The 192,527-nt window shown below is 60.1% G+C and carries 174 protein-coding genes, 2 tRNA genes, 2 other RNA genes and 3 pseudogenes; 71 read left to right on the top strand and 110 right to left on the bottom strand.

The genetic code is table 11. The features are described from left to right. Nucleotides 1–563 precede the first annotated feature (563 nt). From FHT71_RS13780 to FHT71_RS13790, 3 genes are read left to right on the top strand one after another with little or no spacing between them, the layout of a single operon-like run. Nucleotides 564–878 carry a MocE family 2Fe-2S type ferredoxin gene (locus tag FHT71_RS13780; RefSeq protein WP_007802086.1) on the top strand — a complete coding sequence of 105 codons (315 nt, stop codon included), beginning with the start codon at nucleotides 564–566 and terminating at the stop codon, nucleotides 876–878. Nucleotides 879–884: 6 nt separating this feature from the next. Beyond that, on the top strand, nucleotides 885–2,108 hold the full coding sequence (locus FHT71_RS13785; protein WP_132595112.1) for an FAD-dependent oxidoreductase: 1,224 nt from the start codon (nucleotides 885–887) through the stop codon (nucleotides 2,106–2,108). A 43-nt stretch (nucleotides 2,109–2,151) separates the two neighbouring features. Beyond that, nucleotides 2,152–3,072 (top strand): Gfo/Idh/MocA family oxidoreductase, encoded by a 921-nt coding sequence (locus FHT71_RS13790; RefSeq protein ID WP_183720385.1) that lies wholly within the window; start codon nucleotides 2,152–2,154, stop codon nucleotides 3,070–3,072. Between the two features lie 176 nt (nucleotides 3,073–3,248). Here FHT71_RS13790 and FHT71_RS13795 read toward each other — a convergent pair whose 3' ends face one another. The 9 genes from FHT71_RS13795 to FHT71_RS13835 form a co-directional block, all read right to left on the bottom strand. Beyond that, entirely contained in the window at nucleotides 3,249–3,515 is a 267-nt protein-coding gene (locus FHT71_RS13795) for a hypothetical protein (protein ID WP_007802092.1), read from the bottom strand. Nucleotides 3,516–4,490: 975 nt separating this feature from the next. Further along, nucleotides 4,491–5,315 carry a glycosyltransferase family A protein gene (locus FHT71_RS13800; RefSeq protein ID WP_132595106.1) on the bottom strand — a complete coding sequence of 275 codons (825 nt, stop codon included), beginning with the start codon at nucleotides 5,313–5,315 and terminating at the stop codon, nucleotides 4,491–4,493. A gap of 415 nt (nucleotides 5,316–5,730) precedes the next feature. Continuing rightward, nucleotides 5,731–5,806 (bottom strand) — tRNA-Lys (locus FHT71_RS13805). A gap of 124 nt (nucleotides 5,807–5,930) precedes the next feature. Further along, nucleotides 5,931–6,842 carry a PhzF family phenazine biosynthesis protein gene (locus FHT71_RS13810; RefSeq protein ID WP_132595104.1) on the bottom strand — a complete coding sequence of 304 codons (912 nt, stop codon included), beginning with the start codon at nucleotides 6,840–6,842 and terminating at the stop codon, nucleotides 5,931–5,933. 65 nt (nucleotides 6,843–6,907) lie between these two features. Next, nucleotides 6,908–7,657 carry an NUDIX hydrolase gene (locus FHT71_RS13815; protein ID WP_132595102.1) on the bottom strand — a complete coding sequence of 250 codons (750 nt, stop codon included), beginning with the start codon at nucleotides 7,655–7,657 and terminating at the stop codon, nucleotides 6,908–6,910. Beyond that, nucleotides 7,654–8,763 carry an endonuclease/exonuclease/phosphatase family protein gene (locus FHT71_RS13820; protein ID WP_183720388.1) on the bottom strand — a complete coding sequence of 370 codons (1,110 nt, stop codon included), beginning with the start codon at nucleotides 8,761–8,763 and terminating at the stop codon, nucleotides 7,654–7,656. The genes FHT71_RS13815 and FHT71_RS13820 overlap by 4 nt, the downstream gene beginning before the upstream one ends. Before the next feature lie 68 nt (nucleotides 8,764–8,831). Beyond that, nucleotides 8,832–9,860 (bottom strand): ABC transporter ATP-binding protein, encoded by a 1,029-nt coding sequence (locus FHT71_RS13825; RefSeq protein ID WP_132595098.1) that lies wholly within the window; start codon nucleotides 9,858–9,860, stop codon nucleotides 8,832–8,834. After that, entirely contained in the window at nucleotides 9,848–11,542 is a 1,695-nt protein-coding gene (locus FHT71_RS13830; RefSeq protein WP_183720391.1) for an iron ABC transporter permease, read from the bottom strand. The genes FHT71_RS13825 and FHT71_RS13830 overlap by 13 nt, the downstream gene beginning before the upstream one ends. Before the next feature lie 17 nt (nucleotides 11,543–11,559). Next, on the bottom strand, nucleotides 11,560–12,537 hold the full coding sequence (locus FHT71_RS13835; protein WP_183720395.1) for an ABC transporter substrate-binding protein: 978 nt from the start codon (nucleotides 12,535–12,537) through the stop codon (nucleotides 11,560–11,562). Between the two features lie 161 nt (nucleotides 12,538–12,698). Here FHT71_RS13835 and FHT71_RS13840 point away from each other — a divergent pair, with 161 nt between their 5' ends. Next, entirely contained in the window at nucleotides 12,699–13,757 is a 1,059-nt protein-coding gene (locus FHT71_RS13840; RefSeq protein ID WP_007802112.1) for an aldo/keto reductase, read from the top strand. Between the two features lie 27 nt (nucleotides 13,758–13,784). On the opposite strand, the gene FHT71_RS13845 is transcribed toward FHT71_RS13840, so the two are convergent. Together FHT71_RS13845 and FHT71_RS13850 are read right to left on the bottom strand one after the other, a co-directional pair. After that, nucleotides 13,785–15,005, bottom strand: coding sequence for a PLP-dependent aminotransferase family protein (locus tag FHT71_RS13845; RefSeq protein ID WP_183720398.1), 1,221 nt, complete (start codon nucleotides 15,003–15,005; stop codon nucleotides 13,785–13,787). Between the two features lie 197 nt (nucleotides 15,006–15,202). After that, nucleotides 15,203–15,664, bottom strand: coding sequence for a YidB family protein (locus tag FHT71_RS13850; protein ID WP_007802116.1), 462 nt, complete (start codon nucleotides 15,662–15,664; stop codon nucleotides 15,203–15,205). Nucleotides 15,665–15,816: 152 nt separating this feature from the next. Here FHT71_RS13850 and FHT71_RS13855 point away from each other — a divergent pair, with 152 nt between their 5' ends. Both FHT71_RS13855 and FHT71_RS13860 read left to right on the top strand, forming a co-directional pair. Then, the gene (locus FHT71_RS13855) at nucleotides 15,817–16,074 is read left to right on the top strand and encodes a GlsB/YeaQ/YmgE family stress response membrane protein (RefSeq protein WP_007802119.1); all 258 of its coding nucleotides are present in this window, start codon (nucleotides 15,817–15,819) and stop codon (nucleotides 16,072–16,074) included. Between the two features lie 92 nt (nucleotides 16,075–16,166). After that, complete coding sequence (locus FHT71_RS13860; protein ID WP_132595094.1) at nucleotides 16,167–16,754, top strand: class I SAM-dependent methyltransferase; 588 nt, start codon at nucleotides 16,167–16,169, stop codon at nucleotides 16,752–16,754. A 49-nt stretch (nucleotides 16,755–16,803) separates the two neighbouring features. Here the strand turns inward: FHT71_RS13860 and ilvC are convergent, their stop codons facing one another. The 3 genes from ilvC to FHT71_RS13875 all read right to left on the bottom strand — a co-directional run bounded on the left by ilvC (nucleotide 16,804) and on the right by FHT71_RS13875 (nucleotide 19,582). After that, nucleotides 16,804–17,823, bottom strand: coding sequence for a ketol-acid reductoisomerase (gene ilvC, locus FHT71_RS13865; protein ID WP_037128972.1), 1,020 nt, complete (start codon nucleotides 17,821–17,823; stop codon nucleotides 16,804–16,806). A gap of 48 nt (nucleotides 17,824–17,871) precedes the next feature. Continuing rightward, nucleotides 17,872–18,522, bottom strand: a complete 651-nt coding sequence (locus tag FHT71_RS13870) for a TetR/AcrR family transcriptional regulator (RefSeq protein ID WP_007802125.1) — start codon at nucleotides 18,520–18,522, stop codon at nucleotides 17,872–17,874. Nucleotides 18,523–18,676: 154 nt separating this feature from the next. Next, complete coding sequence (locus tag FHT71_RS13875) at nucleotides 18,677–19,582, bottom strand: AraC family transcriptional regulator (RefSeq protein WP_132595092.1); 906 nt, start codon at nucleotides 19,580–19,582, stop codon at nucleotides 18,677–18,679. A gap of 187 nt (nucleotides 19,583–19,769) precedes the next feature. Here FHT71_RS13875 and FHT71_RS13880 point away from each other — a divergent pair, with 187 nt between their 5' ends. Further along, nucleotides 19,770–20,816: an NAD(P)-dependent alcohol dehydrogenase gene (locus tag FHT71_RS13880; protein ID WP_007802131.1), complete on the top strand. Its 1,047-nt coding sequence runs from the start codon at nucleotides 19,770–19,772 to the stop codon at nucleotides 20,814–20,816. A gap of 35 nt (nucleotides 20,817–20,851) precedes the next feature. Here FHT71_RS13880 and FHT71_RS13885 read toward each other — a convergent pair whose 3' ends face one another. Beyond that, entirely contained in the window at nucleotides 20,852–22,123 is a 1,272-nt protein-coding gene (locus tag FHT71_RS13885) for an NAD(P)/FAD-dependent oxidoreductase (RefSeq protein ID WP_132590813.1), read from the bottom strand. Between the two features lie 131 nt (nucleotides 22,124–22,254). Further along, nucleotides 22,255–22,719, bottom strand: coding sequence for an Lrp/AsnC family transcriptional regulator (locus tag FHT71_RS13890; protein WP_007802135.1), 465 nt, complete (start codon nucleotides 22,717–22,719; stop codon nucleotides 22,255–22,257). A gap of 160 nt (nucleotides 22,720–22,879) precedes the next feature. Between FHT71_RS13890 and FHT71_RS13895 the strand changes: the two genes are divergently transcribed. The 4 genes from FHT71_RS13895 (at nucleotide 22,880) to FHT71_RS13910 (ending at nucleotide 26,561) form a co-directional block, all read left to right on the top strand. After that, nucleotides 22,880–23,599, top strand: coding sequence for an aspartate/glutamate racemase family protein (locus FHT71_RS13895; protein WP_007802137.1), 720 nt, complete (start codon nucleotides 22,880–22,882; stop codon nucleotides 23,597–23,599). A gap of 65 nt (nucleotides 23,600–23,664) precedes the next feature. Continuing rightward, complete coding sequence (locus tag FHT71_RS13900) at nucleotides 23,665–24,582, top strand: bifunctional helix-turn-helix transcriptional regulator/GNAT family N-acetyltransferase (RefSeq protein WP_007802139.1); 918 nt, start codon at nucleotides 23,665–23,667, stop codon at nucleotides 24,580–24,582. Between the two features lie 60 nt (nucleotides 24,583–24,642). Beyond that, nucleotides 24,643–25,260, top strand: coding sequence for a TetR/AcrR family transcriptional regulator (locus tag FHT71_RS13905; RefSeq protein WP_132590811.1), 618 nt, complete (start codon nucleotides 24,643–24,645; stop codon nucleotides 25,258–25,260). Nucleotides 25,261–25,331: 71 nt separating this feature from the next. Next, complete coding sequence (locus tag FHT71_RS13910) at nucleotides 25,332–26,561, top strand: MFS transporter (RefSeq protein WP_132590809.1); 1,230 nt, start codon at nucleotides 25,332–25,334, stop codon at nucleotides 26,559–26,561. On the opposite strand, the gene FHT71_RS13915 is transcribed toward FHT71_RS13910, so the two are convergent. Further along, the gene (locus FHT71_RS13915; RefSeq protein WP_007802145.1) at nucleotides 26,547–26,963 is read right to left on the bottom strand and encodes a helix-turn-helix domain-containing protein; all 417 of its coding nucleotides are present in this window, start codon (nucleotides 26,961–26,963) and stop codon (nucleotides 26,547–26,549) included. The two genes, FHT71_RS13910 and FHT71_RS13915, sit on opposite strands and share 15 nt — an antisense overlap. A gap of 117 nt (nucleotides 26,964–27,080) precedes the next feature. On the opposite strand from FHT71_RS13915, the gene FHT71_RS13920 reads away from it, so the two are divergent. Further along, nucleotides 27,081–27,968, top strand: coding sequence for an SDR family oxidoreductase (locus FHT71_RS13920; RefSeq protein WP_183720401.1), 888 nt, complete (start codon nucleotides 27,081–27,083; stop codon nucleotides 27,966–27,968). Between the two features lie 57 nt (nucleotides 27,969–28,025). Here the strand turns inward: FHT71_RS13920 and FHT71_RS13925 are convergent, their stop codons facing one another. Further along, nucleotides 28,026–28,778, bottom strand: a complete 753-nt coding sequence (locus FHT71_RS13925) for a pyridoxine 5'-phosphate synthase (RefSeq protein WP_007802149.1) — start codon at nucleotides 28,776–28,778, stop codon at nucleotides 28,026–28,028. A gap of 425 nt (nucleotides 28,779–29,203) precedes the next feature. Here FHT71_RS13925 and FHT71_RS13930 point away from each other — a divergent pair, with 425 nt between their 5' ends. Next, complete coding sequence (locus tag FHT71_RS13930; RefSeq protein ID WP_183720404.1) at nucleotides 29,204–29,890, top strand: MerR family transcriptional regulator; 687 nt, start codon at nucleotides 29,204–29,206, stop codon at nucleotides 29,888–29,890. Between the two features lie 16 nt (nucleotides 29,891–29,906). Here the strand turns inward: FHT71_RS13930 and FHT71_RS13935 are convergent, their stop codons facing one another. Continuing rightward, nucleotides 29,907–31,034 (bottom strand): ATP-dependent RecD-like DNA helicase, encoded by a 1,128-nt coding sequence (locus tag FHT71_RS13935; protein WP_007802152.1) that lies wholly within the window; start codon nucleotides 31,032–31,034, stop codon nucleotides 29,907–29,909. Between the two features lie 146 nt (nucleotides 31,035–31,180). On the opposite strand from FHT71_RS13935, the gene FHT71_RS13940 reads away from it, so the two are divergent. The 3 genes from FHT71_RS13940 to FHT71_RS13950 are packed head-to-tail and all read left to right on the top strand — an operon-like array spanning nucleotide 31,181 to nucleotide 32,866. Then, nucleotides 31,181–31,561, top strand: coding sequence for a hypothetical protein (locus FHT71_RS13940; protein ID WP_007802155.1), 381 nt, complete (start codon nucleotides 31,181–31,183; stop codon nucleotides 31,559–31,561). Nucleotides 31,562–31,571: 10 nt separating this feature from the next. Beyond that, on the top strand, nucleotides 31,572–32,087 hold the full coding sequence (locus FHT71_RS13945; RefSeq protein WP_183720407.1) for an RNA polymerase sigma factor: 516 nt from the start codon (nucleotides 31,572–31,574) through the stop codon (nucleotides 32,085–32,087). Then, nucleotides 32,084–32,866 carry an anti-sigma factor gene (locus tag FHT71_RS13950; RefSeq protein WP_132590803.1) on the top strand — a complete coding sequence of 261 codons (783 nt, stop codon included), beginning with the start codon at nucleotides 32,084–32,086 and terminating at the stop codon, nucleotides 32,864–32,866. Before FHT71_RS13945 ends, FHT71_RS13950 begins: the two co-directional genes overlap by 4 nt. Before the next feature lie 3 nt (nucleotides 32,867–32,869). Here FHT71_RS13950 and FHT71_RS13955 read toward each other — a convergent pair whose 3' ends face one another. Genes FHT71_RS13955 through nthA form a run of 3 tightly spaced genes read right to left on the bottom strand, consistent with a single transcriptional unit; the run spans nucleotide 32,870 to nucleotide 34,519 of the window. Further along, nucleotides 32,870–33,241: a nitrile hydratase accessory protein gene (locus FHT71_RS13955; RefSeq protein WP_132590801.1), complete on the bottom strand. Its 372-nt coding sequence runs from the start codon at nucleotides 33,239–33,241 to the stop codon at nucleotides 32,870–32,872. Beyond that, on the bottom strand, nucleotides 33,228–33,887 hold the full coding sequence (gene nthB / locus FHT71_RS13960) for a nitrile hydratase subunit beta (RefSeq protein ID WP_183720410.1): 660 nt from the start codon (nucleotides 33,885–33,887) through the stop codon (nucleotides 33,228–33,230). Before nthB ends, FHT71_RS13955 begins: the two co-directional genes overlap by 14 nt. Next, nucleotides 33,884–34,519 (bottom strand): nitrile hydratase subunit alpha, encoded by a 636-nt coding sequence (gene nthA, locus FHT71_RS13965; protein WP_183720413.1) that lies wholly within the window; start codon nucleotides 34,517–34,519, stop codon nucleotides 33,884–33,886. Before nthA ends, nthB begins: the two co-directional genes overlap by 4 nt. A gap of 99 nt (nucleotides 34,520–34,618) precedes the next feature. Between nthA and FHT71_RS13970 the strand changes: the two genes are divergently transcribed. Together FHT71_RS13970 and FHT71_RS13975 are read left to right on the top strand one after the other, a co-directional pair. Next, nucleotides 34,619–35,899, top strand: coding sequence for an SDR family oxidoreductase (locus FHT71_RS13970; protein ID WP_132590795.1), 1,281 nt, complete (start codon nucleotides 34,619–34,621; stop codon nucleotides 35,897–35,899). Beyond that, entirely contained in the window at nucleotides 35,899–36,375 is a 477-nt protein-coding gene (locus FHT71_RS13975; RefSeq protein ID WP_183720525.1) for a DUF2269 domain-containing protein, read from the top strand. The genes FHT71_RS13970 and FHT71_RS13975 overlap by 1 nt, the downstream gene beginning before the upstream one ends. Here the strand turns inward: FHT71_RS13975 and FHT71_RS13980 are convergent. After that, nucleotides 36,367–36,960, bottom strand: coding sequence for a LysE family translocator (locus tag FHT71_RS13980; RefSeq protein WP_132590793.1), 594 nt, complete (start codon nucleotides 36,958–36,960; stop codon nucleotides 36,367–36,369). The genes FHT71_RS13975 and FHT71_RS13980 overlap by 9 nt on opposite strands. Nucleotides 36,961–37,120: 160 nt before the next feature. On the opposite strand from FHT71_RS13980, the gene FHT71_RS13985 reads away from it, so the two are divergent. Beyond that, the gene (locus FHT71_RS13985; protein ID WP_132590791.1) at nucleotides 37,121–37,969 is read left to right on the top strand and encodes an aldo/keto reductase; all 849 of its coding nucleotides are present in this window, start codon (nucleotides 37,121–37,123) and stop codon (nucleotides 37,967–37,969) included. A gap of 33 nt (nucleotides 37,970–38,002) precedes the next feature. Here the strand turns inward: FHT71_RS13985 and ilvN are convergent, their stop codons facing one another. Both ilvN and FHT71_RS13995 read right to left on the bottom strand, forming a co-directional pair. After that, complete coding sequence (ilvN, locus tag FHT71_RS13990; RefSeq protein ID WP_007802177.1) at nucleotides 38,003–38,575, bottom strand: acetolactate synthase small subunit; 573 nt, start codon at nucleotides 38,573–38,575, stop codon at nucleotides 38,003–38,005. A 26-nt stretch (nucleotides 38,576–38,601) separates the two neighbouring features. Further along, entirely contained in the window at nucleotides 38,602–40,395 is a 1,794-nt protein-coding gene (locus FHT71_RS13995) for an acetolactate synthase 3 large subunit (protein ID WP_007802179.1), read from the bottom strand. 346 nt (nucleotides 40,396–40,741) lie between these two features. Here FHT71_RS13995 and FHT71_RS14000 point away from each other — a divergent pair, with 346 nt between their 5' ends. Further along, nucleotides 40,742–42,832: an ATP-binding protein gene (locus FHT71_RS14000; RefSeq protein WP_132590789.1), complete on the top strand. Its 2,091-nt coding sequence runs from the start codon at nucleotides 40,742–40,744 to the stop codon at nucleotides 42,830–42,832. Between the two features lie 14 nt (nucleotides 42,833–42,846). Here FHT71_RS14000 and miaA read toward each other — a convergent pair whose 3' ends face one another. Continuing rightward, complete coding sequence (miaA, locus tag FHT71_RS14005; RefSeq protein WP_183720416.1) at nucleotides 42,847–43,737, bottom strand: tRNA (adenosine(37)-N6)-dimethylallyltransferase MiaA; 891 nt, start codon at nucleotides 43,735–43,737, stop codon at nucleotides 42,847–42,849. Between the two features lies 1 nt (nucleotide 43,738). On the opposite strand from miaA, the gene serB reads away from it, so the two are divergent. Together serB and FHT71_RS14015 are read left to right on the top strand one after the other, a co-directional pair. Further along, complete coding sequence (serB, locus tag FHT71_RS14010; RefSeq protein ID WP_132590785.1) at nucleotides 43,739–44,629, top strand: phosphoserine phosphatase SerB; 891 nt, start codon at nucleotides 43,739–43,741, stop codon at nucleotides 44,627–44,629. Further along, the gene (locus FHT71_RS14015) at nucleotides 44,626–45,192 is read left to right on the top strand and encodes a GNAT family N-acetyltransferase (protein WP_132590783.1); all 567 of its coding nucleotides are present in this window, start codon (nucleotides 44,626–44,628) and stop codon (nucleotides 45,190–45,192) included. The genes serB and FHT71_RS14015 overlap by 4 nt, the downstream gene beginning before the upstream one ends. Nucleotides 45,193–45,316: 124 nt before the next feature. Here FHT71_RS14015 and FHT71_RS14020 read toward each other — a convergent pair whose 3' ends face one another. From FHT71_RS14020 to FHT71_RS14040, 5 genes are all read right to left on the bottom strand, one after another. Next, nucleotides 45,317–46,912: a DegQ family serine endoprotease gene (locus tag FHT71_RS14020; protein ID WP_007802189.1), complete on the bottom strand. Its 1,596-nt coding sequence runs from the start codon at nucleotides 46,910–46,912 to the stop codon at nucleotides 45,317–45,319. Between the two features lie 187 nt (nucleotides 46,913–47,099). After that, nucleotides 47,100–48,029 (bottom strand): protease modulator HflC, encoded by a 930-nt coding sequence (locus FHT71_RS14025; protein WP_007802191.1) that lies wholly within the window; start codon nucleotides 48,027–48,029, stop codon nucleotides 47,100–47,102. 3 nt (nucleotides 48,030–48,032) lie between these two features. Further along, nucleotides 48,033–49,124 (bottom strand): FtsH protease activity modulator HflK, encoded by a 1,092-nt coding sequence (gene hflK / locus FHT71_RS14030; RefSeq protein WP_007802194.1) that lies wholly within the window; start codon nucleotides 49,122–49,124, stop codon nucleotides 48,033–48,035. Between the two features lie 153 nt (nucleotides 49,125–49,277). After that, entirely contained in the window at nucleotides 49,278–49,793 is a 516-nt protein-coding gene (locus FHT71_RS14035; protein WP_183720419.1) for a dihydrofolate reductase, read from the bottom strand. 12 nt (nucleotides 49,794–49,805) lie between these two features. Continuing rightward, nucleotides 49,806–50,600, bottom strand: a complete 795-nt coding sequence (locus tag FHT71_RS14040) for a thymidylate synthase (protein ID WP_007802199.1) — start codon at nucleotides 50,598–50,600, stop codon at nucleotides 49,806–49,808. A 264-nt stretch (nucleotides 50,601–50,864) separates the two neighbouring features. On the opposite strand from FHT71_RS14040, the gene cmoA reads away from it, so the two are divergent. From cmoA to FHT71_RS14070, 6 genes are all read left to right on the top strand, one after another. Then, nucleotides 50,865–51,626 (top strand): carboxy-S-adenosyl-L-methionine synthase CmoA, encoded by a 762-nt coding sequence (gene cmoA / locus FHT71_RS14045; RefSeq protein ID WP_007802201.1) that lies wholly within the window; start codon nucleotides 50,865–50,867, stop codon nucleotides 51,624–51,626. A gap of 14 nt (nucleotides 51,627–51,640) precedes the next feature. Then, nucleotides 51,641–52,141, top strand: coding sequence for a hypothetical protein (locus FHT71_RS14050; protein ID WP_245505487.1), 501 nt, complete (start codon nucleotides 51,641–51,643; stop codon nucleotides 52,139–52,141). Between the two features lie 97 nt (nucleotides 52,142–52,238). Then, nucleotides 52,239–52,608: a transfer-messenger RNA gene (gene ssrA / locus FHT71_RS14055) on the top strand. Between the two features lie 126 nt (nucleotides 52,609–52,734). Continuing rightward, nucleotides 52,735–53,244 (top strand): SspB family protein, encoded by a 510-nt coding sequence (locus FHT71_RS14060; RefSeq protein WP_132590779.1) that lies wholly within the window; start codon nucleotides 52,735–52,737, stop codon nucleotides 53,242–53,244. A 50-nt stretch (nucleotides 53,245–53,294) separates the two neighbouring features. Next, on the top strand, nucleotides 53,295–53,489 hold the full coding sequence (locus tag FHT71_RS14065) for a DUF4169 family protein (protein ID WP_007802209.1): 195 nt from the start codon (nucleotides 53,295–53,297) through the stop codon (nucleotides 53,487–53,489). Nucleotides 53,490–53,586: 97 nt separating this feature from the next. After that, a complete protein-coding gene (locus FHT71_RS14070) occupies nucleotides 53,587–53,805 on the top strand; it encodes a ribbon-helix-helix domain-containing protein (protein ID WP_132590777.1) in 219 nt (72 codons plus the stop codon). A 156-nt stretch (nucleotides 53,806–53,961) separates the two neighbouring features. On the opposite strand, the gene FHT71_RS14075 is transcribed toward FHT71_RS14070, so the two are convergent. From FHT71_RS14075 to FHT71_RS14085, 3 genes are all read right to left on the bottom strand, one after another. Then, entirely contained in the window at nucleotides 53,962–57,705 is a 3,744-nt protein-coding gene (locus FHT71_RS14075; protein ID WP_183720421.1) for an AsmA-like C-terminal region-containing protein, read from the bottom strand. A gap of 184 nt (nucleotides 57,706–57,889) precedes the next feature. Then, complete coding sequence (locus FHT71_RS14080) at nucleotides 57,890–59,302, bottom strand: FAD-linked oxidase C-terminal domain-containing protein (RefSeq protein ID WP_132590773.1); 1,413 nt, start codon at nucleotides 59,300–59,302, stop codon at nucleotides 57,890–57,892. Between the two features lie 108 nt (nucleotides 59,303–59,410). After that, a complete protein-coding gene (locus FHT71_RS14085) occupies nucleotides 59,411–60,445 on the bottom strand; it encodes an aldo/keto reductase (protein ID WP_132590771.1) in 1,035 nt (344 codons plus the stop codon). A gap of 96 nt (nucleotides 60,446–60,541) precedes the next feature. On the opposite strand from FHT71_RS14085, the gene FHT71_RS14090 reads away from it, so the two are divergent. Both FHT71_RS14090 and FHT71_RS14095 read left to right on the top strand, forming a co-directional pair. Further along, nucleotides 60,542–61,444 (top strand): LysR family transcriptional regulator, encoded by a 903-nt coding sequence (locus FHT71_RS14090; RefSeq protein WP_183720424.1) that lies wholly within the window; start codon nucleotides 60,542–60,544, stop codon nucleotides 61,442–61,444. A gap of 164 nt (nucleotides 61,445–61,608) precedes the next feature. Continuing rightward, complete coding sequence (locus tag FHT71_RS14095; RefSeq protein ID WP_183720528.1) at nucleotides 61,609–62,703, top strand: AbrB family transcriptional regulator; 1,095 nt, start codon at nucleotides 61,609–61,611, stop codon at nucleotides 62,701–62,703. On the opposite strand, the gene FHT71_RS14100 is transcribed toward FHT71_RS14095, so the two are convergent. After that, entirely contained in the window at nucleotides 62,663–63,550 is an 888-nt protein-coding gene (locus tag FHT71_RS14100; RefSeq protein ID WP_183720427.1) for an AraC family transcriptional regulator, read from the bottom strand. The two genes, FHT71_RS14095 and FHT71_RS14100, sit on opposite strands and share 41 nt — an antisense overlap. Before the next feature lie 33 nt (nucleotides 63,551–63,583). Here FHT71_RS14100 and FHT71_RS14105 point away from each other — a divergent pair, with 33 nt between their 5' ends. After that, nucleotides 63,584–63,991, top strand: coding sequence for a DUF2000 family protein (locus FHT71_RS14105; protein ID WP_132590763.1), 408 nt, complete (start codon nucleotides 63,584–63,586; stop codon nucleotides 63,989–63,991). Nucleotides 63,992–64,041: 50 nt separating this feature from the next. Here FHT71_RS14105 and FHT71_RS14110 read toward each other — a convergent pair whose 3' ends face one another. The 4 genes from FHT71_RS14110 to FHT71_RS14125 form a co-directional block, all read right to left on the bottom strand. Next, complete coding sequence (locus FHT71_RS14110; protein ID WP_037084427.1) at nucleotides 64,042–64,707, bottom strand: OmpA family protein; 666 nt, start codon at nucleotides 64,705–64,707, stop codon at nucleotides 64,042–64,044. 194 nt (nucleotides 64,708–64,901) lie between these two features. Beyond that, nucleotides 64,902–65,897 carry a flagellin gene (locus FHT71_RS14115; RefSeq protein ID WP_132590761.1) on the bottom strand — a complete coding sequence of 332 codons (996 nt, stop codon included), beginning with the start codon at nucleotides 65,895–65,897 and terminating at the stop codon, nucleotides 64,902–64,904. A gap of 247 nt (nucleotides 65,898–66,144) precedes the next feature. Next, nucleotides 66,145–69,300 (bottom strand): efflux RND transporter permease subunit, encoded by a 3,156-nt coding sequence (locus FHT71_RS14120; protein ID WP_183720430.1) that lies wholly within the window; start codon nucleotides 69,298–69,300, stop codon nucleotides 66,145–66,147. Continuing rightward, nucleotides 69,297–70,463 (bottom strand): efflux RND transporter periplasmic adaptor subunit, encoded by a 1,167-nt coding sequence (locus FHT71_RS14125; RefSeq protein WP_007802239.1) that lies wholly within the window; start codon nucleotides 70,461–70,463, stop codon nucleotides 69,297–69,299. The genes FHT71_RS14120 and FHT71_RS14125 overlap by 4 nt, the downstream gene beginning before the upstream one ends. A gap of 408 nt (nucleotides 70,464–70,871) precedes the next feature. Between FHT71_RS14125 and FHT71_RS14130 the strand changes: the two genes are divergently transcribed. After that, a complete protein-coding gene (locus tag FHT71_RS14130; RefSeq protein WP_183720433.1) occupies nucleotides 70,872–73,352 on the top strand; it encodes a UvrD-helicase domain-containing protein in 2,481 nt (826 codons plus the stop codon). Nucleotides 73,353–73,454: 102 nt separating this feature from the next. Here the strand turns inward: FHT71_RS14130 and FHT71_RS14135 are convergent, their stop codons facing one another. Both FHT71_RS14135 and FHT71_RS14140 read right to left on the bottom strand, forming a co-directional pair. Continuing rightward, the gene (locus FHT71_RS14135; protein ID WP_007802244.1) at nucleotides 73,455–73,802 is read right to left on the bottom strand and encodes a hypothetical protein; all 348 of its coding nucleotides are present in this window, start codon (nucleotides 73,800–73,802) and stop codon (nucleotides 73,455–73,457) included. Between the two features lie 89 nt (nucleotides 73,803–73,891). Next, nucleotides 73,892–74,293, bottom strand: coding sequence for a DUF488 family protein (locus tag FHT71_RS14140; protein ID WP_007802246.1), 402 nt, complete (start codon nucleotides 74,291–74,293; stop codon nucleotides 73,892–73,894). A gap of 336 nt (nucleotides 74,294–74,629) precedes the next feature. On the opposite strand from FHT71_RS14140, the pseudogene FHT71_RS14145 reads away from it, so the two are divergent. Next, a pseudogene (locus tag FHT71_RS14145) lies at nucleotides 74,630–76,097 on the top strand (sensor domain-containing diguanylate cyclase). Between the two features lie 363 nt (nucleotides 76,098–76,460). Next, nucleotides 76,461–77,087, top strand: a complete 627-nt coding sequence (pncA, locus tag FHT71_RS14150) for a bifunctional nicotinamidase/pyrazinamidase (RefSeq protein WP_007802250.1) — start codon at nucleotides 76,461–76,463, stop codon at nucleotides 77,085–77,087. Here the strand turns inward: pncA and FHT71_RS14155 are convergent, their stop codons facing one another. After that, nucleotides 77,088–77,336 (bottom strand): DUF2164 domain-containing protein, encoded by a 249-nt coding sequence (locus FHT71_RS14155; RefSeq protein WP_132590757.1) that lies wholly within the window; start codon nucleotides 77,334–77,336, stop codon nucleotides 77,088–77,090. It lies immediately after the preceding gene. A gap of 132 nt (nucleotides 77,337–77,468) precedes the next feature. Here FHT71_RS14155 and FHT71_RS14160 point away from each other — a divergent pair, with 132 nt between their 5' ends. Together FHT71_RS14160 and FHT71_RS14165 are read left to right on the top strand one after the other, a co-directional pair. Then, the gene (locus tag FHT71_RS14160) at nucleotides 77,469–78,185 is read left to right on the top strand and encodes an AzlC family ABC transporter permease (protein WP_007802253.1); all 717 of its coding nucleotides are present in this window, start codon (nucleotides 77,469–77,471) and stop codon (nucleotides 78,183–78,185) included. Nucleotides 78,186–78,187: 2 nt separating this feature from the next. Then, the gene (locus FHT71_RS14165) at nucleotides 78,188–78,496 is read left to right on the top strand and encodes an AzlD domain-containing protein (RefSeq protein WP_007802255.1); all 309 of its coding nucleotides are present in this window, start codon (nucleotides 78,188–78,190) and stop codon (nucleotides 78,494–78,496) included. Between the two features lie 30 nt (nucleotides 78,497–78,526). Here the strand turns inward: FHT71_RS14165 and FHT71_RS14170 are convergent, their stop codons facing one another. Then, on the bottom strand, nucleotides 78,527–80,362 hold the full coding sequence (locus tag FHT71_RS14170) for an aminopeptidase P family protein (RefSeq protein WP_132590753.1): 1,836 nt from the start codon (nucleotides 80,360–80,362) through the stop codon (nucleotides 78,527–78,529). A gap of 279 nt (nucleotides 80,363–80,641) precedes the next feature. Between FHT71_RS14170 and FHT71_RS14175 the strand changes: the two genes are divergently transcribed. Next, a complete protein-coding gene (locus tag FHT71_RS14175; RefSeq protein WP_165933114.1) occupies nucleotides 80,642–80,815 on the top strand; it encodes a hypothetical protein in 174 nt (57 codons plus the stop codon). 159 nt (nucleotides 80,816–80,974) lie between these two features. Here FHT71_RS14175 and FHT71_RS14180 read toward each other — a convergent pair whose 3' ends face one another. The 3 genes from FHT71_RS14180 to FHT71_RS14190 are packed head-to-tail and all read right to left on the bottom strand — an operon-like array spanning nucleotide 80,975 to nucleotide 83,602. Beyond that, nucleotides 80,975–81,853 (bottom strand): 50S ribosomal protein L11 methyltransferase, encoded by an 879-nt coding sequence (locus tag FHT71_RS14180; RefSeq protein ID WP_132590751.1) that lies wholly within the window; start codon nucleotides 81,851–81,853, stop codon nucleotides 80,975–80,977. A gap of 14 nt (nucleotides 81,854–81,867) precedes the next feature. Further along, nucleotides 81,868–82,995: an NAD(P)/FAD-dependent oxidoreductase gene (locus tag FHT71_RS14185; protein ID WP_132590749.1), complete on the bottom strand. Its 1,128-nt coding sequence runs from the start codon at nucleotides 82,993–82,995 to the stop codon at nucleotides 81,868–81,870. 4 nt (nucleotides 82,996–82,999) lie between these two features. Then, nucleotides 83,000–83,602: an SCO family protein gene (locus FHT71_RS14190; protein ID WP_132590821.1), complete on the bottom strand. Its 603-nt coding sequence runs from the start codon at nucleotides 83,600–83,602 to the stop codon at nucleotides 83,000–83,002. Nucleotides 83,603–83,954: 352 nt separating this feature from the next. On the opposite strand from FHT71_RS14190, the gene FHT71_RS14195 reads away from it, so the two are divergent. The 3 genes from FHT71_RS14195 (at nucleotide 83,955) to FHT71_RS14205 (ending at nucleotide 87,029) form a co-directional block, all read left to right on the top strand. After that, nucleotides 83,955–85,877, top strand: coding sequence for a methyl-accepting chemotaxis protein (locus tag FHT71_RS14195; RefSeq protein ID WP_183720436.1), 1,923 nt, complete (start codon nucleotides 83,955–83,957; stop codon nucleotides 85,875–85,877). Nucleotides 85,878–85,921: 44 nt separating this feature from the next. Further along, nucleotides 85,922–86,389 carry a chemotaxis protein CheW gene (locus tag FHT71_RS14200; protein ID WP_007802269.1) on the top strand — a complete coding sequence of 156 codons (468 nt, stop codon included), beginning with the start codon at nucleotides 85,922–85,924 and terminating at the stop codon, nucleotides 86,387–86,389. Between the two features lie 229 nt (nucleotides 86,390–86,618). Beyond that, nucleotides 86,619–87,029, top strand: coding sequence for a GFA family protein (locus FHT71_RS14205; protein ID WP_183720439.1), 411 nt, complete (start codon nucleotides 86,619–86,621; stop codon nucleotides 87,027–87,029). A 146-nt stretch (nucleotides 87,030–87,175) separates the two neighbouring features. Here the strand turns inward: FHT71_RS14205 and FHT71_RS14210 are convergent, their stop codons facing one another. The 3 genes from FHT71_RS14210 to FHT71_RS14220 form a co-directional block, all read right to left on the bottom strand. Then, on the bottom strand, nucleotides 87,176–88,045 hold the full coding sequence (locus FHT71_RS14210; RefSeq protein ID WP_132590743.1) for an aldose 1-epimerase family protein: 870 nt from the start codon (nucleotides 88,043–88,045) through the stop codon (nucleotides 87,176–87,178). 105 nt (nucleotides 88,046–88,150) lie between these two features. Further along, a complete protein-coding gene (locus FHT71_RS14215) occupies nucleotides 88,151–88,645 on the bottom strand; it encodes a CreA family protein (protein WP_132590741.1) in 495 nt (164 codons plus the stop codon). A 63-nt stretch (nucleotides 88,646–88,708) separates the two neighbouring features. Then, on the bottom strand, nucleotides 88,709–89,299 hold the full coding sequence (locus tag FHT71_RS14220; protein WP_132590739.1) for a 3'-5' exonuclease: 591 nt from the start codon (nucleotides 89,297–89,299) through the stop codon (nucleotides 88,709–88,711). 264 nt (nucleotides 89,300–89,563) lie between these two features. Here FHT71_RS14220 and FHT71_RS14225 point away from each other — a divergent pair, with 264 nt between their 5' ends. Then, nucleotides 89,564–90,085: a GNAT family N-acetyltransferase gene (locus tag FHT71_RS14225; RefSeq protein WP_007802279.1), complete on the top strand. Its 522-nt coding sequence runs from the start codon at nucleotides 89,564–89,566 to the stop codon at nucleotides 90,083–90,085. Nucleotides 90,086–90,118: 33 nt separating this feature from the next. Here the strand turns inward: FHT71_RS14225 and ligA are convergent, their stop codons facing one another. The 8 genes from ligA to FHT71_RS14265 all read right to left on the bottom strand — a co-directional run bounded on the left by ligA (nucleotide 90,119) and on the right by FHT71_RS14265 (nucleotide 101,421). Then, the gene (gene ligA, locus FHT71_RS14230; protein ID WP_132590737.1) at nucleotides 90,119–92,290 is read right to left on the bottom strand and encodes an NAD-dependent DNA ligase LigA; all 2,172 of its coding nucleotides are present in this window, start codon (nucleotides 92,288–92,290) and stop codon (nucleotides 90,119–90,121) included. Between the two features lie 108 nt (nucleotides 92,291–92,398). Continuing rightward, nucleotides 92,399–94,072 (bottom strand): DNA repair protein RecN, encoded by a 1,674-nt coding sequence (recN, locus tag FHT71_RS14235; protein WP_132590735.1) that lies wholly within the window; start codon nucleotides 94,070–94,072, stop codon nucleotides 92,399–92,401. Between the two features lie 5 nt (nucleotides 94,073–94,077). After that, a complete protein-coding gene (locus FHT71_RS14240; RefSeq protein WP_183720441.1) occupies nucleotides 94,078–94,947 on the bottom strand; it encodes an outer membrane protein assembly factor BamD in 870 nt (289 codons plus the stop codon). Between the two features lie 275 nt (nucleotides 94,948–95,222). After that, nucleotides 95,223–96,179, bottom strand: coding sequence for a UDP-3-O-acyl-N-acetylglucosamine deacetylase (lpxC, locus tag FHT71_RS14245; protein ID WP_132590733.1), 957 nt, complete (start codon nucleotides 96,177–96,179; stop codon nucleotides 95,223–95,225). Nucleotides 96,180–96,465: 286 nt separating this feature from the next. Then, nucleotides 96,466–98,190, bottom strand: a complete 1,725-nt coding sequence (gene ftsZ, locus FHT71_RS14250) for a cell division protein FtsZ (protein ID WP_007802290.1) — start codon at nucleotides 98,188–98,190, stop codon at nucleotides 96,466–96,468. Between the two features lie 56 nt (nucleotides 98,191–98,246). Beyond that, a complete protein-coding gene (ftsA, locus tag FHT71_RS14255) occupies nucleotides 98,247–99,578 on the bottom strand; it encodes a cell division protein FtsA (RefSeq protein WP_007802292.1) in 1,332 nt (443 codons plus the stop codon). After that, on the bottom strand, nucleotides 99,575–100,507 hold the full coding sequence (locus FHT71_RS14260; protein WP_183720444.1) for a cell division protein FtsQ/DivIB: 933 nt from the start codon (nucleotides 100,505–100,507) through the stop codon (nucleotides 99,575–99,577). Before FHT71_RS14260 ends, ftsA begins: the two co-directional genes overlap by 4 nt. After that, on the bottom strand, nucleotides 100,495–101,421 hold the full coding sequence (locus tag FHT71_RS14265) for a D-alanine--D-alanine ligase (RefSeq protein WP_132590729.1): 927 nt from the start codon (nucleotides 101,419–101,421) through the stop codon (nucleotides 100,495–100,497). The genes FHT71_RS14260 and FHT71_RS14265 overlap by 13 nt, the downstream gene beginning before the upstream one ends. A gap of 504 nt (nucleotides 101,422–101,925) precedes the next feature. On the opposite strand from FHT71_RS14265, the gene FHT71_RS14270 reads away from it, so the two are divergent. After that, nucleotides 101,926–103,230, top strand: a complete 1,305-nt coding sequence (locus FHT71_RS14270) for an MFS transporter (protein ID WP_007802297.1) — start codon at nucleotides 101,926–101,928, stop codon at nucleotides 103,228–103,230. A gap of 116 nt (nucleotides 103,231–103,346) precedes the next feature. Here the strand turns inward: FHT71_RS14270 and murB are convergent, their stop codons facing one another. The 12 genes from murB to mraZ form a co-directional block, all read right to left on the bottom strand. Next, entirely contained in the window at nucleotides 103,347–104,321 is a 975-nt protein-coding gene (gene murB / locus FHT71_RS14275; protein ID WP_132590727.1) for a UDP-N-acetylmuramate dehydrogenase, read from the bottom strand. Beyond that, nucleotides 104,318–105,733 (bottom strand): UDP-N-acetylmuramate--L-alanine ligase, encoded by a 1,416-nt coding sequence (gene murC, locus FHT71_RS14280; RefSeq protein WP_132590725.1) that lies wholly within the window; start codon nucleotides 105,731–105,733, stop codon nucleotides 104,318–104,320. The genes murB and murC overlap by 4 nt, the downstream gene beginning before the upstream one ends. Beyond that, a complete protein-coding gene (murG, locus tag FHT71_RS14285) occupies nucleotides 105,730–106,854 on the bottom strand; it encodes an undecaprenyldiphospho-muramoylpentapeptide beta-N-acetylglucosaminyltransferase (RefSeq protein ID WP_132590723.1) in 1,125 nt (374 codons plus the stop codon). The genes murC and murG overlap by 4 nt, the downstream gene beginning before the upstream one ends. A gap of 6 nt (nucleotides 106,855–106,860) precedes the next feature. After that, a complete protein-coding gene (ftsW, locus tag FHT71_RS14290; RefSeq protein WP_007802306.1) occupies nucleotides 106,861–108,015 on the bottom strand; it encodes a putative lipid II flippase FtsW in 1,155 nt (384 codons plus the stop codon). 1 nt (nucleotide 108,016) lies between these two features. Beyond that, complete coding sequence (gene murD, locus FHT71_RS14295) at nucleotides 108,017–109,429, bottom strand: UDP-N-acetylmuramoyl-L-alanine--D-glutamate ligase (protein ID WP_183720447.1); 1,413 nt, start codon at nucleotides 109,427–109,429, stop codon at nucleotides 108,017–108,019. 7 nt (nucleotides 109,430–109,436) lie between these two features. Next, nucleotides 109,437–110,537 (bottom strand): phospho-N-acetylmuramoyl-pentapeptide-transferase, encoded by a 1,101-nt coding sequence (gene mraY, locus FHT71_RS14300; RefSeq protein WP_007802312.1) that lies wholly within the window; start codon nucleotides 110,535–110,537, stop codon nucleotides 109,437–109,439. 22 nt (nucleotides 110,538–110,559) lie between these two features. Next, nucleotides 110,560–111,993 carry a UDP-N-acetylmuramoylalanyl-D-glutamyl-2,6-diaminopimelate--D-alanyl-D-alanine ligase gene (locus FHT71_RS14305; protein WP_132590719.1) on the bottom strand — a complete coding sequence of 478 codons (1,434 nt, stop codon included), beginning with the start codon at nucleotides 111,991–111,993 and terminating at the stop codon, nucleotides 110,560–110,562. Then, the gene (locus tag FHT71_RS14310; RefSeq protein ID WP_183720449.1) at nucleotides 111,990–113,450 is read right to left on the bottom strand and encodes a UDP-N-acetylmuramoyl-L-alanyl-D-glutamate--2,6-diaminopimelate ligase; all 1,461 of its coding nucleotides are present in this window, start codon (nucleotides 113,448–113,450) and stop codon (nucleotides 111,990–111,992) included. The genes FHT71_RS14305 and FHT71_RS14310 overlap by 4 nt, the downstream gene beginning before the upstream one ends. A gap of 67 nt (nucleotides 113,451–113,517) precedes the next feature. Then, nucleotides 113,518–115,260, bottom strand: coding sequence for a penicillin-binding protein 2 (locus FHT71_RS14315; RefSeq protein ID WP_183720452.1), 1,743 nt, complete (start codon nucleotides 115,258–115,260; stop codon nucleotides 113,518–113,520). Between the two features lie 2 nt (nucleotides 115,261–115,262). Then, nucleotides 115,263–115,667 (bottom strand): hypothetical protein, encoded by a 405-nt coding sequence (locus FHT71_RS14320; protein WP_132590715.1) that lies wholly within the window; start codon nucleotides 115,665–115,667, stop codon nucleotides 115,263–115,265. Between the two features lies 1 nt (nucleotide 115,668). Then, nucleotides 115,669–116,694: a 16S rRNA (cytosine(1402)-N(4))-methyltransferase RsmH gene (rsmH, locus tag FHT71_RS14325; protein WP_183720455.1), complete on the bottom strand. Its 1,026-nt coding sequence runs from the start codon at nucleotides 116,692–116,694 to the stop codon at nucleotides 115,669–115,671. A gap of 17 nt (nucleotides 116,695–116,711) precedes the next feature. Continuing rightward, on the bottom strand, nucleotides 116,712–117,149 hold the full coding sequence (gene mraZ, locus FHT71_RS14330) for a division/cell wall cluster transcriptional repressor MraZ (RefSeq protein ID WP_088692059.1): 438 nt from the start codon (nucleotides 117,147–117,149) through the stop codon (nucleotides 116,712–116,714). Nucleotides 117,150–117,727: 578 nt separating this feature from the next. On the opposite strand from mraZ, the gene FHT71_RS14335 reads away from it, so the two are divergent. Next, nucleotides 117,728–117,922, top strand: coding sequence for a hypothetical protein (locus tag FHT71_RS14335; protein WP_016554526.1), 195 nt, complete (start codon nucleotides 117,728–117,730; stop codon nucleotides 117,920–117,922). A 34-nt stretch (nucleotides 117,923–117,956) separates the two neighbouring features. On the opposite strand, the gene rnpB is transcribed toward FHT71_RS14335, so the two are convergent. From rnpB to FHT71_RS14360, 5 genes are all read right to left on the bottom strand, one after another. Next, nucleotides 117,957–118,352: RNase P RNA component class A (gene rnpB, locus FHT71_RS14340), an RNA gene on the bottom strand. 103 nt (nucleotides 118,353–118,455) lie between these two features. Further along, nucleotides 118,456–119,643 (bottom strand): FAD-dependent oxidoreductase, encoded by a 1,188-nt coding sequence (locus FHT71_RS14345; RefSeq protein WP_132590709.1) that lies wholly within the window; start codon nucleotides 119,641–119,643, stop codon nucleotides 118,456–118,458. 99 nt (nucleotides 119,644–119,742) lie between these two features. Continuing rightward, a complete protein-coding gene (locus FHT71_RS14350; protein ID WP_132590707.1) occupies nucleotides 119,743–120,261 on the bottom strand; it encodes a lytic transglycosylase domain-containing protein in 519 nt (172 codons plus the stop codon). A 260-nt stretch (nucleotides 120,262–120,521) separates the two neighbouring features. Continuing rightward, nucleotides 120,522–121,286, bottom strand: coding sequence for an N-acetylmuramoyl-L-alanine amidase (locus FHT71_RS14355; RefSeq protein ID WP_132590705.1), 765 nt, complete (start codon nucleotides 121,284–121,286; stop codon nucleotides 120,522–120,524). Further along, nucleotides 121,283–121,990, bottom strand: coding sequence for a DnaJ family molecular chaperone (locus FHT71_RS14360; protein WP_007802334.1), 708 nt, complete (start codon nucleotides 121,988–121,990; stop codon nucleotides 121,283–121,285). The genes FHT71_RS14355 and FHT71_RS14360 overlap by 4 nt, the downstream gene beginning before the upstream one ends. A 343-nt stretch (nucleotides 121,991–122,333) precedes the next feature. Here FHT71_RS14360 and FHT71_RS14365 point away from each other — a divergent pair, with 343 nt between their 5' ends. The 3 genes from FHT71_RS14365 (at nucleotide 122,334) to FHT71_RS14375 (ending at nucleotide 125,289) form a co-directional block, all read left to right on the top strand. Continuing rightward, nucleotides 122,334–123,545, top strand: coding sequence for a pyrophosphate--fructose-6-phosphate 1-phosphotransferase (locus FHT71_RS14365; RefSeq protein ID WP_132590703.1), 1,212 nt, complete (start codon nucleotides 122,334–122,336; stop codon nucleotides 123,543–123,545). 58 nt (nucleotides 123,546–123,603) lie between these two features. Beyond that, entirely contained in the window at nucleotides 123,604–124,239 is a 636-nt protein-coding gene (locus tag FHT71_RS14370) for a LysE family translocator (protein WP_132590701.1), read from the top strand. A 114-nt stretch (nucleotides 124,240–124,353) separates the two neighbouring features. Continuing rightward, nucleotides 124,354–125,289 carry a lytic transglycosylase domain-containing protein gene (locus tag FHT71_RS14375; RefSeq protein WP_132590699.1) on the top strand — a complete coding sequence of 312 codons (936 nt, stop codon included), beginning with the start codon at nucleotides 124,354–124,356 and terminating at the stop codon, nucleotides 125,287–125,289. On the opposite strand, the gene FHT71_RS14380 is transcribed toward FHT71_RS14375, so the two are convergent. Then, on the bottom strand, nucleotides 125,283–126,668 hold the full coding sequence (locus FHT71_RS14380; RefSeq protein WP_183720461.1) for a serine hydrolase: 1,386 nt from the start codon (nucleotides 126,666–126,668) through the stop codon (nucleotides 125,283–125,285). The genes FHT71_RS14375 and FHT71_RS14380 overlap by 7 nt on opposite strands. A 171-nt stretch (nucleotides 126,669–126,839) precedes the next feature. Here FHT71_RS14380 and FHT71_RS14385 point away from each other — a divergent pair, with 171 nt between their 5' ends. From FHT71_RS14385 to FHT71_RS14400, 4 genes are all read left to right on the top strand, one after another. After that, nucleotides 126,840–128,084, top strand: coding sequence for a DUF3419 family protein (locus FHT71_RS14385; RefSeq protein ID WP_007802342.1), 1,245 nt, complete (start codon nucleotides 126,840–126,842; stop codon nucleotides 128,082–128,084). 50 nt (nucleotides 128,085–128,134) lie between these two features. Next, nucleotides 128,135–128,752 (top strand): class I SAM-dependent methyltransferase, encoded by a 618-nt coding sequence (locus FHT71_RS14390; RefSeq protein ID WP_183720530.1) that lies wholly within the window; start codon nucleotides 128,135–128,137, stop codon nucleotides 128,750–128,752. A gap of 131 nt (nucleotides 128,753–128,883) precedes the next feature. Next, on the top strand, nucleotides 128,884–129,681 hold the full coding sequence (locus tag FHT71_RS14395) for a GH25 family lysozyme (RefSeq protein ID WP_183720464.1): 798 nt from the start codon (nucleotides 128,884–128,886) through the stop codon (nucleotides 129,679–129,681). 82 nt (nucleotides 129,682–129,763) lie between these two features. Then, nucleotides 129,764–130,996: a lytic murein transglycosylase gene (locus FHT71_RS14400; RefSeq protein WP_183720467.1), complete on the top strand. Its 1,233-nt coding sequence runs from the start codon at nucleotides 129,764–129,766 to the stop codon at nucleotides 130,994–130,996. Nucleotides 130,997–131,504: 508 nt separating this feature from the next. On the opposite strand, the gene metF is transcribed toward FHT71_RS14400, so the two are convergent. The 4 genes from metF to FHT71_RS14420 form a co-directional block, all read right to left on the bottom strand. After that, nucleotides 131,505–132,404, bottom strand: a complete 900-nt coding sequence (gene metF / locus FHT71_RS14405) for a methylenetetrahydrofolate reductase [NAD(P)H] (protein WP_007802352.1) — start codon at nucleotides 132,402–132,404, stop codon at nucleotides 131,505–131,507. 4 nt (nucleotides 132,405–132,408) lie between these two features. Next, nucleotides 132,409–133,431: a metalloregulator ArsR/SmtB family transcription factor gene (locus tag FHT71_RS14410; RefSeq protein ID WP_132590689.1), complete on the bottom strand. Its 1,023-nt coding sequence runs from the start codon at nucleotides 133,429–133,431 to the stop codon at nucleotides 132,409–132,411. Nucleotides 133,432–133,596: 165 nt separating this feature from the next. After that, nucleotides 133,597–135,246, bottom strand: coding sequence for an energy-dependent translational throttle protein EttA (gene ettA / locus FHT71_RS14415; RefSeq protein ID WP_007802357.1), 1,650 nt, complete (start codon nucleotides 135,244–135,246; stop codon nucleotides 133,597–133,599). A 193-nt stretch (nucleotides 135,247–135,439) separates the two neighbouring features. Further along, nucleotides 135,440–136,174 (bottom strand): ribonuclease, encoded by a 735-nt coding sequence (locus tag FHT71_RS14420; RefSeq protein ID WP_132590687.1) that lies wholly within the window; start codon nucleotides 136,172–136,174, stop codon nucleotides 135,440–135,442. Nucleotides 136,175–136,331: 157 nt separating this feature from the next. On the opposite strand from FHT71_RS14420, the gene FHT71_RS14425 reads away from it, so the two are divergent. Genes FHT71_RS14425 through FHT71_RS14440 form a run of 4 tightly spaced genes read left to right on the top strand, consistent with a single transcriptional unit; the run spans nucleotide 136,332 to nucleotide 141,110 of the window. Beyond that, on the top strand, nucleotides 136,332–137,261 hold the full coding sequence (locus FHT71_RS14425) for an alpha/beta hydrolase (RefSeq protein ID WP_183720470.1): 930 nt from the start codon (nucleotides 136,332–136,334) through the stop codon (nucleotides 137,259–137,261). A gap of 16 nt (nucleotides 137,262–137,277) precedes the next feature. Further along, entirely contained in the window at nucleotides 137,278–138,234 is a 957-nt protein-coding gene (locus FHT71_RS14430; protein ID WP_183720473.1) for a DMT family transporter, read from the top strand. Nucleotides 138,235–138,252: 18 nt separating this feature from the next. Then, on the top strand, nucleotides 138,253–139,455 hold the full coding sequence (locus FHT71_RS14435; RefSeq protein ID WP_183720476.1) for a CaiB/BaiF CoA-transferase family protein: 1,203 nt from the start codon (nucleotides 138,253–138,255) through the stop codon (nucleotides 139,453–139,455). Continuing rightward, nucleotides 139,452–141,110 carry a thiamine pyrophosphate-binding protein gene (locus FHT71_RS14440; RefSeq protein ID WP_183720479.1) on the top strand — a complete coding sequence of 553 codons (1,659 nt, stop codon included), beginning with the start codon at nucleotides 139,452–139,454 and terminating at the stop codon, nucleotides 141,108–141,110. The genes FHT71_RS14435 and FHT71_RS14440 overlap by 4 nt, the downstream gene beginning before the upstream one ends. 38 nt (nucleotides 141,111–141,148) lie before the next feature. Here FHT71_RS14440 and FHT71_RS14445 read toward each other — a convergent pair whose 3' ends face one another. The 3 genes from FHT71_RS14445 to FHT71_RS14455 form a co-directional block, all read right to left on the bottom strand. Further along, nucleotides 141,149–141,493 (bottom strand): RidA family protein, encoded by a 345-nt coding sequence (locus FHT71_RS14445; RefSeq protein WP_007802370.1) that lies wholly within the window; start codon nucleotides 141,491–141,493, stop codon nucleotides 141,149–141,151. A 73-nt stretch (nucleotides 141,494–141,566) separates the two neighbouring features. Continuing rightward, nucleotides 141,567–141,905, bottom strand: coding sequence for a TIGR01244 family sulfur transferase (locus tag FHT71_RS14450; RefSeq protein WP_007802372.1), 339 nt, complete (start codon nucleotides 141,903–141,905; stop codon nucleotides 141,567–141,569). A 69-nt stretch (nucleotides 141,906–141,974) separates the two neighbouring features. Continuing rightward, the gene (locus tag FHT71_RS14455) at nucleotides 141,975–142,814 is read right to left on the bottom strand and encodes a DUF4432 family protein (protein ID WP_132590679.1); all 840 of its coding nucleotides are present in this window, start codon (nucleotides 142,812–142,814) and stop codon (nucleotides 141,975–141,977) included. Between the two features lie 230 nt (nucleotides 142,815–143,044). Between FHT71_RS14455 and FHT71_RS14460 the strand changes: the two genes are divergently transcribed. Next, the gene (locus FHT71_RS14460) at nucleotides 143,045–144,400 is read left to right on the top strand and encodes a L,D-transpeptidase (protein WP_183720482.1); all 1,356 of its coding nucleotides are present in this window, start codon (nucleotides 143,045–143,047) and stop codon (nucleotides 144,398–144,400) included. 70 nt (nucleotides 144,401–144,470) lie between these two features. Here FHT71_RS14460 and FHT71_RS14465 read toward each other — a convergent pair whose 3' ends face one another. From FHT71_RS14465 to FHT71_RS14490, 6 genes are all read right to left on the bottom strand, one after another. Continuing rightward, nucleotides 144,471–145,184, bottom strand: coding sequence for a ParA family protein (locus tag FHT71_RS14465; RefSeq protein WP_245505486.1), 714 nt, complete (start codon nucleotides 145,182–145,184; stop codon nucleotides 144,471–144,473). A 230-nt stretch (nucleotides 145,185–145,414) separates the two neighbouring features. Next, the gene (locus FHT71_RS14470) at nucleotides 145,415–146,566 is read right to left on the bottom strand and encodes an iron-containing alcohol dehydrogenase (RefSeq protein ID WP_007802381.1); all 1,152 of its coding nucleotides are present in this window, start codon (nucleotides 146,564–146,566) and stop codon (nucleotides 145,415–145,417) included. Continuing rightward, nucleotides 146,563–147,948: an aldehyde dehydrogenase family protein gene (locus FHT71_RS14475; protein WP_007802383.1), complete on the bottom strand. Its 1,386-nt coding sequence runs from the start codon at nucleotides 147,946–147,948 to the stop codon at nucleotides 146,563–146,565. Before FHT71_RS14475 ends, FHT71_RS14470 begins: the two co-directional genes overlap by 4 nt. Nucleotides 147,949–148,052: 104 nt before the next feature. Next, nucleotides 148,053–149,420 (bottom strand): glutamine synthetase family protein, encoded by a 1,368-nt coding sequence (locus FHT71_RS14480; protein WP_132590675.1) that lies wholly within the window; start codon nucleotides 149,418–149,420, stop codon nucleotides 148,053–148,055. Nucleotides 149,421–149,564: 144 nt separating this feature from the next. Beyond that, nucleotides 149,565–151,112 (bottom strand): amino acid permease, encoded by a 1,548-nt coding sequence (locus FHT71_RS14485; protein ID WP_007802387.1) that lies wholly within the window; start codon nucleotides 151,110–151,112, stop codon nucleotides 149,565–149,567. A gap of 126 nt (nucleotides 151,113–151,238) precedes the next feature. After that, nucleotides 151,239–152,012: an N-formylglutamate amidohydrolase gene (locus FHT71_RS14490; RefSeq protein WP_132590673.1), complete on the bottom strand. Its 774-nt coding sequence runs from the start codon at nucleotides 152,010–152,012 to the stop codon at nucleotides 151,239–151,241. Between the two features lie 175 nt (nucleotides 152,013–152,187). On the opposite strand from FHT71_RS14490, the gene FHT71_RS14495 reads away from it, so the two are divergent. The 6 genes from FHT71_RS14495 to FHT71_RS14520 all read left to right on the top strand — a co-directional run bounded on the left by FHT71_RS14495 (nucleotide 152,188) and on the right by FHT71_RS14520 (nucleotide 157,682). Further along, on the top strand, nucleotides 152,188–153,060 hold the full coding sequence (locus tag FHT71_RS14495) for a MurR/RpiR family transcriptional regulator (RefSeq protein WP_132590671.1): 873 nt from the start codon (nucleotides 152,188–152,190) through the stop codon (nucleotides 153,058–153,060). A gap of 181 nt (nucleotides 153,061–153,241) precedes the next feature. Beyond that, entirely contained in the window at nucleotides 153,242–154,345 is a 1,104-nt protein-coding gene (locus FHT71_RS14500) for an ABC transporter substrate-binding protein (RefSeq protein ID WP_183720485.1), read from the top strand. Between the two features lie 74 nt (nucleotides 154,346–154,419). Continuing rightward, the gene (locus tag FHT71_RS14505) at nucleotides 154,420–155,313 is read left to right on the top strand and encodes an ABC transporter permease subunit (protein WP_007802396.1); all 894 of its coding nucleotides are present in this window, start codon (nucleotides 154,420–154,422) and stop codon (nucleotides 155,311–155,313) included. After that, on the top strand, nucleotides 155,310–156,098 hold the full coding sequence (locus FHT71_RS14510; protein WP_007802398.1) for an ABC transporter permease: 789 nt from the start codon (nucleotides 155,310–155,312) through the stop codon (nucleotides 156,096–156,098). Before FHT71_RS14505 ends, FHT71_RS14510 begins: the two co-directional genes overlap by 4 nt. A 13-nt stretch (nucleotides 156,099–156,111) precedes the next feature. Beyond that, nucleotides 156,112–157,173: an ABC transporter ATP-binding protein gene (locus FHT71_RS14515; protein ID WP_183720488.1), complete on the top strand. Its 1,062-nt coding sequence runs from the start codon at nucleotides 156,112–156,114 to the stop codon at nucleotides 157,171–157,173. 203 nt (nucleotides 157,174–157,376) lie between these two features. Next, entirely contained in the window at nucleotides 157,377–157,682 is a 306-nt protein-coding gene (locus FHT71_RS14520) for an NIPSNAP family protein (RefSeq protein WP_132590670.1), read from the top strand. Between the two features lie 58 nt (nucleotides 157,683–157,740). Here the strand turns inward: FHT71_RS14520 and FHT71_RS14525 are convergent, their stop codons facing one another. The 5 genes from FHT71_RS14525 to FHT71_RS14545 form a co-directional block, all read right to left on the bottom strand. Continuing rightward, nucleotides 157,741–158,742, bottom strand: coding sequence for an ABC transporter ATP-binding protein (locus tag FHT71_RS14525; RefSeq protein ID WP_132590668.1), 1,002 nt, complete (start codon nucleotides 158,740–158,742; stop codon nucleotides 157,741–157,743). 12 nt (nucleotides 158,743–158,754) lie between these two features. Next, nucleotides 158,755–159,837 (bottom strand): Gfo/Idh/MocA family oxidoreductase, encoded by a 1,083-nt coding sequence (locus tag FHT71_RS14530; protein WP_132590666.1) that lies wholly within the window; start codon nucleotides 159,835–159,837, stop codon nucleotides 158,755–158,757. Then, a complete protein-coding gene (locus tag FHT71_RS14535) occupies nucleotides 159,834–160,676 on the bottom strand; it encodes a carbohydrate ABC transporter permease (RefSeq protein ID WP_007802408.1) in 843 nt (280 codons plus the stop codon). The genes FHT71_RS14530 and FHT71_RS14535 overlap by 4 nt, the downstream gene beginning before the upstream one ends. Nucleotides 160,677–160,686: 10 nt before the next feature. Beyond that, nucleotides 160,687–161,634, bottom strand: coding sequence for a sugar ABC transporter permease (locus FHT71_RS14540; protein ID WP_007802410.1), 948 nt, complete (start codon nucleotides 161,632–161,634; stop codon nucleotides 160,687–160,689). Between the two features lie 186 nt (nucleotides 161,635–161,820). Continuing rightward, nucleotides 161,821–163,080 carry an ABC transporter substrate-binding protein gene (locus FHT71_RS14545; protein WP_132590664.1) on the bottom strand — a complete coding sequence of 420 codons (1,260 nt, stop codon included), beginning with the start codon at nucleotides 163,078–163,080 and terminating at the stop codon, nucleotides 161,821–161,823. Nucleotides 163,081–163,606: 526 nt separating this feature from the next. Here FHT71_RS14545 and FHT71_RS14550 point away from each other — a divergent pair. From FHT71_RS14550 to FHT71_RS14560, 3 genes are read left to right on the top strand one after another with little or no spacing between them, the layout of a single operon-like run. Continuing rightward, complete coding sequence (locus FHT71_RS14550; RefSeq protein ID WP_132590662.1) at nucleotides 163,607–164,491, top strand: N-acetylglucosamine kinase; 885 nt, start codon at nucleotides 163,607–163,609, stop codon at nucleotides 164,489–164,491. Beyond that, entirely contained in the window at nucleotides 164,488–165,252 is a 765-nt protein-coding gene (locus FHT71_RS14555) for a GntR family transcriptional regulator (RefSeq protein WP_183720491.1), read from the top strand. The genes FHT71_RS14550 and FHT71_RS14555 overlap by 4 nt, the downstream gene beginning before the upstream one ends. A 49-nt stretch (nucleotides 165,253–165,301) precedes the next feature. Further along, nucleotides 165,302–166,177, top strand: a complete 876-nt coding sequence (locus tag FHT71_RS14560; protein ID WP_132590660.1) for a protein phosphatase 2C domain-containing protein — start codon at nucleotides 165,302–165,304, stop codon at nucleotides 166,175–166,177. A gap of 89 nt (nucleotides 166,178–166,266) precedes the next feature. Here the strand turns inward: FHT71_RS14560 and metH are convergent, their stop codons facing one another. Further along, a complete protein-coding gene (metH, locus tag FHT71_RS14565) occupies nucleotides 166,267–170,040 on the bottom strand; it encodes a methionine synthase (protein ID WP_132590658.1) in 3,774 nt (1,257 codons plus the stop codon). Between the two features lie 172 nt (nucleotides 170,041–170,212). On the opposite strand from metH, the gene FHT71_RS14570 reads away from it, so the two are divergent. Beyond that, nucleotides 170,213–171,472: an AGE family epimerase/isomerase gene (locus tag FHT71_RS14570; RefSeq protein WP_183720494.1), complete on the top strand. Its 1,260-nt coding sequence runs from the start codon at nucleotides 170,213–170,215 to the stop codon at nucleotides 171,470–171,472. Nucleotides 171,473–171,635: 163 nt separating this feature from the next. Beyond that, nucleotides 171,636–172,889: a D-arabinono-1,4-lactone oxidase gene (locus FHT71_RS14575; protein ID WP_183720533.1), complete on the top strand. Its 1,254-nt coding sequence runs from the start codon at nucleotides 171,636–171,638 to the stop codon at nucleotides 172,887–172,889. A gap of 119 nt (nucleotides 172,890–173,008) precedes the next feature. On the opposite strand, the gene FHT71_RS14580 is transcribed toward FHT71_RS14575, so the two are convergent. The 7 genes and pseudogenes from FHT71_RS14580 to FHT71_RS14610 form a co-directional block, all read right to left on the bottom strand. Beyond that, the gene (locus FHT71_RS14580; RefSeq protein WP_132590654.1) at nucleotides 173,009–173,500 is read right to left on the bottom strand and encodes a heme-degrading domain-containing protein; all 492 of its coding nucleotides are present in this window, start codon (nucleotides 173,498–173,500) and stop codon (nucleotides 173,009–173,011) included. An 87-nt stretch (nucleotides 173,501–173,587) separates the two neighbouring features. Continuing rightward, on the bottom strand, nucleotides 173,588–174,199 hold the full coding sequence (locus FHT71_RS14585; protein WP_183720497.1) for a flavin reductase family protein: 612 nt from the start codon (nucleotides 174,197–174,199) through the stop codon (nucleotides 173,588–173,590). A 3-nt stretch (nucleotides 174,200–174,202) separates the two neighbouring features. Then, the gene (locus FHT71_RS14590; RefSeq protein ID WP_183720500.1) at nucleotides 174,203–174,946 is read right to left on the bottom strand and encodes an aspartate/glutamate racemase family protein; all 744 of its coding nucleotides are present in this window, start codon (nucleotides 174,944–174,946) and stop codon (nucleotides 174,203–174,205) included. Nucleotides 174,947–174,950: 4 nt separating this feature from the next. Continuing rightward, nucleotides 174,951–175,772, bottom strand: a complete 822-nt coding sequence (locus FHT71_RS14595; RefSeq protein WP_007802433.1) for an ABC transporter permease — start codon at nucleotides 175,770–175,772, stop codon at nucleotides 174,951–174,953. A gap of 1 nt (nucleotide 175,773) precedes the next feature. Beyond that, nucleotides 175,774–176,604, bottom strand: a pseudogene (locus FHT71_RS14600) (ABC transporter permease); the annotation flags it as partial. 157 nt (nucleotides 176,605–176,761) lie between these two features. Beyond that, on the bottom strand, nucleotides 176,762–178,060 hold the full coding sequence (locus FHT71_RS14605) for a PotD/PotF family extracellular solute-binding protein (RefSeq protein WP_132590648.1): 1,299 nt from the start codon (nucleotides 178,058–178,060) through the stop codon (nucleotides 176,762–176,764). Nucleotides 178,061–178,090: 30 nt separating this feature from the next. Continuing rightward, nucleotides 178,091–179,173: an ABC transporter ATP-binding protein gene (locus FHT71_RS14610; RefSeq protein ID WP_132590647.1), complete on the bottom strand. Its 1,083-nt coding sequence runs from the start codon at nucleotides 179,171–179,173 to the stop codon at nucleotides 178,091–178,093. Between the two features lie 268 nt (nucleotides 179,174–179,441). Here FHT71_RS14610 and FHT71_RS14615 point away from each other — a divergent pair, with 268 nt between their 5' ends. After that, nucleotides 179,442–180,155, top strand: coding sequence for a GntR family transcriptional regulator (locus FHT71_RS14615; RefSeq protein ID WP_132590646.1), 714 nt, complete (start codon nucleotides 179,442–179,444; stop codon nucleotides 180,153–180,155). 51 nt (nucleotides 180,156–180,206) lie between these two features. Here FHT71_RS14615 and FHT71_RS14620 read toward each other — a convergent pair whose 3' ends face one another. Beyond that, a complete protein-coding gene (locus FHT71_RS14620; protein ID WP_007802444.1) occupies nucleotides 180,207–180,590 on the bottom strand; it encodes a hypothetical protein in 384 nt (127 codons plus the stop codon). Between the two features lie 247 nt (nucleotides 180,591–180,837). After that, the gene (locus FHT71_RS14625) at nucleotides 180,838–181,518 is read right to left on the bottom strand and encodes an SIMPL domain-containing protein (RefSeq protein ID WP_245505485.1); all 681 of its coding nucleotides are present in this window, start codon (nucleotides 181,516–181,518) and stop codon (nucleotides 180,838–180,840) included. Between the two features lie 218 nt (nucleotides 181,519–181,736). On the opposite strand from FHT71_RS14625, the gene FHT71_RS14630 reads away from it, so the two are divergent. Beyond that, nucleotides 181,737–181,812, top strand: a tRNA-Ile gene (locus tag FHT71_RS14630). 780 nt (nucleotides 181,813–182,592) lie between these two features. Here the strand turns inward: FHT71_RS14630 and FHT71_RS14635 are convergent. The 3 genes from FHT71_RS14635 to traA all read right to left on the bottom strand — a co-directional run bounded on the left by FHT71_RS14635 (nucleotide 182,593) and on the right by traA (nucleotide 187,337). Then, nucleotides 182,593–182,847, bottom strand: a complete 255-nt coding sequence (locus tag FHT71_RS14635; RefSeq protein ID WP_183720503.1) for a hypothetical protein — start codon at nucleotides 182,845–182,847, stop codon at nucleotides 182,593–182,595. 377 nt (nucleotides 182,848–183,224) lie between these two features. Beyond that, on the bottom strand, nucleotides 183,225–183,740 hold the full coding sequence (locus FHT71_RS14640; protein WP_183720506.1) for a DUF6118 family protein: 516 nt from the start codon (nucleotides 183,738–183,740) through the stop codon (nucleotides 183,225–183,227). 9 nt (nucleotides 183,741–183,749) lie between these two features. Beyond that, complete coding sequence (traA, locus tag FHT71_RS14645) at nucleotides 183,750–187,337, bottom strand: Ti-type conjugative transfer relaxase TraA (RefSeq protein ID WP_183720509.1); 3,588 nt, start codon at nucleotides 187,335–187,337, stop codon at nucleotides 183,750–183,752. Between the two features lie 282 nt (nucleotides 187,338–187,619). Here traA and FHT71_RS14650 point away from each other — a divergent pair, with 282 nt between their 5' ends. The 3 genes and pseudogenes from FHT71_RS14650 to FHT71_RS32345 all read left to right on the top strand — a co-directional run. Then, nucleotides 187,620–187,919, top strand: coding sequence for a mobilization protein (locus FHT71_RS14650; RefSeq protein ID WP_183720512.1), 300 nt, complete (start codon nucleotides 187,620–187,622; stop codon nucleotides 187,917–187,919). Further along, nucleotides 187,916–189,580 (top strand): type IV secretory system conjugative DNA transfer family protein, encoded by a 1,665-nt coding sequence (locus FHT71_RS14655; protein ID WP_183720515.1) that lies wholly within the window; start codon nucleotides 187,916–187,918, stop codon nucleotides 189,578–189,580. The genes FHT71_RS14650 and FHT71_RS14655 overlap by 4 nt, the downstream gene beginning before the upstream one ends. A 314-nt stretch (nucleotides 189,581–189,894) precedes the next feature. Further along, nucleotides 189,895–190,000, top strand: a pseudogene (locus tag FHT71_RS32345) (WGR domain-containing protein); the annotation flags it as partial. A 208-nt stretch (nucleotides 190,001–190,208) separates the two neighbouring features. Here the strand turns inward: FHT71_RS32345 and FHT71_RS14660 are convergent. The 4 genes from FHT71_RS14660 to FHT71_RS14675 all read right to left on the bottom strand — a co-directional run. Next, on the bottom strand, nucleotides 190,209–190,376 hold the full coding sequence (locus tag FHT71_RS14660; protein ID WP_183720518.1) for a hypothetical protein: 168 nt from the start codon (nucleotides 190,374–190,376) through the stop codon (nucleotides 190,209–190,211). A 385-nt stretch (nucleotides 190,377–190,761) separates the two neighbouring features. After that, nucleotides 190,762–191,085 (bottom strand): DUF736 family protein, encoded by a 324-nt coding sequence (locus FHT71_RS14665; protein ID WP_183720521.1) that lies wholly within the window; start codon nucleotides 191,083–191,085, stop codon nucleotides 190,762–190,764. Nucleotides 191,086–191,210: 125 nt separating this feature from the next. Next, on the bottom strand, nucleotides 191,211–191,660 hold the full coding sequence (locus tag FHT71_RS31655; protein WP_246718010.1) for a DUF1778 domain-containing protein: 450 nt from the start codon (nucleotides 191,658–191,660) through the stop codon (nucleotides 191,211–191,213). A 153-nt stretch (nucleotides 191,661–191,813) separates the two neighbouring features. Continuing rightward, nucleotides 191,814–192,527, bottom strand: a 714-nt coding sequence (locus FHT71_RS14675; protein ID WP_183720522.1) for a zincin-like metallopeptidase domain-containing protein, incomplete at its 5' end; no start/stop codon positions are given.

Here is a 192,527-nt window from a genome sequence, read left to right on the forward strand (position 1 = left end):
CGATGATCACCCACACCTTGGCCCTCGAAGACATCAACAAGGGCTTCGAGCTCATGCATTCGGGGACAAGCATCCGAAGCGTGGTACTGTATTGATGGGCGGTGTGGGTTCGGCATCGTTCGTGCAAGACTGAGCCTCACCCAAGAAGACCTGTGCTTGCGCCAGGAGCGCGCCTGCCGCAAGGGCGCGGTCGGCGATAACAGGTACGGTCCACATTCGTGGGACGTGCCGTTTGCCCAGAGACAGGATCCGCCCGCTATCGCCCCTGCAACGGCCGCGCGCTGCCTAGGATTGCCGGACCTGCAGGCTACGCCATGACGGATGAAGCGTTCTCATCAAGAGCAGCTCTCTTTCTGCGCTCGTCCTGAAGCTGACCAGCGGCCGACCGATCTCTCGGATCTTTCTGTCAAACTCGTTTTGATGCTCGCCACCGATAGTAGATTGTCGTCAAGACATGACTGAGGTGCGCGCCTACACCTGAGGTTTTTTGATCATTTTTTCTGCCGCACAAAGCCGCGTTTTGGCCTAGCCTCAATCAAGCAATACAAGCTTGGGAGGATTGGATGAGCGCGTGGATTAAAGCCTGTGGGATCGATGACATCGACAATGAGGACGTGATCCGTTTTGATCACGAAGGCAAGACCTTCGCCATATACCGCAGCCCTGATGACAACTTCTACGCAACCGATGGAATGTGCTCCCACGAAAAGGTGCACCTCGCCGACGGATTGGTGATGGACCACATCATCGAGTGTCCAAAACACAATGGCAGGTTTGACTACCGTTCCGGCGAGGCACGTGGGGCCCCTGTCTGCGTCAATCTCAGGACATACCGGACAAAGGTGGAAGGCGGCAGCGTCTACCTCGGTCTGGAGTGACGCGCTATGGCAGAGTTTGTCATCGTCGGAGGCGGCCAGTGCGGCGCCAGAGCAGCGCTCGCACTGCGTGATCAGGGATTTGATGGTCGCATCACGTTGATCGGAGAGGAACGGCACCTTCCCTACGAACGTCCGCCCTTGTCGAAAGAGCACCTGATGTCTGCGGAGGGCATCGAGCCGCCTTTTATCGTCAGCAGTGCCGTGCTCGCAGAGCAGTCGATAGAGATGATGACGGGCGATGCGGCTGTCGGATTGGACCGAGAAAACCGGTCCATTCGACTGGCGAGCGGACGCCGCATTTCCTATGACAAGCTGTTACTCGCGACGGGTTCATCACCACGACGGCTCCCATCCGTGGAAGGCATGGATCATGTTTTCTATTTGCGCACGCACGACGATGCACAGCGGCTGTCGCAGCGTCTTGTCCCCGGCGGGCATCTGGCGATCATCGGCGCAGGCTTCATTGGTTTGGAGCTCGCTGCGGCGGCAAGGCAAAGAGGCCTCGAGGTCACGGTCATCGAAGCTCTGCCGCGTATCCTGATGCGAGCGGTACCGGAAGCAATCGCAGCGCGCGTTCACGCGCTCCACGAGGCCCATGGCGTCCGCGTCCTTTGCGGTACAAGCACCGGGCAAATCGCGGCGCGTGCTGCTGGCATCACCCTCTTCCTGAACAACGGCGAAATCCTCGAGACGACGACCCTCGTCGTCGGCATCGGCGCCGAACCCCGCTGCGAACTCGCGCAGCAGGCGGGTCTCTCGGTCGAGAATGGTATTGCCGTCAACGCAGCGCTACAGACGAGCGATCCCGCAATCTATGCCGCCGGGGACTGCTGCTCCTTCCCCTATGGAGGCAAGAGGATCCGTCTGGAAGCATGGCGCAACGCACAGGATCAGGGGGCGCATGCATCCGCTAACATGCTCGGCGCGGAAAAGCCTTACGAGATCGTTCCTTGGTTCTGGTCGGACCAATACGATTTCTCGCTGCAGATCGCCGGCCTGGCCAATGAAACGACGAGCACGATCACTCGGCAGATCGACGAGGAGACGGTGGTGCTATTTCATCTCGCCGACGATCATCGGATTCTAGCCGCAAGCGGCTGGGGACGCGGCAATCGGATTGCGCGGGACATCAAAGTGGCCGAGATGTTGATCGCACAGGGTGCCAAACCTGCGCCAGACACGCTATCGACGCCCGCAGTGAGCTTGAAATCTCTCCTGTCGCGGTCATAGACTTGCCAGTTGACAGGGCGGCGATTTTCGAATGGGAGGGTCAATGAAAGAGATCAGGATCGGTATCATCGGAACCGGCGTTATGGGTGCCGATCACGCGGCCATTCTGGCCGAGGGCGTCGCGAATGCCAGGCTGGTCGCCGTGCAGGATTTCGATCGCGGTCGCGCCAAAACGATAGCAGCGTCCCTTGGCGTGCGCGTCATCGCAGATGCGGATACTTTGATCAGCGATCCTGACATCGATGCCGTGATGGTCTGCTCTCCGGACGGGACACATGCGGCGCTGGCGCTAAAGGCGATTGCCGCAGGAAAGCCTGTCCTCGTCGAAAAACCGCTCGCAGCAAGCCTGGAAGCTGCGGAGGCAATCATTCGAGCGGAAGTCGCGGCCGCCAAGCGTCTCGTGCAGGTCGGCTTCATGCGACGCTTCGATGCCGGTTACATCGAGATGAAACAGGCGCTCGCCTCCGGTGAACTTGGGCGACCGCTTTTCCTGCATTGCGTTCACCGAAACGCCGTCGGCCCCGACTATCTTACATCCGAACTGGTGATCGCCAATTCCGCCGGCCACGAGTTCGACATCGTGCGGTATCTTCTCGGCGAAGACATCACCTCGGCGATTGTCGCAAGCCCTCCGGCCACCCGCAACGCCCCGAACAGGCAGCCGCAGTTCATTTTGCTACAGACCGAATCCGGCGTCGTGATCGACATCGAAGTCTTCACGGACGCGCAGTATGGCTACGACGTGCGAGCTGAACTTGTCTGCGAGGATGGAACGGTCGCTCTCGACCCGAGCCCGGCAACCACGCTCCGCTCCAAGGCCACGACGGATTTCGAACGCCTGCCGATTGGCGGCCACGATTCCGGCAGGCCTATCGTGCGCAGTTGGAGGCCTGGACGGCGGGCATCCTCACGCAGACGCCCTTGGGCTCACGTGCATGGGACGGCTACATGGCGATGCTGGTGACAAAGGCCTGCCTGCAGGCCTGGAAAACGGGAACCCGCGCGGCAGTCGAGATTCCCGAAAGGCCGTCTCTTTATCGGTAACGGAAAAACCTGACGAAAATCGGCTCGCAGGCGACGCTCCGGACGGGGAAGTCATTTAGGAACGAGAAACGCCCCGCTTAACGCGAGGCTGCTTCTCTATCGGCAAACCGTTCTGTACCTGGTGATGTAGTGGTTGTGGCTTCGGTGCTGGTAAGGCACCCTCCAGCATACGTCGCGGTAAGCGTAGCGCGGCCGGTCATAGTCACGGTACCTTGGGCCGTATCGGTAGTAACGAGGCGGTGGCGGATCGTCATAATACCTCGAGTCGCCGGAACCGAACTCGAAATAGATACCTTGCGCTTCGGCAGGAGCGCTCGCCAGTAGTGCTGCGAGGCCGGCCACTGCGATAATCAACCGTTTCATGGTCAGTCTCCTTTCTCTGGAGATTTAACGCACCAGACCCGTGCATGGTTCACGCGTTTGAGGTCTGATAGGACCTAAGTCCTACGAGGGACCTGCCTCTTGATGGAAAAACAGCAGAAGAAAAGCCCCGCGGTGTTGGCGGGGCTCTTTAGTATCGGAACATCTCAAAACAACGTGCCTAAGGCGACACGACCTGAAAAAAACGCCGCTGGTTCGTTTCTGTTCCCGACCGTTGTTCGTATTGTCTAGAGATCGATCTGTGAACCCGCGCGCCACGTCGATGAAGGCGCACAACTGCTTCTCGTCTCGGACTCCTTGGCGATAAAACTCGATGATTATTGAGGCGATCCGTTCGGACTCAACCGGGACACGGTGGTGCCTCCCTCCTCCAGAGGCAGAAAGGAGCCCCGCAGGAAGCGGGGCAAACGACAGGGACATTTGGAAAGGCCAAGGCGCAGTGTGCGAATCGCCTTGGAACTCTACGTAGAACGCGACGCTAGACTGTTGGTTCCCATTGCCTTGCATGGGTCTTCACGCAATGTGGCTTAGTTCCGGGAAAGGGCCTCACCGGCTGGCAGTAGGCGCTCGACCTCCCGGTGAATGGCGAGACACATTCGCGCCTCGGGCCGCCATACGGCTGGTAGGTATCGGCTTCTCTACCCATAGGATGCATAGCGCGCCGTGGACCGCGCGACGTGGCTAGAACTCACGCTCACTGAGCCCGTAAGCACCATGGACAGGCCTGCAAATGGAGACAGACAGGTCCGGATTGGCCGCTGTAGGAGCGGTAGGTATCACGGGCAGGATCGCAGGACCGGTACGGTGACGCGCATCATTGCTGGTGCTCATTGTGGGACGATGCTTCGGCGGCATCCGACGGCACGTTCTCGGAAACCGGGCTTGCCGCAAGGTCCGCCACCGTGTGGCGGCCAGGTTGAAATGTCCGCCATCGTGCATCCAGGCACGATACTCCAGTCAACGCCAGATATTGAAGTGGGTCTGCATATACTCGATGCACCGCCGATTAGCCTCGTTTCGGTCAACACCTTCAATGGTGGCGAGGAATAGGGAATCGACATCGTGTGCTTCGGTGGGGTTCGGCTCTTCAAGCCCTGAGGGTAGCCAAATCGGAACGCCCTTGAGGGCAAGCATGCCGGACAACCAATAATCATCAACGGCCCAAAGGACATGAGGAATTTCATAGGCGATGTCATCGAAAAACTCAGGTCGCACCACGACGCCGCCGAGCCCTTGAAGCACGTCAACGTAGCCGCCTCGCTCAACCAAGCTCGGCATTGGTCTCGGCAGCTCCATGCGAAGGAACTTGGTCGCTAATTTGTAGCGAAGTCGGCGGGCGCGGAGTGCCATATTCGTTTTGCGCCTGCGCACCGCTCTCGGAAAAAACGCCGAAGACTTCGCAAAATCCGTTGGCACATCCTTGCCTATCAGGGCGATACACTCTTTTGGCCGCTCTTCCTGCGCCGCAAACAACTGAGACGCCCAATTGGGCGGAAATACCTTGTCGTCGTCACAGAACAGAATTTGCACGCTTTTACCTCGGAGGTCGCGCGCCGCAAAAAGCACCTTGGAGGCTGGCCCCATATCCTCGTCGGGCCGCACTATTGTAATGCCCTCCGGCACCAGCGGGAGCGAACCGTCATACTCCGGGAACCGGCGATACCGTTTCGGAATGTAAAGTCGGATTTCGTCTATCGGGCCGTTCTGCTTTACTAGGCTGTTGAGGGTCGGAGCGAGTTTATCGAAACGTGATGGAATGCTAGAAAGTGATATAATACGCAACGTGGATGCTCGTAGGAAAGATGATGCATTTGATGACGGTTCTGCTGGTCGTCTCTGTCATTTCCAGTTGCGCTAAGTCAATGAGAGGGAGCCTAAGCCCTCGTGAAGCTGTCGTGATCATGCATAAATAGCACCGAGACTGTTTACACCCTCTACACCCGCTTCAGAAACACGACGGCCACCTGGCCTTCCATCGCGCTGCCAGAACCATTGGAGCGGGAGTTTCAGAGCAAAGCGCGCGCTGCGCAGCTTGACGTGCGAAGCGATGAAGCCCTGGAGAGCCGCTGGAACGAGATTGAGCCCGCCGCATTCCGGAACAGGAACGTAACGCGAATTTGGCAACCGATTTACTGAAAAACTGGGCAGCCGAAAACTTCCGCCGCATTCCCAATTAAGTAATGATTCCAAGATGTTTTGGTGGGTGATGTAGGGCTCGAACCTACGACCCGCTGATTAAGAGTCAGCTGCTCTACCAACTGAGCTAATCACCCGTAACCGCCGTGTTGCGCGGTGTGAGGGGGCGTATAAACAGGATCGTTCGGCTTGTCTAGCGCCTGCTCGAAAATTCTTTGGTTAAACGCGAAGATTTTTGCGCATGGCTGAAATGCAATGAAATCAAAGGTCCAGCGTTCCGCTTGCGATACGCACCGCCTGCCCGCCAATCCGGGCATTCGAGATCGCTCCGCCTTCGATATCCACATGCAGATGGATCAACGATGGTCGGCCCATTTCCACACCTTGCTCGACCATCACCCCATGGTGTCCGTCCGTCAGGCGATCGAAATGGTGAATGGTGCCGGATAGCGCGGCCACTGCCGCCCCCGTGGCCGGGTCCTCCACGATCCCCATGCCGCTCGCAAACATCCGCGCATGGAACTTCGCGGCATGGTTTACACCGCCCCGACAGTAGATATAGGCAGAGGCAAGCGCGCCATCGACAAAGGGAACGGTCGCTTCCCAAAGTTGCGGGTCGAAATCCATTCGCTGCGCCGCGCCGACGTCGTGGATGGGAACCATGAGGAATGGCACTCCCGCACTCCAGAGCGATGGCACGTGGTTCTCAAAGCCGATTTCCGTCGTCCTCAGCGACAGCGCATTGGCAATTCCAAGCTTGTCGAGCGGCATGGTGATTTGCTGCGACTTCCGCGGTAGGTCGAACTCGGCAAAGCTCGCCTCGCCCTCTCGCAGCCGAACCGCACAACGCACCGGCCCGACATTCTCCTCCAGTACCGAAACGAGATCGATGGTCGACTTACCGTGTGCATGCTCGGCAAGAGCGATCGCTGTGCCGACCGTCGGGTGTCCCGCAAAGGGCAATTCGCGACCGGGCGTGAAGATACGAATCCGCGCCGTATAGGCTGGATTGTCTGCGGGCTGAACGAAGACCGTTTCCGAAAGATTCGTTTCCTTGGCGATCGCCTGCATGGCGTCATCGCTGAGCTCGTCACCATCGAAGATGACGGCGAGCGGGTTACCGGCGAGTCTGCGGTCGGTGAACACGTCGTAGACGCTGTAGCTGCGCGCCACATCGGCCTCCTTGTCTCGGTCCTCGTTTCGCCAACCTGCCCGACCAGAAGACCGAGCGCAAGGCGTTAAGCGCCTCGCCTTTCTCCAAAGTACCAGTCGATGACCGGGAGCATCGCAATATTGTAGGGGTGCGCCTTGGGATCGGCCGAACGTATCGCAACCGCGCCGGCAATCTCCTTGTCATCGGCTACCAGCATGTGTGCGTGGATCTTCTCAATCACCTCATTCGCGGTCAGATCGAAGCGAAAGAGACGCAGCACCGTTACGGTGCGCCTGACATGGCTTGCATAGTACCGATCGCCCGCCTGGGCATCATTGAGGTCAAGCCCCGTCTCCTCGAGCACCTCGCGGCGCATGTTGCCCTCGACGTCGCAGCGGTCTCCGGAAATGTCCTCGGGCTCCAGAGAGCCGGCGGCGAAATACACCTGGCCGGGATTGGCTGTGTGGCAACCCATGCGGATCGCTACCAGCGCGCCATCGGATGTCTCCAAAACAGGATAGGCAAACAGGTGGATGCCACCCTGCCGGCTCGCCTGACGGCGCCACCACATAAATGTCGAAAACGGTATGACGTGGCCTTCGGCCGCTATACTACCGCTATCGGTCAGCGCCAGCCGCGTCTGAAAGACCATTCGGCCATCAAACAGCGCCGGGTTCGCAGCAGTTTCCTTTTCCCAGTTTTCCCGAATCGCCTCACGTTGCGCGAGAGAGAAGGGATGGTCTCCCGACAGCACGCGGAGATCCAGACCGGCAATCGGAAATACGGTCTGCTCCGGCGGCCAGCCGGCGAAATCCTCTGAAAAATGAATGCTCATATCAAATCCAAGGTCATGACAACGGGGCAATGGTCGGAGGCTTTCGGTCGATCCCAGCCCGTGCGGGGATAACGCTCGACCTCCTGGCCGGGCGGAAAGACGGTGCGATAAGGCTGACCATATCGGATAATCTCCGGCAGGCGGCCAGAATTGGATCTGGCGAGTGCATCCGACAACCAGATGTAGTCGAGCTGACACAGCCATTGCTCCTCGGGCCCGCGAGCATGGTAGAGCGTCCAGCGATCGAGCGGATCACGGCGGCGGACGACGTTCTCGGCAAATCCGTCATGACTGAAGACATCGAGTGCGCTGACGCTCTCGTCTCGATGCTCGAAACGGTACCCTGTGCGGCGCCGTCCTATGACGTCGACGCGCTCCTGATAGTCGTTCATGTCGCCGCAGATGACGAACCGCTTGTCATCGATGTGACCGCCGAAGCGGTCCTCGATAATACGGCGCACCGCCAGCGCCTCGGCCCGCCGCACGGGCATCGTGCCGAGCCTGCTGTCGACGCCTTCCGTGCGCGGTCCGTCCATCGATTTGAAGTGGACCACATAGAGCGACAATGGCACGCCACCAATCTCGAGGTCCAGTTCCAGGCAGTCGCGCTTGAAGATCTTGTCGTCGATGCGGTTGGTCAGCGCCAGCTGGTCGTTGAAAAGCCCGAGATCGCGATAGGTGAGCATCGCATGGCTCTTGATCTGCCTGAGCTCGATCTTCTGCCCGTCGCGCGTCTCTTCCCGCATCAGGACCGCAACGTCGATCCCGCGGCTGTCATTGCCCTCGACCAGATATTTTTGCCGATAGCCGTTGCCGACCATCCGGAACAGATAGCCGTATTCGAAGGCGTGCAGCGCCTCCATATTGTCGACCTCCTGCAGGCACAGAATGTCGGCGTCGGCATCCGCGATCGCCAGCGCCGTCATCTGCCGGGTATCATCGGTCGAGGAAATCACCCGTGCCTGCTCGAGCTGCTGGTACACGCCTTCACTACGCACATCGAAAAGCTTGATCACTCGATCCTGGCGCAGCTGGTTGCGGAAGCCGGTGAAGTCGAAACGCGTCATGAGATTTTCGACGTTGAAAGTGGCGAGGCGAAGCGACATCGAGTATTTCCAGTTGACGTTGCACCATTAGTAGTGGCTAGCGCCTGCTTCGGAAAGACGTTTTGAAATCAGAGGCGCCAGGCGGCCCGCGCCACCGCCCGCACGCTTTCGCCAACCTGCAGCCGCTCCCGGCTGAAGGCCCGAAGCACCTGCCCGTCCCCAAGCCGCAGCTTCACGGCATAGCGCTCGCCTTCGTAGAGAATGGATTCGACGCGTGCCGGGATTCCCTCACCCGCGATAAAGACATCCTCCTGCCGTACCAACACATCCGCCTTTGGCCGATCATCGGCCTTGTCGGAGAACAGCGGTTCGAGGGCGCACCAGTCGAGCCGTCTGATGTCGCCAGCTGGAGACGGAAGCGAAAGAATTGCGCCGCGACCGATCAACCCTCCAACCAGCCGGCCCTCCGGCCGGGCATAAATCTCCGCCGGCGGTGCAGCCTGCAGGAGGCGTCCTTCGGACATAACGGCCACGTCTGTTGCGAGTGCCATCGCCTCGCTCTGATCGTGCGTGATATAGATCATCGTCGCGCCCGAGCGCTGGTGGAACTCGCGAAATGTTTCCTCCATCTCCTGTTTCAAGTGCCGGTCGAGATTGGCAAGCGGCTCGTCGAGCAGCACGACGTCAGGTGACGACACGAGGCAGCGCGCCAGTGCCACCCGCTGTCGCTGGCCACCGGACAGATCGGCGGGACGGCGCTCAGCGTGATCGGCGAGCCTGACCGTCGCCAGCGCCTCGCGGACATTGTGCTTGTAAGCCTCGCCGGAAATACCGCGCACCTTCAAGGGATAGCCGACATTGTCCGCGACACTCATATGCGGCCAAAGTGCATAGGATTGAAACACCATCGCCATATTGCGCCGTTCCGGCGGCAGCGACCGGGAGGCGTCTGCAAGCAGCCGCTCGCCAAGATGGATAGAGCCATCCGTCGGGGTCTCGAAACCCGCGATCATCCGCAGCACCGTCGTCTTGCCGCAACCCGACGGTCCAAGCAGCGCCAGAAAGCCGCCGTGCCGCACCTTCAGGGAAAAATCTGTAACGGCAGCGCGCCCGGTGCCGAAATCCTTGGCCAGACGATTGAGGATCAGTTCCGCCACGGCACGACTCCTCGTGGCAAACGTTTTGCCATCAGTTCCAGAAGCAGCATCATGACAACGACCATGAGGACGACGAGCACCGAGAGCGCCGATGCCAGATCGGAGCTGCCGCTATCGTCGAGATTGTAGATTGCCACGCCAAGCGTCTGCGTCCCGGCAGACCACAGGAGTGCGGAGATGGTGAGCTCATTGCACGCGATCAGGAAGACCAGAATGACCGATGCTCCCGCGGCAGGGGCGATCAATGGCACGATGATATCGACAAGCCGCCGGAAGAAGCCCGCTTCCGCGAGCCGTGCCGCCTCCTCTAGCGCCGGATCGAGTTGATGAAACGCACTGACGACGGGCTTTAGGCCGACAGCAAAGAAGCTCGAGAGATAGGCGATCAAGATAATCCAGATCGTGCCGTAAAGTGTCACGTGCAGGATGGGAATCGGTGCGGCAAATACGAGAATGAAGGACACGGCGATGACGATACCGGGCAGCGAATAGGGAATCTCGATCAGGCTGGAAACAATCCGGCTCAAAAGGTCTTTGCGTCGCGTCAAGGCGTAAGCTGCAAGCACGGTCACCACCAGGAGACACAATGCCGTCCCCGCAGCGAGAGACAGCGAGTTGACGAACGCTGTCCGCGTGACCGCTTGCCGGAAGAGGATTTCGTAGAACGCGCTTGCCGACATCGTCTTGATGGTGAGCGGCACGCCATAGGCCGGCACGAGCGCACCGGCCAAGAGAGCGAAGAATGGTGCTGCCAGAATGAAGAAAAGGCAGAGCCAGAGCAGAGGCTGCACGAGAAACTTCCAGCCTCCCAATTCGAAGGCCGCGCTTGCACCCGAGAGCCCAAGCACGCGGTAATCGCGTCCACGCAAGGCGCGGTCCTGAATGGCAAGTCCGGCAACGGAAATGATCGCGATGATCGCCGAAAGCAACACCACGTCACCGAAAGTCCGGCTGGTGAAGGCCGAGAATTTGGTAAAGATCAGCGTCGGGAGCGTGTAGATTAAGGCGGGTATGCCGAGGATTACCGGAATGCCGAAATTGCCGGTGCAGGAGACGAAAGAAATTGCAGCTCCGGCAATGATGCCGGGCAGCGAAAGCGGCAGGATGATGTCGCGGAAAACCCGAAGACTACCGGCTCCGGCGAGACGCGCAGCCTCGACGCCATCGCGGGGCAGTGCCATCAGGCCGGCCCGGAGAGCAAGATAAACGAGCGGCGCATGCTGCACGCCGTAGAGCAGCGATATGCCGCCAACCGAATAAAGCGGCTGCGACGATCCGAGCGGAGGTGCAATGTGCAGCGCCTTCAGCAGCGGGCTTGACGGCCCGGACATCTGCACCCAGGCAAGCGCCGTCACCTGCGGCGGGATCATCATCGGCAGGACGAACAGAAAGCTCAGCAGGCCTTTACCGCGAATATCCGTCAGGGTCAGCAGGAATGCGAAAGTGCAGCCGATGGCGAGCGAGATCAGCGTCCCAAGAATGGCTGTGACGAGCGTGTAGTAGGTCGCCGACCAGAGCGCGGGATCGCGAAGTACCGCGCCAAGGCCGCCATTTGAGAGCGCGGCAATGCCTGCAATCGCGAGCCGCGCCAACGGCAGCACGCTCAGGATCAGGACGATGATAACGACAAAAGGAAACAGCCAGGCAGGCTGGCTGTTTCCGGGACGGACATATCCGTACATCGGCTTTCCAGCGACGATCAGTTCGAGCCGTAGATGCCGGAGAAGGTCTTGAGGTCCTGATCGGTGTTCTTCAGCGCCTCGGGGGCATTGATCGGCAGCACCTTGATGCTGTCGCGAGCAGGAAAACCTTCCGGCAGCTTCATGCCGTTGCGAGCTGGGATGTAGCCGAGCTTGAGGAAGCCTTCCTGCCCCTTTTCAGAGAGTACGTAGTCGACGAATTTCTTCGCGGCATCGGCGTTCTTCGAGCTGGCGAGAATACCGACTGGCTCCGTTACCGCGGAAACGCCTTCGGTCGGGAAGACAAACTCGACCGGCGCACCCTTGGCCTTCTCGCGGATCGGCATGTAGTCGACGACCATGCCGAAAGCCTTTTCGCCAGAGGCGACCGACTTGAGGACCGCACCGTTGCCGCCGGCAGCCGTCGCGCCATTGGCGGCGAGATCCTTGTAGAAGTCCCAACCAAGACCATCGACTGCGGCCAGCGTCTGCGCGTGAATGAGGGCTGCGCCAGATGTCAGCGGGCTCGGCATGGTCACGAGACCCTTCGCTTCAGCCTTGGTCAAATCCTTCCAGCTCGTCGGTTTGAACGCCGCGGAGGTATTGCAGACGATACCGGTGGTGATCAGCTTCGTCGAATAATAGTAGCCGTCGGCGTCGTAGAGCGCGGCGTCATAGCTTGCGGCTTCCGGCGACTTGTAGGCGAGCAGCTTACCGGCTTCCTTCAGGCGCTCGAGCGTCACCGTGTCGGCAATCAGCAGAAGGTCGGCAACGGGATTGCCCGCCTCGATTTCCGCCTGCAACCTGGCCATGATCTTCGGCGTGCCATCGCGCACCCAATCCACCTTGACGTCAGGATTGGCAGCCATGAAGCCATCCACGGTCGCCTGTGCATCTTCGTTCGGCTGGCTCGTGTAGAGAACGAGATTGGCGGCGGATGCCGGGATTGCAAGCAAGCTCGCAGCGAGCAGCGCGGCGGCGGAAACGATCGTCTTCATGATGCATCCTCGGTGATGGGAGAGTTGTTCCTTAGCCACCGCGGATAACATGATTGTGACAGTCGTCTTCGTGGCGCTGACACGCATCGCGCCCTTGACCCGCTTACCCCGCCCCTATCTTCTACCGCACGTTTTGACTCAAGCATTTTGGGAGGACGCATATGGAATACCGCCTTCTCGGCCGCTCCGGCCTCAAGATTTCGACTGTAACGATGGGCACGATGACGTTCGGCGGCCAAGGCTGGGCGAAGATGGTCGGCGATCTCGGCGTTGCCGAAGCGCGCAGGCTCGTCGACATGTGCCTCGACGCCGGCGTCAACCTGATCGATACGGCTGACGTCTACTCGCAGGGCGTCTGCGAGGAAATTCTCGGCGAGATCATCGGCGGGCCACGCAAGAACGGCGTACTGATCGCGACCAAGGCGCGCTTTCGCATGGGAGACGGCGCAAACGACACCGGCTCCTCGCGCTATCATCTCATCAGCGCCTGCGAAGCGAGCCTCCGACGTCTGAAGACTGACGTCATCGATCTCTACCAGCTTCACGAATGGGACGGACAGACGCCTCTCGAGGAAACCATGGAGGCGCTCGACACGCTCGTGCGCCAGGGCAAGGTCCGCTATGTCGGTTGCTCGAATTTCTCAGGCTGGCACATCATGAAGGCGCTCGGCGTCAGCGAGAGGGAAAGGCGGGAACGGTTCGTCAGCCAGCAGATCCACTACACGCTCGAAGCGCGTGATGCGGAATACGAACTGCTGCCGATCAGCATAGACCAGGGACTCGGCGTGCTTGTCTGGAGCCCGCTCGCTGCCGGCCTGCTTTCCGGCAAACATCGTCGCAACCAGGCCGCACCGGAAGGTTCGCGTCAATTTGCCGGGTGGACAGAGCCGCCGATCCGCGACGAAGACCGCCTGTGGAATATCGTGGAAACATTGGTGGCGATCGCCGACGAGCGTGGCGTCTCGGCAGCACAGGTGGCGCTTGCCTGGCTGATCGGCCGCAAGGCCGTCACCTCAGTGATCATTGGCGGTCGCACCGAAGCTCAATTCAAGGATAACTTGGCTGCCGCCCACCTGACGCTGACCGAGGACGAGCGCAAGCGCCTCGACGCGGTCAGCCTGCCGCCGGTGCTTTATCCGTATTGGCACCAGCTCAACACGGCAAGCGACCGGCTGAGTGAGGCCGATCTGGAATTGTTCGGCCCACACCTTGATCGATAACGCCGTCCGACAATGTCGGCCGCTTTTTCAGCCGTCGATTTCGCCAGCGATCAGCGCGCCGAGGCGGCCAATCCCCTCTTCGATCATCTGATCGTTGGCGCAGGAGAAGCTGACGCGGAAGGTATTCTCACCCGAACCGTCGGCGAAGAATGCCTTGCCCGGGACGAAAGCGACCTTGGCCGTTTCCAGCGACTTGGCGAGCAGCTTCGCGCCGTCCATGCCCTTCGGCAGCGTCACCCAGATGAACATGCCGCCTTCCGGCTTGGTCCAGCTCGTTCCGGCCGGCATGTACTTCTCAAGTGCCGCCAGCATCACATTCCGGCGATGACTGTAGACCGACTTGATCTTGGCGACCTGAGCATCGAAACCGCGCTCGGCGACGTGCGCGATCGCCATCTGATTGATCGTCGAGGAATGCAGGTCAGCCGCCTGCTTCATCAGCACCAGTTTGCGGATGACAGGAGCATTGGCAACGATGAAGCCGACACGAAGGCCCGGCGCCAGCGTCTTCGAGAAGCTGCCGCAATAAATGGTGCGCGTGTCGTTGATGTGTCCCTTCTTCGCGATTTCCGTCGCCAGGATCGGTGCGATCGGCGCCCCATCGTAACGCAGCGACTGGTACGCTGCGTCTTCGATGACCGCGATATCGAGCTCCTCTGCCAACGCGAGAACCTTTTCTCGTCCGGGCTGATCGACAGTTTCGCCCGTTGGGTTGGCAAAGTCGGCCGAGAGATAGGCGAACTTCACCTTGCCGCCGGCAGCAGCCGCCTGCGCCTTGTACGATGCGGGCGTCCGGTTGCCGTTCGGCGTCAGCTGGTCATAGGTCGGCTCGTAGGCGTTGAAGGCCTGCAGCGCACCGAGATAGGTAGGCCAGGTGACGAGCGCCGTGTCATCAGGCGAGAGGAAAAGCTTGCCGAGATAATCCAGACCCTGCTGTGAACCAGAAACGATGAAGACGTTATCGAGGTCGCAAGGGATGCCGATGGCGGCCATCTGCTTGATCAGCCATTCGCGAAGCGGCTTGTAGCCTTCGCTGACGGAATACTGCAGCGCCGAGTTTACGGCGGAGCTGTTGAAGATATCGGCGTAAGCGGCCTTGAATTCCTGATCGGGGAAAAGTGCCGGATCCGGGATGCCGCCAGCAAAGGAAATGATATCAGGGCGGTCAAGAAGCTTAAGAAGCTCGCGAATCTCCGATGCGCGCATACGTGAAGAGCGCGTCGCGAATATGCTTTCCCAATTCAACATGGGCATTTCCTCGTAATTTTTTGTCTTTAGGCGACAGAACCACGCAACAAATGATAAGTCAACATTACTGACCTATTTGTTTGTCACGGTGACAAGTCTGGGCGCCTTTTAGTCCAAAAAATCAGAGACAGCGACCGGAAAAAACGCCGGGGAAGCCCCGCTCCCGAGGGGAGCGGGGCTTCCCCGTAAGCATCGGGTCACTGGCGGAAAAGCGATGCGATCTGCTCTTGTGTCGGCAGCTGGCCTCGCGGCGTGAGCTTGTCGACCACCCCAGGTAGGACGCTCGACAATTGGTTCAGCAACTCCTGCTCGCTGATTCCCGCCTGACGTGCGAGATCGCTAATCGTCTTGGAGCCCAGCGCTTCATTGAGGCTGCCCGGCGCGATCGGCTTGTTCTGCCCGGGCTGGACCCAGGAATCCACCGTATCGCCCTGCCCGGCTTCGGTCAGCTTGCCGAGAAGGCCACCCAGACCGCCGAGCCCACCCAAAAGCCCGCCGTTACCGGTCTGTGGACCAGCCTGCGGATTGGCCTGCTGGGCGGCTGGATCGGTCTGGCTGCCCGCACCACCGAGAAGCTTTCCCACTAACAACGCGCCAAGAGCAATCATGATCGGCTTTGATATATTTCCACCTGGAACGGCGTCGTCAAAGATACCCATGCCATCCTCCTTTTTGGTTTCTTCATTCCACGGAACAACAACTGTAGAATGAAAGCATAAGGCTCTCGCGAACCTTGAATTCCCCGACGAGCTATTTAGCTTAAACGGGAAGATGGTCTGAATATTCAACCAATCAAGGAGGGGAATGGCAGATGTCAGTAATCGGTTGGATTATCCTTGGACTGATCGCAGGATTCATCGGCAGTAAGATCGTTAACAAGTCAGGCGCGGGCATGCTGATGGACATCGTCCTTGGCGTCGTCGGTGCAATCGTCGGCGGCGTCATCTTCAGTTTCTTCGGTGCGTCGGGCGTGACGGGCTTCAATATCTACAGCCTTGTCGTCGCCGTCATCGGTGCCGTTGTGGTTCTCTGGCTCTACCACGCCGTCAGCGGGCGCCGCTCCATCTAGTTCGCTATTTCTTCATCGAGAAAATATCCGCCGCCTCAAAGGCGGCGGCATTGTGCGTGTAACTCCGGCCTTGACTCATCGGGCGAACGATCATGGCAGACAAGAGTACATCTTCATTCTACGACGACAACGCGGCCAGCTACGCCTCGCGCGAGCGCATTTTGCCGATTCGACGGCTGGATGCCTTTCTCTCGCTGTTGCCTCCGGGCGCAGCCGTCCTGGATTTGGGGTGCGGTGGCGGTCAGGACAGTGCCTACATGCTGTCGAAGGGCTTCGACGTGACGCCGACAGACGGATCGGCGGCAGTCGCAAAGCAGGCAGAGACGCTTCTCGGACATCCTGTTGCGGTCCTGCGCTTCGAGGATTTGGACGAGGAGGAAGCCTTCGACGGCGTCTGGGCCGAGGCCAGCCTGTTGCATGTCCCGCGAGCCGCCCTTCCCGAGGTGCTGGAACGGATCCGCACCGCGCTGCGGCCCGGCGGCACCTTTCATGCCACCTTCAAGGCAGGCGCGGCTGAGGGGCACGACGGCTTCGGTCGATACTATAATTACCCATCGGCGGAGCTTCTGTCGGAAATGCTGAGCAATGGCGGCTGGCACAACATTGTCATCAGCGAAGGCGACGGCACCGGCTACGACGGAAAGCCGACCCGCTGGCTTGCGGTGCGGGCGCAAAAATAAAGGCCGGAGCTTTCGCCCCGGCCCTGTTAAGACAGCAGTCTGAAGCCGCCTAGTTGACGGACTTGTCGACCAGCTTGTTCTTGCCGATCCACGGCATCATGCCGCGAAGCTTGGCGCCGACTTCTTCGATCTGGTGGCTGTCGTTCATGCGGCGGATGCCCTTGAAGCGCGAACCGCCTGCCTTGTACTCCTGCATCCAGTCGGACGTGAATTTGCCCGTCTGGATGTCGTGCAGGACGCGCTTCATTTCAGCCTTGGTTTCAGCCGTGATGATGCGCGGGCCAGTGACGTATTCGCCCCACTCGGCCGTGTTGGAGATCGAGTAGTTCATGTTGGCGATGCCGCCTTCATAGATCAGGTCGACGATCAGCTTCACTTCGTGCAGGCACTCGAAGTAGGCCATTTCCGGCGCATAACCGGCTTCGACCAGGGTTTCGAAACCAGCGCGGATGAGCTCGACGAGACCGCCGCAGAGAACGACCTGTTCGCCGAAGAGGTCGGTTTCGCACTCTTCGCGGAAGTTGGTTTCGATGATGCCCGAACGACCACCGCCGACGCCGCAGGCGTAGGAGAGAGCCAGTTCAAGCGCATTGCCGGAAGCGTTCTGGTGAACGGCAACGAGGCAGGGAACACCGCCGCCCTTCTGATATTCGCCGCGAACCGTGTGGCCGGGGCCCTTCGGCGCGATCATGACGACGTCGAGCGAAGCCTTCGGCTCGATCAGGCCGAAGTGAACGTTGAGGCCGTGCGCAAAAGCGATCGCAACGCCATCACGGATGTTGCCTGCAATTTCGCTCTTGTAGATATCGGCCTGCAGCTCGTCCGGGGTCGCCATCATGATCAGGTCGCCCCACTTGGCAGCGTCGGCAACGGTCATAACCTTGAAGCCGTCAGCCTCTGCCTTCTTGATGGTTGCCGAACCGGCCTTGAGAGCGATCGCAACGTTGGCATGGCCGCTGTCCTTGAGGTTCAGGGCGTGTGCGCGACCCTGGGAACCGTAGCCGACGATGACGACGTTCTTCGACTTGATGAGGTTGAGATCTGCATCACGATCGTAATAGACGCGCATTGTTCTTTCCTTCCCTTTGCTTGTCCTGTGACTGTTGTAAGAGTGGTGTCAGCCGACGAGCGGCATCTCCGCCAAAACCTTTTCCGTGCCGTAGAGGCGCAGGAAGGCGGAAACCGCCCTCTCCGCCTGACGCGCAGTATCCTTGAGACCCGGCTCGCCGAGCAGCATGCGAACATGCAGGTCGGAAACAATCAGGCCATAAAGCGTGTGATATGCCTCGTCGGCATCATGGAAGCGCAGCAGACCGGCGCGCTTGCCGGAATCGATCAGCCCCATCGCGCGGCGATCGATCTGGCGGCGACCACGCTCCAGAAGCAGCTTGCCGAGCTTGGAGCCGTCGCGATGCGACTGGCCGATCGCAAGACGGTTGAGCGCCAGAGAGACGTCGCCGGCGAGAACCTCAAGCAGATCCTTCGAGAAGATGACAAGGTGGTCGTGCAGGCTGGCCGACGTCAGTCGCTCGCCGTTACGCTCGAACGTGCGCACCTTGCTGGCCTGGTAGGCGATCATGGCAGACAGCAGTCCGTCGCGGTCGCCGAACCACTTGTAGAGGCTTTCCTTGGAGCAATTCGCGGCGCGGGCAACGCCCGATGTCGTCAGCGCCTTCTCGCCGCCATCGACGAGCAGCCGCAACGCCTGCTCTAGAACGGCGTTTTGGCGTGGCGAAAACTCGCTGGGCTCCAAATTATCGACGGACACGGCCTCACTCCCGACAAGTACCGTACGGTACGGTTCGCAGGCTTTATGCTGCAAAGCTCGATGCGCGTCAAGCGGCATCAAGGGAAAAATTCATGCTGCAGCGCACTGCCGAATCTATGCCTGCGCCAAGCTCAGGCAACTCGCTCACACAAACTCAAGCACCATCAACCGGTTCACGCGCTGCCTCGACGTCTCGTACGGGAGACAGACCGTAAACTCGGCTGTATTCGCGGCTGAACTGCGACGGACTTTGATAGCCGACCCGATGCCCGGCGGTGCCGGCATCAAGACGCTCGACCAGCATCAGACGGCGTGCCTCGTGTAGCCGCAGCTGCTTCTGGTACTGCACCGGCGTCATTGCCGTGATCGACTTGAAATGATGATGGAAGGACGACACGCTCATATTGACCTGCTCGGCGAGATCCTCGATGCGCAGTGGGCGCGCGAAGTTCTGGCGGAGCCAGGCAATGGCTCGTGCGATACGATTGCCGTGACTATCCGCGACTGCGATGCTGATCAGCCGGCTGCCATCTGGGCCCGTGAGCACGCGATAGAGGATTTCCTGTTCGATCAGCGGCGCCATCGCTGCGATATCCTTCGGACTATCGAGCAAGCGCAGCAGCCGCACCGTTGCATCCAGAAGCTCCGGCGTCGCGACATTGACTGCGATCCCGCGGCCCCGTCCCGGCATGGTCGGCCGTGGCATATCGGCACGACTCAGCAACTCAAGAACCTTTTCGCTGTTGATGGCGAGCGTCAGACAGAAGTGCGGAACCTCCACGCTGGCCTCGACCACGCGCCAGATGACAGGCAGATCGAGCGAGGTCAGAAGGTAATCGCCGGCGCCATAATTGATGACGTCGGTTCCGAGACGAAGGCTCTTGGAGCCCTGGATAACCAAGGCAATACAAGGCCGGTAGCTGCCGTGGCACGGCGCGCTCGGCGAATGCCGGCGGCTGATCCCCAGGCTCTCGATGGCGGTGCGGACTTCGCCCTCGTCGCCGGCATATCGAGCGGCAATCGAAGCGATCTCCTGATAGGGATTGAACGGCAAGGTCATGCGAAAGAAACCCTTATCTGCAGCGCCGGCGGGATGTGCACTATCTAGGATAGGTTCGAGCCCCCGAGAATAGCCCATCCCCTCAATTTTGCAGGATCGTGCAAAAAGCTCGGAGGATCGCTCTACCGCACCTGAGACGTTCCGATGCATTTTCGGCCATCCGCCCAGCAACCAAAGGAAGTCCCGGATGCCTATTGCAAAAGGCTATGCTGCCACCGACGCGTCGAAGCCGCTAACACCCTTCACCTTCGAGCGTCGGGACCCCAATCCTGACGATGTCGTGATCGACATCAAGTTCGCCGGCATCTGCCATTCGGACATCCACACCGTTCGCAACGAGTGGAAGAATGCGGTCTACCCGATCGTCCCGGGTCACGAAATCGCTGGTATCGTCTCGGCTGTCGGCTCTGCCGTGACCAAGTTCAAGGTCGGCGACCGCGTCGGTGTCGGCTGCTTCGTCGACAGCTGCGTTGGCTGCGCAACCCGCGACGTCGACCGCGAGCAGTATATGCCGGGCCTGGTCGGCACCTATAACAGCGTCGAGGCCGACGGCAAGACGCCTACCCAGGGCGGCTATTCAGACTCGATCGTCGTCAAGGAAGGCTACGTGATGTCCATTCCGGACAACCTTCCGCTTGACGCTTCCGCCCCGCTGCTTTGCGCCGGCATCACGCTCTATTCGCCACTTCGCCACTGGAATGCTGGCCCCGGCAAGAAGGTCGCGATCGTCGGCATGGGCGGCCTTGGCCACATGGGCGTCAAGCTCGGCGCCGCCATGGGCGCGGATATCACCGTCCTCTCCCAGAGCCTTTCCAAGAAGGAAGACGGCCTGAAGCTCGGCGCCAAGGAATATTACGCCACCAACGACCCGGCGACCTTCGAAAAACTTGCCGGCGCCTTCGATCTTGTGATCTGCACTGTTAGCGCCGAAATCGACTGGAATGCCTATCTCGGCCTGATCAAGGTCGATGGCGCCTTCGTCGTGGTCGGCGCGCCGGAAAACCCGATCCCGGTCGCTGCCTTCTCGCTGATCCCCGGTCGCAAGAGCATTTCCGGCTCGATGATCGGCTCGATCAAGGAAACCCAGGAAATGCTGGACTTCTGCGGCGAGCACAACATCGTCTCCGAGATCGAGAAGATCAACATCCAGCAGGTCAACGAAGCCTACGAACGCGTTCTGAAGAGCGATGTTCGCTATCGCTTCGTCATCGACATCGCCTCGCTCGCTGCCTGACAAACGCAAAGGGCGGCCTTGAGCCGCCCTCTTTGTTATGTGCGATCGTCGTCGCGCATTGTTTCCTTTTGAGTGATGAGCCGCGCGCTGTGCTGACCGCTCAGGTAGATCCAGAGCCAGCTCCAGGCCACAGCAAAGCGCGAACGCGTCCCGATCAGGAAGTAGATGTGGGCGATGCCCCATATCCACCAGGCGATCCAGCCTTTCAGTTTGATGCGACCGAAATCGATGATCGCGGCGCTCTGGCCGATCGTCGCAAGACTGCCCTGATGTCTATAGCGAAACGGAGCGGGCGCCGGTTTTGCCGCTAGGCGCGCGCGGATCACTTTTGCGGCATAGGCACCCTGTTGCTTGGCGGCCGGCGCGATCCCTGGAACCGGGGCGCCGCTCTCCTGAACGACAGAGGCCGTGTCGCCGACGACAAAGACATCCGGAAACCCCGGCGCCGTCAGATCCTTCTCGACGATGACGCGCCCCGCCCGATCTGCCGGCACATCGAGCCACTTGGCAGCGGGCGACGCCTGTACGCCTGCAGCCCAGACGATCGTGCGGCTTGGGATGATCCCTTCGCTTGTCTCGACGCCTGCTGCCGTGCACTCCAGGACGCGCTCGCCGATATGCAGTTCGACACCGAGTTCTTCAAGCGCCTTGCCGGCATAGGCCGAAAGCTCTTCGGCAAAGGTAGGAAGTACGCGCGGCCCCGCCTCGACGAGCACGACCCGTGTCTTGCGCGTATCAATATTGCGGAATTCGCGCGGCAAGGCATTGCGCGCAAGCTCGACAATGATCCCGGCGAGCTCGACACCGGTCGGCCCTGCACCGACAATCGTGAAAGTCAGAAGCGCGTCACGGATAGCGGGATCGGTTTCGGTCTCCGCCCGTTCGAATGCGAGCAGAACCCGTCGTCGGATCGTCGTAGCATCCTCCAGCGTCTTCAGCCCTGGCGCAACCGGCTCCCAATCGTCTCGCCCGAAGTATGCGTGCGTTGCTCCCGTCGCTAGAACAAGGCTGTCATAACGCAGAGTCATGCCGCTGCGTAAGGCAACTTCCTTTGCGGCAGTATCGATACCAACGACCTCACCAAGCAGCGTCGTGACGTCCGGCCGGTCGCTATAGAGGTGGCGAATGGGCCAGGCGATATCCGAGGTCGAAAGGATTGTCGTCGCAACCTGGTAAAGTAGCGGTTGGAACAGGTGATGATTGCGACGGTCGACCAGGGTGATGCGGACGCCCGCTCCCTTCAAATCGTTTGCCAACTGCAGTCCGCCGAAACCGCCACCGACAACGACAACGTGGTGCTCGCTCATGACTTGCCTTTCCGTGCCATTGCGCTACCGCAAATGTCGTCGATTGCCCGCGGCTTTCAACCTCTCTTTGGGTATAGCTCGCCTGCGTCCAGCGGTTGTCGCCGAGGTCGAATTCAGAGAGTGGAGACAACTCAGTCTGCGTAAGCAACCGGAATCGATGTCCCGCTTTTCAGCAACTCCATCGAGATGGATGCGGACACGTCGAAGAGTTCGATCTTGCGAACGATCTGCTTGTAGATCACATCGTAGTGCTCGACGCGTGGCAGCACGATCTTGAGAATGTAGTCGTGGTTCCCGGTAAGCCGATGCGCCTCGACGATCTCGGGAATGGCGCTGATCGCCCGACGAAATGCTTCGATCCATTCGTCGGTGTGGTGCGCCGTCTTGATCAGCGCAAACACCGTCGTCGGGACACCCATCTTCTCACGGTCAAGCACCACGATCCGCCGCGCAATGTGACCGCTCTCCTCCAGCCGCTGGATGCGCCGAGAACAGGCCGAGACCGATAACGCGACCTTCTCTGCGAGATCCGTCACCGAAATGCCCGCATCGGCTTGCAAGAGTTCGAGGATTCGGCGGTCGCGATCATCCAGCATCGAGTCTTCCCAGAGTTATGATTTGATTTTGCACGATACTGAAATTTGGCGCAAAAATACAGCGCCAACGGAGAACTTGATACAAACAAAGCAAACCATTTGCGCGATGATCGATGCATGATTTCGCCAATAGGAAATTCCAGACGGGAGCATAACAATAATGCAGACAATCGGACTGATTGGCGGGATGAGCTTCGAAAGCTCGGCGGTCTACTATCGCTTGATCAATGAAATGGTGCGCGAGCGCCTCGGTGGGCTCGCCTCGGCCGACCTCCTGATGCACTCCGTCAATTTCGATGAGATCGTCGCCATGCAAAGGGCGGGCGACTGGGACGCCGCTGCCAACCGGCTCGGCGACGTCGCCCTGCATCTGCAGATTGCCGGCGCGCGCTGCATGCTCATCTGCACGAACACCATGCATCTCATCGCCGACCAGGTCGCCTCGCGCATCTCCGTTCCCCTGATCCACATCATCGACGAGACCGCGAAGTCCTTGAAGGCCGCCGGACGCAAGCGCCCGCTGCTGCTCGCCACGCGATACACGATGGAGCATGGTTTCTATGCCGATCGCATGAAGAGCCTTGGCGTCGACGTCGTCGTTCCCGAAGCCGCCGACCGGACATCCGTTCATGACATCATCTTCAATGAGCTCTGCGCCGGAAAGGTGCTCGACAGTTCGCGTGACAAGCTCATGCAGATTATCGAGCGCGAGCGGGCCAAGGGCGCCGACAGCATTATTCTCGGCTGCACGGAAATCTGCCTCATCCTCGACCCGAAGCATCTGCCCCTGCCCGGCTTCGACACGACTGAGATCCATGCCAGGGCAGCTGTCGAGTTCGCGCTTGGCGACGAAGCGGTCGAAGAGATCGTCGCCGCCTGAGTGACAAATTAGTTGACTCAGTCAATTAATTGCAGGACAAAATCTCCTATCAGGAGGTTTTGTCCATGTCCGACTCTGGCTTGATCGACGTCGCCCGCGACTTCAATCGCTTCTACACGAACTTTCTCGGCGTCTTGAACCGGGCCTATCTTGATACGGAGTTCACGCTCACCGACGCACGTGTCCTCTTCGAGGTCGGCTCTCGCAACGGTATAAGCGCGGTCACTCTTGCCCGCGACCTGCACCTCGACCCCGCCTATCTCAGTCGCATCCTCAAGCGCTTCCGAGCCGACGGACTGATCGAAACAAAGCCCGATCCCAGCGATCTGCGCAGTCAGATCATTATGGTCACCACCAAGGGACACGATCAGTTCGAGGAACTTGGCAGGCGCTCAAATGCTCAGATCGCGGAGCGCTTCGGCAACCTCGCCGAGGGCGAGCCGCAAAGCGTTGTAACGGCAATGACAGCTATCCGCTCGCTACTCGATCCGGACGCCTCACCTCCTCCATTGGTCATCCGCGCCCACCGGCCCGGAGATATCGGCTGGATCGTTCAGAGCCAGGGGAAGGCCTATACCGAGGAATACGGCTGGGACATGCGCTTCGAGGGCCTTGTTGCAGAGGTCGCCGGCAAGTTCCTGGCGAATTTTGATCCGTCGACGGAGTATTGCTGGATTGCCGAGCGTGGTGGCATCAACGTCGGCTCCATTCTCGTGACCAATGGCGGCGACGGCGTTGCGAAGCTTCGTCTGCTCTATGTCGACAAAGCGGCACGCGGCCTCGGGCTCGGCAAGATGCTGGTCGACGAATGCATCCGCTTTGCCAGAACAAAGAAATATCGACAGATAACGCTCTGGACGAACGACATCCTGCACGCTGCGCGCGGCATTTACTTGAAGGCCGGCTTTCGCCTTGTCTCCGAAGAAAGACACCGGATGTTCGGGCCGGAGGAAAACGGGCAGACCTGGGTTCTTGATCTCTGATTTGCTGCGTCGCAAAAGTTTCACTTGATTTGGAAACGATCATTTCCTAATTAGTCAGCCATGACCATGGCGACCCTTTCTGAAACGACCCGGACACGCGGCAGGCCGCGCGAGTTCGATCGCGATGCAGCGCTCGACACGGCGCTGCAGGTGTTTGCCGAGCGCGGCTATCATGCCGCGTCGATCAGCGAGCTCACCGAGGCCATGGGCCTTGCCTCCGGCAGCGTCTACAAGGCTTTCAAGGACAAGCGCGGCATATTCCTCGCAGCCTTCGACCGATATCGCACCGTGCGTCGCGGCCTGCTGGATGCCCGCATGGCGAAGGTTGGAACCGGCCGCGAGAAAATCCGCGAGGTCCTGGCCCATTATGCGCTCTCGTCACATGGCGCCTCCGGTCGTTGCGGCTGCCTCGTCGTTAGCAGTGCGAACGACCTTGCGCTTTTCGACGAGGAAGCCGCCGAGCGTGTCGCAGCGGCTTTTACAGCCAACGAAAAACTGATCACCGATCTCCTCCGCCTCGGCCAAAGCGACGGCTCGATCGCAGCCGAAATTGACGTCGCGGCCACCGCCCGTACCCTCCTTTGCGTCACCAAGGGAATGCGAGTGGTCGGCAAAACGGGACGAAGCGAAGAAGACATGGTCGCTGTCGCCGAGACTGCAATGAAGCTTCTTGCGTGAATCGGGTTGCGATCGACCTGCCTAAACGCGCAACCTTTTTTAATCATCCGATAGTCCCACCGGAGCCTACTATGAGCCTTTCGACCACCACGCGGGAAACCGTCGCGCCACAGACGATCTCGCCGTTGATGACGTTTCTTTTCGCCGCCGCATGTGGGCTGGTTGCCGCCAATCTCTATTACGGCCAGCCGCTCGCCGGGCCAATCAGCACATCCCTCGGCTTTACGCCGGCGGCAACCGGCCTGATCGTCACCCTGACGCAGATCGGCTACGGTCTCGGACTGCTCTTGATCGTCCCACTCGGCGATCTGCTGGAAAATCGCAGACTTGTGCTGACACTCATCACCACCTCAGCTGTCGCTTTGGTCGGAGCCGCCTTATCGTCAACGCCCGCGATGTTTCTCCTCGCCTCGTTGTGCATCGGCCTCGCCTCGGTCGCCGTCCAGGTGCTCGTTCCCTTTGCCGCCCACATGGCGCCGGACGCAAGCCGTGGCCGCGTCGTCGGCAACGTCATGAGCGGGCTGCTCTGTGGCATCATGCTGGCACGCCCCTTCGCCAGCTCCCTTGCCGAGGCGACTTCCTGGCACATGGTCTACTTCGTCACCGCTGCCTTGATGATCGCGCTCGTCGTCATTTTGAGGGCTAAGCTGCCAGTGCGTGTTCCTCACACCAAGCTGAGCTATGGCAAGCTGCTTGCCTCTATGGCAGATCTCGCCCTCCATTCGCGCGTTCTGCAGCGTCGCGCACTCTACCAAGCCGGCATGTTTGGTGCTTTCAGCCTGTTCTGGACCACCACGCCTCTGCTTCTGGCCGGCCCTGAATTCGGGCTGACGCAGAACGGCATTGCCTTGTTCGCGCTGGCCGGTGCTGCCGGTGCCATCGCTTCGCCGATCGCCGGACGCCTGGCCGACCGCGGCCTGACCAAGGCTGCCTCCACGCTGGCGATGTTGCTTGGAATGTCGGCCTTTCTCATCAGCCACTTCGCGACGGACGGTTCGCTGACGGCGCTGCTGTTGCTGACGGCGGCGGCAATCCTTCTCGATTTCGGCGTAACGACCAATCTTGTCTGCGGACAGCGTGCAATCTACGCGATCAGCGCCGAGCATCGCAGCCGTCTGAACGGTCTCTACATGGCGACATTCTTTGCCGGTGGAGCGATCGGATCGGCCGTGGGCGGCTGGGCTTACGCCACCGGTGGTTGGACGATGACTGCCTGGATCGGCTTCTGTTTCCCGGCCTTCGCGTTCCTTCTCTTCCTGACGGAAGGCCGCGGCACGCAGATAGTCTCAGACGTTGCCTGAGTCGAACCTGAGCCGGGCGGCGCGAACTGCGCTATGGTTTTCTTCCGCCCAGTTCAGCAGCAGTGCGAGAGTACTGTAGAGCGAGCGGCCAAGATCGGTCATGCGATACTCGACACTCGGCGGCTTGGTCGGAAACACCTCCCGCTCGATATAGCCGTCACGCTGCAGATCTCTTAGCGTCTGCGTCAGCATGCGCTGCGAGATGTCAGGGATCATCCGCCGCAACTCGCCGAATCGGTATGGACGTTGCGACAGCGCCTCGAGCATCAGCGTCGACCATTTGCCGCCGATCTGCTGCATCATGTCCCTGACCGGGCAATTGCTGAAGTCGAGCTTGCTGAGATCGACGTCTCGACGAATGCCGGGTGCCTTGTTCTTCAGGTTGACGACGGAGCCGCTCATCCTTGGTTCCCTTTTGGTAACGTAGAGCGAAAAAACTGCCTTCTTTACAGCTCGCAGTCAATTCCTATTCTAGAGCTACTCTCTTTTTGAGACCAGTAACGAACCTAGAGGAAAGACATGAGCGAGACCATTCTCATCACCGGCGCCGCCGGCCAGCTTGGCCAGAGGGTCATCCATCACCTGCTCGAGACCGAGAAAGTTCCTGCTGCAAAGATCATCGCCGCAACGCGCGACCCCGCCAAGCTCGCAGATCTCGCCGCCAAGGGCGTGGTCACCCGCCAGGCGGACTTTGACGATGCCGCCTCGCTAGAAGCCGCCTTCAAGGGCGTCGATCGGTTGCTGATCATCAGCACCGATGCACTTGCCGTCCCCGGCCAACGTCTCAAGCAGCACGAGGCAGCAGTGGATGCGGCCGTGAAGGCCGGCGTGAAACACATCGCCTACACGTCGATGCCCTCGCCGGACAAATCGCTGGTCACTTTCGCACCGGACCACCTCGGCACCGAGAATGCCATCAAGGCGACGGGCATCCCCTACACCATCATCCGCAATGCCTGGTACATGGACAACTATCTCCATGGCATGCCGCACAATCTCCAGTCGGGAAGCTGGTACACGGGCAGCGGCGAAGGCAAGATTTCGAATATCTCTCGCGAAGACTGCGCACGGGCGATCGCAGCAGCTCTTGCCTCAGGGACGAAGGAAAATGCGACCTATACGCTGACCGGAGCGGAGTCTCTGACAGCAAACCAGATCGCAGCGACCGTCACCGATGCGGTGGGAAAGCCGTTGAAGGCTGTTAGCGTCACGGATGAGCAGCTTGGCCAGGGTATGCGCGGCGCGGGTCTTCCCGATTTCGTCGCCGACATGCTGGTCTCCGCCGATGCCAACATCCGCGCGGGCAACTTCGATCTGGTAACAGCCGATTATGAGAAACTGACCGGCAAGAAGCCTGAGACACTCAAGGACTTCTTCATCGCGCACAAGACCGCCCTCATTGCCTGAGTCGGTCAAGGAGGTCCGCTTCGCACCACCGGAGCGGGCCTTCGCCTATTCGCGGTCTTAGATCTTCTGACCGCACGCCCGGCAGAACCGCCGAACGGTTTCCGCCATGCCGAATTCTAGCGCGTCCGCCGTCAATCCATGACCGATGGACACCTCAGCAAGTTTGGGAATACGCTTTACAAGCGGCGGCAAATTCGCAACCGTCAGATCGTGCCCCGCATTGACACCCAGGCCGATTGCCAGCGCCGCATCCGCTGTCTTGCCGAGCGCTTCAAGGATTGGCCCTGCCCGTTCGGGCGCGTCGTAGCACCCGCCATAAGGACCCGTATAAAGTTCGATCCGGTCAGCGCCGACCGCCTTGGCGATAGCAACGGCCTCGGCGTCCCCATCGCCGTCGGCGAACAGCGATACGCGCGTTCCCATCTTCTTCAGCCGCGCGATGACGTCTGTCAGGAAGTCGCGGTGCTTGCGGAAGTCCCAGCCATGATCCGAGGTTGCCTGTGAGGGATCGTCAGGAACCAGCGTGACCTGCTCAGGCGCGGCGCCGACACAAAGTTCGAGGAACTCATCGGTCGGATAGCCTTCGATGTTGAACTCGGCAGCAGGAAATTCATCATCGATCAGGTTTCGGATGACAGGCAGGTCGGAGAAACGGATGTGCCGCTGGTCAGGCCGCGGATGCACGGTCAGTCCGCTGGCGCCGGATTGCAGCGCGATCCGCCCCAGCCCTTCGACACTTGGCCACGGCAGATCGCGGCGGTTGCGCAGCATCGCGACGGCATTGAGATTGACGGAAAGCGTGGTCGGCATGGCAGGATTCCAAATGAAGCGAAGGATGATCGTTTCTAGGCCAATGAGTCGGTATGGGCCAACGAGATTCGTACATGAATGCATGTGAATCTGTGATGACGCGAGTGTTTCACCCGTCAGCGCGACACTGAAAGTACATATGGTTCGGTCCTCGCACTTTAGACGATCAAGCGTTTCTCCAACGCTGATTCCTCACGAGAATCGCCTTCACCTGGTGCAACTTTCTGTCCGGATTGCCCTGCAAATTAAAAGTCACTAATTTTGATACTAACAAAATACGTCAATCACGGGTAACGTAAGCTCACAATATCGAAGAGAACACCGCCAGTTGCTTCTATGCCTGAACAGGAACGATAAGAGGGAACCCCACTCAACCGCACCCTTTTGCAATTTGCAGACGCACAATGAGCACAATGGGAGGGACCATGGCAGAAGGTTACAAGCAGGGGTTCACCTCAGACCTAGCGACACAAACGCGACCGCGGCACCGTTTCCTCCCGTCAGCGGCTCTCCCCGCCGACTTGCCCCGCGGAAGAGTACCGATCGCCGACATGGCCAATGCCTTCGGCGTGACCCATCGAACCCTGCATTTCTATGAGGAGAAAGGGCTGATTTCGGCCAGCCGAATTGGCCTGATGCGCGTTTATGAGCCGGGCGACGTTATGCGCATGGCCGTCATCAACGCTTGCCGCGAGGCCGGCATGGCGGTTGCCGTGATCCAGGATCTGATGACTGACCTCATCGAGGCCGACTCGCAGGAGGCTGCCGAGGCTCTGTTTCGCGATGCGCTCGTGACCCGCAAACGCGAACTCAGCGCGGAAATGTCCACATTGCATCGACAGATGCAGCAGGTGAGCGATTTGCTCGACTGCGAGGCGACCGAGGATCAACCCCTCAACGACAATCAAAGCGGATCGGCACTCACGGATCAGGAGTTGCGGTGTCTCGCACTGATGGCGGCAGGGCTTTCCACGCAGCGCATTGCACGCACCCTCGACCTTCGAGATGACACTGCACGATCACTTGAAGCCGGCATCATCCAGAAATTCCACGCCAACAATCGCTTTCAAGCCATAGCCAAGGCCGTCATGCTCGGCGTCGTCCAAGTCTGACGCTCAGGAAAATTGCCTAACGCACGATCGTCAAGGTTTCTGCTGCGCGCGTGATAGCCGTGTAGAGCCACCGTTCGCGTGTATCGCGGAATGCCCAGCTTTCATCGAACAGCACGACGTTGTTCCACTGCGAGCCCTGCGCTTTGTGAACCGTCAGCGCATAGCCGTAGTCGAATTCGTCATAGCGCTTGCGCGTGTTCCAGGGAATCTCACCCTCGACATCCTCGAAAGCCTGCTTCAGCAGCTTGATCTTCGCTGCGCCGCGATCCATGTCGTCGTCTTCAGGCCGGATCAACAGGTTGATGCCGGGCTTCGTCGTCTCCCTGGACGATGTCATCACCTGCCAGAGCGAGCCGTTGAGCAAGCCCTTTGCCGGATCGTTGCGCAGGCAGACGAGCTTGTCGCCCGTTTGCGGATACTCGGCCGTAAAACCCTTCAGCTCGCGAAGCCGCTGATTGTATCGGCGTCGCGTGCGGTTGGTGCCGACGAGCACCTGATCGGCATCGAGCACCAGCGACTGGTTCACCTCGCCCTTGGAGATGACCTGCGCGGTGCCATAATCGCCGTAGCTGACTTCGTTGCCCTCACGAACCTGCATTGCGAGCTGGATGATCGGATTGTCGCGAGCCTGGCGGTGAATGTCCGTCAGCAGATAGTCCGGCTCCTGATTGGTGAAGAAGCCGCCGCCGGAAACGGGAGGCAGCTGGCCGGGATCGCCGAGCACCAGAATCGGCGTTCCAAAGCTCATCAGGTCCCTGCCCAGCGCCTCGTCCACCATCGAGCACTCGTCAACCACAATAAGCGCAGCCTTGGCAACCGGGCTCTGCCGGTTGATGGAGAACATCGGCGCGATGGAGGTCTTGCCCGTTTCCTCGTCCTCGACTGCCTCCTCGCCGCGCGGGCGATAAATCAGCGAATGGATCGTCTTTGCGTTGCTGGCGCCGCGCGATCGCAGCACCTGAGCCGCCTTGCCCGTAAACGCGGCAAACAGCACATCACCGTCCACATGCTCCGCGAAATGCCGCGCAAGCGTCGTCTTGCCCGTACCGGCATAGCCGAACAGACGGAAAAGCGGCGACCGCCCTTCTTTCAGCCATTTGGAAACGGCCTTGAGGGCTTCATCTTGTTGCGGAGCAAATTGCATCGTGGATCGACTTGGCAGGATTCGCCTGACATAGGCAACCCAGAAAATCTGGGCGAGCGGGCGATCACAATGGAATAAAACCGACGCCGATGGTGTCTCATGTCTGGCAACGCAATCAAGCGTGCCAACACGTGAGGAGAGAACCCATGAAATCCGCAAAGATGCTGATCGCATTTGCCATTGCATCCGCCGTCGCAACGTCCGCATTTGCGGCCCCGCCCGTCAAGGCGGTGAAATCCAGCAAGGGCGAGGTTCTTGCCGGCGAAAACGGCATGACTCTCTACACGTTCAAGAAGGACAAAATGGGCGTTTCCAATTGCTACGACGATTGCGCCAAGAACTGGCCGCCGCTGAAGGCCGCTAGCGATGCGAAGCCAGAGGGTGCATATTCGATTGTCGAACGGAAGGACGGCAGCAAGCAGTGGGCCAAGGACGGCATGCCGCTCTATTTCTGGGTGAAGGACAAGAAGATGGGCGATATCACCGGTGACGGCGTCGGCGGCAACTGGGATCTCGTCAAGCCGTGAGCGAACCGATTTGAAGACACCAGGGCAAGATACCTTCGAGGGCCAGATCCTGGCCCTCCTTCCCTCGCTGAGACGCTATTCCCGCAGCCTCACCCGCTCCGACGCGGACGGGGAGGATTTGCTGCAGGACTGCGTCGAGAAGGTCCTGGCCCGCCGCGGACAGTGGCGGGGGCTGAACTTGCGCGGCTGGGTGTTGACGATCATGACGAATCTCTATCGCAACGGCCGCCGCCAGACGGATCGCGCGCCGTTCGTGGAACTCGACGACGCTGAGGATACCGTATCGGTGGATCCCGCTCCCGATCCCCTCGAACGCTCGCGGCTGGAGGACGCGCTAAACAGCCTCTCGGAGGAAAACCGCTCGGTGCTGATGCTGGTCGTCATCGAAGGCTATACCTATCAGGAGGTCGCGACCGCGCTCGACATCCCGATCGGCACGGTTATGTCGCGCCTGTCACGCGCGCGCCAACGGATAGGAGAGCGCATGAAGGCTGACAATGTCATTACGCTTCGGAGACCGAAATGAACGAGATCAACCAGACCGTGACCGAAGCGGATCTTCATGCCTATGCCGACGGGCAGCTTCCCGATCAGGCACGCGCGCGCATCGAAGCGTGGCTCAGTGACAATCCGGACGATGCAGCAAGAGTGGCGGAATGGACGGCACGAAATGCCGATATCCGATCGCTCTTCGCAGCTTATGAAAAATCCACGGACGCGGATATAGGGCTCGTCACTGGCCGCAGACAGCCCGCAAATTGGCCGAAGCGCCTGGCGACGATGGCCGCGATCATAGCGATTTTCGGCCTTGGCGCGTTGAGCGGCCACTACGGCCCGACGCTGTTTGAAAAGCCGGATCTGCAACTGACGGAACTCGAAACGCTTCCCAACGAAGCCCGCAACGCCTTCCTAGTTTACGCCGGTGAGGTCCGTCATCCTGTCGAGGTCTTTGCCAATGAGGAAGCTCATTTGGCGACCTGGCTCGGCAAGCGGCTAGCTGTTCAGGATCTCAAGGTTCCGAACCTGCAGGAGCTCGGCTTCAAGCTGGTCGGCGGTCGCCTGTTGCCCGTCGATGGCAGTCCCGGTGCGATGTTCATGTACGAGGACCAGGCTGGCGAACGCCTGACGGTCCTCGTCGGGCGCAACGCCGATAACAGATCTACCAGCTTCCGCTTCGCCTCGTCCGGCAATATCGAAACCTTCTACTGGATCGATGGCGAACTCGGCTATGCCGTGACCGGCGAGGTCTCGCGCGATGTGTTGAGAAAGGTCGCGGAGGAGTGCTACAGGCAGTTTCCGTCCTGATCCTCAGTACAGCGGATCATTGGCAAGCTCGATAGGCTTGCCGTGCGGCGTTGCCTCCGCCGCCCGCTGCCAGCTCTTCTGCAGATCGAGGATCATGTCGGCGTCGGCCACGCCGAGTTTGACAAGGATCGCCGAAAGCGCCGCCACCCAGCAATCGAAATAGTCGCTGCCGTCTTCGGCGCGGCCGGGCTGATGCAACTCCAGGGACAGGGTCTTTGCCCATTCGCTCCACGTAAACAGGCCGCGCTCGTGCAGATGCACCGTCATGGCGAAAGCTTCCGCAGCCCAGGGCTCGGGAAAAACCGGCTCGCCATCGGAGGATTTCGGCAGTTGCGGCGATTGCGCCAGCGGCGAGCGCGTTTCACACTGGCTCAAGATAGCTCTCCCAGGCATCGATCGACACGCTGAGCGTCGGGTCGGCACCTTCGCCCCAGATCTCTACACCGTCGAACACGACCGTATAAACCCATTGCGGGTTTTCGCCCTTTCCATGGGCGTTGTCGTCCGGAAACACGAAGGAGCCCTGCACCGCCTCCACAACGCCGGTTTTGGCGCGTGCATAACGCGGCAGCCGCGTATGTGTGGTCGGATTGAAATTCCTGGTTCGGACCCTGTCCCCGGCGCCAAAGCGGGGCAGCGTTGTCACCGACCGATCACACGGACCACCCTTTGCCAGCACGCCCGCCACCATGTCGGCCTTCAGGACGCGCTTCGGCGTCGCGCCATCCGTTTGCTTGTGGCCAGCAGCGATCTCTCCGGCGGTGACGAAACCGTGCCGCTCAAGCAGCACCTCGAGAGCCCGCGTCCAGATCTCATAGTAGCTCGCGCCAAGATAATTCGCCGGCGGAATGTTTTCGCGGGCATGCCGACTCTCGTCGATATTCCAAGCGCCAAACGCGCCACTGGAAAGCGTAAGTCCAAGCGCCCGTTTCTCCCACTCCGCATGGAAATACGGCTCGTTCTTCTGGGGCGCGACTGGGCCGAAGCCCATCTGACCGCCAAGGTCGTGAGGGCCGTTCATGGAGCAACTCCCGCCACAGCCGCGAGACCCGTCCCGATCATCGCGTCGCGGCTGACGAGATCGGCAAGCTGCTCCTCGCTCCACCCTTCTGTGCCTTCCGGTCGCTCGGGAACGACCAGATAACGCAGCTCCGCAGTCGAATCCCAAACGCGGATCTTCTTATTCTCCGGCAACATCACGCCGAACTCAGCCAGCACGCCCCGCGGATCGATGACCGCCCGCGAGCGATAGGCGGGGGCCTTGTACCAGACCGGCGGCAGGCCAAGCACGGACCACGGATAACAGGAGCAAAGCGTGCAGACGACGAGATTGTGCGTATCCGCGGTGTTGAACACCGCACGCATGTGCTCACCCTGACGGCCGGTATAGCCGAGGCTCGCGACGGCAGCCGTCGCATCACGCCGCAACCACTCGGCAAATTCATGATCACTCCACGCCCTGGCAACGACGCGCGCGCCGTTGCGCGGACCGACCTTTGTCTCGTAGGTCTCCACGATCGCGTCTATCGCCGCCGGATCGATCAGTCCCTTCTCCGTCAGAACCGTCTCAAGCGCCCTCACCCGCGCCTGCATGTCGGTATAGCGGTTATCGTGGTGGTGGTCGTGGTCGTGCTGGTGATCGTCGTCGTGCACGAGATATCCTCCTCCGCCAATCTGCCGCTATCTTTAGGCTCTCGTGCGCGTCACGCCAAGGCCTCTTGCCGATGCAACTTTTCGGTTAAGTTCGATGCCATGAACATCCTGATTCTCGGTGCGACAGGCTTTATCGGTTCGGCGGCAGCATCCCGCCTGCTGGCTGACGGGCATAGTGTTACTGGCCTCGGACGCAACCCATCTCGCGCTCGTCTGAAATTGCCGGATATCAGATGGATTGAGGCCGATCTGTCAGAAATGCTGCGCGCGGAAGATTGGCGCGCGGTCATTGAAGGTCATGACGCCGTCGTCAATTGCGCGGGCGCTCTGCAGGACGGCCTTGCCGACGATCTGGCGGCGACACAACACAAGGCGATGCTGGCGCTGTACGCCGCCGCACAGCAAACGCGCCCTCTCATCGTCCAGATTTCCGCACGGACGAACGGCGCTGCCGGCGACCTGCCGTTCCTGGCAACGAAACGTCAGGCTGACAAAGCGCTCGCCTCAAGCGGCCTGCCTCATGTCATCCTGCGCCCGGCCCTCGTCCTCGGCCGCAACGCCCATGGGGGTTCGGCCCTGCTGCGCGCCCTCGCCGCCCTGCCCTTCAGCATCCCGCTAGTTCATGCAGCTAGTCCGGTTGCAACAGTAGCACTTGACGACGTCGCGGCGGCGGTAAGTAGCGCTGTGGCGGGACATCTCCCATCTGGCACTGACGCGGATCTTGCATCGACCGAGCAATTGACGCTCGCCCAACTCGTTACCCTCCACCGGCAATGGCTGGGTTTGCCGCACGCAGATGTGGTATCCCTGCCTGCCGTCGCTGCCGCACCGGCCACCTGGGTCGCAGACGCTGCCGGTCGCCTTGGATGGCGGTCGCCCTTGCGCTCCACGGCCATGACCGTCATGGCGGAAGGCATCCAGCCAAGCGCCGACAGAGACCCCGGTATTGCTACAGCGTCGGCGCGGGACATCTTGCGCATGAACCCGGCCGGCGTGCAGGATCTTTGGTTTGCCAGGCTCTATCTCCTGAAGCCGCCGATAATCGGTACTCTGTCGATATTCTGGCTGCTGTCGGGTTTTTTGCCCTTGCTTGATATTGGGCGTGCCGCCACGCATTTCCTGCCGCTGCTGCAGGCCGGCCCTGCCGTGTCGCTGGCCGTCCTCACCTGCCTGATCGATATGCTGCTCGGCGCGGCTGTCCTTGTCCGGCCACTCGCCCGCAGAGCTATGCACGGCATGATGTTGGTCTCGCTGACCTATCTTGCCGGTGCCACCATCGTCGAACCTTCCTTGTGGCTCGATCCGCTTGGCCTTTTGGTCAAAGTCCTGCCGTCGCTGGTGCTGACGCTGGCCGCCCTCGCTATTTTGGATGAAAGATGATGCTCGAACAGTTGCTGCTGCTGGCACATGTGATCGGCGCGACTGTCCTGTTCGGTACGGGCGCCGGCATCGCTTTCTTCATGGTGCTCGCACACGGGACGCGGGATCCTAGGCTGATCGCTCATGTCGCGGGAACCGTCGTCATCGCCGATACGCTGTTTACGGCGACAGCCGCACTTCTCCAGCCGGTGACAGGTTATCTGCTGGCGCGACTGATCGGCTGGGAGCTGACAGAGGGCTGGATCACCCTCTCATTGCTACTCTACGTTTTTACCGGCCTTTTCTGGCTGCCGGTCGTCGGTATTCAGATCCGTATGCGAAATCTCGCCCGCGCTGCCGCTGTGGCGCGCGCGGAGTTGCCCGCAACCTATTTCCGGCTTTATCGCATCTGGTTTGCCTTTGGATTTCCGGCATTCTTCGCAGTTATCGGCATCCTGTGGCTGATGCTCAACAAACCGGCGATCACACTATTTTAGCATCGGCCAGAGGCTGAGCACCAACAACACGGCCATGGTAATGTTGAACCATTTGAGCCTCACAGGATCCGACAGCCAATCGCGCAGCGCCGAGCCGAACCCTGCCCAGGTCGACACGCTCGGCACGTTGACCAGCGCGAAGGCGAAGCCGACAATCAGGACACTCGCAAGATAGATATCCGGGATGGTATAGGTTGCCATCGCGGTTACGGCCATGACCCATGCCTTCGGATTGACCCATTGGAAGGCTGCCGCCGACAGGAACGACATCGGCTTCACGCCGCTTTTGCCTTCGCTAAGTGTACGCGATGTCGCGATCTTCCAGGCGATCCAGGCAAGATAAGCGCCGCCAGCAAACTTCAGCGTCGTATAGAGCGCCGGCACCGTGTGCAGCAGCGCTCCAAGTCCAAATCCTACGCCGATCAACAGCGAGAAGAACCCTGCTCCGATACCCAGCATATGCGGAACGGTGCGGCGGAAGCCGAAGTTCACGCCGGATGCGAAGAGCATCATGTTGTTGGGGCCTGGCGTTATCGATGTCGTAAAGGCAAACAGAACAAGTGCCAGAAATGTATCCAGCGGCATGAGACCTCCCAGAGGCCCGCGATTGCTTGGGCGGGCTCGATTGATTTAGGTCAATATAGCTGACCCAAATTCGCCGTTCCACGCAATCATTGTCATGGTGACAGGATTGGTTGAAAGATTGCGGAGCCGTCCAATCTTTTTCGAAAGCGGAAATGACATCATGCGAGACGACGCCATCCCAACCATCCAACTTCCGAACGGTGCAGAGGTTCCAGCCCTCGGTCAGGGCACCTGGAACATGGGTGAGAATCCCACCGAGGCGAGGCGGGAAATAGCAAGCCTGCGCGCTGGCCTCGATCTTGGCATGACGCTCATCGATACCGCGGAAATGTATGCCGAAGGTGGCGCGGAGAAGATTGTCGGCGAAGCGATCCAAGGGCGACGGGACGAGGTCTTTCTCGTCAGCAAGGTCTATCCCTGGAACGCCAGCCGGAAGGGAACGATCGAAGCCTGTGAACGCAGCCTATCGCGCCTCGGCACCGACCGCATTGACCTCTACCTGCTGCACTGGCGCGGCGATCATCGCCTCGCGGACACCGTCGAGGCGTTCGAAGCGTTAAAGACATCCGGCAAGATCGGCGCCTGGGGCGTCTCCAACTTCGATATGAATGACATGGAGGAATTGCTGACCGTTCCCGCGGGGCGCAATGTCGCCGCCAACCAGGTTCTCTACAACCTGTCGCGCCGCGGCGTTGAATACGAAATGCTGCCTTGGTGTCAGGAGCGTCAGATCCCGCTCATGGCCTATTCGCCGATCGAACAGGGACGCATCCTGCATCACCCGGAACTGATCCGCATCGCCAAGGTTTATCAGGCAACGCCGGCGCAGGTGGCGCTTGCCTTCCTGCTGGAGCGTGACGGCGTGATCGTTATCCCGAAGACGTCGAGCGCTGCCCGCGCCGCCGAAAACCGAGACGCCGTCTCGCTCGACATTACCGACGAGGATTGGGCCGTGCTGGATGCCGCCTTCCCGCCTCCGGCAAGAAAAAGACCGCTGGAGATGCTCTGATCCCAGCGGTCTTGGACGTCACTGCACGGTGCCTTACATGCCCTGCTGGCCGCGGTTCATCGCGGCAATGCCGGTGCGGCAGACCTCGATCAGGCCGAGCGGCTTCATGATCGAGACGAACTGATCGATCTTCGAGGACTTACCGGTGATTTCCAGGATGAAGTGATCGACGGTCGCGTCGACGACCTTCGCATGGAAGGCATCCGCAAGACGGAGCGTTTCGGCGCGGGTCTCACCCGTGCCGACGACCTTGACGAGCGCCACTTCGCGCTCGATCGGCCGTTCCTGACCGAGTTCGCGGGCGCGCACCGTCAGATCGACTACCCGGTGAACAGGCACGATGCGCTCGAGCTGCGCCTTGATCTGTTCAAGCACGTGCGGCGTGCCGCGCGTCACGACGGTAATTCGCGACAGATGCGCCTGATGCTCGGTTTCGGAGACAGTCAGGCTCTCGATGTTGTAGCCGCGGCCTGAGAACAGGCCGATGACACGGGCAAGGACGCCCGGCTCATTGTCGACGAGGACGGAAAGCGTATGGCTTTCGGCGGCCGCCGTCTCAGGCGAGATGAAGTAGGCAGAGCCCGTCGGCTGAAGGTGTGCATTCATGATCGTGGGTTTCCTCTACCTTGATATCAAACGAGCTGGCGGCCTTTGGCGTCGATCGCATTGGCGACCGCCTCGTCCGTGGCTTCATCCGGCAGCAGCATCTCGTTGTGAGCCTTGCCCGAGGGGATCATCGGGAAGCAGTTGGCGAGATTGGCGACGCGGCAATCGAAAATGACAGGCTTCTTCACGTCGATCATTTCCTGGATCGCACCGTCCAGATCTTCCGGCTTGTCGCAACGCAGGCCAACGGCACCGTAGGCTTCGGCGAGTTTGACGAAGTCAGGCATCGCTTCCGTATAGGAATTCGACAGGCGGTTGCCGTGCAGCAGCTGCTGCCACTGACGAACCATGCCCATGTACTGGTTGTTCATGATGAAGATCTTGATCGGCGCCTCATACTGGATGGCCGTTGACATTTCCTGGATGCACATCTGGATCGAGGCGTCGCCAGCAATGTCGATGACGAGGCTTTCCGGATGCGCGATCTGAACGCCGAGCGCTGCCGGCAGGCCGTAGCCCATGGTGCCGAGGCCGCCCGAGGTCATCCAGCGGTTCGGCTTCTCGAAGCCGTAGAACTGTGCCGCCCACATTTGGTGCTGGCCGACTTCGGTCGTGATGTAGGTGTCGCGATCCTTGGTCAGCGCATAGAGGCGTTCCAGCGCGTATTGCGGCATGATGACATCATTGCTCTTGGTATAGGCGAAGGAGTTGCGCGCGCGCCAACGGGTGATATCGGCCCACCAATCGGCGATCTGGCTCTTCTCCGGCTTCTTCGGCAGCGCCCGCCACAGGCGGACCATATCTTCCAGAACGCTTCCGACGTCGCCGCGAATGCCGAGATCGACGCGAACGTTCTTGTTGATCGAGGACGGGTCGATGTCGATGTGGATCTTCTTCGAGTTCGGCGAGAAGGCATTGATGCGGCCGGTGATACGGTCGTCGAAGCGCGCGCCGATGCAGACCATGACGTCGCAGTCATGCATCGCCATGTTCGCCTCGTAGGAGCCGTGCATGCCGAGCATCTTCAGCCAGTTCTTGCCGGAAGCCGGATAAGCGCCGAGGCCCATCAGCGTCGAGGTGATCGGGAAATCCGTCAGCTCGACAAGCTCGCGCAGCAGCTTAGTGGCCTCGGGGCCGGAATTGACAACACCGCCACCGCTGTAAATGACCGGACGTTTTGCGCTCGCCATCAGCTCAACGGCCGCGTGGATCTGGTTAAGATCGCCCTGGACCTTGGGCTGATAGCTCTTCTGGATCGCATGGGCTGCCGGCGGCGTGTAGGTGCCGGTCGCAAACTGCACGTCCTTCGGAATGTCGACGACAACCGGGCCCGGACGGCCGGACTGGGCGATGCGGAAGGCTTCATGGATGATCGCAGCGAGATTGTTGACGTCCTTGACCAGCCAGTTGTGTTTGGTGCAAGGGCGGGTGATGCCGACGGTATCGCACTCCTGGAAGGCATCCGAGCCGATCAGTGAGGTCGGAACCTGGCCGGTGAGGCAGACGAGCGGGATGGAATCCATCAACGCGTCCTGCAGCGGCGTGACGGCATTCGTCGCACCCGGACCCGAGGTAACGAGCATGACACCGACCTTGCCGGTGGAGCGGGCATAGCCTTCAGCCGCATGGCCGGCACCCTGCTCGTGGCGGACGAGAATGTGCTTGATATCGTCCTGCTGGAAGATCTCGTCGTAGATCGGCAGCACTGCGCCACCCGGATAGCCGAAGATATGCTCGACGCCGTTGTCCCTCAGTGCCTGGAGGACGATCTCCGCTCCCGTCATCCGATTGCCTGCTGCCTGATTGTCCGTGCCCGTCATGTTTGTTTTCCATTTTGACTGCTGGGATTTGAGTTTTGTGGTCCGGAAGCCCGAATTTCGGACATAAAAAAAGGCCCCTGAGGGAGCCTGTCATCTAGCGCATGGGTGGCTATCGCCGGATGGTTACACCACCCTGCCCATGCGCCTTCCCACCACGATAAGAGCTACTGCGATTTTCATGGGGCGAAGTGATAGACAGAAAATTTCGCATCGTCAACGCATGCCGCAATAAAAAATCGAGCAGCGTCGTACCGCCCGAACGTGTGCGTGAACGGCCCACCTTTGGCAAAAACACTTTCTTAAACGTTCGCTCATATCCTCTTTTGCTACCGCAGGGAGTAGCCCTTTGCTGAACAAGGACTTGCACACCTCAAGCAAGGCAGGCGAGCATGACCGCCGCGATGACCAGACCCCGGGCAACCGGTTTCTCGGTCGCGTTGTTGCGTGTAGCGGGTCTCGCGCTACCATCGCCGCAGTCGCCGAAGCTGGCGGCACAGAGTTGGCCGAACTGTGGTCGGTCGGCAGGTTGATTTCGATCAGCGTTGGTCGAAACCGCGTGGTCGCCCTCGTCTACTCCATGAACACCGGCGGTCACGGCTGGGGTGAAGGAGAGGACAACTACTTTCAGATCGAAACCGAACTGCTCGGCGAGGTCCGCGTCGACGAGGATGGGCGCGAGCAGTTCTCGACCGGCATCTCCCGCTATCCCTATCTCGGCGCCATCGCCCATCGCATTCGCGCAAGCGACCTGATGCGGATCTATGATGCCGGCACCGGAACGACGGCCGTCATCGGCAAGCTCACGCAGGACGAGAGCATCGACGCTGCAATCCACATCCCCTCCATGCTGTCGAAACACTTCGCCATCGTGGGCTCGACCGGCGTCGGCAAGTCGACCGCCGTCTCACTACTCTTGCAGAAGGCAATCGAAGCCGATCCAAAGCTGCGTGTCCTGATCCTCGACCCACATAACGAGTTCGCCGCCGCCTTCCCGAAGCACTCCGTAGTCATCGACACCGATACGCTCGATCTGCCTTTCTGGCTGATGAAGCTGGAGGAGTTCGCCGAGGTCGTTTTTCGTGGTCGCGCGCCTATTCCAGAAGAAGTCGATGTTCTGCGAGACCTGTTGCCGGAGGCAAAGCGTGCCTTCCGCGGCAGCGACAACTCGCTCGTCCGTCGTACGACGGAGAAAAGTTCGATCACGGCCGATACGCCGGTTCCGTATCGCATGGCGGACCTGCTCGCCTTGATCGACGAGCGCATCGGTCGGCTCGAGGGCCGTGGCGAAAAGCCTCTCCTCAGATCGCTGAAGATGCGTATCATCGCCGCCATCAACGATCCTCGCTACCACTTCATGTTCTCCAGCAACACGATCAGCGACACGATCATGGAGACGGTGGCCGAAATCTTCCGTATTCCTGGCGATAGCCGACCGATCTGCACCTTCCAGCTGTCCGGCATCCCGTCCGAGGTCGTGAACTCCGTTGCCTCGGTTCTCTGCCGCATGGCTTTTGAAATCGCATTGTGGAGTGACGGCGCCATCCACATGCTTGTGGTCTGCGAAGAAGCGCACCGCTACATTCCGTCGGACCCAAATCTCGGCTTTTTCCCGACCCGGCAGGCTATCGCCCGCATCGCCAAGGAAGGCCGCAAATACGGCGTGTCGCTGGGGATTATCACCCAGCGCCCCGGCGAACTCGATCAAACGATCCTGTCGCAGTGCTCGACGCTCTTTGCCATGCGCCTAGCCAATGATCGCGACCAGGAGATCATTCGCTCGGCGATTCCCAATTCGTCGATCTCGACGACCAGTTTCATTTCCTCGATCGGCAACGGCGAGGCGATTGCCTTCGGTGAAGCGATCAGCGTTCCGATGCGAATGCGCTTCTCGCGCGTCGAGGAGCGCTACTTGCCCAAGGCCAATGGCGCCAATGTGAAAGTCAGCGAAGAGGATCCTGATAACGTCGACCTGCGCAAGATCGTGACGCGCATGCGTGCCGTCAGCGGTCCCGATATTTCGGCGTTCCAGCAAAGCTATTCCGCCGCGATGCCGCCCAGCGGTCCTTATGAGGACGAAGACGACTATGACGACGTCGACGGGCCAGTAGCACCATCTTCCTACCCGTCGGCACCAATGGCTGCCCGCATGCCGGCAACACCGCCACTTGCCCCGATCGAACCCTATCGCCGCGATATGCTGCCGGGGGCAGGCTCGCAGCGTGAGCCTCTAGCCGCCACACCGCGTTCAAACGCCGCGGTGCCGGAAACGTCCATCGACAGTCGCCTCGAGGCTCTAAAACGCGAAATCCGCGGAGAATCGTCACCGGGACAAGGCGACAAGCCAACTGTCGCAGGGAGCATTCGTCGCGAACCCGGCATGTCCCTCCGTGACAGCATACTGAAAAAGCCCCTTAGCAGCCTGAACGATAAGGACTAACGCCGCTCGCGGCTTTACGGCAAGCGCTCCCAGCTCTCATCCATCTGGTTGCGAAACCAGGTCATCTGCCGCTTGGCATATTGCCGCGTCGTCGCCGCACCCCGCTCCAGCACTTCGTCGCGGGTCAGCTCACCGTTCAGCATCGCCGCAATCTGCGCCACGCCAATCGCCTTCATCACAGGCATGTCGGGCGACAGCGAAAGGGCGAGCAGCGCTTTCACCTCATCCTCTGCCCCCTGCTCCAGCATCTTTTCGAACCGGCCGTTGATCCGCTGGTGAAGCACGCTTCGCTCCGGCTGCACGACGATCTTGCGCGCCGTCGATGGGTCTACGATCAGAGGCCCCGCTTGCGCCTGAAAATCGACGATCGAGCGGCCAGTCGCCTCGAGAACCTCCAGCGCCCTTACGATCCGCTGTCCATCCTGCGGACGAAGACTACCAGCGACTGCGGGATCGCGCTCTTGCAGCTGTCGATAAAGTTCGTCAGGCCCTTCTTCCTGCAGGCGTGAACGGAGGCCGTTGCGCACATCCTCCGGTATCACGGGCATGTCCGAAAGCCCGCCGGTCAACGCCTTGAAATAAAGGCCGGTTCCGCCAACAAAAATCGGCTTTCGTCCCTCGGCACGAAGACGCTCCAGCAGATCCGTAACATCACGCAGCCAAGCGCCCGTCGAATAGGCGCGGCTCGCCGGAACATGGCCGTAGAGGTAATGCGGCACGCCCTGCATATCGGCTTCCGAGGGCCGCGCGGTCAACACGCGCAACGTGTCGTAGACCTGCATGCTGTCGGCATTGACGACGACGCCACCGTGCTCTTTCGCCAATTCGACGGCAAGCGCGGACTTGCCGCTGGCGGTCGGCCCGGTTATCAGGATCGCGTTCACTGCGCTCAGAAGGTTTTCCATCATGGCCCTCGTTGCCACGCTTGTTGCCAATCCGTCAAATCCTGTTCTCACGCCCCTGGTTGCCGAGCAGGCGGCAGACGCAGTGAATGCTTCCGGCCTCTACTGGCTTGCCGATGGAATCGCCTGCGATATCGTGCTGAGGGACGGGACGGACGTGGAGGCCGCTCGAGCCAGCATTCTCGCCGTCATCGACAGTGCTGCTATCGACCTCGTCGTCCAGGATGCCGAAACGCGCCGCAAGAGACTTCTGATCGCCGATATGGACTCCACGATGATCGGCCAGGAATGTATCGACGAGCTCGCCGCCGAAGTGGGACTGAAGGAGAAGGTCGCCGCGATCACTGCTCGCGCCATGAACGGCGAGATCGCCTTCGAGCCGGCCCTTCGCGAGCGCGTCGCGCTGTTGAAGGGATTGCCGATCGGTATCGTGGACGAAGTCATTGCCAGACGCATCACACTAACCCCGGGCGGCCCCGAACTGATCGCCACCATGAAATCGAAGGGACATTATACGGCGCTTGTCTCTGGCGGCTTCACTGTCTTCACCGGTCCCATCGCAAAGACGCTCGGCTTCGACGAAAACCGGGCGAACGTCCTTCTGGAAGAGAACGGCCTCCTCTCCGGCCTCGTCTCTGAACCTATCCTCGGCAAACAAGCCAAGGTCGATGCGCTGAACGATATTTCAGAAAAGCTCGGCATTTCGCCAGACGACGCCATCGCAGTTGGCGACGGCGCAAACGATCTCGGGATGCTTCAACTTGCCGGATCCGGTGTCGCGTTGCACGCCAAGCCGACCGTTGCCGCGCAAGCGAAAATACAGATCAACCACGGCGATCTCACCGCCCTGCTTTATATCCAGGGCTACCGCAAAACCGATTTCGTAACGCCATGACAGTGATCTTAACGACGGACCGCCTGCTTTTGCGCAATTGGACCGAAATGGACCGGCCGCTTTTCCACGAGATCAATTCCGATCCTGAAGTGATGGAATTCTTCGCCTTTCGTCGCGATCGCACTGAAGCAGATTCGTTGCTGGACAGTATTCGCGATGCCATTGCGACTTCAAGGCTTGGCTTCTACGCCATAGCCCTGAAGGAAACCGATGAGCCGATCGGCTTTTGCGGTCTCTGGAAACCCGAACTGGAACCGTTCCTTCCGGCGGACACGATCGAGGTCGGCTGGCGTCTTGCGAAGCGGCATTGGGGCAAGGGATATGCAACGGAAGCGGGAGCGGAGGCACTTCGCCATGGCTTCACCCAGTTCGATCCTCCCGAGATCGTCTCTTTCGCAGTGGCGGACAATCATCGTTCCACCGCCGTCATGCGCCGACTGGGCCTGCATCACGAACCGGATCGTGATTTCGACCATCCCCGCGTTCCCGACACGCATCCGCATCTCAAACGCCACGTTCTCTATACGATCAGCCGTCAGCAATGGGAGCGTAGAATCGGCTGACGCCGACTGCCGACGCACGTCAGGCACATGGAAAATGTGGTCCGTTTGCCTCCGTCGCCGACACAGGCTTCGAACGATGAAGCGTTTCGAAGATTCACGAAGGGATGAACAAGCCCTCGTCTCGCTATTCCATCGGCACTGCGACGAAGCGCAAGTCGCCATTCGCCGACGCGATCATCATCTGCGCATTGCGCCGGCCTTCCTGCTTCAGCGACTGCACCTTAGCAGCAACCGCTTCAGGCGAACGCATGAATTCCTGCGCCACCTCAACGATCACGTCGCCAGGCTTCAGGCCCTTTTCCGCCGCCAGTGAGCCCGGCGCAACCTCGGCGACGAGCACGCCATCTACGCTTTCAGCGATACCGAAGGTTTTGCGGGTCTCCGCGCTTAGTTCCGACAGCGACAGGCCGAGCACGTTCTTCGGATTCGTTGCATCGGGTGTCGCCTGATCCGTCTTGCCCTTGCCATCAGGCATAGGCTGGCTCTGCTGATCACCGGGCTCATCCATGTCCTGGTTTTCATCAGGATCCGGATTGATGACCCCGCCCTTGTTGTTGGAGTCGGCATCGTTCGAGGCAGCCTGATCGCTGTCTTCGAGACGGCCGAGAGTCACCTTCACGGTCTGCTCCTTGCCATCGCGAAGAACGACGACGTCGACTTCCTTGCCCACCGGGCTTTCCGCCACAACGCGCGGCAGATCACGCATCTCGTTGACGGGCTTGCCGTCGAATTTCAGGATGACATCGCCCGCCTTGATCGAGCCATCATCGACCGGACCGCCCTTGATGACGCCTGCCACCAGCGCACCTTTGGCGCTCGTAAGACCGAGGCTGTCGGCGACATCGTCTGTAACCGGCTGGATGCGCACGCCGAGCCAGCCACGCCGCGTTTCGCCAAACTCGCGCAACTGCTCGACGACGCCGGCCGCCAACTCAGACGGCACCGAAAAACCAATACCGATCGATCCGCCGCTCGGCGAAATGATCGCCGTGTTGATGCCGATGACCTCGCCCTTCATGTTGAAGAGCGGGCCGCCGGAATTGCCCTTGTTGATGGCCGCATCCGTCTGGATGAAGTTGTCGTAGGGGCCGGCGTTGATGTTGCGTCCGCGTCCCGAAATGATGCCGACAGTCACGGACCCGCCGAAGCCGAACGGATTGCCGATCGCCATAACCCAATCGCCGATGCGCATCACGCTGGAATCGCCAAATTTCACGGCCGTCAGCGGTGTCTTCGGCTCAACCTTCAGGACGGAAAGATCGGTCTTCGTATCGGTTCCGATCAGCTTCGCCTTCAGCTTGGTGCCGTCGGCGAAATTGACTTCGATATCGTCTGCGCCTTCGATAACGTGGTTGTTGGTGACGATGTAACCTTGCGGATCGATGACGAAGCCCGACCCCAACGAGTTGACGTTGTGGTTGCCGCCCTTGTTACCCTTCTGCTTGTTGAAAAAGTCGTTGAAGAACTCCTGGAAAGGCGAGCCGTCGGGCGCGCGCGGCGCCGGACCAACGCCCTCATCGTCCTTGACATTTTGCGACGTCGAAATGTTTACAACGGCATTGAGGAGCCCTTCTGCAAGATCGGCAACAGATGCCGGCCCGTTCATCGGCGGCGTGCCCTGTGCGTGGACTGCGCCTGTGAATCCAATATTAGCCAGAAGTGCAGCGCCGGCCAGGAGAGCGAGCGATCGTCTGAAGGTCGGGCGGTTCGTCGGGGCCATCAAGCATCCTCATTTCAAATAAAACGCACTCTGAACACCAGCATAAGGCGGAATGATGGAGGGTGAAATCACCTTTTCGCGAAATCCCGCGCAATATGTCCGCCACGCTCGCGAACATCATGTCGCAAGCAAAAAGGGCCGGCAAAGCTGCCGGCCCTTCGTATTTCTGTACGTCCCGATGCGTCGATCAGTTCGTCGGCGCGGTCGGCATCGCCGGCGCCGGTGCGTTTCGTGGCGCGCCGTTTGCGTCGTTGAAGAAGCGGAAGAACTGCGAATTTGGCGAGATCACCAGTGTCGTGTCCTGCGAAGTCAGAGCCGTCGAGTAAGCTGCCATTGAGCGATAAAACTCGAAGAATGCCGGATCCTTGCCAAAGGCATCCGCAAACAACCGGTTCCGCTCGGCGTCGCCTTGACCGCGCAGGATTTCGGAATCGCGTTGCGCCTCGGCGGTGATCTCGACCACCTGCCTGTCTGCGATAGCTCGGCGGCGCTGGCCCTCTTCCGTACCCTGTGCGCGCAGGAGTTCAGCTTCGGCAAGACGCTCGGCGCGCATACGGTCATAGGTCTTCGGCGCAACCTCACGCGTCAGATCCGTCCGACGGATGCGGACGTCTTGGATGTTGAGGCCGAGGTCTTCGGCATCGCGATGCAGATCGTCGCGAACCTCAAGCATCATTGCCACACGCTCTTCCGACAGTGCAGCATCGAAGTCGCGCAGACCGTAAACACGGCGAAGCGAAGAATCGAGCTGCGTGCGAAGGCGCGCTTCCGCTGCCTCGCGATCGCCCGAGACCGTTTCTCGGAACTTGCGCACGTCCCTGATGTCATAGACCACGAAGGCATCGACATCGAAGGTCGCGCCACCCCGAACCTGGACACGAATGTTGTCGAGGTCGAAGCGAAGCGCCTGCCTTTCGACGATCTGAACGCGGTCGGCATCCATGAAGGCAAACGGCAGCTTGAAGTAGATGCCCGGCTCAGTCTTCACCGACTGGATCTGGCCGAAGCGGACAACAATTGCCTGTTCACGCGCGTTCACCACGAAGACCGAGGAGTAGAGCGCGATCAAGATGACGGCGAGGATGCCGAGGATGACAGGAAGCCTGTTTGATGTCATGGCTCAACCTCCCTGCTGTGCCGGCTTGCCGATCTCATTGAGCGGCAGATAGGGCACAACCCCCTGCTTCTCGTCGATCACGACTTTCTTGGAATTCTTCAGAACCTGCTCCATCGTTTCCAGGAAGAGGCGCGTACGGGTTACGTCAGGCGCTTTCGCGTATTGTTCGTTGATGAAGGAGAAGCGCTGGGCCTCACCTTCGGCCTCCTTGACGACACGATTCTTGTAAGCCGCTGCCGCTTCGCGGATCTGGGCGGCGTCACCGCGCGCCTGACCAAGCTTCTGGTTGGCGTATTGATTGGCCTCTTCGACCAGTCGCTGCTTGTCCTGGTCGGCACGCTGCACCTCTTCGAAGGCATCGGCAACTTCGCGCGGCGGTGCCACGTCCTGGATCGTCACGGCGCCGATGGAGATACCGGCCCTGTAGCGGTCCATGGTCCCCTGGACGATGTTGGCGACTTCTGTCTCGATCGGCTGACGATTGTCACGGAATGCGTCCTGGGCCGGACGGCGACCGACGACTTCGCGCATGGCGCTTTCGGCGACCTGCTGCAGTGTTTCAGCCGGATTCTCGACGTTGAAAAGATATGCCTTCGGATCGCTGACCGTGAAGAAGACGGAGAACTGGACGTTCAGGATGTTCTGGTCACCGGACAGCATCAGGCCGCTCGGCGAGGAGGAGGACGTCGATGCCGAACCGATGTTCTGCTGCTGCATCGTCACCTTTACGATTTCTACGGTCTCCATCGGCCACAAATGGAAATGCAGGCCGGGTGTGGAAATCTCTTCCTTCGGATTACCGAAACGCAATTCGACGCCGCGCTCGTCCGGCTGGACGATGTAGATGCACTGGAAGAGCCAGAACACTACCAAAATCGCCGCCACAATGACGAGTACGCCGCCGTTGAACCCGCCCGGTACAATGTTGCGAAGCTGATCTTGGCCACGTCGGATAATGTCTTCCAGATCGGGCGGGCCGCCCTTGCCGCCGCCGCCACCGCGCGGGCGATTGGGCCCTTGCCCCCATGGTCCCTGATTGTTACCGCCGCCGCCGCCCCAAGGGCCGCCGCCGCCATTCTGATTGCTCCAGGGCATCAAAACCTCGTTATTCGTTAAACTCCCGATCGCCCAACCCACGGGGGCGGCGGATACTAGCGATCGTGACCGTTATAGGTATCGCCGCATCTGCTTTCAACGCAACATGAGGAACTTGACGATATTTATTGGAAAATAGTTGGTTTTCTGCGGCTAGCGCCGGTCATAGATAACGAATTTCGTGGGATAGCTATCCTTGTCGCCCGCCGGCACGCCGATCGTCTCCGTCGCCCTCCACAGCGACGGGTCAATCACGGGAAACAATGTGTCGCCGTCAACAGAGGTTTCGACGTGTGTAACGTACAGTCGATCAGCTAGATCGACTGCCTGCGCATAAATCTGCCCACCACCGATAATGCAGATTTCGTCCTCGCCTTTCTGGCGCGCAATTTCCTCGGCAAGACTGACGGCTTCGGCCAGCGAACCGGCCATGTGCACATCGGGTTGATCTATCGCCCCGGCCTGCCTGGAGATAACGATATTTGCTCGGCCCGGTAGTGGCTTACCGATGGACTCATAGGTTTTCCGGCCCATGATGACAGGCTTGCCCAGCGTTAGAGCTTTGAACCGCTTGAGATCGGTCGAGAGCCGCCATGGCATGTCGCCATCCCGCCCGATGATACCGTTGTCGGAAACGGCAACCACAATGGTCTTGCGAACTTCAGACATCAAACTCTCCGATCAGACAGCGATCGGCGCCTTGATGCTGGCATCGGCCTCATAGCCGATCAGCTCGAAATCATCGAACGTGAAGCCGAAGATGTCCGTGACGTTGGGATTGATGCGCATGAAAGGCAGCGGCTTCGGCGTACGGGTAAGCTGCAGCTTCGCCTGCTCGAAATGATTATGATAGAGGTGCGCGTCACCCAGCGTATGCACGAAATCCCCGAGCTTCAGGCTCGTCACCTGCGCCACCATCATGGTCAGCAGTGCGTAGGATGCAATGTTGAAGGGCACACCGAGGAAGATGTCCGCAGAACGCTGGTAGAGCTGGCAGGAAAGCTTGCCGTCCGCAACGTAGAACTGGAACAGGCAATGGCACGGCGGCAGCGCCATGTCATCCACCTCGGCGGGATTCCACGCCGAAACGATATGCCGGCGTGAATTCGGATTCTTGACGATGCCGGCGACGAGGTTGGCGATTTGATCGATGTGGCCACCATCGGGAGCCGGCCAGGAGCGCCATTGAGCGCCGTAGACCGGCCCGAGGTCGCCGTTTTCATCGGCCCATTCGTCCCAGATCGAGACGCCATTGTCCTTGAGGTAGCCGATATTGGTGTCGCCGCGCAAAAACCAGAGAAGTTCGTGGATGATGGACCGCAGATGCAGCTTCTTGGTGGTCAGAACCGGAAAGCCTTCCTGCAGGTCGAACCGCATCTGATAGCCGAATACGGAACGTGTGCCCGTGCCCGTGCGGTCCCCGCGATCGGTTCCGTGTTCCATCGCATGCTTCAGGAGATCGAGATACTGCTTCATCGTCCGCCGCCGATTCTGTTCCTCACCCTATTTAGGCGCTTTGAGCATCAAAACCAATCGCCGCGCTGTCATTATCCCGGCAAATCTCCGCCCCTACCTGCCAGGATGCAACCCGCGACGCGGAGCACTTTCAGGTTATCGTCAGCTTGACATGTCTTCCTGAATTCGGCGCGGGGGCGCTCCACGGGGAATCATCATCATTAGGATGCTGGCGACAATGTCGCCGACCACCCTTGGGGCCAGCCGCAAGTTTTGGGGGAAATGATGGCCGAGAGCCCAGTACGATTGCAGCTGCGAGCAGAGCTGCGCGACGAAGTATTCGCCCAGCAGGATCAGCCCATCGGCGACTTCACATTCAATGCGAAGGTCGCCGATGTTTTTGACGACATGGTCAGCCGATCCGTGCCGTATTACGAAGAAATGCAGCGGATGGTCTGCGAGCTAGCGCAGGACTACGCCAAACCGAAGACCAATCTCTACGACATTGGCTGTTCGACGGCGACCACGTTGCTCACCCTCGACCGAGTGATCGATCCGACCGTCAATTTCATCGGCGTCGACAATGCCCCTGATATGCTGGAAAAAGCCGCACAGAAAATCCAGCATGCAGACACGCAGCGACCGATGGACCTGAAAGTCGTCGATCTTCACCAGGGTCTCTACATGGAGAACGCCAGCGTCGTCACCATGCTGCTGACGCTGCAGTTCATTCGCCCGCTGTTTCGCGAGCGCGTGATGAGGATGATCTTCTCCGGCCTGAACGATCAGGGTTGCCTGCTGCTTGTCGAGAAGTTGACCAGCGAGGATACCGCCTTCAACCGCCTGTTTATCCAGCACTATTACGACTTCAAGCGACGAAACGGCTATTCTGAAATCGAGATATCGCAGAAGCGCGAAGCACTCGAAAATGTGCTCATCCCCTATCGACTTGAAGAGAACATGCAGCTTCTGAAGGAAGTCGGTTTTCGCAGCGTCGAGGTCTTTTTCCGCTGGTACAATTTCTGCGGCATCGTAGCCGTCAAGTAAGGCTGGACGCCAACATGAAAGCAACCATGATCCACAGCGGGAACTTCTTCTTCAAGTACCGCAATCAGGTGTTTCCGATCATAATCGTCGCCTTGTTCCTGATGTCACCGCCACCAGCGGAAATTGGCGGAAGCGTTGCGGCCGAGCGTGTCAAGGACGTGATCGCGCTTCTGATCGTGTTTTGCGGCCTGGCCCTGCGGGCAACAGTGATCGGCTGCGCCTCTATCCGGCGGGGCAAGTTTGGAGATGCATATCGGGCCTACTGCGCGGACGTCCCTCGCTGGATGCTTCATTTCAGCAATTTTGCGCAGGCGACCCACGGGATGGCATTCAACGTGAAGCGAGTAATCGCGCAAAGACTATTCGACTGTTTCTGCCGCGCTGCTGGCTGTTCTTCTGATCGAGATCTACCGGGTTGCAGGCGCAGCCAATGCGTTGCCCCTCCCCTACATCTGTCTTCTTGGCTTCTTTATTGCCGTCGTCGGAGCCGCGACCGGAATGGTCAGTCTGCTTAAGAAGCGTGGTGTTTTCGATGATCCGAAGGCCATCTCCTAGGGCCGCTAGCAATCTTCTTGCTTTCCTGCCTGACTACGACACGGTTTTGTGACGACGCCTCTTCCCATACGAAACGGAAAACACTATATCAGCCGTGCCGGTCTTCGGGCCGGCTATGGCGATAAATGAGCGGTGTAATAAACCTATTGGACCCGGGGGCGGTACCCGGCGCCTCCACCAAAAACCGGCGGGCTGCCAAATAGATGGCCGGCTTTTGATGGGGGCGAAACAGGATCGACAAGGGTGTAAAGATCGTCTTTTTGCTCGGCATTGTACCGCCGTTATCGGGCTAAAATTGTAGTTGCAAACGACAACTATGCGGAAGCTCGTCTCGCTGCTTAATCGCGGTGTGACACTTCAAATAAAGCCCTAGTGGTTCGCACCTCTAGGCGGGGTCCGAAGGCACCTGGCAACAGAAGCCTTCACCTTCTCCCTTGCGCGCAAATCATGTATGGTTTGGTCAAGCATGAATCGGCTCAGGCCTTTTCCAGGGCGTCTTGGCATGCCATACAGCCTTGGGAAACGAGTCCGAACCAAAGAAAGACAGGAAAGCATGGGGCAGGATCACATCCGTTACGACATTCTGGCACAAGACGCACTGCGTGGCGTCATCCGCAAGGTTTTGTCTGAAGTTGCCGCGACGGGCCGCCTGCCGGGCGAGCATCATTTCTTCATCACCTTTCTCACGGGCGCGCCAGGTGTTCGCATCTCGCAGCACCTGAAGGCGAAGTATCCGGAGCAGATGACCATCGTTATTCAGCACCAGTTCTGGGAGTTGAAGGTCACTGAGACGACCTTCGAGATCGGCCTTTCCTTCTCGGATGTTCCAGAAAAACTGTTCATTCCGTTCAACGCCATCCGGGGCTTCTACGATCCCTCCGTCAACTTCGAGCTGGAATTCGACGTACCTCTCGCTGACAGCGACGAGCTTCCGGACGCCGAAATCACGGCTTATCCGGTCTCGGCCGAGAAGGCCGAGGAAGCGCCCGCCGGCAAGGCGGATGGCGAGGAAAAGAAGCCTGGTTCGGTCGTCTCGCTCGACGCTTTCCGAAAGAAGCAGTAAAACGAAGGGAAGCAATTGCTTCCCTTTTTCAATTCCGATCGAGGCCAGCCGTGACCGCCGAAGTCGTCAATCTCCGTCAGTTCAAGAAGAAACAGGCCCGCGCCGAGAAAGAGAAACAGGCGGAGCAAAACCGCATCTCCTTCGGCCGCACCAAGGCCGAAAAGCAGCTCACGAACGCGCTCAACGAGAAGGCCGAACGCTCTCATCAACAAGGCCGGATCGAGAAATCCGAAGACGACAAATGAGCGTCCAGAGAAACGAAAAATATTCCGAAATCAATCGACTGGATAGCGTTCCGGAATCATATCCTCAGCAGCTTGAATCGAATTCTGAAGCCTTGCGATGATCCGCAAGCACTCGGCTACTCTGCACGGACACCGCACCAGCCTCTCTCTGGAAGACGAATTCTGGACTGAGCTGAACACAATCGCCCAGACGCGCACCATTCCGCTCGCAGTCCTGATTTCCGAAATAGACGATCAGCGGCAACCCGAAAGCAACCTCTCTTCAGCACTCCGTGTCTACGTCCTTCATTGGCTGAAATCAAAGCGCGACGGCTAGATCATCTCCCTGGTTTCGGCAGGCCGGGCCCGAATGTACGGATTGTCGCATCGTAGGGGAAGCTCGGTTGACCCACGCCCTTCGACACCACATTCTTTGCCAGAACGCCCTCCTGGCCGAACGCAATGCTCACCACAGGGTACTCCCGCAATACAACTACTGCGGTATCTGCACACCGGGCAGTCCCGGTACCGTTCCAAAATTGAGCGAGTTCTCAGGGGGGACGGCAAGCTGCTCTTGAGCACGTCGCGCGGCATCCGCGGCCGCCTTCTCATGCGCCGCCCTGGCGCGCGCTTCCGCCTCGGCTTTCGCCTTGGTTTCTGCCTCAGCCTGCGCCTGCGCTTCCGCTGCTTTCCTCTCACGCTCGGCCTGAGCGGCCAAATCCCTCAGCCGCTGCTCTTCAGCCTGTCGCTGTACCTCAAAGGCGGCAGCCTTCTGGCGCTCTGCGTCATTGAACTTGTAGAGAGCGACTTCGCGGCGCAGTCGCTGCTTTTCCAGGACGTTCGACTGCAACCGCTCGACGCGTCGGCGTTCACGCTCGAAGGCGCGCAGCGACAGGAAACCGGTGATATCGGTGACGTCCATCGTACGGCCAGGCGACGCAAGCAGCCCCGAAAAGTCGAGGCGTATCGCAGGCTCCGCGCCGGGAAGCACCTCGTTGCCCGGATTCAGCGCGATATTGAGCGACGCGTTGATGCGCTCCTGCGGCAGGTCGATCTGGCCGTTGCCAACAACCGTTGCCTGATCGGTCGTCACGGCGATGTTCTGAAAGCGCAGAACCCCATCCGTCACGTTGAACGGAATAGCGGTCGGCGGCAGCTTCGCCTCGCCGTTGTTGAGCAATGTCTCGACGATCGGATGGACTTTGCCGGCGTTCAACTGATCCTGCATCGGATCGGTCGCAGCCAGTAACGGCGCCAGCATGCCGAGATTGAGCCCACGCACGCTGATATCGCCGAGCCGAAGTTCGCCGGATCCATTCAGCGAACCGGCTATATCCTTCATCGACTTCCCGGAGGCTTCCAGAGAGAGTGCCAGCCCGAACTTGCCATTTGCGACGGGAGCTCCATCGCGCGGCCACACAACCCCGGCGAGGTCCGCGTCCGCCAGAGCCAGCTTTGTCTGGAAGAAGCCTGTACCATCGGCATTGGTAAACAGCAGACTGCCGTTCAGGCTGCCGGCATCCCACCCGCCCTTGATGTCGTTCAGTTGCAGTTCGTCGCCCTTGTAGGCCACAATAGAGGTGAAATCCGAAATCGGTCCCGACCAGCCAGGCCAGAATTGCTTGGCGGAAAGCTTGAGATTGACGTCCATGTCCTTGAAGACTGGCAGGCCCAGCGCTGCGGCCGACAGGTCGCCCGTCGCTGCATCCGTCATTGGGCCGTAGACCGCTTCCCCGAGCCAAGCGGCATCAGCCTTGGATAGCGCCAATTCGCCCGTCGCCGTTGTCTTCTCCGCTTTGCGGTCGACGGTCAGCGCACCCTTGAATTCGTTGTCAGCGGCATGTCCCGCGATATTCGCAAAAGCAATCTTGTCGCCGTCAATGGTCGCGTTCGTCGTCAGCTTGAACGGCAAGCCCGTACCCATCTGCGGCATGGCGATGCCGTTCATCACAAGATAGGGATCAAGGTCCGCACTCTCCAGTGATACCGCAAGCTGACCGTTCATGAAGGCTTGCGGGCGGACATCCACCTTACCGCCAGCAGTAAACGAGGTACGGTCAGTGGCAAACGTCAGCTGCGCGTCGGCGGGATCCGTGCCCTCAGCCTGTACCTTCAGGGTCAGACGACCGTTGGCGTCCGCATCGACTGGCAAGGGATCAAGGCCGGCCTGCCCGAACAAGATCGAAGTGGTGCTGTTTTCAAGCGTCGCCTCGAGGCTCGTGGTGCCCTTGCCCGTCAGCGCCAGAAGATCCGACATGCGGTAGTCGAGATTGACACGGCTACCATTGCTCACCCCGGCCAGCGTCAGGGTCAGGCCGTCGCCCTCGTCTCCTCCAAGCGTCAAGGCGCCGCGCAGCGCAGTATTGGTGTACCAGGCAGCATTGCGCACGAGCCTATCCATAACCGGATGCTGTGGCAGATGCTGTTTGAGCATGGTGAAGAATGAGCCCGGATCGGCCGATTTGAAGGTGATTTCGCCAGAGCCCTTGTAGTCGAGCAGCGATCCCTCGGCGCGACCGGTCGCGGTCACCTCCGCACCTGCCAGATTCTTGACGGAAAGCTTCTCGACGGCGAGAGCCCCATCAGCAATTGCGAAGCTTGTCTCGACATCGGCCGCTTCGACGCCAAAGGCACTAAACTTGTCGGCCTTGAGCCGCGCGTTGATTTTGTGATCAAGCACGTTGTCACCGGCATCCTGACCCGTGAACAATCCGGTCAGCGCACGCAGCGCATCCAGATCGAGCGCGTCGCCGGCGAGCGCCACGTCCAGCGTCGGCGCCTGGTTGGCCAGCACCTGGCGGTCGAGCGTGCCCTTGAGCGTCGCCTGCCCCACGGCAATTTCCAGGTTGTTGAACGTCTGCCGGTCGTGCGTAAGATTGACGTCGGCGGAAAAACCCGCCTGTCGCAGTTGCCGGATCGCAGGATCGACGGAGCCGGCAAGCCAGGCCGCAAGGCCTGTGGGCTGATTGGAGGCGACCGTGATCTGCCCAACGAAGGATGCCTGCCCCTGCAGATTGAGCTTGCCTTGACCCTCCACCTGCGTACGACCGGGGAGCGTGCCGACCACGTTGTCGATCGTCCAGCCCTTGCCAGCGGGTTCGACATCGAGCTGAATGTCGCGGATTGTCGTGTCCCCGGCAACGATCGCCGGCAATCGAACACTCGCCTTTCCTGGCACCTGCGGCACGGGCACTTGCGAAATAATTTGGATCATCGCGTTCAGTCGCTGCCGGGCCGAAAGGCCGGGATCACGGTTGGTCTTGCCGTTCGCCCCCTGATTGCCGATACGATTGACGTCAATCTGCTGGCCATTCGCAATCAGCAGGAATTGCGGCTTGCTTCCCGTATCAAGCGTCGCCTCTCCGGTCACGACGTAGGGATCGTCCGTAGGTCCGACCTCCAGACGATATTCCGGTATCCGAATGCTTTCGTTGGTAAGTTCGAACTTCCCTTTCAGTCGCGGAGGGACATCAGCCTTGTCGGTTTTCTTGCCATTCCGGTTCTCGATCGATGCGGAGACCGTTCCTTGATAGTTCGGTCTGCGGTCGACGAGCTTCAGCTCACCGTCAAGATCAACCGTGATCGGCTGCCTGTCGGGCTGCAGGCGCGTGCGCATCCGCAAGATTCCGTTCTCGTCAGGCTGATTGCTGGCGATGGTGAAGCTGCCATGCTCGCCGTCGAGTGCGGCATCGCCTTCGATCCGCCACGGACCGGCAAGCGACTTGGCCGACATTTCAGCATTGAGACCCGCGATGTGCCGCGACCGCCCCGACTGATCGTCGATGAACTGGACATCACCGCCGCTGACATGAACGTTCTCGAGAACGACTGTCCTGGCTGGGATTTCAGGCTGGCTTCCGCGCGTCCAGTCGAGCGTGCCGTCCTTCAGAAGTCTCAGCTTAACCTTCGGGTTGACCACGCGCATGTCGAAGATCAACGCTTCGCCCGAGAGGAATGGCGCAAGTTCGGCGTCCATGGAAAACTGCTCGATCTGCACAATCGGCGACCCGTCAAGCTCCTGCCCAACGCGCACGTCATGCAGTGTCACGGAGGGAAACGGCAGCAGGCGCGCATCCACCGCACCATGCACGACGACCTTCTTGCCGATGATCCGGCTCGCCTGGTCCTCGAAATTCTTTCGGAAATCGGTCCAGTCGATAAACAGCGGCGCCAGCAGCGCCACGAATAGCGCCACGACAACCACTCCGCCCAAAAAGACGAGGAACCGGCCTACCAACTCAACAAATCTCCATTCGGGAACCCATCGCGGACACTAGAGCATGATACCGAAAGCTGTGAAGCAGCTTTCGGGCAACATCATGCTCTATTTACTTGATTTGGAGATGAATTCGCCTCATCGCCAAATCATTCCCTGCAGCACCGATCCCGGCTGATAGTCAGGCGCGACGGAATGTCCGTCTTCAGGCACGATGGAATATCTTGCCGGGGTTGAAGATATCGTCCGGATCGAGGGCCGCCTTGACTTGCCGCATCAGGTCGACCGTGCCGCCGAGCTCCTCCTCGAGGAATGCCATCTTGCCCTGGCCGATGCCGTGCTCGCCGGTGCAAGTGCCATCCATTGCCAGAGCGCGAGCGTTAAGCCGACCGACAAAGGCTTCGGCGACAGCAATGCCCTCCTCCGTCTTGTCGTCGAACAACAAAAGCACATGGAAGTTGCCATCACCGGCATGACCGACGATCATCGCAAGCAGACCATGCTCCTCGATGTCGGCCTGCGTCTCGCCGATGCAATCGGCAAGACGCGAAATCGGCACGCAGACATCCGTCGAGAGCGCGGCCATTTCAGGCGCCAGCGCCCGCGAGGCCCAGTAGGCATCGTGCCGCGCTTTCCACAGTTTGCTGCGTTCCTCGGCGTTGACTGTCCACGAGAACGCGCCGCCTCCGCATTCAGAAGCGATCTCGGCAAACTGCTCCGACTGCAACGCAACTGTCTCATCCGTGCCGTGAAATTCCAGGAAGAGCGTCGGCTTTTCCTCATAGCTCAGCTTCGAGTAGGCGTTGCAGGCGCGGATTTGCAGGGCATCGAGAAGTTCGATGCGGGCAACGGGAATGCCCATCTGGATGGTCATGATCACCGCATCGCAGGCAGCCCGGACGGTCGGAAAGGCGCAGACGCCACCGCCGATCTTCTGCGGGATGCCCTGCAGCCGCAGCGTCACGGAGGTCAGGATGCCAAGCGTGCCTTCCGCCCCGACGAAAAGCCGGGTCATGTCGTAGCCGGCGGACGACTTGCGGGCGCGCCGTGCGGTGCGGATTTCTTCTCCGTTTGCAGTCACCGCCGTAACGGCAAGCACATTGTCCTTCATCGTGCCGTAGCGCACGGCGTTCGTTCCCGACGCGCGCGTCGAGGTCATGCCGCCGATCGAGGCATTTGCGCCCGGATCGATCGGGAAGAACAGACCGGTATCGCGAAGATAAGTGTTGAGCTCCTCGCGCGTCACACCCGGCTCGACGGTGCAGTCTAGATCCTCGGCATTGACTTCAAGAATCCGGTTCATCCGGCTGAAATCGATTGATATCCCGCCATTGGGCGCATTGACCTGCCCTTCCAGCGAAGAGCCCGTGCCGAAGCCAATGACCGGCACCTTGTGTTCGGCGCAGACTTTGACTGCCGCCTTCACATCGTCTGCACTCTCGGCAAAAAGCACGCCGTCGGGCAGCTGCGACGGAATGTAGGTCGTCGTGTGCGCGTGCTGTTCGCGAAAGGCTTGGCCGGTCTGGAAGCGCTCGCCAAAGCTCTGTTTCAGAACGCCGAGAGCAGCCGCAATGCCAACCTCGTTGCGTGTTCCGGTTCTTGCATCTTTGAGCGCCATCTCTTTGATCTCCTTCACCTTCGCTGCCGGGAGGCAGGTTGGTATGAGACAAGAGACGGCGCCTGTCTAGTGCAGGACTAGCGAGAATGGTCCCCTGCCGAGCGCCGTTCAGACCAACGGCGGATTGAGCCGTGCAAAGGCCTCCTGCCTGCGGTACGGAAAGTACGGATAGGGCGCGGTCACTGCACTCGCCTTATCGAGCCTTTCCACCTGCTCCTTCGATAGCGACCAACCGACAGCACCGAGATTCTGTCGCAGCTGCGCCTCGTTCCGCGCGCCGATGATGACACTGGCGACAGTCGGGCGGCCAATCAGCCAGTTGAGCGCGATCTGCGGAACGGTCTTGCCTGTCTCTTCCGAAACTTCGAACAGCGCGTCGACGATGTCGTAAAGCTTCTCGTCATCGACCGGCGGCCCGTATTCCGCCGTCTGGTGCAGACGGCTACCCTCCGGCAGCGGCTGGCCGCGCCGGATCTTACCGGTGAGACGACCCCAGGCAAGCGGACTCCAGACCAGCGCGCCTACGCTCTGGTCGGCGCCAAGCGGCATCAGTTCCCATTCGTAATCACGGCCAGCCAGCGAATAGTAGACCTGATGCGCGACATAGCGCGGATAGCCGTGACGCTCTGCAATCCCGAGCGACTTCATCAGTTGCCATCCCGCGAAATTGGAGACGCCGACATAGCGGATCTTCCCTGCCGTTATCAGCCCGTCCAGCGTTGCAAGCACCTCTTCGATAGGCGTCGAGGCATCGAAGGCATGAAGCTGCAGCAGATCGATATAGTCCGTGCCCAGCCGCCTCAACGCCTCGTCCGTCGAGCGAGTGAGACGCGCGCGCGAGGTTCCCCAATCCGCAGGGCCATCGCCCATCGGCAGGGCGATCTTGGTCGAGATCAGCACGGCATCTCGTCGACCGGCGATCGCCTGGCCAAGGACTTCCTCGGAGGCCCCAGCCGAATAGACATCCGCCGTATCGAAGAGATTGACGCCCGCTTCGAGCGAAATGTCGATCAGGCGCCGGGCTTCGGCGGCGTCCGTATTGCCCCATGCACCGAAGAGCGGACCCGAGCCTCCGAACGTTCCCGCCCCGAAGCTCAAGGCCGGCACCCTGAGGCCTGATGCGCCGAGATTTCTGTATTCCATGGTCAGTCTCCTGTTGTGGACTTCAGAAGAGATAGACACTGAATTTACCATGATATAGATTGCCGGAAGGAAAACCATCCATGAACTGAATTCATCATGAGCCGACAAGACATCAATCGCTCCGGCGAAATGGAAGTCTTCGTACGCGCCGTCGAGCTCGGCGGCTTCACGCCCGCGGCCCGCGCCTGCCGCATGACGCCATCTGCAGTCAGCAAGCTTGTAGCGCGGCTTGAGGCACGCCTCGGCACTCGCCTCGTCAATCGTTCGACCCGCAAGCTGCATCTAACGCCGGAAGGCTCCGCCTTTTACGAGCGCAGCGTTTCTATTCTTGCAGACATAGCGGAGGCCGAACGCTACGCCTCCGCCGGCGAACAGGCCGTGGGTCCCATTCGCATTAACACGAGCGCCTCCTTCGGCCATCATATCCTTGCGCCGCTCGTCTCCGAGTTTCTGGCGCTCAATCCCGCCGTCACTCTCGATATCTCGCATACAGACGCCATCGTCGACCTCGTAGAGGATCGAGCCGATGTCGCGATCCGCGCCGGACCGCTGAAGAGTTCCAGTCTCATTGCGCGCAAGCTCGGCGTCACCCGGAAAGTCATCGTGGCGTCGCCGACCTATCTGAAGCGCGCCGGCGAGCCGAAATCTGTTGCGGACCTGAAACATCACCGCCGCATCGGCTTTTCTTATGCGCGCAGCGTCCAAGGCTGGCCCCTTCGCCAGGACGGAGAAACCGTCGCGTTGCCGATCTCACCCGGCGTGCAGGTGGGCGACGGCGAAGCGATGCGGTATATGGCACTGTCAGGCGCAGGCCTAGTCCGCCTCGCCACCTTCACAGTTCGCGCCGATATCGAGGCCGGGCGGCTGGTCCCGGTTCTCGAGGAGATCAACCCCGGTGATATCGAGGAATTTTACGCCGTCTATATCGGCCAGGGCGGTCCGTTGCCGGCCCGCGTGCGAGCGCTGCTCGACTTCCTGGCCGAGCGCGTCAGCCTCTAACGCTGCGAGATCTATAGGATTTCGCAATTGACCCCTTCCCCGGCTCGCGCCTATATCGGCGCATTGCCCTCCGGTCTCTCCGGGCCGCCTCTTTTGCCAGCCAGTGCTGCTCCCTTGCTTCGCCTGATCGCGGTTCCAGCATTGGCAAGACATGCATGGGAATCATGCCGTTGTACGACGCCAGCCGCTTCCTTCGATACGCCAGCCTGCCGCGGTGGACACTCTTGCTCAGCATCTCGACCCTGCTTGTCGTCGGGCTCGAAATGCTTGGCCTGCCGGCCTCACTCCTTATCGGCCCGATGGTGGCGGCAATTATCCTTGCTCTCTCCATCGGCCAGGGATCACTTCGGGTCCCGCGCTGGCCGCTCCTCTTCGGACAGGCGCTCGTCGGATTTCTCATGGCGCGCGCCATCACCGTCGATATCCTGAAGACGATGGCGACCGACGCACCGCTCTTTCTCGCGATGATCCTTGCCGTCATCGTCGCGGCGGCCGGCCTTGGCTGGCTGCTGACACGCTGGCAGGTCTTACCGGGAACGACGGCGGTTTGGGGTTCCTCGCCCGGCGCGGCTTCCGCGATGGTTATCATGTCCGAAGCCTACGGCGCCGATGCCCGTCTCGTCGCTTTCATGCAGTATCTGCGTGTGGTCTTCGTCGCCGTGGCCGCTTCGGTGGTCTCCCGCCTATGGGTTGCCGCAGACGGTGGCGAACCGGCGGCAATCATCCTCTTCCCACCGGTCGACTGGCAGGCGCTTGCCGCGACTGTCACCCTGACCTGCCTGTCTGCCTATGTTGCTGTCCGTTTTCGTATCCAAGGCGGCACAATCACCGTGCCGTTGGTGCTCGGTTCGCTGCTGCAAGGCTTCGGTCTGCTGACGATCGAGCTTCCGTTATGGCTTCTGGCGATCAGCTATGCCCTGATCGGCTGGAACATCGGTTTGCGCTTCACCCGCGGCATTGTCATGCACGCCGCCCGCGCCCTTCCCCGCGTCGCTGCCTCCATCCTTTTGCTGATGTCGATCTGTGGCTGCATGGCCTTTGCCTTGCACAAATTCGCAGGCGTCGATCCGCTCACAGCCTATCTTGCAACCAGCCCCGGCGGCGCCGATTCCGTCGCCATCATCGCCGCATCGAGCGATGTCGACGTGCCCTTCGTGATGGCCATGCAAACCGGCCGCTTCCTAGTGATCCTGTTTACCGGCCCAATGCTGGCACGCTTTATCGCGCGCCGCTCCGGTCTTGCAGAGAAACCTGTCTGAGGCTCGCCCATTGGCCAGGCGTCATGCCGTAGGCCTTCTTGAAGTGCCGGGTCAAATGGCTCTGGTCTGCAAATCCGGTCGCGGCAGCAACATCCGAAAGTCCTTCACCCGCCCCGATCATGGCACGCGCATACTGCAGGCGCCGCATGAGGAGATAGCGATGCGGGCTGGTTGCAAAGGCAGCCCTGAAATGCCGCGCGAGGGAAAAGCGGCCGAGGCCGGTAACAACCTCCAACTCGCCCGACCGCACAGTCTCTGTCGCATGCGCTTCGAGATAGTCCCGCGCCAATCTTGCGCGCTGCCACGCCACGCTTCCGAGCGGCCGCTGTGGTGTCCTTGCATGCTTCGCAAGTCCACCGGCAACACGCGAAACGAAGTCGTCGACGAACAGCTCATCGAGCTCGCGATCCAGTTCGCCAAGCGCTGCGAGCAACGTGCCGGCTAGGATGGGATCCCAGATCACCGGTTCATCGACGAATGGCAGCCCGATCTTCTCCTCGTCTAGGCATTCGAGCAGCAACGCCGGTTCCAGATAGAGCATGCGATATTGCAGCCCGTCATCGGTACCCGCACCACCATCATGCTCTTCATCAGGGTGGAGCACGAGCACCTGTCCTGGCATGCTGAAGCGCCGCTCTCCGCGATAGGAAAAAGTCTGCACACCTTTGATCGTGACGCCAAGCGCATAGGTATCGTGGCGATGGGGCTCGAAGGCATTGCCTGAAAATTGCGCCTCGATCCTCTCGATGCCGGGAAAAGCCGGCGCAGTCACGATCCCATCTGCGCTGCGTTCCGTGCACAAACGTTCAAGACCCTCGAAGGCATGACTGTTTACATCCTGGTCCAACGCGACTTTCGAACCCGCATGAAAGAGACTGGAATGTTTGATACCAAAATTGCGATCGTCCTGCGAAACAATCTTGCATCCTGGCAGAAGCTGAACGTGACCGCCTTCCTGATGAGCGGCATTGCCGGACAGAACCCCGAGATCATCGGCGAGGCCTACAAGGATCGCGCCGGCAATCTTTACCATCCGCTCTCCATCCAGCCGATCATCGTTCTATCGGCCGAGGGCGAGACTCTGTCGACGATCCACCGCCGCTCTTTGGAGCGCGGCGTGACCTCTTCATTGTTCATCGAGGAGATGTTCGCAACCGGCCACGACACCGCCAACCGAGCCGTCTTTGCTGAATATGCACCTGACGATGCCAAGGTCGTCGGCATCGCCATCCGAGCCGAGAAGAAGATTGTCGACAAGATCACCAAAGGCGCGACGATGCACCAATAACGAAAACGGCCGGGCGCTGGCCCGGCCGCTTCTCACGACTGCAATGTCGGTCAGCTCTGGGTGACAGGCGCGATCTGGATTTCGACGCGGCGGTTCTGGGCGCGGCCGGCTTCCGTGGCGTTCGAAGCGATTGGCTGCGATGGGCCGAAGCCAACGGCCGAAACACGGCGCGGATCGATGCCCTGGGTGCCGAGATAGTCGGCAACCGACATCGCGCGGCGCTGCGACAGATCCTGATTGTGCTGCAGGCTGCCGGTGGAATCGGTGTGACCGTTCACGTCGATCAGCGTGCGGTTGAACTTGCGCAAGACGATCGCGACAGAGTTCAGCGTCGGATAGAAGCCAGCCTTCACGGCATCCTGGTCGACATCGAACGTGATATTGGACGGCATGTTCAGGATAATGTTGTCACCGCGGCGGGTGACCGAGATGCCGGTTCCCTGGAGCTGGGCGCGCAGTTCGGATTCCTGCTGATCCATATAATTGCCGATCGCACCACCCGCGAGCGCGCCGACGCCGGCACCGATCAGCGCAGCGTTGCGACGTCCAACCGGCGAGCCGCCGACAGCCAGGCCAGCAAGCGCGCCAACGCCGGCACCCAGCAGTGCCCCGCCTGACGTGTTCGACATCTTCTGCTCGCCCGTATAGGGGTCGGTCGTGGTGCAAGCACTAAGGTAAGTTGCGGCAACAGACAAAAGTATGAATTTCTTGATCATGGACAGGTGTGTCTCCAGTTCGGTGTTGATGCGACCAGTATTAAGGATTGCGGCAACAAGATGAAGCAGGCGCTTCAGATGCTGGAAATCGGGCAAAATGCACAGCGACTGCGGATCGCAAGCCACAGTGACAGGCTGAGTGGCCGTGTCGCCCGTCGGATTGCGCGCGACACGTCCTTTATCAAGCCGACCTGTTAGAAGTTCTGGAAGAGCTGGCGAACCTTGTCATAGCTGGCGTTAGCGATGTTCAGCGACTGCAAGCCAAGCTGCTCCTGCGTTTGCAGGGCCCGCAGCCGGCTCGACTGCTCCTCCATGTCGGCATCGATCAGCCGGCTGATGCCGCGGGCGTAGGAATCGTCCAACGACTGCGCGAAATCGCCCTGGATGCCGATACGCTTTTCGAGTGCGCCAAAGGCCGAGCCGACCGTCGTCATCTGGTTCAGCATCATGTCGACGACGGTGATCATCTCCTTCACCTGCGCCTGGGTCGTAGTGCTTGAAACCCCAATCTCGACCTGCCCTGCCGTGTTGCCGGCGCCCTTCAGCATCACATAGTTTTGCGAAGCACCGGCCTCGGTGGCAAAATACTGCGACGTGAGAGCGCCGTATTCCCCCGATCCCGTCGTGCGATCATCGATCAGATAGCGCGCATCCTTTGAGCTTGTCGCCCCAACTGGTGCCAGGTCGACCTCATAGCTCAGCGTGTCGATTTTGACGCTTCCGTCAGAATAACGGATGAAGGACGAAGGGATCTGCCTGGGTTTCGACGGATCCGAGGAATCGTCGATCGCCACCCAGTTGTCGCCGTTGAAGGTCGCCGACTGCGCGACGGACCGCAATTGATCCTTCAGATGAGCGATGTCTGTATTGATCTTGTCCTTGTTGACGCCGGACTCGGTTGCCGCGACCAGCTTTGCCTTGATCTCACTGACGAGATCGATCGCGTTGTCGACGGCGTTGTAGGCCGTGCCCATGGTCGCGGCCGCGAGGCCAAGGGCATCGCGTATTGCCGACTGGGCTTTCTGATCGGTTTTCAGCGTCGAACTGATCGCCCAGTAGGCGCCATTGTCGGACGCTTTTTCCACTCTGAGGCCGGTGGACACCTGCCTCTGGGTCTTGGTCATATCGCGACCGATGTCACGCAAAACATAAAGGGCGGCATCCACCGAAGTGCGCCGATAAATGCTCAAGGTACTGTACTCCGAACACAACAATACGCTGATACACACAAACCGCACCGCGAACGCTCATGTCCGGGGGCGCCCCACACCGGCGCCGGAGCAGCCCCCCGAAACGCTGGAGGACCTATCGGTTTCTGCTCGCATGATTGCCGCTCATGCTTAAAAAACATCTAAGGTTCAGAGGAAATTCATCCAATCCTACAAATTTTCATAAACTATAAGTCGCAGCGTTTGCCGGCCAGGGCAGCGGGCTTCCTTACTCCGCCGCCTCCAGCCGCCCTGGCTTGGTGGCAGGGCGCGGACGCGAGGCCTGCGCCATTTCTTCGTGGAGGCGCTCCTCTTCGTGAGCATGCGGCTTCGCAAAGCGGGCGATGAGCAGGTAGGCGACCGGCGTGATGTAAAGTGTCACGAGCGTCGCAAAGCCGAGCCCCCCGACAATTACCCAGCCGAGCGCAATACGCGCTTCCGCGCCGGCGCCATGCGCAAAGACCAGCGGAACGCCGCCGAGGATCGTCGCGATCATGGTCATCATCACAGGGCGCAGGCGCAGCGCACACGCCTTCTCGATCGCCGTGCGCACATCTTCGCCGCGATCGCGCAGCTGGTTGGCGAATTCGACGATCAGAATGCCGTTCTTCGCCATCACTCCCACAAGCAGCACAAGGCCGATCTGGCTATAGATGTTGAGGCTCGACCCGGTAATGATCAGCGCGAAGACGGCGCACGCGAGCCCCAGCGGCACCGTCGACATGATGATGACAGACGAAAGCACGCTCTCGAACTGAGCGGCTAAAACCAGGAAGATGATGACGATGGCAAAGCCGAAGGTCAGCGCCATTCCGCTCGAGTTTTCTTCCAGCGTCGCGGCCTCAGCAAGAGGGACGAGACGAGCGCCAGCCGGCAGGACCGATTTCGAGATCTCGGTCACTTCCTTGACCGCATCTCCGAGTGAGAGACCGTTCTTCAAGCCAGCGGTGATTGCCACCGACGCAAGTTGCTGTTCGCGGTTCAGCTGCGGCGCGACGGAACTCTCTGTCAGCGCGGCAATCACCGACATCGGCACGATCTTGCCGTCGCCGGTCTTGAGGAAGACGTTCTCGAGGTCCGTCGGATCGTCCAGCGGCCGCGTGTTCGATGTGAGCAACACAGGATAGGATTCACCCTTCACGAAGACATCGACGACCGAACGCCCCTCGAGCAACGACTGCATGGCTGTCGAAAGGCCGGTGATATCGATGCCGAGATCGGAGGCACGCTCGCGGTCAATCGTGACAGAAACCTGCGCCTGTGTCGGCTCGTTGGTCAGTCGCGGCGTATCATAGTGTCCCGTGGCATCGAGCGCGTGGACCAGGTCGGCAGCCGCAGCCGTCAGAGCCTCATGGTCGTTGCCGACCAGTGCCATCTGCAGCCCGCTGCCGGCGCCACGGATACGCAGGCTGTTGGACTGGATGGCATTGCCACGCAGCGCCGGCACCCTGGCAGCCGTCTTGTTGATATCGGCAACGATTTCGGCCTGCGTGCGGTGACGCTCACCCCATGGGGCCAGCGTCAGCACCATGAAGCCGCTGTTGACCTGTCCGCCCTGTCCCGAGATGGAAAAGACGTTGCGGATATCGCCACTGTCGACGAGCGGCTGAAGATATTCCTCGACCCGCTGCAGCTTGTCGCGCGTATATTCGAGGCTGGAACCCTGCGGCGTTGTCAGGCGCATCATCACCAGGGCCCGGTCTTCGCTCGGCGTCAACTCGCTCCGAACCGTTTGGAACGCGACAACAGCCGCTCCCGCGAAAAGAACGGATGCGACGATGATCACGAGCGGCGCATTCAGGCAGGCATGCAACGACCACCGGTAGGTATCAGCAAACCAGGTGCCGAAACGGCCGAGAAGTCCGTGGTCCTCGAGCATATCCTTCGTCAGTATCCGCGACGCCAGCATCGGACATAGAGTCAAGGCGACGATGGACGAGAGGCCGACCGAGAAAGCGAGCACGAAGCCGAATTCGCGGAAGAGCCCACCCACCTGCCCCGGCAGGAAGGAAAGCGGAATGAAAACCGCCGCAAGCGTCGCGGTCGTCGCGATCACAGCAAAGAACACCTCGCGCGTACCAAGCACGGCAGCCGCCCGCGGCCCCATGCCCTCCGATCGACGGCGTACGATATTTTCGAGAACGACGATCGCGTCGTCCACGACGAGACCAGTCGCCAGCACGATCGCAAGCAGCGTCAGGATATTGATCGAGAAGCCAACGAGATAGACGGCCGCGAGAGTTCCGATGAGGGCCACCGGCATGCTGATGGCAGGGATGATCGTCGCGCGCCAGTCCCTGAGGAAAAGGTAGATCACGCCGGTAACGATGACGACGGCCAGGATCAGCGCGAGCAAGACCTCATGGATCGCCCCCTGGATGAAGACGGCGTCATCGCTGGTAATAGCGATCCGCGTGCCCTCGGGAAGCGTCTTCGAAAGCTCGGCAACGGCGTCCTTGATGCCGTTCGAAATGTTCAGCGTATTCGACTGCGCCTGGCGGATAATGCCGAGGCCGATGCCGGGAACGCCGTTGGAGCGCAGGGCAGTCTGTCCGTCGCGCGGCCCAAGCGTGACGTTCGCCACATCGCCGAGTCGCACGTGGCTCTGCAGGACAACGTTGGAAAACTCTTCCGGCGTCTGCAGGCTTGCCATCGCACGCACGACGATCGTCTGCGTCGGGCTCTTCAACGATCCGGCCGGCATATCGAGGGCAGCGCTCGACAGCGCCTTCGTCAAATCACCAACCGTCAGCCCGCGACTGGCGAGTTCGCTCTGGTTGACGTCGACGCGGAAGACCTTCTCCTGGTCGCCATATGTCTCGACATCGGCAACGCCGTCGACGGAGGCGAGACGATCGATAACCTGGTTTTCGACGAGAAGGGTCAGGTCGTCCATGTTGAGCTTGGACGAGGTCACGGCAAGACGCATGATCGGCTGTGAATCGGAGTCGGCCTTGACGATCTGCGGCGCGTCCGCCTCCTCCGGTAGACGATCGGCGATACGGCCGATGGCATCACGCACGTCGTTCGCCGCAACGGCAAGGTCAACCGAGTCGGAAAATTCGAGCGTCACACGGCTCTGGCCGAACTGCGAGCTCGATGAAATCGACTTCAGGCCGCTGACGCGTGCCGCCGCCCCCTCGATGACCTTCGTCAATTCCTGATCGACCGTCTGTGGCGAAGCGCCGTCAAAGGTCGTGCGAACGGTGACGATAGGCCGGTCGACATCTGGCAGTTCGCGCACTTCGATCCCGGCATAGGCCGCGAGGCCGGCAACGATCATGAGTGTGTTGAATACCAGCGCAAGGATCGGGCGCCGGACAAACAGCGCGGTAAATGTCTGCTTGCCGGAAGCCGGCTTCTCCTGCATCTCGATCACGTTCATTGCGTGGCAGGCTCCGAGCTCGACGCGACTTCGCTTGCGACGCGCACTGCTCCGCCCTCAAGGACGCGCTGCAGCCCCTCGGTAACAATGGCGTCGCCGTCCTTCAGGTCGGCTTTGACAAGGATAAAGTCGGGATTGCGCTGCACGATGCTGACGCGAACCTTTTGGGACTTGCCGTCGACAACATGCCAGACGAAAGAGCCTTGGGAGTCCCACTGTACCGAAACGGGGTCCACCGCCGGATACTGATCACCCGCGAATTTCATACCGACATTGAAAGACATGCCGGCCCGCAATTCGTCGGACGCGTTGTCGATCCGCGCCCGCACGCGCAGTGTCCGGCTGGCGGCGTCGATGCGGTTGTCGATCGCCTCCACCACTCCCGAGAAAGCTCGCCCGGGCAGCGCAACAGAGGTCGCCTCCACCGGGTGACCTACGGTGATCGTGTTGGCAAAGCGCTCCGGTACCCAGTAGTCGACGAGAATCTCCGTCCGGTCGTCGAGCGTGGCGATCGGCGTTGTCGTCGAGACGTTATCACCGACATTGACAGCGATGATACCGACGATGCCATCGATGGGCGCGACGATGTTGCGGCGCTCGAGATTGAGCTCGGCGGCCTGCAGCTGCAGGCGTGCGCCCTGCTCAGCGATCTCTGCGTCGAAGACGTCCATGCGCGACACGCTGGACTTGATGTTGTGGTAGAGGCTGGATTTCTCGATGGCGCTCTTCAGCGCCACATCAGCCTGACCGCGAGCAATGACCTGCTCTTCGCTGTCGAGCTTCGCGAGAACCTGCCCCTTGGTGATCCTGTCACCCGACTTGATGAGGATGTCGCGGATCGTACCGCTCGCCTGCGGCATCACCACGACGGAGCGGATCGCATCCCCCGTGCCGATGGCGCTCAACCGATCATTGACGACGCCACGAACAACGGCTTGCGTGGCGACCAGAACGGGCGCATTGGCTCCGCCACCGCGGCGCCTTGATTGTCCCTCTGCGCTGACCACAGGCTGCGGTGCAGCTTCGCCGGGCGCCAACTTGGAAACCTCAGAAAAGCCGGCTTTGCGTAGCGTCTCGCCGGCCCCCGGCACAAAGTAAACCCATCCAGCAAAGCCGGCAGCAATCACGACAAGGCAAACTATAAACTGCTTCCAAAATGCCATTCACGTCTCCAGAGGGACTCGAGGCTCGTCCAGGGTCTATCGAAAGAGGCGTTCGCAGGACAAATTGCCGCGCGTCTGCGACAATATTGTCTCTTTGCTGATCACCGGCAAGCGAATTGGTCCGCATTACTGAATTGTAATATCAAGACTGAGTTACTGGTAAAACGTTCGCCACTCGTTTCCCGCACGCGTCGCAGCGTTACTTCGCCGAGGACAAATAACGGTTTTGTTTTCTGACGTTTATGCGAGATGCCGTACCGTCTTGGATAAAACTTGCAGCACATCCGGCAATTCGTCGCCGTTGCGGCCCTCCCAGGCCGGATACAAGCTGAGGACAGCCGCCCGGACAGGAATGAAAGCAGAACATCTTTTCTGGTCTTTCCATCCCGAATCACTACATTACGCGCCATGAGCAATAGTTTCGACGATATCCCCTTCTTCGACGAAGAGCCGGATGAGCCGCCGCGCAAGCAGCCGGCCCCTGCCGCTCCGGCCGGCGGAGGGCTCGCCGCCCGCGCCATGGCCGCTCGCGATGGCGGCAAGCGCCCCGATTACCTTTCCGGCCTGAATCTGGAGCAGACCGAAGCCGTCGAAACACTCGAAGGTCCCGTTCTCGTGCTCGCGGGCGCTGGCACCGGCAAGACGCGCGTTCTGACGACGCGCATTGCCCACATCCTCAACACCGGCCGTGCATTCCCTTCACAGATCCTTGCCGTCACCTTCACCAACAAGGCTGCCCGCGAGATGAAGGAGCGTATTGCCGTGCTCGTCGGCGGCGCCGTCGAGGGCATGCCATGGCTCGGCACCTTCCACTCGATCGGCGTCAAGCTTCTACGCCGCCATGCCGAACTCGTCGGCCTGCGCTCCGATTTCACAATTCTCGATACCGACGACGTCGTTCGCCTGATCAAGCAACTCATCCAGGCGGAAGGCCTCGACGACAAGCGCTGGCCCGCCAAACAGTTTGCCGGCATGATCGACACCTGGAAGAACAAGGGCCTTGGCCCGAGCGACATCCCCGAGGGCGACGCGCGCGCCTTCGCCAATGGCAAGGGCCGCGAACTCTACATCGCCTACCAGCAAAGGCTTTCGACGCTGAACGCCTGCGATTTCGGCGACCTCCTGATGCACCCGATCGCGATCTTCCGTAAGAACCCTGATCTTCTCAAGGAGTATCACGGCCGCTTCCGCTACATCCTCGTCGACGAGTATCAGGACACCAACACCGCCCAGTACATGTGGCTGCGGCTGCTTGCGCAGCGCCCCAGGGGCGAACCGCAGAACGTTTGCTGCGTCGGCGACGACGACCAGTCGATCTACGGCTGGCGCGGCGCCGAGGTCGACAACATCCTGCGCTTCGAGAAGGATTTTCCGGGCGCCAAGGTCATCAAGCTGGAACGCAACTACCGCTCGACGGCACATATCCTTGGTGCGGCTGGCCATCTGATCGCTCACAACGAAGGTCGCCTCAGCAAGACACTCTTCACCGACCGGAGCGATCCCGAGGACATCAAAGTCCAGGTGCACGCCTCCTGGGATTCCGAAGTGGAAGCCAGGGAAATCGGTGAGGAAATCGAGCAGCTTCAGCGCGGCGATGCCAATGGCAAGCGGCATCTGCTGAACGACATGGCAATCCTCGTGCGCGCCTCCTTCCAGATGCGCGAATTCGAAGACCGTTTCGTGACGCTAGGCTTGAACTACCGCGTCATCGGCGGTCCGCGCTTCTACGAGCGCCTCGAAATCCGCGATGCCATGGCCTATTTCCGCCTCGTCGCACAGCCTGCCGACGACCTCGCCTTCGAGCGCATCATCAACACCCCGAAGCGCGGCCTCGGCGATACGACGGTACGCGCCCTTCACGATTACGCTCGCGCCCGCGATATCCCGATGCTGGCGGCAGCCGCCGACATGATCGAAACCGACGAGCTGAAGCCGAAGGCGCGCAAAGCCCTCTTCGACGTCGTTCAGTCGTTCCGCCGCTGGCAGGAAATGCTGGAGAACACGCCCCATACCGAGCTTGCCGAGCAGATCCTCGAAGAGTCGGGCTACACCGACATGTGGAAAAACGACAAGTCGGCAGACGCGCCAACCCGTCTTGAAAACCTGAAGGAACTCATCCGCTCGATGGAAAGCTTCGAGTCGATGCGCGGTTTTCTCGAGCACGTCTCGCTGGTGATGGACGCCGAGCAGAATGAAAATCTCGACGCCGTCTCGATCATGACCCTGCATTCGGCCAAGGGCTTGGAGTTCGACACCGTCTTTCTGCCGGGCTGGGAAGAAGGCCTGTTCCCGCACCAGCGTTCGCTCGATGAAAGCGGCCGCGCCGGTCTCGAAGAGGAACGCCGCCTCGCCTATGTCGGCATCACCCGCGCAAAGCGGCGCTGCCACATCTGGTTCGTCTCGAACCGACGCATCCACGGTCTGTGGCAATCGACGATCCCGTCGCGGTTCCTCGATGAACTGCCGGAAACGCATGTCGAAGTGGCGGAAGCCGAGCAGAGCTATGGCGGCTATGGCAGGGGCAGCTACGGTCAGTCCCGCTTCGACAAGGCCGATCCCTTCGCCAACGCCTATTCGACGCCGGGCTGGAAGCGTGCCCAGCAGAACAAGACGGACGCCACCCGCGACAACTGGGGCACCCGCTCCGGCCATGCCGTGGAGCGCATCGGCTACGGCGAAAGCGGCCCGCGCGGCCGCACCATCGACGGCGAGCTGGTAGCTAAATCCACGGCGACGGAACCCTCGAAGTTCAAGACCGGCGACCGCGTCTTCCACCTGAAATTCGGCAACGGCAATATCATCGAGATCGAGGGCAATAAGCTTACGATCGATTTTGACCGGGCTGGCCAGAAGAGAGTGCTCGATGGGTTTGTGGAGCGGGTTTCATAGGTTTCATATATCAGGACGGATTCACAAGAATCTCAATGTGATCGGCCTGGCGACATCGTGCAGCGTCGATGAGATCGAGACTATAAGACGGCAACATCCCGCTCACCCCAAGATCGGCATTGATCCCAGCCCCAGAATATCATTGAGCAATGCCAGCCCGATTCCGGCCGCGACGACCGCGATGCCGATCAGAAACAGCCGTCTGGCCCGATCGTATTTGGCAGCAATCAGCGAGTCCCGGGCCAGGAGGTCGGCGAAGACCTTGACCTGCAGGGCTATCCCCACCGTCAGCAGCAGCATCGGAAAGATGTCGATCCGGCTCCAGTCGTTTGGATTGGAGGCCCAGCGGCTGATGAAGCTCAAGGAAAAGCCGAGGATGATGCCGGCCGCCGTCAGCGAGCCGTTGCGGAACGTCGCGTCGATCTTCTCCTCTGGACCGGGCTCGGTCATGGCTTGGGCTCCGGGTAATCCCCTCGCACAGAAAGGCAGAATATCCCGGAGTCAGCAAGGCCGCGGCTCATAGCAGGCCTACGAAGACGCTAGGCGCAGGCTTCCGCCGCAAACGTTGCGTTCCGCTCTTCAAGCAGGCGCCGCAACACGCTTCGATGGCATCGGCTCTCGTTCTCACAGTAGCAACCGATCGAAAAATGGCTTGCATGTGAAAGTGTGGCGAGCAGGTCGAGCACATGACTTGCCTCCGGCACGTTCATTTCCTTCCTGAAGCTGCGCACAAACATCGCCCATTCGGCATCCGTGGTCGCTGCCTTCGCTTGGGTCACCAGGGCCTGGCTCGGCGAAAGGATCGGCAGCCAGACGTCATAGTAGTTGCGGCTGGAGAATTCCTCCTTCGGCACGCCCCGCGGCGGTCGGCGGACGGTGCCGATGCGCACGCCCTCGCCTTCCGCCCGCGGCGACCCCAGTTGCACGACGCCAATAGCCATTCCGCCCCTCCATCAACCTGTCTACGCATCCAGCAGCAAGGAAGATCATCACGAGCATGACGAGGCAAAACTTGACCGTCGCCACTGTCGCCTGCCGCCTGATACTTTGAACGCTACTCACCATTGTCACTCTTTCGCGCCTTCGAAGCCGCGACCTCTCCTGCAAAAGAAGATTGGCGGGATCGCGGGCATCAATGCCTCCCCGCATGAGAGCGGTCAGCGTTACGGCGGCACCACCAACAACGCCGCGTCAAGCGAAGGTTAACGAATCACTCCTAAAGATCGATCAAATAGTGCTGTGCCTCCAAAGGTAACGCCAAAACCGAAAGTCCCGTCATGGGCGATTGCGATATCTTCGATCTGTCACCAATCGCGATGTGGATCGAGGATTTCAGCAGGGTCAAGGCACAGTTCGATCGCTGGCGCGCCGAAGGCGTCGAAGATATTCGCGCCTATTTGAGGGACGATACCAGACGTGTCCCTGCGCGCAGCTGATCCGCGTGTTGCGCGTCAACCGCAAGACGTTGGAACTCTTCGAAGCCAACGACCTCGATCATCTCGTCGCGAACCTCGGCTTGGTATTCCGCGATGAGATGCTGGAAAGCCATGTCAACGAATTGGCCGAACTCTGGGACGGCAAGACCGAATTCACCGGCAGCGCCGTCAACTACACGCTGTCCGGACGCCGGCTTGATATCCAGTTGCGCGGCTCGGTGCTGCCGGGCCATGAGCAGTCGCTCGCGCAGGTGATGCTGACGACGGAAGATGTCACGGCTCGCGAGGAAGCCCGCCGCAAGGAGCGCGAAAACCGCCGTTACGCCGAAGGCATTTTCGAGCTTTCGCCGGTCTCGCTTTGGGTCGAGGATTTCAGCCAGATCAAGCTGCTGCTGGAGAATGTCCGCGATCGCGGCATCGACGACTTCCGGGTCTTCACCGATGTCCATCCCGAGTTCGTACGCCAGTGCATGAGCGAGATCCGGGTCATCGACGTCAACCAGGCGACCCTCGATCTGTTCTGCGCGCCTGACCGCCACACGCTTCTGCAACGCATCGCAGAAGTCTTCCGCGACGATATGGAGAAACACTTCCGCGAACAGCTGATCGAACTGGGGAACGGCAGACTTTTCCATCAGCGCGAAGTCATCAACTACGCGCTCGACGGCTCGGAGCGCTATGTCCTCCTGCAATTCTCCGTCCTTCCCGGCCATGAAGCAGACTGGGCACTGGTGCAGGTGGCGCTCACCGACATCACCGCGCGCAAGAAGGCGGAAGCCTATCTCGAATATCTCGGCAAGCACGACGTTCTAACCAAACTCCGCAATCGCGCCTTCTATGTGGACGAGCTGAACAGACTCGAGCGCAAGTCACTGCGCCCGATATCGGCCGTCATCATCGATCTCAACGGCTTGAAGGAGGCAAATGACCAGCTCGGACATGATGCCGGCGATGGACTGTTGCGCCGCCTTGGCGAGGTCCTGAACGGCGCCGCCGCTCAACCCAATCATGCTGCCCGCATCGGCGGCGACGAATATGCAGTGCTGATGCCCGGCGCCGACAAGCAGGCGGTCGCGACAATGGTCGAGACCATCGGGGAACTCCTCAAGATCAGCAACCAGTTCTACTCCAACGCTTCGCTCAGCATTTCGCTCGGCGTCGCGACAAGCGAGCCAGGGGAACGATGGAGTCAATGGTGCGGCGTGCCGATATTGCCATGTACGCGCAAAAGCGTGCCTATCACGCCGGCCGCAAGGCGGAAGAGCAAGGCAGCGCCACCACGAACGAAAAGTCCGCCTCAGCGGCTTGAACAGTCGCCCCGACACCTGTCCTAAGAACCAGCCTCGCCAGCGTGTGTTCGCAATCGCGAACTACTTATCGCAACGCAATATTTGAATACTACCATACTAAACGAGTAAGGGCTCCGGAATCCCCTGCCTGGCCATTGCTGGCGGCGCCCTGAGGCGCCCTTGCCGACATCATCGGCATATACATCGCCTACCTGATGCCGGTTCTGTGCTATGCTTGTATCGCCTTTTACGGGCTGAAGGGCACCGACCGACCCGACCTTTTCAAGGCTCGCTTCTCCGGCCCCTGCGGCGAAGCGTCTCGACGCTTGCGCCATCCCTCGGCCCTTGGCATGGTGCAATGCAAAATCGAGGGAGTCGCACCGATGAAAGCCTTGCTTCTAGTCGATATTCAGAATGGCTTTTGCCCGGGCGGCAACCTCGCGGTCCCTGACGGCAACGAGGTGGTTCCCGTCGCAAACCGCCTGATCGAGAGCGGCAAATACGACCTGATCGTCGCCTCCCAGGATTGGCACCCGCCCGGCCACGGCAGCTTCGCCTCCTCCCACCCCGATAAGAAACCATTCGAACTCGGCACACTTTCGGGCAAGCCGCAGATGATGTGGCCGGATCATTGCGTGCAGGGCACAGCGGACGCAGAACTGCATCCGGACCTCAAGATGGGCAAAATCGACCTTATCCTGCAGAAGGGCGAGAATCGCAATATCGATAGCTACTCGGCTTTTCGCGACAATGATCAAGACGCGCTTACCGGGCTCGCCGACTTTCTCGAGGGCCAGGACGTGACCGAACTGGACGTCTGCGGTCTCGCGACCGATTACTGCGTGAAGTTCTCGGCATTGGATGCGACCGAGATGATGCCGGGCGTGCGGGTTCGCTTTGTCGAAGACGCCAGCCGCGGCATTACACCCGAAGGCGTTGCGGCCGCGATCGAGGAAATGCGTGCGCGTGGCATCGATATCGTGACCAGCCGGCAAATTCTGGAAGGCTGATCACTCCGTCGCGTTCCGCTGCAACTGATAGACGTCCTCGGAAAAGTCATCCATCCGTCTGGCAAGCGCGACCTGCGCGTCTTCGAGCCCCTTCTTGTAATAGGCGGCGCCAACTTCCTTCGCAAAGAACTCAAGAACGATTTCCGCTTTGAGAAGGCCTATCGGCTGGTCCAGCTCGCTGTCGAAATAATGCTGGATCCGCGCAAGGAGCTCGGTCTTCTCTTCCTTCGAAAGTTCGATCTGATTCATGTTCTCTCCCCGAAAGGCGATCGGCTGCGAATGCATCGTTCAGCGAAATCGATCGTTCAATCAAGGAAATTTGCTTGCGGCAGATACCGCCCCTCCTTAGACGAGGGCAAAATTCCAGAAGGATTGTCGCCGATGAGTCGCGCTGATTTTTTCGACGGTTTGCGCGGTGGCTCAGCCGTTGCGCTGGCCTCGGCCCCATTCGGGGCTTTGTTCGGAGCGCTGGCGGTCGATAACGGCATGTCGCTCGCCGAAACGACCTTCATGAGCGCCACGGTCTATGCCGGCGCAAGCCAGATGGTCGGCATCGAGCTCTTCGGCCACAACGTCCAGGCTTGGCTGATCGTCGCCTCCATCCTGGCAGTCAACTTTCGCCACGTGCTCTATTCGGCGGCACTCGCGCCCTACATCAAGCACTTCTCACCGATCCAGAAGTTCTTCACCTTCTTCCTGCTGGTCGATCCGCAGTTTGCGGAAACGGCAAAACGCGGCGAAGCAGGCAAGCCGGTCACGTTTGTCTGGTATCTCGGCTTTGGCATCATCATCTATGTACCCTGGGTTTTGGTCAGCTTGCTCGGCGGCATGCTCGGCAGTTACATCGGCGACCCGAAATCGATCGGACTGGACATCCTGCTGCCGGCCTATTTCCTCGGCATCGTCCTTGACTTCCGCCATCGCGACAATTTTCTGCCGGTCGCCGCCGTCAGCGCTGTCGCCTCCATTATCGCCTATCATTATGTCGGCTCGCCTTGGCACGTCAGCCTAGGTGCCGCGGCAGGCATCATCCTTGCCGCCCTGTTCCCGCCGCCACCGCATGAGCAGGAACTCGAATCCGATTTGCACGAGGTATGACGATGGCCTTCGATCTTCACATGGCTCTCGTGATCGTCGCAGCCGCGGTTGCGACCTACGCAACCCGCATCGGCGGCTATATCCTCATCACCACGATGAAGCGCATTCCGCCGCGCATGGAGGCTGCGCTTGCCGCCGTCCCGGCCGCGGTCTTGACGACGCTTGTTGCGCCGGCCTTCTTCATCGGCGGTTGGGATTCGAAGCTCGCCCTGCTCGTCGCACTCCTCGTCGGTCTGCGGGTCTCGCACACCTGGATGCTGATTGCCGCGTGGCTCGTCGTCATGGGCTGGCGTCACACGATCGGCATGTAACGCCACTGGCGGCCGACAAGGCCGCCTCGCTTAATATTCCAGCGGCAAGGTCGCATTTTCCAGCCACGCCTTGACGTCGTGGTCGTGAATCAGCGGCATCAGCGCTTCTCGGGTGCGCTCGTGGTAGCTGTTGAACCAATGCAGCTCGTCATGCGTCAGAAGTTCCGAACTAACCAGGCTGCGGTCGATCGGGCAGAAGGTCAGCGTCTCGAATCCGAGCATTGGCATGTCGCCACCGTCGATCGCCTCTGCCTCGTGGACATAGATCAGGTTCTCGATGCGGATGCCGAAAGCGCCGGGGCGGTAATAGCCGGGCTCGTTCGAGAGGATCATCCCCGGCAAAAGCTCCTGCGTCGAGAGCCTGGCGATGCGCTGCGGGCCTTCATGCACCGAAAGATAGGACCCGACGCCGTGACCGGTTCCATGGGCAAAATCAACCCCTGCCCGCCAGAGCGCAATGCGGGCAAGCGGATCGAGGTCGCATCCGCGCGTGCCCTTCGGAAACCGTGCGGTGCTGATCTGGATCATGCCCTTCAGCACCAGCGTGAAGAAGCGCTTGTGCTCCTCGGTGACGGAACCGATGCCGACGGTGCGGGTAATGTCGGTCGTGCCGTTGATGTACTGGGCGCCGGAATCGATCAGGAAGAGTTCCCCGGCCTCCAGCTTGCGGTTCGTTTCCGTCGTCACGCGATAGTGCATGATAGCCGCGTGCTCGCCGGCTCCGGAGATCGTGTCGAAGGAGATATCCTTCAGCGGGTTCTGCATACTCTGGCCGACACGGGCGCGTGCCGCTTCCAGCTTCTCCGCCACCTCGATTTCGGTCACGGTCCCCGGCTTGATCTGCGACAGCCAGTAGAGAAATTCGACCATCGCGGCGCCGTCCTGCAGATGCGCAACCGCAGAACCGTTGATCTCAACGTTGTTCTTGACAGCTCGCGGAAGTTTCGCGGGATCATTCCCTTCCACGACCTCGCCACCCCCCTTGCGAATGATCTCCGCCAAGGCATACGAGGTAAGGTCCGGATCCACGACGACTCGACCGCCATCTCTTGCAACAGCGGACAGTTTCTTTTCGAGTTCCGACGGCGGAAGCTGCATGCACATCTGCGCCAGATAGGCTTCGGCCTCGATACCGGTCTTGCGCTTGTCGAGGAAGAGGTCCGCCTTGCCGTCGGCATAGATGATCGCACGCGCCAGCGGGTGCGGCGTGTGCGGAACGTCGGCACCGCGAATATTGAAGATCCAGGCGACCGAGGACGGATCGGCGATCAGCGCCGCCTTGAGGTTCTTCTTTGCAAGATCGGCAGCGATCGTTGCAATCTTGTCGGTCGCGAGCACGCCCGCCTGCACGACGCTCTGGATCATCACCTGTCCCAGCGGCTCCTGCGGCCGGTCGCTCCAGAGCTTGTCGAGAGGATTGTGAGGCAGGACAACGAGCGAACCGCCAATTTCGGCCAGCGCCTTTTCAAGTCGCCGCACGTCTGCGCCGGAATGCAGCCAGGGATCGATGCCGAGGCGCAGGCCCTTGGAGCCGTTCTTCGCAAGCCAGGCATGAGGCGGTTCGTTCACAAGGTCTCCGCCTGTGAAGACGGAACTATCCACTTGCTCGGCAAGTTGCGTCACGTAGCGCCCGTCCACGAAGACAATCGCCTCCGAACGCGTTACCAGCGCAACGCCCGCAGACCCGGTGAAGCCCGTCAACCACGACAAGCGCTCCGAACAAGCCGGCACGTATTCGCCGTTGAACTCGTCGGCACGCGGCACAAGAAAGGCGTCGATATCAAGCGCATCAAAACTTGCGCGCAAAGCCGAGACGCGATCGCGGCCGAATTGTGGCGTCGAAGTGACTTCGAAAGACTGGAACATGTTCAAGAATCCGGTGTTTTGGACGAATCCCCTAGGCGAGATTCGGCTATATTATAGGAATTTCAGACGAGTACGAGGAATTCGCGAAGTGACGTATGAGCGAAAGCCGCGCAATAATCCGGCGGAAATGAGGCACCGCCTCACAAAGTGGCATGCTTTATGCATTCCACGCATGGCTCCCATGAACGAAACCCTCTCCCTCAGCTTTTCTAAATCGCTATATAGGCGCCTTCAAACGGGTTCGAGATGAACCTGAAACGAAACAAAAGGAATTTAGATATGACTGCCCCTCTGTCGCGCTTCGCTTACAGCAGCCCGGTGCAGGCTGGCGAGCGCCAGACTGTGCGTCACATCATCGGCTCGCGCCGTCCGCTGCATGAGGACACCCTCAATCTGCTGGGCGCTGGCCAAAAGGTTACGCGCCATCAGGTCGCAACCAACTACGCGTTCTGAGCAACTCGCCGCTCCCTTCTCCTCCTCCCTCACGGGACCGGCGATCAGAACCAGTAGAAGCCCGCTCGAGCGCTCCTCCTCCTTCGAGCTCGCGGGCATTGACCGGGAAACTGGTCCAAAGGCGGTGCCATTGGCACCGCCTTTTCTTTTGCCCTCGCCTCAAGGACGATCGAGATGGATCGTCACCCAGCCATTACGCCAGATCGTACGGACGTGCCGCAAATGCGCACCGTTATAGGCCGCCAGCACCTTCCAACGCTGCGCAGCCAGAATGCCGGAAAGAATGACCGAGCCCCCGGGCGCCAAGTGGGTCACGAGTTGCGGCGCCATCTTGATCAAGGGCCGCGCCAGGATGTTGGCGATAATCAGATCGAAGGGGCCATGCGCGCAAAAGGCGGTCGAGTGAAAACCTGGCGCCGTCTCTGTGGCGATACCCGACGCAATGCCGTTGCGCCGAACATTCTCGGCAGCGACCCGCGTCGCGATCGGGTCAATGTCCGTTGCGAGAACAGGAATGTTCCGCAGCTTCCTGACAGCAATCGCCAGAACGCCGCTGCCGGTTCCGAGATCAAGCGCATTCCGCACCCGGCGGGAACGCAAGACACGGTCGATCGTCTCCAGGCAGCCTGCCGTCGTGCCGTGATGACCTGTACCGAAAGCCTGGCCGGCATCGATCTCGATCGCAATATCGCCGGACCGCACCTTGTCGCGGTCGTGCGATCCGTGGACCAGAAAGCGCCCCGCCCGAACCGGCTTCAGCCCCTCAAGTGACTTCGCCACCCAATCGACCTCGGGAATCACTTCGCGCTCGACTTTGGCCTCGGGAAAGCTCACCTTCAGCGCTTCCTCGACGCGCGCGCGAACCTGTAGTTCTTCTTCGCGCATCATGTAGACCGAGGCTTCCCAAATATCCTTCTTCTCATCGATCTCAGTGGTCGCGATTGCGAAGTCTTCTTCGCCGAAAACATCGGACAGCAGATCCAGAATCTCTCCTGCCTGCACTTCGGTCGTCGTCACATAAAGGCGTATTTCACTCACAAGCGGTCTTTCTTCTATAGGGCGCCATCGATCCAGGGCGGCGACTGCGTATCATATCCGGAAACGCCGTGAAGCAATTTCTGTCGGAATGCAGGTATTCGCAAAAGTAAGGGGACGGCAACATTGCGGATCGCGATCGCCACCGGATTCTTCATGGTAATAAGCGATGTCAGTTGATGGGTCTGCTTCAGCACCGTCTTCACCGCCGGCATTCTGAGACCCGCATATTCGCGCTCCCGCCCTTCCGAGATGAGCCAGGCCAACCAGCACGCGTCCTCGATGCCAAGGTTCATCCCCCGCGCACCGGCCGGCGAATGAATATGCGCCGCGTCGCCTGCAAGAAACACGTTGCCTCTTGCCATCACAGCGACATGGCGGAAGTGAATGCGAAAATCGGAGGCCCAGACACGCTCGGCGATTGCGGCAGGATGTTGGATGCGGCTCTCGAAATCGGGAAGCGTCGAGATGTAGCGCAGCACATCGCGGGTGACAGGCAAACGCCCGATCATGCCGGGATCGAACAGGGTTATCTCGGCAAAACCGGGATCGATCGGCACAGCGTAACGAAAGTCCGCCAGATAGAAGCTGCGCTCCAGCGCCTGTCCGGGGAAACCGATACCGACAGCTTTGCGGACCGCCGAATGGGCACCGTCGGCAGCGATCACGATATCGAAATCCGCCGTTTCGACCGATCCATCGGCCTTCCGTAGCGTTACTCGCGGCTTCGAAAGATCCCCGGAGACTGTCTCTACCGCAGTTTGCCATTCCGGAGCAACCTCATAGTCGGAAAGCTTGCCCAGCAGCAGCCGCTCGGTATGCCCCTGTGCCAGCGCGTGGATTGCGCTGTAGGGGCCGGGAACCTTCGTCGTGTCGATGTCAGCAAGCAGTCTTCCCTTGGAGACGATGCGGAAATGCGCAATCTGCTGCGCCTCCTGCAGTATCGTGTCCGACACACGCGAGGGTGAAAGCAGCGCCAGCGTTCTGGCATTGATGCCCAGCGCACGGCTTTCCGTCAGCGGCACGGGCCCGGCGTCGCTATCAACGATACGCGGAAGGAACCCGCGTCGGGCAAGTTCGAGGGCAGCAGTCAGGCCAGTCGCGCCGGCCCCGGCGATCAAGATGCTGCGATGCCCTGACGCCATGCCGTCATCCCTTGCTGACGAGGTTCTCCAGTTTCTTTACAGCCGTATCGGGATTTTCGCCATAGGCGATGGTCCCGGAGAACCGCCCTGCCGAATCGAGCAGGAAGACCGAGGCCGTATGGTCCATCGTGTAGTCGCCGTTCGGATTGCTCTCATCCACGGGAACCTTCTTGGCGTAGACGCGGTAACCCTTGATGACGTCGGCAACCTTGTCGGGAGCGCCTGATATACCGACAATGCGCTTGGAGACATTGGAGACGTACTGGTTCATGACGTCAGGCGTATCGCGCTCCGGATCGACGGTGACGAAGTACGCCTGAAGCTTCTTGCCCTCCGGATCGACCTTCTCCAGCCAACCATTCATTTCGAACAGCGTTGTCGGACATACTTCCGGGCAATGGGTAAAGCCAAAGAAGAGCGCCGTCGGCTTGCCGCGGAAGGCCTGCTCCGTGATTGGCTGGCCGTTCTGGGCGACAAGCGTGAACGGCACGCCGAACGGTCCCTCGGATACAGCCTCTTTTGTCTTGGTGACATTGAGCGTCAGCCAGCCGAGAATCCCGGCCATTACCAGCACCGCAACCCAGACCGCAATGCGGACAGTCTTCATCGATCGAACCTCTGAGATCGGGACCATTCCCGTTTCCGGGTGATATCGCCTCGTTCTTCAGGGTGCAATTCAACAAGATGTTTTCCAGGCGGCGACCGATTGCCCCACCAGCACACGGAAAAGGCGCAATCAAAATCGGAAAATCCAGTATTTACAAACACATATTCGACGCAACAAAGGCAACCTACAATCTTTGAGGGTTAGCAAATACTTAAAAATACATATCTATATTTAGCAATGGATAGAACGGTCGCCGTTCTCGTGACATGATGTCTGCCTGGCATTTCAACCCCGGCTATCCGCGTGAGCGCAAGATACATGCCGCGTCTCATCGCGGGGGGATAATCGTCACATGACTGATATGAAAGTGCGCAAGAGCCTCTCCGTTGGCCAGCGGCTTGGAACGCTGGCCGGCGCTGCATTCGTCGGCTTCGGCGCGATGCTTGGAGTCGGCTGGCACCAGAATTCGAGCGCCGACGCCGCTCTGAGGCATGCCAACGAGATCCAGGCTAGCGTCGATCACATCAACGAGCTGCGCACGGCAAATCTTACTCTAATTCTCGCCGCCATGGACACCATCGTCGATCGCGGCGATCGCGCCGTGATGCCCGAACGCCTGAAACTGATGAACGAAGCGATCGGCGAGCTACAGAGCAGTTCCAAGGAAATGCACCGCCTCGGAGAGGAGCTGAACGCGGGAAGCCTGCTCTCCACGTATGATGCAGACGTGGCGACACTCGGACAGAATGTCGTCGGAGACCTGAAAGCTGCCGTCGAATCTGGGGCGCCCGACAATGAATTCGACAGGCTTGATGACGCCATCGACGGTGGCGGCGACAAGGTGGGCGCGACTCTGGATAAGTTCGCCCGCGAAGGCGGCGAATTCGCCAAGAGGAGAATCGACGAAGCCAATGTGATCTCGCAGCGAGCGATGCACATCCAGCTTGCACTTGGCATCGTCGCTATCCTGACGATGGCGATCCTGCAGTACATCCATGGCGGCTCGATTCGCCGCGGCATCGAGGGCGTACGCAAGAGCATGCAGGGGATCATGCGCGGCGATCTCGATAGCCACGTCCCCGCCACTGAGCGTGGCGACGAGATCGGCGACATGGCGCGCGCGGCGGAGAGCTTTCGCCTTGCCGCAATCGAGAAGCAGGACCTCCAGGCGCGAAGTGAAAGCGAACGCCAGCAAAGTGATGCCGAGCGTCGCAGCCGCGAAGCGGCAAAACTTGCAGATGCCGAAGCGCTCGATAAAGCAGTAAAAGCACTGGGCCAAGGCCTCACACGGCTCGCTGGCGGTGACGTAACGGTCACCATCGATCAACCGTTCAAGCCGGAACTGGAGCGCCTGCGTAGCGACTTCAACGAGACCACGGCAACGCTCCGCCAGACGATGGCCGGCATCTCCCAGAACGGAGCTTCCATCCAGGCGAACAGCCAGCAGATGCGCTCGGCCGCCGACGACCTCGCAAAGCGCACAGAACAGCAAGCGGCCTCGCTCGAGGAAACCTCCGCTGCCCTCGATCAGATCACGGCAACGGTTCGCAACGCCACCAACCGCGCCGAAGAAGTCGGCCACATGGTGGCCAATACCCGGCAGAACGCGGCGAAGTCAGATGTGGTCGTCACCGACGCCATGGCGGCCATGGAGCGAATCGCGGCGGCCTCGCGCGAGATCGGAACGATCATCAACGTCATCGATGAGATTGCATTCCAGACTAATCTCCTCGCCCTCAACGCAGGCGTCGAGGCGGCGCGCGCAGGCGAAGCCGGCAAGGGCTTTGCGGTCGTCGCACAGGAAGTGCGTGAACTCGCCGGTCGCGCAGCGGGTGCCGCCAAGGATATCAAGGCTTTGATCGGGAAGTCCGGAGCCGAGGTGAAGGCCGGCGGTGAACTCGTGACGGCCGCAGGCGAAGCGCTGCGCCAGATCGGCGACGATGTTTTGCGCATCGACGAGCATGTTAAGTCAATCGTAACCTCTGCACGCGAACAATCCACTGGACTGAACGAAATCAATACGGCCATCAGCCAGATGGACCAGGTGACGCAGAAAAACGCGGCCATGGTGGAAGAGACGAACGCAGCAAGCCACGCACTCGCCACCGATGCCGACAGCCTGATCCACCTGATCCAGACGTTCAAGATCGGCGAGGGCATGAATGCCCGTTCTACGCCGCGGGAAGCCACCGCAGTCTCGCATCCAAAACCATCTCCCGCACGAAGCCTGATCGGCAAGGTGGCGGGCGCATTCAACGGCGGCGCAACCGCCTAAGCCATGGCCCCACCGGCCGGAGACAACTGGGAAGAATTCTGATCATGAACAGTACTATCATCAACCAGACCGGCTCGCATCTCGAGATCGTCTCTTTCCATCTCGGCGAGCAGGAATTCTGCATCGACATCATGGCGATCCGCGAAATTCGCGGTTGGGCACCGGTCACCCCGATGCCGCACACGCCGCCTTACGTGCTTGGCCTCATCAACCTGCGCGGCGCGGTGATCCCGGTCATCGACATGGCCTGCCGCCTCGGCATGAAGATGACGGAGCCGTCCGAGCGCTCCGCCATCATCGTCACCGACATAGCCGGCAAGCTCGTCGGCCTGCTGGTCGAGCAGGTCTCCGACATGATGACCATCAAGAGCGAAGACCTGCAGCCGGCGCCGGAGATCATTCCGGAAGCACAGCGCGCCTTTTGCCGCGGCATCGTTGCGCTGGAAAAGACCATGGTCTGCTTCCTGAACCTCGACACCGTCATCGCCGACGAGCTGGCACAGGCCGCGTGATCAGACTAGCCGGGTTTCGCTGCTAGGCCTGGCCCCTGACAACATTTCCGAACCGCTTGCGACCGAACGTTGCAAGCGGTTTTTCTATGCCGCCATTCTTAGGGCCGCATTGCAGGCTATCTCGTTGGCGAACGCCACCTCCGTCATGCGGTCGTTAGACATAACCTTGTAAATGAAGGGCGAAGGCCGGCGTTTCAATGTCGTTGGAAAAGGCAATGGGATACGCAGGATGAGCAAAGCACAGACCCGCCACACCGGAGGATGCGGCTGCGGCGCGATCCGCTATAGAATCGACGAGGCGCCCCTATCCAGCGGTATCTGCCATTGCCAGACATGCCGGAAGGTTGCTTCGGCTCCCGCGCTGCCGTTCGTCACCTTTCCCGTGCGAACACTGGTGTACGAACAAGGAGCCCCGCGGGCTTTCGCCTCCTCGAAGGGCGTCGTGCGGACATTCTGCGGCTCATGTGGTTCCCCGATCGGCTACCAGAACGATGCGGACCCCGGTTTGATCGACATCATGACCGTCAGCCTCGACGAGCCGGATGAGTATCACCCGACCTTTCACGTCTGGACATCCGAAAAGGTGTCCTGGGATGTCATCTGCGACAACCTGCCGGCCCATCCCAAAAGCCGTCCCTAACTCGACGGGCCGCGCTGCTGTTGCGGCTTGCCGTTCTTCCACATGACGTTCCGGCCGTAGAGCGGGATCGTCGAGATCGCCATCTTGGCCGAGCCGTCGGCCTCGAAACGATCGCGGTCGGATCGCAGACTGATGCCAGGATCGAACTACTCGACGATCTCGACCGTAAACGCAAAGCGGCCGATCTCGCCGGGAGGCAATGTCAGGCTGTACGGTCGCTTTGCAAGCTCCCTCGAGCCGTTCTTTTGAGCAGCCATCCCATGCCAGGGTTCGATGCAGATGAACGGCGCACCCGGTTTCTGCCAGAGCGCCAGATTGGGCAGATTCTCAAAACTGAAATGCATCGTCGGTCCGCCCTGGACGCCGTAGCGCAGCCCCGTCCCCGCATCCTCCGGAAAGATCATCGCATCCTGCTCGAACATGCCGTGGTCCAGCACAAGCCGTCCTGCCTTGAATGGGGATGCCAGCTTTGCGGGCGAAATCAGCCCATTCTCCAACCGCACCAAACCGGGTTCGCCCTGATTGTCGAGCGTTATAACGTGATCCTGCCCGGCCGCGCCTGGCAATGGCCAGAGGAAGGCGGGATGAAAGCCGAGCCCAAAAGGCATCGGCCGCCGGTCGCGATTGGTCACCTCGGCGGCGACGGTCAGCGCCCGCCGCTCAAGCGTATGCTCCACCGCCAACAGGAAGTCGAACGGAAAGACCGCCATCGTCGTGGGCGATGACGCAAGCTCATACCGGCACGTCGTCGCGCTGGCGGACGCAAGGGCAAATTCCGTCCGGCGCGCGAAGCCGTGCTGGCCCATCGGAAAGCTCTGGCCGTCGATTGCCAGCATGTCATCGGGCGCCTTGCCGACGATCGGGAAGAGCACAGGCGAACGCCCGCCCCAGAAAGCCGCATCACCATTCCACAGCCACGACCTGCCGTCGCTCGTCAGCAAGTCCTGCATCTCGGCGCCGAAAGAGGAGACATCGACTGTCAGGTACTGGTTTGCGATCCGCGTGAAGCTTGGCATCGAGCATCCTTTCGATTTGATCCGCAATCGGACCCTATCCGCGTCAACCAACGATTTCCATGACGACGCACGATTGGCCACCTCGCCCCGTCAGCGAGCGCGCAGCTATTGCGGCTTTCCGTTCTTCCAGATGACGCTCTGGCCATAGAGCGGGATAGTCGAGATCGCCATCTTGGCCGAGCCGTCGGTCAGTTCGCGAGAATGTGCGAGATAGATCAGCGTGTCGTTCTCCTTGTCGTAGATCCGGTTGACGACCAGTTTCTTCCAGATCAGCGACATGCCTGTCTTGAACACCTCGTCGCCGCCCTTCGACAGGTCAATGTCGCCGATCTCAATCGGACCCGTCTGACGGCAGGCAATGGAGTTGTTCGAAGGATCCTCGAACCAGTTGCCGTTCTTCACGCGGTCGATAACGCTGCGGTCGAAATAGGTGACGTGACAGGTCACGCCTTTCACCTGCGGGTCGGTAACCGCGTCGATGATGATGTCGTTGCCGATCCAGTCGACCCCGACCTTGCCGACTTGGTCGGCGGATGCCGTGCCGGCGCAGAGGCCTACAAGCGAGGCGGCGGCAAGCGCGATACAGCTCTTTCTGGACATGACGGCTCCCTGATTGCATCCGCATCTAAGGTAAGCGCGACGGATGCCTTTACAAGGAAGCCCTCACGCCTTCCTGCACGTGCAGGCCTCGTACCCCTCCGACGTCAGCCTTCCCGGTTTCATGCCGATCAGAGCAGGAATGGCGTTCACCGCTGTCGCCCCGACGGCCTTTGCCATCTCAATCGCCGCATGCGCACAGACCGCAGCGTCTTCGGCAGCGTTGTGATGCGCAAAGCGCAGCCCAAGGTGCTCGGCAATCATGTTCAGCCGATGAGACAGGAAATGCGGCCAGATTCGCTGTGCCATCTTCAGGCTGCAGAGATAGGTGAGTTCCGGATAAGATTGCCGATACAGGTCGAGACTTGTGCGCCAAACGCTGAAATCGAAAGCCGCATTGTGCGCGATCATGGTCGCGCCTCGGAAATCGTCGTGAAACTCGTCCATCACCTTCGGAAACTCCGGCGCGTCCTCGACGTGCTCCGGCCGAATGCCATGAATGGCGATGTTCATGCCGGAAAACCGCATTTCCTTCGGGCGGATCAGCCGTTCCTCGACGCGGGTGACCTTGCCATCCTCGATCCATGCCAGACCGACCGAACAGGCGCTGCCGCGTTGTTCGTTGGCAGTTTCGAAATCAATGGCGATGGTCTTCAAGGGGTTTCCGATTCGATTGTATCGATTTGGCATAGCCTTCCGGCCCTGTCGGCGCAAACCCAAGCTGTTGACATCCGCAACCGGATTGCGAAACATGGCGGGCATGAACGGATCGATGACCATGACGCTTACGCTGACGACCACCACCCTTGCAGGGTTGGCGGGAGCGACGGTGCGTTAGATCAAGCCCCGTCATCCCCGAAACCCTGCCGAGGCGAGCAGGGTTCTGGAACCGGCTCTCCTCACAACAACCAGGAGAGTTGCATGCAGAATAATCCAAGCAGTAGAAAAGCACCTGTCGGACTGTTGATCCGAGCCATCCGTCCGTCCGACACCGAAGCCTTGGCAGCGCTGGTCAATCTGCCGGGCTTTCGGGCCGGGACCTTGCGTCCGCCCTACCAGAGTATCGAAGAAACCCGCCGCCATGTCGAAAACAGCAATCCGGACGCGATGCGTCTGGTCGCAACCATCGACGGGCAAATCGTCGGCGACATCGGCATGACCCGCTTCCGCGGCCGTCGCAATCACGTCGCCGGCATCGGCATGGGCGTTCATGACGACTTTACCGGCCGAGGCATCGGCAGCGCGCTGCTCGCAGCCGTCATCGACGCCGCGGATAATTGGTTGAACATCATGCGTCTGGAATTGACCGTCTACACCGACAACGAAGCCGCTCTTGCGCTCTACAGAAAGTTCGGCTTCGAAGAGGAAGGCGTACTTCGTGCCTACGCCTTCCGGGCCGGCAGTTACGTCGATGCCTATGCGATGGCGAGGGTCAAGCGGTAGAAGAAGGCTCTGAGGTGAGCAGAACCGATGCCCTCACCCGCCGATCAGCGCCAGCCACTCGTCCTCGTCCATCGTCTGGACACCGAGTTCGCGTGCCTTGTCGAGCTTCGAGCCAGCGCCGGGTCCCGCAACGACGATATCGGTCTTCTTCGACACCGACCCCGCGACCTTGGCGCCGAGGCTTTCGGCCCGCGCCTTGGCCTCGTCGCGTGAGAACTTTTCTAGCGAGCCGGTGAAAACGACGGTCTTGCCGACGACAGGGCTGTCGGATGTCACCGGCTGTTCGGCGGGCAAGGGCCTCTTGTCGTTGAGCTCGTCAAGCAGCGCTCCGATCACGTTGATATTGCGCGGCTCCTTGTAGAATTCGACGATGGCACGAGCGACAATCTCGCCAATGCCTTCGATGGCGTTCAAGTCGTTCCAGGCATCGCCGGAAAGTGATGCAGCCTCCTTCATCGCCTCCTCGAAGGCGTCATAGGTGCCATAAGAGCGCGCCAGCAGTTTCGCGGTCGTCTCGCCGACATGGCGGATGCCGAGCGCATAGATGAAGCGGTGGAGCGCGATAGTGCGGCGCTCGTTGATAGCTGCGTAGAGCTTGCCGACACTGACCTTGCCGAAGCCGTCGATATTCTCGAGCTTGGTCAGTGAGCCCGCCTGCCGCTTCTCCAGTGTGAAGATATCGGGCGCGGTGCGAATCTGCAGCGCCCTGTCCTCATTCTCGAAGAAGAAGTCGATTTGCTTCGATCCAAGGCCCTCGATATCGAAGGCATTGCGGGAGACAAAGTGCTTGAGATGCTCCGTCGCCTGCGCCCTGCAGATGAAGCCGCCGGTGCAGCGGGTGACCGAATCGAGCTTGCCGGTCTTCTCGTTCTTTTCGCGCACGGCATGGCTGCCGCAGACCGGGCAGGTCTTCGGGAATTCGTAGCGGGCTGCATCTGTGGGCCGCTTTTCCATGACGACGTCGAGCACCTGCGGGATGACGTCGCCGGCCCGCTGCACGATCACGGTATCGCCGATGCGGATATCATGCTCCTCCTCGCGGATGCGTTCGCCCGAATTGCCGATGCCTTCAATGTAATCGGCATTGTGCAGCGTCGCATTGGTGACGACCACGCCTCCGACGGTGATCGGGGTCAGCCGCGCGACCGGCGTCAGCGCACCAGTGCGGCCGACCTGGATGTCGATATTTTCGACCGTCGTGAAGGCCTGTTCCGCCGGGAACTTATGCGCGGTCGCCCAACGCGGGCTGCGCGAACGGAACCCAAGACGGGTCTGCAGCTCAAGACTGTCAACCTTGTAGACGACGCCGTCGATGTCGTAGTCGAGATCCGGTCGCTTCAGGCCGATCTCGTCATAGTGCGCCAGGATATCGGCGACGGAATTCAACCGCTTCATCAACGGATTGACGGGAAAGCCCCATTCCTTGAACTTCTGCACCATGTCGAATTGCGTCTTCGGCAAATCATTGGGCTCGGAAATCTGGCCCCAGGCGTATGCGAAGAACTTCAGCTTGCGGCTCGCCGTCACTTTCGCATCGAGCTGTCGCAGCGAGCCAGCGGCGGTGTTGCGCGGATTGACGTATGTCTGCTTGCCCGCCGCCTCCATCTGCTTGTTCAGCGCCATGAAGTCGCTCTTGGCCATATAGACCTCGCCGCGCACTTCAACGACGGCAGGAACGCCCGCAGGCAACTCGTTGGGGATTTCCTTGATGGTGCGGATATTCGCGGTGACGTTTTCCCCCGTCGTACCGTCGCCGCGAGTCGCTGCGTTTACAAGTTTGCCATTCTCATAGCGGATCGACATGGAGAGGCCGTCGATTTTCGGCTCTGCGGTAAACGCGATCGACTGGTCCGGCAGACGGCCGAGAAAACGGTAGACGCTGGCCACGAAGTCCTGCACGTCCTCCTGCGAGAACGTATTGTCGAGCGATAGCATCGGGCGCGCATGCACGACAGGCGCAAAGGTCACCGAAGGCGCGGAACCGACACGCCGCGATGGGCTGTCTTCGCGAATGAGTTCCGGAAAGCGCGCCTCGATCGCGTCGTTGCGCCGCTTCAGCGCATCATACTCCGCATCCGAAATCGCCGGGCGATCCTCGCCGTGGTAAAGCTCATCGTTGCGGGCGATCTCCCTGGCAAGTCGCTCAAGCTCGGCAGCGGCATCTTCGATCGTCAGGGCATCAACGGCTATGGCTTCGGTCGACATACGGCTCTCGCTCCACGGAATCTGGAGTCGTTTTAGAGCAAAATGCATGGATTGAAAGAGAGCGAGACGTCATCTCCGGCGCCTCTCCCCAATTCGGCGATTGCGAAATCAGCCGTTCCCGGCCAGCAGACGGGCAGCCGCGGCCCTCGCCTCTTCCGTCACCGAGGCCCCCGCCAGCATGCGCGCGATTTCCTCCGTACGGTCGCCAGGCGCCATCGTCGCGACGCGAGTCGCGATCTTCTCGGAGCCTTCCGCAGCCGGCCCCTTCGAAATCAACAGATGCGTTGCGGCCCGTGCCGCAACCTGCGGCGCATGCGTGACCGACAGCACCTGTACACGGTCGGAAAGGCGCTTCAGCCGCTGCCCGATTGCATCCGCAACCGCGCCGCCGACGCCGGTATCGATTTCGTCGAAGACGAGCGTTGGCGCAGAGCCACGATCGGCAAGCGCCACTTTAAGGGCCAGCAGGAAGCGCGAAAGCTCGCCGCCGGATGCCACCTTCATGATCGAGCCCGGACGCGTGCCGGGATTGGTCTGAACGTGGAACTCCACCACGTCGATACCCTCCGAGGTCGCATCTTCGGGATCGGTGGTGATTTCCACCATGAATCGTGCCCGCTCGAGCTTTAGCGCCGGCAGCTCCGCCATGACCGCAGCAGCCAGCGCGTCTCCAGCATGATGACGCTTGTCGGAAAGCGTGCGGGCCGCCGTGTGGTAGTTCGCCTTGGCGACACCGACCTCCGCCTCAAGCTTGGCAAGCCTTTCCTCGCCAGCGTCGAGATCGGCAAGATCGCCGATCATGCGAACGGCGAGCGCCGGCAGTTCGGTCACCGGTACGGAGTACTTGCGCGAGGCGGCGCGCAAGGCAAACAGGCGCTCCTCTACACGCTCCAGCTCTTTCGGATCATATTCCGTTTTCCGGAGTGCCGCCTCGACTTCCATCTGAGCGTTGGAGAGCTGGTCCAGCGCAGCGTCCAGAAGCGCCACCGTATCTTCCAGCAGTCCTGGGGCTTCGTGGCTCTTGCGCTCCAGCCGGCGCACCAGCGAGGCGATATGCGGCACAGGAGAGGCGTTGCCGTTGAGGAACTCGGAAGCCTCGGCGATATCGCCCGCGATCCGCTCGGCCTTCATCATCTTCTGGCGGCGGTCGGCAAGTTCGTCCTCTTCGCCATCCTGCGGTGACAGCTTTTCGAGCTCCTCGACGGAGGAGCGTAGATAATCCGCCTCGCGCGCAGCATTCTCAACCTTCTCGCGCTGCTTCTTCAGTGTTCGCTCGGTATCACGCCAGATGCGGTAAAGGTTGGAAACGGCCGCAGAGTCTTCGTTCGCGCCTGCGAAGGCATCGAGCAGCATCCTGTGGGCATGCGTATCGACGAGAGCGCGATCATCATGTTGGCCGTGGATCTCGACCAGCATCTGTCCGGCCTGGCGCATCAGCTGAACACTGAGTGGCTGGTCGTTGACATAGGCCTTCGTACGCCCGTCAGAGTTTTGGACGCGGCGAAAGATGAGATCGCCATCATCATCGATGCCGTTTTCGCGCAGCAACTTGCGGGCGCCGTGATCCGGCCCGACGTCGAAGACAGCCGTCACCTGCCCCTTGTCTTCGCCGTGTCGAACAAGGCCGCCATCGCCGCGGCCACCAAGGGCAAGCGACAGGCTATCGAGCAGGATGGATTTGCCAGCACCGGTCTCACCGGTCAGCACCGAGAGGCCGGTCTCGAAGGCGAGATCCAGCCGCTCGATCAGGACGATATCGCGGATCGAAAGCTGGGTCAGCATTGGCCTCAGGAACCGAGCAGGAGTTTCTTGCCTGCAGCAGCGATCCAGGAGCCCGGGTTTTCACGCGGCTCTGTGCCACCGCTCTTCAAGAGCTTGAAGGAATCTGCGTACCACTGGCTATCCGGATAGTTGTGGCCCAGAACGGCGGCGGCGGTCTGCGCCTCCTCGACGATGCCCATTGCATAATAGGCTTCGACAAGGCGCGCGAGCGCTTCTTCGATCTGGTTGGTATTCGGATACTTCTCAACGACTGTGCGGAAGCGTGAGATTGCCGCAAGGTATTCCTTGCGTTCCATATAGTAACGACCGACCTGCATTTCCTTGCCGGCGATCTGGTCGCGTGCGAAGCGGATTTTCGCTTGCGCATCGTCGACGTATTCGGAATCCGGATAATTGTCGATGACAGCCTGCATGGCTTCGACGGTCTTTGCAGCCGCGCGCTGATCCTGCGTGACGTCGACGATCTGCTTGGAATAGGTCAGACCGATCAGATACTGCACATAGGGAGCATCCTTGGACTTCGGATACTGCGCCATATAGCGGTTACCCGAGGCGAGAGCATCGTCGAGACGGCCTTGGCGGTACTTGACGAAGGTGCTCATCACGAGCGCCTTGCGCGCCCATTCCGAGAACGGGTTCTCGCGGTCGATGGCATCGAACTTGCGCGCCGCCTCGGCCATGTTACCGGCCTTCATGTTGGCGAGGCCCTGGGTATAAAGAACATCCGGCGGATCGCTCTCGACGCCGAGCTTGGTAATATCGATGTCAGGGTCCGACTGGCATCCGGAAACTAAGGCACCTGCGCTCAGCACCAAGAGCGATGCGAACAAAGCGCGCGCTGTCTTCATCATACTTTCAGACCCTGCATAACCCATCGGAACAATCCCAACGCTGCCATCCCTCAACAGCAGCCACGCCTTGCTGGCGTTTCTAGCCACAAATGAGCAGCCAGAGCAACGCAATGATGATGCATTGACGCATTTTTGTGGCGACGCAGGCCATATTCACCGGTTTTGCACCGAGAAAGCTGCAACTGTTGCCGCTAAACATCTGCGGCAACACATCTATCGGGGAATCACCGTCGGTCTGTTCCCCATAAAGAAACCGCCTCCCGAAGGAGGCGGCCCTGGCCTTAAAGATGCGATGGAGGTCATGCCGACCAGGGAGCAAATTCCGGTGCGTTGACCCGGATGAAATCCCGAGGAGCAACACGCTGGCGCGGCGCAGAGGTCTCGACCACTTCATAGGCGGTCGGGTCGCTGAGCAGCGCCTTGAGAGCATTAGCATTCATCTTGTGGCCACCGCGATACGAGCGGTAGCAGCCGATAAACGGAGCGCCGGCCAGTGCCAGATCGCCGACGGCATCGAGTGCCTTGTGGCGCACGAACTCGTCCTTGGCGTAACGCAGGCCCTCGACATTGATAACAGTATTGTCGTCCGAGATGACGACGGAATTCTCAAGCGAGGAACCAAGCGCATGGCCAGATGCCCAGAGACGCTCGACATCCCGCATAAAACCGAAGGTGCGAGCGCGCGACAACTCTGACTTGAACGTCGCGGCCGTCATGTCGCCTTCCCATTTCTGCCGGCCGATCAGCGGGCAATCGAAATCGATCTCGACTTCAAAGCGCATACCGTCATAGGGACGGAACTCGCTCCACGAGCCGCCATGCTCGATGCGAACCGGCTTGGTGACGCGGACGTAGCGGCGCTTCACGCCGAGCGATACCAGGCCAACCTGTTCGATCGCTTCGATAAAGGGCATAGAGCTGCCGTCCATGATCGGCATTTCGGCGCCATGGACCTCGATCAACACGTTGTCGAGACCAAGCGCGTAGACAGCAGCCATGACATGTTCGATCGTCGCGACTGAGCGCGCCGGCGAGAACCCAAGAACAGTGCAGAGATCCGTATTGCCGACCTGCGAAGAAACAGCACGGTATTCGGAAACCTCGCCGTTCTCATGCATGCGATTGAAGACGACGCCAGTGTCGGCTTCTGCCGGGTTGAAGGTAATCGAAACGTCAGCACCGGAATGGACGCCGATGCCCGAGAGCGTGATCGGACGTGATACCGTCGTTTGAAAACCCAACATGCCAATAACCATAAATTTTGCCTTTATTATCCCTGGTGACCCGCCGCGGCTAACATGCCGAACTATCTGCCAGGGTTCATTTCACTCCGTCCAAGTCTCGCCATGAAGGGCACAAGGGCGGTTTCTTGACCCCATACATACGTGCGCCCGGGTTCCAATCCAAATCACTGTTTCTTTCGCATTGTTACGAAAGTATGCCATTGAAATAACAGCGCAATTAGCGCCAGATTCGATGCTCTGAAACGGCAATGCCCGGGAGCTTACTCCCGGGCATCCTTGTGGCGATTCTGTCCTTGCTTCAGTTCGACTGACGGCGCAGGAATGCCGGAATTTCGAGCTGATCGTCTTCCTGCATCATGCGAGCCTGCGGAACGCTACGACCCTGATCGTCGAGATTTCCACGGCGCGGTGCATAGAGGCTTGCTTCGGGAGAGAGCGGACGGCGCTGCTGCGAGGCAGCCGCAGGAGCCGACGTCATCTCCGGCGCGACTTCCTCTTCGCGGCGGCCAAGCGAGTTGGTGATCCGCTTCAGGAGGCCCATTGGACCACGCTCTTCATGCGCATGAGACGTCGGAGCAGGCTGCGAGCGATGGTCGATCTCTGCCTGAACCACAGGCGGGAAATCTTCCACCTTCGGCATACGTACGGCCTGCTGAGCGGCCATCGGCTGCTGCATGACCGGTGCCGGCTGGCTGATAACAGGCTGCTGAACCGGCTGGCTCATGACCGGAGCGTGAACTGGAGCCTGCTGAACCGGAGCTGGACGAATGACCGGAGCGGCCTCAGGAGCAGCGAAGATCTTGCTCTGCGGACGGAAGGTCTCCTGCATCGCCGGCTGCTGGACCGGGGCTGAAGCACGCGGCGCGTGGATTTCAAGCTCGCGTTCCATTTCGGCTTCAGCCGTACGGATTGCTTGCGCGACCGGATCGACGGGCTTGGGTGCCTGCTGCAGGACAGGTGCAGGCTGAACTGCGGCCGGCGCCGGAGCAACGGCCGCGGAAGGACGCACGATCGGCTTTGCCACCGGCTGGAAAGTCTTCCCTGCCGCCGCGTTGATGGCACGGTCGATGCCTGTCGCAACGACGGAAACGCGGATGATGCCTTCGAGCGATTCGTCGAATGTCGCGCCGAGGATGATGTTCGCATCCGGATCGACTTCTTCGCGAATACGGGTTGCCGCTTCATCGACTTCGAAGAGGGTAAGGTCGCGACCGCCGGTGATGGAGATCAGCAGGCCCTGTGCACCCTTCATCGAGGTTTCGTCGAGCAGCGGGTTGGCGATCGCAGCTTCGGCAGCCTGCATCGCGCGGCCCTGGCCGGATGCTTCACCGGTTCCCATCATGGCGCGGCCCATTTCACGCATGACCGAACGAACGTCAGCGAAGTCGAGGTTGATGAGACCTTCCTTCACCATCAGGTCAGTGATGCAGGCAACACCCGAATAGAGAACCTGGTCAGCCATCGCGAAAGCGTCGGCAAAGGTCGTCTTGTCGTTGGCGATGCGGAAGAGGTTCTGGTTCGGGATGACGATCAGCGTGTCGACCGACTTCTGCAGCTCTTCGATGCCGGCTTCCGCCAGGCGCATGCGGCGACCGCCTTCGAAGTGGAAGGGCTTGGTGACAACGCCAACGGTCAGGATGCCCTTGTTCCGGGCTGCCTGAGCGACAACCGGAGCAGCACCAGTACCCGTGCCGCCGCCCATACCGGCGGTGACGAAGCACATATGCGTGCCGTTCAGGTGATCGATGATTTCATCGATGCATTCCTCGGCAGCTGCGCGACCGACTTCCGGCTGCGAGCCAGCACCGAGACCTTCGGTAACATTGGCGCCGAGCTGGATAATGCGCTCTGCCTTCGTCATCGTCAGGGCCTGGGCGTCGGTGTTGGCAACGACGAAGTCGACGCCCTGGAGGCCCGCGGAGATCATGTTATTGACAGCGTTGCCACCGCCACCGCCAACACCGAACACGGTGATACGCGGCTTAAGCTCAGTGATATCCGGCTTTTGCAGCTTGATAGTCATGTTACCGTTCCTTCTCTTTATGGCCGCATCGCCACGCCGGCCAATTCACTCAATTATCAGAAGCTTTCTTTCAGCCACTGCCCCATGCGGGCAAAGCGGCTGGTATTTCCCCCAAGCGACATGAGCAGACCGCTCTGTGACGCATGTGTTTCCTGGTCCGCGACCTGCGGATAGATCATCAGGCCGACGGCGGTCGAAAAGGCTGGGCCCTTCGCTGCTGTCGGCAGGCCCGAGACGCCCATCGGACGACCGATTCTGACGTTGCGGGCAAGAATGCGGCGTGCGACTTCGGCAAGGCCGGTCAGCTGGCTCGCACCGCCCGTCAGCACGACGCGCTTGCCGACGATCGGGCTGAAGCCCGAGCGCTGGATGCGGTCGCGGATCAATTCCATCGTTTCCTCGATACGGGCGCTGACGATGCGTGATACCAAAGCGCGCGGCACCTGTGTCGGCAGGTCGCGTTCGTCTTCGCCGATCGGCGGGATCGAGATCAGTTCGCGCTCGTCCGAGGAATTCGGCATCGCGGAAGCATGGACGACCTTCAGGCGTTCGGCATCCTCGATACGGGTCGAAAGACCGCGGGCGAGATCCGTGGTGACGTGATGGCCGCCGAGGCCGACGGCATCCGTGTGCACCAGCTTGCCTTCTGCGAAGACCGAAATCGTCGTCGTGCCGCCGCCCATATCGATCGCCGCGCAGCCGAGCTCGACTTCGTCGTCGACGAGAGCAGCAAGGCCGGATGCGTAGGGCGTCGCAACGATGCCCTCGACCGAGAGGTGCGCGCGATTGACGCTGAGCTCGAGGTTCTTGAGCGCGGTACGCTCAGCCGTGACGACGTGCATGTCGACGCCGAGAACGTCACCATACATCGACAGCGGATCGCGGATACCGCGCTCGCCGTCAAGCGAAAAGCCGGTTGCCAGCGAATGCAGTACGGCACGATCCTGGCGCAGCGACTGCTGGCAGGCGGCGGAAAGGACCTTCTTGAGGTCGTTCAGTTCGACTTCCTGGCCACCGAGATCGATGGTCGCAGTGTAGATGTCGCTCGTCAGGCGCCCCGCCGTGACGTTGACAATCAGGCTTTCGACAGTAAGACCGGCCATGCGCTCTGCAGCGTCGACCGCAAGGCGAATCACGCTTTCCAGAGCATCCAGGTCAGAGATCGCACCGGTCTTGATGCCACGCGAGCGCTGATGACCGATCCCGATGATCTCAATGTTATGCGTGCGACCGGGCAAAACCTGACTTTCCTCGCGGGGCGTCAGGCGGCCGATCATGCAGACGACCTTCGTCGATCCGATGTCCAGCACCGAAACGACATGGGACCGCTTCGATGAAAGCGGCTTCAGGCGCGGCAATCCGAAATGGGACGAACCGAACAAGCTCATATATTTTGCCCCGCCTTCTTCAAATCCTTAGCCCTCTGATCGAGCACCAGTTGCCGGCGCGCCATCGCCTCCGGCGTCAACTGAATTGCCGTGCGGTCGGCGAGCCTCAGATCGACGGCAGCGATGTCGCGCTCCAGAAGATCCTGCTCCTTCATGACCTTCGACAGCCGCGCCAACGCCAGATCGACATCGTCTTCCGGCAGCTTCACCGAAATGCCGTTGTCCATGTGCAGATCCCAGCGACGACCCGAAACCCAGACGTAGGCCTTCACCCGCGCCTTGATCTCCGGCCAGTTTGCGAATTCGGCTTCGAGCGAAGTTGCAGCAGCCTCCGCGCCACGACCAACCACCAGAGGCAACTGCGAGAACTTATTGTCGCGCAGCGGAGCGATTACCGAGCCCCCCTTCTCCACGAGAGAAAGTTCCTGGCCATGCTGCCAGATGGCGTAGGCCTCACGCTCCTTGAGTTTCACCTCGATCGTCTTCGGATAGATCTTGCGAACTTCAACATTCTCGACCCAGGGAAGCTTCGCGATCTTCTGACGCGCCGCATCGACATCGAGCGCCACGAGCGACGTTGTGCCATCAAGCCCCAACAGCTGCAGGATCTCGATTTCGGAGGTCTCGGAATTGCCGGACACCTTCACATCATCGATCGCAAATCCGGCAGCCGTTGTCGTCGCCTGGGCAACGGCTTCTGTGTGACCACCGAGCGACATGCCATAGAGACCCGTCGCGGCAAAGAAAGCCAAGGCGGAGACCGTCCCGACATGAGCCGGAATATGGATGCGGCCGCTTCCGAGGCTGACAAGGAAGCGAACGACACGCCGCAGCGGGCGCGGCAGAATCAGCCGACCATCACCCTCGGGATACGAAGGCTCCACCTGATGACTTGGGCGCCCTATCCTTTTGACCGTCACCGAGAACAAGAAGCGTCCTCCACCATCCAACGGAGAAATTCACCAAACGAGTAGCCGGCATGACCGGCCATTTCGGGCACCAGGGAGGTTGGCGTCATGCCTGGCTGAGTATTGATTTCCAGCCAGATAATTTCGCCATCTTCGGAGAAGCGGTCGTCATAACGAAAGTCGGAGCGACTGACGCCACGGCAACCAATTGCTTGATGCGCCCTTAACGCCAATGATTGTATTTTTTGGTAAATATTCGGTGAAATTTCCGCAGGGATGACGTGTTTCGATCCACCCGCGACGTACTTGGCATCATAATCGTAGAAGCCATGCCCGAGCGGCACAACCTCGGTCACGCCGAGGACCCGATCACCCATAACGCCGCAAGTCAGCTCGCGACCATAGATGTAACGCTCGACAAGAACCTGCTCGCCGTAGCGCCATTCCGGAGAGCTGATGATCTGCGGAGGGTGAGATTGATCCTCTTGAACGATCACCACGCCGAAGCTGGAGCCCTCACGCACAGGCTTCACAACATAGGGCGGCTTCATCGGGTGCTCGGCCGGAAAGGCGAATCGATTGATCACCTCGGATTGCGCAACCGGAATGCCAGCGGCGGCGGCAACGCCCTTGGCCTTCTCCTTGTCCATGGCAAGGGCCGACGCCAGCACGCCGGAATGCGTGTAGGGAATCTCAAGATATTCAAGCACGCCCTGGATCGTACCATCCTCGCCGTAGGGGCCATGCAGTGCATTGAAGACGACATCGGGTCGCAAGGCAGCAAGCTTCGCAGACACATCGCGGTCGACATCAATCCGCGTCACCTGGAAGCCCTCAGCCTCAAGAGCATCCGCGCACGCCGTCCCGGAAGAAAGGCTTACCGGCCTCTCCGAGGAAAACCCGCCCATCAGGACAGCGACATGCTTGCGACTCATCAACACCCCCAAAAAATAACCTGCACACTGCGTTCCGACGCTTGCACCAAGCTTGTTTGTCGTCCGAATCTCGCTCGGTGATGCAGATGTATTAGAGTCCGATTATGGTTAATGAAGCGTTTACTTTCGTTAATTTTTGCCTTGTCCGACCGCCCGGACAGGGCCGTGCAAAACGCAGAAACCCCGTGGCGACAGCGCGTGACGCGCGGGGTTCCGTAAAGGAAGTTGTGTCAGTTCGAGCCCTCTTCGCCTGCTAATTTCCACACAAGGCCACCCAGAGCGCCGCCAAGGAGCCCTCCTGCGCTCAACCAGAGCGTTCATGAGGGATCTGCTTCATATTGATTCTGGTCAAGTGACCACACGCGGGCGTCGATGGGTGGAAAAAATGCAAAGCCTACTAATCTTTTTTTCGTTTGTTACGCGGTGACCATTTGCGCCGAATTAAAATTGCGTTAAGAGCCGCCTGCCTCCCAAGGCATCTTTACAATCCCGATTGGAATGAAAATGTCAGACGCGATATACAAAGTATCGCCGACTCCCGCTTCATCGAACCATGCGCAAGTCAACTCGCCGGCGCGTGTTCTGATCGCGAGCCTCGTCGGCACCACGATCGAATTCTTCGATTTTTACGTGTATGCAACCGCCGCCGTGCTGGTCTTTCCGACGCTGTTCTTTCCGAACAGCGACCCGACGACCGCACTGCTTGCATCCTTTGCAACCTTCTCCATAGCCTTCTTCGCCCGTCCGCTCGGCGCCGTGGTCTTCGGCCATTTTGGCGACAGGATCGGCCGCAAGACGACACTCGTTGCCGCGCTGCTCACCATGGGCATTTCGACGGTTGTGATCGGCCTCCTGCCCTCCTACGAATCGATCGGCGTCATCGCACCGCTGCTGCTCGCGCTTTGCCGTTTCGGCCAGGGCTTCGGTCTCGGCGGCGAATGGGGCGGCGCCGTGCTGCTCGCGACCGAGAACGCGCCGGAAGGCAAGCGCAGCTGGTACGGCATGTTCCCGCAGCTCGGCGCCCCGGTCGGCTTGTTCCTTTCCTCGGGCATCTTCTGGCTGCTGCTGCAGGTCATGTCTCAGGACGCTTTGCTGAGCTGGGGCTGGCGTGTGCCGTTCATCTCCTCGATCCTGCTGATCGTCATCGGCCTCTGGGTCCGCCTCTCAATCACCGAGACGCCAGCCTTCCAGAAGGCGATCGACAAGCAGGAACGCGTTGCTGTTCCGGTTGCCGAACTCTTTCGCAAGCACAAGCGTAGCCTGTTCCTCGGCACCTTTGTGGCGCTCGCGACCTTCGTGCTGTTCTATATCGGATCGGCCTACCTGCTGTCCTACAACGTCAAGGTCCTGAAGATCCCGTTCCTTGACGCGCTCGAAATCCAGATCGTCGGTTCGGTCGCCTTTGGTATCTTCATCCCGATATCAGGCAAACTGGCCGAGCGGTTCGGACGTCGCGAAATGCTGATCCTCACCACCTTGCTGATCGGTATCTTCTCGTTCTTCCTGCCCGGCCTGATGACCGGCGGCGAAGGTGGCATCCTGGTCTTCGCGATCGTCGCCATGGCGCTGATGGGCATGACCTACGGTCTGATCGGAACCGCGCTTGCCGCCCCCTTCCCGACGGCCGTCCGCTACACCGGCTCGTCGATCACCTTCAACCTTGCCGGCATCTTCGGCGCTTCGCTGGCGCCCTACATCGCCACCTGGCTGCAGGCAAACTACGGCATGCAGTATGTCGGCTACTATCTCGGCCTCTCCGCGGTCATCACGCTGATCTGCATCCTGGCTTCGGGCCGCGACGAAGTCTGAAGTTAACTCATATTGAAAACGAAGGCCGCAAAACCCTGGTTTTGCGGCCTTTCTTATCTGTAAGAAGGTAAAAAGCTATTTCCTGTCGCTCGAGCGAGGAACCAGCCGGACGAAGTCTACTCGCTGGTCACGCCCTGGAAGGGGCGGACTTCGCGTCCCGGCATGAAAACGCCGAGACGCTTGATTTCCCACTCAAGCTTGATGCCGGAATTCTCGAAGACCTCGCGGCGAACCTGTTCGCCGAGATATTCGAGATCATATCCCGTCGCCTGCCCCATGTTGATCATGAAGTTGCAGTGAAGCGAGGACATCTGCGCTCCGCCGATCACCAGACCGCGGCATCCGGCCTCGTCGACGAGCTTCCAGGCCGAATGCCCTTCCGGGTTCTTGAAGGTCGAACCGCCGGTTTTTTCCCGGATTGGCTGGACCGTCTCGCGATGGCTGCGCACGGCGTCCATCTCAGCGCGGATCTTGGCGCGATCCTCGCTATAGCCTTCGAAGAGCACCGACGTGAAAATCAAATCGTCCGGCACCGACGAATGACGGTAGGAATAGCCCATATCGGCGTTCGACAGGATGTGCTTGTTACCCTTGCGATCAACGGCGTTCACCTCGACAACCCGTTCACGCGTCTCCGCGCCATTGGCGCCGGCGTTCATGCGTGCCGCACCGCCGATGCTGCCAGGGATGCCGTAGTAGAAGTGGAAGCCGCCGATGCCGTTGTCCATTGCCATGGCCGCAACATGCTTGTCCGGGCAGATTGCACCGGCAAGAATACGATTCTCGCCAGCGAGCTCGACTGCGCCGAAGCCTTTCGCCGAAAGCCGGAGAACGACACCAGGAATGCCGCCATCGCGCACGAGAATATTAGAGCCGACGCCCACGACGGTGATCGGCACTTCTTCGGGCAGGATCTTGAGGAAGGCGATGAGGTCGTCCTCGTCGTGTGGCTGGAACATCAGCTCGGCCAGACCGCCAGCGTGGAACCAGGTGACACGGTCCATCGGCGCATCCGGTGTGATCCTCCCACGGATGTCCTTTACGCCGTCGCCGAGCGACGCAAGAAGCTTTTCCCCATTCACCTGTTTCATGCAGATATTCCCGAAAGGCTTTCCAATTGCTTGGGCAGCGCTGCCGCCCAGTATGTGATACTCCCAGCCCCCAACAGAACCACAAAATCCCCCGGCTTTGCAATCTCTGCGACCATTTCAGGCAAAAGCTCTGGGGACGACAAGAAGCGGGCATCACGGTGACCGCCCGATTTGATCCGTGACACAAGTGCCTCGGAGTTCGCCCCTTCGATGGGATCCTCGCCTGCGGCATAGACAGGCGCAAGGAAAATGCTGTCCGCATCGTTGAAGCAAGCCGCAAACTCCTCGAAAAGGCTCGATAGGCGCGAATAGCGATGCGGCTGATGGACCGCAATCACACGCCCCTTGCAGGCCTCGCGCGCGGCCCGCAGCACGGCCTTGATCTCGACCGGGTGATGACCGTAATCATCGAAGATCTGCACACCGTTCCATTCGCCGGTCAGCGTGAAGCGACGCTTGACGCCGCCAAAGGAGGCCAGTCCCTTGGCGATGTCCTCGCTCGACATGCCGAGACGGTTGGCAACCGCAATCGCGGCGGTGGCATTAGAGATGTTGTGACGTCCGGGCATCGGCATCACGAGATTGTCGAGCCTGATGACCTGCCCAGTCCGCCGGCGACGGATCTCGACGTCGAAAATCGAACGCGGACCCTCGACACGAACATTCATGAAACGAACGTCGGCCTGAGGATTCTCGCCATAGGTAATGATCTTGCGGTCCTCGATGCGGCCAACCAGTGCCTGGACTTCCGGATGGTCGAGGCACAGCACGCCGAAGCCGTAGAACGGCACGTTCTCGACGAACTGGCGGAATGCAGCGCGCACGGCATCGAAGTTGCCGTAGTGATCGAGGTGTTCAGGGTCGATGTTGGTGATGACAGCAACATCAGCGGGAAGCTTCAAGAATGTGCCGTCGGACTCGTCGGCCTCCACCACCATCCATTCACCCTCGCCCATGCGGGCGTTGGTGCCGTAGGCATTGATGATGCCGCCATTGATTACCGTGGGATCGAGGCCGCCTGCTTCCAACAACGTCGCCACCAACGACGTCGTTGTCGTCTTGCCATGCGTTCCGCCGATCGCGATCGCGTTGCGGAACCGCATCAATTCGGCAAGCATCTCTGCCCGGCGTACGACCGGCAGCAGCTTTTCGCGCGCCGCTACGAGTTCCGGGTTGTTCTTCTTGATCGCGGTCGAGACGACGACAACTTCGGCGTCGCCGAGGTTCTCGGCCTTGTGACCGACGAAGACTTCGATGCCCTTGTCGCGCAGGCGTTGCACATTGGCGCTGTCGGCCTGATCCGATCCCTGCACGCGATGGCCGAGATTATGCAGCACCTCGGCAATGCCGCTCATGCCGATGCCGCCGATGCCGATGAAATGAACGAGGCCGATGGCCTTCGGCATTTTCATGCGCGTTTCCCCTTGAACTCTGCAATTGTACGTCGTGCCGCAATAGCCTCTACCATGTCGGCAAGCAAGTTCGCAGCATCGGGTTTACCCGCCTGCTTTGCTGCAGCGGCCATCCGGCCGAGCTTTTCGGGGTCATTCATCACATGGGTGAGGATCGAAGCAATCTTCTCGGGCGAAAGCTCGGCCTGCGGAATAACCTTGGCACCGCCTGTCGCCGCAAGCGCTGCCGCATTCGCGGCCTGATCGTGATCCAATGCATGCGGATAAGGCACGAGCACGGCCGGCCGCCCGATCACGGAAATCTCCGAAACAGTCGATGCGCCTGAACGGCAGATAACGAGATGTGCAGCGGCAAGTCGTTCGGCCATATCGGTGAAGAAGGGGGCTGTGTCAGCCGCCATCTTCAACTGAGCGACGCAAACGCCCATCATCTCCGTATCTTCCGGCCGCACCTGCTGGGTAAGGCGCAGGCGATCGCGAAGTCCGTCATCAAGTAAGCTGATGGCGGTCGGCATCGCCTTGGAGAAATACTGTGCGCCCTGGCTGCCGCCGAAGACGACGAGATTGAAAGGTTCACCAGGATTCGATGGAGAATACGGCACTTTCGCCGCATCGATGATTGCCGGGCGCACCGGATTACCCGTTGTCACCGTTTTGTCGGGAAACTGACCGCCGCCTTCAGGCAGGAAGCCGCCGGCAATCGCTTGCACGCGGCTCGCCAGCGCCTTGTTGGCGCGTCCCATCACCGCATTCTGCTCGTGGATCATGGCAGGCACGCCAAGGCGTGTCGCGGCGAGCAGCGGCGGTACAGTGGGATAGCCGCCGAAACCGACAACAACCACGGGCTTCAGCCGTGCAATCAGCTTCTTGGCGGCCCGCATGCCGCTCCAAAGCGTCCACAGCGAGCGAGCGACGGAGACCGGATTCTTCGAGCCGATCGTCGCCGACGGAACGACGTGGATCTCATCGGCCGGGAATTTTCCGGCATAGCGCTCGGCACGACTGTCGGTGACGAGATGCACGGAATAGCCCCGCTCTTTCAGCTTGTACGCCAGAGCCTCCGCGGGAAACACATGACCGCCGGTTCCCCCGGCGGCAAGCAGGACGATGCCTTTGCTCATGAACTCTTACTCCGCCGGCATGCCATGCGCGACGCGGAAGAGGCTCCGATCCTGCGCACGCTTTTCCGGCCTATGGCGCGTCAGCGCGAGAATGAACCCGGCGGTGACGCAGATGGCGACCATGGACGAACCGCCGTAGGAAATCAGCGGCAGGGTCATGCCCTTTGCCGGCAGCAGTTCGAGATTGACGCCCACATTGATGATCGACTGTATGCCGATCTGCAGCACGAGACCAGCGACGGCAAAGCGGTTGAAGTCATTCCGCTCCTTGTAGGCATGCGAGAGACCGCGCAGCACGAGAACGGAAAACAGCGCGACAAGCGCCATGCAGAAGACGATCCCGAACTCCTCGGCAGCGACCGAGAAAATGAAGTCGGTATGCGCGTCCGGGATGATGCGCTTGACGATGCCCTCGCCCGGTCCCTGGCCGAACCAGTCGCCGCGGATGATGGCTTCACGCGCCGTATCGATCTGGAAGGTATCGCCCTCGCCGGTCAAGAACTTGTCGATACGCAGCGCCACGTGCGGGAACACGTAGTAGGCGCCGAAGAGTCCTCCGACCCCGCCGGCACCCAGAATAATGATCCAGATCCACGGCATTCCGGCCATGAAGAACATGCCGCCCCAGACAGCCGTTGTCAGGATCGTCTGCCCAAGGTCGGGCTGTGCGACCAGAAGTGCTGCCACGATGCCAAACAGGATGATGGCGAACAGGTTGCCCGGAATTTCAGGCTGCCTCGCATGCTCGGCAAAGAGCCATGCGCAGACCACCACAAAGGCCGGCTTCATGAACTCTGACGGCTGGATCGAGATGCCGGCCAAGGTGACCCAGCGGCGGGAACCCTTGACCTCGATGCCGAAGAACAGCGCCAACAACATCATGGCGAGAGCGACAATCAGCAGGATGATCGCCGTGCGCCGCACCTGGCGTGGCGTCAGGAAGGAAAGCCCGACCATGACAGCGAGCGATGGGATCATGAAAGCCGCGTGTCGCTTGACGAAGTGGAACGGCTCCAGCCCGATGCGCTCGGCAACCGCTGGCGAGGCGGCGAACGACAGCATGAAGCCGATGCCCATCAGGAAGATGAACATCGCCAGGAAAAAGCGGTCGATGGTCCAAAACCAATCGGCCAGAGGCCCACGTTCCGCGCGGCTTACCATGTCATTTATCTCCTGTTGCCGAACCGATCAGCATGGTGATTCCGTCGAGCGCTGCCACATGGCTGACAAATGCATCGCCCCTCACTTCGAAGTTCTTGTACTGGTCGAAGCTTGCGCAAGCCGGGGATAACATCACGGCCAGTGGGCCGCTTTCATCTTTTTCAGCATCCGCAGCCGCATGTGCCACGGCGCGCTCCAGCGTTCCGGAAATCTCATATGGCACGGCTTCGCCGAGCGTCGCGGCAAATTCGGCCGCGGCTTCGCCGATAAGATAGGCCTTGGCGATCCGCGGGAAGAAGCCCGTCAGCGACGTGATGCCACCGGCCTTTGGCAATCCACCGGCAATCCAGTAGATGCGGTCGTAACTCGACAGCGCCGGAGCGGCCGCATCAGCGTTGGTGGCCTTCGAGTCGTTGACGAAAACGACATTGCCGCGACGCCCGACCGGCTGCATCCGATGCTTGAGCCCGGGGAAGGACGTCAGGCCGGCACGAATTTCATCTTCCGAGACGCCAACTGCAAGGCATGCGGCGACGGCTGCAGCGGCATTCTGCGCATTATGGCTGCCACGCAGTGTCTGGATGCCGTTAAGATCGGCAATCGGCCTTGTTGCGCCTCCCGAGGCCTGGATAAGCTTCGTTCCATCCGCATAGATGCCATAGGGAAGCGCGTGGCGCCGCGAAATCCGCGTAACCTTGCCGCCTGCCCGCTCGATACGGTCTGCAATCATCTCGCAATGGCTGTCGTCCACGCCGATGACGGCAACGCCGCTGCCGGCAACAAGCCGCTCCTTGATGTCGGCATAGTGCTGCATCGTGCCATGGCGATCGAGATGATCCGGCGTCAGGTTGAGCAGGATGCCCGCGGACGGATTGAGTGTCGGAGCGAGGTCGATCTGATAGGACGAGCATTCGACGACGTAGAAGCGTCCATCTTTTGGCGGATCGAGCGTCAGGACCGCCGTCCCGATGTTGCCGCCGAGTTGCGTATCCCTGCCGCTGGACTTCAGGATGTGCGCGATCAGCGCCGTCGTCGTCGACTTGCCGTTGGTGCCGGTGATCGCGATGAACGGGCAATCCGGCGCATGCGCCCGGCGCTCGCGCACGAAAAGCTCGACGTCGCCGACGATATCAACTCCGGCGGCACGAGCGAGATCGACCGTCCAGTGCGGTTTCGGATGCGTCAGGGGAACACCTGGCGAAAGCACGAAGAGCGATTGCGCGCTCCAGTCGATGGAGCGCAGATCTACTGTATGAATGCCTTCAGCGGCAGCCTTGGAGACGCTGTCCGGGTTATCGTCCCATGCAGTGACCTCGGCACCACCCAATTTGAGCGCACGCGCCGTGGCAAAGCCCGAGCCGCCGAGCCCAAAGAGCGCGACCTTCTTCCCTGCGAGTGTCGTAACGGGGATCATTGCGGCCTTACCGCAGCTTCAGGGTAGAGAGACCAAGCAGGGCGAGACCGACCGCAACGATCCAGAAGCGGATCACCACCTGGCTTTCCGTCCAGCCCTTCTTTTCGAAATGGTGATGGATCGGCGCCATCAAGAAGACGCGCCGGCCAGTCATCTTGAAGAAGCCGACCTGGATAATGACCGACAGCGTCTCCATCACGAACAGGCCGCCGATGATCGCCATGACGATCTCGTGCTTGGTGGCCACGGCAACCGTGCCGATCGTGCCGCCGAGCGCCAGCGAGCCGGTGTCGCCCATGAAGATCGCGGCGGGCGGCGCATTGAACCAGAGGAAGCCGAGGCCGGCGCCGATGACGGCGCCGAGGACAACCGAGAGTTCGCCCGTGCCCGGCACGAAATTGATCTGTAGATAATTCGCGAAGACGACGTTACCCGCCAGATAGGCGATGACGCCAAAGGACGCAGCGGCGATCATCACAGGGACGATGGCGAGGCCATCAAGACCATCGGTAAGGTTCACGGCATTGCCGGCGCCAACGATCACGAAGCCGCCGAAGACAACGAACATGATGCCGAGATTGATCATGAAATCCTTGAAGAACGGAAACGCGACCGACGACCCGAAGGTTGAACCTGCCGTACCCGACGCCAGCGCCGTGCGCATCATGAAGTAGACGGCAATGCCGGCAATCACGAACTCGATGCCGAGCCGAGCCTTGCCGGAAAAGCCCTTATGGCTCTGCTTGGTGACTTTCAGGTAGTCGTCGTAGAAGCCGATCGCGCCGAAACCGAGGGTCACGAGCAGCGTCGCGACCACGTAAACGTTGGAAAGATCGGCCCAAAGCAGCGACGAACCGACAATGCCGGCGAGGATCATCAGGCCGCCCATGGTCGGCGTACCGGCCTTCTTGAAGTGCGTCTGCGGGCCGTCGGCACGGATCGGCTGCCCCTTACCCTGGCGGATACGCAACGAGTTAATGATGGCAGGACCAAAGAGGAACACAATGAAGGCGGACGTAAACAGGGAGGCGCCCGTGCGGAAGGTGATGTACCTGAACAGATTCAAGAATTTCAGGTGTTCCGACAGTTCGACAAGCCAAATCAGCATTCAGGGCCCCTTGTTTACCCGCTCAAAAATCGCGTTGCGTGTCGGCAAATGGCGGGAATTTGTCAAGGAGCGCGGCGACGATCTTGCCGAAACCGATGCCCAGTGACGATTTTACCATCAGCACGTCGCCAGCCGCGACAGCGTTTAATACATGTTCTGCGAGTTCTTCGGTCTTCTCGTGGTGGACGACCTGGACGCTCTCGGGGAGCGATTCCTTCAGCGCAACCATTTCAGGGCCGGCAAGCCAGACGTGCTCAATACCGGCAGCGAGCAATGGCCCCGCCAGATCCGAATGGACTTTCTGCGCGTAGTCGCCCATCTCCAGCATGTCGCCAAGCACGGCGACGCGGCGTCCCGTGCCCGTCGGCACGGAACTCGCAAGCACAGCGATTGCCGCTCGCATCGAAGCAGGATTGGCGTTGTAGCTCTCGTCGACAACTGTGAAGGAGCTGCGCTCGATCGCCAACCGATGACGACGACCCCTGCCCTTTTCCGGCTGGAGCGTCGCAAGGGCGCCGATCGCCTGCTGCATATCAGCCCCGACGATCTTCACAACGCCGAGGGCGGCCAACGCATTCTCGGCGATGTGCCGGCCCGGTGCACCGATCGCAACTTCCTTCGTCTCGCCGTCAATGGTGATCCACAACGTCGAACTCTGATCGGCGCCGTTGAACTCCGCCAGGCGAAAATCGGCTTTCGCATGCTGACCGAACGAATGGATGTGCTGGATGCCCCAAGCCTGCGCCGTGCGCTCCAGGAAGTTGAACTGATCGTTGTCTCTGTTAAGCACGACCTGCCCGCCCGGAACCACACCTTCGAAAATCTCGGCCTTCGCCGTTGCGATCTCGCGAATGCTCTTGAAATTGCCTAGGTGAGCCGGTGCAATCGTCGTGATCACGGCGACATGCGGTTTGATCATCTTGACCAGCGGACGGATCTCGTCCGGATGGTTCATGCCAACTTCAAAAACGCCGAAATAGGTATCGAGCGGCATCCGGGCGAGCGTCAAAGGTACGCCCCAGTGATTGTTGAAAGAGGCCACGGAAGCATGCACCTTGCCCGATGGAGCCAAGACTCGCCGCAGCATCTCCTTGGTGGTCGTCTTGCCAACCGAACCGGTGACAGCAACGATTTGGGCGCGCGAACGGGCGCGCGCGGCAATAGCGAGCTTGCCAAGTGCCGCCAACACGTCCTCGACAACGATCACCGGAACGGTGAGCCGCCCCATGGCTGGAAGGCGTGCTTCGCTGACGACGAGAAGAGCAGCCCCGTTTGCCATCGCCATCGACGCAAAGTCGTGGCCGTCAACGCGGTCGCCCTTGATGGCGAAGAATGCTTCGCCGGGCGCAATGGAACGGCTGTCGATGGAAATCCCGGTAATGCCCTCAGGCAAAGTTCCGAACGGCCGCCCTGCCATGGCGGCAATCATGTCTTCCGTCGTCCAAAGCCAGTTCACGGTTTCAGCTCCTCCAAAGCCTTACGCAATTCGGCGTGATCCGAAAACGGCAGGGTGACGCTCCCGATCGTCTGCCCTTCCTCGTGTCCCTTGCCGGCAACGATCAACGTGTCGCCCGACGTCAGCATTTCAACCGCGGTTCGGATCGCCTCGGCGCGGTCGCCGATCTCGGTCGCGCAACCTGCAGCCGCCATGATCTCGGCACGAATAGCCGCCGGCTCTTCTGAGCGCGGATTGTCGTCGGTGACGATCACCACATCGGCCAGACGGCAGGCGATCTCGCCCATAATCGGGCGCTTGCCGCGATCGCGATCGCCGCCGCAGCCGAATACGACGATCACACGGCCAGTCGTAAACGGCCGAACGGATTCCAGAACGTTGGCGAGCGCGTCCGGCTTATGTGCGTAGTCTACATAAGCAAGTGCGCCATCCTTGGTGTGCCCCACCAGCTCAAGCCGACCCGACGCGCCCTGCAGCTTCTCGAGCGCGGCCATGGCGACCTTCGCCGGCACACCCGTCGACATGGCAAGGCCTGCCGCCACGAGCGCGTTGGCCACCTGGAAGTCGCCGGCAAGCGGAATGTTGACCTCAAAGATCTCGCCGTCGGCATGAATTTCAGCCACCTGCTTGTGGCGAAAATGTTCGACGCGCTTCAGAGTCAGGTAATCGCCCTTGCGTCCGACGGTGCGAACACCGTGACCCGCATCGCGAGCCGCCTTGATCGCCTGCTCCGACCAAGCATCGTCGGCAAAGATCACGGCCGGTGCGCCCTTCGGCAGCAGCGTATCGAACAGCCGCATCTTCGCGGCCATGTAGCTTTCGACCGTCGGATGGTAGTCCATGTGATCGCGGCCGAGGTTGGTAAAGGCAGCGGCCGCGAGCTTGACGCCGTCCAGGCGGCCCTGATCGAGCCCGTGGCTGGACGCCTCCATCGAGGCATGCGTGACGCCCTCGTCCGCAAGTTCTGTCAGCAGCTTGTGAAGTGAAACCGGATCAGGCGTCGTTAGCGAGCCGTATTCGTTGCGTGTCGGCGAGACGACGCCGGTGGTGCCGATCATCGCGGCCGCATGCCCAGCATAGGCCCATATCTGCCGGGTGAAGGAGGCAACCGACGTCTTGCCGGCCGTGCCGGTCACGGCCACCATCGTTTCCGGCTGCTTGCCATAGAAGTGAGACGCCGCGATCGACAGGAAGCGGCGCGGATCGTTCACGACAAGAACGGGGATGGAGGCATCGATACCATGGGAGGCAAGCGCTACGACCGCACCACGCGTCGCCGCATCCGCGATAAAGCCCGCGCCGTCCGCCTTCGTCCCGGCGACAGCCACAAACACCATTCCGGGTTCGATCTTGCGGCTATCGGACGAGATGCCAGAAACCGCCAGCGCCCCGATAGCCCCAGCCAATTGATCTTCTAGTTCCGGAAATGCATCTCCGGCGATGTCTCGCAAGTTCATCGAATGTACTTTTCTCTCTCGAGCCGCCGCGCCCCCGTGGCGAATCGGCTTCGACATTCATTCAGTCTCAATAAGACACCAACATGGCCGATCCGTCGTCACCGAACTTGGGTTCCACACCGAGAATTGGCGCTGCGCGGGCAATGATGTTCTTCACCATCGGCGCTGCGGTATACGCGGCGATGTTCTGGCCTTTCTCACCATTGTGCGGCTCATCACAGAAGGTCAGCACGACATACTTCGGGTCATCGATCGGAAACGCCGCCAGGAACGCGTTGAAGTTGAGGTTCGTCGCATAGCGGCCGTTGACCACCTTGTCGGCCGTCCCGGTCTTTCCACCGACGTTGAAGCCGGGAACGTCCGCATTGCGGCCAGACCCCTTGATGCCGTTCAGCTTGAAGAGATAGCGCACATCGTCGCTGGTGCTCTTCTTGACGACCGCTTCAGCAACTTCGTCTGCCTGTTCGCGGTTGCGCGGAAGGAAGGTCGGCTCGATGAGCTTGCCGCCATTGACGAGTGCAGCGCCGGCAACCGCCGTCTGCAGCGGCGTGGTCGAGACCCCGTGGCCGAAGGAAATCGTAATCGAGTTGATTTTCTTCCAAACCTTCGGTTGGCTCGGCATTTTCACTTCTGGCAACTCGGTCTGCATCTTGGTCAAGAGGCCGAGCTTCGTCAGGTAATCTTTCTGAGCATCCATGCCGACGATGTCGATGATGCGGGCGGTACCGACGTTCGACGAATACTGGAAGACTTCAGGCAGCGTCAGCCAACGGCGTTGGCCGTGGAAGTCGTGAATGGTGAAGCCGCCGATGCGGATCGGCTGCGTGGCATCGAAGCTGTCGTTGAGACTGACCTTGCCGGTGTCGAGTGCCATGGCGAGGGAGAAGGTCTTGAAGGTCGACCCCATCTCGAACGTGCCGTTCGACATGCGGTTGAGCCAACCCTCCTTGGCGCCTTCCAGCGGATTGTTGGGATCGAAATCCGGCGCCGATGCCATCCCAAGCACCTCCCCGGTATGAATATCGAGGATCACGGCGCCCGCACCCTTTGCCTCGTAGTTCTTAACTGCGTTGACGACGACATCGCGCACGATGTTCTGGACACGAACGTCGATGGACAGACGCACAGGTTCAAGTGGCTGATCGCTTGTCATACCGACTGAAGCAAGGTCGGCAAGACCCTGATCGTCAATGTATTTCTCCATGCCGGCAACGCCGCGGTTATCGATGTTGACGTAACCGAGGATGTGCGCTGCGGTTGGGCCACCCGGATAGAAGCGACGCTTCTCTGGCCGGAAGCCGATGCCGGGAATGCCGAGCGCGAGGATCTGGCTCTGCTGCTTCGGCGTCAGCTGGCGACGGAGCCAGGCAAAGTGGGATGTGCGGTTCGCGAGCTTCTTATAGGTTCCCTTCATGTCAAGGTCGGGCAGAACTGTGGCAAGTTTCTCGACCGCCTCGTCGGCATCGACGACCTTATTCGGTTCGGCAAAGAGCGAGACAGTGCGGATATCGGTCGCCAGCACTTCGCCGTTTCTATCCAGAATATCAGGGCGCGACGCCATCAGACGATCCGGCGGCAAAATGCTGGACACGACCTCCGGGTCGCGGACCGCGTATTCAACGAGACGCCCGCAGATCACGCAATAGACCCCGAGGAAACCGACGATCAGCAGACCGACACGGCTCTTGGCCTGCCCCGCCCTCTTCTTTCGCGATCCCTCGATCGGCATGTTGCCACCGAAGCGGTTGTGTGTGCCTGCCGAAAAATGCGCCTGGCTCTTCAAGACCATGATGCGTGAAAGAAAGGACATCTCTACTCCACCGATCCGGTTGCCATCAGGTCTTCTTCTTCGGGTTGCGGCACCGCTGCCTTAGGCTTTGCCTTGCCAGAACCAGCCTTCGCTTCGGTAACGTCGGGAACAGGAACCTGCGACTTCAACATCGGCAGCTCCTTGGCATGAACCAGCGACGTTGAAGCCGTTGGCTGCAACTGAAGCTCGCCATTGTAGTTGTTGACGAGACGCTCGAGTCTGTTCGGCTGGGAGAGCAAAGCCCAATCGGCCTTTAATAGATCGATCGTGTCCTTCTCGAGCTTGATCTCCGCTTCGAGGCGGTGAACCTCCTCAAGCTTGAGTTCGGCATGGTGCTTGATCGTGTAGGTGACAGCCGCCGCTGCTGTCATGACACCGACCAGGATGAGGTCCAAGGTTCTCAGCATATCAGGCTCCGAGCTTTCCGAGACTCGCCAGATTCGGCAATCCGAAGATGGAAACATCTGCCGCTTCGGCAGGTGCTGCAGTGCGCAGCCCCGCACGTAGCTTGGCCGAGCGCGCCCGCGGGTTTGCTTGCGCCTCCGCTTCGGTCGCAGCAACCATTGGCTTACCGATCCGCTCGAAGGTCGCCGCACGCTCGTGCGCAACGGGCAGGTGACGAGAGCCCGAAGCCTTGCCGGCGCGATCGGAGAAAAACGTCTTGACGATCCGGTCTTCAAGCGAATGAAAGGTGACGACAACGAGGCGTCCACCGGGCTTCAGGACACGCTCCGCGGCAAACAGCGCCTGCGCCAGTTCGCCGAGCTCATCGTTGACGAAAATGCGCAGCGCCTGAAAGACGCGCGTCGCCGGATGAATCTTGTCCTTCATCTTCCGCGGCGTGACGAGCTCGATCAGCCCGGCCAGATCACGCGTGGTCTCGAAGGGCTTATCGGCCCGCCGCTTTTCAATCGCATGCGCGATGCGCGGCGACTGGCTTTCCTCTCCGAGAAAATGAAAGATGCGGATCAGATCGGCCACCTTGGCGCGATTAACCACGTCAGCCGCGGAAACGCCTGCAGCCGACATGCGCATATCCAGAGGACCACTCTTTTGAAACGAGAAGCCACGCTCGGCCTCATCGATCTGCATTGACGAAACGCCGATGTCGAGCACGACCCCGTCGAGCCCGTCGTGGGGAGCACACTCGGCCAATTGAGAAAATTGAGAATGAACGAGCGTCAAACGACCCTGGCTGCTTGCCACAAGGGCCTGGCCGGCTTCGATCGCGGTCGGGTCCCGATCCAGGGCGATCACGTTTGCACCAGCGCCCAGAATGGCAGACGTGTAGCCGCCCGCACCGAATGTGCCATCCAAAATGAGCTTGCCGGGCAAAGGATCGAGCGCCGCAAGCACTTCGTTGAGAAGAACCGGAAGGTGGCGAACCGGTCCGCCACCGGCATCAGTTGAATCTCCGCCAGGATTCGCCGCCATTCCGTTCCCTCGTATTGTCAGGAACGCCCGCCCGCCAGCCGACGCCCTCCTCGTGCCTGCATCTGGGCAGCCTGAAATGCCTGCGGCTGCCACAGCTGAAAATGATCCGCCCGACCGACGAAGGTCACTTCGTCCGAGATGCCGGTGAAGTCGCGGATGAAATCCGTGACCATCAGCCGACCTTCCGCATCGAGCTTCATGAAGATACCGCCCCCGTGGATGAGAAGCGACATCTCGTTCGCGTCCGGCGAAAACGGATCTTCCGCAGAAATCTGACGCTCGAACCTCTCCAGGAGGTCCGGACCGCCGACACTGATCGCCGGAAACACAAAGTCCTGGAAGCAATAGAGCTCCTGAACATTGCGCTGCGCCAGCACGGATCGAAACGCCGCCGGCACGGAAACCCTGCCTTTGGAATCGATTCTGTTGGTCGCATTTGAAAGGAAGCGGCTCATGACACGAAACATCCGTTCCCGAAAGAGCCCGGACTGAACTCACAAGCCCGGAACCTCGAAATTCAGGCATAGCTTCGCGAGCCAAACGGGCGTGATCCCATCCGGCGCCTCCATCGAGGAAGACACCTTGGCTTTGCGATTGAGGGGCACCTACTTGCCCTTGCGCAGTGCATAACTGGGATAACATGGGACCATATGGGCGTCAATGGGAAACGCCCGTCTCACGATGAGCGCAGTATCGAAAATTTATAAGCTGTTAAGTTTAACAAAGGGTTAGGATTGCCCTTACCGATGCCAAGCGGGCGTGTTGCGAGCACGCCCTCGAAGGCGGCACATGTTTCAAATCGGCACAGCCAAATATGCGATTTCAAACAGAGGCTTAAGACTCCCTCTTCAAGAGTGGGAGGCGCCAGTCCGAGCGCCCCCGTGAAGAGGTAGGCGACCGCTATTTCCTTCGAAGTAGGGATCAAGCCGTTCGGATATTGCCATGTGCAAAATAATAAAGAGCCGGAGAATTGAATTAGTTCTGCGCCGCCGCATATTATCGAGGGCTAAATAAGTAACAGTGGAGTAACGCCATGACAAACTTCACACTAAAGGGGCTTCTGTACGGGCGCTTTGAGCCGGAAAAGCGTATTCCGCTCTCGCAGTCGGGCATGACAACCGACATCCAGTGCGATTCCTGCGGGAAGATATTCAAGCGCTGGTCCATTCTTGCGCGCAGCAGCACCACCTGCGAAGAATGTCTGGCGAAGGCGCCGACCGCCCACTGACGGCAATGCCGGAACCCTCATTTCGCAAAGGGAATTCGCCAGTTGGCCTGTAAGCCGGGTTCTGTATGGCCCCGGCCGAAGCCGGAACGTGGCAGCCATTCCTCTGGGACAACGTTCGCACGCTGCCTCACGCAACCCACCCGGATGACTGACCTGGAAACCGGCCGAAAGGCTTTCGCCTCCCACGTCATCCCTATTCGGTCTTGCTCCCGGTGGGGTTTACCTTGCCATCGCCGTTACCGGAAATGCGGTGGGCTCTTACCCCACCCTTTCACCCTTACCTGCCGTGCAGGCGGTTTGCTTTCTGTGGCACTTTCCCTGAGGTCGCCCTCGCCGGACGTTATCCGGCACCGTGTTTCCGTGGAGCCCGGACTTTCCTCACCCTACCGCCTTTCGGCATTTGGTAAAGCGCGGCTGCCCGGCCAACTGGCACGGTTCCCTTAGCGGAGACTTGGCGTGAATTCCACTGAAATGTCCGCAACGAGGAAGCAATACCACCACAATTGCCTGACGCGCCGCCGAAATGCGCTTGCCTACCGGAAGACGGGCGTCAACTCCTGGCCGAAGTCCTCGGCACAGAGCCAGCCCTGCGTCATGACGACCGCACCCAGCCGGCCAAGTTCGTCCGATGACTTAGCCGCGACGAAATTGCCGCCGGAGAGAACGGCGATGCGCGGCGAATCCGTGTATCCCACATAAGGATAGGCTGTTGCCGTGAAGGTCGCCACGCAAGGCGCCGAGGTTGTCGGACACCCGGCCAGCGCCGGCATCAGTTGAAGGGCCGTGGATACCAGAAGGTCGCGCTCCACCAGATCGCCGTCCGAGCGAAACCAGGCTCCGACGTCCTCCAGCGTGTCGAATGAGCGTGTTTCCAGATCGCCGCCGAGCTTGAGATAGGTCTTGCCGTCGGGATAGCGCACCGGTGGGAGGATATAGACATGGTCCTCGTCGCGGTCACCAAAGACGATCGTCGAAGGCATTTCGGACAAGACCGTCATTTCCCGCTCACCAAGCTCGAAGAAGGCGACAGTGCGCGCCGCAAGGCGAACATCGGTGGCAGCCGGCAGAAGATCGTTGAAATTGCTAAACCCGCCGGCGGCGACCAGCACACGTTCGGCGGTGTAGTGCATGCCATCCGTATGGACCTCTACGAACGTGCCCTCATCGCGAACCGAGGCAACGGTTGCATCGATGACCGTCACACCCGCCTGCCCAGAAAGCTTGGTCTGAGCCCGAACCAAAGCGCGCGGATTGATATGGCCGGCACGCCGCGCTTCGAAATAGCCGTTGAACGAAGGATTGAGGTCAAACTGAGGAAAGCGCGCTTGCAGCGCCGCAGACGTCAACATTTCAACGTCGAGATCAAGCGCTTCGCTTACCTGCAGCGCCCGCCCAAGGAATCCCTGGCCCGGTCGGGCGGGCGGTCCGGCAAACAGACAACCCACTTCCGAGAAAAAGGAAATGCCGCTTTTCGCTTCGATTTCCCTATAGCGATCGAGCGAGCGCGCCGCCAACGTCGCCCAAACCATATTGTCGTCGAAGCACCGCGTGATGCGGGCCTCGTCGTAATGACTGGCAAAAACGCCATGATGGCTCTTGCGCTCGGCCGGCTCACCGGGGCCGATGAGCGCAACGCCCTCGATCATCCCGGAAAGGTGACGGGCTGCAGCCGCGCCCATCATTCCGCTTCCGACGATGATCACCTTGAAATCAACTGCCACATGTCACCTCATTTCAGAGGTCAGATAACACAGGCGTCATGTTGAACCATATCGTTAAGTGCCTGACCGAAGTGATTCTCGACCAAGCAGTTCAGATGATCAATCGAGCATCGCCAGGACTTTGCCGCAATAAGCCTTCGAGACTGGGTTCATGCGGGTTGCGCCGTGGCCGGCATTGTACTTCAGGATCGTGTCGCAGGTTTCGCCACCGCCGAGCTCATGCGCTGCAGCCAGGTATTTCATGCCAAATTTGATGTTCGTCTCCGGATCGAACAATCCTTTACTCGTCCCCGAATAACCCATCATCCTTGCAGTCGCCGGCTTGATTTGCATGAGACCTATTTCACCCGCGCTACCGCGTGCATTCGGATTGAAATTGCTCTCTACGCGCACGACCGCATGAGCAAGCTCGACGGGCACATCGTACTGGTTTGCATATTTGACAATGAGAGCGGAATACTTGTTGGCGGTGAAGTCCGGCATCGCATAGCCGCTGGTCCGGTCAACAGTCTTCAAAGGAACTGTCTGAGATCTTGCACCCCATTCGCCCGCAAAGGCGCAATTGATACCCATCAACAGTGCGCTCGCGCACACTGCAGCAGAAATAATCTTCTTCATACAGTCTAATTACTCCGACCCAAAGAATTTCCGGATCGAAATTCTAATAACAATCCGGCCATATGCAGCAGATATACATTAGATGTTCTGCAGCAATTCTTTTTGTTTCAATTGACAACCGCCTGAAACCCCTAAACAAACCAGGCGGCACCGTTCGACGATGGCGTTAGACCATCGCAATGAGGAGATAATAGGGAAATCATGTGGCGGCGCAGCAGACACCCGAATTCTTCGGAGTCGGAGCCGCTTAAAAGTACGACTTATGAGGAGTAGCGCGGAAGCGACGCCAGCAGACGGTGTAGCGTGTCTATCGTCGAAAAATCCGCAATTCCGTCGATCCGCGCAGGCCGAAAGTGGCGTTGGAAGGCCTCCACATCGCCCGCCGTCTTATCGGAGAATTCGCCTGTGATTTCCGTCGCATAACCGTAAAGCGAGAGCATCGACTGCAAGGCCTCGACCGGCTGGCCGTGGTCTCCGCGTTGGAAAAATCTTCCACCTGCGATCGGAGCAGGCTCGACCCAGTGCCCGACACCAGCTCTGTGAAGGCCTGCCCAGGGAAATTTTTCCCCCGGATCAACCTTCCTAATCGGTGCAACATCGGAGTGTCCAAGCACCCGTTCGGGGGCAATGGACCAACGTTGGCCGCAATCGCGACACAATTCAATGACTGCCTGAATTTGTTCTTTCGGATACTCGGGAAGACCGCCGGGGTGCCCCGCATTGGCGATCTCGATCCCGATCGACACAGAGTTGATATCGGTCTCGCCCTGCCAGTAACTTTTGCCGGCGTGCCAGGCGCGGCGCTCCTCAGGCACGAGCTGAAGAACCTCGCCGTCTTCACCTACGAAGTAGTGACTCGAGACCTGGCTCTCGTCACGACAGAGCCACTCCAACGCTCCATCCGGCGTTGGCATGCCCGTATAGTGCAGAAGTATCATATCAGGCTTGCGCCCGCCCGCACGCTCCCCGTGATTGGGCGAGGGACGAACAAGGGCTTTCCGGTAGTCGGCCTCGAACGAGGTCATGCTGCGCGGCGTTCCTTTTCGATCGCCTCGTAGGCTGCATTCAGAGCAGCCATCCGCTCATTGGCAATGGCATGGAACTCGGCTGGTACGCCACGGGAAATCAGCCGATCCGGATGATGTTCACTGACAAGGCCATGATAGCGACGGCGAATCGTCGTGAAGTCATCGGAGGGCGACACGCCGAGCACCTTGTATGGGTCGCGACCCATGGAGACATGGCGCGCTGCGATCCGTTCGAAATGCTCTTCATTCATATGGAAGATCTCGCCGACATGCCGCAGGAAGGCCAACTCCTTCTCGTGGACGAGCCCGTCCGCCTTGGCGATGTGGAAGAGACCGTCCAGCACCTCTTCCAGCACCGGGCAATTGGCTGCACAAGTCACGCACAAAGATGAAAGGCGCTCTGCATAGGCCTCATAGCCGGCAACGTCCTGACGCGCCATATTATAGAGGCGTGCAACATTCTTCGCCTGCTCGGGCGGGAATTCGAAGATCTCACGGAAGGCATCGACCTCCCTCTCACTGACGATTCCATCCGCCTTGGCCATCTTCGCCGACAAAGCGATGATCGCGACCGAGAAGGCGACCTTGCGGCGCGTCTCGGGATCACCCTCGAAAACTGTCCGGATAGCCTCGACCACCGCCGAAAGGACGTTGCCCGCGGTGTTGCCAATGGCATTCAGCAGTTTTTCCCAGAAGGACATAAAAGTCTCTCGCAGTGCAAATAGATGAAACACCTTGACCAAATAATGCCTGCCTTTGCAAGGCGGCGATTGGTCGTAGGATGGAATAGACCTTTCACAATTCGTTCATGGTCGCAGCGCGAAGTGGGTCCCAACTGCTGCCAGTGAGTGACGATCGCGCTTTCCACAGCCTTCTGAAGCGCCATCTCGAGCTTGAAACGATTATATCACCGCTTCCGCCTGTCTTCGCCGTTTGGGGCCTGATTTTCATAATAACTACACTTTACATGCCCCTTTCCCTGTCGCATCCATGCGTTAGGTAAGCAGCACGCAACTGCGCTGATATTGAGACGTTGGAGGGATCATGGCCAAACAGAAAGTCGCAATGCTCACGGCTGGAGGCCTGGCACCGTGTCTGTCGTCGGCGGTCGGCGGACTTATCGAACGCTACAGCGACGTGGCGCCGGACATCGAGCTTGTCGCTTATCGCTCCGGATACCAAGGAGTGCTCCTCGGCGATAGCATAAAGATCACCGCTGACATGCGGGAGAAGGCACCGCTTCTGCATCGTTACGGCGGCTCACCGATCGGCAACAGCCGCGTCAAGCTGACCAACGCAGCCGATTGCGTGAAGCGTGGCCTGGTCAAGGAAGGTGAAAATCCACTGCGCGTGGCGGCCGAGCGCCTCGCCAATGATGGGGTCACGATCCTTCATACGATCGGCGGCGACGACACGAACACCACGGCTGCCGATCTGGCGGCATATCTGGCCGCCAATGGCTACAATCTGACGGTCGTTGGCCTGCCCAAGACGGTCGACAATGACGTCGTCCCCATCCGCCAGTCGCTCGGCGCGTGGACGGCCGCGGAAATTGGCGCGCAGTTCTTCGACAACGTCAGCAACGAACAGACGGCGGCACCGCGCACCCTGATCATCCATGAAGTCATGGGACGCCACTGCGGCTGGCTGACGGCAGCAACTGCCCGGGCCTATCTGCAGCGGACGAAGAATTACGAATATGTCGATGGCTTGATGACGAACGCCAAGATGAAGAGCATCGATGCGGTTTATCTCCCTGAAATGGCGTTCGGCCTCGATGCGGAAGCCGCACGACTGAAAGAAATCATCGACCGCACGGGCCACGCGACGGTATTCGTTTCGGAGGGCGCTTGCCTTGACGCCATCGTCGCGGAACGCGAGGCCGCCGGCGAGACCATCAAGCGCGACGCTTTCGGCCACGTGAAGATTGATACGATCAATGTCGGCGGCTGGTTCCAGAAGCAGTTCGCAGGCCTCATCAATGCCGAGCGCTCGCTCGTGCAGAAATCGGGCTACTTTGCCCGTTCGGCACCTGCCAACAGCGATGACCTCCGTCTCATTCAGAGTATGACCGACCTTGCCGTCGAAAGCGCCCTCAACAAGGTATCGGGTGTTACCGGTCACGACGAAGCGCAGAACGGCAAGTTGCGGACAATCGAGTTCCCGCGCATCAAGGGCGGCAAGGCTTTTGACATCTCCACCAAGTGGTTCGGCGAAGTCATGGACACAATAGGGCAGAAATACCGGACGGCATGATTGACTGAGGCTTGATATGGTGTCTTTGCTTTTACCCTAGGGAATAGGAGGAGATTCCATGTCGCTCGAAGCCTGGCTCGCTTTTGCCGCTGCGTCTGCAATCATGCTGGCCATCCCGGGCCCGACGATTCTCCTCGTCGTTTCCTATGCCCTCGGTCATGGCCGTAAGACGGCGCTTGCAACGGTAACCGGCGTTGCACTCGGCGACTTCACCGCGATGACCGCATCGCTATTCGGATTGGGGGCCCTACTCGCGGCCTCCGCAACCCTGTTCACGGTACTGAAGTGGATCGGCGGCGCCTATCTGATCTGGCTCGGAGTAAAACTCTGGCGTGCACCCGTGATTTCCGAGCCCATGGCAGACAATGACAACCTGCCCGAAAAGAAATCGCTCAAGGTTTTCCTCCACGCCTATGTCGTAACGGCTCTCAACCCGAAGAGCATCGTATTCTTCGTCGCATTCGTTCCGCAGTTCCTCAATCCGGCTCTGCCGTTCTTTGGCCAGATGCTCGTCATGGAAGCTACCTTCCTGGTGCTCGCGACCATCAATGCCTCTATCTATGCGCTGGCCGCAAACGCGGCGCGCGGCCTTATCCGCAAGGCAAGCGTTCAGCGCGCAGTCAACCGTACCGGCGGCACCTTGCTCATTGCTGCAGGCGCCGTAACCGCTGGCTATCGGCGCATCGCCGCGTAAATATTTTCGGCGGGTTGCGGCTAAACAACGAATACGTTAATTGCGGAATCCGGGCTTAAGGTTTTTGGTAACTTCTAAATGCTGCCGGGGCGGCGCATTCACGAAAGTGAGAGTATGGTAGCGATCGGTTTTTCCGGCCTGAAACGCAGTCTCATCGTCTCGACGATGCTCTGCGGCGTTGTTGCCGGATGCACGAGCGTCGAATACACGTCGCAGGCAGAATTGACCGCAGCCCAGACCGTTGTTCCGACGCCGAAGCCGGGCGAAGACGCTACGCTTGCAGCCGTGCCGGCCGGCGAAGGCGCGCCCCAGACGGCGATGATCACCACCGCCGATCCGACAGCAACTGCCCTGGCAGCACCGGCCATGCCGGCAACCGATCCCTCGCAGTTGAGCAGCCAGATCCAGCAGGCCACTGCAACGGGTTATGCGCAGATCCCGCTCACGCCCGAGATGACGGCTATCCAGTCCGTTATACCGACACCGCGACCGGGCACCACTTCTCCGTCGACGCAGCTCGCCTTTGCTGCGACGCCGCAGGCTGGCACTGGTGCGATTGCCGCGCTTTCCGCAATAGATACCATGCCGCATCCGATGATGGACTACGGCTTCGACACCTCAGGTCCGTCCGACCCGCCGACCGCTCCACCCATGTTCAGCGACAGCGACGACGATGGTGCACCGACGGTCGAGAAAAGCGCGATCACCAAAATTATCGACAAGTACTCGAAGCTTTACGAGGTGCCCGCATCCCTGCTTCACCGCGTCGTGCATCGGGAAAGCCGTTACAATTCGAAGGCCTATAACAAGCGTGGCTACTTCGGCCTCATGCAGATCAAGTACAATACGGCTAAGTCGATGGGCTACGACGGCGAGCCCGCCGGCCTGTTTGACGCCGATACCAACATCAAATACGCCGCCAAATACCTTCGCGGCGCCTGGCTAGTCTCCGACAACAGCGAAGACGATGCGATCCGCCTCTATGCCCGTGGCTACTACTACGATGCCAAGCGCAAGGGCATGAACGACGTCGCCCACGGCAACTACTGACCACTGCCGTGCAGCACCGCTAGAATCTCCTTTACCAGGACCTGCGGCTTATAACGGAGCCAGCTCGGCGTCAGCCCGAGCCTGACGACGACAAGCTTCGCGGATGGCACGATCGCAATGCTCTGTCCGTCGTGCCCCTCCATCCAGAAGGTGTCATCGGGAAGACCGGCAATGGTGCTGCTGTCACCCCCCGGCGCGGCAAGCCAGGCCTGCGCCTGCGTATATTTGCCACCCGAGGCCACAGTCGGCGTCCGCATTGCCGCCATGAACTGTTCCGGCAACAGCCTCTGTCCATTCCAGACGCCGTCTTGAAGAAGAAACTGCCCGAAACGGGCCCAGTCCCGCGCAGTGGCGTAGAGATAGGAGCTGCCGGCAAAGGTGCCGCGCGCGTCAACCTCCAGTACGGCACTCGACATGCCGATCGGGTCAAACAGCGCCATCTTGGGATAGGCAAGCGCCGCCTGCATGTTGCCGATCCGATCCATCCATATCTTCGAGATCAAAACCGATGTGCCGCTCGAATAGTTAAAGCGCTGGCCCGGGCTCGCCTCCAAGGGGAGGCTCGCCGGGAGCGCCGTCATATCTGCATCGAGATAGAGCATGCGTGTGACATCGGCGACCGTGCCATAATTCTCGTTGAAGGCCAGGCCGCTCTCCATGCCCAGCAGATCGCTGAGCTTGATTGCTGAATGGTCGCCGCCCTGCCACTGCGGCAGGAGGGCGACGTCATCAAACCCGATCTTGTTGTCCTGCATCAGCCGTCCGACAATCGCCGCATTGACGGTCTTCGTCATCGACCACCCCGTCAGCGGCGTCGTCGGACCGAAGCCGTCACCGTAGCGCTCGGCAATGATACGGCCGTTGCGAACCACGACAACCGCGCGCGCTGCAGGACCGGTCAAGTCGCTGTGCGAGAGCAGTGCGTCGATACGGCTGTCATTGACCGTCGCGACGGCATTACCCTGCGGCCATATCGCATCATTTTGCGGCTCTCGAGCGACCGGACGATCGGGCACTGCGCTCGCGGCCGCTTCAAAATCCCCGTCCGGCACGCTGCTGCAGCCGAGCGCGCCGCGATAAATTGCATAGCCCGGTGCGAAGACCCCGAGGATGCGCGCTGTAACCCGTTTCTCCTGCCTGTCGACAACCACACGCACAAGCCGCAGCAACGGATTTCCGGGCGCCTGAACGTCCTCATAGAGCACCTCTTCAGGATCCCGCCCTGCAAGGAAGACGTTCGAGCAAACGATCTTGGCCGCATAGCCGTCGCCCACCCGCAGCAATTCAGGTGGGCTGACATAGAGCCAAGCCGCGCCCATTGCGACGATCGCGATCAGCAGAAGGGCAAGTGACTTCACGACACGCAGCACAAATCGCATGTACGGTCCTCCATGCCTGCAAGAGAAGCAGGAAAGCCCGCGGCGCGAAAGACCCCAACGCCCGGATGGTTTCTATTAGCTACCGCGGAAAGGCCTGCCCACAGCCTGCGTCATCAAACTGTAGTGACGGCGCGCTAAACGCCCTGAACGCTAAAAGGGTGAAAGACTCATATGACGGAATTTGCACCGGATGCCGGCTTCCGCAAGAACCGGAAACTCAAGGCAGCTCTTCTCCGCCACAATGCCTTCTCCAAGGCGGGCTTTTCGGAACGGCTCTTTGGCCTGCTGTTTTCCGGTTTGGTCTATCCGCAAATCTGGGAAGATCCCGACCTCGACATGCTGGCGATGGAGCTTCAGCCGCATCATCGCATCGTGACGATCGGCTCCGGCGGCTGCAACATACTCGCCTATCTCTCCAAAAGCCCGGCGTCGATTGATGTGGTGGACCTTAACCCGCATCACATCGCCCTCAATCGCCTGAAACTCGCGGCGTTCCGTCACCTTCCCGGACACGCCGACCTCGTTCGCTTCCTCGCCACACCGCGCGAAACATCGAACAGCCGCGCCTTCGACCAGTTCCTCGCAGCAAATCTCGACGAGACAACCCGGAACTACTGGAATGGCCGCAAGTTCGGCCGTCGGCGCGTGACGGTTTTCGACCGCAACATCTACGAAACCGGTCTCCTCGGTCGGTTCATCGGTGCAGCCCACCTGCTTGCCCGCCTGCACGGCGTCGACCTGACGGAGATGACCAAGACGCGCTCGCTGCGCGAGCAGCGCCAGTTCTTCGACGAGAAGATCGCGCCGCTCTTTGACAAGCCGGTTGTGCGCTGGATCACCGGCCGCAAGAGCTCGCTGTTTGGCCTCGGCATCCCGCCGCAGCAATACGACGAACTGGCAAGCCTCGCGGCCGACCAGTCCATTGCTCCGGTCCTACGCCACCGTCTTGAGAAGCTCGCCTGTCACTTCCCCATGCAGGAAAACTATTTTGCCTGGCAGGCGTTCGCTCGCCGCTACGCGCCAAGGGGCGAAGGCCCGCTTCCGACCTACCTCGAGCCCGCGAACTACGAGGCGATCCGTGCCAATGTGGATCGCGTCAACGTTCATCACGCAAGCTTCACCGAGCTGCTCGCCGGCGAGCCGGCAGCCTCGCGCGATCGCTATATCCTCCTGGATGCACAGGATTGGATGACGGACCAGCAACTGAATGATCTGTGGGCCGAGATCAGTCGCACAGCCCGTGAAGGCGCTCGGGTGATTTTCCGCACCGCGGCCGAAAAGAGCATCATCGAAGGACGCCTGTCGCCTGCGATCCGTGATCAGTGGACCTACATGGAGGAACGCTCGATTGAACTGACGGCGCTCGATCGCTCGGCGATCTATGGCGGCTTCCATATCTACAGGAAGACCGCGTGAGCGGGGTCGACACGAACCCGGTCGCAAAGGACGACGACCACGCCGCCCTGATGGACGGCATGTACCGTTATCAGCGCCACATCTATGACCTGACGCGCAAGTATTACCTGCTCGGCCGCGATCAGACGATCCGCAATCTGGATGTGCCGGCAGGCGGCACCCTTTTGGAGGTCGGTTGCGGAACCGGCCGCAACCTCGCACTTGCCCATAGATATTATCCGCAGGCTAAGCTCTACGGGCTCGATATTTCGGCGGAGATGCTGATCTCCGCGCGCAAGACATTCGATACCAAAGCCACGCTCCCTGATTTCCGCGTCGCGGACGCGACGGCCTTCACGCCGCGCGAGTTCGGCGTCGGCGGCTTCGACCGCATCCTCATTTCCTATGCGCTTTCTATGATTCCCGACTGGGAATGCGCGATCGACTCGGCCGTGGCCGCCCTAGCCCCCGGCGGCGAGTTGCACATCGTCGATTTTGGTCAGCAGGAACGCCTGCCGGGCTGGTTTGCGCGTCTTCTCAAGGCATGGCTGCGAAAATTTCACGTGTCGCCGCGTCCCAATCTGCGGCAGGTTCTTAAGTCTCAAGCCTCTGAAAACCAAGGACGACTGACGTTCGAGACCATCGGCGGCGGCTATGCCTGGCGGGCTGTCATTGTGACCAAACCTTGACATTTCGCTTGAAACTAACCGAATTTTTACGTTGATATGGGAAATAGAGGGGACATTCCTCTGCTGGACGCGTTTATCACGAAGGTCGAGCTGTGGGGCAAAAATTCCATTCGTTTCGCGACGGAACATCTATGCGCCGGCTTCTGTTTTGCGTTTTGCCGTTGGCTGTCATGCTCGCCGGGTGCACGTCATCGGGCTATGACTATCTCGAAACAGCGTCCGTAAAGCCGAAGACGCGCTTCAAGGACACCGATCCTCAGGACTTCGGAACAAAGCATCCGGAGAAGCAGCCAGTTCACGGCATCGACGTCTCGAAGTGGCAAGGCGATATCGACTGGCAGACGGTCAGGAACTCCGGCGTCGCTTTCGCATTCATCAAGGCGACCGAGGGCAAGGACCGCGTCGATTCGCGCTTCAATGAGTACTGGCAGCGCGCCCGCGCCGTGGGCATTCCGCACGCTCCTTATCATTTCTACTATTTCTGCTCGACGCCTGATGAACAGGCCGATTGGTTCATCAGCAACGTGCCGAAAGACTCGATGCGGCTGCCGCCTGTCCTCGATGTCGAATGGAACTCAGAGTCCAAGACATGCCGTTATCGCCCAGATCCAGCCACGGTGCGCGCACAGCTGCAGCGCTTTATGGACCGCCTCGAGGCCTACTACGGCAAGCGTCCGATTATCTACACGTCGGTCGATTTCCACCGTGACAATCTCGTCGGCTACTTCCAGAATTACCACTTCTGGGTCCGCTCCGTCGCCAAACATCCCGAAGTTACCTATGCCGACCGCCGGTGGGCCTTCTGGCAGTACACGTCGACGGGCGTCATCCCTGGTATCAAGGGCCCGACGGACATCAATGTTTTCGCCGGATCGACGCAGAACTGGCACAACTGGGTAGCCGCGGCATCCAAGGACACAAATTCTTAGTAACCTCCCCTCGTCTTTCTTGCTTCCGTCACAATCATCTGGGAAATCGACGGAAATTCCATTGACGACGAGGATCGAAACTATGCACCGCTCGCCCGCAAGCCGCACGGCACTTGCACTCCTTTTTGCTGCCGGTCTTGCCACCGGCGCTGCCGCTCAGACGCCGGCACCGAGTGCACCGGCTTCGCAGGCGGCCGCCCCGGCATGTGATGGTGATCTCGCTGGGTTCTTGGCCGGCGTAAAGGCCGACGCGATTGCAGCAGGCGCATCCGCAGAAGCCGCCGACAAGGCACTTGAAGGCGCACAGATCGACCAGAAGGTCTTGAGCCGCGACCGCGCGCAGGGTGTGTTCAAGCAGACCTTCCTGGAATTCTCACAGCGCACCGTCAGCCAGGCCCGCCTCGATATCGGCCGCCAGAAGATGAAGCAGTATGCGGATGTCTTCGCCCGCGCCGAGCAGGAGTTCGGAGTGCCCGCCGGCGTCATCACGGCCTTCTGGGCCATGGAAACGGATTTCGGCGCTGTGCAGGGCGATTTCAACACCCGCAACGCGCTCGTGACGCTGGCTCATGATTGCCGGCGCCCCGAGTTGTTCCGCCCGCAGCTGATCGCCCTTATTGAAATGGTTCAGCATGGTGATCTCGAGCCGGCAACCAACACAGGTGCCTGGGCCGGCGAGATCGGTCAGGTCCAGATGCTGCCCCGCGATATCGTCGCTTACGGGATGGACGGTGACGGCGACGGCCATGTGCGCCTCAAGCAGAGCGCTCCCGATGCCATTCTGACGGCAGCAAAATTCATCCAGCATCTCGGCTTCCAAAAGGGGCAGCCCTGGATTCAGGAGGTCATACTTCCCGAGAGCCTCCCGTGGGAAAAATCCGGTATTGGCGGCCCTATGACGGCCGGCGATTGGTTTGCCCTTGGTGTCAAGCCGCGTGACGGTAACACGAGCTTCGGCAACCTGCATGCCGACCTGATCCTGCCCCAGGGCCGCCTCGGCCCGACCTTCATCGCTTACCCGAACTTCCAGATCTACCTCGAGTGGAACAAGTCGTTCATCTACACGACCTCGGCCGCTTATTTTGGGACCCGCCTCGCCGGTGCCGAGCCCTATCTCAAGGGCGCGCCCGAACAGGGCCTTTCCAATGATCAGATGAAGGAACTGCAAACGAAGCTCGGAACGCTCGGCCATGACGTCGGCAAGGTCGACGGCATCCTGGGTTCGGGCACGCGCGTTGCCATCCAGAAGGAGCAGCAGCGCCTCGGCATGCCGGCCGACGGCTGGGCAACGCCGACGCTCCTTAACTCCCTCTAATCGCGCATCTTGAGCGCACGCTTTCGGGCCGGGCTTCACACCCGGCCTTTTCATTTGCGCGGATTATTCCATGGTTTCAGACGCTTCAGGCAAAGCCTTCATCTTGCCGCAAGTGTGAAGGCAGGATCGCCGACTTTAACGGCAGGTTAAAATCTGTGAATATTTTTCTGCGGGAATTTCTTTCGCAATTTCAGTGAATTAGTTGCGGCCCCGCGTCCGCGATGTGACATTTTCGCCGCAGTGCAGTATAAAATCCGCTTTCCAAGCGACACAATCACGACATATTATCGCACCGTTAACGCGAGGAGACAGACATGGGACTTACACAATCCTTGAATGTCCTTTTGGTCAGCGCGGCGTTTGCATTCGTATTGACAATGCTTTTCATCTGAACGTCGTGCCGATTGAACAGTGCCGAGACTCCTGAGTAGCGAAACAGTTCAATGAATCGGAAAAGCGCATCCCACGAGGAGATGCGCTTTTCTTTTTGTCTTCCGACAGGAGCAGCCTATGCGGCGGCACCGGCCTTCTTGGCACCGTCCCGCGTGAAGCCGAGATTGGTCAGCACGGCCGAGACGAGCGGCGCACGATTCATGGTGTACAGGTGAAAGTCGGTGAGCCCGCGACGGGCCAGATCTTCGATCTGTTCGGCTGCAACCTCGGCCGCAACCTTTGCTCTTTCTTCCGGCTTGTCGTCGAAGCCCGCAAAGCGCTCATCCAGAAACGCCGGTATGAGAGTGCCGCAGGCGCCGGCGAAGCGCTTCAGCTGCGTCAGGTTCTGGATCGGCATGATGCCCGGCACAACGGGAATATTGATACCGGCGGCCCGCACTTGCTCCAGATAGCGTTCGAAATTGTCGTTGTCGAAGAAGAATTGCGTCAGTGCCCGGGTCGCGCCGTTGTCCGCCTTCTGCTTCAGCATGTCGATGTCGGCAGCGGTATCGCGGCTCTCCGGATGCTTCTCGGGATAGGCAGAGACCGAAATCTCGAAATCGCCAATCTCGCGCAGTCCGGCAACCAATGCCGCCGCGTTTGCATAGCCGCCGGGATGCGGCTGGTAGGGCGCGCCGACGCCGCCCGGAGCATCGCCGCGAAGCGCTACAAAATGCTTGACGCCAACCTTGCGGAAGGTCTCGATGACGCTGTGCGTTTCATCCTTCGTCGCCCCGACGCAGGTGAGATGCGATGCGGTGGCAAGGGGAGTCTCGGCGAGAAAGCGCGAGACGGTTGCCAGCGTCGGTGCCTTGGTGGTGCCACCGGCGCCGTAGGTTACCGATACGAAGTCGGGATCCCAGTCCTGCAGCTCGCTGACCGTGTTCCACAGCTGACCTTCCATCTCTTCCGACTTCGGCGGAAAGAACTCGAAGGAAATACCGATCTTGCGGCGCGCGGCGCTGTTCAAAGCCATATGATTATCTCCCGGCAAATATGGGTTCGGCGCCTTCGCTCGCTGAGGAGGCTATGAGACGCCGGGGGTCGCGCGCAAGCCAGACGGTGACGGTGAGCCCCTGCCCGCTTTGATGACCCGGATGAAGGTCGACGACCTGCTCGACATCCAGCCCCGCCTTCCGCAGCCAGTCGGATATCGACTGATGCGAGAAGCCGAGGCGAACATGCGCATGCTCGTCACGAAGGTATTCCAGCCCATGCGGCGCCAGATCGATGATGACCAACCGCCCGCCCGGCCGCAGCATACGCGCCGCCTCGGAGATCGCGATCTCGGGCTGATCGAAAAAGTGCAGCACCTGGTGGATCGTGACCACGTCGAAATCCTGCGCCTCGAACGGCAGGTTCAGGATATCGGCTTGACGAACGGATGCCTTGGTGATCCCTGATTTGTCGAGATTGGCACGCGCCACGCTCAGCATATCGCGGCTGGCGTCCACGCCGATCGCCCGGCGATAGAGGCCGGACAGGAGTTCAAGGATGCGACCCGTCCCCGTGCCGAGGTCGAGGAGCGATTCAATCGGCTGGCTGCCGAGCAGCCGAATGACGGCGGCGTCGACCTCTTCATCGGCGGCATGCAGCCGGCGAAGCTCGTCCCACTCGGCGGCGTTGCGGCTGAAATAGGCCTGTGCGCGCTCCGCCCGCTGGCGCTTCACCGCAGCCAGGCGCTCGCTGTCACGCAGGATCACCGGATCATTCTCGGAAGCATGCGCCAACAGGCTGCGCACGAAAAGGACTGCCTTGCCATCCTGACGCAGCCGGAAATAGGCCCAGGCGCCCTCCTGGTAGCGGTCGATGAGATCCGCTTCGCCGAGCAGCTTCAGGTGGCGAGAGATGCGAGGTTGGGACTGGCCGAGGATTTCGGTAAGATCGGTGACCGTCAGGTCTCCTGCCGCGAGCAGGGCCAGCAGGCGTAGACGTGTCGGCTCACCGGCCGCCCTGAGGACGTCCACCAACGCATCCAGTCCGAGTCTGATAGGCTCACCCATATCCGATCCAATCAACATATAAAGATATCTTTATGTGAATCGAGAGGACGTGGCAAGATGCAATTCAATCCGTTCACGAAATTAGCTGCTCGGATCGCGACATCAATGCGCGCAAAAAAACCCCGGCGAACCGGGGCTTCAACGCTTAAAACCAATATCCGATGATCAGCGCGTCAAGCGCTTGTAGGTCACGCGCTTCGGATTGACCGAATCGGCCCCGAGGCGGCGGATCTTGTCCAGCTCGTACTCTTCGAAGTTACCTTCGAACCACTCGACGTGGCTGTCACCTTCAAAGGCGAGGATGTGCGTGGCCAGACGGTCGAGGAACATGCGATCGTGGCTGATGATAACGGCGCAGCCGGCAAAATTCTCGAGCGCATCCTCAAGGGCTGCCAGCGTTTCCGTGTCGAGGTCGTTGGTCGGTTCGTCGAGCAAAATGACGTTGCCGCCGGCCTTCAGCATCTTGGCCAGGTGCACGCGGTTGCGCTGACCGCCCGAAAGCGTGCCGACCTTCTGCTGCTGGTCGCCGCCCTTGAAATTGAAGGCGCCGCAATAGGCGCGCGAATTCACTTCGTGCTTGCCGAGCTTGATGATGTCGTTACCGCCGGAGATTTCCTCCCAGACGGTCTTGTTGCCGGCGAGCGCGTCGCGGCTCTGGTCGACATAGCCGAGGTCGACAGTCTCACCGATACGAATGTCACCGCTATCAGGCTTTTCCTGGCCGGTGATCATGCGAAACAGCGTCGTCTTGCCGGCACCGTTCGGACCGATGACACCCACGATGCCGCCGGGCGGCAGCTTGAAGGTCAGGTTCTCGATCAGCATGGTATCGCCGTAGCCCTTGGTGAGGTTCTCCGCTTCAATAACCACCTGGCCGAGACGCTCGCCGACGGGGATGACGATCTGCGCATCGCCGGGGCGACGGGCGTCGGCCGCAGCGACCAGTTCGTCGTAAGCGCGGATACGGGCCTTGGACTTCGCCTGACGGGCCTTCGGGCTGGAGGCGATCCACTCCTGCTCGCGGCTGATCGCCTTCTGGCGGGAGGCCTCTTCGCGGCCCTCCTGCTGCATGCGCTTCGCCTTCGCCTGCAGGTAGGCCGAATAATTGCCTTCGTACGGGATACCACGGCCACGGTCGAGCTCGAGGATCCAGCCTGTGACGTTGTCGAGGAAGTAGCGGTCGTGGGTAATCATCAAGACGGCGCCCGGATATTCGCGCAGGTGCTTTTCAAGCCAGGCGATGGTCTCGGCGTCGAGGTGGTTGGTCGGTTCGTCGAGCAGCAGCAGATCAGGCTGGGCGAGCAGCAGGCGGCAGAGTGCGACGCGGCGCTTCTCGCCACCCGAGAGCTTTTCGACCGAGGACTCGCCGGGCGGGCAGCGCAGCGCGTCCATCGCCATTTCCACCTGGCTTTCGAGGTCCCAGAGGTTCTGGCTGTCGATGACATCCTGGAGCTTAGCGCCCTCTTCCGCCGTCTCGTCGGAGTAGTTCATCATCAGCTCGTTGTAGCGGTCGAGGATCGCCTTTTTCGGCGCAACGCCTTCCATGACGTTCTCAAGGACCGTCTTGGAGGCATCGAGCTGTGGTTCCTGCGCGAGGTAACCGAGCGTTGCGCCGTCGGCCAGCCATGCCTCGCCAGTATATTCCTTATCGAGGCCCGCCATGATGCGCAGCACGGTCGACTTACCAGCACCGTTCGGGCCGAGAATACCGATCTTGGCATCCGGATAGAAAGAAAGGTGGATGTTCTCCAGCACCTTCTTGTTGCCGTAAGCCTTGTTGAGGCCGGCCATATGGTAGATGAACTGACGTGCCATTGATAATTCGCTCCGCGGGGGATTTAAGTTTTGCCGCTATGTAGGCGAATTGCGCCAAAGGAGCAACGCGCGACGGCCAAAATCCGGAGGCTTTTGCGACCGTCGTCGGGATCGGAACCTGGCACGCTGTTCTGTTAGTCGCCTCGTATGGCCTAAAGGTCGACAGACCGGCCTTGGTTTTCGGTGAGCGGGATCAAAAGCCGGCGGCGTCCACGACGCCCTCATTGCAGCCGAACGACGTCCGCCCTGCCCCTTGGATAAGGTCGCGCAGGCTCGTTTCGCCATTCGATGTCGCGGCTTCCGAAAGACCGATCGTGAGTTCGCTGATGACGCGGTTTCCGCCGGCACGCCGGCAGCTCATCTTGACGCGATCTCCGGCGCCAGCGCCAAAGCTTTTATCAAATACGGCCTTGATCGCCTCCGCCGTCAGCGGCTTGCCGATATTGGCCGCGAACAGATCGCGGACCGCCGAAGCATTGAGCTCGTCGATCAGCCGGACAGACGTGGCGAAATAGTCGTCGGCACTCAGCTTTGTGCAGGTACCGTGTTTGATCCACTCATGCCGCTCCAGGCCGGATTGCGTTCCAGGCATCGCCTTTGCGAGTGCGGTCTTGGTCGCAGCAGACAGCTCCACCACCGGCAGCTTGTTCCAGTCGCCGTCCTTGTCCGCGGCGCGCAGGTCGCCGGAGACGTCGCAATAATCCTTGCGCATCGGCCATAGCCCGTGCAGCGAGAAATTGGTCGCATCGAACCTGTCCTTGGTCTGGCTGCTGCATTCCGGTTTGCGCTGGTTGGTTTCGCAAAAGGCAGGCTGCCAGCTGGCAGCCAGAATGAAGCGCGTTCTTCCAGCGCCATCCTGGGCTCCCGCAAGGCCGGCTGCCGCGATCGCAATCAGGAATACTGCCATACGCAGAAATGGATTGCTCATTTTCATCCCCACAAGGAACAATTCATGAACAAGAAATCACGCCGGCTTTATTTTCACAACCCTCAATCCGTAGGATGCGAAAATCCGGTCGCATAAATATTTGGATGTGTTGCATTTCCCGGGCGATCTGATCTTCTCCCGCCAATGGGAGGATATGATGTTTGCAGATACGCAACGCCTTGAAACGGCGAACGCTTCGCTTGGATTTCATCACGAACCGGCGCAATCCGAGGTACGCGGAATTATCCTTGTCTCCCATGGACTGGCCGAGCATTCCAAGCGTTACGCCCGTTTTGCGGTGGCGATAGCGGCTCGTGGCTACCATGTCTTTGCCTTCGATCACCGTGGACATGGCGAGACGACCGCGGCCGACGCACCGATCGGGCGTTTTGCGCGCAAGGAAGGCATCCGGCAGGTGATCGATGATGTCGGTTCGGTCCGCGACCACGCCGTGACGCAGTATCCCGGTCTACCCGTCATTCTTTTCGGACATTCGATGGGAGGCCTCATTGCGCTTAACGCGGCGCTCACCCATCCGGAGAAATATGACGCCCTCGCGGTCTGGAACTCCAATTTCAACCCCGGCATATCAGGACGGGCCGCGCAAGCGATCCTGCTCGCCGAACGTGCACTGAAGGGCTCTGATGTTCCGAGCGGCATCCTGCCGAAGCTCACCTTCGGCACCTGGGGCAAATCCATCGCCGGCCGTCGAACCGACTTCGATTGGCTAAGCCGCGATCCTGCCGAAGTCGACAAGTATATCGCGGACCCGCTGTGCGGCTTCGATGCCTCGGTGTCACTCTGGCTCGATATTTTCGAACTGACGTTTCGCGCCCCGCGAATGACGCATCTGGAACGACTGCCGAAGCAGACGCCGATCCATCTTGTCGGCGGCGGGCAGGATCCGGCAACAGATGGCGGAAAAGCGGTGATCTGGTTGTCAAACCATTTGAAAGCCCGTGGCTTCTCCCGTATCACGACGCAAATATATCAGGACATGCGCCACGAAACGCTGAATGAAATTGGAGCGGACGCGGCCATCGCTGCATTCGCTGACTGGTGCGACGAAGCGATCGCAAGATCCTGAACCGAAGGATTTCGCGATGGACAATGGCATCTCTTCCCGCCCCGCAGCCGCTTCGGAGGTGTCGACCGGCATTCTGTTGATGTTCCTGTCGGTGCTTGTATCCCCGATCATCGACATCTTTTCCAAGCTCGCAATAGCTACGATTCCCGCGGCAGAAATCACGGCCGCGCGCTTCGTCGTGCAGGCCCTCTGCATGCTGCCGATCGTCATCTGGCGCGCAAGCTGGAAGACCTTTTCCTGGCGCGCCAACATCTTTCATGCCATTCGAGGCGCCATCATAACCATCTCCATGGTCTCCTTTGTTACGACGCTGAAGTACATGCCGGTTGCCGATGCGATCGCGATTTTCTTCGTCGAACCCATCATACTGACGATCCTGAGCAGCATCTTCCTCAAGGAGACAATCGGTTGGCGCCGCTACACTGCCTGCGGCGTCGGATTTTTCGGCGCGATGCTAATCATCCAGCCAAGCTTCCAAGAGGTCGGCTACGTCGCACTTCTGCCTGTCGTCAGCGCGTTGTGCATCGCCATCTTCGCCTTGATGACCCGCGTGCTTTCGCATCGGGAAGATCCGTGGGCGATGCAGCTTCAGATGGGCATCTGGGGTCTACTGTTGTGCGCCATCCTGCTGGCTTTCGGCAGCGCGACGGGTTCCGACGTCTTTGACGCGGTGATGCCGGATGGCCGTGGCTATCTCTACCTGCTCGGCGTCGGTGTCACGGCTGCCGTCGCCGGCATCTTCGGCGTCTATGCCTACCGCGCAGAGCCCGCCTCGACATTGGCACCGCTGCAGTATTTCGAGATCGTGTCGGCGACCGTCTTCGCCTGGCTCGTCTTCGGCGACTTTCCGGATGCGCTCAAGTGGCTCGGCATCTTCATCATCATCGCATCGGGCTTGTACATCATCTGGCGCGAGCGACGCTTTGCATCGAAGCCGGTATCCGATACACCTCAATCGGCCCTGGCGCCCTGATCTGCTCGTGGGAGGAACATGACAGACAATCAGCCCCAAAAGCCGCCGCTGTCCGGCATACGCGTCATCGAGCTTGCGAGGGTCCTTGCAGGTCCATGGGCGGGCCAGATGCTGGCCGATCTCGGCGCCGACGTGATCAAGGTCGAAAACCCGGAGGGAGGCGATGACACCCGGCACTGGGGACCACCCTTTGTCGAGGGTGCCGACGGCGAAAACCTCTCCGCCGCCTATTACCACGCTGCCAACCGCGGCAAGCGTTCGATCACCGCCGACCTAAAGCGCGAAGAAGATCAGGCGCTGGTCCGCCGCCTCATCGCCACGGCCGATGTCGTCATCGAGAACTTCAAGCTCGGTGGGCTCGTGAAGTACGGTCTCGACTACGAGAGCCTGAAAAAGACCAACCCAAAGCTCGTCTATTGCTCGATCACCGGCTTCGGCCAGAACGGTCCCTATGCCAGCCTGGCAGGCTATGACTATATCGTTCAGGGCATGTCCGGCTTCATGTCGATCACCGGCGAGCCGGACGGACAGCCGATGAAAGCAGGCGTTGCGATCGCCGACATCTTTACCGGCATTTACGCGGTCGCAGCCATCGAGGCAGCGTTCATCCACGCGCAGAGGACTGGCGAAGGGCAGCTGGTCGACATGGCGCTGCTCGACGTCCAGTCGGCCGTGCTCGCCAACCAGAACATGAATTATCTCGTGTCCGGCCGCGCCCCGACGCGACTTGGAAACGCGCATCCGAATATTTCGCCCTATGAAGTCGTGCCGGCCGCCGATGGCTATCTGATCCTCGCGGTCGGCAATGACGGCCAGTTCCGACGCCTGTGCGCGATCCTCGGCCTTGAGGGCATTGCCGACGATCCGAGCTTTTCGACGAACAAGGCGCGCGTAGCAAACCGTGACGAGGTTCGCAGGCTGGTTTCGACCGAAACGTTGAGATGGCAGAAGGCCGACCTGCTGCGGGCCTGTGAGACGGACGCCGTTCCGGCCGGCGCGATCAATACCATCGAGGAAATGTTTGCGGATCCACAAATTCAGGCGCGTGGGTTGCGGGTAGATCTCGCCGACGCAAAGGGTACCGTCATTCCCGGCGTGAGGACGCCGGTCGTGCTGTCGCAGACGCCCTTGCGTTACGAGCGGCCGAGCCCGCGGCTGGGAGAGCATCAGGGGGAGGTTCTGGCGGAGCTCGCCGAACTGGAGGAGAAAAGATCATCATGAAAAGAACCGGCGGGGAACTGATCGTCGAGGCCTTGAAAGCGAATGGGGTGAAACGCCTCTCCTGCGTGCCCGGCGAGAGTTTCCTTGCCGTTCTCGATGCGCTTTATGACAGCGACATCGACGTGGTGGTCTGCCGTCAGGAGGGTGGCGCGGCCATGATGGCCGATGCCTGGGGCAGGCTCACCGGCGAGCCCGGCATCTGCATGGTAACGCGCGGGCCTGGCGCCACGAACGCCACGGCCGGGCTGCATATCGCCAGGCAGGATTCCATTCCGATGATCCTCTTCATCGGGCAGGTCCAGCGCGACGCCCGCGAGCGAGAGGCTTTTCAGGAGGTCGAGTTCCGCCGCGCCCTCACCGAATTCAGCAAGTGGGTGGGCGAGATCGACGATGCTGCTCGCATTCCCGAGTTCGTCACCCGCGCATTTGCGATCGCCACGTCAGGCCGTCCCGGCCCCGTCGTCTTATCACTGCCCGAAGACATGCTGCGCGACGAAGTGGAGGCGCCCCGCGCCAAGCGCTATTTGCGCGTCGAAGCGCATCCCGGTCGTCGTCAGATTGACGACTTTTACCTGCGACTGCTGAAGGCGGAGCGGCCGGTGGTCATCGTCGGCGGCACACGCTGGGATGCGGATGCGGTCGCCGATCTGAAAACCTTCTCGGAACGCTTCGCCCTGCCCGTCGGATGCTCGTTCCGTCGGCAGATGCTGTTTGATCATCTCCACCCCAACTATGCCGGTGATGTCGGCATCGGTATCAACCCCGCACTGGCGAAGGAAATCAAGGAGAGCGACCTGCTGATCCTGCTTGGCGGGCGCATGTCGGAAATGCCCTCCTCCGGCTATACGCTCATCGACATCCCCTACCCGCAGCAATCGCTTGTCCATATTTATCCCGATCCATCCGAGCTTGGCCGTGTCTACAGGCCCGACCTCGCAATCTGCGCGAGCCCGAGTGATTTCGTTGCGGATCTTGCTGATCTCGAGGCACCAAGCGAACTCAGATGGGCGGAGCGCACCGAACGGATGCATCAGGCCTACATTGCGTGGTCGACACCGCCGCAAAGCGGTCCCGGCCCAGTCCATATGGGACCGATCATGGAGTGGATCGAGGCAAATACGCGCCCCGATGCGATCTTCACCAACGGTGCCGGAAACTATGCCACCTGGCTGCATCGGTTCCATCGTTTCTGTCAGTTCAACACCCAGGCGGCACCGACATCAGGCTCCATGGGCTACGGCCTGCCGGCCGCGGTTGCTGCCAAGCAGCTCTTTCCCGAACGCGAGGTCATCTGTTTCGCCGGGGACGGTTGTTTCCTGATGCACGGCCAGGAATTTGCGACCGCCGTTCGCTACAACCTGCCGATCATCGCCATCGTCATCAACAACGGCATATATGGCACCATCCGCATGCATCAGGAGCGCGAGTATCCCGGTCGCGTCAGTGGCACCGATCTGACGAACCCGGACTTTGCGTCGCTTGCGCGCGCTTACGGTGGCCATGGGGAAACAGTCGAGACGACGGAAAGCTTCGCAGCCGCCTTCGAGCGCGCACGGGCGAGCGGCAAGCCCTCGATCATTGAGGTAAAGCTTGATCCGGAAGCAATTACGCCGACGCGTACGCTTTCCGAAATTGCCCAAACAAAAAGCCGGTGAGCGAACCCACCGGCCTTCGAAATCGCAATGCCGCCGACTTAGTCGAGGGCGGCTGTAACCGTGAACTCGACCTTGTACTTCGGCGCAGCAAGCTTGGCTTCGCTGGTCGCGCGAGCCGGCGTGTTGGCTGGATCGACCCAGGCTTCCCAGGCGGCGTTCATTTCGGCGAAGTAGGACATGTCGGAAAGATAGATCAAGGTCTGCAGGATCTTGGACTTGTTCGAGCCGGCTGCAGCGAGCAGACGATCGACTTCGGCCAGCGCCGACTTGCACTGTTCGGTGACGCTTTCGCCTTCGCCGACCTGGCCAGCGAGGTAAACGGTGTTGCCGTGGACAACTGCACCGCTCATGCGGGCGCCGGCGTCGATACGCTTGATGCTCATGATGTTCTCCTGTTTGCGAAACGAACGACGCCGCTGGAATCGAGCGGCGCCGGATTTGGTTTGCCGATCGGCACTAGGCGCGAATGTGGTGCGTCTTCTGATAGATCGCGGTCGAGCGGGCGCCGGAGCGGCAGTAGCCGAGCATCGGGCGCGCGAATTCATCGAGCGCATCAACCATCCCCGTGATCGCCTCTTCGGTAACACCCATCGGGCCGACCGGCACATGTGCGATATCGAGGCCGAGTTCCTTGGCGCGCGCTGCTACCAGTGCATATGGCGTCTGATCGGGGCTCTCGTCGTCGGGGCGATGGCAGACGATCGATTTGAAGCCCAGGGCCTTGATCTGATCGAGATCCTCGACCGAAATCTGACCGGAAACCGAATACTCGTCGTCGATCTGGCGAATGTCCATCGCTAATCCTCCTGAAATCGTGGGCTGAATGACTACGCCGCCCCATGCCCAGCGTCAACCGCAGATCACTCAAACGAAGGCGAAGCTGAGCGCATAATGTCGGCTCTCTCCGGGCTTCAGCATGACGAAATCGCCCGATGCCTCCAACTCCGAACGCGACACCCAGCGATGCGATACCGGCTCGATTCCAAGGACGTCGGCGGGCGCTTTCTGATTGCGCCAGACCTGCAGGTGCGGCAACGTCTCGGCAAGGACGCGCACTCGGAGAACCTTGCCGCCGATTGCGGCGATCGGCCCAAGCCGTACCTCGGCAAAGCCGCCTTCCGTTGCCGGCGCCTCGACGCAGAAGATACCAGCCGGCTCCTCGCCGAAATTCCACGGAAAGCCACCACCCTCGAGCATCTTGCCTTCGAGGCGCGTGCCGGCATCAAACCATTTGCCGCCGATATTCATGTGGTACATCAGGAAGGTCGGAACGATCTTGTCGCTCGTATTGACGACCTTGTCCGTGAGGCGCGCCTCCCCCGTATTGCCGTCGATGAACCACTGGCGTTCGATCCGGACCGACAAGCCCTCGACCGTCACGATATCAATATCCGCCCGGCACTCGGCATTGCCATTGTCAAACTTCGTCCAGAGAACCTTGGCTGCGTGCCCGGGCCCGGACCCGTGCAAAGGATAGACCTTTCCGTCCGCCCGTCCCGGAATCGGTTCGCGGTGACGGATATGGTCCGGCCCGCAGGTAAAGAGAAAGCCTTCGACCGAATGCGATATGCGCGCATCGCCGTCGTCGGGGACCGCCTTCTTGGGAGCGATGTCGACGCCATCGACGACACATCCGCCGATATCCATCAGCGACGTTTCGTCCAGCATCAGTGTCGGCCCTCTGGCGGCGGCAAATTCGATCATCGTTCAACGTCCTCCCGGTAGCGGCTTGCGCACCGTTATGTCTCGGCAGGGATTTCGTCAATCACGACGGCGCGCCTTGCCGCGTGGAACCGACTAGTCGCTCCAAATGTTCATGACTAAAGGAGAAATCACGGGATTTTTATCTTTTGTTCAGCACGATCTCATAAATTCCACACTAGCGTCAAAATTCGCAGGTGTGTGTCGGCCAAGTCACTGAAGGGTATGAAGACGTGAATCGCTTTGTAATAACGGGATTGTCTGCCGCATCTGCCCTGCTCGCCATCGCTATCGCAGCGCCATCTGCCGATGCGCAGCAGCTTTACAACGGACGCCAAGGCGACGTCGTCTTCGTGGCGCCCAACGGTGACATCCTCGACTATGTCCCGTCGGGCGCGGCTTACGCGCGTGATCGACGCGGCAACCGCGTGCTGGTCGATCCCTATGGCAATGTGATCGCGACCGAGATGCGGGCCCGCGGCTATTACCCACGCCCGCCGGTGCGCGACGCGTACAACAACGATGCCTATTATGGCGACGATCCCTACGGCGATGGTCGTTACGCTGAGCGGGGCGCCGTGACCGGCTCGATCCCGCGCAACGCTCCGGTCGACCGCCAGCCGCTCGATGACCAACCCTATCCGCAAAGCGGCGACGACTATGCGTCCATCGAGCAGGATCAGCAGACGCCCGAAATGTTGCAGCCGAAGCCGTCTCAGGAGCCGGTGATCACGCTCAAGAACAAGTCGAAGTCCGAGATCGTCGCATTGCAGGTATTCCTCGACCGCGCCGGAGTGTCCCCTGGCGCGATCGATGGCCACATGGGCGCGAACGTCACCAAGGCGATCTACGCCTATCAGCAGATGACGGGCGAGACGCTCGACCCAAACAACACCGACGCAATTCTCGAGCAGTTGCGCATGAGTGGCGGTCTGCCGCTCGTCAGCTACACCATTACGCCTGCGGATGCCGCCGGCCCGTACGTTGCGGAAATCCCGGAGGACTACGCGCATAAGGCTGCGATGTCATCGCTCGGCTACACCTCCACGACGGAAATGCTCGCCGAGCGCTTCCATATGGACGAAGGCTTCCTGAAGGAAATCAATCCGGGCGCCGATTTCACGGTGCCCGGCACGATCGTAAAGGTCGTCAATCCCGGTGAAGTGAAGGCCGGATCGGTCGCGCGCATCATCGCCGACAAGGGCCGCAAGCAGGTCTTTGCCTATGACAATGCCGGCAATCTCGTCGCCGCCTACCCCGCCTCAATTGGCTCCACCGATACGCCCTCGCCGTCCGGTACGGTGACCGTCGAGCGCGTCGCCTTCAATCCGGGCTACACCTACAATCCGAAGATCAACTTCCAGCAGGGCGCCAACGACAAGATCCTGAACATTCCGCCGGGTCCGAACGGCCCGGTCGGCACGGTCTGGATGGCGCTTTCCAAGCCGACCTACGGTATCCACGGGACGCCGGAACCATCGAAGATTGGCCGCACCCAGAGCCACGGCTGCATCCGTTTGACGAACTGGGATGCCACCGAACTGGCGAAGATGGTCAAGCCCGGCGTGACAGTCGAATTCACCGACTGATCTACCAGCCCGTTCCATCAAGAAAAAATGCGCCGCAAAGGGCGCATTTTTGTTTTGCTGACAGTTGTCGCTAGGCAGCTGAACGGATCAGCGGGCCAGTGCTGCGTGCCGGTTCCGGAAGCTTCACTGGAACCTTGCCCATGATCTCCTCAGCAAAACAGCGGGCGTTGTCCCGCGCCTTGTCGAGGTTGCTGACGCGAGCCGGATCGAGGGAATGCAGCGTGCCACCGCAGTCAAAAATATCGCGGAAGGCGGAGCGTTCGATGATCGCGGTGTCGAGGACCGGGACCTGACGCTCACTCAGCAACGACTTGACGATCGAGAGCGCTCGCGTCGTCACCATCGAATTGACGCGCGTCAGCACAACCGAGTGTCCGATACGGATACCCGCCTTCTCGTCGAGATACTGCAGCAACTCGAGGACCTGCGCTCCGCCACGGGCGTCCATCGCGCATCCCTGGATGGGAATCAGGACATGATCGGAAAGGCCGATTGCCGTCGCAAGCAGCGGATTGCGCGCGCCCGGAAGGTCGATGATGAAGTAGTCCGTATTGTGCTTGTTTTCCGATATGTGCAGCGGCAAGGACGCCGACGTGACGAAATCGATCACCGAGATATTCGCCACATGCCCGGATACTTCATGCCACCGCGTGATCCAGTGCTGCGGATCGGCATCGAGGATTGTCACCCGATAGCCCTTCTGGGCAAGCTCGGTGGCGAGAAGAAGTACGGCTGTGGTCTTGCCAGCGCCGCCCTTGGTGTTTGCGAAAGTGATGACTGGCATGTTCGGTCCTCGAAGGGAAAATGTGAGCCTTTCTATGGCTCTGCCGCGCACTCTCGGAAGCATCGTGCGGTTAATGCATCCTTTCTAATTATGGTTAACAACTCCTAAACGTGACACCTGAAATTGCGGCCAGCATTTCTTGCACTCTGGCGAAATCGCGACGCCCTTGAAAAAAAGCCCGGAAAGCCTAGGCTTTCCGGGCCAGTTCAGGTCCGCCGTCTTCTTTAAGTTCAGAAGCAATCCTTAAAGAGTGCCTTGGTATTTTCGAGTGTCATCTTGACCGGATTGCCGCCAGCACTCGGGTCCTCGATCGCCATTGCCGAAAGTTCATCGATTCGATCCGGCTTGATTCCCATCGCAGACAGGCTGTCGGGAACACCGAGCTCGGAGCGAAGCTGCAGGACGTAGTTATAGAAGCCGTCGAAGCCGCCGGAGATGCCGAGATAGGCCGCGGCGCGCGCAATCTTCTCCTCAATCGTCGAACGATTGAAACGCAATACCGCTGGCATCACGACGGCATTCGTCATCCCGTGATGGGTGTTGTAGACCGCGCCGATCGGATGCGACAGCGCGTGAATGGCGCCGAGACCCTTCTGGAAGGCGACAGCGCCCATGGCGGCGGCTGACATCATGTTGGCGCGGGCTTCAAGGTCCGTGCCCTCCCTGTAGGCGCGCGGCAGGAATTCTTTGACGAGGCGCATGCCCTCCAGCGCGATACCGGCAGACATCGGATGATAGAAGGGCGAGGAATAAGCTTCCAGGCAGTGCGCAAAGGCGTCCATGCCGGTGCCAGCGGTGATGATCTTCGGCATGCCGACGGTCAGTTCCGGATCGGCAATGACGACGCCCGGCAGGAACTTCGGATGGAAGATGATCTTCTTCACATGCGTTTCGGAATTGGTGATGACGCTGGCACGACCAACTTCCGAGCCTGTGCCGGCCGTCGTCGGGACGGCCACGATCGGCGCGATGCCTTCGACGCTCGCGCGCGTCCACCAGTCACCGATATCCTCGAAGTCCCAGACCGGCCGTGTCTGGCCGGCCATGAACGCGACGCACTTGCCGAGATCGAGGCCCGAGCCGCCACCGAAGGCAACGACGCCGTCATGGCCACCGTCCTTGAACGCCTTAACGCCAGCCTCGAGGTTCTTGTCGTTCGGGTTCGGATCGACATCAGCGAAGATCGCGCGGCCAAGGCCGGCATCTTCGAGAATGTCGAGCGCGGTCTTGGTGATCGCCATGGAAGCCAGGCCGCGATCGGTGATCAGCAGCGGCTTCTTCATCCCGAGGCTCTTGCAGGCGTCTGCCAGTTCCTTGATGCGGCCCCGGCCAAGCTTGAAGGCGGTCGGGTAGCTCCAGTTGGCTGTGATGTTGCTGCTCATGCTGTGACTTTCTTCAGATGGTAGGATTTCGGACGCGTCAGGTTGTGGAAGCCAATGATCGACAGCGAACCCCCTCGGCCGGTTTCCTTGACGCCGGTCCAGCACAGAGCCGGATCGAGATAGTCGGCGCGGTTCATAAAAACGGTGCCGGTCTCGATCTCGCGGCCGAGCCGCCCTGCCCGTTCCGGATCCTTCGTCCAGAGCGAAGCCGTCAGGCCGTACTGGCTGTCGTTCATCAGCGTAACGGCTTCGTCGTCGCTCTTCACCTTCATGATGCCGACGGCAGGACCAAAGGTCTCCTCGCGCATAAAGGCCATGGAATGATCGACGTTGACGAGGATCTGCGGTGCGAGATAGGCGCCGCCATCGTCCTGTGGGAACAGCTTGGGGTCAACGAGCGCCTTGGCGCCCTTGGAAACGGCATCGGCGATCTGCTCGCGCACGACCTTGGCAAAGCGCTTGTTGGCCATCGGGCCAAGCGAAGTCTCAGGATCGAGCGGATTGCCGAGTTTGTAGTTCGACACCCAGGCGACCGACTTCTCGACAAAGCTGTCATAGAGCGATTCATGCACATAGATGCGCTCGATACCGCAGCAGCACTGGCCGGAATTATAGGTCGCGCCGTCCATCAGCGTATCGACCGCCGCGTCGAGGTCGGCGTCTTCCATGACGTAGCCCGGATCCTTGCCGCCGAGCTCTAGCCCGAGCCCTGTGAACGTTCCGGCTGCCGCCCGCTCCATCGAGCGGCCGCCTTCGACCGAACCGGTGAAGTTGACGAAGTTGAAGCTGCCCGCAGCAATCAGCGCCGAGGTCGTTTCGTGGTCAAGGAACACGTTCTGGAAGACGTCCTCGGGAACGCCGGCCTCGACAAAAGCCTGCACCAGCCGCTCTCCAACCAGCAGCGTCTGTGACGCATGCTTCAGAACGACCGTGTTGCCCGCCATCAGCGCCGGCGCGATCGTGTTGATCGCCGTCATGTAGGGATAATTCCAGGGGGCCACGACGAACACAACGCCATGCGCTTCACGTTCGATGCGACGCTCGAACTTGTCGCTTTCCTCGACAACCAGTGGCGCGAGCGCATCGGCGGCGATCGAAGCGACATAGTTGGAGCGCTCGTTGAAGCCCTTGTACTCGCCGCCGTAGCGGATCGGGCGGCCCATCTGCCAGGCAAGTTCCGGCACAACGACGTCGGACATTTCATTAAGGCGCGCGACGCCCTTCAGTACCAGTTGAACGCGCTCTTCCAACGGCCGCTTCGCCCAGGCCTTCTGCGCCTTGCGCGCACGCGCCACCGCCTCTTTCGCCGCCTCTAGCGAAAGCGCCGGCCGCTCGGCGAAAACCGATCCGTCGATCGGTGAAATGCATTGGATCATTCCCATGATCTTCATCCTATGTTTTCGCGTGCCGAAACCGGCAGCCCCCAACAATCTCCTCAGATATGGAGATCATATGACAGGACGCCATCCGGCTTTGGCTACGCCTATTATGCTCTTTCGAAACCGCGCGCCACTTCCCAGTCGGTGATGCGACGATCGTATTCTTCCTGCTCCCACTGGGCAGCACGGGTATAGTGGTCGATGACGTCGTCGCCAAAGGCATTGCGAAGCATCTTCGATTCCGTCATGGCGACTGTTGCCGCGCGCAACGTACGCGGGATCTCGCGGACGCTGCGTGCTCCATAGGCGTCGCCGACGAACGGCGCCTCGAGCTCCATCTTCTGCTCTATGCCATCGATGCCGGCGGCAAGCAGCGCGGCAAAGGCGAGATGGGGATTAAGGTCGGAGCCGCCGACACGGCACTCGATACGAATCGCTTTGGTGTCGTCGCCGCAGAGGCGATAGCCGGCCGTGCGGTTGTCCTTGCTCCAGATTGCCTTCGTCGGCGCAAAGGTGCCCGCCATGAAGCGCTTGTACGAGTTGATGTAAGGCGCGAGGAAGTAGGTGATCTCGCCCGCGTGGGCGAGAAGACCGGCCACGTAGTTGTTCATCAGCGGCGACATGCCGTACTTGCCCCCCTCGTCGTGGAAGAGCGGCGTCTTGCCGTCAGCGCTCCAGAGCGACTGATGGATATGCGACGAACTGCCGGCGGCATTGTAGTGCCACTTCGCCAGGAAGGTGATCGCCTTGCCCTTCGACCAGGCGATTTCCTTGCAACCGTTCTTGATGATCGAGTGGCGATCGGCCATCGTCAGTGCGTCGGCATAGCGGACGTTGATTTCTTCCTGGCCCGCGGACGCCTCGCCCTTGGAGTTTTCGACCGGAATGCCGGCGCCCTGAAGGCCGGTGCGGATTGCCCGCATGACTTCTTCTTCCTTGGTTGTCTGGAAGATGTGGTAGTCCTCGTTATAGGCGCTGGCGAGCTTCAGGTTGCGATAGCCTGACGCATGCGCAGACTCGTAGGTCTGGTCGAACAGGAAGAATTCGAGCTCCGAGGCCATGAACGCCTTCATGCCCATGTCTTCCAACCGCTTGACCTGTTTCTTCAGGATCGCGCGCGGCGAGTGCGGCACCTCTTCATGCGTGTGGTGGTCGAGGAGATCGCAGAGCACGAGCGCTGTGCCTTCGAGCCACGGAATGCGGCGCAACGTCGAAAGATCGGGCTTCATCGTGTAGTCGCCATAGCCCTTTTCCCAACTCGTCGCCTTGTAGCCGGAGACGGTTTCCATCTCCATGTCGGTGGCAACGAGATAGTTGCAGCTGTGCGTTTCCTTCCATGCGCTCTCGAGGAAGTATTCAGCCTGAAAGCGCTTGCCCATCAAGCGGCCCTGCATGTCCACCTGGCACGCCAGAACTGTATCGATGCGCCCGTCGGCAACATCCTGCTTGAGATCGTCGAGGGTATAGATGCTCATATTGAATCCGCCTGACATTGAACTGAAATCGGGGCAACGAAAGAGCATACTGTGAGACGGGCCTGCCGCCTCTGATGCGTTTTCGTTGAGCCGGAAAGCGGGGCCGCCATCGCGGCCCCGCGGTTGGAGAGGGAAGTCGAAACCTCAGGCTTCGCCAACGGCCTTCTCGGCAGCCGCGATCTCGGCTTGACGACGCGCAACCTCGTCGCCGATCGGCGGGCCCTTGAAGCGGCGGCTTTCGAAGCCGAACCAGACGATACCGGTGAGGACCAGGAAGCCGACAGTGATGTAAAGCGCCCACTGGTTCGGCGGCTGAATGCCGAGGACGAAGATCAGCATCATCGCCAGGATCGACAGGACCGCAAACAGCTTGAACGTGCCTTCGCCGAGGTTCCATGGTCCCATCTTGTCCCACTTCGACGTGCCCCACGCGAAGAGACCGAGGGTGATCGGGATCGCGAAGGAGAAGAACAGGAAGATGACCGTGCACGAGACGACGATCGTGTAAACCGGGGTCTCGCCGATCGAAACAAGCGACGAGCCCCAGACGAACAGAACAGAGAGGATCGAACCCGTCCAGATGGCGGCAACCGGCGTGCGGTGCTTCGGGCTGACCTTGGCAAGAGCCTTGGATGCCGGCAGACCGCCGTCACGCGAGAAGGCGAAGATCATGCGGGAGACCGAGGTCACCGTCGCCAGACCACACAGCCATTGGCTGACGAAGATGGCGAGGTAGAGCAGATCCTTGACGACAGGATTGACCTGACTGTCCATGGCCCAGAAGAACACGTTCCAGCCCTGTTTGGCCGCATCGTCCATGTTCGGGAGCATCAGCACGAATGCGCAAAGCATGATGTAGCCGAAGAGCGCCGACCAAAGAACGGAGGCGACCATGCCGCGCGGAACGGAATGGGCGGCCTTGACCGTTTCTTCCGAGGTATGTGCCGAAGCGTCATAGCCGGTGATCGTGTAGATCGGCAGCAGGAGGCCGAGCAGGAACACCCAGGCGCCCGAGGTCGACGGCCAGACGTTGCCGCCGGCTTCGCCGGAATAGTTGGCGAAAGTGAAGAGACGGGCAATGTCGTAGGACGGCGCTGCCAGCAGGCAAACTGCAGCAAGGGCGATTGCCGTTACGAAGATCAGGTAGCCCGAGAAATCCGTGAGCTTCGCCGTCAGCCCGATCCCCATGTGGTTCACCAGCGCCTGGGCACCGGTAATGATCACCAGGAACAGGATGCGAACGGTGGTGGTATCGGTCAGCCCGAAATAGCTGGTGCCGAACGAGCCCATGAAGAAGTAGTAGGTGCCGACATTGATCGCGCCGAGAACCGTGACAAGACCGAGCAGGTTGAACCAGGCGGTCAGCCAGCCGGTGAAACGGTTGCCGAGGATCGAGCCCCAGTGATAGAGGCCGCCTGCAGTCGGATAGGCCGAGCTGATCTGCGCCATCGCGACAGCGAACACCAGCGAAACGAAGCACCCGAGCGGCCAACCGATGCCGATGGCCGCACCGCCAGCACCCGCCGTGGCTTGAGCCAGCGAGTTGATGCCGCCGGAAAGAATGCAGATGATAGAGAATGAGACCGCAAAGTTCGAGAACGAGCTCATCCGCCGTTCCAGCTCCTGGGCGTAGCCCATGGAGTGCAGGATGTGCATATCCTGCTTTTTGTCGTGATCCGTGTAGTCGGACATGACTTCCCCCTGTTTAGCGATCAGCCGCGGGATTGCGGGTGATCATCCAGTGCCAAAGTGCCCGCGACGTTTTCGCCTTCGGGCTGATCGCAGTTAGACTGCCCCCTGGGATCTTTTTCTTCGTTGTCAGGCGTCCAGGCTTTGCTGGAGAAGCCCCGTCAGATAGTCGGCCACGACCCCTTGACCGTCTTCGTCTGAGATGAGGTCGTTGCGGACCTCGATCATTACATTGCGTAGCCCGTTGGATAGCCCATGCAGGATCAGCGTGTGGGTCACGCCATCCGCAGGGCCATAGGGCTCGTTGCGTTCGATTTTGTAGAGAGGCGAGCCGGTCGATGCGGCGTTCAAAACGCTGTCGGCAAAGCGGCTGTCTTCGTCGTGCAGTATACCAATTTCCACGGTGCGCGTCTTCCCGTGGTACACCGGAGTGAAGCTATGGACTGTTGCAATCACCGTCTCCTGCCCCCTCGCCATGCGATCGCGAATCAGTGCGCGAATGGCGTCGTGGAAAGGAATATACAATGCTTCGGTGCGCATGAGGCGTTCTTCCGCGCTGAGATTGGCATTGCCCGGAATATCGTAGATTTCGCTTCTCGAGGGCATCGCCCCCGGAGACTCCGGCGGCCTGTTGCAATCATAGATCAATCGCGAGAACCGCTGGTAAATGAGCGTGGCATCGAGCGCTTGTGAAATCCCGCGGGCAACTGCCAATGCGCCTGGATCCCATGCGATATGACTTTCCAAGGCCTCGCCGGACAGACCGAGCGTTCCGTAGCGTTCAGGCAGGAGGCGGGACGCATGTTCGCAGATCACAAGCAACGGGCTCTTGCCGGTCGGCCGCTCGACCGAAACGCACCCCCCTTCCGTTTCGCTTAGGACCTTGAACTGAGCAGGCACCACAGCCGCATCCCGATCATTAATAAAGAATGTATAAGAAAAGAATTCTTCAGGTTCCGACGACTGTCAAGCGCATCCTGAAAATTTCTTTTCATGACGGTAGTTGACATGGATTGTGACAGCGTTGTTAACTTTCGGTGGGAAAGTGGCACAAGACCAATCCCGGGGAGCAGATCGCGTGACCGCTGCGTCGAAGACAGTTTCGGACGTAATCCATTCGCATTTTGGCACGCTTACGCGGGCCGAAAAGCAATTGGCTGAGAGCCTGTTGGACAACTACCCCGTCTCCGGACTGGGGAGCATCACGACGATTGCAGAAAATGCCGGCGTATCGACGCCGACAGTCGTGCGCATGGTCCAGAAGTTGGGCTTCAAGGGCTATCCCGACTTCCAGGCGCACCTTCATCAAGAGGTCGAAGCGACGATCTCGAACCCTATCACCAAGCATGACCGCTGGGCCTCCAATGCGCCGGGAACGCACATTCTCAACCGCTTTGCCGACGCAATCATGGGCAACCTGCGTCAGACGCTGAGCGGCCTGGATACGGCCACCTTCAACAGCGTTGCCTCCCTGCTGTCCGATCGCAAGCGCAGCCTCTACTTCGTCGGCGGACGCATTACCGGCGCGCTGGCCGAGTACTTCTTCACCCACATGCAGGTCATTCGACCGAACACGGCGTTGCTGTCATCGAACTCCAGCAGCTGGCCGCAATACGTGCTCAATATGAGTCCCGGCGACCTGCTGGTCATCTTCGACATCCGCCGCTACGAGCAGGAGATGGTCAGCCTCGCGACCGCCGCTCGCAAAAGCGGCGCCGAGATCGTCGTCTTTACCGACCAATGGGGCTCTCCTGCTGCCAAGCTCGCGCGCCACAGCTTCCGCGTGCAGATCGAGGCCCCATCGGCCTGGGACTCGTCTGTCGTCACTCTCTTCATCGTCGAAGCTCTCATCGAAGCCGTTCAGAGCTCGACTTGGGACCAGACGAAAGAACGTATGAAAACCCTGGAGGGCCTATTCGAGCAAACCAGACTTTTCCGCAAACTCAGCTAGGAGGGAAAATAAGACAGATAGATGACGTGAGACGGTCGAGCGAACAGCGTGTTGTAAATGAAACATCGCCGCCAACTGCCTGCTATACAAAGAAAAAAGAACGTCACCAAACTGTCACGAAAGCTTCACGTAACGTCAGTAACAGCATCGTCGGACACTGAAAACCCGAAGGAGAACAACAGTGATCTCTAATATTTCGAAAATGCTTTCGCTTTCTACTGCGATTGTCGTTGCTTCGACTGCAATCGCAGCCGCTGAGCCAAGCGCTGAACTTATCGCTGCCGCCAAGAAGGAAGGCACGCTGACGACGATTGCGCTTCCGCACGACTGGTGCGGCTACGGCGACGTCATTGCCGGCTTCAAGGCTAAGTATGGCCTCGAGGTCAACGAACTGAACCCGGACGCAGGCTCGGGCGACGAAATCGAAGCCATCAAGGCCAACAAGGGTAACACCGGCCCGCAGGCTCCTGACGTCATCGACGTCGGCCTCTCCTTCGGCCCCTCGGCAAAGGCAGACGGCCTGATCCAGCCCTACAAGGTCTCGACCTGGGACTCCATTCCGGACAGTGCCAAGGATGCTGACGGCTTTTGGTACGGCGACTACTACGGTGTTTTGTCGTTCGTCGTGAACACCGACATCATCAAGGAAGTGCCGAAGGATTGGGCCGACCTGAAAAAGTCGGACTACGCCAACAGCATCGCACTTGCCGGTGATCCGCGCGCGTCGAACCAGGCTGTCCAGGCCGTTTATGCCGCTGGCATCGCAGCCGGTGAAAAGGATGCGACCAAGGCTGGTGAAGCAGGTCTCGCTTACTTCGCCGAACTCAACAAGGCCGGCAACCTCGTTCCTGTGATCGGCAAGTCCGCTTCGCTCGCTCAGGGCTCGACCCCGATCGTCGTTGCGTGGGACTACAATGGTCTCTCCTGGCGCGATACGCTGAAGGGCAACCCGCCGGCTGAAGTCGTCGTTCCGGCTTCGGGCGTCGTTGCCGGCGTTTACGTCCAGGCGATCTCCGCCTTTGCTCCGCATCCGAACGCTGCAAAGCTCTGGATGGAATACCTTTACTCGGACGAAGGTCAACTTGGCTGGCTGAAGGGCTATTGCCACCCGATCCGCTTCAACGATCTGGCGAAGAACAAGAAGGTCCCGCAGGCACTTCTCGACAAGCTGCCGCCGGCTGCTTCCTATGAAAAGGCAGTCTTCCCGACGCTCGCCGAGCAGGCTGCTGGCAAGACCGCTATCACCACCAAGTGGGACAGCGTCGTCGGCGCCAACGTCAAGTAATCTCTGACGCAGCACCTCTCCGCCCTCGTGGCGGAGAGGTTTCATTCTTCATTGCCCCGATAAGGCTGTCGTCTATGACCACTGTTTCAACATCCGCGGCCCCAGCCACGCCCATGATAAACCGCGACAGGATCGTAGACTGGCTCGGCATCGCGCCGTTCATGATCTTTGCTGCGATGTTCCTTATCATACCGACGCTTTATCTGGTCGCAGGCGCGTTCCTGACGCCGGAAGGCGACCTGACCCTCAAGAATATCGTCGATCTCTTCACGCCGTCGATCCTCAGCGCCTACTGGATCAGTATCAAGGTGTCCGTGGCATCAGCCTTGGGTGGCGCGCTGATCGGCTTCTTTCTCGCCTGGGCGGTCGTGCTCGGCGGTCTGCCGAACTGGGTTCGTTCGGGCCTCCTGACCTTCTCCGGCGTCGCCTCCAATTTTGCGGGCGTACCGCTTGCATTCGCCTTCCTCGCCACGCTCGGGCGCACCGGGCTCGTGACCGTCCTGCTGCGCGACTGGTTCGGCTTCAATCTCTATTCCACCGGCTTCAACCTGCTGAGCTTCTTCGGGCTAACTCTCACCTACATGTACTTCCAGATCCCGCTGATGGTCCTGATCCTGACGCCGGCGCTCGACGGCATGAAGAAGGAGTGGAAGGAAGCCGCATCGATCCTTGGCGCGACCAATGGCCAGTACTGGCGCATGGTTGCCTTTCCGATCCTCTGGCCGAGCCTGATGGGCACGACGCTGCTTCTCTTCGCGAATGCCTTCGGCGCCATCGCCACCGCCTACGCGCTGACCGGTAGCTCTCTCAACATCGTGCCGATCCTGCTCTATGCACAGATCCGCGGCGACGTGCTTCACAACGCCAACCTGGGCTACGCGCTCGCGCTCGGCATGATCGTCATCACCGGCCTGTCCAACCTCCTCTACATCCTGCTGCGCATGCGCGCTGAACGGTGGCAAAAATGAAGACATCACGCCTTGGAGCCTGGATCGCCATCGCATTCGGCGCGATCTACTTCGTGCTGCCGCTCATTGCCACGATCGAATTCTCGCTACGCATGCGCCGCGGCGCCTACAGTTTCGATGCCTACGCTTCGGTTTTCTCTGAGGCGCAGTTCCGCGAAACCTTCGGCTATTCGATGCTGATGGCGCTGCTGACGATCGTCTTCGGTATGCTGCTCGTGGTGCCGACTGCCTATTGGGTGCGTCTGCGCTTGCCGCAGATCCGCCCGATCGTCGAGTTCATCACGCTGCTGCCACTGGTTATCCCGGCAATCGTGATCGTATTCGGCTATCTTAGAATGTACAACTCTTCCTCGATCCTGCCGCTGACGGGCTCGACGACAGGTACGAACATCCTGCTCGTCCTCTCCTACATGACGCTGTCGCTGCCCTATATGTACCGCGCCGTCGACACCGCCATGCGCGCGATCGACGTCCGCACGCTGACGGAAGCGGCCGAAAGCCTCGGCGCAAGCTGGACGACGATCTTGTTCAAGTGCATTTTCCCGAACGTCATGAGCGGCGTACTCTCGGGCGCCTTCATCACTCTTGCGATCGTCATGGGCGAATTCACCATGGCCGCGCTCCTCAATCGTCCGGCTTTCGGCCCATACCTGCAGCTGGTCGGCGCCAATCGCGCCTACGAGCCGTCGGCGTTGGCCGTCATCGCCTTCTCTATCACTTGGCTCAGCATGGGCCTGCTGCAACTCGTCTCCCGCTTCCACAAAGCCGCCCCGGCTAAGTCGTAAGGTATCTGGTTTCATGGCTTTTCTCGAACTCGCAAACCTCAAGAAATCCTTCGGCGCAACGCAGGTCGTGCATGACTTCAACATGCAGATCGAGAAGGGTGAATTCATCTCGTTCCTCGGCCCGTCGGGCTGCGGCAAGACAACGGTCCTGCGCATGATCGCAGGCTTCGAAGCGCCCTCGGCCGGTCGCATCGCCATCGGCGGCAAAGAGCAAAACAATTTGAAGCCCAACAAGCGCAATATCGGCATGGTTTTCCAGGCCTATGCGCTGTTTCCCAACATGACCGTTCACGACAATGTCGCCTTCGGCCTGAAGGTCGCCGGTGAGCAGGCGACGGAGATCGATCAGCGCGTCAAGGAAATGCTCGGGCTGATCAAGCTCGATCATCTTGCCGACCGCTATCCCTATCAACTGTCTGGTGGACAGCAGCAGCGCGTGGCGCTTGCCCGCGCCCTTGCGGTACGCCCGCAGGTGCTGCTGCTCGACGAGCCACTGTCAGCCCTTGACGCCAAGATCCGCGTGTCGTTGCGCGAGGAAATCCGCGCCATCCAGCAGAAGCTCGGCATCACCACCGTCTTCGTGACGCACGACCAGGAAGAGGCCCTCTCGATCTCCGACCGTATCGTCGTCATGAACGCCGGCCGTGCCGACCAAATCGGAACGCCATTCGAGATCTACAACACGCCGGCAACGCGCTTCGTCGCCTCCTTCGTCGGCACGCTCAACATGATCGAGGCGAAGGTCGTCGATCCGGCCGCCAACCGTATCCAGATCGGCGATCAGGGCGTGACCTTGAAGCAGTCGGTCGCCGCCTTCAAGGCTGGTGATACCGTCTCGCTGGCCCTGCGTCCGGAGGCCGGATCGCTGGCTGAGGGAACGCCAAGCGATACGAAGCTGACCGGTCAGGTCGTGTCCGCCCACTTCCTCGGTTCTGTCATCCGTACGCGCATGAACGTCGGCGGCAACGTCATCTCCTTCGACATGTTCAACAGCCCCGGCGTAACGCCCCCGGTCGCGGGCGAGACCGTTACGCTTCGCTTCATGGCGGCCGACCTCCTCGTCATCCGCGACTGACCACGCGGGCAGGGCCGCGCTCATGTTTTGCGGCTTTGCCACACTCGCTTCCGCATTTCCGGGCGCTGCATCTTGCGGCGCCGGAAATTGCTTGGAATAGCGACCTTGATGCGCAACGACAGCTGAAACGTTTTCGTTCAGCAAAGTCAGCACCATACCCCCTGCCATGACCGCACCGGCATGGCCTCAAACCGGATGTTTCAATGATTACCTGCTATCTGCGTTACACGATCGACCCTTACAAGATCGCCGAATTCGAGGAGTATGCTCGACTCTGGATCCCGATCGTCAATCGAATGGGCGGCACGCATCACGGTTATTTCCTGCCGTCCGAGGGCGCCAACAACATTGCTATCGCGCTGTTCTCGTTCCCGAGCTTCGCGGCCTACGAAGATTACCGTACCCGCATGGCAGCCGACCCGGAATCCCAGGCCGCGTTCGATCTCGATAAACGTAACCGAAGCATCATCAGCTACGAGCGCAGTTTCATGCGGCCCGTCCTTGGCTGATCGGTAGAAACGAAAGACCCCGCTCGATCGCGGGGCCTTTGGTTCGTGGCGGGCCTAGCTAGCGGATCGCCTTGTCATTTGCATCGAAGCGATGCATGTGGGCCGTATCCGGCGTCGCATAGACGAACTCATCGGGCTCGTACTTGTGCTCGCCAAAGAGCCGCGCGGTGATGAGACCGCACTGTTCGGATTCCAGATAGATGATCGTGTCCGCCCCGAGATGTTCGACATGGACGACCTTCGCCCGCCAAGTGCCATGTTCGCGCGAAAGGGTCAGATGCTCCGGGCGGACGCCAACGGTCTTTGCGCCGGCATCGGCGACCTTGTCGCCCGGAATGAAGTTCATCATCGGCGAACCGATGAAGCCCGCGACGAAGACGTTTGCGGGGCGGTTGTAGAGCTCCATCGGCGAGCCGACCTGCTCGACCGCGCCGGCATTCAGCACCACGATCTTGTCGGCAAGCGTCATCGCCTCGACCTGGTCGTGGGTGACGTAGATCATCGTTGCCTTGAGGCTGCGGTGCAGGCGCGCGATCTCGAGACGCGTCTGGACACGCAAGGCGGCATCGAGGTTCGACAGCGGCTCGTCGAAAAGGAAGAGCGCCGGCTCTCGGACGATCGCGCGGCCAATGGCGACACGCTGGCGCTGACCACCGGAAAGCTCGGCCGGGCGCCGGGCGAGATACGGTTCGAGCGACAGCATCGACGATGCCTTGTTCACCCGCTTGTCGACCTCGTCCTTCGGCGTGCCGGCCTGCTTGAGACCGAGGCCCATGTTGTCCTTGACCGTCAGGTGCGGATAGAGCGCATAGGACTGGAACACCATCGCGATACCGCGCTTGGCGGGAGGCGTCAGCGTCTCATCCTTGCCATTGATGAGAACGGCGCCCGAGGTGACGTCCTCCAATCCGGCAATGCTGCGCAGAAGCGTCGATTTTCCGCAACCCGAAGGTCCAACGAAAATAACGAACTCGCCGTCCTTGACCTCCAGGTCGATGCCCTTCAGCACTTCGTGCGTGCCGTAAGTCTTGCGGATGGATTTGAGTTGAAGCGATCCCACTCGTCGTATTCCTTATCGTTTGGCCGGCTCTTGGAGCTTGACGGCTTGTCCGGTACGCACGCTTTCGTCGGCGGCGAGGCAGATGCGCAACGAAGCGACGGCGTCTGCCATGTGGCGGTTGAGGTCGATGTCCTCGCGAATAGCCTTCAGCATAAAGGCCTGCTCGCGGTCGCAGAGTTCCTGATGGCCAGGTTCTCCCGCCATCGTCATATCCTCGTCCGGCCTGAGGAACTTGCCATCAGGTCCGGTCCCCGCCGTGTGCAGACGAATGACCGAGGTCTTGGTGTGAGCGTCGATGTCGTCAGACTTGGCGTTCGGGTCCATCACGATCGACACAGATCCCTTCGGCGACATGATGTCCTTCACGAAGAACGCCGTTTCCGAGATCATCGGGCCCCAGCCGGCTTCATACCAGCCGACTGAACCATCCTCGAACAGCACCTGCAGCTGGCCGTAGTTGTACATATCGGGCGCGATTTCGTCCGAAAGGCGCAGTCCCATGCCGCGCACCTCGACCGGCTTGGCGTCGGTGATCTGGCACATGACATCGACATAATGCACGCCGCAATCGACGATTGGCGACGTCGTCTGCATCAGTGACTTGTGGGTTTCCCAAGTGGGGCCGCTGGACTGCTGGTTGAGATTCATGCGGAAGACATACGGCCCGCCGAGCTTGCGCGCTTCCTCGATCAGCCGCATCCAGGACGGGTGGTGACGGAGGATGTAGCCGATCACCAGCTTCCGCCCAGCCTTCTTTGCCGCCGCGACCACACGTTCCGCATCGGCGACCGTTGTCGCCAGCGGCTTCTCGACGAAGACGTCGCAACCCGCCTCGAAGGCAGCGACCGCATAATCGGCGTGCGTGTCCGAGTAGGTGCAGATGGCGCAGAGATCAGGCTTCAACTCGGTGAGCGCCATCTTGAAATCCGAATGGATCTTGTAACCCCTCAGTTCCTCCGGCAGATCAGGCATCGAGCGGTTGACCAGCCCGACAATCTCGAAGCCGGGATTGCTGTGATAGGCCAGCGCATGGCTGCGTCCCATGTTGCCGAGGCCGGCAACCAGGACGCGGATTGGCGTGTCGGATGCACTCACTTGACCGCTCCCGATGTAATGCCGCGGATCAACTGCCGCGAGAAGATGACATAAAGGACGAGGATCGGCAGGATCGCCAGCGACAGCGCGGCAAGCACGGCGTTCCAATTGGTCACGAACTGCCCGATAAAAATCTGCGAGCCGAGAGTAACGGTCTTGGTTGCTTCGGATGGCGCCAGGATAAGCGGGAACCAGAGGTCGTTCCAGATCGGGATCATCGTGAAGACGGCAACCGTTGCCATGGCCGGGCGTACCAACGGCAGCACCAGCCGGAAGAAAATCGAATATTCCGAGAGCCCGTCGATGCGACCGGCATTCTTTAGGTCATCGGAAACCGTCCGCATGAATTCCGACAGGATGAAGATCGCCAGCGGAATGCCCTGAGCCGTGTAGACGAGGATCAGCGCCGTCAGCGTGTTGACGAGGCCAGCGGCTACCATGCCTTGGAGAATGGCGACTGTGCCGAGGCGAATCGGGATCATGATGCCGATCGCCATGTAAAGACCAGTCAGTGTGTTGCCCCTGAACTTGTATTCCGAGAGCGCGAAGGCCGCCATCGCTCCGAACAACAGCACGAAGAAGATCGAAACGACGGTTACGATGAAGCTGTTCTGGAAGTAGGTGGCGAAGTCGCCCTGCCCCAGCACGGTCTGATAACCGACAAGGCTGAAGGTCGAGGGCGTAGGTACCTGCATCGGCGAACGGAAGATCGCGTTGCGGTCCTTGAACGAGTTGATGATCGTCAGGAACACCGGGAAGATGGCAACAAGCGTATAGCCGATGAGCGCCAGGTGGACGAGGCCGGTGCGGATGGGGGATGTGCGTGCTCTATTGGACATGACACACTCCTCAGAATTGGTACCGGCGCAGGCGCCGCTGGATAGCAAAGAGATAGAACGACACGCCGGCGAGGATGATCAGGAACATGGCCGTCGCGATCGTGGCGCCCATTGAGCGGTCGCCGAGCTGGAGCTGGAAACCGAAGAAGGTGCGGTAAAGCAGCGTGCCGAGAATATCGGTCGACATGTCGGGGCCAGCAAGTGCGCCTTGTACCGTGTAGATCAGGTCAAAGGCATTGAAGTTGCCGACGAAAGTCAGGATCGAAATGATGCCGATGGCCGGCAGGATGAGCGGCAGCTTGATCTTCCAGAACTGTGCCCAGCCGGTGATGCCGTCGCACTCGGCGGCCTCGATCACTTCTTCCGGGATGCTGAGCAGCGCAGCGTAGATCAGCATCATCGGAATGCCGATATATTGCCAATTGGAGATCAGCGACACAGCGATCAGCGCCGGTCCGGATTGCCCGAGCCATGGGGCGAAAAGCGACTTCATGCCAACGAGGCTCATCAGCCACGGAGCAACGCCCCAGATCGGCGACAGGATGAGCTTCCAGATGAAACCGACGATCACAAAGGAAAGCAACGTCGGCAGGAACATCGCCGTGCGGTAGAACGCCACGAAGCGAAGCCGCGGCGTCGACAGCAGCGCGGCCAGCGCGATGCCGATCGGGTTCTGCACACACATGTGAATAAGGAAGAAGATGAAGTTGTTGACCAGCGCATTCCAGAAGTCGCGTGCCCAGCGCGCATCGCCGAACAACACCTTGTAGTTCGCGAGCCCGACGAAGGCAGGCGCGCCGTCGACGGTGTTGTAGAACGAAAGCCTCAGCGTTTCGATCAGCGGCAGGATCATGATCGCCGAATAGACGACGAATGCCGGGAAAAGAAAGACGCCGATGTGCCAGCGCACCGGGCGACTGATGGGAACGACATCGATAGCGGATTCGGCTTCGCTCATGGCTTTTGCCTGTTCTTCTTGGCTGCACCTGTGGCGCAGCGCGTCTGACACTGCGGGCAGAACGCCCGTCCCTCTAGTCGTCTCCCCGTCGCTTCGGGTTTCGAAGGCGGCGGGGAGAGGAACAGCGGATACGAAATTGGCTTTGAGCCGAAGTGAGGGACGGCTGGCGCCGCCCCTCAGCTTTCATCACTTGCCTGGCTTGTACCAGCCGTCGAGGCCCTTCTGGAGCTTCTCGGCAGCCACCTGCGGCGTATCCGTGCCGTTGACGACGTTCGCCGACTCAATCCAGGTCTCGTTTTCGAGGTTCGGCGTGCCGCGCCCCAGGATCTGATAGGTCGAGCGGATTGTCGACTTGTACGGGCCGCGCCAGGAAACGAACTCCTGAGCCAGCGGATCGGTCATCTTGACCGGGTTCGAATTCAGGCTGAAGAACCCCGGCAGCGAGTTCGCGTAGATGTCGGCGAATTCGCTGGAAGCAACCCAGCTCAGGAACTTCTTGGCTTCTTCGGCATGCGTGCTCTTGGCATTCAGAGCGACGCCGATATCCGGATGATCGGAGATATAGCCCTGGTCGCCGGCCTTCGGAACCGGCGGCGGGAAGGCACCCATCTTGAACTGCGCCTGGCTGTTGAACAGCGCGATTTCCCAGGAACCGGCCGGGTAGATCGCCGCACGACCGAGCGTGAAGAGGTTCTGGCTGTCAGAGTAGGTCTGCGCTTCGAAGCCGTCGCCGAGGTAAGGCTTCCACTTGGCAAGCTCCTCGTAGGGCTTGACCCAGCCGGCATCCGTCAGCTTCTGCTTGCCCTCGATCAACGACAAACGACCTTCTTCGCCCTTCCAGTAGTTCGGGCCGATGTTCTGGTAGCCCATGGTTGCGGCTTCCCAGAGGTCCTTCGTGCCCATGGCGAGCGGGATGTAGGTGCCGTCTGCCTTGATCTTTTCGAGCGCGGCAAAGAACTCGTCCTCCGTCTTTGGAACGGAGATGCCGAGCTTGTCGAACGCATCCTTGTTGTAGATGAAGCCGTGGATGACCGAGGCCATCGGCACGCAGAAAGTGGACTTGCCGTCGTCGGTCGACCAGGCAGCCTTTGCAACCGGCGTGAAGTTCTCCATGCCAGCCAGGCTGGTCAGATCGACGAGTTGCTTCTTCTTGAACAGTTCGAGCGATGTATCGAACGGACGGCAGGTGATGATGTCACCGGCCGAGCCGGCGTCGAGCTTGGCATTCAGCGAAGCGTTGTACTCGGTCGGCGCCGTCGGCGAGAAGACGATCTTGATACCCGGGTTCTTGGCTTCGAATGCCGGGATGATCTTCTCCTGCCAGATCTGCAGGTCGTCGTTACGCCAGCTTTCGACCGTCAGCGTGACGTCGGCGGCATGAGCAAAGCCCACGGATGTCAGCAGGCTCGAGGCCAGCAGGAAGCCTTTCAGTGCGGTGTTCTTCATTTCCCTCTCCTGTTTTGAGCGCCGATGAGGCGCTGTTCTTGACCTGAAACGAGCGGTTGCGTGCATGAGATGGCACCCACCGCCCCCTGAGGGCCGTCAGCAACTGCCGGCCCGAAAGCTCAAATCGGCTCGGCGGGCAAAGCACCCGTCGACCAGATAGCGCACCCGACCGAAAACCGGCCCGGCACAGCGACGAAAGGGAAAACTGATTGCGAAAAGCGACTTGAGAGCGACTGAGCCGCTACAGCCGGATCCACATTCCATCGAGTGGCCCGGCTTATCTTTATCCTGCCGGTTTATCGCTGCCCGATGCGCTGTTCCCTTTGATGGAATTAAGTCCAAAAAAATACCAATTGTCCAGCCAATTTTAACGTTTCGACGACAGAAAAACGCCATTAAAAATTTTAGTATTTAAAATCAATATGATAATAGGATGAATTTTTAAGTCTCTTTGGGCTTGGTAAATGGTATTTTTTTGGTATTGTAATGAAAACAAGGGAAATGAGCGGATTTTTTTGGTGGTTCAATGACAGAACTTACGATCGGCATTGATGGCGGCGGCTCCAGCTGCCGCGCCGCAGTCACGGATGCGACAGGACGTATCCTGGGCCGTGGCACGGCCGGCCCATCGAACATCCTGTCCGACCTTGATAGCTCGCTGCTCAACATCGTCGCGTCGGCGAAAAACGCATTGAGCGACGCCGGTCTCTTGCCTGAAACCGTTTCCAGCGTTGCGGCCGTCATTGGCGTCGCCGGCGCAAATGTGGGCGACTATGCCGCGCGCATCGAGCGTGCCTTGCCCTTTGCCAGACGTCGTGTCGTCACCGATGCGACGACGGCACTCCAGGGAGCGCTCGGCGATTGCGACGGCGTGATTGGCGCCTTCGGCACCGGCTCTGTCTACAATGCCCGCCGCGACGGAAAGCTTTACGGCATCGGCGGATGGGGATTCGTTGTCGGTGACCAGGCAAGCGGCGCCCGCCTCGGTCGCGACCTTCTGGAGCAGTCTCTGCTCGCCCATGACGGTGTGCGCCCCCCCTCGCCGGTCACCCAGACGGTCATGGCCGAGTATGGCGATGATCCCGAGCGCGTCGTCGAGTTTGCCCATGTCTCCCGTCCCAATGACTTCGCCCGCTATGCGCCCGTCGTCTTTGAGGCTGCCGCGAAAGGCGATCCGGTTGCGACGGCGATCGTGCAGAACGCGGCAGCCTCGATCGGCGAGAGCCTGGATGCCCTGCTTTGGCCGGAATGCCACGCCATCTGCCTGCTCGGCGGCCTGGCCAAGGCTTATCGTCCGTGGATTGCAGAGCGCCACATCGCCTTGCTGCAAGAGCCGAAGGGCGATGTCCTGCAGGGCGCCATCGAGCTCGCAGTGAAGTTCTTGCGCGAGGAAGGAAGAGGCGCGGCATGACGGATGATTTTGCAAGCCTCCTTTCCCCCGAGCGCCTTCAGGCCGGCGGCACCGGCCCGCTTTACGTCAAACTGCGGCGCACGCTGGAAGATGCCATCCGCACGGGCACGCTCAGGCACGGCGATGCCCTGCCGCCCGAGCGCGACATCGCCGAATTTGCGACGGTCAGCCGGGTCACGGTGCGCAAGGCGATCGATGAACTCGTCGCCGACGGCCTGCTTGTCCGCCGTCACGGCTCCGGCACCTTCGTGACCAAGCCGGTATCGAAGGTCGAACAGCGCCTCTCGCAGCTCACCTCCTTTACCGAGGATATGGCTCGGCGTGGAATGACCTCGCGCTCCGAATGGCTGCACAAGGGCATTCATACGCCCTCGCCGGATGAAATGATGATTCTCGGCCTCGCGACCGATGTCAGGGTCTCGCGCCTTAGCCGTCTGCGCATCGCCGACGACCAGCCGCTGGCAATTGAAAACGCCAGCGTTTCCGGCGAATTCCTGCCGGATCCCTTCGTTGTGACAACGTCGCTCTATGCGGAACTCGAGCGTCGCCAGGTCCGTCCGGTGCGTGCCGTTCAGAGGATTTCGGCGACCAACATGAAAGAGGCCGATGCGCACTTGCTCGGCGTCCCCGTCGGCGCAGCAGGACTGTCGATCGAACGTATCTCCTATCTGGGCTCCGGGCGCGCAGTCGAATTCACCCGCTCGCTCTACCGCGGTGATGCCTATGATTTCGTCGCCGAACTCACAATCGGTGCGCCGTGATGCCTGGTCGGATTGAAGAGACGGCGATGCGCCTCTATTGATTGCACCCATGACATCTCGCATCAGGATCCTCGACACCATCTCCGATCCCGGAAATCCGGCAAAGCCGAACGACGACAGCTTCGGGCACAACGAGGCTTGCGCCTTCGTCATCGATGGTGCGACGGGCCTCGGCGATCGCCAATATATGGATGAGGCAGGCAGCGACGCCGCGTGGATCGCGCGGCATTTCGCACGCGGTTTTCAAGATCAGATCACCCGCGACACCGACATCTCGCAGGTTGCGCGCAGCCTGTCGCTGGCAGCCCGTGCGGAATTTCTCCGCCACAACGAGAATGTGCCGCGCTACGCCTGGCCGTTGACCGCCTTTGCCATGCTGCATCAAACACGCGACGGCTTCCATTTCATCGGCCTCGGCGACTCTTGTCTCTTTCTGCTGCAAGAAGATGGCTCAGCCACGATGTACATGGCGATCCCGGGTGCCTATGAATATGAGCAGAACCAAGCGCGAAAGCACATTGCGCGAACGGGCGGCATCACGAAGGAAGGTGGCGCGCTCGGCAATCCCGAGACCCTCACGTTGTTGCGCCAGCACCGCGAGCGGCAGAATACGCCAGAGAGCGGCGTCTGGACCCTCGGCCTCGTACCGGAGGCGGCCAACCACCTGGTCTCCGAGCCGCTTGATATTAAAGGCAGGGCGCACGCTATCGTCTGCAGCGACGGTTTTTCGGACCTCGCGGTCCTTTACGCGGCCTATGATTCGGCAGGCTTAGTGCGCACCGCACGCGAGAAGGGTCTGCGGCCAATGCTTGACGAACTCAGGCGCTTCGAACGCGAGATTGATCCTGAGGGGTTGCGCTATCCGCGCTACAAACAAAGTGACGACACAACGGCGCTGCTTGTCGAGTTAGCGCCCGACACGTGAGGCGATTTTCGATTCAGATTCAGTTCGTTGCGACCAGAACCTGAATCAATCTATCCGACACTTGAATCAAATACTGAAGACGCAGCCGATCAGGCCGCGTCTTCGATTTCCTCGTCACGCTTGCGCGGCACGTAGTTGAGAACCGGGCCGAGCCAGCGCTCGACCTCAGCAACGTCCATGCCCTTGCGGGTGGCGTAGTCCTCGACCTGATCCCGCTCCACCTTGGCGACGCCGAAGTAGTAAGCGTCGGGGTGACCGATGTAGATGCCCGAAACGGAAGAGCCCGGCCACATTGCGTAGCTTTCAGTCAGCTTCACCCCAGCCGCCTTCTCGGCATCGAGCAAGCCGAACAGCGTCTTCTTCTCGGTATGGTCAGGCTGCGCCGGATAACCCGGAGCAGGACGGATACCGGCGTATTCCTCGGTAATGAGCTGCTCGTTACTCAGATACTCGTCCTTGGCGTAGCCCCAGTATTCGCGGCGAACCTGCTCGTGCATGCGCTCGGCAAAGGCTTCTGCAAAGCGATCAGCCAGCGCCTTTACGAGGATCGACGAATAGTCGTCGTTGGCCCGTTCAAAGCGTTCCGCAATCGCGACCTCCTCGATACCAGCCGTGACGACGAAGCCGCCGACATAGTCCTGAACGCCGCTTTCGACAGGTGCAACGAAGTCCGACAGTGCGACGTTCGGCCGGCCATCACGCTTCGACAGCTGCTGGCGCAGCGTGAAGAAGGTGGCAAGCTCATCCTTGCGGCTGTCGTCCTTGAACAGACGGATATCATCGCCGACCGCGTTCGCCGGCCAGAAGCCGATGACCGCACGCGGATGGAACCACTTCTCCTCGATGATCTTCGCCAGCATCGCCTGCGCATCGGCCCACAGCTGGCGTGCCGCCTCGCCCTGCTTCTCGTCTTCCAGAATTGCCGGGAAACGGCCGCGCAGTTCCCAGGTCTGGAAGAACGGCGTCCAGTCGATGTACTTGGCGATCTTCGCGAGATCGTAGCCGTCGAAGACCTTGGTACCGAGGAAGCTCGGCTTGGTCGGCTTGTAAGCCGTCCAATCGACCTGCTGCACGTTTTCGCGGGCTCGTGCCAGCGGCAGACGCACCTTCTCGGCCTCGCTGCGCGCATGCGCGGCGGCCACCTTCGCATATTCGGCGCGGATATCGGCCACGTAGCCGTCGCGGCCCTCGGGCGACAGCAGCGATGAGACGACACCAACGGCGCGGCTGGCATCCGTCACGTAGACAGCCTGCCCCTTGTTATAGCCAGGATGGATCTTGACCGCCGTGTGAACGCGGCTCGTCGTTGCACCGCCGATCAACAGCGGCAGATCCAGTCCCTGCCGCTCCATTTCAGCGGCGACATGCACCATTTCGTCGAGCGACGGCGTGATCAGGCCGGAAAGACCGATGACATCGACCTTCTCGGCAACAGCCGTTTCGAGGATCTTCGTTGCCGGTACCATGACGCCGAGATCGATGATCTCGTAATTGTTGCAGGCGAGCACGACACCGACGATGTTCTTGCCGATATCGTGGACATCGCCCTTCACGGTCGCCATGAGAATCTTGCCGGCAGCCTTACGGTCGTCGCCGCCGTTCCGGCGTTTCTCTTCCTCCATGTAGGGAAGCAGCACGGCAACCGCCTGCTTCATTACGCGGGCAGATTTGACGACCTGCGGCAGGAACATCTTGCCGGAACCAAAGAGATCGCCGACCACGTTCATGCCGGCCATCAGCGGGCCTTCGATGACGTGCAGCGGCCGCGCGGCCTGCTGACGGGCTTCCTCGGTGTCGGCCTCGATGTATTCGGTGATGCCGTTGACCAGCGCATGCTCCAGCCGCTTCGCGACGGGCCATTCGCGCCAGGAAAGATCCTGTGCCTTTGCTTCTCTTGTGCCAGCGCCACGGAAGCGTTCGGCCACCTCAAGTAGCCGCTCGGTCGCATCGGCGCGGCGGTTCAGCACCACGTCTTCGCAGGCTTCGCGCAGTTCCGGATCGATCTGGTCGTAAACGGCAAGCTGCCCGGCGTTGACGATCCCCATGTCCATGCCCGCCTGGATGGCGTGGTAGAGGAACACGGCATGCATCGCCTCGCGCACCGGCTCGTTGCCGCGAAACGAGAAGGACAGGTTCGAGACGCCGCCTGAGATATGCACCAGCGGCATCGTCTTGCGGATCGTCCGCGTCGCCTCGATGAAGTCGACGCCGTAATTGTTGTGCTCCTCGATACCGGTCGCGACCGCAAAGACGTTCGGATCGAAGATGATGTCTTCGGGCGGGAAGCCCGCCTTTTCGGTCAAGAGCTTGTAGGCGCGAGCGCAGATCTCGACCTTGCGCTCGTAGCTGTCTGCCTGCCCCGTCTCATCGAAGGCCATGACCACGACGGCCGCGCCATAAGCGTGCAGCAACTTTGCCTGGGCGAGGAAGTTCTCTTCGCCTTCCTTGAGCGAGATCGAGTTGACGATCGGCTTGCCCTGAACGCGCTTCAAACCGGATTCGATGATCGAAAACTTCGACGAGTCGATCATGACAGGCACGCGAGCGATATCGGGCTCAGCCGCGATCAAGTTCAGGAACTCGACCATCGCCCTTTCGGAATCGATCAGCCCCTCGTCCATGTTGATGTCGATGATCTGCGCGCCGTTTTCCACCTGGTCGCGCGCCACATCGAGTGCTGCCGTGTAGTCGGCATTGGTGATCAGCTTGCGGAACCTCGCGGAACCCGTGACGTTGGTGCGCTCGCCGACGTTGACGAACGGAATGTCCTTGGTCAACTCGAAGGGCTCGAGACCCGACAGCGACATAAAGGGGCGATGCTCGGGGATCGGACGCGGCTTGTACTTGGCGACGACTTCGGCAATCGCCTGGATATGTTCCGGCGTCGAACCGCAGCAGCCGCCAACGATGTTGACGAGGCCTTCGCGCGCAAAGCTCTCGATCTGCGCCGCCATCAATTCCGGCGTCTCGTCATACTGGCCGAACTCGTTCGGCAGGCCGGCATTCGGATAGGCGCAGATGAAGGTGTCGGCAACGCCTGACAGCTCCTGCAGGTGCGGACGCATGGCGTTGGCGCCGAGCGCGCAGTTGAGGCCGATCGTGAACGGATTGGCGTGACGCACCGAATTCCAGAAGGCGGACGGCGTTTGGCCGGACAGCGTACGGCCGGAAAGATCGGTGATCGTGCCCGAGATCATCACCGGCAGGCGGATTCCCTTCGCCTCGAAGCGCTCCTCGCAGGCAAAGATTGCGGCCTTGGCGTTCAGCGTGTCGAAGATAGTCTCGATCAGGATAATGTCGGCGCCGCCGTCGATCAGGCCGTCTATCTGCTCGCCATAGGCGATGCGCAGATCGTCGAAGCTGACGGCGCGGAAGCCCGGATTGTTGACGTCGGGCGAAATCGAGGCGGTGCGGTTCGTCGGGCCGATGGCACCGGCGACGAAGCGGCGGCGGCCATCCTCGCGCTCGGCGCGGACTGCCGCACGGCGCACGATCTCGGCGCCTTCCTTGTTGAGGGCGTAAACCTCGCCTTCCATCGCATAATCGGCCTGTGCAATGCGTGTCGACGAGAACGTATTCGTCTCGAGAATATCGGCACCAGCCTTGGCATATTTGTAATGGATCTCTTCGATCGCATCCGGCTGCGTCAGGATCAGAAGGTCGTTGTTGCCCTTCTGGTGGCAGGCACAGCCAATGAAGCGGTCGCCGCGGAAATGGTCTTCATCGAAGCCCAGCCCCTGGATCTGCGTGCCCATGGCACCGTCAAGAACAAGGATGCGTTCGCTGGCGGCTTTCTTGAGCGCCGCAAACACTTCACTTCCGTCGCGCTTTGCCCCTTCGGAACCAAACAGAGTATCAAACACGGGCGGACTCCTTGACGTCGTTACAGGCCAATTGACCAAATCACATAAAGATATCTTTATGTCAATATATGCCTCGCATGTGGCACCTTTGCGGCGCTGGGCAGATGACAGACTCGGGTGGCCCCTATATAGGCGGTTGCGAAGGCTTTGTGCACGAAATCGGAGGAGTATCATGGCACATGCAATCGGCGACGCCGCGCTCGGAAACTGGACCACCCGCGCATACCACCGCAATTGGCTGCTTGCACAGGCAAACGGGCTCTTCGATTTCTTCCAGCACAACTCCGTCAACCCGAAGGGCGGTTTCTTCGATCTCGACGACACCGGCAAGCCGCTCAATGCCGCCGGCCAGGTCCGCCCGATCCATATAGCCTCCCGGGCCGTTCACTGCTTTGCGATCGGCACCCTCCTCGGCCGTCCCGGTGCCGCCGGCGTCGTGGATCACGGTATGCAGTACATCTGGAAGCATCACCGCGACACCAAGAACGGTGGCTACTTCTGGTCACTCGACGACAACGGCCCCGTCGATTCAAACAAGCAGGGCTACGGCCATGCCTTCGTCCTGCTTGCAGCCTCCTCTGCCAAGACGGTTGGCCATCCGCTTGCCGACGGCATGCTTGCCGACATCACCGACGTCCTGAACACCAAGTTCTGGGAAGCCACGCACGGCGCCATCGCCGAGGAGTTTACTGCCGACTGGCAACCGCTCGACGGCGGCAACTACCGCGGCCAGAACTCCAACATGCACCTGACCGAAGCGCTGATGGCTGCCTTCGAGGCAACTGGTAACCGCGACTATCTGGCCAAGGCCGAAAGCATTGCCGACCTCGTCATCCGTCGCGCAGCCGGTTCTGTCGGCTGGCGCGTCGCCGAGCACTTCAGCACCGATTGGGGCCTCGACAAGGACTACTATCATCCGAACGAAATGTTCCGCCCTGCAGGTACTACCCCCGGCCATTGGCTGGAATGGACCCGTCTCATTCTTCAACTCTGGGTGCTCGGCAACAAGAAGCATGACTGGATGCCGGATGCGGCCAAGAGCCTGTTCTCGCAGTCGATCGCCCTCGGCTGGGACGACAATAAGGGCGGCTTCTTCTATACGCTCGACTGGCAAGACAAGCCCGCCAAACGCAACAAACTGTGGTGGCCTGCTTGCGAGGGTGCCGGCGCCGCGCATTTCCTGAACGAACATCTGCCGAGTGACTATCACGAGGAGCACTACCGCAGGATCTGGAACGTGATCGAGCGCTCCTTCATCGATCACAAGAATGGCGGCTGGCATGAGGAGCTAACGGAAGACCTAGTGCCTGCCCATACGATCTTCCCTGGCAAGGGCGACATCTACCACGCCCTGCAGGCCTGCCTGATCCCCCTCTTCCCGGCAACCGGCAGCCTGACCAAGGTCATTCCCGAAGCGGGCGGCAAGATCTGATTTGAAGCGAGCGCCACCTCAATGGCGCTGGACTATCATTTCAAGTGATATCGCGTCGGTGCCGTGACTTGAGCGGAGGGTTCGATGCGGCGCACCGGCGCAAACGACGACGCGCGTGGAATGGCTGTGCAATAGAGAAACAAATCGGTACGAGGTTTGGTTTATGAGGCGGATTCCAACGACCAATTGGGCGGCAAGCTTTTCCTATGGCTTTCGAGACTGCCTCTACCCGTCTTCTATGGATGCGGTTTGCGAAATCGTGGCCCGATCGCCAAAGATAAAGGCCGTGGGCTCAGGCCACTCATTCAATGCAATCGCCGATGGTGAAGTTGCCCTGTCGCTTGCCGAGCTACCGATCAACCCTGTCATCGAAGGCGATGGAACACAGGTTTCCATAGGCGCTCATTGCACCTACGGAGAGCTTGCGCTTTTCCTCCATCGCCATCATCTGGCCGTTCATAATCTAGCCTCGTTGCCGCATATTTCGATCGCCGGAGCAATTGCCACGGCAACGCATGGGTCAGGCAACGGGAACGGCAATCTGGCAACTGCGGTTTCCGGGCTCGAAATTGTTTCAGGCGACGGCCGCCTCGTAAACGTGGCACGCGGCGATGCCGATTTCCCGGGAATGGTGGTGCATCTGGGCGCGCTTGGCGTCGTTACGCGCGTAACGCTTGACGTCCAGCCAGAGTTTCAGGTCGCGCAGTGCGTCTACGAAGGATTGACCTGGGACAAGCTGTTGGCCAACCTCGATGAGATCATGGCCGCAGGCTACAGCGTGAGCGTGTTCACGCAATGGGGTCAACAAGCGGGATCGATTTGGGTCAAGAGAACAGCATCAGCCAATGAATGGCCCGCCGCCATCTATGGCGCAGCACGAGCGATGGTCAAGAGGCATCCCATAAGCGGATTGGATGCGCAAAATTCCACGGAACAGTTGGGGCAGTATGGCCGATGGTCCGATAGGCTCCCGCACTTCAAGATGGGGTTCACGCCCAGCAGTGGTGAGGAGATACAGTCCGAGTTCCACCTTCCACGGGAATATGGAGTGGCCGCCATCGACGCGTTGCTGTCAATCCGTGAAAGGTTTGCGCATCTGGTGCAAGCAGCGGAATTCCGAACGGTCGCAGCGGATGAGTTGTGGCTCAGTCCTCAATATCACCGCGACACCCTGTCGATCCACTTTACCTGGATTCGGGATCAGGAGGCCGTGAACGCGGCTGTGGAGCACATTGAGCAGACCCTGTCGCGTTTCATGGCCCTGCCGCACTGGGGTAAGGTCTTCACCCGGCGTCACATCGGGGCCAAATATGAAAAGCTTCCCGAGTTTGTCCGCCTTCGAGACAGGATGGATCCGGAACGGACGTTCTCTAACCTATGGTTGGAAGATGCGATACTCGGCTCGAGTGGAAACTGAGCTCTGCCGCGAACGAGGTTGTCTACGTCGGCTCGCTCGACTGCAGCCGTCCGCCCCATTCAAGAAAATTGCTCGTAGCGTAAACCTGGTGTGTCAAAACACACCAGGCGAAACCGCAGTCATGCCAGGCGAAGTGCTTCGATGTCCTTCGCCAGCATCAGTGCCAGCGCCTCGACCGCAAGATTGTGGTCGTCCCGTTGCGGCAGGCCAGATACGGTGACAGCGCCGATGCAACCAGTACCCTTCACATTGATCGGGAAGCTGCCGCCGTGCGGAGCATAATCGGCATCGGCGAGACCATTGTCGGCAACCGTCTTGCCCTTCTGCTTGAGATCGAGACCGATCGCATAGCTGCTCCTGAAATAGCGCAGCACCAGATTGCGTTTGCGCCGCACCCATTGAACGTTGTCAGGCGTGACGCCGGGGAGAGCAGCATAAAAGACCGGCATTGAATGCAGCGTGACATCAATCGCGATGCCGAGACCGCGCTCGGTTCCAAGCTCCTGCAGGAGCTTGCCGAGCTGCCATGCGGTCGTGAGATCGAAGGCGTCGAAACTCAACACCTCTTCCTGTTCTGCGATCCGGTTGAGGTCTTCGTCGGGCATGGTCACGGGTGCTTCCTCTCCTGCAATGCTTTTTCCTGAACAAATGCAAGCGGAATGGAAAAGTAAAGCGGAATCGTGGCGATGCCCGGGAGCTTACAATTTGGGCGTCAGCATTTCGAAGCGGTCGCGGATCGTCGAACAGGTATCACCGCCAAGACGCGCAATGGCATCGATCTCTGCGGGATCGACGCGCAGCCGGTCGGGGTCAACGACGCCGTCGCGATAGTGCGCATAGACGATTTCACCCATGATGATCTGCCGCGACTTCCCGAGCTCCAGCGTGACGTGGCGCCTGCACTCGAAGGCTGCTGGGGCTTCCGCGATCCATGGCGAGGCTACCTTCTGGCCAGGCATCGCCGTCAGTCCCGCCTCCTTCAATTCGTCGACACCACGCGGATATTTCGACCCGCAGACATGCATCGCTTCGGCGATGGCAAAAGACACGATGTTGACTGTGAAGACCTCGGTCATGCGGATGTTGTGGCCAGTATCCTTGAAAGACATATCCGGGTTGTTCTCGACGCCGAGCGCCAGGATCGGCGGATCGGCGGACAGGCAGTTGAAGAAGCTGAAGGGTGCCGCATTGATGCGGCCATGCTCGTCCACTGTCGTCACCAGCGCGATCGGCCGTGGAATGATCGTAGCGATCATCAGCTTGTAGCGCTCGCGCTCGGTGAGCATCTCGAAATCGAAAGAGACCGACATGGATCAGCCTGCCGCCCTTATCGGCCCAAAAGCGCCCATCGCGCCTGTATAGGGTTTGGCCAAAGGAGATGCATACGAGCCGCGCTTGCTGGTTGACAAGCCGAGCGACACCAGCGCTTCCGCCTGCTTGACCGCCGCGGCCACCCCGTCGACAACAGGCACGCCGTAAATATCCTGCAGCTCGCGCGCCAGATCGGTCATGCCTGCGCAGCCGAGCACAATCGCTTCCGCGCCATCTTCGCAAAGCGCTCGTTCGATCTCGGCCCGCAGCTTGCCGATGGCACCCGACGCAGGGTCATCGAGCTCGAGGACGGGGATATCCGAGGCCCGCACCTTCGCACGTCCGCCCATGCCGTAGCGCCGCACCAGATTGTCGATCAGGACCCGCGAGCGCTCCAGCGTCGTCACCACAGTAAACCGCTGCGCCAGGAATCCGGCCGTGGCGACCGCGGACTCGCAAAGCCCGAGAACCGGCACATCGGCAAAGGTCCGGGCAGCATCCAGGCCCGTATCGTCGAAACAGGCGACGACGGCGGCATCATAACCGTCGGTCCTCCGCTCCTTCAGTTCGGCGAGAAGCCCGGGGATTGCTAGCGCACCGTCATAATGCCCCTCGATCGAGACCGGCCCCATGCGAGAGGTGGCGGCGATGATATCGGTGCCGGCGGCCGCGACCGCGCGGGCGGCAACGGCCGCCTTCTCGGTCATGGATGTCGTCGTATTGGGATTGACCAAAAGAATGCGCATAGGGTCAGCTTGTCTTTGCCTGGCGCCGGCGCAGCATGAGCATGATGCCGAGCGCGACGAGAATGATGGTGAAGGAAAACAGCGTCGTCACAGTGCCCAGCGCATAGAGCACCGGCGTCGTGACGTTGGTGGTCATGCCGTAGATTTCGAGCGGCAGCGTGTTGTAGCTGCCCGATGTCATCAGCGTACGAGCGAATTCGTCATAGGAGAGCGTGAAGCCGAAAAGGCCGACGCCGATCAGGCTCGGCGCAATCATCGGCAGCACGACATGACGGAAGGTCTGCCAGGAAGTCGCCCCGAGATCGCGCGCCGCCTCTTCATAGGCCGGCGAGAAGCGGTTGAAGACGGCAAACATGATGAGCACGCCAAACGGCAGCGTCCATGTCAGATGCGCGCCGAAGGCAGAGGAGTACCAGGCCGGCTTCAGCCCGCCCTGCTGAAAGACCACGCCGATCCCAAGCGAAATGATGATCGATGGCACCACGAGACTTGCGACGGTCGCATAGAAAAGCACGGTCGATCCGCGGAAGCGGCGGCGAAACGCCAGCCCCGCCAGCAGCGAGACGACGACGGTGACGACCATCACCATCAGACCCAGCGTAAACGATCGGCGGAACGAAGCACCGAAATCGCCCACCGCCTGCTTCTCGAAAAGGTTGTAGAACCAGTGAACGGAAACGCCGTTGAGCGGGAACGTCAGGCCGCCGTCTGGCCCCTGGAAGGAAAGGATCAAGATCGCCGACAGTGGCCCATACAGGAACAGCACGAAGACGAGGAAAAAGGCCGCGAGCACATAGAATTCGAAGGTGCGCTTCTCGTGGTTCATCTCACAGCTCCTTGCGGATATCGACGATGCGCAGGATCGCAGCGACCATCAGGAGGACGACGACCAGCAGCACGACGGCACTTGCGGCAGCCGCCGGATATTGCAGCAACGACATCTGGTTCTTCATCATCAGCGCCACCGAAGCGCTCTGCCCGCCGGACATGACCTGCACCGTCGAGAAATCGGCCATGACGAGGGTGACGACGAAGATCGTCCCGATCGCCATGCCGGGCTTTGCAAGCGGCAACACGACATTCCAGAGGATCTGCCAGCCGCTGGCGCCGGCATCACGCGCCGCCTCGAACAGCGAGCGATCGATGCGCATCAGCGTGTTGAAGATCGGCGTGACCATGAACAGCGTGTAAAGATGCACCATCGCGAGAACGACGGCGAAATCGGAATAGAGCAGCCATTCGATCGGCTGCGGCACGATGCCCATTTGCACCAGCGCCGAGTTGACCAACCCGTTGCGACCAAGCACCGGAATCCAGGAGATCATACGGATGATGTTCGACGTCATGAACGGCACGGTGCAGACGAGAAACAGGATCATCTGCGTAGTCGTCCGGCGGACATGGAAGGCGAGGAAATAGGCGACCCAGAAGCCGATGAAGAGCGTCAAGCCCCAGACGATCACCGTGAATTTCAGGGTGTTGAGATAGGTTTTCCAAGTAACCCATGAACCGAGCGTGTCGGTGTAGTTCATGGTCAGAAAGGCCGGATAGAGACCCGCAAAATCGTAATCCCAGAAACTGACAACCGCGATCATGGCGATCGGCAGGATGAAGAAGAAGCCGAGAATGAGGATCAGCGGCGTCGCCTGCAGATAAGAAGCTGCCCATGCCGGACATCCGATTCTTCGACGGCTTATCTGTTCCGATTGTTGCTCGGCCTGCGAAGACGCGATCGTCGCCATGTTCCGGTCTCTCCGTTGTTGACGCCCTCTCCCCAAAGGAACTGGGGAGAGGGCCTGGCAGAAGCGGTTCGCCTTAAGCGGCGATGAATTCGTTCCAGCGGCGAACCATGTAGCGGTCTTCGTCCATGACGGAGTTCCAGCACGCGACGTGACCCATGCGCTCTTCGAACGAACCACCGTCGCGAACGGCGCCGGCCTTCTCCATGACCTTGCCTTCCGGCGAGAGAATATCGCCTTGCGCCGGCTTGCCTTCGATCCAGTAACCCCATTCATCGGCGGTCATGAACTTCTTGGCCGTCTCCATGCAGGCCGAGTAGTAGCCCTGGCGGTTGAGATAACCACCGACCCAGCCGGAGGTGTACCAGTTGATGTACTCGTAAGCGGCGTCGAGCTGCGCGCCCTTAAGGTGCGAAGCGAGGCCGAGACCGCCGCCCCACGAACGATAGCCTTCCTTGAGCGGCTGATACTTGCAGGCGATGCCCTTGGAGCGGACGGCGGCAACGGCCGGCGACCACATGGACTGGATGACGACTTCGCCTGATGCCATCAGGTTGACCGACTCGTCGAAGCTCTTCCAGAAGGCACGGAACTGGCCGTCCTGCTTGGCCTTGATCAGGAACTCGATCGTCTTGTCGATCTCTTCCTTGGTCATGTTGCCCTTGTCGGCATACTTGATGTTGCCGAGCGCTTCCATGATCATCGCGGCATCCATGATGCCGATCGACGGGATGTTAAGGATCGAGGTCTTGCCCTTGAACTTCGGATCCATGATATCGGCCCAGGTGGTAATATCGCGACCGACGAGATCCGGGCGAATGCCGAGCGTATCGGCATTGTAGATCGTCGGCATCATGGTGAAGAGTTCGGTCTCGCCCTTGGCGAAGGTCTTGGCATCCGCGCTCTCGACGTAGCCGACCGTGTGCGGCGCCGTGCCCTGAGCGATGACGCTGTCCGGCTTCAGCTTGCCGGTCTTAAACAGCGGAACGACCTTGTCGTAGTACTTCAGCTTCTTGACGTCCATCGGCTGGATGACGCCAGTCGGATAGACCTTCTTCAGGATCCAGTATTCGATGTCAGCGATGTCGTAGCTGTCGGGCTGGGTCACGGCGCGCTGGGCAGCGGCGTCGGAGTCGGTCGCGGTCATCTCGAGCGTGATGCCGAGGTCCTTCTTGCACTGCTCGGCAATGGCGTTGATGTTCGAAACGCCGGTGCCGAACTGGCGAAGCGTGATGTTCGACTGCGCCCAGATGGTCGGAAAGCCCGTGATCAGGCCGGAGCCGGCGGCGGCACCGATGGCGGCGGCGCCGGTCTTGAGCAGGCTGCGGCGGGAAATCCCCGCTGCCGTCTTGGTCGTCTTCTTTTCGGTTGTCATGTCAGTTCCCCTTCTTTTTGCTGGTGAGGTTCATGCACGGCCAAGGAGGACCGCGTCCTCCAGAGCCCAACTCAGAGACACCGCATCGCCGACCGATACGGGCTTGGCGAAGTAGTCGCCGTCATTCGCGATGACCGTGAAGTCGTCACTACCCGCGCCGACAACGGTGATCTTCACCGACGCGCCGCGATATTCGATGTTGGAGACGAGGCCGTTGAAGCCGAGCGTCTTGTCGGCGGCCGTGTCGAGGCGCACGCGATCGGTGCGGATGCCGATGTCGACACCCTCGCCGATCTGCCTACCGTTGCCGCGCACCGCAAAGGTCTGTCCCTCCCGCACCTCAAGCGTCGTGACGCCATCCTGCGAGGAGACGACGCGACCGGACAGGACGTTATGATCGCCCATGAAGCGTGCGACGAAAGCGGTGGCGGGCTCCTCAAACACCTTGCGCGGGGTTGCCGCCTGCTCGATCTTGCCGTCGTTCATGATGACGATGATATCGGCCAGCGCCATCGCCTCTTCCTGGCTGTGCGTGACGTGGACGAAGGTAATGCCGAGCGTCTTCTGCAGCTTCTTCAGTTCTGCCCGCATACGGATCTTCAGAAACGGATCGAGCGCCGACAGCGGCTCGTCGAGAAGCAGCGCTTCGGGATCGGTGATCAGCGCACGCGCCAGCGCCACGCGCTGCTGCTGGCCGCCGGAAAGCTGCGCAGGCCGCCGCGTCGCATAGGCGTCCATATGCATCAGCTTCAGCATCTCGAGCGCCTTGGCGCGACGCTCTTCCTTCTCGACGCCCTTCATCTTCAAGCTGAAGGCAACGTTGTCGACGAGGTCAAGATGCGGAAACAGCGCGTAGGACTGAAACATCATCGCCGTGCCGCGCTGGGCCGGCGGAAAGTCGGTGACGACCGTGTTGCCAAGCCTGACATCGCCGGAGGAAATGCTTTCGTGTCCGGCAATCATGCGCAGCGTCGACGTCTTGCCGCAGCCGGAAGGCCCGAGAAAGCAGCAGTAGGAACCGGCCGGAATCTTCAGGCTAATGGAATTAACCGCCGTGGTGGCGCCATACACCTTGGAAATGGATACGATATCTATCTCTGCGGCTTTTGACATTGGTCTTCCTCTGTTTGAGAAAGCCAATGCATCCGCCGTGCCAGTTTCTATTGCAGCGCATCCAGCGTCGGCAAATCAAGGACTTGCTACCAAGATTGCGGCGCATTTCAGAATTCAGGCAACGTGCCGATATGCACACAAAATAGGCTATTGTTCGCAATTCGTGCAAATGATCGTATACAATTTAGCCGTCACTTTGCGCGCAAATTCCATTTAACTTTTGCGCGAAACGCAGATATCATTTCCCGGTCAGAAGGTATCCGAGTTCATGAAGCCCACCGCAACCGCCCTGCAGACCGCAGACGATTCAGCCGATACAGGCGCACAACAGATCCGCGACGCGATCCGCGATGCGATCGTGGAGCGGCGCCTGTCGCCGGGAACGAAGCTGTCGGAGGGTGATGTCGGCAACCTTTTCAATGTCAGCCGGACGCTTGCTCGCGCCGCCCTGCAGGCGCTTTCCTACGAGGGCCTTGTCAGCGTTGAAAAGAATCGTGGGGCGTTCGTCGCCTACCCCTCGCCGGAGGAAGCACGCCAGATATTTGCTGCCCGCCGCCTGGTCGAGCCAGGAATTTTGCGCGAGGCGGCAGCCAGAATTAAGCCTTCACAGATCCAGCACCTGAGGCAATTGCTGCTCGAGGAAGGCCGACTGATCAGCGAGCGGGGCCAGACAGCACGGCGGGCCGAGATCAAAGCTTCCGGCGACTTTCACCTGACGCTTGCCTCAATATCCGGCAACGCCATCATGCAGCGTTTCATGGATGAATTGGTTGCCCGCTCGTCGCTGGTGATCGCCCTTTACGGCCAGTCGACGATATCGAGTTGCGGCCATTCCGAGCATGGCGACATCGTCGCCGCGATTGAGCGAAACGATCTCGACGAGGCGTGCAGGCTGATGCTGCACCACATCGCGCACATCGAAGCAGACCTAGATCTGCGCGAACGCAAGAGCGTCGGCCTCAAGGAAGCTTTCGAACTATAGCAATTTTCGTTTGGGAAGTGGGATTGCGGCCTATGACCGCAATCCACCAATTCAATTGCCGGAACGGCGCTCGGTGGTCTGTTCCGCAACGGCGACGATATCAGGCGTGCCGTTTGCAAGCAGGCGCTTGCGGACGAGTACGCCCATGACGCGGGCGGCGGTGGAGAAGCTCATCTGGTCGAGCGGTCCTTCGCCCTCCCATGGCTTGGTAAGCCGTTCGGTGACGGCCCCGACGATGTTCATCGGAACGATATCGTCGCACAGACGCATCGCTTCGAAGACCTGGCTGATGGGTACAACGCGTCCTTCGAAAGTGACGATTGGTTCTGTAAGTTCCGTATCCCACTCTTCGAAGGCATAGAGGGCTTCGCGGAAGAGTTCCTGAAGGGTGAACGGGGCGTGTCCATTGTGAAGCGGCGGCAAGGCATTCGTCATGTCTGTCTCCTCTTTAGGGCTAGTGCCATTCCTCCTCTTCGGCCAGCAGGAACATGGGAAACAGAACTCAGAATTCCCCTGCGGACCGAAAACACGATCAATGTTATAGTGTAATATATGCGTGATAAAGCGTTTTGTAGCCCAGAGGCTCCACCGCGCCCAGCAAAAACAAACAGGCCATTGAATTTGCAAAGAATATCAATGGCCTACTCGCTATAAAATTAACGGCAGTCACGCTGCCTTGCGATCACTGCGCGATCGAAAACGTCACGTTGACGGTAATGTTGTAGCTGGTTTCACCGCCCTGGATGGGCACCGCCGAGTCGGCCGTCTCCTTCATCATCGCAGCCCGTGCGACGGGAACCGGCTGTGGACGCGGCGACGTTTCACTGATCTCGATCACCCGCCCGAGCTTGACATCGGCCGCCGCGGCGAGGGTCTTCGCCTTCTCGATGGCGTTGGCGACCGCATTCTTGCGGGCCTCCTCCATCGCCGTCTCCGGCTTGTCGTTCGTGAACTGAATATCGCCCCCCTGATTGACGCCGAGTGTGACGGCTTCGTCGAGAATTGCACCGAGCTTGGACAGGTCGCGGACGCGCACGCTCAACGAGTTGGACACCTGGTAGCCCACCAACTGCGGGGTCTGAGGCTGACCGTCGTTGGACTGTGGATAGCTGAATTGCGGCTGCACCGAAAAGCCTGAAGTCTGGAGATCCCGCTCCGCGATGCCCGCCTTCTTCAACGCGGCAAGGACGTCGCTCATCGACTTGTTGTTTTCGTTGAGCGCTTCACGTGCGGTCTTTGCCTGTTTCACGACGGAAAGGCTGAGGACCGCCATGTCGGGCGCGACGCTTGCCTGCCCCTCGCCGCTAACGGAAATCACGGCCTCGCGCGGCTGCGAATCAGCGGCCAGCGCCGGCAGCGCCATGGCACCTGCGGCCGTAAGGCCAAGCAGAAGGCTGAAGGCGATTGTTCTGGTGTTCGGCAGCACGGTGTTTCACTCCCTGATTGTGAAGTCTCAATTGACGTCTTGCCGATTGATTGTGAAGCTATTGCGGCAGTCCCTTGTGACCGCAGAAGAATTGCGTTAGAGCGAAAAACGTTCCGGGGAACCATTGCGCCGGACACGGCAGCTATGCTGTCTCCGGGCCTGTAGCTCAATGGTTAGAGCCGGCGGCTCATAACCGCTTGGTTGGGGGTTCGAGTCCCTCCGGGCCCACCAGTTCCTCCAGGGCTTTCGCCGCGCCTGCCCGTTTCGCCCGTCGTTCCTGGCCAGCAAATCGAAACCTTTGTCGGGCCCGCCGCCATCATTCATTATAGCTTAAATAACATATTTATCAATACGTTGCAGAGGAACAGACTGGGCGTAGCACCCAAGTACGGCAGCGAAACGTCGCCCACATGCCTGAGAACATCTCGCCCGCGGTTAGCGTTGGATCGCCATCCGGCCGCACCGAAGGGGATAAAACGGAATCCGACGCGAAGCTCTAAAAAGTGGGCAGCAATTTGGGCTACAAATTCGCCGGTATTAAGAGCGCGGTATCGCGACCAATACGTGGTCGAAATGATTCGGAAGAGCGGACGCCGGTTCATATAAATTTGTACCGGACACCAAACCGCACGTTCCTGCTGGCCCGAATTCTACACCGGCGTTCGCAAAAGCCAACTTGTGATTACTCAACCACAGGCAAAGCGTTAACGCGGCAACAGGGTTGCCTTTAAACCATGAGCATCAATTGACGTCCGAGAGGTGGCTGCCTTTGGCGGCCGGGTTGATGCTTTGAGCGCGGGCAAGGCGGAAGCTGCCCCTCTCCCTTGCAAGCCGAAAGCCGCCATCCACCTCCCGATGGACGTCCACCGCTTCGGTTCAGCTCAGCGTTTCCGCCGCCGAGGCTCCGTCTATACAACAACGTGAATTTTGAGTTGGCTTGGTCGATTATTCTCAGCGTTTGGGCAAAAAGATCTGCCCACCGGTTGGAGTGCGGATGAAGCACTACGCCGCCTACGCAAGCGGTAAGTCATAACCAGAGGAGTACTTCTTGGCCAAGGCTGACGCTGCGGCCAGATCGATGGCCATTTCACTCAAGAACGAATGCTGTAGTTCCTCTTCCACGTCGGAGAAGTACGAAAAAACGGATGGATCGTAACTATCAGCGCTTTCCGGATCCAAGATCTTCGCCGCCAACTGCTCAGCCGAAAGGGCCGTCCCACAAGGGACGTTCACAGTCGACAAAACTGCCATTGTGACAAGCGTCATCTCTTCCTACCACAATTGCATATGCTTTATTATGTATCCCGTCCAACGACTGAGACAAGCAGCGGGGCGCGCCGCTACGCGAGGTTGCCTTTGCTTTTGTCGAGGTTGCGACAACACATGGATCTAAGATCGATCAGCGTTGAGAAGGGCACTGGCAACTGGCTGCTAGCGCGCGGTCATCGGATCGCCAAGGAAGTACGTGATGGACGGGACCGCGTCGTCAGAGCTCAGTGAGCCGCTTAAGGGAGAAGACGGCAGATTACCTCCGAGCGGTTGCCCGTTTATAGGGCGGCGCGATAGCGCGTCCCCACCATACAAAGTGTCGTTGAGTGCGAGTGTTTCAGCGTAGAGCAGCTTCGGATTCTTGGCCCCAGAGGTCATAGTGAAGGCGCGACAATGAGCGCCGCAACCATTCCAACAACGAGACCGATCGCACCAACGAACCACAAATAGATATTCTGCAGCCGGCGTTCACGCGCATCCCGCGTCAGATGTCGCAATTCAAGCAAGTGTCTTCGAAATTCCCGGTTATCCAGTTCCGATTGTTGAACGGCCGTCGCCATCATGCCTTCGCCCCCACGTTCAAACGCCCGTACGAAATAATCGGGCCCGTTCTTGAGAATTGGCGATCTTGCGATGAGATCAATGCGTTGGTTCATGCCAACCAGAAACTCCGCGATGCGGAGAAGATTTTCGCCGTCACCCGGTGTTTCCTGGAATTTCTCGAACTCCTCGAATGCCAGCTCGACGCCTTTGCGAACAATTGTCATTTCCGCAGAGATGTGCGCACCGAAACGTTCAACGGTTTGACGCAAATCATGGAATGCCGCAACCGCCTCATCGACATCATCGTCGCGTTCGGTCATGGCGCCTTTCCGCTCATTGTCGGCCATCAGTCTCCCCTACCGCTCGAATTCACTGCCTCGCTCGCGCTCGCGCTTTTGCTCCGTGTAACCGGCAGGACTCCGATGATCCTGCTGGCGCTCGAGCCGGACGTTGTTGGCGCTGTCGCGGATAATGGATGCAACTGCGGGATCGCGATTGATCTCGCGCCTCAAAAGGCGCATCTCCTGTTCAATCCTTTCCCGCGCAGCATCGCTGCGTTCAGCGGCAAGTTCCTGACGTTGTGTCTGCAGCAATCGCCAGTTACTCATCAACCGATCCGCCCGGGCCTGTGGATCAGCTTGCAGTGCCTGCTCCCGCGCCATGCCTGCGATGACTTCGATGACACGCTCTCGCCCAGATCGCTCGATCATCGCATGTTGGGCAGCCGTGTCGTGCTGAACAGTAGATATCATCAGGGCCCGTGACCCAGGTTGCGTCTTTTCGAGGTCAGCACCGGCAGCCTGCAGCTCTGCCTTCTGGCTCGGCAAGATCGGCAATCCCCGATCCTGCGATCTCATCGCCGACGTGAGGGCCCGAGCGTATCGATCGACAGCCTGCTCAAAGGGTGACGGCACCGCCAGCACTTCGAACTCAACCCTCGGTCCCGCCGCGCGTGCGTGTGCGGGTTGGCTCGTGCTATTCAATTTGAGGCCCGAGAACGCTCCGCGCCGTCGGCTACCGTTGACGTGCTCGCCTTCGGAACGCATGTCTCGATCGCTGGTTCGTTTCGGCTCTTCTCGCGGGATGTCAGCGTAAGCGATTTGATTGGTGCTGGAACGGTTGGGATTAAGAACGGATCGCTGTTCCATGGACGCCTCGTTCTTGATCCAGGCGCTCGACAGATCGCTTGAGGCACGCCCGTCGCGACGCCTCTCCATCGTTGCCACAGCTGGCTTATGTCCAAGTTCGATTTCACTCCTGACGGTTAACTCGTCGTCTATTCCTCGCCGCCCAGCGAAGTCGCTGATATAATCGAGCGTCGTCTCCTTCACCCCTGAGCGGCTAAGCTTGCCTTGCAATTGCGCGTAGGCCACAGCGTCGCCGGACTTGACCTCCCAGCTGTTGCGTTGCGCTTCCCGACCATCAGGGAGACGGACGGTTTCACTTCCCCGAAATTCCAGTCGGATCGTCGCGCCGATCGATGGCGCGGCGCTTTCGATCGCTCGTTCGAGATCGACGCCCCAGATGGTATGTCGCTGCCCCGTTCGTGACTCCAACGTCACGTAGTAGCTACCGCGTTTTGTGGGATCGTGTTCATAGGGGGCCTTGCCATGCGCGATCAACCGCCCGGATTGGCGGTCACCGAACTCCTCATGGCTTGCATAAAGTGCGGCACCCTCACGGTGGCGGGTCATGGCCACGTAGGTCAGGTGGCGATCCATGGTCGGCGAAGTAAGCACGAAGGTGCGATCAACCGTCGCTCCTTGCGTCTTGTGGATCGTTGTTGCGTAGCCATGATCGATCGCGTTGTACCGCGGTGTCCAGATATCGACACGACCCTTGCCGTCACGTCCCTTCGCCCTCCCATCAAGCTTGACCTGCAGCAAATTGTTTTCCGCCGCCAAGACGGTGCCAAGCATGCCGTTCTTGACGCCAAGCTGACGGTCATTCTGCAGGAACAGGACGCGATCCCCTGCAACAAAGGTTCGCGGGCCGTCCTTGGTTTCGAACAACGCCACTCCACCGGTGCCGCTCTCGCTCTCCCCGCCCTTTGCAAGCGCACCAAGCTCCTGAAGTCTGGAGCGAATATCGGCATTCAAGGCGCGGACGTCGGCGCGGCGGTGCGCAATCACGATGCGCGTGCCACCTGGGCGCACATCCCTGTCAGCAAAATAATCTTCAACGAGCATGCGACGTGTCGCCTCGCGACTGTCGGCAAACTTGATGGCGCCATGGCGTGCATAAGCATCAAGTCCGTCGATGGTCTTGTGCGTGGCAAAAGCAATCGACGCCGCGCGCTGCCATGGCTCCCGCTGGCGGCGAATATCGGACAATCCGGCAAAGCCGATACGCGCGGCAATCGCACGAAACGGCGCGCCGGCACCTATCGCCTGTAACTGCTCGTGGTCACCGAGGAGGACGAGTTTCGCGCCGGACCGTTTAGCTTCCGCGACGAAACGTGCAAGCTGCCGGCTACCCACCATACCTGCCTCATCGATGACGAAGACATCCCTCCGACCGAGCCTATCGTTGTCGTTCTTCCATCCGAATTCCCAGGACGCGAGTGTGCGACTTCGGATCCCCGACGACTCCCCCAATCCTTCCGCAGCTTTCCCCGACAGGGCGGCGCCGTGGACCGTGTACCCCTGTCCTTCCCAGGCTTGGCGGGCTGCGGCCAACATCGTGCTTTTGCCGGCGCCAGCGAAGCCCACGACAGCTGCAATCTGCTCCGGACCGGTGACGTGATCGATCGCCCGACGCTGCTCATCCGACAGGCGCGCGGCACGTTGCGATGACGTTCCCTCGGCACCCGCCCTTTCATCGCTGGCCGAACGCGATCCCGCGGCTGCGCGGAGCGCCCGATCCTGGTCGTCGATCGCCCGGTCGACATGTCGACGATCGACGCCGTAACGCAGACGTTTTGACATCGTTTGCGCATGGCCTGCCATTGACGCTTCGACGCCGATCATCTCTCTCGTCGAATAGCGCGCATATTCCGGCCCATCCGATCCGCTCGCCCTCTCCGACTGCAATGTCACCAAGGCTGGAGACGCCATGATCCTGGCGAAGGCATTCTGGAACATCTGCGCGTCGTCATTGATGTAGCGATGCAGTGTGCGTGCGATATCGCGGCGATCGAAGACGCTTTTTTCCTGGGTGATCAGTTCCAGAACCTGCTCCGGTCTATCGCGGATTACCTCGGCGTTTCGACGCGCTGCCGCCTCATCCATGCGCGGGCGCGATACATCGCCCCCGTGACGACTGATCTCCGTTGCGTGCACGCCCACATGTTGGGTCGGCTCGATCTCCAGGCCACGCTCCTGGTGCGAGCGATGATCCACCCTTAAATCAAACCCAGCACGGGCCAGATGCATGTTGGTCATCTGCTCGAACGACCGCCGGATCTCACGCAACTGCATCGTTGATGTCGCAAGGCCCGCCGGCAAAAGCTCCTTGTTGGCACGCTCCATCTCGGTCTTGGCGCCAAGCCCGTCGGGCCCCACCTTGCGCGTCGTCATCATCACATGGGCATGATGATTGCGGATGTCGCTCGCCTGATGCGGTTCGTGGATCGCAAAGTCGACGGCGGTCTGATAGCGATCAGCCAGCGCTTGCGCAAACGCACGTGTTAGTACCAACCGTTGCTCCGCGGACAATTCGTGCGGCAAGGCAATTTCGAATTCCCGCGCAACGCGGGCGTCCTTGCGACTCTCGACCGCTTCCGCGGCATTCCACAATGCCGATCTGTCGCTTGCCCAGTCTGCCGACACGCCCGCCGGCAGAACGATCTCGGCATACGCAACCCCTGCCCTGTGGCTAAAATCATGCACCAACCCATCGCTTTGATTTTCAAGCTTCGTGCCGGACCGATAGGCCGCAGCCGCCACGGCACTGCGGCCACTGGCACGCGTTATCGGCTTTATGCTCAGATGGTAGATAGCCATCGATGCGATCCTTAGCCGGGGCCCAGGCTTGCCAAGCACTGGGCTGCGCAGCAACCCGTAAGTGCGCCCTTAGGCAAACCAAATCGGTTCCGCTACCCAATGCGACGGATGGTTTATCCGTCGCCTTAAATTCCTCATAGGTTGCATATTTATCGTATAATGCCTATAGTGCAAGGACTACGACCCTGGCGGTACACGCGATGCGATGTGAACGGGCGCAAGGTTATGGACTTTATCGGTTCACGATGACCTCGCATCGCACCCGACGATAGGAGAAGCGGCATGGTGCGGAAATCGATAGAAGAGCGGCTTTCCCAGCTCGAAGCGCAAAAGAAGACCCTGCAGGCAAGGCTGGGCAAACAGGAACGCGCGGAAGAAACGCGCCGAAAGATCCTGCTTGGCACACTGATCATGGAGCATCTCGATCGTGGCGAAGACGAATTTGCGAAGGGTTTGCTCGGCTGGCTGCGCCGCGCTTTGCCCGAATTCCTCAACCGCGACAGCGACCGCAAACTGTTCACGGCGGTCCTCGATCCCCGGATCGCGCCTTCGCTAGAAAGCCAGGAAACGCGGCTTCCATGATACAGGGATCGGCGACCTGGCGCGCATTCAAGGCAATGACGACGCTTGCCGCACGCGATCCGATCTGGGCGCTGCTGTCGGTCATTCTCGCGCCGTTCCGCCTGGCGCAGCATCTGATTGCCTTCGGCGGTTTCTATATCCTTGCATTTTTGGTCATCACCTTCGCACTGCAGGCCCTGATGCAATCGTTCGGCATCCGCAAAGGCGACGCGCTCTGGGTCGTCGGCGACACCCTCTTCACTGTCTTTTGGCTCGTCGTGCTGTTCCGTCTCGTGAGCGCTCCGATGATTGCCCGCTTTGGCGAAACGTCGGACGATACACACGGCTCGGCGCGATTTGCCAGCGACAAGGAGACGGCGTCGCTCACGCGCTCACGCGACGGACTTCTTCTCGGCCGTGATACGAAGACTGGCAAGCTTATGCGCTATGACGGGCCCGCGCATCTGCTGACCATGGCGCCCACCCGGTCAGGCAAGGGTGTCGGCACCATTTTGCCCAATCTGCTCGACGTCAATCGTTCAATCATCTGCATCGATCCCAAGGGTGAGAATGCCCGGATTGCGTTTCGGGCGCGGGAGCGCTTCGGACCGGTGCATGTGCTTGACCCGTTTGGCATCACGCAGCATCAAAACAGCAGCTACAATCCCCTCGACGCATTCGATCCCGAAGGGGTCGATCTCATCGATGATGCGAGCAATCTTGCCGACGCACTGGTGTTCGATGAGCCTGGGCTAACTGGTGAAGCCCATTGGAATGAAGAGGCAAAGGCGCTGATCGGCGGATTGATCCTGCATATCGTCAGCACGGAGCCCCGCAGCACCCGCAATCTTTCGATGCTCCGACATCATCTGACCCTCGCGGCTGACGACTTCATCGCTCTTCTGAAGACCATGCAGGAAAGCACGGCGGCGAACGGTCTTGTTGCCCGTGCGGCCAACCGACATCTCGCCAAGTCCGATCGGGAGGCGGCGGGCGTGCTGTCGGCCGCCCAACGTCATACGCACTTCCTCGACAGCCCGCGGATCACTGCTGGTCTTGGCCGCTCAGCGTTTCGATTTTCGCAACTGAAGTCTCGGACGACGACCGTGTTCCTCGTTCTGCCGCCGGACAGGCTCGGACCCTACGCAAGATGGCTGCGTTTACTGGTCACGCAAAGCCTGTCAGATCTCGCGCGAACACCGGTTAGCCCGCCTGCCCCGGTTCTCTGTTTGCTCGACGAGTTTGCTGCATTGGGTTACCTCGCGCCGGTCGAGCGAGCTATGGGCTTGATGGCTGGATATGGCGTGCAACTGTGGCCGATACTCCAGGATATCCATCAGCTGCGGGCGACTTACGGGCGACGTGCCGGCACATTTCTATCGAATGCCGGCGTGCTTCAAGTGTTCGGTGTAAACGATCATGAGAGCGCCCGTTTGATATCCGACCTGTTGGGACAGGAGACAATTGCCTTTCGAACGATGGCACTCGCACTGGACGCCGAGCAATCTGGGATTTCCTACAGCGAACAGCGTACCGGACGTGCCCTACTGACACCCGACGAAGTGCGCAACCTGCCCGCTGAAGCGGAGCTTTTGTTTCTCGCAGGTCGGCGACCGATCATCGGCAGAAAGTTGCGCTATTATGCCGACCGCGAATTCGCAAATTCCTATGATGCAGCCTGAGATCGGATGCAATGAAGGCTCCGTGTGCGGCAATGAGACGAAGCAGGCGCAGACGCAGGGGCGACATGGGACGTGACCCGAATGGACGGAGACCACTTGCGGGCTCCGTGAGCGCCAGCAAGTAGCACCGCCTGCTGCAACCGGCTCGCCCGAAGCGTGGCACGTGTCTGCCAACTTATCACGGTCATGAATCAATTAAGGCCGACCCGATTCAAATCTCTCATTGGACGGGGAGTCCGCTCTCGGCGATCCTGGCTGCCAGGATCGCGCAGCCCTACCAGCTTTACACAGAACGCACCGACGCCACCAAAAACATGGCCCGCTATTATGCCACGTCGATCTGGCGGCCAGAAGCTGGTGCATCATTTCACGCGAGAGGAAGAGGCGGTCGGGCTTTTCCTCGAACTCCTGAGAAATCGGGCTTTTCCTCGAACTCCTGAGAAAGAAGCGCTCGCGGATACAGACCGAAAGCCATCCCAGACAAGAGATCAGTCGCGCGATCGGCGACGCGTCTTCACTGAGGAACGGCTACAGGGTTTCGATGATCATGGACAGCGAAGGAAAGTTTTGAACCTGGCCCGCCGGTCGATCTGGCAAGCCAGGCTTGCCGACATGGCAAAAGCCTCCTTCAGAAAGGAGGCTCGGCGCTGATGCGGCCGTCCTGTTCGGCCTGGATCACCTCACGCTCGGCGAACGCCAGTTCGAGTTCTGCCTCGATCTGGCGGCGCTCTTCAGGGTCGGCGTTCCTGAGCTCGGCGCGCAGCAATTCGATAAGTTCGTCGTTGCAATTGGTCATTGTCGTCGTCTCCTTGACTAGATGTGAAAGACGAACGCTCCGGTCAGGGCAGGATGGAGGGGTCAGGGATCGCGGAACGCGACCGGCGGAGCCGGCGAGTGGGGGTGCCGATTTTGTCGAAGTGGAGGGAACCGAAGCGGAGACAAAATTGGGGGCACTGCTCGTCCTTGAGACCTTCATTTCGCCATGTCACCCTTGCACGAACTGAGCAGGCTTTTCCGGTTCGTATGTATGGCACCAGGGCAGCCACCCTTTCTTCGTGGGCACGAAACGTGCCGCATAACATGGATGGAACGCTGTTCATCAAGGGCGATCCAGTCTGTCGTGATCATCGCAGTTCCTCGGCTTGGATGGTTTGCCGGCCCCTCAGGGCCGGCTTTCCGGCTCAGGCCGGGTTGTTCCAGAGGATGACCATGCGGTTCGGATCGCCACCAGGGGCCGCTGCAAGATTGCCGAAGATGACGCCGATCTCAGGCGCCTCCAGCTTCACGGAGAGGTATTTCTCGCCTGTCTGGCGGGCGATGCGGTTCCAGCCGGCACCGATCTCGAAGCCGGTCTTGCGGTGGATGATGCGATAGTCAGGGGCTTCCTCGCTTGCCTTGTTGGCGTTCGGGACGATGGCGATCGGGGCATTGACCCGGATGGTGGCGAAGACGCCTTCGAGGCTGCCGTCGGTCTTCTGCGTCAGGGTTGCGATCGTGGTGGCCATGTCAGTTACTCCTTCGGTTGATCGGGACCATTCCCGATGGCGCCCACAGAAGGGACCGAGCCGCAGGCGTCACCGGAGCGCCGGCGTCGGGGAACCCCTTGTGGGTTGACGCTGATCGCGGTCGGTCACTTAGAAAGGCGACATAGACAACGGGAATGGTTTTGAGCGGCCGGAGGGTAAGAGCGTCGTGGCCTCGAGGAGCCCCCGGGAAATGGGCCGCGGGTCGGCGATATCCAGGAGAACATCATCCAGGCTCTGATGTCGGTCATCATCCGAACGAGAATGGACTGGTTGTCGAGCGACTCGCCTCGATCTTCGACAAGCCCAAGGCTCAATGTTCCCAGGGCGCTTGACGCCGCAGGCTCGACTACTTTGGCGGGCGCTGCGACTGGCTGCGCTTCGATGGCCGCAACAAAAGCTTCGAAGGCATCGGCGGAAACGCGAATGACAATTTCGTTGAGAATTGCCGTCTGCGCTTCCTGCACCGGCGCGCGGCGCTTGAACCCGGTCCGAAATAGCCCTGTCAGGGACGCGCCCCGATCGATGATCGCGAGATCGTCATCGCGGAAGCACATGAAAACCGGCGTTCCTTTCGGGCATTGGTGGTGGCCGTGGCACAGTGCAATGCAAACCGCATTGCGCGCCGTGAGGTTCGGAGAAAACGGCGCTCACGCAAAACGTCTTCGAAAGCTTCACAGACCGGATGCTGAGGCGGCGCGAGAAGCGGCTCACGCCGCCTCCCCTTCCCCGTGCTCCGGCTGCAGATGGTGCAGGTAGCTGACAGCGCGTTGCGCGTGGCTGGCCGCAGTAAAGATCGCCCGCTTGTCGTCTGAGAGAACCTTGAGCCAGGAGGCGAGATAGCTCGCATGGTCGGGCCGCGGCTCGAGTTCTGGAACAATGCCGAGATCGGCGCAGAGGAAGCAACTGCCGAGCTCGGCGATCAGTTCCTCGCGGGCGCGTTCGCTGTTGTCCTTGGCGTAACGGTTGAGGTCGCGATTAAGACGATGCGGGGCTGCCGTCCAGTGGGTCAGCTCATGACTGAGGATGGCGACATAGGATTGAGCATCCCGGAAGGCTTCGAAGGCCGGCATCTGGATGTAATCGCGGGCCGGGGCGTAGTATGCCGACGATCCGCCGTGCCGGATCAGGGCGCCGGTGTTGGCGAAGAAGCGGTCGGCATGCCCGATCCGGCTGATCGGATCTGGAACCGGTGTGACTGGCCGAAAGCGCTCGCTAAGTCCCGTGATCTGTTCGGTGTTGAAGACCGTGTAGGCTTTCAGAAACGGGATGTCGTGCTCGACCGCATCGCCGATCTCACTGGTTTCGGCCCGGATAAAGGAGCTGGCGAAGACGACTGTCGTTCCGGTCTCGCCCTTGCGAACGGCAGCACCGAGTTCCAGGGCCTGACGAAATGTCATCCAGGTCGACGAGGTAAAGCCGCG

Origin of the sequence: Rhizobium sp. BK060, assembly GCF_014193145.1 — a bacterium.
GTDB lineage: Bacteria > Pseudomonadota > Alphaproteobacteria > Rhizobiales > Rhizobiaceae > Rhizobium.

Bases quoted from the DNA above. Each gene is read 5' to 3' on its own strand.
- FHT71_RS13780 (WP_007802086.1), top strand. From the start codon at position 564: ATGAGCGCGTGGATTAAAGCCTGTGGGATCGATGACATCGACAATGAG.
- FHT71_RS13785 (WP_132595112.1), top strand. From the start codon at position 885: ATGGCAGAGTTTGTCATCGTCGGAGGCGGCCAGTGCGGCGCCAGAGCA.
- FHT71_RS13790 (WP_183720385.1), top strand. From the start codon at position 2,152: ATGAAAGAGATCAGGATCGGTATCATCGGAACCGGCGTTATGGGTGCC.
- FHT71_RS13795 (WP_007802092.1), bottom strand. From the start codon at position 3,515: ATGAAACGGTTGATTATCGCAGTGGCCGGCCTCGCAGCACTACTGGCG.
- FHT71_RS13815 (WP_132595102.1), bottom strand. From the start codon at position 7,657: ATGAGCATTCATTTTTCAGAGGATTTCGCCGGCTGGCCGCCGGAGCAG.
- FHT71_RS13820 (WP_183720388.1), bottom strand. From the start codon at position 8,763: ATGTCGCTTCGCCTCGCCACTTTCAACGTCGAAAATCTCATGACGCGT.
- FHT71_RS13830 (WP_183720391.1), bottom strand. From the start codon at position 11,542: ATGTACGGATATGTCCGTCCCGGAAACAGCCAGCCTGCCTGGCTGTTT.
- FHT71_RS13835 (WP_183720395.1), bottom strand. From the start codon at position 12,537: ATGAAGACGATCGTTTCCGCCGCCGCGCTGCTCGCTGCGAGCTTGCTT.
- FHT71_RS13840 (WP_007802112.1), top strand. From the start codon at position 12,699: ATGGAATACCGCCTTCTCGGCCGCTCCGGCCTCAAGATTTCGACTGTA.
- FHT71_RS13845 (WP_183720398.1), bottom strand. From the start codon at position 15,005: ATGTTGAATTGGGAAAGCATATTCGCGACGCGCTCTTCACGTATGCGC.
- FHT71_RS13850 (WP_007802116.1), bottom strand. From the start codon at position 15,664: ATGGGTATCTTTGACGACGCCGTTCCAGGTGGAAATATATCAAAGCCG.
- FHT71_RS13855 (WP_007802119.1), top strand. From the start codon at position 15,817: ATGTCAGTAATCGGTTGGATTATCCTTGGACTGATCGCAGGATTCATC.
- FHT71_RS13860 (WP_132595094.1), top strand. From the start codon at position 16,167: ATGGCAGACAAGAGTACATCTTCATTCTACGACGACAACGCGGCCAGC.
- ilvC (WP_037128972.1), bottom strand. From the start codon at position 17,823: ATGCGCGTCTATTACGATCGTGATGCAGATCTCAACCTCATCAAGTCG.
- FHT71_RS13875 (WP_132595092.1), bottom strand. From the start codon at position 19,582: ATGACCTTGCCGTTCAATCCCTATCAGGAGATCGCTTCGATTGCCGCT.
- FHT71_RS13880 (WP_007802131.1), top strand. From the start codon at position 19,770: ATGCCTATTGCAAAAGGCTATGCTGCCACCGACGCGTCGAAGCCGCTA.
- FHT71_RS13885 (WP_132590813.1), bottom strand. From the start codon at position 22,123: ATGAGCGAGCACCACGTTGTCGTTGTCGGTGGCGGTTTCGGCGGACTG.
- FHT71_RS13890 (WP_007802135.1), bottom strand. From the start codon at position 22,719: ATGCTGGATGATCGCGACCGCCGAATCCTCGAACTCTTGCAAGCCGAT.
- FHT71_RS13895 (WP_007802137.1), top strand. From the start codon at position 22,880: ATGCAGACAATCGGACTGATTGGCGGGATGAGCTTCGAAAGCTCGGCG.
- FHT71_RS13900 (WP_007802139.1), top strand. From the start codon at position 23,665: ATGTCCGACTCTGGCTTGATCGACGTCGCCCGCGACTTCAATCGCTTC.
- FHT71_RS13905 (WP_132590811.1), top strand. From the start codon at position 24,643: ATGACCATGGCGACCCTTTCTGAAACGACCCGGACACGCGGCAGGCCG.
- FHT71_RS13910 (WP_132590809.1), top strand. From the start codon at position 25,332: ATGAGCCTTTCGACCACCACGCGGGAAACCGTCGCGCCACAGACGATC.
- FHT71_RS13915 (WP_007802145.1), bottom strand. From the start codon at position 26,963: ATGAGCGGCTCCGTCGTCAACCTGAAGAACAAGGCACCCGGCATTCGT.
- FHT71_RS13920 (WP_183720401.1), top strand. From the start codon at position 27,081: ATGAGCGAGACCATTCTCATCACCGGCGCCGCCGGCCAGCTTGGCCAG.
- FHT71_RS13925 (WP_007802149.1), bottom strand. From the start codon at position 28,778: ATGCCGACCACGCTTTCCGTCAATCTCAATGCCGTCGCGATGCTGCGC.
- FHT71_RS13930 (WP_183720404.1), top strand. From the start codon at position 29,204: ATGGCAGAAGGTTACAAGCAGGGGTTCACCTCAGACCTAGCGACACAA.
- FHT71_RS13935 (WP_007802152.1), bottom strand. From the start codon at position 31,034: ATGCAATTTGCTCCGCAACAAGATGAAGCCCTCAAGGCCGTTTCCAAA.
- FHT71_RS13940 (WP_007802155.1), top strand. From the start codon at position 31,181: ATGAAATCCGCAAAGATGCTGATCGCATTTGCCATTGCATCCGCCGTC.
- FHT71_RS13950 (WP_132590803.1), top strand. From the start codon at position 32,084: ATGAACGAGATCAACCAGACCGTGACCGAAGCGGATCTTCATGCCTAT.
- nthB (WP_183720410.1), bottom strand. From the start codon at position 33,887: ATGAACGGCCCTCACGACCTTGGCGGTCAGATGGGCTTCGGCCCAGTC.
- FHT71_RS13970 (WP_132590795.1), top strand. From the start codon at position 34,619: ATGAACATCCTGATTCTCGGTGCGACAGGCTTTATCGGTTCGGCGGCA.
- FHT71_RS13975 (WP_183720525.1), top strand. From the start codon at position 35,899: ATGCTCGAACAGTTGCTGCTGCTGGCACATGTGATCGGCGCGACTGTC.
- FHT71_RS13980 (WP_132590793.1), bottom strand. From the start codon at position 36,960: ATGCCGCTGGATACATTTCTGGCACTTGTTCTGTTTGCCTTTACGACA.
- FHT71_RS13985 (WP_132590791.1), top strand. From the start codon at position 37,121: ATGCGAGACGACGCCATCCCAACCATCCAACTTCCGAACGGTGCAGAG.
- ilvN (WP_007802177.1), bottom strand. From the start codon at position 38,575: ATGAATGCACACCTTCAGCCGACGGGCTCTGCCTACTTCATCTCGCCT.
- FHT71_RS13995 (WP_007802179.1), bottom strand. From the start codon at position 40,395: ATGACGGGCACGGACAATCAGGCAGCAGGCAATCGGATGACGGGAGCG.
- miaA (WP_183720416.1), bottom strand. From the start codon at position 43,737: ATGGAAAACCTTCTGAGCGCAGTGAACGCGATCCTGATAACCGGGCCG.
- serB (WP_132590785.1), top strand. From the start codon at position 43,739: ATGGCCCTCGTTGCCACGCTTGTTGCCAATCCGTCAAATCCTGTTCTC.
- FHT71_RS14015 (WP_132590783.1), top strand. From the start codon at position 44,626: ATGACAGTGATCTTAACGACGGACCGCCTGCTTTTGCGCAATTGGACC.
- FHT71_RS14020 (WP_007802189.1), bottom strand. From the start codon at position 46,912: ATGGCCCCGACGAACCGCCCGACCTTCAGACGATCGCTCGCTCTCCTG.
- FHT71_RS14025 (WP_007802191.1), bottom strand. From the start codon at position 48,029: ATGACATCAAACAGGCTTCCTGTCATCCTCGGCATCCTCGCCGTCATC.
- hflK (WP_007802194.1), bottom strand. From the start codon at position 49,124: ATGCCCTGGAGCAATCAGAATGGCGGCGGCGGCCCTTGGGGCGGCGGC.
- FHT71_RS14035 (WP_183720419.1), bottom strand. From the start codon at position 49,793: ATGTCTGAAGTTCGCAAGACCATTGTGGTTGCCGTTTCCGACAACGGT.
- FHT71_RS14040 (WP_007802199.1), bottom strand. From the start codon at position 50,600: ATGAAGCAGTATCTCGATCTCCTGAAGCATGCGATGGAACACGGAACC.
- cmoA (WP_007802201.1), top strand. From the start codon at position 50,865: ATGGCCGAGAGCCCAGTACGATTGCAGCTGCGAGCAGAGCTGCGCGAC.
- FHT71_RS14050 (WP_245505487.1), top strand. From the start codon at position 51,641: ATGAAAGCAACCATGATCCACAGCGGGAACTTCTTCTTCAAGTACCGC.
- FHT71_RS14060 (WP_132590779.1), top strand. From the start codon at position 52,735: ATGGGGCAGGATCACATCCGTTACGACATTCTGGCACAAGACGCACTG.
- FHT71_RS14070 (WP_132590777.1), top strand. From the start codon at position 53,587: ATGATCCGCAAGCACTCGGCTACTCTGCACGGACACCGCACCAGCCTC.
- FHT71_RS14080 (WP_132590773.1), bottom strand. From the start codon at position 59,302: ATGGCGCTCAAAGATGCAAGAACCGGAACACGCAACGAGGTTGGCATT.
- FHT71_RS14085 (WP_132590771.1), bottom strand. From the start codon at position 60,445: ATGGAATACAGAAATCTCGGCGCATCAGGCCTCAGGGTGCCGGCCTTG.
- FHT71_RS14090 (WP_183720424.1), top strand. From the start codon at position 60,542: ATGAGCCGACAAGACATCAATCGCTCCGGCGAAATGGAAGTCTTCGTA.
- FHT71_RS14095 (WP_183720528.1), top strand. From the start codon at position 61,609: ATGCCGTTGTACGACGCCAGCCGCTTCCTTCGATACGCCAGCCTGCCG.
- FHT71_RS14105 (WP_132590763.1), top strand. From the start codon at position 63,584: ATGTTTGATACCAAAATTGCGATCGTCCTGCGAAACAATCTTGCATCC.
- FHT71_RS14110 (WP_037084427.1), bottom strand. From the start codon at position 64,707: ATGATCAAGAAATTCATACTTTTGTCTGTTGCCGCAACTTACCTTAGT.
- FHT71_RS14120 (WP_183720430.1), bottom strand. From the start codon at position 69,300: ATGAACGTGATCGAGATGCAGGAGAAGCCGGCTTCCGGCAAGCAGACA.
- FHT71_RS14125 (WP_007802239.1), bottom strand. From the start codon at position 70,463: ATGGCATTTTGGAAGCAGTTTATAGTTTGCCTTGTCGTGATTGCTGCC.
- FHT71_RS14130 (WP_183720433.1), top strand. From the start codon at position 70,872: ATGAGCAATAGTTTCGACGATATCCCCTTCTTCGACGAAGAGCCGGAT.
- FHT71_RS14135 (WP_007802244.1), bottom strand. From the start codon at position 73,802: ATGACCGAGCCCGGTCCAGAGGAGAAGATCGACGCGACGTTCCGCAAC.
- FHT71_RS14140 (WP_007802246.1), bottom strand. From the start codon at position 74,293: ATGGCTATTGGCGTCGTGCAACTGGGGTCGCCGCGGGCGGAAGGCGAG.
- pncA (WP_007802250.1), top strand. From the start codon at position 76,461: ATGAAAGCCTTGCTTCTAGTCGATATTCAGAATGGCTTTTGCCCGGGC.
- FHT71_RS14155 (WP_132590757.1), bottom strand. From the start codon at position 77,336: ATGAATCAGATCGAACTTTCGAAGGAAGAGAAGACCGAGCTCCTTGCG.
- FHT71_RS14160 (WP_007802253.1), top strand. From the start codon at position 77,469: ATGAGTCGCGCTGATTTTTTCGACGGTTTGCGCGGTGGCTCAGCCGTT.
- FHT71_RS14165 (WP_007802255.1), top strand. From the start codon at position 78,188: ATGGCCTTCGATCTTCACATGGCTCTCGTGATCGTCGCAGCCGCGGTT.
- FHT71_RS14170 (WP_132590753.1), bottom strand. From the start codon at position 80,362: ATGTTCCAGTCTTTCGAAGTCACTTCGACGCCACAATTCGGCCGCGAT.
- FHT71_RS14175 (WP_165933114.1), top strand. From the start codon at position 80,642: ATGACTGCCCCTCTGTCGCGCTTCGCTTACAGCAGCCCGGTGCAGGCT.
- FHT71_RS14185 (WP_132590749.1), bottom strand. From the start codon at position 82,995: ATGGCGTCAGGGCATCGCAGCATCTTGATCGCCGGGGCCGGCGCGACT.
- FHT71_RS14190 (WP_132590821.1), bottom strand. From the start codon at position 83,602: ATGAAGACTGTCCGCATTGCGGTCTGGGTTGCGGTGCTGGTAATGGCC.
- FHT71_RS14195 (WP_183720436.1), top strand. From the start codon at position 83,955: ATGACTGATATGAAAGTGCGCAAGAGCCTCTCCGTTGGCCAGCGGCTT.
- FHT71_RS14200 (WP_007802269.1), top strand. From the start codon at position 85,922: ATGAACAGTACTATCATCAACCAGACCGGCTCGCATCTCGAGATCGTC.
- FHT71_RS14205 (WP_183720439.1), top strand. From the start codon at position 86,619: ATGAGCAAAGCACAGACCCGCCACACCGGAGGATGCGGCTGCGGCGCG.
- FHT71_RS14210 (WP_132590743.1), bottom strand. From the start codon at position 88,045: ATGCCAAGCTTCACGCGGATCGCAAACCAGTACCTGACAGTCGATGTC.
- FHT71_RS14215 (WP_132590741.1), bottom strand. From the start codon at position 88,645: ATGTCCAGAAAGAGCTGTATCGCGCTTGCCGCCGCCTCGCTTGTAGGC.
- FHT71_RS14225 (WP_007802279.1), top strand. From the start codon at position 89,564: ATGCAGAATAATCCAAGCAGTAGAAAAGCACCTGTCGGACTGTTGATC.
- ligA (WP_132590737.1), bottom strand. From the start codon at position 92,290: ATGTCGACCGAAGCCATAGCCGTTGATGCCCTGACGATCGAAGATGCC.
- recN (WP_132590735.1), bottom strand. From the start codon at position 94,072: ATGCTGACCCAGCTTTCGATCCGCGATATCGTCCTGATCGAGCGGCTG.
- FHT71_RS14240 (WP_183720441.1), bottom strand. From the start codon at position 94,947: ATGGGTTATGCAGGGTCTGAAAGTATGATGAAGACAGCGCGCGCTTTG.
- lpxC (WP_132590733.1), bottom strand. From the start codon at position 96,179: ATGGTTATTGGCATGTTGGGTTTTCAAACGACGGTATCACGTCCGATC.
- ftsZ (WP_007802290.1), bottom strand. From the start codon at position 98,190: ATGACTATCAAGCTGCAAAAGCCGGATATCACTGAGCTTAAGCCGCGT.
- ftsA (WP_007802292.1), bottom strand. From the start codon at position 99,578: ATGAGCTTGTTCGGTTCGTCCCATTTCGGATTGCCGCGCCTGAAGCCG.
- FHT71_RS14265 (WP_132590729.1), bottom strand. From the start codon at position 101,421: ATGAGTCGCAAGCATGTCGCTGTCCTGATGGGCGGGTTTTCCTCGGAG.
- FHT71_RS14270 (WP_007802297.1), top strand. From the start codon at position 101,926: ATGTCAGACGCGATATACAAAGTATCGCCGACTCCCGCTTCATCGAAC.
- murB (WP_132590727.1), bottom strand. From the start codon at position 104,321: ATGAAACAGGTGAATGGGGAAAAGCTTCTTGCGTCGCTCGGCGACGGC.
- murC (WP_132590725.1), bottom strand. From the start codon at position 105,733: ATGAAAATGCCGAAGGCCATCGGCCTCGTTCATTTCATCGGCATCGGC.
- murG (WP_132590723.1), bottom strand. From the start codon at position 106,854: ATGAGCAAAGGCATCGTCCTGCTTGCCGCCGGGGGAACCGGCGGTCAT.
- ftsW (WP_007802306.1), bottom strand. From the start codon at position 108,015: ATGGTAAGCCGCGCGGAACGTGGGCCTCTGGCCGATTGGTTTTGGACC.
- murD (WP_183720447.1), bottom strand. From the start codon at position 109,429: ATGATCCCCGTTACGACACTCGCAGGGAAGAAGGTCGCGCTCTTTGGG.
- mraY (WP_007802312.1), bottom strand. From the start codon at position 110,537: ATGCTGATTTGGCTTGTCGAACTGTCGGAACACCTGAAATTCTTGAAT.
- FHT71_RS14310 (WP_183720449.1), bottom strand. From the start codon at position 113,450: ATGAACTTGCGAGACATCGCCGGAGATGCATTTCCGGAACTAGAAGAT.
- FHT71_RS14315 (WP_183720452.1), bottom strand. From the start codon at position 115,260: ATGTCCTTTCTTTCACGCATCATGGTCTTGAAGAGCCAGGCGCATTTT.
- FHT71_RS14320 (WP_132590715.1), bottom strand. From the start codon at position 115,667: ATGCTGAGAACCTTGGACCTCATCCTGGTCGGTGTCATGACAGCAGCG.
- rsmH (WP_183720455.1), bottom strand. From the start codon at position 116,694: ATGGCGGCGAATCCTGGCGGAGATTCAACTGATGCCGGTGGCGGACCG.
- mraZ (WP_088692059.1), bottom strand. From the start codon at position 117,149: ATGAGCCGCTTCCTTTCAAATGCGACCAACAGAATCGATTCCAAAGGC.
- FHT71_RS14335 (WP_016554526.1), top strand. From the start codon at position 117,728: ATGACAAACTTCACACTAAAGGGGCTTCTGTACGGGCGCTTTGAGCCG.
- FHT71_RS14350 (WP_132590707.1), bottom strand. From the start codon at position 120,261: ATGAAGAAGATTATTTCTGCTGCAGTGTGCGCGAGCGCACTGTTGATG.
- FHT71_RS14355 (WP_132590705.1), bottom strand. From the start codon at position 121,286: ATGACCTCGTTCGAGGCCGACTACCGGAAAGCCCTTGTTCGTCCCTCG.
- FHT71_RS14360 (WP_007802334.1), bottom strand. From the start codon at position 121,990: ATGTCCTTCTGGGAAAAACTGCTGAATGCCATTGGCAACACCGCGGGC.
- FHT71_RS14365 (WP_132590703.1), top strand. From the start codon at position 122,334: ATGGCCAAACAGAAAGTCGCAATGCTCACGGCTGGAGGCCTGGCACCG.
- FHT71_RS14370 (WP_132590701.1), top strand. From the start codon at position 123,604: ATGTCGCTCGAAGCCTGGCTCGCTTTTGCCGCTGCGTCTGCAATCATG.
- FHT71_RS14375 (WP_132590699.1), top strand. From the start codon at position 124,354: ATGGTAGCGATCGGTTTTTCCGGCCTGAAACGCAGTCTCATCGTCTCG.
- FHT71_RS14380 (WP_183720461.1), bottom strand. From the start codon at position 126,668: ATGCGATTTGTGCTGCGTGTCGTGAAGTCACTTGCCCTTCTGCTGATC.
- FHT71_RS14385 (WP_007802342.1), top strand. From the start codon at position 126,840: ATGACGGAATTTGCACCGGATGCCGGCTTCCGCAAGAACCGGAAACTC.
- FHT71_RS14390 (WP_183720530.1), top strand. From the start codon at position 128,135: ATGGACGGCATGTACCGTTATCAGCGCCACATCTATGACCTGACGCGC.
- FHT71_RS14395 (WP_183720464.1), top strand. From the start codon at position 128,884: ATGCGCCGGCTTCTGTTTTGCGTTTTGCCGTTGGCTGTCATGCTCGCC.
- FHT71_RS14400 (WP_183720467.1), top strand. From the start codon at position 129,764: ATGCACCGCTCGCCCGCAAGCCGCACGGCACTTGCACTCCTTTTTGCT.
- metF (WP_007802352.1), bottom strand. From the start codon at position 132,404: ATGGCTTTGAACAGCGCCGCGCGCCGCAAGATCGGTATTTCCTTCGAG.
- FHT71_RS14410 (WP_132590689.1), bottom strand. From the start codon at position 133,431: ATGGGTGAGCCTATCAGACTCGGACTGGATGCGTTGGTGGACGTCCTC.
- ettA (WP_007802357.1), bottom strand. From the start codon at position 135,246: ATGGCACGTCAGTTCATCTACCATATGGCCGGCCTCAACAAGGCTTAC.
- FHT71_RS14420 (WP_132590687.1), bottom strand. From the start codon at position 136,174: ATGAGCAATCCATTTCTGCGTATGGCAGTATTCCTGATTGCGATCGCG.
- FHT71_RS14425 (WP_183720470.1), top strand. From the start codon at position 136,332: ATGTTTGCAGATACGCAACGCCTTGAAACGGCGAACGCTTCGCTTGGA.
- FHT71_RS14430 (WP_183720473.1), top strand. From the start codon at position 137,278: ATGGACAATGGCATCTCTTCCCGCCCCGCAGCCGCTTCGGAGGTGTCG.
- FHT71_RS14435 (WP_183720476.1), top strand. From the start codon at position 138,253: ATGACAGACAATCAGCCCCAAAAGCCGCCGCTGTCCGGCATACGCGTC.
- FHT71_RS14440 (WP_183720479.1), top strand. From the start codon at position 139,452: ATGAAAAGAACCGGCGGGGAACTGATCGTCGAGGCCTTGAAAGCGAAT.
- FHT71_RS14445 (WP_007802370.1), bottom strand. From the start codon at position 141,493: ATGAGCATCAAGCGTATCGACGCCGGCGCCCGCATGAGCGGTGCAGTT.
- FHT71_RS14450 (WP_007802372.1), bottom strand. From the start codon at position 141,905: ATGGACATTCGCCAGATCGACGACGAGTATTCGGTTTCCGGTCAGATT.
- FHT71_RS14455 (WP_132590679.1), bottom strand. From the start codon at position 142,814: ATGATCGAATTTGCCGCCGCCAGAGGGCCGACACTGATGCTGGACGAA.
- FHT71_RS14465 (WP_245505486.1), bottom strand. From the start codon at position 145,184: ATGCCAGTCATCACTTTCGCAAACACCAAGGGCGGCGCTGGCAAGACC.
- FHT71_RS14470 (WP_007802381.1), bottom strand. From the start codon at position 146,566: ATGAGCAGCAACATCACAGCCAACTGGAGCTACCCGACCGCCTTCAAG.
- FHT71_RS14475 (WP_007802383.1), bottom strand. From the start codon at position 147,948: ATGGGAATGATCCAATGCATTTCACCGATCGACGGATCGGTTTTCGCC.
- FHT71_RS14480 (WP_132590675.1), bottom strand. From the start codon at position 149,420: ATGAGCATCTATACCCTCGACGATCTCAAGCAGGATGTTGCCGACGGG.
- FHT71_RS14485 (WP_007802387.1), bottom strand. From the start codon at position 151,112: ATGTCCGACTACACGGATCACGACAAAAAGCAGGATATGCACATCCTG.
- FHT71_RS14505 (WP_007802396.1), top strand. From the start codon at position 154,420: ATGACCACTGTTTCAACATCCGCGGCCCCAGCCACGCCCATGATAAAC.
- FHT71_RS14510 (WP_007802398.1), top strand. From the start codon at position 155,310: ATGAAGACATCACGCCTTGGAGCCTGGATCGCCATCGCATTCGGCGCG.
- FHT71_RS14515 (WP_183720488.1), top strand. From the start codon at position 156,112: ATGGCTTTTCTCGAACTCGCAAACCTCAAGAAATCCTTCGGCGCAACG.
- FHT71_RS14520 (WP_132590670.1), top strand. From the start codon at position 157,377: ATGATTACCTGCTATCTGCGTTACACGATCGACCCTTACAAGATCGCC.
- FHT71_RS14535 (WP_007802408.1), bottom strand. From the start codon at position 160,676: ATGTCCAATAGAGCACGCACATCCCCCATCCGCACCGGCCTCGTCCAC.
- FHT71_RS14540 (WP_007802410.1), bottom strand. From the start codon at position 161,634: ATGAGCGAAGCCGAATCCGCTATCGATGTCGTTCCCATCAGTCGCCCG.
- FHT71_RS14545 (WP_132590664.1), bottom strand. From the start codon at position 163,080: ATGAAGAACACCGCACTGAAAGGCTTCCTGCTGGCCTCGAGCCTGCTG.
- FHT71_RS14550 (WP_132590662.1), top strand. From the start codon at position 163,607: ATGACAGAACTTACGATCGGCATTGATGGCGGCGGCTCCAGCTGCCGC.
- FHT71_RS14555 (WP_183720491.1), top strand. From the start codon at position 164,488: ATGACGGATGATTTTGCAAGCCTCCTTTCCCCCGAGCGCCTTCAGGCC.
- FHT71_RS14560 (WP_132590660.1), top strand. From the start codon at position 165,302: ATGACATCTCGCATCAGGATCCTCGACACCATCTCCGATCCCGGAAAT.
- FHT71_RS14570 (WP_183720494.1), top strand. From the start codon at position 170,213: ATGGCACATGCAATCGGCGACGCCGCGCTCGGAAACTGGACCACCCGC.
- FHT71_RS14575 (WP_183720533.1), top strand. From the start codon at position 171,636: ATGAGGCGGATTCCAACGACCAATTGGGCGGCAAGCTTTTCCTATGGC.
- FHT71_RS14585 (WP_183720497.1), bottom strand. From the start codon at position 174,199: ATGTCGGTCTCTTTCGATTTCGAGATGCTCACCGAGCGCGAGCGCTAC.
- FHT71_RS14590 (WP_183720500.1), bottom strand. From the start codon at position 174,946: ATGCGCATTCTTTTGGTCAATCCCAATACGACGACATCCATGACCGAG.
- FHT71_RS14595 (WP_007802433.1), bottom strand. From the start codon at position 175,772: ATGAACCACGAGAAGCGCACCTTCGAATTCTATGTGCTCGCGGCCTTT.
- FHT71_RS14605 (WP_132590648.1), bottom strand. From the start codon at position 178,060: ATGACAACCGAAAAGAAGACGACCAAGACGGCAGCGGGGATTTCCCGC.
- FHT71_RS14610 (WP_132590647.1), bottom strand. From the start codon at position 179,173: ATGTCAAAAGCCGCAGAGATAGATATCGTATCCATTTCCAAGGTGTAT.
- FHT71_RS14615 (WP_132590646.1), top strand. From the start codon at position 179,442: ATGAAGCCCACCGCAACCGCCCTGCAGACCGCAGACGATTCAGCCGAT.
- FHT71_RS14620 (WP_007802444.1), bottom strand. From the start codon at position 180,590: ATGACGAATGCCTTGCCGCCGCTTCACAATGGACACGCCCCGTTCACC.
- FHT71_RS14625 (WP_245505485.1), bottom strand. From the start codon at position 181,518: ATGGCGCTGCCGGCGCTGGCCGCTGATTCGCAGCCGCGCGAGGCCGTG.
- FHT71_RS14635 (WP_183720503.1), bottom strand. From the start codon at position 182,847: ATGACGCTTGTCACAATGGCAGTTTTGTCGACTGTGAACGTCCCTTGT.
- FHT71_RS14640 (WP_183720506.1), bottom strand. From the start codon at position 183,740: ATGGCCGACAATGAGCGGAAAGGCGCCATGACCGAACGCGACGATGAT.
- traA (WP_183720509.1), bottom strand. From the start codon at position 187,337: ATGGCTATCTACCATCTGAGCATAAAGCCGATAACGCGTGCCAGTGGC.
- FHT71_RS14650 (WP_183720512.1), top strand. From the start codon at position 187,620: ATGGTGCGGAAATCGATAGAAGAGCGGCTTTCCCAGCTCGAAGCGCAA.
- FHT71_RS14655 (WP_183720515.1), top strand. From the start codon at position 187,916: ATGATACAGGGATCGGCGACCTGGCGCGCATTCAAGGCAATGACGACG.
- FHT71_RS14660 (WP_183720518.1), bottom strand. From the start codon at position 190,376: ATGACCAATTGCAACGACGAACTTATCGAATTGCTGCGCGCCGAGCTC.
- FHT71_RS14665 (WP_183720521.1), bottom strand. From the start codon at position 191,085: ATGGCCACCACGATCGCAACCCTGACGCAGAAGACCGACGGCAGCCTC.
- FHT71_RS31655 (WP_246718010.1), bottom strand. From the start codon at position 191,660: ATGTGCTTCCGCGATGACGATCTCGCGATCATCGATCGGGGCGCGTCC.